The organism is Microbacterium sp. KR10-403, assembly GCF_040196215.1.
Lineage (GTDB): Bacteria > Actinomycetota > Actinomycetes > Actinomycetales > Microbacteriaceae > Microbacterium.
In genome coordinates, this window is sequence record NZ_JBEGDC010000003.1 from 166,863 (window position 1) to 394,133 (window position 227,271).

General features: G+C 70.4%; 210 protein-coding genes, 6 tRNA genes and 1 pseudogene (2 of these 217 running past the window's edge). 92 read left to right on the plus strand and 125 right to left on the minus strand.

Annotation, left to right across the window (positions count from 1 at the left end):
* The 3 genes in view from ABMQ42_RS07550 to ABMQ42_RS07560 are tightly spaced (at most 9 nt apart) and all read right to left on the minus strand, a layout consistent with a single transcriptional unit that may run on beyond the window.
* Positions 1–149 carry the 5' portion of a thioredoxin domain-containing protein gene (locus tag ABMQ42_RS07550; protein ID WP_349722287.1) on the minus strand. 1,678 nt of this gene lie to the left of the window's left edge, so 149 of the gene's 1,827 nt are visible here — the first part of the coding sequence; its start codon is at positions 147–149; its stop codon lies beyond the left edge, outside the window.
* Between the two features lies 1 nt (position 150).
* The gene (locus ABMQ42_RS07555; RefSeq protein ID WP_349722288.1) at positions 151–987 is read right to left on the minus strand and encodes an aldo/keto reductase; all 837 of its coding nucleotides are present in this window, start codon (positions 985–987) and stop codon (positions 151–153) included.
* A 9-nt stretch (positions 988–996) separates the two neighbouring features.
* Entirely contained in the window at positions 997–1,449 is a 453-nt protein-coding gene (locus tag ABMQ42_RS07560) for a carboxymuconolactone decarboxylase family protein (protein WP_349722289.1), read from the minus strand.
* 103 nt (positions 1,450–1,552) lie between these two features.
* Between ABMQ42_RS07560 and hrpA the strand changes: the two genes are divergently transcribed.
* The 6 genes from hrpA (at position 1,553) to ABMQ42_RS07590 (ending at position 10,872) form a co-directional block, all read left to right on the plus strand.
* Positions 1,553–5,449, plus strand: a complete 3,897-nt coding sequence (gene hrpA, locus ABMQ42_RS07565) for an ATP-dependent RNA helicase HrpA (RefSeq protein ID WP_349722290.1) — start codon at positions 1,553–1,555, stop codon at positions 5,447–5,449.
* Between the two features lie 127 nt (positions 5,450–5,576).
* Complete coding sequence (locus ABMQ42_RS07570; RefSeq protein WP_349722291.1) at positions 5,577–5,846, plus strand: DUF3311 domain-containing protein; 270 nt, start codon at positions 5,577–5,579, stop codon at positions 5,844–5,846.
* Positions 5,846–7,543, plus strand: a complete 1,698-nt coding sequence (gene mctP / locus ABMQ42_RS07575; protein WP_349722293.1) for a monocarboxylate uptake permease MctP — start codon at positions 5,846–5,848, stop codon at positions 7,541–7,543. Before ABMQ42_RS07570 ends, mctP begins: the two co-directional genes overlap by 1 nt.
* A gap of 13 nt (positions 7,544–7,556) precedes the next feature.
* On the plus strand, positions 7,557–8,498 hold the full coding sequence (locus ABMQ42_RS07580) for a quinone oxidoreductase family protein (protein ID WP_349722294.1): 942 nt from the start codon (positions 7,557–7,559) through the stop codon (positions 8,496–8,498).
* 57 nt (positions 8,499–8,555) lie between these two features.
* Positions 8,556–9,878 carry an O-acetylhomoserine aminocarboxypropyltransferase/cysteine synthase family protein gene (locus ABMQ42_RS07585; RefSeq protein ID WP_349722296.1) on the plus strand — a complete coding sequence of 441 codons (1,323 nt, stop codon included), beginning with the start codon at positions 8,556–8,558 and terminating at the stop codon, positions 9,876–9,878.
* A gap of 13 nt (positions 9,879–9,891) precedes the next feature.
* Positions 9,892–10,872 (plus strand): Gfo/Idh/MocA family protein, encoded by a 981-nt coding sequence (locus ABMQ42_RS07590; RefSeq protein WP_349722297.1) that lies wholly within the window; start codon positions 9,892–9,894, stop codon positions 10,870–10,872.
* A gap of 12 nt (positions 10,873–10,884) precedes the next feature.
* Here the strand turns inward: ABMQ42_RS07590 and ABMQ42_RS07595 are convergent, their stop codons facing one another.
* Positions 10,885–11,274: a PLD nuclease N-terminal domain-containing protein gene (locus ABMQ42_RS07595; protein ID WP_349722298.1), complete on the minus strand. Its 390-nt coding sequence runs from the start codon at positions 11,272–11,274 to the stop codon at positions 10,885–10,887.
* Positions 11,275–11,309: 35 nt separating this feature from the next.
* On the opposite strand from ABMQ42_RS07595, the gene ABMQ42_RS07600 reads away from it, so the two are divergent.
* Genes ABMQ42_RS07600 through ABMQ42_RS07615 form a run of 4 tightly spaced genes read left to right on the plus strand, consistent with a single transcriptional unit; the run spans position 11,310 to position 16,199 of the window.
* Positions 11,310–12,188 carry an NYN domain-containing protein gene (locus ABMQ42_RS07600; protein WP_349722300.1) on the plus strand — a complete coding sequence of 293 codons (879 nt, stop codon included), beginning with the start codon at positions 11,310–11,312 and terminating at the stop codon, positions 12,186–12,188.
* A 56-nt stretch (positions 12,189–12,244) separates the two neighbouring features.
* On the plus strand, positions 12,245–13,261 hold the full coding sequence (gene glsA / locus ABMQ42_RS07605) for a glutaminase A (protein ID WP_349722301.1): 1,017 nt from the start codon (positions 12,245–12,247) through the stop codon (positions 13,259–13,261).
* Positions 13,258–14,925, plus strand: a complete 1,668-nt coding sequence (locus tag ABMQ42_RS07610; protein WP_349722302.1) for an MFS transporter — start codon at positions 13,258–13,260, stop codon at positions 14,923–14,925. The genes glsA and ABMQ42_RS07610 overlap by 4 nt, the downstream gene beginning before the upstream one ends.
* Positions 14,922–16,199 carry a DUF4921 family protein gene (locus ABMQ42_RS07615; RefSeq protein WP_349722304.1) on the plus strand — a complete coding sequence of 426 codons (1,278 nt, stop codon included), beginning with the start codon at positions 14,922–14,924 and terminating at the stop codon, positions 16,197–16,199. The genes ABMQ42_RS07610 and ABMQ42_RS07615 overlap by 4 nt, the downstream gene beginning before the upstream one ends.
* Before the next feature lie 53 nt (positions 16,200–16,252).
* On the opposite strand, the gene ABMQ42_RS07620 is transcribed toward ABMQ42_RS07615, so the two are convergent.
* A complete protein-coding gene (locus tag ABMQ42_RS07620) occupies positions 16,253–17,770 on the minus strand; it encodes an ATP-dependent DNA ligase (RefSeq protein WP_349722305.1) in 1,518 nt (505 codons plus the stop codon).
* Between the two features lie 68 nt (positions 17,771–17,838).
* On the opposite strand from ABMQ42_RS07620, the gene ABMQ42_RS07625 reads away from it, so the two are divergent.
* Complete coding sequence (locus tag ABMQ42_RS07625; protein WP_349722306.1) at positions 17,839–19,248, plus strand: MFS transporter; 1,410 nt, start codon at positions 17,839–17,841, stop codon at positions 19,246–19,248.
* Positions 19,249–19,260: 12 nt separating this feature from the next.
* On the opposite strand, the gene ABMQ42_RS07630 is transcribed toward ABMQ42_RS07625, so the two are convergent.
* Positions 19,261–20,115 carry an LLM class flavin-dependent oxidoreductase gene (locus tag ABMQ42_RS07630; protein WP_349722308.1) on the minus strand — a complete coding sequence of 285 codons (855 nt, stop codon included), beginning with the start codon at positions 20,113–20,115 and terminating at the stop codon, positions 19,261–19,263.
* 21 nt (positions 20,116–20,136) lie between these two features.
* Complete coding sequence (locus tag ABMQ42_RS07635) at positions 20,137–20,901, minus strand: LLM class flavin-dependent oxidoreductase (protein WP_349722309.1); 765 nt, start codon at positions 20,899–20,901, stop codon at positions 20,137–20,139.
* Positions 20,902–21,041: 140 nt separating this feature from the next.
* On the opposite strand from ABMQ42_RS07635, the gene ABMQ42_RS07640 reads away from it, so the two are divergent.
* Positions 21,042–22,853 (plus strand): SLC13 family permease, encoded by a 1,812-nt coding sequence (locus ABMQ42_RS07640; RefSeq protein WP_349722310.1) that lies wholly within the window; start codon positions 21,042–21,044, stop codon positions 22,851–22,853.
* Positions 22,854–22,905: 52 nt separating this feature from the next.
* Here ABMQ42_RS07640 and ABMQ42_RS07645 read toward each other — a convergent pair whose 3' ends face one another.
* Positions 22,906–25,461: an ATP-dependent Clp protease ATP-binding subunit gene (locus tag ABMQ42_RS07645; protein ID WP_349722312.1), complete on the minus strand. Its 2,556-nt coding sequence runs from the start codon at positions 25,459–25,461 to the stop codon at positions 22,906–22,908.
* Between the two features lie 156 nt (positions 25,462–25,617).
* Here ABMQ42_RS07645 and ABMQ42_RS07650 point away from each other — a divergent pair, with 156 nt between their 5' ends.
* A complete protein-coding gene (locus ABMQ42_RS07650) occupies positions 25,618–26,004 on the plus strand; it encodes a VOC family protein (protein WP_349722313.1) in 387 nt (128 codons plus the stop codon).
* Here ABMQ42_RS07650 and ABMQ42_RS07655 read toward each other — a convergent pair.
* Positions 25,993–26,826, minus strand: coding sequence for a hypothetical protein (locus ABMQ42_RS07655; RefSeq protein WP_349722314.1), 834 nt, complete (start codon positions 26,824–26,826; stop codon positions 25,993–25,995). The genes ABMQ42_RS07650 and ABMQ42_RS07655 overlap by 12 nt on opposite strands.
* Before the next feature lie 53 nt (positions 26,827–26,879).
* Here ABMQ42_RS07655 and ABMQ42_RS07660 point away from each other — a divergent pair, with 53 nt between their 5' ends.
* Entirely contained in the window at positions 26,880–27,962 is a 1,083-nt protein-coding gene (locus ABMQ42_RS07660) for a tellurite resistance/C4-dicarboxylate transporter family protein (protein ID WP_349722315.1), read from the plus strand.
* Here the strand turns inward: ABMQ42_RS07660 and ABMQ42_RS07665 are convergent.
* From ABMQ42_RS07665 to ABMQ42_RS07695, 7 genes are all read right to left on the minus strand, one after another.
* Entirely contained in the window at positions 27,955–28,380 is a 426-nt protein-coding gene (locus ABMQ42_RS07665) for a MarR family winged helix-turn-helix transcriptional regulator (RefSeq protein ID WP_349722316.1), read from the minus strand. The two genes, ABMQ42_RS07660 and ABMQ42_RS07665, sit on opposite strands and share 8 nt — an antisense overlap.
* Before the next feature lie 67 nt (positions 28,381–28,447).
* Complete coding sequence (locus ABMQ42_RS07670) at positions 28,448–29,179, minus strand: DsbA family protein (protein WP_349722317.1); 732 nt, start codon at positions 29,177–29,179, stop codon at positions 28,448–28,450.
* A 237-nt stretch (positions 29,180–29,416) separates the two neighbouring features.
* Positions 29,417–30,394, minus strand: a complete 978-nt coding sequence (gene nrdF, locus ABMQ42_RS07675) for a class 1b ribonucleoside-diphosphate reductase subunit beta (RefSeq protein ID WP_349722318.1) — start codon at positions 30,392–30,394, stop codon at positions 29,417–29,419.
* Positions 30,395–30,502: 108 nt separating this feature from the next.
* A complete protein-coding gene (gene nrdE, locus ABMQ42_RS07680; RefSeq protein ID WP_349722319.1) occupies positions 30,503–32,662 on the minus strand; it encodes a class 1b ribonucleoside-diphosphate reductase subunit alpha in 2,160 nt (719 codons plus the stop codon).
* A complete protein-coding gene (gene nrdI / locus ABMQ42_RS07685; RefSeq protein ID WP_349722321.1) occupies positions 32,644–33,087 on the minus strand; it encodes a class Ib ribonucleoside-diphosphate reductase assembly flavoprotein NrdI in 444 nt (147 codons plus the stop codon). Before nrdI ends, nrdE begins: the two co-directional genes overlap by 19 nt.
* A 2-nt stretch (positions 33,088–33,089) precedes the next feature.
* A complete protein-coding gene (gene nrdH, locus ABMQ42_RS07690; RefSeq protein ID WP_349722710.1) occupies positions 33,090–33,323 on the minus strand; it encodes a glutaredoxin-like protein NrdH in 234 nt (77 codons plus the stop codon).
* A 264-nt stretch (positions 33,324–33,587) separates the two neighbouring features.
* A complete protein-coding gene (locus ABMQ42_RS07695; RefSeq protein WP_349722322.1) occupies positions 33,588–34,277 on the minus strand; it encodes a hypothetical protein in 690 nt (229 codons plus the stop codon).
* Between the two features lie 161 nt (positions 34,278–34,438).
* Here ABMQ42_RS07695 and ABMQ42_RS07700 point away from each other — a divergent pair, with 161 nt between their 5' ends.
* Genes ABMQ42_RS07700 through ABMQ42_RS07710 form a run of 3 tightly spaced genes read left to right on the plus strand, consistent with a single transcriptional unit; the run spans position 34,439 to position 37,480 of the window.
* Positions 34,439–35,596 carry a sensor histidine kinase gene (locus ABMQ42_RS07700; protein ID WP_349722323.1) on the plus strand — a complete coding sequence of 386 codons (1,158 nt, stop codon included), beginning with the start codon at positions 34,439–34,441 and terminating at the stop codon, positions 35,594–35,596.
* Positions 35,593–36,249 (plus strand): response regulator, encoded by a 657-nt coding sequence (locus ABMQ42_RS07705; protein ID WP_349722324.1) that lies wholly within the window; start codon positions 35,593–35,595, stop codon positions 36,247–36,249. Before ABMQ42_RS07700 ends, ABMQ42_RS07705 begins: the two co-directional genes overlap by 4 nt.
* A gap of 22 nt (positions 36,250–36,271) precedes the next feature.
* Positions 36,272–37,480, plus strand: a complete 1,209-nt coding sequence (locus ABMQ42_RS07710; RefSeq protein WP_349722325.1) for an MFS transporter — start codon at positions 36,272–36,274, stop codon at positions 37,478–37,480.
* A gap of 6 nt (positions 37,481–37,486) precedes the next feature.
* Here ABMQ42_RS07710 and ABMQ42_RS07715 read toward each other — a convergent pair whose 3' ends face one another.
* Both ABMQ42_RS07715 and ABMQ42_RS07720 read right to left on the minus strand, forming a co-directional pair.
* Positions 37,487–37,894: a pilus assembly protein CpaE gene (locus ABMQ42_RS07715; RefSeq protein ID WP_349722327.1), complete on the minus strand. Its 408-nt coding sequence runs from the start codon at positions 37,892–37,894 to the stop codon at positions 37,487–37,489.
* On the minus strand, positions 37,894–38,166 hold the full coding sequence (locus tag ABMQ42_RS07720) for a metal-sensitive transcriptional regulator (protein ID WP_349722329.1): 273 nt from the start codon (positions 38,164–38,166) through the stop codon (positions 37,894–37,896). The genes ABMQ42_RS07715 and ABMQ42_RS07720 overlap by 1 nt, the downstream gene beginning before the upstream one ends.
* A gap of 50 nt (positions 38,167–38,216) precedes the next feature.
* Here ABMQ42_RS07720 and ABMQ42_RS07725 point away from each other — a divergent pair, with 50 nt between their 5' ends.
* Genes ABMQ42_RS07725 through ABMQ42_RS07735 form a run of 3 tightly spaced genes read left to right on the plus strand, consistent with a single transcriptional unit; the run spans position 38,217 to position 40,472 of the window.
* Complete coding sequence (locus tag ABMQ42_RS07725; RefSeq protein ID WP_349722331.1) at positions 38,217–39,491, plus strand: DUF445 domain-containing protein; 1,275 nt, start codon at positions 38,217–38,219, stop codon at positions 39,489–39,491.
* 19 nt (positions 39,492–39,510) lie between these two features.
* Positions 39,511–39,855, plus strand: coding sequence for a gamma-glutamylcyclotransferase family protein (locus ABMQ42_RS07730; protein ID WP_349722333.1), 345 nt, complete (start codon positions 39,511–39,513; stop codon positions 39,853–39,855).
* On the plus strand, positions 39,852–40,472 hold the full coding sequence (locus ABMQ42_RS07735; RefSeq protein WP_349722334.1) for a hypothetical protein: 621 nt from the start codon (positions 39,852–39,854) through the stop codon (positions 40,470–40,472). Before ABMQ42_RS07730 ends, ABMQ42_RS07735 begins: the two co-directional genes overlap by 4 nt.
* 3 nt (positions 40,473–40,475) lie before the next feature.
* Here the strand turns inward: ABMQ42_RS07735 and hutI are convergent, their stop codons facing one another.
* The 5 genes from hutI to hutH are packed head-to-tail and all read right to left on the minus strand — an operon-like array spanning position 40,476 to position 47,401.
* The gene (gene hutI, locus ABMQ42_RS07740; RefSeq protein ID WP_349722336.1) at positions 40,476–41,639 is read right to left on the minus strand and encodes an imidazolonepropionase; all 1,164 of its coding nucleotides are present in this window, start codon (positions 41,637–41,639) and stop codon (positions 40,476–40,478) included.
* Between the two features lie 16 nt (positions 41,640–41,655).
* Positions 41,656–42,945 carry a formimidoylglutamate deiminase gene (locus ABMQ42_RS07745; RefSeq protein WP_349722338.1) on the minus strand — a complete coding sequence of 430 codons (1,290 nt, stop codon included), beginning with the start codon at positions 42,943–42,945 and terminating at the stop codon, positions 41,656–41,658.
* Positions 42,942–44,159 (minus strand): allantoate amidohydrolase, encoded by a 1,218-nt coding sequence (locus ABMQ42_RS07750; RefSeq protein WP_349722339.1) that lies wholly within the window; start codon positions 44,157–44,159, stop codon positions 42,942–42,944. Before ABMQ42_RS07750 ends, ABMQ42_RS07745 begins: the two co-directional genes overlap by 4 nt.
* A gap of 3 nt (positions 44,160–44,162) precedes the next feature.
* Positions 44,163–45,821 (minus strand): urocanate hydratase, encoded by a 1,659-nt coding sequence (gene hutU, locus ABMQ42_RS07755; RefSeq protein WP_349722341.1) that lies wholly within the window; start codon positions 45,819–45,821, stop codon positions 44,163–44,165.
* Complete coding sequence (hutH, locus tag ABMQ42_RS07760) at positions 45,818–47,401, minus strand: histidine ammonia-lyase (RefSeq protein WP_349722342.1); 1,584 nt, start codon at positions 47,399–47,401, stop codon at positions 45,818–45,820. Before hutH ends, hutU begins: the two co-directional genes overlap by 4 nt.
* 22 nt (positions 47,402–47,423) lie before the next feature.
* Here hutH and ABMQ42_RS07765 point away from each other — a divergent pair, with 22 nt between their 5' ends.
* Positions 47,424–48,218, plus strand: a complete 795-nt coding sequence (locus ABMQ42_RS07765; protein WP_502884644.1) for an IclR family transcriptional regulator — start codon at positions 47,424–47,426, stop codon at positions 48,216–48,218.
* Positions 48,219–48,334: 116 nt separating this feature from the next.
* Here ABMQ42_RS07765 and ABMQ42_RS07770 read toward each other — a convergent pair whose 3' ends face one another.
* Positions 48,335–48,811 (minus strand): YbaK/EbsC family protein, encoded by a 477-nt coding sequence (locus tag ABMQ42_RS07770; protein WP_349722345.1) that lies wholly within the window; start codon positions 48,809–48,811, stop codon positions 48,335–48,337.
* Between the two features lie 154 nt (positions 48,812–48,965).
* Positions 48,966–49,856 carry a putative endonuclease domain-containing protein gene (locus tag ABMQ42_RS07775; protein WP_349722346.1) on the minus strand — a complete coding sequence of 297 codons (891 nt, stop codon included), beginning with the start codon at positions 49,854–49,856 and terminating at the stop codon, positions 48,966–48,968.
* Positions 49,857–50,204: 348 nt separating this feature from the next.
* Here ABMQ42_RS07775 and ABMQ42_RS07780 point away from each other — a divergent pair, with 348 nt between their 5' ends.
* The 4 genes from ABMQ42_RS07780 to ABMQ42_RS07795 all read left to right on the plus strand — a co-directional run bounded on the left by ABMQ42_RS07780 (position 50,205) and on the right by ABMQ42_RS07795 (position 55,214).
* Positions 50,205–51,272, plus strand: a complete 1,068-nt coding sequence (locus ABMQ42_RS07780) for a Glu/Leu/Phe/Val dehydrogenase family protein (RefSeq protein ID WP_349722347.1) — start codon at positions 50,205–50,207, stop codon at positions 51,270–51,272.
* Between the two features lie 46 nt (positions 51,273–51,318).
* Positions 51,319–52,920, plus strand: a complete 1,602-nt coding sequence (locus ABMQ42_RS07785; RefSeq protein ID WP_349722348.1) for an FMN-binding glutamate synthase family protein — start codon at positions 51,319–51,321, stop codon at positions 52,918–52,920.
* Positions 52,921–53,038: 118 nt separating this feature from the next.
* Positions 53,039–54,631, plus strand: coding sequence for an AMP-binding protein (locus ABMQ42_RS07790; protein WP_349722349.1), 1,593 nt, complete (start codon positions 53,039–53,041; stop codon positions 54,629–54,631).
* A gap of 106 nt (positions 54,632–54,737) precedes the next feature.
* The gene (locus ABMQ42_RS07795) at positions 54,738–55,214 is read left to right on the plus strand and encodes an FHA domain-containing protein (RefSeq protein WP_349722350.1); all 477 of its coding nucleotides are present in this window, start codon (positions 54,738–54,740) and stop codon (positions 55,212–55,214) included.
* Positions 55,215–55,220: 6 nt separating this feature from the next.
* On the opposite strand, the gene ABMQ42_RS07800 is transcribed toward ABMQ42_RS07795, so the two are convergent.
* Complete coding sequence (locus tag ABMQ42_RS07800; protein ID WP_349722352.1) at positions 55,221–55,865, minus strand: LysE family translocator; 645 nt, start codon at positions 55,863–55,865, stop codon at positions 55,221–55,223.
* 98 nt (positions 55,866–55,963) lie between these two features.
* On the opposite strand from ABMQ42_RS07800, the gene ABMQ42_RS07805 reads away from it, so the two are divergent.
* Positions 55,964–56,422 carry an Lrp/AsnC family transcriptional regulator gene (locus ABMQ42_RS07805; RefSeq protein ID WP_349722353.1) on the plus strand — a complete coding sequence of 153 codons (459 nt, stop codon included), beginning with the start codon at positions 55,964–55,966 and terminating at the stop codon, positions 56,420–56,422.
* A 37-nt stretch (positions 56,423–56,459) separates the two neighbouring features.
* Here the strand turns inward: ABMQ42_RS07805 and ABMQ42_RS07810 are convergent, their stop codons facing one another.
* The gene (locus tag ABMQ42_RS07810; RefSeq protein ID WP_349722354.1) at positions 56,460–57,821 is read right to left on the minus strand and encodes an HNH endonuclease; all 1,362 of its coding nucleotides are present in this window, start codon (positions 57,819–57,821) and stop codon (positions 56,460–56,462) included.
* 174 nt (positions 57,822–57,995) lie between these two features.
* Between ABMQ42_RS07810 and ABMQ42_RS07815 the strand changes: the two genes are divergently transcribed.
* The gene (locus tag ABMQ42_RS07815) at positions 57,996–58,817 is read left to right on the plus strand and encodes a hydrolase (RefSeq protein ID WP_349722355.1); all 822 of its coding nucleotides are present in this window, start codon (positions 57,996–57,998) and stop codon (positions 58,815–58,817) included.
* Between the two features lie 92 nt (positions 58,818–58,909).
* On the opposite strand, the gene ABMQ42_RS07820 is transcribed toward ABMQ42_RS07815, so the two are convergent.
* The 3 genes from ABMQ42_RS07820 to ABMQ42_RS07830 form a co-directional block, all read right to left on the minus strand.
* The gene (locus ABMQ42_RS07820) at positions 58,910–61,396 is read right to left on the minus strand and encodes an excinuclease ABC subunit UvrA (RefSeq protein WP_349722356.1); all 2,487 of its coding nucleotides are present in this window, start codon (positions 61,394–61,396) and stop codon (positions 58,910–58,912) included.
* 77 nt (positions 61,397–61,473) lie between these two features.
* Entirely contained in the window at positions 61,474–61,833 is a 360-nt protein-coding gene (locus ABMQ42_RS07825) for a YdeI/OmpD-associated family protein (RefSeq protein ID WP_349722357.1), read from the minus strand.
* A 51-nt stretch (positions 61,834–61,884) separates the two neighbouring features.
* Positions 61,885–62,778, minus strand: coding sequence for an aldo/keto reductase (locus tag ABMQ42_RS07830; RefSeq protein WP_349722359.1), 894 nt, complete (start codon positions 62,776–62,778; stop codon positions 61,885–61,887).
* A gap of 214 nt (positions 62,779–62,992) precedes the next feature.
* Here ABMQ42_RS07830 and ABMQ42_RS07835 point away from each other — a divergent pair, with 214 nt between their 5' ends.
* Positions 62,993–63,355 (plus strand): DUF2255 family protein, encoded by a 363-nt coding sequence (locus ABMQ42_RS07835; RefSeq protein WP_349722361.1) that lies wholly within the window; start codon positions 62,993–62,995, stop codon positions 63,353–63,355.
* 55 nt (positions 63,356–63,410) lie between these two features.
* Here the strand turns inward: ABMQ42_RS07835 and ABMQ42_RS07840 are convergent.
* Both ABMQ42_RS07840 and ABMQ42_RS07845 read right to left on the minus strand, forming a co-directional pair.
* Positions 63,411–63,483, minus strand: a tRNA-Ala gene (locus tag ABMQ42_RS07840).
* Between the two features lie 58 nt (positions 63,484–63,541).
* Positions 63,542–64,390: a hypothetical protein gene (locus ABMQ42_RS07845; protein WP_349722363.1), complete on the minus strand. Its 849-nt coding sequence runs from the start codon at positions 64,388–64,390 to the stop codon at positions 63,542–63,544.
* Positions 64,391–64,479: 89 nt separating this feature from the next.
* Between ABMQ42_RS07845 and ABMQ42_RS07850 the strand changes: the two genes are divergently transcribed.
* On the plus strand, positions 64,480–64,908 hold the full coding sequence (locus ABMQ42_RS07850; protein ID WP_349722364.1) for a VOC family protein: 429 nt from the start codon (positions 64,480–64,482) through the stop codon (positions 64,906–64,908).
* A 94-nt stretch (positions 64,909–65,002) separates the two neighbouring features.
* Here the strand turns inward: ABMQ42_RS07850 and ispG are convergent, their stop codons facing one another.
* Entirely contained in the window at positions 65,003–66,133 is a 1,131-nt protein-coding gene (gene ispG / locus ABMQ42_RS07855; protein ID WP_349722711.1) for a flavodoxin-dependent (E)-4-hydroxy-3-methylbut-2-enyl-diphosphate synthase, read from the minus strand.
* 225 nt (positions 66,134–66,358) lie between these two features.
* Between ispG and ABMQ42_RS07860 the strand changes: the two genes are divergently transcribed.
* On the plus strand, positions 66,359–68,260 hold the full coding sequence (locus ABMQ42_RS07860; RefSeq protein ID WP_349722365.1) for an anthranilate synthase family protein: 1,902 nt from the start codon (positions 66,359–66,361) through the stop codon (positions 68,258–68,260).
* A gap of 27 nt (positions 68,261–68,287) precedes the next feature.
* Here ABMQ42_RS07860 and ABMQ42_RS07865 read toward each other — a convergent pair whose 3' ends face one another.
* Complete coding sequence (locus ABMQ42_RS07865) at positions 68,288–69,565, minus strand: M50 family metallopeptidase (protein WP_349722367.1); 1,278 nt, start codon at positions 69,563–69,565, stop codon at positions 68,288–68,290.
* 57 nt (positions 69,566–69,622) lie between these two features.
* Here ABMQ42_RS07865 and ABMQ42_RS07870 point away from each other — a divergent pair, with 57 nt between their 5' ends.
* The 3 genes from ABMQ42_RS07870 (at position 69,623) to ABMQ42_RS07880 (ending at position 72,713) form a co-directional block, all read left to right on the plus strand.
* Entirely contained in the window at positions 69,623–70,204 is a 582-nt protein-coding gene (locus tag ABMQ42_RS07870) for a hypothetical protein (protein ID WP_349722368.1), read from the plus strand.
* A 101-nt stretch (positions 70,205–70,305) separates the two neighbouring features.
* Positions 70,306–70,968 carry a YcnI family copper-binding membrane protein gene (locus ABMQ42_RS07875; RefSeq protein WP_349722369.1) on the plus strand — a complete coding sequence of 221 codons (663 nt, stop codon included), beginning with the start codon at positions 70,306–70,308 and terminating at the stop codon, positions 70,966–70,968.
* Positions 70,969–71,060: 92 nt separating this feature from the next.
* Positions 71,061–72,713 carry a Mur ligase family protein gene (locus tag ABMQ42_RS07880; protein ID WP_349722371.1) on the plus strand — a complete coding sequence of 551 codons (1,653 nt, stop codon included), beginning with the start codon at positions 71,061–71,063 and terminating at the stop codon, positions 72,711–72,713.
* 244 nt (positions 72,714–72,957) lie between these two features.
* Here ABMQ42_RS07880 and dxr read toward each other — a convergent pair whose 3' ends face one another.
* Positions 72,958–74,043, minus strand: coding sequence for a 1-deoxy-D-xylulose-5-phosphate reductoisomerase (dxr, locus tag ABMQ42_RS07885; RefSeq protein WP_349722372.1), 1,086 nt, complete (start codon positions 74,041–74,043; stop codon positions 72,958–72,960).
* A 71-nt stretch (positions 74,044–74,114) separates the two neighbouring features.
* Between dxr and ABMQ42_RS07890 the strand changes: the two genes are divergently transcribed.
* A complete protein-coding gene (locus ABMQ42_RS07890; protein WP_349722374.1) occupies positions 74,115–75,740 on the plus strand; it encodes a glycosyltransferase family 2 protein in 1,626 nt (541 codons plus the stop codon).
* On the opposite strand, the gene ABMQ42_RS07895 is transcribed toward ABMQ42_RS07890, so the two are convergent.
* Positions 75,737–76,690, minus strand: a complete 954-nt coding sequence (locus ABMQ42_RS07895) for an FKBP-type peptidyl-prolyl cis-trans isomerase (protein WP_349722376.1) — start codon at positions 76,688–76,690, stop codon at positions 75,737–75,739. The two genes, ABMQ42_RS07890 and ABMQ42_RS07895, sit on opposite strands and share 4 nt — an antisense overlap.
* A gap of 122 nt (positions 76,691–76,812) precedes the next feature.
* On the opposite strand from ABMQ42_RS07895, the gene ABMQ42_RS07900 reads away from it, so the two are divergent.
* Positions 76,813–77,586, plus strand: coding sequence for a lysophospholipid acyltransferase family protein (locus ABMQ42_RS07900; RefSeq protein ID WP_502884646.1), 774 nt, complete (start codon positions 76,813–76,815; stop codon positions 77,584–77,586).
* Here the strand turns inward: ABMQ42_RS07900 and ABMQ42_RS07905 are convergent.
* Positions 77,555–78,046: an OsmC family protein gene (locus ABMQ42_RS07905; RefSeq protein ID WP_349722377.1), complete on the minus strand. Its 492-nt coding sequence runs from the start codon at positions 78,044–78,046 to the stop codon at positions 77,555–77,557. The two genes, ABMQ42_RS07900 and ABMQ42_RS07905, sit on opposite strands and share 32 nt — an antisense overlap.
* 40 nt (positions 78,047–78,086) lie before the next feature.
* On the opposite strand from ABMQ42_RS07905, the gene ABMQ42_RS07910 reads away from it, so the two are divergent.
* Both ABMQ42_RS07910 and ald read left to right on the plus strand, forming a co-directional pair.
* On the plus strand, positions 78,087–79,076 hold the full coding sequence (locus ABMQ42_RS07910) for an asparaginase (RefSeq protein ID WP_349722378.1): 990 nt from the start codon (positions 78,087–78,089) through the stop codon (positions 79,074–79,076).
* Positions 79,077–79,125: 49 nt separating this feature from the next.
* The gene (gene ald, locus ABMQ42_RS07915; RefSeq protein WP_349722379.1) at positions 79,126–80,241 is read left to right on the plus strand and encodes an alanine dehydrogenase; all 1,116 of its coding nucleotides are present in this window, start codon (positions 79,126–79,128) and stop codon (positions 80,239–80,241) included.
* Positions 80,242–80,250: 9 nt separating this feature from the next.
* Here the strand turns inward: ald and ABMQ42_RS07920 are convergent, their stop codons facing one another.
* From ABMQ42_RS07920 to paaA, 11 genes are all read right to left on the minus strand, one after another.
* The gene (locus ABMQ42_RS07920; protein WP_349722381.1) at positions 80,251–82,947 is read right to left on the minus strand and encodes an FtsK/SpoIIIE domain-containing protein; all 2,697 of its coding nucleotides are present in this window, start codon (positions 82,945–82,947) and stop codon (positions 80,251–80,253) included.
* Positions 82,948–83,015: 68 nt separating this feature from the next.
* Positions 83,016–83,813 carry a PP2C family protein-serine/threonine phosphatase gene (locus ABMQ42_RS07925; RefSeq protein ID WP_349722382.1) on the minus strand — a complete coding sequence of 266 codons (798 nt, stop codon included), beginning with the start codon at positions 83,811–83,813 and terminating at the stop codon, positions 83,016–83,018.
* Between the two features lie 53 nt (positions 83,814–83,866).
* Positions 83,867–85,864: an ABC transporter ATP-binding protein gene (locus ABMQ42_RS07930; RefSeq protein ID WP_349722384.1), complete on the minus strand. Its 1,998-nt coding sequence runs from the start codon at positions 85,862–85,864 to the stop codon at positions 83,867–83,869.
* Positions 85,864–87,588, minus strand: coding sequence for an ABC transporter ATP-binding protein (locus ABMQ42_RS07935; protein WP_349722385.1), 1,725 nt, complete (start codon positions 87,586–87,588; stop codon positions 85,864–85,866). The genes ABMQ42_RS07930 and ABMQ42_RS07935 overlap by 1 nt, the downstream gene beginning before the upstream one ends.
* A 3-nt stretch (positions 87,589–87,591) precedes the next feature.
* A complete protein-coding gene (locus tag ABMQ42_RS07940; RefSeq protein WP_349722386.1) occupies positions 87,592–88,173 on the minus strand; it encodes a TetR/AcrR family transcriptional regulator in 582 nt (193 codons plus the stop codon).
* A gap of 95 nt (positions 88,174–88,268) precedes the next feature.
* Entirely contained in the window at positions 88,269–89,039 is a 771-nt protein-coding gene (locus ABMQ42_RS07945; RefSeq protein ID WP_349722387.1) for an enoyl-CoA hydratase/isomerase family protein, read from the minus strand.
* 10 nt (positions 89,040–89,049) lie between these two features.
* Entirely contained in the window at positions 89,050–90,210 is a 1,161-nt protein-coding gene (gene paaE / locus ABMQ42_RS07950) for a 1,2-phenylacetyl-CoA epoxidase subunit PaaE (RefSeq protein ID WP_349722388.1), read from the minus strand.
* Positions 90,210–90,755 (minus strand): 1,2-phenylacetyl-CoA epoxidase subunit PaaD, encoded by a 546-nt coding sequence (paaD, locus tag ABMQ42_RS07955; RefSeq protein WP_349722389.1) that lies wholly within the window; start codon positions 90,753–90,755, stop codon positions 90,210–90,212. The genes paaE and paaD overlap by 1 nt, the downstream gene beginning before the upstream one ends.
* Positions 90,756–90,766: 11 nt before the next feature.
* Positions 90,767–91,603 (minus strand): 1,2-phenylacetyl-CoA epoxidase subunit PaaC, encoded by an 837-nt coding sequence (paaC, locus tag ABMQ42_RS07960; RefSeq protein WP_502884648.1) that lies wholly within the window; start codon positions 91,601–91,603, stop codon positions 90,767–90,769.
* On the minus strand, positions 91,600–91,887 hold the full coding sequence (paaB, locus tag ABMQ42_RS07965) for a 1,2-phenylacetyl-CoA epoxidase subunit PaaB (RefSeq protein ID WP_349722390.1): 288 nt from the start codon (positions 91,885–91,887) through the stop codon (positions 91,600–91,602). Before paaB ends, paaC begins: the two co-directional genes overlap by 4 nt.
* Complete coding sequence (paaA, locus tag ABMQ42_RS07970; protein ID WP_349722391.1) at positions 91,884–92,837, minus strand: 1,2-phenylacetyl-CoA epoxidase subunit PaaA; 954 nt, start codon at positions 92,835–92,837, stop codon at positions 91,884–91,886. Before paaA ends, paaB begins: the two co-directional genes overlap by 4 nt.
* A gap of 126 nt (positions 92,838–92,963) precedes the next feature.
* Between paaA and paaI the strand changes: the two genes are divergently transcribed.
* The 4 genes from paaI to ABMQ42_RS07990 all read left to right on the plus strand — a co-directional run bounded on the left by paaI (position 92,964) and on the right by ABMQ42_RS07990 (position 96,700).
* Entirely contained in the window at positions 92,964–93,389 is a 426-nt protein-coding gene (gene paaI / locus ABMQ42_RS07975) for a hydroxyphenylacetyl-CoA thioesterase PaaI (RefSeq protein WP_349722392.1), read from the plus strand.
* Positions 93,382–94,662: a phenylacetate--CoA ligase PaaK gene (paaK, locus tag ABMQ42_RS07980; protein WP_349722393.1), complete on the plus strand. Its 1,281-nt coding sequence runs from the start codon at positions 93,382–93,384 to the stop codon at positions 94,660–94,662. The genes paaI and paaK overlap by 8 nt, the downstream gene beginning before the upstream one ends.
* Positions 94,663–94,699: 37 nt before the next feature.
* Positions 94,700–95,416, plus strand: a complete 717-nt coding sequence (locus ABMQ42_RS07985) for a tyrosine-protein phosphatase (protein WP_349722394.1) — start codon at positions 94,700–94,702, stop codon at positions 95,414–95,416.
* Between the two features lie 144 nt (positions 95,417–95,560).
* Positions 95,561–96,700 carry a DUF222 domain-containing protein gene (locus tag ABMQ42_RS07990; RefSeq protein WP_349722395.1) on the plus strand — a complete coding sequence of 380 codons (1,140 nt, stop codon included), beginning with the start codon at positions 95,561–95,563 and terminating at the stop codon, positions 96,698–96,700.
* A gap of 331 nt (positions 96,701–97,031) precedes the next feature.
* On the opposite strand, the gene paaZ is transcribed toward ABMQ42_RS07990, so the two are convergent.
* Positions 97,032–99,080, minus strand: a complete 2,049-nt coding sequence (gene paaZ / locus ABMQ42_RS07995; RefSeq protein ID WP_349722396.1) for a phenylacetic acid degradation bifunctional protein PaaZ — start codon at positions 99,078–99,080, stop codon at positions 97,032–97,034.
* A gap of 55 nt (positions 99,081–99,135) precedes the next feature.
* On the opposite strand from paaZ, the gene ABMQ42_RS08000 reads away from it, so the two are divergent.
* The gene (locus tag ABMQ42_RS08000; protein WP_349722397.1) at positions 99,136–99,759 is read left to right on the plus strand and encodes a TetR/AcrR family transcriptional regulator; all 624 of its coding nucleotides are present in this window, start codon (positions 99,136–99,138) and stop codon (positions 99,757–99,759) included.
* Between the two features lie 12 nt (positions 99,760–99,771).
* Here the strand turns inward: ABMQ42_RS08000 and ABMQ42_RS08005 are convergent, their stop codons facing one another.
* Complete coding sequence (locus ABMQ42_RS08005; RefSeq protein ID WP_502884649.1) at positions 99,772–100,785, minus strand: aldo/keto reductase; 1,014 nt, start codon at positions 100,783–100,785, stop codon at positions 99,772–99,774.
* A 53-nt stretch (positions 100,786–100,838) separates the two neighbouring features.
* Here ABMQ42_RS08005 and ABMQ42_RS08010 point away from each other — a divergent pair, with 53 nt between their 5' ends.
* Complete coding sequence (locus tag ABMQ42_RS08010; protein WP_349722399.1) at positions 100,839–101,231, plus strand: DUF4870 domain-containing protein; 393 nt, start codon at positions 100,839–100,841, stop codon at positions 101,229–101,231.
* A 3-nt stretch (positions 101,232–101,234) separates the two neighbouring features.
* Here the strand turns inward: ABMQ42_RS08010 and ABMQ42_RS08015 are convergent, their stop codons facing one another.
* On the minus strand, positions 101,235–102,191 hold the full coding sequence (locus ABMQ42_RS08015) for a helix-turn-helix domain-containing protein (RefSeq protein WP_349722400.1): 957 nt from the start codon (positions 102,189–102,191) through the stop codon (positions 101,235–101,237).
* A 114-nt stretch (positions 102,192–102,305) separates the two neighbouring features.
* Here ABMQ42_RS08015 and ABMQ42_RS08020 point away from each other — a divergent pair, with 114 nt between their 5' ends.
* Complete coding sequence (locus ABMQ42_RS08020) at positions 102,306–106,154, plus strand: S8 family serine peptidase (protein ID WP_349722401.1); 3,849 nt, start codon at positions 102,306–102,308, stop codon at positions 106,152–106,154.
* Between the two features lie 72 nt (positions 106,155–106,226).
* Here ABMQ42_RS08020 and ABMQ42_RS08025 read toward each other — a convergent pair whose 3' ends face one another.
* The 13 genes from ABMQ42_RS08025 to prmC all read right to left on the minus strand — a co-directional run bounded on the left by ABMQ42_RS08025 (position 106,227) and on the right by prmC (position 117,291).
* Positions 106,227–106,976: a YaaA family protein gene (locus ABMQ42_RS08025; protein WP_349722402.1), complete on the minus strand. Its 750-nt coding sequence runs from the start codon at positions 106,974–106,976 to the stop codon at positions 106,227–106,229.
* Positions 106,977–106,981: 5 nt separating this feature from the next.
* Positions 106,982–107,242: a F0F1 ATP synthase subunit epsilon gene (locus ABMQ42_RS08030; RefSeq protein ID WP_349722403.1), complete on the minus strand. Its 261-nt coding sequence runs from the start codon at positions 107,240–107,242 to the stop codon at positions 106,982–106,984.
* Between the two features lie 2 nt (positions 107,243–107,244).
* Entirely contained in the window at positions 107,245–108,693 is a 1,449-nt protein-coding gene (atpD, locus tag ABMQ42_RS08035; RefSeq protein WP_349722404.1) for a F0F1 ATP synthase subunit beta, read from the minus strand.
* 23 nt (positions 108,694–108,716) lie between these two features.
* On the minus strand, positions 108,717–109,616 hold the full coding sequence (locus tag ABMQ42_RS08040) for a F0F1 ATP synthase subunit gamma (RefSeq protein WP_349722405.1): 900 nt from the start codon (positions 109,614–109,616) through the stop codon (positions 108,717–108,719).
* A gap of 18 nt (positions 109,617–109,634) precedes the next feature.
* Complete coding sequence (atpA, locus tag ABMQ42_RS08045; protein WP_349722406.1) at positions 109,635–111,275, minus strand: F0F1 ATP synthase subunit alpha; 1,641 nt, start codon at positions 111,273–111,275, stop codon at positions 109,635–109,637.
* A gap of 66 nt (positions 111,276–111,341) precedes the next feature.
* Positions 111,342–112,130, minus strand: coding sequence for a F0F1 ATP synthase subunit delta (locus ABMQ42_RS08050; RefSeq protein WP_349722407.1), 789 nt, complete (start codon positions 112,128–112,130; stop codon positions 111,342–111,344).
* A complete protein-coding gene (locus ABMQ42_RS08055; protein WP_349722409.1) occupies positions 112,130–112,687 on the minus strand; it encodes a F0F1 ATP synthase subunit B in 558 nt (185 codons plus the stop codon). The genes ABMQ42_RS08050 and ABMQ42_RS08055 overlap by 1 nt, the downstream gene beginning before the upstream one ends.
* A gap of 26 nt (positions 112,688–112,713) precedes the next feature.
* Entirely contained in the window at positions 112,714–112,950 is a 237-nt protein-coding gene (gene atpE / locus ABMQ42_RS08060) for an ATP synthase F0 subunit C (protein WP_349722411.1), read from the minus strand.
* Between the two features lie 43 nt (positions 112,951–112,993).
* Positions 112,994–113,818: a F0F1 ATP synthase subunit A gene (gene atpB, locus ABMQ42_RS08065; RefSeq protein WP_349722412.1), complete on the minus strand. Its 825-nt coding sequence runs from the start codon at positions 113,816–113,818 to the stop codon at positions 112,994–112,996.
* A 130-nt stretch (positions 113,819–113,948) separates the two neighbouring features.
* Positions 113,949–114,473: a Cg1360 family ATP-synthase-associated protein gene (locus ABMQ42_RS08070; protein WP_349722413.1), complete on the minus strand. Its 525-nt coding sequence runs from the start codon at positions 114,471–114,473 to the stop codon at positions 113,949–113,951.
* Positions 114,470–115,657, minus strand: coding sequence for a glycosyltransferase family 4 protein (locus ABMQ42_RS08075; protein WP_349722414.1), 1,188 nt, complete (start codon positions 115,655–115,657; stop codon positions 114,470–114,472). Before ABMQ42_RS08075 ends, ABMQ42_RS08070 begins: the two co-directional genes overlap by 4 nt.
* Positions 115,654–116,373: an L-threonylcarbamoyladenylate synthase gene (locus ABMQ42_RS08080; RefSeq protein ID WP_349722415.1), complete on the minus strand. Its 720-nt coding sequence runs from the start codon at positions 116,371–116,373 to the stop codon at positions 115,654–115,656. Before ABMQ42_RS08080 ends, ABMQ42_RS08075 begins: the two co-directional genes overlap by 4 nt.
* A gap of 42 nt (positions 116,374–116,415) precedes the next feature.
* Complete coding sequence (gene prmC, locus ABMQ42_RS08085; protein ID WP_349722416.1) at positions 116,416–117,291, minus strand: peptide chain release factor N(5)-glutamine methyltransferase; 876 nt, start codon at positions 117,289–117,291, stop codon at positions 116,416–116,418.
* 322 nt (positions 117,292–117,613) lie between these two features.
* Here prmC and ABMQ42_RS08090 point away from each other — a divergent pair.
* Positions 117,614–117,686 (plus strand) — tRNA-Arg (locus ABMQ42_RS08090).
* Positions 117,687–117,700: 14 nt separating this feature from the next.
* On the opposite strand, the gene ABMQ42_RS08095 is transcribed toward ABMQ42_RS08090, so the two are convergent.
* Positions 117,701–118,780, minus strand: coding sequence for a DUF998 domain-containing protein (locus ABMQ42_RS08095; protein ID WP_349722418.1), 1,080 nt, complete (start codon positions 118,778–118,780; stop codon positions 117,701–117,703).
* A 17-nt stretch (positions 118,781–118,797) separates the two neighbouring features.
* Positions 118,798–119,409 carry a TetR/AcrR family transcriptional regulator gene (locus ABMQ42_RS08100; RefSeq protein ID WP_349722419.1) on the minus strand — a complete coding sequence of 204 codons (612 nt, stop codon included), beginning with the start codon at positions 119,407–119,409 and terminating at the stop codon, positions 118,798–118,800.
* Between the two features lie 107 nt (positions 119,410–119,516).
* Between ABMQ42_RS08100 and ABMQ42_RS08105 the strand changes: the two genes are divergently transcribed.
* Complete coding sequence (locus ABMQ42_RS08105) at positions 119,517–121,220, plus strand: FAD-binding protein (RefSeq protein ID WP_349722420.1); 1,704 nt, start codon at positions 119,517–119,519, stop codon at positions 121,218–121,220.
* 68 nt (positions 121,221–121,288) lie between these two features.
* Here ABMQ42_RS08105 and ABMQ42_RS08110 read toward each other — a convergent pair whose 3' ends face one another.
* Entirely contained in the window at positions 121,289–122,116 is an 828-nt protein-coding gene (locus tag ABMQ42_RS08110) for a CPBP family intramembrane glutamic endopeptidase (protein WP_349722422.1), read from the minus strand.
* Between the two features lie 141 nt (positions 122,117–122,257).
* Here ABMQ42_RS08110 and ABMQ42_RS08115 point away from each other — a divergent pair, with 141 nt between their 5' ends.
* Together ABMQ42_RS08115 and ABMQ42_RS08120 are read left to right on the plus strand one after the other, a co-directional pair.
* Positions 122,258–123,436 (plus strand): sensor histidine kinase, encoded by a 1,179-nt coding sequence (locus tag ABMQ42_RS08115; protein WP_349722424.1) that lies wholly within the window; start codon positions 122,258–122,260, stop codon positions 123,434–123,436.
* Complete coding sequence (locus ABMQ42_RS08120) at positions 123,433–124,131, plus strand: response regulator (protein WP_349722425.1); 699 nt, start codon at positions 123,433–123,435, stop codon at positions 124,129–124,131. The genes ABMQ42_RS08115 and ABMQ42_RS08120 overlap by 4 nt, the downstream gene beginning before the upstream one ends.
* Positions 124,132–124,145: 14 nt before the next feature.
* Here ABMQ42_RS08120 and poxB read toward each other — a convergent pair whose 3' ends face one another.
* Complete coding sequence (poxB, locus tag ABMQ42_RS08125; protein WP_349722426.1) at positions 124,146–125,879, minus strand: ubiquinone-dependent pyruvate dehydrogenase; 1,734 nt, start codon at positions 125,877–125,879, stop codon at positions 124,146–124,148.
* A 175-nt stretch (positions 125,880–126,054) separates the two neighbouring features.
* Between poxB and ABMQ42_RS08130 the strand changes: the two genes are divergently transcribed.
* On the plus strand, positions 126,055–126,339 hold the full coding sequence (locus ABMQ42_RS08130; RefSeq protein WP_349722427.1) for a Fe-S cluster assembly protein HesB: 285 nt from the start codon (positions 126,055–126,057) through the stop codon (positions 126,337–126,339).
* 43 nt (positions 126,340–126,382) lie between these two features.
* On the opposite strand, the gene ABMQ42_RS08135 is transcribed toward ABMQ42_RS08130, so the two are convergent.
* The 11 genes from ABMQ42_RS08135 to ABMQ42_RS08185 form a co-directional block, all read right to left on the minus strand.
* Positions 126,383–127,408, minus strand: coding sequence for an aldo/keto reductase (locus ABMQ42_RS08135; protein ID WP_349722428.1), 1,026 nt, complete (start codon positions 127,406–127,408; stop codon positions 126,383–126,385).
* Positions 127,409–127,476: 68 nt separating this feature from the next.
* Entirely contained in the window at positions 127,477–130,881 is a 3,405-nt protein-coding gene (locus ABMQ42_RS08140; RefSeq protein ID WP_349722429.1) for an error-prone DNA polymerase, read from the minus strand.
* Between the two features lie 30 nt (positions 130,882–130,911).
* Positions 130,912–132,456 carry a Y-family DNA polymerase gene (locus tag ABMQ42_RS08145; protein ID WP_349722430.1) on the minus strand — a complete coding sequence of 515 codons (1,545 nt, stop codon included), beginning with the start codon at positions 132,454–132,456 and terminating at the stop codon, positions 130,912–130,914.
* The gene (gene imuA' / locus ABMQ42_RS08150; protein ID WP_349722431.1) at positions 132,456–133,145 is read right to left on the minus strand and encodes a DnaE2-dependent mutagenesis accessory factor ImuA'; all 690 of its coding nucleotides are present in this window, start codon (positions 133,143–133,145) and stop codon (positions 132,456–132,458) included. The genes ABMQ42_RS08145 and imuA' overlap by 1 nt, the downstream gene beginning before the upstream one ends.
* Before the next feature lie 103 nt (positions 133,146–133,248).
* The gene (locus ABMQ42_RS08155; protein WP_349722433.1) at positions 133,249–135,291 is read right to left on the minus strand and encodes an oxidoreductase; all 2,043 of its coding nucleotides are present in this window, start codon (positions 135,289–135,291) and stop codon (positions 133,249–133,251) included.
* Between the two features lie 7 nt (positions 135,292–135,298).
* A complete protein-coding gene (locus tag ABMQ42_RS08160) occupies positions 135,299–136,141 on the minus strand; it encodes an SDR family oxidoreductase (RefSeq protein WP_349722434.1) in 843 nt (280 codons plus the stop codon).
* Positions 136,138–137,334 carry an acyl-CoA dehydrogenase family protein gene (locus tag ABMQ42_RS08165; RefSeq protein ID WP_349722435.1) on the minus strand — a complete coding sequence of 399 codons (1,197 nt, stop codon included), beginning with the start codon at positions 137,332–137,334 and terminating at the stop codon, positions 136,138–136,140. Before ABMQ42_RS08165 ends, ABMQ42_RS08160 begins: the two co-directional genes overlap by 4 nt.
* On the minus strand, positions 137,279–140,353 hold the full coding sequence (gene aroA, locus ABMQ42_RS08170; protein ID WP_349722436.1) for a 3-phosphoshikimate 1-carboxyvinyltransferase: 3,075 nt from the start codon (positions 140,351–140,353) through the stop codon (positions 137,279–137,281). The genes ABMQ42_RS08165 and aroA overlap by 56 nt, the downstream gene beginning before the upstream one ends.
* Before the next feature lie 106 nt (positions 140,354–140,459).
* Positions 140,460–140,957 carry an HNH endonuclease gene (locus ABMQ42_RS08175; RefSeq protein ID WP_349722437.1) on the minus strand — a complete coding sequence of 166 codons (498 nt, stop codon included), beginning with the start codon at positions 140,955–140,957 and terminating at the stop codon, positions 140,460–140,462.
* A 313-nt stretch (positions 140,958–141,270) separates the two neighbouring features.
* Positions 141,271–142,152 carry a M23 family metallopeptidase gene (locus ABMQ42_RS08180; protein WP_349722438.1) on the minus strand — a complete coding sequence of 294 codons (882 nt, stop codon included), beginning with the start codon at positions 142,150–142,152 and terminating at the stop codon, positions 141,271–141,273.
* Positions 142,153–142,373: 221 nt separating this feature from the next.
* Entirely contained in the window at positions 142,374–143,075 is a 702-nt protein-coding gene (locus ABMQ42_RS08185; RefSeq protein WP_349722439.1) for an iron-dependent transcriptional repressor DtxR, read from the minus strand.
* A 109-nt stretch (positions 143,076–143,184) separates the two neighbouring features.
* On the opposite strand from ABMQ42_RS08185, the gene serC reads away from it, so the two are divergent.
* Positions 143,185–144,303: a phosphoserine transaminase gene (serC, locus tag ABMQ42_RS08190; protein ID WP_349722440.1), complete on the plus strand. Its 1,119-nt coding sequence runs from the start codon at positions 143,185–143,187 to the stop codon at positions 144,301–144,303.
* 201 nt (positions 144,304–144,504) lie between these two features.
* Here the strand turns inward: serC and ABMQ42_RS08195 are convergent, their stop codons facing one another.
* Together ABMQ42_RS08195 and ABMQ42_RS08200 are read right to left on the minus strand one after the other, a co-directional pair.
* A complete protein-coding gene (locus ABMQ42_RS08195; protein ID WP_349722441.1) occupies positions 144,505–145,320 on the minus strand; it encodes a DUF3027 domain-containing protein in 816 nt (271 codons plus the stop codon).
* On the minus strand, positions 145,304–145,684 hold the full coding sequence (locus ABMQ42_RS08200) for a cold-shock protein (protein ID WP_349722442.1): 381 nt from the start codon (positions 145,682–145,684) through the stop codon (positions 145,304–145,306). The genes ABMQ42_RS08195 and ABMQ42_RS08200 overlap by 17 nt, the downstream gene beginning before the upstream one ends.
* 121 nt (positions 145,685–145,805) lie before the next feature.
* Here ABMQ42_RS08200 and ABMQ42_RS08205 point away from each other — a divergent pair, with 121 nt between their 5' ends.
* The 3 genes from ABMQ42_RS08205 to ABMQ42_RS08215 are packed head-to-tail and all read left to right on the plus strand — an operon-like array spanning position 145,806 to position 149,495.
* Positions 145,806–146,072 carry a multidrug ABC transporter ATPase gene (locus ABMQ42_RS08205; protein ID WP_349722443.1) on the plus strand — a complete coding sequence of 89 codons (267 nt, stop codon included), beginning with the start codon at positions 145,806–145,808 and terminating at the stop codon, positions 146,070–146,072.
* 6 nt (positions 146,073–146,078) lie between these two features.
* The gene (locus ABMQ42_RS08210; protein WP_349722444.1) at positions 146,079–147,815 is read left to right on the plus strand and encodes a helicase-associated domain-containing protein; all 1,737 of its coding nucleotides are present in this window, start codon (positions 146,079–146,081) and stop codon (positions 147,813–147,815) included.
* A 36-nt stretch (positions 147,816–147,851) separates the two neighbouring features.
* A complete protein-coding gene (locus ABMQ42_RS08215; protein WP_349722445.1) occupies positions 147,852–149,495 on the plus strand; it encodes a DNA repair helicase XPB in 1,644 nt (547 codons plus the stop codon).
* Here the strand turns inward: ABMQ42_RS08215 and ABMQ42_RS08220 are convergent.
* The 3 genes from ABMQ42_RS08220 to ABMQ42_RS08230 are packed head-to-tail and all read right to left on the minus strand — an operon-like array spanning position 149,456 to position 152,252.
* Entirely contained in the window at positions 149,456–150,136 is a 681-nt protein-coding gene (locus ABMQ42_RS08220; RefSeq protein ID WP_349722446.1) for a pyrimidine reductase family protein, read from the minus strand. The two genes, ABMQ42_RS08215 and ABMQ42_RS08220, sit on opposite strands and share 40 nt — an antisense overlap.
* Positions 150,136–151,032, minus strand: coding sequence for a dihydropteroate synthase (gene folP / locus ABMQ42_RS08225; protein ID WP_502884651.1), 897 nt, complete (start codon positions 151,030–151,032; stop codon positions 150,136–150,138). The genes ABMQ42_RS08220 and folP overlap by 1 nt, the downstream gene beginning before the upstream one ends.
* A complete protein-coding gene (locus ABMQ42_RS08230) occupies positions 151,029–152,252 on the minus strand; it encodes an NAD(P)/FAD-dependent oxidoreductase (protein WP_349722448.1) in 1,224 nt (407 codons plus the stop codon). The genes folP and ABMQ42_RS08230 overlap by 4 nt, the downstream gene beginning before the upstream one ends.
* An 87-nt stretch (positions 152,253–152,339) precedes the next feature.
* On the opposite strand from ABMQ42_RS08230, the gene ABMQ42_RS08235 reads away from it, so the two are divergent.
* The 6 genes from ABMQ42_RS08235 (at position 152,340) to ABMQ42_RS08260 (ending at position 156,607) form a co-directional block, all read left to right on the plus strand.
* Positions 152,340–153,047, plus strand: a complete 708-nt coding sequence (locus ABMQ42_RS08235; protein WP_349722449.1) for a helix-turn-helix transcriptional regulator — start codon at positions 152,340–152,342, stop codon at positions 153,045–153,047.
* Positions 153,048–153,054: 7 nt separating this feature from the next.
* Positions 153,055–153,747, plus strand: coding sequence for a response regulator transcription factor (locus ABMQ42_RS08240; RefSeq protein WP_275279206.1), 693 nt, complete (start codon positions 153,055–153,057; stop codon positions 153,745–153,747).
* Between the two features lie 97 nt (positions 153,748–153,844).
* A complete protein-coding gene (locus ABMQ42_RS08245; RefSeq protein ID WP_349722450.1) occupies positions 153,845–155,485 on the plus strand; it encodes a sensor histidine kinase in 1,641 nt (546 codons plus the stop codon).
* A 118-nt stretch (positions 155,486–155,603) separates the two neighbouring features.
* Positions 155,604–155,891, plus strand: a complete 288-nt coding sequence (locus tag ABMQ42_RS08250; RefSeq protein WP_349722452.1) for a WXG100 family type VII secretion target — start codon at positions 155,604–155,606, stop codon at positions 155,889–155,891.
* A 60-nt stretch (positions 155,892–155,951) separates the two neighbouring features.
* Complete coding sequence (locus ABMQ42_RS08255; protein WP_349722453.1) at positions 155,952–156,221, plus strand: type II toxin-antitoxin system Phd/YefM family antitoxin; 270 nt, start codon at positions 155,952–155,954, stop codon at positions 156,219–156,221.
* Positions 156,215–156,607 carry a type II toxin-antitoxin system VapC family toxin gene (locus ABMQ42_RS08260; RefSeq protein ID WP_349722454.1) on the plus strand — a complete coding sequence of 131 codons (393 nt, stop codon included), beginning with the start codon at positions 156,215–156,217 and terminating at the stop codon, positions 156,605–156,607. Before ABMQ42_RS08255 ends, ABMQ42_RS08260 begins: the two co-directional genes overlap by 7 nt.
* Before the next feature lie 76 nt (positions 156,608–156,683).
* Here ABMQ42_RS08260 and groL read toward each other — a convergent pair whose 3' ends face one another.
* The 4 genes from groL to ABMQ42_RS08280 all read right to left on the minus strand — a co-directional run bounded on the left by groL (position 156,684) and on the right by ABMQ42_RS08280 (position 160,345).
* On the minus strand, positions 156,684–158,306 hold the full coding sequence (gene groL, locus ABMQ42_RS08265) for a chaperonin GroEL (protein WP_349722455.1): 1,623 nt from the start codon (positions 158,304–158,306) through the stop codon (positions 156,684–156,686).
* 123 nt (positions 158,307–158,429) lie between these two features.
* Positions 158,430–158,999 (minus strand): LytR C-terminal domain-containing protein, encoded by a 570-nt coding sequence (locus tag ABMQ42_RS08270; RefSeq protein WP_349722457.1) that lies wholly within the window; start codon positions 158,997–158,999, stop codon positions 158,430–158,432.
* A gap of 35 nt (positions 159,000–159,034) precedes the next feature.
* Positions 159,035–159,298, minus strand: coding sequence for a DUF3263 domain-containing protein (locus tag ABMQ42_RS08275; protein WP_349722458.1), 264 nt, complete (start codon positions 159,296–159,298; stop codon positions 159,035–159,037).
* A gap of 9 nt (positions 159,299–159,307) precedes the next feature.
* Entirely contained in the window at positions 159,308–160,345 is a 1,038-nt protein-coding gene (locus tag ABMQ42_RS08280; RefSeq protein ID WP_349722459.1) for a DUF2332 family protein, read from the minus strand.
* An 89-nt stretch (positions 160,346–160,434) separates the two neighbouring features.
* On the opposite strand from ABMQ42_RS08280, the gene msrB reads away from it, so the two are divergent.
* Entirely contained in the window at positions 160,435–160,842 is a 408-nt protein-coding gene (gene msrB, locus ABMQ42_RS08285) for a peptide-methionine (R)-S-oxide reductase MsrB (RefSeq protein WP_349722460.1), read from the plus strand.
* Positions 160,839–161,381, plus strand: a complete 543-nt coding sequence (locus ABMQ42_RS08290; RefSeq protein WP_349722461.1) for a nitroreductase family protein — start codon at positions 160,839–160,841, stop codon at positions 161,379–161,381. Before msrB ends, ABMQ42_RS08290 begins: the two co-directional genes overlap by 4 nt.
* A 182-nt stretch (positions 161,382–161,563) precedes the next feature.
* On the opposite strand, the gene ABMQ42_RS08295 is transcribed toward ABMQ42_RS08290, so the two are convergent.
* From ABMQ42_RS08295 to ABMQ42_RS08305, 3 genes are all read right to left on the minus strand, one after another.
* Positions 161,564–161,980 carry an SHOCT domain-containing protein gene (locus ABMQ42_RS08295; RefSeq protein ID WP_349722462.1) on the minus strand — a complete coding sequence of 139 codons (417 nt, stop codon included), beginning with the start codon at positions 161,978–161,980 and terminating at the stop codon, positions 161,564–161,566.
* Positions 161,981–162,166: 186 nt separating this feature from the next.
* A tRNA-Thr gene (locus ABMQ42_RS08300) sits at positions 162,167–162,239 on the minus strand.
* 27 nt (positions 162,240–162,266) lie between these two features.
* Positions 162,267–163,241, minus strand: a complete 975-nt coding sequence (locus tag ABMQ42_RS08305) for a DsbA family protein (protein ID WP_349722463.1) — start codon at positions 163,239–163,241, stop codon at positions 162,267–162,269.
* Between the two features lie 280 nt (positions 163,242–163,521).
* Here ABMQ42_RS08305 and ABMQ42_RS08310 point away from each other — a divergent pair, with 280 nt between their 5' ends.
* Positions 163,522–164,625 carry an ABC transporter ATP-binding protein gene (locus ABMQ42_RS08310; protein ID WP_349722464.1) on the plus strand — a complete coding sequence of 368 codons (1,104 nt, stop codon included), beginning with the start codon at positions 163,522–163,524 and terminating at the stop codon, positions 164,623–164,625.
* Between the two features lie 85 nt (positions 164,626–164,710).
* Positions 164,711–166,021 (plus strand): DUF4032 domain-containing protein, encoded by a 1,311-nt coding sequence (locus ABMQ42_RS08315; protein ID WP_349722465.1) that lies wholly within the window; start codon positions 164,711–164,713, stop codon positions 166,019–166,021.
* 3 nt (positions 166,022–166,024) lie between these two features.
* On the opposite strand, the gene ABMQ42_RS08320 is transcribed toward ABMQ42_RS08315, so the two are convergent.
* The 3 genes from ABMQ42_RS08320 to cysS form a co-directional block, all read right to left on the minus strand.
* Positions 166,025–166,666 (minus strand): NAD(P)-dependent oxidoreductase, encoded by a 642-nt coding sequence (locus ABMQ42_RS08320; RefSeq protein ID WP_349722467.1) that lies wholly within the window; start codon positions 166,664–166,666, stop codon positions 166,025–166,027.
* 135 nt (positions 166,667–166,801) lie between these two features.
* The gene (gene rlmB, locus ABMQ42_RS08325; protein WP_349722468.1) at positions 166,802–167,806 is read right to left on the minus strand and encodes a 23S rRNA (guanosine(2251)-2'-O)-methyltransferase RlmB; all 1,005 of its coding nucleotides are present in this window, start codon (positions 167,804–167,806) and stop codon (positions 166,802–166,804) included.
* The gene (gene cysS / locus ABMQ42_RS08330) at positions 167,799–169,283 is read right to left on the minus strand and encodes a cysteine--tRNA ligase (protein WP_349722469.1); all 1,485 of its coding nucleotides are present in this window, start codon (positions 169,281–169,283) and stop codon (positions 167,799–167,801) included. The genes rlmB and cysS overlap by 8 nt, the downstream gene beginning before the upstream one ends.
* A 195-nt stretch (positions 169,284–169,478) precedes the next feature.
* On the opposite strand from cysS, the gene ABMQ42_RS08335 reads away from it, so the two are divergent.
* Positions 169,479–169,940 (plus strand): GNAT family N-acetyltransferase, encoded by a 462-nt coding sequence (locus ABMQ42_RS08335; protein WP_349722470.1) that lies wholly within the window; start codon positions 169,479–169,481, stop codon positions 169,938–169,940.
* 57 nt (positions 169,941–169,997) lie between these two features.
* On the opposite strand, the pseudogene ispF reads toward ABMQ42_RS08335, so the two are convergent.
* Together ispF and ABMQ42_RS08345 are read right to left on the minus strand one after the other, a co-directional pair.
* A pseudogene (gene ispF / locus ABMQ42_RS08340) lies at positions 169,998–170,471 on the minus strand (2-C-methyl-D-erythritol 2,4-cyclodiphosphate synthase); the annotation flags it as partial.
* A 2-nt stretch (positions 170,472–170,473) separates the two neighbouring features.
* Entirely contained in the window at positions 170,474–170,956 is a 483-nt protein-coding gene (locus tag ABMQ42_RS08345) for a CarD family transcriptional regulator (RefSeq protein ID WP_275279188.1), read from the minus strand.
* A gap of 145 nt (positions 170,957–171,101) precedes the next feature.
* Between ABMQ42_RS08345 and ABMQ42_RS08350 the strand changes: the two genes are divergently transcribed.
* Positions 171,102–171,614, plus strand: coding sequence for a DNA modification methylase (locus tag ABMQ42_RS08350; RefSeq protein WP_349722471.1), 513 nt, complete (start codon positions 171,102–171,104; stop codon positions 171,612–171,614).
* A gap of 6 nt (positions 171,615–171,620) precedes the next feature.
* Here the strand turns inward: ABMQ42_RS08350 and ABMQ42_RS08355 are convergent, their stop codons facing one another.
* Together ABMQ42_RS08355 and ABMQ42_RS08360 are read right to left on the minus strand one after the other, a co-directional pair.
* A complete protein-coding gene (locus ABMQ42_RS08355; protein WP_349722472.1) occupies positions 171,621–172,307 on the minus strand; it encodes a response regulator in 687 nt (228 codons plus the stop codon).
* Positions 172,304–173,500: a sensor histidine kinase gene (locus tag ABMQ42_RS08360; RefSeq protein WP_349722473.1), complete on the minus strand. Its 1,197-nt coding sequence runs from the start codon at positions 173,498–173,500 to the stop codon at positions 172,304–172,306. Before ABMQ42_RS08360 ends, ABMQ42_RS08355 begins: the two co-directional genes overlap by 4 nt.
* A gap of 142 nt (positions 173,501–173,642) precedes the next feature.
* Between ABMQ42_RS08360 and phoU the strand changes: the two genes are divergently transcribed.
* Positions 173,643–174,293 (plus strand): phosphate signaling complex protein PhoU, encoded by a 651-nt coding sequence (gene phoU, locus ABMQ42_RS08365; RefSeq protein WP_349722475.1) that lies wholly within the window; start codon positions 173,643–173,645, stop codon positions 174,291–174,293.
* Positions 174,294–174,359: 66 nt separating this feature from the next.
* Here phoU and ABMQ42_RS08370 read toward each other — a convergent pair whose 3' ends face one another.
* Positions 174,360–175,106, minus strand: coding sequence for a phosphoglyceromutase (locus ABMQ42_RS08370; protein WP_349722476.1), 747 nt, complete (start codon positions 175,104–175,106; stop codon positions 174,360–174,362).
* A 40-nt stretch (positions 175,107–175,146) separates the two neighbouring features.
* On the opposite strand from ABMQ42_RS08370, the gene ABMQ42_RS08375 reads away from it, so the two are divergent.
* Positions 175,147–175,968, plus strand: a complete 822-nt coding sequence (locus ABMQ42_RS08375) for a class I SAM-dependent methyltransferase (RefSeq protein WP_349722478.1) — start codon at positions 175,147–175,149, stop codon at positions 175,966–175,968.
* Positions 175,969–175,977: 9 nt separating this feature from the next.
* On the opposite strand, the gene ygfZ is transcribed toward ABMQ42_RS08375, so the two are convergent.
* The 3 genes from ygfZ to ABMQ42_RS08390 all read right to left on the minus strand — a co-directional run bounded on the left by ygfZ (position 175,978) and on the right by ABMQ42_RS08390 (position 178,090).
* Entirely contained in the window at positions 175,978–177,054 is a 1,077-nt protein-coding gene (gene ygfZ / locus ABMQ42_RS08380; RefSeq protein ID WP_349722479.1) for a CAF17-like 4Fe-4S cluster assembly/insertion protein YgfZ, read from the minus strand.
* The gene (locus ABMQ42_RS08385) at positions 177,054–177,650 is read right to left on the minus strand and encodes a heme-binding beta-barrel domain-containing protein (protein ID WP_349722481.1); all 597 of its coding nucleotides are present in this window, start codon (positions 177,648–177,650) and stop codon (positions 177,054–177,056) included. The genes ygfZ and ABMQ42_RS08385 overlap by 1 nt, the downstream gene beginning before the upstream one ends.
* A gap of 152 nt (positions 177,651–177,802) precedes the next feature.
* Positions 177,803–178,090 (minus strand): hypothetical protein, encoded by a 288-nt coding sequence (locus ABMQ42_RS08390; protein ID WP_349722482.1) that lies wholly within the window; start codon positions 178,088–178,090, stop codon positions 177,803–177,805.
* 79 nt (positions 178,091–178,169) lie between these two features.
* On the opposite strand from ABMQ42_RS08390, the gene ABMQ42_RS08395 reads away from it, so the two are divergent.
* From ABMQ42_RS08395 to pstB, 7 genes are all read left to right on the plus strand, one after another.
* A complete protein-coding gene (locus ABMQ42_RS08395) occupies positions 178,170–178,862 on the plus strand; it encodes a response regulator transcription factor (RefSeq protein WP_349722484.1) in 693 nt (230 codons plus the stop codon).
* Between the two features lie 34 nt (positions 178,863–178,896).
* Positions 178,897–181,062 (plus strand): RNA degradosome polyphosphate kinase, encoded by a 2,166-nt coding sequence (locus ABMQ42_RS08400; RefSeq protein ID WP_349722486.1) that lies wholly within the window; start codon positions 178,897–178,899, stop codon positions 181,060–181,062.
* Positions 181,059–182,012 (plus strand): NUDIX hydrolase, encoded by a 954-nt coding sequence (locus ABMQ42_RS08405; protein ID WP_349722487.1) that lies wholly within the window; start codon positions 181,059–181,061, stop codon positions 182,010–182,012. The genes ABMQ42_RS08400 and ABMQ42_RS08405 overlap by 4 nt, the downstream gene beginning before the upstream one ends.
* Before the next feature lie 122 nt (positions 182,013–182,134).
* Complete coding sequence (gene pstS / locus ABMQ42_RS08410) at positions 182,135–183,238, plus strand: phosphate ABC transporter substrate-binding protein PstS (RefSeq protein WP_349722489.1); 1,104 nt, start codon at positions 182,135–182,137, stop codon at positions 183,236–183,238.
* Positions 183,239–183,265: 27 nt separating this feature from the next.
* Entirely contained in the window at positions 183,266–184,192 is a 927-nt protein-coding gene (gene pstC / locus ABMQ42_RS08415) for a phosphate ABC transporter permease subunit PstC (RefSeq protein ID WP_349722491.1), read from the plus strand.
* The gene (gene pstA / locus ABMQ42_RS08420) at positions 184,189–185,310 is read left to right on the plus strand and encodes a phosphate ABC transporter permease PstA (protein ID WP_502884652.1); all 1,122 of its coding nucleotides are present in this window, start codon (positions 184,189–184,191) and stop codon (positions 185,308–185,310) included. The genes pstC and pstA overlap by 4 nt, the downstream gene beginning before the upstream one ends.
* Before the next feature lie 14 nt (positions 185,311–185,324).
* Positions 185,325–186,104 carry a phosphate ABC transporter ATP-binding protein PstB gene (gene pstB / locus ABMQ42_RS08425; protein WP_349722492.1) on the plus strand — a complete coding sequence of 260 codons (780 nt, stop codon included), beginning with the start codon at positions 185,325–185,327 and terminating at the stop codon, positions 186,102–186,104.
* Here the strand turns inward: pstB and ABMQ42_RS08430 are convergent, their stop codons facing one another.
* The 4 genes from ABMQ42_RS08430 to ABMQ42_RS08445 form a co-directional block, all read right to left on the minus strand.
* Positions 186,105–186,989: an aminotransferase class IV gene (locus ABMQ42_RS08430; protein WP_349722494.1), complete on the minus strand. Its 885-nt coding sequence runs from the start codon at positions 186,987–186,989 to the stop codon at positions 186,105–186,107. It lies immediately after the preceding gene.
* Positions 186,990–187,390: 401 nt separating this feature from the next.
* Complete coding sequence (locus ABMQ42_RS08435; protein ID WP_349722496.1) at positions 187,391–188,029, minus strand: DNA-directed RNA polymerase subunit beta; 639 nt, start codon at positions 188,027–188,029, stop codon at positions 187,391–187,393.
* A gap of 17 nt (positions 188,030–188,046) precedes the next feature.
* Positions 188,047–188,457: a VOC family protein gene (locus ABMQ42_RS08440; protein WP_349722498.1), complete on the minus strand. Its 411-nt coding sequence runs from the start codon at positions 188,455–188,457 to the stop codon at positions 188,047–188,049.
* A 52-nt stretch (positions 188,458–188,509) separates the two neighbouring features.
* Positions 188,510–188,857: a helix-turn-helix transcriptional regulator gene (locus ABMQ42_RS08445; RefSeq protein ID WP_349722716.1), complete on the minus strand. Its 348-nt coding sequence runs from the start codon at positions 188,855–188,857 to the stop codon at positions 188,510–188,512.
* 95 nt (positions 188,858–188,952) lie between these two features.
* On the opposite strand from ABMQ42_RS08445, the gene ABMQ42_RS08450 reads away from it, so the two are divergent.
* A complete protein-coding gene (locus tag ABMQ42_RS08450) occupies positions 188,953–190,164 on the plus strand; it encodes an NAD(P)H-binding protein (RefSeq protein WP_349722500.1) in 1,212 nt (403 codons plus the stop codon).
* A 3-nt stretch (positions 190,165–190,167) separates the two neighbouring features.
* Here ABMQ42_RS08450 and ABMQ42_RS08455 read toward each other — a convergent pair whose 3' ends face one another.
* Entirely contained in the window at positions 190,168–190,398 is a 231-nt protein-coding gene (locus ABMQ42_RS08455; protein WP_349722502.1) for a hypothetical protein, read from the minus strand.
* A 245-nt stretch (positions 190,399–190,643) separates the two neighbouring features.
* On the opposite strand from ABMQ42_RS08455, the gene ABMQ42_RS08460 reads away from it, so the two are divergent.
* Positions 190,644–190,718: transfer RNA gene (locus ABMQ42_RS08460), tRNA-Lys, on the plus strand.
* A gap of 44 nt (positions 190,719–190,762) precedes the next feature.
* On the opposite strand, the gene msrA is transcribed toward ABMQ42_RS08460, so the two are convergent.
* On the minus strand, positions 190,763–191,317 hold the full coding sequence (gene msrA / locus ABMQ42_RS08465) for a peptide-methionine (S)-S-oxide reductase MsrA (RefSeq protein ID WP_349722504.1): 555 nt from the start codon (positions 191,315–191,317) through the stop codon (positions 190,763–190,765).
* A 139-nt stretch (positions 191,318–191,456) separates the two neighbouring features.
* Here msrA and ABMQ42_RS08470 point away from each other — a divergent pair, with 139 nt between their 5' ends.
* Complete coding sequence (locus tag ABMQ42_RS08470; protein WP_349722506.1) at positions 191,457–191,798, plus strand: hypothetical protein; 342 nt, start codon at positions 191,457–191,459, stop codon at positions 191,796–191,798.
* Between the two features lie 124 nt (positions 191,799–191,922).
* On the opposite strand, the gene ABMQ42_RS08475 is transcribed toward ABMQ42_RS08470, so the two are convergent.
* Together ABMQ42_RS08475 and ABMQ42_RS08480 are read right to left on the minus strand one after the other, a co-directional pair.
* Positions 191,923–192,501 (minus strand): isochorismatase family protein, encoded by a 579-nt coding sequence (locus tag ABMQ42_RS08475; protein ID WP_349722508.1) that lies wholly within the window; start codon positions 192,499–192,501, stop codon positions 191,923–191,925.
* 16 nt (positions 192,502–192,517) lie between these two features.
* Entirely contained in the window at positions 192,518–194,749 is a 2,232-nt protein-coding gene (locus tag ABMQ42_RS08480) for an MMPL family transporter (protein WP_349722717.1), read from the minus strand.
* Between the two features lie 56 nt (positions 194,750–194,805).
* Here ABMQ42_RS08480 and ABMQ42_RS08485 point away from each other — a divergent pair, with 56 nt between their 5' ends.
* The 3 genes from ABMQ42_RS08485 (at position 194,806) to ABMQ42_RS08495 (ending at position 197,741) form a co-directional block, all read left to right on the plus strand.
* A complete protein-coding gene (locus ABMQ42_RS08485) occupies positions 194,806–195,768 on the plus strand; it encodes an EamA family transporter (protein ID WP_349722509.1) in 963 nt (320 codons plus the stop codon).
* 491 nt (positions 195,769–196,259) lie between these two features.
* The gene (locus ABMQ42_RS08490) at positions 196,260–196,463 is read left to right on the plus strand and encodes a cold-shock protein (RefSeq protein WP_275280023.1); all 204 of its coding nucleotides are present in this window, start codon (positions 196,260–196,262) and stop codon (positions 196,461–196,463) included.
* A gap of 171 nt (positions 196,464–196,634) precedes the next feature.
* On the plus strand, positions 196,635–197,741 hold the full coding sequence (locus ABMQ42_RS08495) for a fatty acid desaturase family protein (RefSeq protein ID WP_349722718.1): 1,107 nt from the start codon (positions 196,635–196,637) through the stop codon (positions 197,739–197,741).
* A 51-nt stretch (positions 197,742–197,792) separates the two neighbouring features.
* Here ABMQ42_RS08495 and ABMQ42_RS08500 read toward each other — a convergent pair.
* The 10 genes from ABMQ42_RS08500 to ABMQ42_RS08545 form a co-directional block, all read right to left on the minus strand.
* Positions 197,793–197,865, minus strand: a tRNA-Thr gene (locus ABMQ42_RS08500).
* A 62-nt stretch (positions 197,866–197,927) separates the two neighbouring features.
* The gene (locus tag ABMQ42_RS08505) at positions 197,928–199,478 is read right to left on the minus strand and encodes an alpha/beta hydrolase (protein WP_349722511.1); all 1,551 of its coding nucleotides are present in this window, start codon (positions 199,476–199,478) and stop codon (positions 197,928–197,930) included.
* Entirely contained in the window at positions 199,475–200,650 is a 1,176-nt protein-coding gene (locus ABMQ42_RS08510; RefSeq protein WP_349722513.1) for a DNA polymerase III subunit delta', read from the minus strand. The genes ABMQ42_RS08505 and ABMQ42_RS08510 overlap by 4 nt, the downstream gene beginning before the upstream one ends.
* Positions 200,651–200,686: 36 nt before the next feature.
* Positions 200,687–201,307 (minus strand): dTMP kinase, encoded by a 621-nt coding sequence (tmk, locus tag ABMQ42_RS08515; protein ID WP_349722514.1) that lies wholly within the window; start codon positions 201,305–201,307, stop codon positions 200,687–200,689.
* Positions 201,304–204,012 (minus strand): type I DNA topoisomerase, encoded by a 2,709-nt coding sequence (gene topA / locus ABMQ42_RS08520; RefSeq protein ID WP_349722516.1) that lies wholly within the window; start codon positions 204,010–204,012, stop codon positions 201,304–201,306. The genes tmk and topA overlap by 4 nt, the downstream gene beginning before the upstream one ends.
* 97 nt (positions 204,013–204,109) lie before the next feature.
* Positions 204,110–204,439 carry an Rv3654c family TadE-like protein gene (locus tag ABMQ42_RS08525; protein WP_349722518.1) on the minus strand — a complete coding sequence of 110 codons (330 nt, stop codon included), beginning with the start codon at positions 204,437–204,439 and terminating at the stop codon, positions 204,110–204,112.
* A gap of 55 nt (positions 204,440–204,494) precedes the next feature.
* Complete coding sequence (locus tag ABMQ42_RS08530; protein WP_349722520.1) at positions 204,495–204,833, minus strand: TadE family type IV pilus minor pilin; 339 nt, start codon at positions 204,831–204,833, stop codon at positions 204,495–204,497.
* Positions 204,830–205,033, minus strand: coding sequence for a DUF4244 domain-containing protein (locus ABMQ42_RS08535; protein ID WP_349722521.1), 204 nt, complete (start codon positions 205,031–205,033; stop codon positions 204,830–204,832). The genes ABMQ42_RS08530 and ABMQ42_RS08535 overlap by 4 nt, the downstream gene beginning before the upstream one ends.
* A 40-nt stretch (positions 205,034–205,073) precedes the next feature.
* On the minus strand, positions 205,074–205,952 hold the full coding sequence (locus ABMQ42_RS08540; protein ID WP_349722523.1) for a type II secretion system F family protein: 879 nt from the start codon (positions 205,950–205,952) through the stop codon (positions 205,074–205,076).
* Positions 205,943–207,019 (minus strand): TadA family conjugal transfer-associated ATPase, encoded by a 1,077-nt coding sequence (locus ABMQ42_RS08545; RefSeq protein ID WP_349722524.1) that lies wholly within the window; start codon positions 207,017–207,019, stop codon positions 205,943–205,945. Before ABMQ42_RS08545 ends, ABMQ42_RS08540 begins: the two co-directional genes overlap by 10 nt.
* A gap of 460 nt (positions 207,020–207,479) precedes the next feature.
* Between ABMQ42_RS08545 and acs the strand changes: the two genes are divergently transcribed.
* Positions 207,480–209,447, plus strand: coding sequence for an acetate--CoA ligase (gene acs, locus ABMQ42_RS08550; RefSeq protein WP_349722526.1), 1,968 nt, complete (start codon positions 207,480–207,482; stop codon positions 209,445–209,447).
* Positions 209,448–209,517: 70 nt separating this feature from the next.
* Here the strand turns inward: acs and ABMQ42_RS08555 are convergent, their stop codons facing one another.
* A complete protein-coding gene (locus tag ABMQ42_RS08555) occupies positions 209,518–209,976 on the minus strand; it encodes a RidA family protein (protein WP_349722528.1) in 459 nt (152 codons plus the stop codon).
* A 2-nt stretch (positions 209,977–209,978) separates the two neighbouring features.
* Entirely contained in the window at positions 209,979–210,197 is a 219-nt protein-coding gene (sp36, locus tag ABMQ42_RS08560) for a Sp36 family protein (RefSeq protein WP_349722529.1), read from the minus strand.
* A 91-nt stretch (positions 210,198–210,288) separates the two neighbouring features.
* Here sp36 and ABMQ42_RS08565 point away from each other — a divergent pair, with 91 nt between their 5' ends.
* From ABMQ42_RS08565 to ABMQ42_RS08615, 11 genes are all read left to right on the plus strand, one after another.
* Positions 210,289–212,943 (plus strand): transglycosylase domain-containing protein, encoded by a 2,655-nt coding sequence (locus tag ABMQ42_RS08565; protein ID WP_349722530.1) that lies wholly within the window; start codon positions 210,289–210,291, stop codon positions 212,941–212,943.
* Complete coding sequence (locus ABMQ42_RS08570; RefSeq protein WP_349722532.1) at positions 212,943–213,872, plus strand: metallophosphoesterase; 930 nt, start codon at positions 212,943–212,945, stop codon at positions 213,870–213,872. The genes ABMQ42_RS08565 and ABMQ42_RS08570 overlap by 1 nt, the downstream gene beginning before the upstream one ends.
* Before the next feature lie 73 nt (positions 213,873–213,945).
* Positions 213,946–216,300, plus strand: coding sequence for a transglycosylase domain-containing protein (locus tag ABMQ42_RS08575; RefSeq protein WP_349722533.1), 2,355 nt, complete (start codon positions 213,946–213,948; stop codon positions 216,298–216,300).
* 59 nt (positions 216,301–216,359) lie between these two features.
* Positions 216,360–216,433: transfer RNA gene (locus ABMQ42_RS08580), tRNA-Pro, on the plus strand.
* Positions 216,434–216,489: 56 nt separating this feature from the next.
* Positions 216,490–217,254 carry an HAD-IIB family hydrolase gene (locus tag ABMQ42_RS08585; RefSeq protein WP_349722534.1) on the plus strand — a complete coding sequence of 255 codons (765 nt, stop codon included), beginning with the start codon at positions 216,490–216,492 and terminating at the stop codon, positions 217,252–217,254.
* Positions 217,255–217,323: 69 nt separating this feature from the next.
* Positions 217,324–218,340 carry a LacI family DNA-binding transcriptional regulator gene (locus ABMQ42_RS08590; RefSeq protein ID WP_349722535.1) on the plus strand — a complete coding sequence of 339 codons (1,017 nt, stop codon included), beginning with the start codon at positions 217,324–217,326 and terminating at the stop codon, positions 218,338–218,340.
* 121 nt (positions 218,341–218,461) lie between these two features.
* Positions 218,462–219,799, plus strand: a complete 1,338-nt coding sequence (locus ABMQ42_RS08595; protein WP_349722536.1) for an ABC transporter substrate-binding protein — start codon at positions 218,462–218,464, stop codon at positions 219,797–219,799.
* A gap of 60 nt (positions 219,800–219,859) precedes the next feature.
* A complete protein-coding gene (locus tag ABMQ42_RS08600; RefSeq protein ID WP_349722538.1) occupies positions 219,860–220,771 on the plus strand; it encodes a carbohydrate ABC transporter permease in 912 nt (303 codons plus the stop codon).
* On the plus strand, positions 220,768–221,640 hold the full coding sequence (locus ABMQ42_RS08605; RefSeq protein ID WP_349722540.1) for a carbohydrate ABC transporter permease: 873 nt from the start codon (positions 220,768–220,770) through the stop codon (positions 221,638–221,640). Before ABMQ42_RS08600 ends, ABMQ42_RS08605 begins: the two co-directional genes overlap by 4 nt.
* A 10-nt stretch (positions 221,641–221,650) precedes the next feature.
* On the plus strand, positions 221,651–222,754 hold the full coding sequence (locus ABMQ42_RS08610; protein WP_349722542.1) for a glycoside hydrolase family 130 protein: 1,104 nt from the start codon (positions 221,651–221,653) through the stop codon (positions 222,752–222,754).
* Between the two features lie 147 nt (positions 222,755–222,901).
* Entirely contained in the window at positions 222,902–224,428 is a 1,527-nt protein-coding gene (locus tag ABMQ42_RS08615) for an HNH endonuclease signature motif containing protein (protein WP_349722543.1), read from the plus strand.
* A 434-nt stretch (positions 224,429–224,862) separates the two neighbouring features.
* Here ABMQ42_RS08615 and ABMQ42_RS08620 read toward each other — a convergent pair whose 3' ends face one another.
* From ABMQ42_RS08620 to ABMQ42_RS08630, 3 genes are all read right to left on the minus strand, one after another.
* Positions 224,863–226,161 carry an alpha-hydroxy acid oxidase gene (locus ABMQ42_RS08620; protein ID WP_349722544.1) on the minus strand — a complete coding sequence of 433 codons (1,299 nt, stop codon included), beginning with the start codon at positions 226,159–226,161 and terminating at the stop codon, positions 224,863–224,865.
* A complete protein-coding gene (locus tag ABMQ42_RS08625; protein WP_349722545.1) occupies positions 226,161–226,925 on the minus strand; it encodes a FadR/GntR family transcriptional regulator in 765 nt (254 codons plus the stop codon). Before ABMQ42_RS08625 ends, ABMQ42_RS08620 begins: the two co-directional genes overlap by 1 nt.
* A gap of 72 nt (positions 226,926–226,997) precedes the next feature.
* Positions 226,998–227,271, minus strand: the 3' portion of a protein-coding gene (locus tag ABMQ42_RS08630; RefSeq protein ID WP_349722546.1) for a thymidine kinase. Its footprint extends 362 nt past the window's final position; 274 of the gene's 636 nt are visible here — the last part of the coding sequence; its start codon lies beyond the right edge, outside the window; it ends in the stop codon at positions 226,998–227,000.

The following is a 227,271-nucleotide window of genomic DNA, read 5'->3' on the forward strand; positions in this document are numbered from 1 at the left end:
CAGGTCGAGTATCCGATGGAGATGAAGACGGGCACGTCCCGCCGTACGGCCTCGGCGAAGGCCTCCGGACCCCACGGGTACCAGGCGACCGGGTTGTCGGCGTGCGCCCGCAGATACGGGCTGGCCGAGGCGGCGAGGCGGGACGTCACGTCAGTTGACCTCGTCGGGATGTGCGGACACGCGGCCCGAACCGTCGCCCGGGTCGAGCGCATCGATGGCTGCGACCTCGGCGTCGGTGAGCGCGAAGTCGAACACATCGATGTTCTGGGCGAGACGCGCGCGGTGCACCGACTTCGGGAAGAGGATGAACCCGTGCTGCAGGTGCCAGCGGATGACGACCTGCGCAGGCGTCTTGCCGTGCGCCTGCGCGGCGGCGGCCACGGGCCGGGTGCCGAACAGGTCGTACTTGCCCTGGCCGAGCGGGCCCCACGACTCGATGCGCACATCGTGATCGGCCGCCCACGCGGTCACGTCACGCTGCTGATGGGCCGGATGCAGCTCGATCTGGTCCACCGCGGGCACGACGCCCGTCGCCGTCACGATCTTCTCGAGGTGCGGCACGAGGAAGTTCGAGACCCCGATGCTGGTGGCGAGGCCCGCGTCACGCAGCGTGATGAGCTGCTCCCACGCGTGCAGGTAGTTGTCTTTGGCGGGCGTGGGCCAGTGCACGAGGTACAGGTCGACCCGGTCGAGGCCGAGCTTGGCGAGGCTCTCGCCGATCGCGGCGCGCGGCTCGTCGCCGTCGTGCCGGTCGTTCCACAGCTTGGTGGTGATGAACAGCTCGTCGCGCGGAATGGCGCTCGCGGCGATCGCCTGCCCGACGCCCTCTTCGTTGCCGTAGATGGCAGCGGTGTCGATGTGGCGGTAGCCGAGCTCGAGGGCCTCGGCCACCGCGCGCTGCGTGTCTGCCGGCGGCACCTTGAAGGTGCCGTAGCCGAGCTGGGGAATGGCGTTGCCGTCGTTGAGGGTGATCTGGGGAACGGTCATCTCTCCAGCCTAGGAGTCGCGTTGCGGCAGGTCGGTGCGCGCCGTCACATTCATGCGGTTCCACACGTTGATCGCGCATGCGGCCATCAGCACGGTCAGCGTCTGATTCTCGTCGAGGTGGGCGCGCAGTGCCGCCCACGTCTCGTCGCGCACGCCGTGCTCGCTGACGAGGGTGACCTCTTCGGCGAAGGCCAGCACGGCGCGCTCGGTCTCATCGAACAGGTCGCCGGCCTCGTTCCATCCGGCGATGACGTCGAGCTTGCGCTGGTCGATACCGGCGGTGCGCGCCTCGGTCAGGTGCATGTCGAGGCACCAGGCGCAGCGGTTGAGCTGCGACGCCCGGATCTTCACGAGCAGCAGGAGAGTCTCATCGACGGTGCCGCCATTGACGTATTTCTCCAGGGCCAGCACCGCCCGGTAGGCCTCTGGGTCGACACTCTGGATCGACATGCGCTGCGACATGGTTCCTCATCTCCGTCCGTCACGGGCCGCGGCCGCGGCCTGTCTCCGTTCTACTCCCGCCCGAAGACACCGGGGCGCGCCCGACGCGATACGATCGAAGGCTGTGTCTGCGCCCGAACCTGTCATCGCCTACCCGCCCGAGCTGCCCGTCAGCGCGGCGCGGGACGAGATCGCGCGCGCGATCGCCGATCACCAGGTCGTGATCGTGGCCGGTGCGACCGGCTCGGGCAAGACCACGCAGCTGCCCAAGATCTGTCTCGAGCTCGGCCGCACGCGCATCGCGCACACCCAGCCGCGCCGTATCGCCGCCCGCAGCATCGCCGAGCGCGTCGCCGAAGAGCTGCAGGTGCCGCTGGGCACGACCGTCGGCTACAAAGTGCGCTTCACCGACAAGGTGTCGGAAGACACGCGCATCGCCCTGATGACCGACGGGATCCTCCTCAACGAGATCCATCGCGACCGCCTGCTGCGCAAATACGACACGATCGTCGTCGACGAGGCCCACGAACGATCCCTGAACGTCGACTTCCTCATCGGGTATCTGCGCCGCATCCTGCCGCGCCGCCCCGAGCTGAAGGTCATCATCACCTCGGCGACGATCGATCCCGAGAGCTTCGCGAAGCACTTCGCCGAGCCCGACGGTACGCCCGCGCCGATCATCGAGGTGTCGGGCCGCACCTACCCCGTTGAGATCCGCTACCGGCCCGGCACCGAGACCGACGACGACATCGAGCCGCTCACCGCGGCCCTGCGCGAACTCGACCGCGAGCCGGCCGGCGACGTGCTCGTGTTCCTGCCCGGCGAAGCCGAGATCCGCGACGCGATGGATGCCGTCCGCGGCATGTACGCGAAGGACGCCGCCCCCACCGAGGTCCTCCCCCTGTACGGGCGCCTGTCGGCCGCCGAGCAGCACCGGGTCTTCGAGCGCTCGACCGTCGCGGGCGTGCGCCGCCGCGTCATCCTCTCCACCAACGTCGCCGAGACGAGCCTGACCGTCCCCGGGATCCGTTACGTGGTGGATGCCGGGACCGCCCGCATCTCGCGGTACAGCAACCGCAGCAAGATCCAGCGACTGCCGATCGAGCCCATCTCGCAGGCATCGGCGATGCAGCGCTCGGGCCGCGCCGGCCGCACGGCCCCCGGCATCGCGGTCCGGCTGTACGCCGAAGACGACTTCCAGACCCGCCCCGAGTTCACGCAGCCCGAGGTGCTGCGCACGAGCCTCGCGGCGGTCGTCCTGCAGATGCTCTCGCTCGGGTTCGGCGACATCGCCGACTTCCCGTTCCTCACGCCTCCCGACTCGCGCGGCGTGAAGGCGGCGTTCGATCTGCTCGTCGAGCTCGGCGCGGTGCGCGAGCGCAAACTCACCGACATCGGCCGCGAGCTCGCGCGTCTGCCCATCGACCCGCGCTTCGCGCGGATGCTGCTCGAGGCGCGCCGCACCGGCGTGCTCACCGAGGTGCGTGCGATCGTCGCGGGCCTGTCGATCCCCGATGTGCGCGAGCGTCCCGAAGAGCGCCGCGAAGAGGCCGACCGGCTGCACGCGCGGTTCACGGACCCCACGAGCGACTTCCTCAGCATCCTGAACCTGTGGAGCCACCTGCAGCAGCTGCAGCACGAGCTCGGCTCCAGCGCGTTCCGGCGCACGTGCCGCGCCGAGCATCTGAACTACGTGCGCGTGCGCGAGTGGTTCGACGTGCACCGCCAGCTCGGCTCGCTGCTGAAGGGCGGCGCGGGCACCGCCGAACCTGACCCCGACGCCGTGCACAAGGCGATCCTCTCGGGGCTGCTCTCGCAGATCGGCGTGCTCGACACCCGGTCGCTCGCATCGCCCTCCGACCGCAAGGCGAAGGGCGAGAAGCGTCGCAAGCCGCGAGCCGAGTACCTCGGGGCGCGCGGCACGCGGTTCCAGATCTTCCCCGGGTCGGGCTTGCGCGGCAAGAGCCCGCAGGCGGTCATGGCCGCCGAGCTCGTCGAGACCAGCCGGCTGTTCGCCCGCACGGTCGCCGTGATCGATCCGGAGTGGGCCGAGCCGCTCGCCGGAGACCTGGCCCGCCGCCAGTTGTCGGATCCGCACTGGTCGAAGGATGCCGGCGCCGCCGTCGCCGCGCAGAAGGTCACGCTGTTCGGCGTCGAGATCATTCCGCGCCGCCGCGTGCAGCTGGCGCGATTCGACCGCCCGCTGGCCCGCGAGCTGTTCGTGCGGCACGCGCTCGTCGACGGCGAGTGGGATCCGTCCGCCCTCGACAAGCGCCTCACCGCGTTCGAGCGGCGCAACCTCGAGCTGCGCCGCCGTCTCGAGAAGGTCGAGGAGCGCGAGCGCCGCCGCGACATCCTCGTCGGCGACGAGGCCGTGTTCGCGTTCTACGACGCGCGCGTACCGCGCGACGTGTTCGATGTGCGCTCGTTCGAGACCTGGTGGCGCGAAGCATCGGGTCGCACCCCCCACCTGCTCGACCTGACCGAGGCCGACCTCGTCGACGACGCGTCACGCGCCGACGCCCGCGACTTCCCCACCCGATGGACGCAGGGCGACCAGGTGCTCTCGCTCGCGTACCGCTTCGAGCCGGGCGCCGCCGACGACGGCGTCACGGTCGTCGTGCCGCTCGCGCTGCTCGCGCAGCTGCGCCCGGACGGGTTCGACTGGCAGGTGCCCGGCATGCGCGACGAGCTCATCACCGCGCTCATCCGCTCACTGCCCAAGACCATCCGCCGGCACGTCGTGCCCGCCGCCGACTGGGCCGCGCGCTTCGCCGAGGAGCTGGACGGACAGGGACCGGAGTCGAGCGACGGGATGCCGCGCAGCACGCTACGCGAGGCGCTGGCCGACCGCATCCGCCGTGTCGCGAGCCAGCCGGTGGGCGCCGCCGACTTCGATATGGAGCGCGTGCCCGGCCATCTGCTGGTGTCGTTCCGCGCCGTCGACGCCCGCGGGCGCACGATCGGGTCGGACCGCGACCTGGCCGAGCTGCAGGCGCGGCTGGCCGAGAAGTCGCGCAACGCCGTTTCCAGGTCCCTGAGCGAACGCAGCGAGGCCAAGGGCCGAGGCCCGGGATCCCCGACACCCACCGGCCCTTCGTCGCACGGGCCGCGCCCGGTCATGCAGGGACCCGGCACGCCCTTCCCCGAGCGCGCCGGCATGACCACGTGGGACATCGACGCGATCCCCGAGGTCGTCGACACGAAGGTCGCCGGCGGCGTCGTGCGCGGCTACCCCGCGCTCGTCGACGACCGCACATCGGTCTCGGCGCGCATCGAGGCCACCCCCGAGCAGGCGGCGGCCTCGCTGCGCGCGGGCGTGCGGCGCCTGGTGCTGTTGTCGACGCCGAGCCCGGCCGACTACGTGCTCGACCACCTCACCTCGGCCGAGAAGCTCGCGCTGGCGGCATCCCCCTACCCGTCCGCCCGCGCCGCCGTCGAGGACTGCCGCGTCGCCGTGGCCGACGCTGTCATCGACCGCACCCACCCGAGCGGCGTCGTGCGCACCCGGGCCGAGTTCGACGCCGTGCGCGAGGCGTTCGCGGCGGCGGTCATGGACGAGCTGTTCGCGGCGGTCTCGCTGCTCTCCCGCATCCTCACATCGGCGCGCGAGGTGGAGCGCACGATCAAGCGCACGAACGCGTTCACCCTGCTTTCGGCGCTGGGCGACGTCAAGGCGCAGCTGGCCGGCCTCGTCTTCCCGGGGTTCGTGTCGCGCACCGGGCTCGCCCAGCTCGCGCACCTGCCGCGCTACCTGCAGGGCGCCCTGCTGCGCCTGCAGGCGCTGCCCGACAATCCCGGACGCGACCGGCAACGGCAGACCGAGCTCGAACGCGCTCTGGCCCTGTACGACGACGCGGGCGGCCTCATCCCGACCCCTCCCGACGCCCCGGAGGCACTCGTGACCGCCCGCTGGATGCTTGAGGAGTATCGCGTCAGCCTGTTCGCGCAGACGCTGGGCACCGCGCAGCCGGTGTCGTTGCCGCGCATCGTGAAGGCACTGGCCGCGAAGAGTTCGTGAGACTTTCGACACGATCACAGCTCTGTTCGCGCGCCCGCTTGACGTGAAGGCACCGCCCGGAGAAAAGTGTTCTCTCGGGTTACTCCCAGGTAACCCGACGAACAACTGAATCCGGAAGGGACTGACGATGACGTCACATGACACCCCTACGCGAGGACCGGCCCGACCAGGGCCGTACATCCTCGCCGGCATCCTCATCGCGATCGCGATCGTGATGCCCCTGCTCGTGCCGATGTACGCGAGCTGGGACCCCACACTGTGGGGCATTCCGTTCTTCTACTGGTATCAGATGCTGTGGGTGTTCATCGCCTCCGGCCTGCTGGGCCTCGCCTACCTGCTGATGCGCAAGGAAGACCGCCGTCGCCGCGCCGAGGTCCGTGAAGGGAAGGCCGTCTGATGCACGTTCTCACTGCAGACGCCACCGGACAGCGGTCCATCGACTGGATCCCGCTGGTCATCGTCGTCATCCTCTTCGTCGTCGTCGCCGTGATCGGCTTCATGGCGTCGCGCTGGCGCACCAAGCCGAGCGAGCGGGGTCTCAACTCCCTCGACGAGTGGGGCCTGGGCGGCCGCGGCTTCGGCACCTGGGTCACCTGGTTCCTGCTGGGCGGCGATCTCTACACGGCGTACACGTTCGTCGCGGTTCCCGCGGCCATGTGGGCATCCGGCGCCGTCAGCGGCTTCTTCGCCGTGCCGTACACGATCGTGCTGTACCCGATCGTGTTCCTGCTCATGTCCCGCCTGTGGTCGGTCTCGCACCGGCACGGCTACGTCACGCCGGCCGACTTCATCGGCGGCCGCTACAAGAGCCGCCCGCTGGCGCTCGCCATCGCGCTGACCGGCATCGTCGCGACGATGCCGTACATCGCATTGCAGCTGGTCGGCATCAAGTCGGTGCTCACGGTCCTGGGCCTCGGGTCGAACACGAACGCGTTCATGGCCGACCTGCCGCTGATCATCGCGTTCGTCGTGCTGGCCGCCTACACCTACACGGCCGGCCTGCGTGCGCCCGCGCTGATCGCGGTGGTCAAGGACATCCTGATCTACGCCGCCATCATCGTGGCGATCATCTACCTGCCGGGCAAGGTGGGCGGATGGGAGAGCATCTTCTCGGCAGCGGACGACAAGCTCAGCGCCGTCAACGACGCGACCGGCAAGCCGTTCGGCGCCGTGATCCCCGGTGCCGGCTCGTTCAACGCGTACTGGACGCTCGCGCTCGGCTCGGCCATGGCGCTGTTCATGTACCCGCACTCGATCACCGGCGTGCTGGCGACCAAGTCGCGCAACACCATCCGCCGCAACGCCATGATCCTGCCGTTGTACTCGCTCATGCTCGGCGGCCTGGCACTGCTCGGCTACGTCGCGATCAAGGCGGGCACGAACCCCGTGGACTTCAACGGAGCGGTCAACGCGCAGCTGGTGATCCCGCAGCTGTTCACCGACCTGTTCCCGAAGTGGTTCGCCGGCGTCGCCCTCGCCGCGATCGCCATCGGCGCCCTGGTGCCGGCCGCGATCATGTCGATCGCGGCATCCAATCTGTTCACCCGCAACATCTACAAGGACTACTTCAAGAAGGACGCGACGCCGCAGCAGGAGGCCAAGGTCTCCAAGCTCGTCTCGCTGGTCGTCAAGCTCGGAGCCCTCGTGTTCGTGCTCGGGATGGACACCTCGGCGGCCATCAACCTGCAGCTGCTGGGCGGCATCTGGATCCTGCAGACGTTCCCGGCGATCGTGGCGGGTCTGTACACGCGCTGGTTCAACAAGTGGGCGCTGTTCGCCGGGTGGGCAGCCGGCATCCTGTACGGCACCGTCTCGGCGTACAACGTCGTGAACCCGGCCACCGGCAAGCACTTCGGCGGTTCGATCGCGGCGTTCCCGTTCACGAGCATCACGGTGTACATCGGCGTGTCGGCGTTCGTCGTCAACGCCCTCGTCGCGGTCGTCGTGACGCTGATCCTGCGCGCGTTCAAGGTGACCGACACCGGCGACACGACCAAGCCCAGCGACTACGGCGCCGACGAGAACGACCCCAAGGTCGTCGAGATCGAGGCCGCAGCCGCGAAGGAGCAGGGCGCCAACCCGCTCGCTCCGTGACAAGCTGGAGCACATGGCACAGGCGATCGAGTACGTCGAGTTCGGCGACCCCGAGGTACTGACGCTGCAAGACGTGACCTCCTCGGCCCCCGCGGCCGGGGAGGTCACGGTGCGTCTGGCCGCGGTCGGGGTCAATCCCCTCGAGGCGAAGATCCGCTCGGGCAGGCGCCCCAGCGGTCCCATCACCTCTCCGCGCGGGCTCGGCGCTGACGCGGCGGGCACCATCAGCGCGATCGGGCCCGACGTCGAGGGCTTCCGCGTCGGCGACCCCGTCATCGTGTTCGGAGCGGCAGGCACCTACGCGACCGAGATCACGCTGCCGTTCGCGCATGTGCAGCCGCGTCCCGTGCACGTGTCCGCGGCGGAGGGCGCGGCCCTCGGCATCCCGGCCGGAACGGCCTACCAGACCCTGCGCTCGCTCGACGTGCGCCCCGGCGACACCCTCCTCGTGCACGGCGGCTCGGGAGCGGTCGGTCAGGCCGTCGTGCAGTTCGCGAGCCTGTGGGGCGTTCCCGTCGTCGCCACCGCATCGCCCCGCCGGCATGAGCGCGTGCGGACGCTCGGCGGCATCCCCGTCGCCTACGGCGACGGCCTCGAGCAGCGGGTGCGGGATGCCGCACCCCAGGGCATCACGACGGTCATCGACATCGCGGGCACCGACGAGGCGATCGACGTCTCGCTCCGTCTGGTCGCCGATCGCCGCCGCATCGTCACGCTGGTGCGGGGGAAGGATGCCGCAGACCTGGGTATCCGCGCGTTCCTGGGCGGCTCGCCCGAGCCGCTGACGGCGCGTGCGCAGCAGCTGCGCGCCGAGGCGATGCCGGTGACGCTCAATCTCATGGCCGCGGGGCGCTTCAGCGTCGAGCTCGGGCCCTCGTTCCCGCTCGCCGAAGCAGCCGAGGCGCACCGCGCGCTCGAGGCCGGCGTCGACGGGAAGATCACGCTCGTCCCGTAGCGCAACAGTTCGACACACGACACGGGGTGCCGCGCCCCGCGCGGCGAGAATGGACGCATGTCCGAGAGCGCCGACTGTCCCCCGTCGTCCTTCGCCACCGCACAGGTGCAGTCGGGGTATTCGCCGACCACGACGGTGACGGCGGCGGTGCCGCCGATCTACCAGTCGAACGCGTTCGCCCTGCGCTCGCTCACCCATGCCCGCGATCTGTTCGCGCACCGCGCCGAGGGCGACGTGTACGCGCGGACGGGCAACCCCACCGCCGCGATCTTCGAGCAGCGCGTCGCCGCGCTCGAAGACGGCGTCGCGGCCGCGGGCGTCGCCTCCGGCCAGGCGGCCGTGGCCCTCGCGATCCTCGCCCTCACCGGCCGGGGCGGCCATGTCGTCGCCGCGAACCAGCTGTACGGCGGCACCGTCGACCTGCTCGTCGAGACGCTGCCCGACTGGGGCATCGAGACCACCTTCGTCGATCAGGACGACATCGACGCCTGGCGCGCGGCCGTGCGCCCCGAGACGCGCCTCTTCTTCGCCGAGACGGTCGCCAACCCCATCGCGCAGGTGCTCGACGTGCGCGCGGTGGCCGACGCGGCGCACGACGCCGGGGTGCCGCTCGTGGTCGACAACACCGTCGCGACGCCGTATCTGCAGCGCCCCAAGGAGTTCGGGGCGGACATCAGCGTGCACTCCGCCACGAAGTTCCTCGGCGGGCACGGCACCGTGATCGGCGGCGCGATCGTCGACCTCGGCACCTTCGATTTCACCGCCGCGCCCGAGAAGTGGCCCGCGCTCACCGAGCCCGCCCGCCGCATCCCCAGCGGCGAGAGCTACGTCGAGCACTTCCGCGACACCTCGCCCTTCATCGGGTTCATCAAAGCCAAGCACATGCACGACCTCGGGCCGACGCTGTCGGCGTCGACGGCCTTCGCGCTGCTGCAGGGCATCGAGACCCTCGACCTGCGCATGCAGCGCCACGCGGCCTCCGCGCAGCGGGTCGCCGAGCATCTCGCCGCGCACCCCGCAGTCGCGCGCGTGCACCACCCCGGCCTGGCCGGCAACCCGTGGCACGAGGCGGCGCAGACGTATCTGACCCGCGGCGTGCCGTCGGTGTTCTCCATCGACCTGCATTCCACGGGCGACGACGAGGCCGACTTCGCCCATGCCGAGACCTTCATCGGCGGCCTGCGCGTCCTGCGCCTCCTCGCGAACATCGGCGACGCCCGCAGCATCGTCACCCACCCGGCATCCATGACCCACAGCCATCTCTCGCCGCAGCAGCTCGCCGACGGCGGCATCTCGTGGTCGACCGTGCGCCTGTCGATCGGGCTCGAAGACGCCGACGACCTCATCGCCGACCTCGACCGCGGCCTCGCGCTGCTCTGACTAGTCTGGTGCGATGACCGGACTTCGCTGGGGCATCCTCGCCACGGGCGGCATCGCCCACGCCTTCACCTCCGACCTGCGCACCGCGGGGCTCGACATCCGCGCGGTCGGCTCGCGTCGCCCTGAGGCCGCCGCCGCCTTCGCCGCCGAGTTCGACATCCCGCGCGCGCACGGATCGTACGAGGAGCTCGCCGCCGACCCCGACGTGGACATCGTCTACGTCGCGACCCCGCACCCGATGCACGCCGAAGACGCCCTGCTGTGCTTGCGCGGAGGCAAGCATGTACTGGTCGAGAAGTCGTTCACCCTCACCGCACGCCAGGCGCAGGAGGTGCGGGATGCCGCGGCCGCGGCCGGTCTGCTGGCGATGGAGGCCATGTGGACCCGGTACCTGCCCCACATGCGCCGCATCCGCGAGATCCTCGCCGCAGGCACGCTCGGGCAGGTGCGCTCGTTGTTCGCCGACCACACGCAGAAGCTGCCGAGCGACCCGGCCCACCGTCTCAACGACCTCGCCCTCGGTGGCGGCGCTCTGCTCGACCTGGGCGTCTACCCGGTCTCCTTCGCCTGGGATGTGCTCGGTACGCCCGAGACCGTCACCGCCCGCGGACGGCTCGGCGAGACCGGCGCCGACACCGAGGTCGCCACGATCTTCACGCACTCCGGCGGTGCGGTCTCGACGACGTTCTCGTCGTCGCGCACGGCCGGCCCCAACACCGCGCACGTGCTCGGCACCCACGCCCGCATCGACATCGACGGCGTCTGGTACTCCCCCACGACCTTCCGCGTCACCGCTCCCGACGGGAGCGTGCTCGAGGAGTACCGCAGCGAGATCGAGGGCCGCGGCATGCAGTACCAGGCGCTCGAAGCGGAGCGGATCATCGCCGAAGGGCGCCGCGACAGCGACATCCTGCCCCTCGACGAGAGCGTCGCGATCATGGCGACCCTCGACGAGGTGCGCCGCCAGATCGGCGTGGTCTACTCCGCCGACTGACGGGCGCCGGCGCTACTCCACCGACCGGCCGCCGTCACCCTGCTGCCGGCGACGCAGCTCGGCGCGCAGCCGCTCCTCCTCGATCTCGCGCTCGAGGTCGGCGAGCTGCTGCTCGGTGCTGCGCGTGTCGCGGGGCGGCAGGGGCGGCGCGGGCGGGGTGGCGGGCGCCGACGGGCGCTGCGACCGCTGCGGCCGCGGCATGCGCACGACCGGCTCCGACCCGGCGTCGTGCTCGCGACCCAGCACGAACCAGAGGATCACGCCCACGAGCGGCACGAGGATCACGAGGATCAGCCACAGCGCCTTGGGCATCAGACGGATCTGCGCGTCGTCACGCGTGATGATGTCGACGACGGCGAAGACCATCGCCGCCAGCACCAGGAGCGAGAACACGTAGGGCATGACACGAGCATAGGGTCACCTGTCACACTGGACGCATGCCTCACGCACAGGATGCCCGCGTCGCCGTCTACCTCGACTTCGACAACATCGTGATGTCGTGGTACGACCGGGTCCACGGGCGCAACTCGTACTCGAAGGACCGTCAGCGCATCGTCGCCGACGCCACCGAGCCGGAGATCGCCGCACGCCTCGCCGAGGCCCGCATCGACGTCGGCGCGATCATCGACTACGCCGCCTCGTTCGGCACCCTCGTGCTCACCCGCGCGTATGCGGACTGGTCGAACCCCGTGAACGCCGAGTACCGGCAGCAGCTCGTCGCACGCGCCGTGGACCTCGTGCAGCTGTTCCCCGCGGCCGCGTATGCGAAGAACGGCGCCGACATCCGGCTCGCGGTCGACGCGGTCGAGGACATGTTCCGCCTCCCCGACCTCACGCACGTCGTGATCGTCGGCGGCGACAGCGACTACGTTCCACTCGCGCAGCGCTGCAAGCGGCTGGGCCGCTTCGTCGTCGGCATCGGCGTGGCGGGATCCACCGCCAAATCGCTCGCGGCCGCCTGCGACCAGTTCGACGACTACGACGAGCTGCCGGGCATCACCAAGCCGCAGCCGGCCGCGAAGGCGACGAAGGATGCCGCGCCCGCCCGCACCCGCAAGAAGAAGCAGGAGCCCGCACCCGACCCGTCGGGCGAGCTCCTCGAGCGGGCGCTGAAGCTCGAGCATGTGCGCACCGACGAGGAGTGGATGCACCTCTCGGCCGTCAAGAACCTGCTCAAGCGCATGGACCCCTCGTTCAGCGAGAAGGTGCTGGGCCACAAGTCGTTCTCCGACTTCGTGAATGCGCATCCCGACGTCGCCGAGCTCGACGAGTCGACGAACATCGTCACCGTACGGCTGCAGCCGTCGCGCTCCTGACCGATATATCGCCGCGTCGCATGTGGCACGGAAACCGCGCACGATAGCGTGGGCCCGTGCGTGACGATGAATTGGACCTGGTCGGCGTGGATCAGCGCGCCCACACGGGCGCGCTCCCCCAGGACAGGCAGATCGATCTCGCCCTCGACGAGGCGTACCGGCGCGCGCTGAGTCACCGCGAGGGCGCGGTGGCCGACTACATTCCGATCCTGGGCGCGGCCGACCGCGAGGCCTTCGGGCTGTGCATCGCCGACGTCCGCGGCGGGCTGCACGAGGTCGGCGACACCCGCACCCGCTTCTCGATCCAGTCGATCTCCAAGGCGTTCGTCTACGCCCTCGTGTGCGAGGGCATCGGGCACCACGAGGTGCGCGAGCTCGTGGGCGTCGACAACACCGGCCTGCCGTTCAACTCGGTGATGGCCATCGAGCTCGCCGACGGCCACCCGCGCAACCCCATGGTCAACGCCGGCGCCATCGCGACCACCGCGCTGATGCCGGGCGCGACCGCCGAACGCACCTGGGAGCTCATCGTCGAGGGACTCTCGCGGTTCGCCGGCCGGCAGCTCGAGATCGACGACGAGGTCTACCGCTCCGAGAGCGAGACGAACGACCGCAACCGCGCCATCGCGCGACTGCTGCACAGCTACGGGCGGATGCGCTCCGACCCGGACGAGACCGTCGACGTCTACACCCGGCAGTGTTCGCTGCTCGTGGACGCCCGCGATCTCGCGGTCATGGGCGCGACCCTCGCCGACGGCGGGGTCAATCCGCTCACCGGCGACCAGGTCGTCTCGCCCGAAGTCAGCCGCGACACGCTCGCCGTGCTGGCCGCCGCCGGTCTCTATGAGCGCAGCGGCGAATGGCTCTACGAGATCGGGCTGCCCGGCAAGTCGGGCGTCGCCGGCGGCCTCGTCACCGTCGCCCCGGGCAAGGGCGGTCTCGGCGCGTGGGCGCCGCCGCTCGACGCCGCCGGCAACAGCGTCCGCGGCCAGGTCGCCACCGCGCACCTCTCACGCACCCTCGGACTCAACATCTTCGCCTCGACCCCCGCCGACCGACAGGACCCCCGATGACCGACACGTCCTCCCCCGCCCGCGCCTCCTGGGCGCCCATGGTCGCGCTCTTCCTCGCGCAGATCCTCATGTCGTACAACGTCTCCGCGCTGCCGGTGACCCTCGGTGGCATGGTCGAGACGTTCGGCGTGCCGCCCACCGACGTGTCCACGGCGATCGTCACCTACGGTCTCGTGGTCGCGGCCCTCGTCATGGTCGGCGCGAAGATCGGCCAGCGCGTCGGCTGGGTGCTCATCTTCCGCGTCGTGGTGGCGCTGTTCGCGGCATCCGGTGTGATCATGGTCTTCGCCCAGGGTGTGGGCTGGGTCATCCTCGCGCAGGCGCTGGCCGGGGCATCCGCCGCCATCATCGTCCCGTCGCTGGTCGCCCTCATCGCCGAGAACTACCACGGCGCGCAGCAGGCCACCGCGATCGGCTCCCTCGGCTCGGCGCGGGCTCTCGCCGGTGTCACCGCGTTCCTGCTGGGCGGAACCCTGGCGACCCTCGTCGGCTGGCAGCCGGTGTTCATCGTCGTCATCGTCATCGCGGTGGTCGTGTTCATCCTCAGCTTCCGCTTCGCGCCGGTCGGCGGCAACGCCGCCATCAAGATCGACCTCGTCGCCGCCGTCATCATCGGCCTCGGCATCGTGGCGCTGACCCTCGGCGTGAACAACCTCAACGCCTGGGGCCTGCTGCAGGCAGGACCCGGCGCCCCGTTCGACATCCTCGGTATGTCACCGGCCCCCGTGCTCATCGTCGTCGGCGTCGTGCTCGTGCAGCTGTTCTTCCTCTGGACGCGCCGCCGCACCCGCCAGGGCAAGGTGCCGCTGGTGAGCCTGTCGGTGTTCGGGTCGTCGCGCGAGCGCGCCGCCGTCTACGCCATGTTCATCGTGGTGGCCCTCGAGGCGGCGCTCAACTTCACCGTGCCGCTGTACATCCAGATCGTGCAGGGCCGCACCCCCTTCGACACGTCGCTGGCCATGCTGCCGTTCAACCTCACCGTGTTCGTCACCGCGATGGTCGTGGTGCGGTTCTACAAGCGGTTCACGCCGCGCACGATCGGCATGTTCAGCTTCTCGCTGACCACGATCGCGCTGGTCTGGCTCTCGTTCGTCGTCACCAACAACTGGGAGACGCTGCCGACCATCCTCGGCCTGTTCGTGTTCGGCGTGGGCCAGGGCGCACTGGTGACCCTGGTGTTCAACGTGCTCGTCACCGCGTCGCCCAAGGAACTCGCCGGTGACGTCGGCTCGGTGCGCGGCACGACGCAGAACCTCGCATCGGCCGTCGGCACGGCCGTCGCCGGCGCGCTGCTGGTGGGACTGCTCGCGGGCAACATCACGGCGGCCCTGGCCGCACACCCCGAGCTGCCCGACGAGGCCGTCGCCCAGGTGCCGCTCGACAGCGTCAACTTCGTCAGCAACGACCGTCTGCGCGACGTGCTGACGAACACGGATCTGACCGAGACCCAGGTGGATGCCGCGGTGCAGGTCAACGAGGACTCCCGTCTGTCCGCGCTCCGCCTGGGCCTGCTGATCCTCGCGGGCGTCAGCGCGATCGCCATCGTGCCGGCCAGTCGGCTGCCGAAGTACCGGCCCGGCGAGGTGCCCGAGTCGGTGGCGGCCGGCGACATCCCCGATGACCTCACCGACGTCGACAAGGCCCTGGCCGAAGAGGAGTCATGAGTCTGCCGCCCCTACGCCGCCTCGCCGACGGCACCGTCAAGCAGGCCGGCCCGCTCACCGGCACCCGGGTGTGGACGGTGCCGGGGCGGGCGAACCGGCCGCTGGCCGCGACGCGCCCCGCACCACGCGACCTCGCACCGGGCGAGGCGACCCGCCTGTGCGCGTTCTGTCAGGACCGCTATCTGGAGACCACGCCCGAGAAGGCGCGTCTCGTGGGCCCGTCGTTCGAGCGCGTCGACCGTGTGCCGGCATCCGCACTGAACGACTCGGTGGCCGAGTTCCGGCGCTTCGGCAACCTCTTCGAGATCGTGTCGGCCGAGTACTGGCGCGTCAACCACGGCTTCGAGCCCGCCGCCGACGTGGTCGCCTGGGCCGACGACTACCTCGCCGATCCGGTCGGGCACGACCACATCTCCACGCTCGCGGCGATCCGCGCGGCATCCACCGGCGTCGCCGTCGACCTGCGCACGGCCGCCCTCGACCTCGTCGGCGGGTCGCACGATGTCGTCGTCGCGCGACGGCACGTGCACGACGGCGCCGCACGCGACGACGAGCTCGTCTCCAGCGGAGAGCTGACACCCGACGAGCACGCCGCCTACCTGGCGTTCACGATCGACGCGATGAGTGAGATCGCCGCCGCGCAGCCCTATGCGGCCTACGTGTCGGTGTTCCAGAACTGGCTGCGCCCGGCGGGCGCCTCGTTCGAGCATCTGCACAAGCAGCTCGTCGCCATCGACGAATACGGCCCGCAGACCGAGCGCGAGCTGGCCATGCTCGAGATCGACCGCCGCCTGTACCAGTACGCGGTCGCCGACCTTTCGGTGCGCGAGGGACTCGTCGTGGCCGCGACGGACGGCGCCGTCGCCGTCGCCGGGGTGGGGCACCGCTACCCTGCGTTCGAGGTGTACTCGACCGCGCAGGCGCACCATCCCGCCGATCACACACCGGCACAGCAGCGCGCCGTCTCCGACCTGGTACACGCCCTGCATGCCGCCACCGGCGTGCTGGTGCCGACCAACGAGGAGTGGCACTACCGTCCGGCACCGGCCGCGGCGCCCATGCCGTGGCGGATCGTGCTGAAGTGGCGCATCTCGAACCCGGCCGGCTTCGAGGGCGACACCAAGGTGTACGTCAACACCATCGATCCGTGGACGCTGCGCCGGCGCGCCGTCGACGAGCTGACCCGGCTGCGCGGCGAGGGGCGGATCGCCGACGGCATCCGCATCGGCGACGAGTGCGCGCCGGGCGACGCGCGCCTGCACTATGCAGACTGAGCGTGCAGAGCGCGACGCCGATTGAGCGCGCAGAGCGCGACGCCGACTGAGGATCAGGAGCGCAGCAGGGCCCGCAGCGTCTGGATCGTGTCGGCCTCGTCGGCTCGCTTGTCGAGACGATAGCCCTTCACCCGGGCGAAGCGCAGCGCGATGCCGCCCGGATACCGCGGCGACCGCTGCACCCCGTCGATCGCGATCTCGACGACCGTGACCGGTGCGACGAAGACGGTCGATGCCGTGCGCCGCGTCTCGATCTCGGGGAACCGCTCGGTCTGCCACCGCAGCAGCTCGTCGGTGAGCCCCTTGAACGTCTTGCCGACCATCACGAATCCACCCGGCTCGCCAAACTCCCCGTCGGGGTCGCGCGCGCCCAGGTGCAGGTTGGAGAGCAGACCGCGTCGGCGGCCCGATCCCCATTCGCACGCCAGGACGACGAGGTCGTGGGTCAGCACCGGTTTCACCTTGATCCACGCCTTACCGCGGTGCCCCGCCGCATACGGCGCGTCGATCGCCTTCACCACGACGCCCTCATGCCCCGCGGCCAGCGCCTGCGACGACAGGTGCTGCGCCGCATCCTCATCGTCCGTCACGATCCCCGGCATGCGCAGATCACCGACCACGCGGTCGAGCTCGGCCAGCCGGACCCGCAGCGGCTCGTCGATGAGGTTGCGGCCGTCCACATGCAGGATGTCGAAGAACCACGGCCGCAGTGCCACCTCGTGCGCCCGGTCGGCGCCGAAGCGCGCCATCGTGTCCTGGAACGGCCGCGGCGCGCCGCTCTCGTCGAGCGAGAGCGTCTCGCCGTCGAGGATCACGTCGTGCACGGGCAGCCCGCGCACGGCCACGACGATCTCGGGCACCCGGTGCGTGACGTCGGCGAGGCTGCGGGTGAACACGCGGACGTCGTCGCCGTGCCGATGCACCTGGATGCGGGCGCCGTCGAGCTTGTACTCCACCGACGCCTCGCCGGCGGTGGCGATCGCCTCGGCCACCGACCCGGCCGTCGCCGCGAGCATCGGCATGACCGGGCGGCCCACCTGCAACCCGACCGCGGCGAGGTCGCCGCCGCCCAGCGCGAGGGCGGCGGTCTCGCCGAGGTCGCCCGACAGCATCGCCGCACGTCGCACGACAGGCGGGTCCGCATCGGCTGCCCGCGCTATCGCGTCGAGCAGCACGCCCTGCAGGGCGCCGGTGCGCAGCTCGCCGAGCATCGCGCGCACCAGGAAGTCCCACTCCGGCACGGTCGCGTGCGCCGCGAGATCACGCAGCAGCTCTTCACGCCGCTGCGCGGAGCCGGTACCCGATGCCGCAGCCAGCGCATCGAAAGCGGCATCGACGTCGGCGATGGTCAGCGTCGCGGCATCCGCGTGCGACACCTCCAGCGCCATGAGCCCGCGCCACCCGACGCCGAGCCGGCCCTGCCGCGGGCGGGCCAGCAGCAGCCCGACTGCGGGACGCACCTCCTCGGCGCCGAGCGTGCGCAGCACGGCGGCGAGCGCATCGGTCTTCTGCACGCGCGAGCGGGTCGCCGCGACAATGGCGGCGACCTCGACCAACTCGGCCAGCAGCATGCTCGGATTCTCGCACCCGGCACCGACATCGGGAATGCGGGGCGTCGTGCGCGTGGTTGGCTGTTCACATGGCGAACCAGGTCGGACTGCGATCGGAGCGCGGGCCGATCCTCCTGTCGCTCATGCTCTCGTCGTTCCTCATCGCGATCGACTCGACGATCCTGGCGACCGCGGTGCCGACGATCGTCGCCGATCTCGGCGGGTTCGCGCAGTTCCCGTGGCTGTTCTCCGTCTACCTGCTCGCGCAGGCGGCCTCGGTGCCCGTGTACGCGAAGCTCTGCGACACCTTCGGCCGCAAGCCGATCATGGTGCTGGGCATCCTGCTCTTCCTCGCCGGGTCGATCGCCGCGGCGCTGGCGTGGAGCATGCCGGCGCTCATCGTGTTCCGCGCCGTGCAGGGGCTGGGCGCCGGCGCCATCACTCCGGTGAGCATGACGATCGCCGGTGACATCTACACCGTGCGCGAGCGGGCGACGGCGCAGGCGTATCTGGCGAGCGTCTGGGCGATCTCCTCGGTCGCCGGTCCTACGCTGGGCGGCATCTTCGCGCAGTTCCTGTCGTGGCGCTGGATCTTCTGGGTGAACGTGCCGCTGAGCCTGCTGGCGCTGTTCATGCTGTGGCGCAGCTATCACGAGAGCTTCGAACGACATCGGCAGCGCATCGACGTGACCGGGGCGGCGCTGCTGACGGCATCCCTCGTCCTCCTCGTGCTGGGCGTGCTCGAGGGCGGCCAGGGCTGGGCGTGGAACAGCTGGCAGAGCATCGGCTGCTTCGCCGTGGGCGCGGGGCTGCTGGTCGTGTTCGCGCTCGTCGAGCGGAGGGCGGCCGATCCGGTGCTGGCGCCGTGGGTGTTCTCCAGCCGCGTCGTGGTGACGACCTCACTCGCGGCCCTGGGCGTGGGCGCCGTCCTCATCGGCCTGACCTCGTTCGTGCCGACGTTCCTCGAGTCGACGGCCGGTGCCTCTCCCCTGCTCGCCGGCCTCGCCGTCGCCGCCCTGAGCCTGGGATGGCCGATCAGCGGCTCGCTCGCGGGCCGGTTCTACCTGCGCATCGGCTTCCGCGCCACAGCGATCATCGGCAGCATGCTCGCCGTCGTGGGCGCCGTGCTGCTCATCGCCTTCGCCGCCTCGCCCTCGCTCGTGCTCACGGCGGTCGCCTGCTTCGTCGTGGGGCTCGGCCTGGGGCTTGTCGCCAATCCGTCCCTCATCGCCGCCCAATCCTCGGTGGATCTCCGACGGCGCGGCGTCGTGTCGGGCACGAGCATGCTCGCCCGTTCGGTGGGCAGTTCGGTGGGCGTCGCCGTTTACGGCGCGATCGCGAACGCGGTCATCGCGACGAGCGGGGGGCCGCAGCATCCCGCAGCCGTCCAGGCCGGCTCGACGGCCGTCTTCATCGGCGTCGCCGTCTCGGCGGTGCTGCTCGTCGCGTGCACGGTGCTCATTCCGCACGTGCCGATCAGCGACGAGGACCGCGCGTAGCCGCCGCCACGCTCACGAGGCCACGAGCCTCCCCACCTGGGCCGCGGCGGCGTAGTACTCGGGCAGCGCAGCATCATTCGGGGGCATGAGCACGACGTGGTCGACGCCCGCGACTGCGAACCTGCGTACGCCGTCTGCCACCTCGTCGACGGTGCCGGCCAGCACGCGGTCGATGCCGTCGGCGGGACCGTCCTCACCGAAGAAGGCGACAGCGCGGGATGCCGCATCCGCCCCGAACGCGGCCACGACGTAGGCCACGATCTGCGGATCGCGACCCGCAGCGCGGATGGTCCGGACAGCGTTCGAGACCTCGTCGACGGTGTGCCTCATGTCGAGCACCACCCCGTCGGCGACCTCACCGGCCAGGGCGAGCGTCTTGGGTCCCTCGGCCGCCGCATACACGCGCGGCGGCGTGGCCGGCGGCCAGTCGAGGCGCACTTTGTCGAGAGTGACGTAACGGCCGTCGACCGTGACCTCGTCGCCTGCGAGCAGTGCCCGCAGCGCGAGCACGTATTCGCGCATGAGTGTGAGCGGCGATGCCGCCCGCGCCCCGACCTGCCCCATCCACGGGAGCACGCCGTGCCCGACGCCCGGCACCAGGCGTCCCGGGAACATGCGCTCGATCGTCGCGATCTCCATCGCGGTGGCGGCGACGTTGCGCAGCGGCATGGGCGCGATGCCGATGCCAATGCGCAGCCGCTCGGTCCAGGCGAGGGCGACGGATGCCACGGCGAACGCCGAGCTGCGGAAGCAGTCCTCCCACACCCACAGGGTGTCGAGCCCCGCATCCTCGGCCGCTCGCGCAGCGGCGTGGAATGACTCGGGAGGATGGGGATACGGGCTGAAGATGGCGCCGACGCTCGTCATGCCTCCATCCTTGCGTGCGACTCAGCCCGCGGCCAGCTCACCGGCCCGCTCGACGAAGCGCACGTACTCGGCCGCGTCGTCCGATGCCGTCATGGCGCGCAGCACGACCTCGTCGACGGATGCGCGGTACGCGGCGAGGCCTTCGGCCCCCGGGGTGAGCACGGTGTCGTCGGCCGAGACGCCCAGCCGCGCGAAGTTCGCCGCGTACTTCGGAAAGCGGGCGTACCGCTCCGCCTCGGCGCGCAGCCGCGGCATCCCGCCCTCATCCAGAGCCGTGCGCACATACAGCGCCACCGTCGCGCCGGGCGCCACCGCGTGCGCTTCCACGGCCTGGTCGGCGGCGATGTCTGCGGGCAGCCAGTTCAGCAGCATCCCGTCACCCACCTCCACCGCGAGCGTCCGCATCTTCGGGCCGAGCGCCCCCACGACGATGCCGGCCGAGGTGCGCTCGCGCAGCGCGTCGACGGCGTTGCGCACGGCGGCCAGGACCGGACCCGAGGCCTGACCCGAGCCGATCCCCAGGATCAGGCGGTCTTCGGGCAGACCCGCGGCATCGATGAGGATCTCATCGGGCGTGCGCCGGTCGAGCGGCACGACGCCGGTGCCCAGCACGAGGGTCTCGGTCGCCCGTGCGGCCTCGTGCAGCGCCGCCAGCGCGTCGCCGCCGGGTGTGTCGTTGACCCACAGGGCGTAGAGACCGGCCTGCTCGGCCGCCGCGGCGATCTGCGCGATCGTCGCGGGCCCGAGCACGCCCGCCACGCCGATCGAGACAGGTGCGGTGCTCATGCACCCGAGTGTGCCATGACCGGCGGTTTCTGTGCTGTTACGCCCCGGCGCGCGGTCGCCCGCGGCGCGCGCGGGCTCTCGCGCGGCGCGGGCCCCGCTCGATACGCTCGGAGAACCGCGCCGACGACACAGGAGGTCCGATGAGCGCCGACCTCGTGATCGTCCTGGTGCTGCTGGTCGCCGCGATCGCGATGTTCGCGTTCGGGCGGCCGCGCATGGACGTCGTCGCGGTCGTCATGATCGTCGCGCTGCCGCTGACGGGCATCCTCAGCGTGCCGGAGACGCTCGAGGGCTTCGCCGACCCGAACGTCGTGCTCATCGCGGCGCTGTTCGTCGTCGGCGAGGGCCTCTCGCGCACCGGTGTCACGTATCGCCTCGGCGATCTGCTCTCGCGCGCGGCCGGCACCAGCACGACCCGGCTGATCGTGCTGCTCATGCTCGCCGTCGCCCTGTTGGGCGCGATCATGAGCTCGACCGGCGTGGTGGCGATCTTCATCCCGGTGGCGATGAGCATCGCGACGCGCACCGGCATTCCGCCCCGCCAGCTGATGATGCCGCTGAGCTTCGCGGGCCTTGTCAGCGGCATGCTGACCCTGATCGCGACGACCCCGAACCTGGTGATCGATGCCGAACTGCGCCGCGCCGGGCACGGCGGCTTCGACTTCTTCTCGATCACGCCGTTCGGCCTCGTCATCCTGGCCCTCGGCATCGTGTACATGCTGTTCGCCCGTCGTCTTCTGGGAGGGGATGCCGCGGGCCCGGGCCGCGCGGCACGCACGTTCGCCGGCCTCATCACCGACTACGGCGTCGACGCGCGCACGCACCGGTACCGCGTCACGGCGGGCTCGCCCCTGATCGGCACGCGCCTGGCGGAGGCCGACCTGGTCGACGAGCATCGACCGGGCGTGCTGATGATCGAGCGCTCGCGCATGTTCCGCGGCACGCAGCGCTTCACCGCCAACGAGGCCGTGGTCGCCAAGGGCGATGTGCTGTTCGCCGACACCGCGTTCTCCTCCGGCGATCGCGGCCGGCTGCGGCTGGAACGCCTGAAGATGACCGACGGCTTCTTCGACGCGTACTCACGCCAGGTGGGCCTTGCCGAGGTGCTGATCGCGCCCGACTCGGCGGCCATCGGCAAGAGCGCGCGGTCGCTGCGTCTGACGGCGAGGTACGGCGTGCACGTCGCGGGGCTGCGCCGCCGCGGCCGTACCGTCGAGAGCGGCATCGCCGATGCCCGTATCGCGGCCGGCGACACCCTGCTGGTGACCGGCTCATGGCAGGCGATCCACCGGCTCGGCAGTGCGCGGCGCGACTACATCCTGCTCGATCTGCCGGCCGAGGCCGCCGAGGTCGCCCCGGCGGCGAACCAGGCGCCGTTCGCCATCGCGATCGTGCTGCTCATGGTCGTGCTCATGGTCACCGGCATCGTGCCCAACGTCATCGCGGCGCTCATCGCCTGCCTGCTGATGGGCGTCTTCCGCTGCGTCGACATGGCCGGTGCGTACCGCAGCATCCACTGGCCGACCCTGCTGCTCATCGTCGGCATGCTGCCGTTCGCCCTGGCGCTCGAGCGCACCGGCGGCGTGGACCTGGTCGTCGACGGCCTGCTGGCCGTACTCGGCGGCGCGGGACCGGCGATACTGCTGGGCGGCGTCTTCGTGCTCACCGCGGTGATCGGCCTCTTCGTCTCGAACACCGCGACGGCCGTGCTCATGGCGCCCATCGCGATCTCGATCGCCGAACACCTGGGCGTCTCGCCGTATCCCTTTGCGATGATGGTGGCCCTGGCGGCGTCCTCGGCCTTCATGACGCCGGTGTCGTCGCCGGTGAACACGCTCGTCGTCGAGCCGGGCCGCTACCGGTTCGGCGACTTCGTGAAGATCGGCGCCCCGTTCACCGTGATCGTGCTCATCGTCAGCGTGCTGCTGGTGCCGCTGCTGCTTCCGTTGTAGAGACGGCGAGGCGGGATGCCGCGACCTGCGCCGCGGCATCCCACCTCATCGTTCACGCCACCTGGTGCACGGGCGCCGCCGTCACCGACAGCACATCGTCCGCGGCATCCACCCGCACCGCTCCCCCATCGGCGAGCTCACCCGACACGAACAGGTCGGCGATGCGGTCGTCGACCTCGCGCTGGATGAGCCGGCGCAGCGGCCGCGCACCGTACTCGGGCTCGTACCCGTGGTCGGCCAGCCACTGCACGGCGGCGTCGGTGGCCTCGAAGCCCACCTCGCGCCAGCCGAGCCGCGCGGTCGTCGCTCCCAGCAACAGGCGCACGATGTCGCGCAGCTGCTCACGGTCGAGCTTGCGGAACAGCACGATCTCGTCGATGCGGTTGAGGAACTCGGGCCGCATGGCCTCGCGCAGCTTCGCGAAGACGCGGTCGCGCAGGTCCTTCTCCGACCCGAAGCCGGTGGCGCCTCCGCCGTCGGCGAGGAAGCCGATGCCGCCCCCGCGCGACGCGAGGAACTCGCTGCCCAGGTTCGAGGTCATGACGATCACCGTGTTGCGGAAGTCGACCGTGCGCCCCTGCCCGTCGGTCAGGCGCCCGTCGTCGAGCACCTGCAGCAGCAGGTTGAACACGTCGGGGTGCGCCTTCTCGATCTCGTCGAACAGCACCACCGCGTACGGGTTGCGTCGCACGCGCTCGGTGAGCTGCCCGGCCTCGTCGTAGCCGACGTATCCCGGAGGGGCACCGACCAGGCGCGCCGCAGTGTGCCGCTCGCCGAACTCGCTCATGTCGAAGCGGATCACCGCGCTGTCGTCGTCGAAGAGCGACTGCGCGAGGGCCTTCGCGAGTTCGGTCTTGCCCACGCCGGTGGGGCCGAGGAACAGGAACGAGCCGATCGGCCGGTGCGCGTCGCCCATGCCGGTGCGATTGCGCCGCACGGCCTTGGCGACCGCCGCGACCGCGTCGTCCTGACCGATCACGCGCGCGTGCAGCTCGTGCTCGAGCACGGCCAGCCGGTCGCGCTCGCTCTCGGTCAGACGGGAGACCGGGATGCCGGTGGCCCGGCTGATCACATCGGCGATCTCGGGTTCGCCCACCACCGCGTCGGCCTTGCGGGCCCCCGCGCTGTGCGAGACCTCGTCGAGTCTGCCCTCGACCTCGGCGATCTCGTCGCGCAACTGCGAGGCGTCCTCATAGCGCTCGGCCGAGACGGCGGCGTTCTTGTCTGCTTCCAGATCGGCGAGCTTCTGCATCAGCGTCGAGACATCGGCCTGCACGCCCAGACGCAGCCGCAACCGGGCGCCCGCCTGGTCGATGAGGTCGATGGCCTTGTCGGGCAGCACGCGCTCGGTGAGGTAGCGGTCGGAAAGCTCCACCGCCGCGCGCAGCGCGTCGTCGGTGTAGGTGACACCGTGGTGCAGCTCGTAGGCGTCCTTCAGGCCGTGCAGGATGCGGATGGCGTCCTCCACGCTGGGCTCGCCGACCTTCACGGGCTGGAAGCGGCGCTCCAGCGCGGCATCCTTCTCGATCCGGCGGTATTCGTCCAGCGTCGTCGCACCCACCAGGTGCAGCTCGCCGCGGGCGAGACGGGGCTTGAGGATGTTGCCGGCGTCCATGCCGCCGTCACCACCTGCGCCCGCGCCCACGACCGTGTGCAGCTCGTCGACGAACGCGATGATCTCGCCCTTGTGGGCCGAGATCTCGTCCATCGTCTTGGTGAGCCGCTCTTCGAAGTCGCCGCGGTAACGGGTGCCGGCGAGCATGCCGGGCAGGTCGAGCGAGATGACGCGCTTGCCGTGCAGCTGCTCAGGCACCGCCCCTGCGACGATCGCGCGGGCCAGGCCCTCGACGATCGCGGTCTTGCCGACGCCGGCCTCGCCGATCAGCACGGGGTTGTTCTTCGTGCGCCGCGAGAGGATCTCGATCGTCTGCTCGATCTCGTCGGCACGGCCGATGACCGGGTCGAGCGAGCCCGCCTCGGCGAGCGCCGTGAGGTCGGTGCCGTACTTCTCGAGCATGGGCGTGTCGGAGCCGCCCTCGGGCTGCTCCGCCGGCCCGCCGGCGGTCACCGTCTCGCTGGCGCCCTGCGTGAGCGCCTCGGCGGTCACGCCCGCCTGCGCCAGCACCTGGCCGGCCGGGGTGTCCTGCGCGAGCACGAGCGCGAAGAACATGTGCTCAGGCTCGATGTAGGTCGATCCCGACGAGCGCGCGACCTGGAACGCGTGGAACAGGGTGCGCTGCAGCGCCGGGGTGATCTCGGCGCCGTCCGCGTGCGCGGCCTTACGGCTCGGCGCCGGCAGCCGCCGCTCGGCATCGTGCGCGATGGCCTCGGCATCGGCACCGATGCGCCGCACCGCCTCCTGCGCGGGGGCGACCTCCATCAGCGCGTGCAGCACGTGCAGGGTGTCGACCTCGCGCTGGCCGCGCTCGAGCGCGTACTGCGCCGCGCTCTGCAGCACCTCCTGCGTGCGGGCGGTCATGAAACGGCTGATGTCGACCGACCGCTGCTGACGCGCGCGCTCACCGGCCAGATAGCGCGCGAGGAAGTCGTCGAACGCGCTCGCGCCGTCGGGGGCGCCCGAGACCGGGGGTGTCACGTCATCGACCATGCGATTACTCCTTGAGAACTTGAGTCCGTGTGCATCAAGTCTACGAACTTGAGCACGGTTGTATCAATTTGAACGCCAGGCGTGCCCCGGTATTCCCCGACGTTCGATGTCGGAACCCCCGCGTAGCCTTTTCCCAGGTGAACAAGGGAGAACACCATGGAATGGCGCATTGAGCTGATCTTCGTCCCCGTGACCGATGTCGACCGCGCGCGGGACTTCTACGAGCGGGTGGGCTTTCACCTCGACCACGACCAGTCGCCGTTCGAGGGCCTCAGATTCGTGCAGATGACGCCCCCGGGCTCAGCATGCTCGATCGCCTTCGGCACGAACCTCGGCATCGACCTCGAACCCGGCCGGCAGAACACGATCCAGGTCGTCATCCCCGATGCGGAGGAGGCACTCGCCCACCTGCGCGCGATCGGCGCCGACGCCGAGGGGGTCGATGAGCAGGCCTGGGGCCGGTTCGTCACCTTCCGCGACCCCGACGGCAACCGCTGGACGCTGCAGCAGATGCCGGTGCGCCCGTCGGCGTCAGACCAGTGACGGGTCGATCTCGTTCCACTTCTGCACGGTCTGGGCGACCCAGAACACCGCGAAGAACCCGATGACGCCGATCTCGCCGACGAGGGTGAAGGGGCGGCCCGACAGATCGACCCCTGCAAGGCGGAGAATGCCGGTGAGCGCCAGATAGAGCAGCGACGCCGCCATGCCCACGGCGACGACCACGTACACCCGGCGCCACGGACGGCGGGATGCCACGGCCGACACCACCGCGATGGCCGCCATGATCCCGAAGAAGGCCCCCGTGACGACCAGGTGGCCGAGGTGCAGGAGCGCCTCGGGCCACACCAGCAGCCAGACGAGCATCGCCACCGACACGACCAGGGCCGCGACGACGCCGATGGTCACGCCCGGTGACAGCGTCTGCTGCACCCGCGCGAGGATCAGCGCGCACACGGCTCCGACGATCGCGATGACGACGAACGTGATGATGCCCGTGGTGACGCCGGGCAGGTAGTGCTCGGGCACGCAGGGCACCGCCCCGGGGCATCCCTCCCCCGGCACATCGCCCGCGGCGATCGGCGTCGGGATCACGGCGATCAGCGGGGCGAACAGGGCCGCGACATCCAGCAGGATCTGCTCGACACTGTGCCCCGACAGCGCCACCAGCGCGAGGGCGACGGAGATGAGCGCGCCGGTGAAGGCCGTGCGGCCCGAGGTGTAGAACAGGCCGCTGAGTGACATCACCGGGCCCTCCGTGGCCCACACGACCACGAGTGCGACGGCGATGCTCAGGACCGCACCGAGGATCGCGAGGCGGACGTAGCGGTAGGTGCGCTGGGTCGTGGTGCTGGAGAGCCGCATATTCACGATCCTGCACCACACGGCCGTCACCGCCGGACGCTAGCCTGAGGGTCGTGACCACGTCGCCCGCACTGCCGTCAACGCTGTCGCGCCGCGCTGACGCAGGAATAGCCGCGCTCACCCCGGGTTATTTCGCCCTCGTCATGGCCACCGGCATCGTCTCGATCGGCATGCGGACCAATGAGTGGTTCACGGTCTCCATCGCGCTGCTGATCATCGCGGCGATCTCATACGTGGTGCTGGTGGTGCTCAACATCATCCGCGTGATCCGCCACCCGGCGCAGATGGCCGACGACTTCGCCGACCCCGGCCGGGCGTTCGGCTTCTTCACGTTCGTGGCAGCGACCGACGTTCTGGGCAGCCGGCTCAGCCAGGAGACCGGCTTCCACGGCATCGCGGTGAGTCTGCTGCTGGTCGCCTCGATCGCCTGGATCATCTTCGGGTACACCGTGCCGTGGACGGCGGTGCTCGGCGAGCGCAAGAAGGTGCCGATCACGACGGCGAACGGCACCTGGTTCATCTGGGCGGTGGCCAGCCAGTCGATCGCGGTCCTGGCGGCGACCCTCGAGATCGAGTTCGAGGCGTGGCGGCCGGGCTTGGCACTGCTCGCCGTCTTCTCCTGGTCGGTGGGCATCTTCCTGTACTGCGCGGTCGGCGTGTTCGTGGCGGTGCGCATGCTGACGGTGCCGTTCCGCCCCGAAGACCTCACTCCCCCGTACTGGGTCGCCATGGGTGCGACCGCGATCACCGTCGTCGGCGGAGCCCGCATCGTCATGATGGCCGATGCGCCGATGGTGGATGCCACGCGCGGCCTCATCGCCGGTGCGTCGGTGTTCTTCTGGGCGTTCGGCACCTGGCTGATCCCGCCGCTGATCATGGCCGGGTGGTGGCGCCACGTGCGGCACCGCATCCCGTTCCGCTACGAGGCGACGCTGTGGAGCATCATCTTCCCGCTCGGGATGTACGGGGTGGGCGCGCAGTTCCTCGGCACGGTCGACAGCCTGCCCATCGTGCACGCGATCGGATACGTCGAGAGCTGGGTCGCCCTGGCCGCGTGGGCCGGCACGTTCGGGTGGATGCTGGTCAGCATCTGGCGCACGGTGCTGCGCCCGCGGCGAGAACTCGCCGTCAGCTGAGGTGCTCGCCGAAGGGCTCTTCGTGCAGGCCCTTCAGCGCCGCGGTGAGCTGTGCACCGCCGGCGGCGAAGGCGGCGTCGAGGCGCCCCAGCCGCGCGTCGGCTTCGGCGAGCGCCGCCATGCCCTTCTCGGTGACGCGGAGGGTGGATGCCGCTCCGGCGTGGGCCGTGGCATCCTCCACCAGCCCGTCGTCCACGAGCGCGCGGACGGCCGTGTGCGCCGTCTGCACGGTGATCTGCGAGCGGCGCGCGAGTTCGGAGAACGAGATGCCCGGTGTCGCGCGGACGTGCGCGAGCAGCCCGTACTTGCGGGTCGTCAGCCCCAGGCCCTTCAGCTGCTTGTTGAGCTGGCCGTCCCAGATGCTCCCCAGCGTCAGCAGGGAGAGCACCGGGCTGAATCGGCGGGGCTGCGAGGGCATGGGTCCATCGTAGCCACCGCGCACCGCGGCGCCGGGGCGGCGGGCCGGGTGTATTGATCTCGCCGCATCAGCTCGCGAGTGCCGCGTCGACGGCGGCCTGCAGACGGTCTGCGTTGCCGTCCTGGATGTCGAACACGGTGCCGTCGACGACCAGCACAGGAACCCCTTGCACGATCTGCGTCGTGCCGTCGATGGTCGTGCCGAGCCAGTGGTCGTTGGACGCGCGCACCCAGTCGCCGAACTGCTGCGACGCGACGGCATCACTGATGTCGGCGGTCACGCCGGCCTGCTTCGCCAGGGCGACGATGTCGTCGTCGGTGGGAGCGCCCGCATCGCCCGGCTGGTTCTCCTGAAGGAGCGCATAGAACGCCGGGATGACCTCGCCCTCCCCCGCATCGGCGACCGCCGCGATGGCGCCCGCGGCGCGCGTCGACCAGTCGGTCGCGTCGCCGTGCTTCTCGCTCACGAAGTTGAGCGGGTGGATCGTGAACGTGATGTCGCCGTTCGCGACCCACGACGAGATGAGCTCACCGGTCTCGGCCTCGAGCATCGCGCAGTAGGGGCACGACAGGTCGGTCCACAGGGCGACCTCGACGGGTCCGTCGCCGACCGTGATGGCGTGTTCGTCGAGGGATGCCGACACGGCGGCGCCGTCGGCAGGTGCGGGGGCCGATTCCGCGGGCGACGACGCGGGCGTCTCTGCGGCCGGCGTCTCGGTCGCGGCGGCACAGCCGCCCAGCGCGAGAGCCCCGGCCATGATCGGCGTGAGCAGGAGGACGGTGGTGCGGCGTCGGGGCATGATCTTCCTTAGTGGTCTGACCACTTAATCTACCTGCGGCGCCTGCGAGGCTTCCTCGAAACGGCCGTGACAAAGCGGAGTGCCTCAGACCGAACATCGCCGCGCGCAAGCACCCGCCCCGATCGCGAGCCCAAATGGCGGTGCGAGAGACGAAGAAACGATGGAAGAGCCCCGGACCCGCAGCATCCTGCAGATCCGGGGCTCTCTCCGGTTCAGACGTTCGTCACATGAGGGGCGTCAGAAGTCCCAGTCGTCGTCCTCGGTGGCTTCGGCCTTGCCCATGACGTACGACGAGCCCGACCCGCTGAAGAAGTCGTGGTTCTCGTCGGCGTTCGGCGACAGCGCCGACAGGATGGCCGGGTTCACGTCGGTGACGGTCGCCGGGAACATCGCCTCGTAGCCGAGGTTCATGAGCGCCTTGTTGGCGTTGTAGTGCAGGAACTTCTTGACGTCTTCGGTCAGCCCGACGCCGTCGTAGAGGTCCTGCGTGTACTGCACCTCGTTGTCGTAGAGCTCGAACAGCAGCGAGAAGGTGTAGTCCTTGAGCTCCTGGCGGCGCTCCTCGGTCTCCTTCTCGAGCCCCTTCTGGAACTTGTAGCCGATGTAGTAGCCGTGCACGGCCTCATCGCGGATGATCAGCCGGATGATGTCGGCCGTGTTCGTCAGCTTTGCCTTCGACGAGAAGTACATCGGCAGGTAGAAGCCCGAGTAGAACAGGAACGACTCGAGCAGCGTCGAGGCCACCTTGCGCTTGAGCGGGTCATCGCCACGGTAGTACTCCATGATGATGTGCGCCTTGCGCTGCAGGTTCGGGTTCTCGGTCGACCACCGGAACGCGTCATCGATCTCCTTCGTCGACGCGAGGGTCGAGAAGATCGAGGAGTAGCTCTTGGCGTGCACCGACTCCATGAACGCGATGTTCGTGTAGACCGCCTCTTCGTGCGGCGTCACCGCATCGGGGATCAACGACACGGCGCCGACCGTGCCCTGGATCGTGTCGAGCAGCGTGAGCCCGGTGAACACCCGCATGGTCAGCAGCTGCTCGTCAGGCGTCAGCGTGTTCCACGACTGCACGTCGTTCGAGAGCGGCACCTTCTCGGGCAACCAGAAGTTGCCGGTCAGACGGTGCCAGACCTCGAGGTCTTTCTCGTCCTCGATGCGGTTCCAGTTGATCGCCTGGACGGATTCCAGGAGCTTGAGCGGTTCGGGGGTCATTTCTCTTTCTCTTTCACGGATGCCGGGGGCCCGGGTGTCGTTTCGACTCGCTTCGCTCGCTCAACGACCGTGGTGCCGCACGTCGAGTGGCGCCAATTCATAGGAACCTCATAGCATACAGCTGACGCAGCCATCCACCTCGGTGCCCTCGAGGGCCATCTGCCGCACGCGGATGTAGTAGAGCGTCTTGATGCCCTTGCGCCACGCGTAGATCTGCGCCTTGTTCACATCGCGGGTGGTCGCCGTGTCCTTGAAGAACAGCGTCAGGCTCAGACCCTGGTCGACGTGCTGGGTGGCCGCCGCGTAGGTGTCGATGATCTTCTCGGGACCGATCTCGTACGCGTCGCGGTAGTACTCCAGGTTCTCGTTCGTCATGAACGGCGCCGGGTAGTAGACGCGGCCGAGCTTGCCCTCCTTGCGGATCTCGATCTTCGACACGATCGGGTGGATCGAGCTCGTCGAGTTGTTGATGTACGAGATCGAGCCCGTCGGCGGCACGGCCTGCAGGTTCTGGTTGTAGATGCCGTGCGCCATGACCGAGGCCTTGAGCTCTGCCCAGTCCTCACGGGTCGGCACCTGGTGGCCGGCGAACATCGCCGCGACCTTCTCAGTGGCGGGCAGCCAGTCGTTCTCCACGTACTTGTCGAAGAACGCACCCGAGGCGTAGGTCGAGTCCTCGAACCCGTCGAAGGTCTCACCGCGCTCGATGGCGATCTTGTTCGACGCGCGCAGCGCGTGGTACAGGACCGTCGCGAAGTAGACGTTCGTGAAGTCGAGGCCCTCGTCCGAGCCGTAGTGCACGTGCTCGCGTGCGAGGTAGCCGTGCAGGTTCATCTGCCCGAGGCCGATCGCGTGCGAGCGGTCGTTGCCGTCTTCGATCGAACGGACCGACGCGATGTGGCTCTGGTTGCTGACCGCGGTCAGGCCCCGGATCGCGGTCTCGACGCTCTTGGCGAGGTCGCCGCCGTCCATCGCCAGCGCGATGTTCATCGAGCCGAGGTTGCACGAGATGTCCTTGCCGATCTCGTTGTACGACAGGTCGTCGTTGTACGTGGTCGGCGTGTTGACCTGCAGGATCTCGCTGCACAGGTTCGACATGTTGATCCGGCCCTTGATGGGGTTGGCCCGGTTCACCGTGTCTTCGAACATGATGTACGGGTAGCCCGACTCGAACTGGATCTCGGCGAGGGTCTGGAAGAACTCACGCGCGTTGATCTTCGTCTTCTTGATGCGCGGGTCGTCGACCATCTCGCGGTACTTCTCGGTGACCGAGATGTCGCCGAACGGCACGCCGTACACGCGCTCGACGTCGTACGGGCTGAACAGGTACATGTCTTCGCCGGTCTTGGCCAGCTCGAACGTGATGTCGGGCACCACGACGCCCAGTGACAGCGTCTTGATGCGGATCTTCTCGTCGGCGTTCTCACGCTTGGTGTCGAGGAACCGCATGATGTCGGGGTGGTGCGCGTTCAGGTACACGGCGCCGGCGCCCTGACGCGCACCCAACTGGTTCGCGTAGCTGAAGCTGTCTTCGAGCAGCTTCATGACCGGGATGATGCCGGAGGACTGGTTCTCGATCTGCTTGATCGGCGCCCCCGACTCGCGGATGTTGCTCAGCAGCAGTGCCACGCCGCCGCCGCGCTTGGAGAGCTGCAGCGCCGAGTTGATGCCGCGCGCGATCGACTCCATGTTGTCTTCGATGCGCAGCAGGAAGCAGCTGACCAGCTCGCCGCGCTGCGCCTTGCCGGTGTTCAGGAACGTCGGCGTCGCCGGCTGGAAGCGCCCCGAGATGACCTCGTCGACGAGATCGCGCGCGGTCTGCTGGTCGCCGTCGGCCAGTCCGAGCGCGGTCATGACGACGCGGTCTTCGAAGCGCTCGAGGTAGCGCTTGCCGTCGAACGTCTTCAGCGTGTAGCTCGTGTAGTACTTGAACGCGCCCAAGAACGTCTCGAAGCGGAACTTCGCCGCGTAGGCACGGTCGTTGAGCTCCTGGATGAACTCGAACGGATACTTGTCGAGCACGCTCTTCTCGTAGTACTGCTTCTCGACGAGGTAGTCGAGCCGCTCCTTGAGGGAGTGGAAGAACACCGTGTTCTGGTTCACGTGCTGCAGGAAGTACTCCCGCGCCGCACGCTTGTCGGCGTCGAACTGGATCTTGCCGTCGGCGTCGTACAGGTTGAGCATCGCGTTGAGGGCGTGGTAATCCATGCCGTCGAAACGCGCCTCGGTCTTGAAGGATGCCGTCTCGGTCACTGCAGCTTCCACCATCGTTCCAATCCATCGCTCACGCGGGCGACGTCCTCGGGCGTGCCGAACAATTCGAGCCGATACAGGTGCGGCACGTTGCACTTGCGGCTGATGACTTCTCCGGCCAGGCAGAATGCCTGGCCGAAGTTGGTGTTGCCCGCGGAGATGACCCCGCGGATCCACCGGCGGTTGTCCTCATCGTTGAGGAACTTGATGACTTGTTTGGGCACGGAGCCCTTCTCGACGCCGCGGCCCTGGCCGCCGCCGTACGTCGGCGTCACGAGCACGAACGGCTCGTCGACGTGCAGCGGCGGCTCGGCGGCGTGCGGCCCCATGTGCAAGGGGATGCGGCGGGCCGGCAGACCCAGCTTCTCGACGAATCGCGCCGTGTTGCCCGACACGCTGGAGAAGTAGACCAGCAGCGGCGCGGCCACTGCGGTGTGCATGATCAGGCCAGGCGGGCGGCGAGCTCGTCGATCTTGTCGGGACGGAAGCCCGACCAGTGCCCCTCGTCGGTGATGACGACAGGCGCCTGCAGGTACCCGAGGGCCTTCACCTGCTCGAGGGCCGTCGGGTCCTCGCTGAGGTCGTGCACTTCGTATTCGATGCCCTTCGCATCCAGTGCCCGGTAGGTGGCGTTGCACTGCACGCAGGACGGCTTCGTGTAGACGGTGATCGCCATTTCGACCGTGTCTCCCCTCGTCATTCGATCTGTCTTCGCCGGTGGTCCCCCCGCCGGTCACCCAATACTACATATGGGTACCGACACTGGGAAGCACCACAAGGGATAGTAGTTACATCCGTGTAGTTTTCCACCGCCCTCCCCATGTACAACACAGCTTGTCCACCGTTTCATCCACAGGTCGGCGGCTTCTCACGCCCTCGGAAAAGGCCAGGAATCCGCGGCTTTCTCCAAGAGCGTGAGAAGTCGTCCACAGGCGCGAGGCTACGCGCGGGTTCCGACATCCGATTTCCTGTGGACAATCGTCATCGGCGTGTCGCGGCGTGTCGCACTCCCCCGTGCGACCAGCACCACCAGCGGCACCCACAGAGCGACGAGCGAGAGCAGCTGCACGATGCCCGCGATCGGCCCGCCGAACAGATTCGCACCCGCGGTGACGACCGCTGCCAGCGGCACCCACACCGGCACGGCGCGCCCGATCCGCAGCCCGACGGTCAGGATGATCGGCCCCAGCGAGTAGCCGACCAGGAACACGAGCAGCAGGACGTTGCCGACCGGCTCCGCCTCCCCCGCCCGCAGCATCGCCGTCACCCCGTCATCGGGCAGGCCGGCTGCGGCCACGGCGCCGTAGAGCGAGAAGAAGGCGGCCAGATGCCCGATGCCGGCGGCGAGCCCGAGCCCGGTGACCAGGGCGCCGATGCGCGTGACGAGCCGACCGCGCGACCCGCCCGATGCGCCGAGCGCCGGGAGACCTGCGATCCAGACGAGCGGCCCGAACACCGCCAGCAGGCCGATCGCGAGCCATGCCGTCGGGAACTGCTCAGCGGCGTCGACCGCCGTCGGCTGCGTGCCCGTGGGCTGCAGCATCCACTGCCAGACGGTCGTGACGACGAGACTCAGTGGTCCTGCCACGAGGGCCGTCGCGGCGACGGCCCGATCGAAGTGCGTGGTCATGGGATTCTCCTCTCGGCGCGGTGTGCGCCCCCGGCGGCATCGTGTCGCGCCGGGCCCGGCCACCGCGTCGCCGCACGGGGCGATTCCCGTCGTCCGAGCGGCTGATCGCTGTCGCCCGCACGGGGGACGCGCAAGGGCCTCGGGATCAATAGAGTGACGTCATGCGCCGGGCCTTCGCGCGATGGCGGCGTCGCACGCTGTGGGGTCTGCCCGCACCCGACGTCTCGCTGGCGCTCGCCCTGCTGGCGGTCGCGGTGGCGAGCGTGGTCACCGGCAACCCCGACGAAGGGCCGCTCGCGCTCACCCTGCCGGTGGCCGTCGCCATGACGGCGGCCCTCGCCTGGCGGCGCCGCAGCCCGCTGGTCCCGGTGGCGGTCGTGATCGTGGCCGGACTCGTGCAGACGCTGCTGTCGACCTCTCCCGGCTCGCTGTGGTCGTTGGTGGTGGATGCCGTGGCCCTGTACTCCGCGGCGGCGTACCTGTCAGAGGGGCTCGCGGCCCTGACCAGCGCGGTGTTCGTCGCGGCGTTGCTGGCGCAGGAACGGATCGACAACGGCGTGGACTACGTGTTCATCCTGCTGCTGTTCGGCGGGGTCTGGCTGCTCGGCCGCGCCAGCGCGCAGTGGCGCGGCCGCCTCACCGCCGCCGAGCGACGCCAGCGCGAGGCGGCGCGGCTCGCGGTCGCCGAGGAGCGCGTGCGCATCGCCCGCGACCTGCACGACGTCGTCGCGCACAGCCTGAGCGTGATCGCGGTGCAGTCCGACGCGGCCGAGGCGGCGCTGGGCGTCGCGCCCGAGCGGGCGCTCGCCCCCGTGCAAGCGGTGCGCACCACCGCCCGCGAGGCCCTCGCCGACATCCGCCGCATGCTCGACGTGCTGCGCACCGACGACGACGAGCTGCCCGGGGTCGACTCCCCCGGCGTCTCGGCGATCTCGGGCCTCGTCGACGCCGCACGCGGCGCGGGCACGCCCGTGACGGTCGACGTGCGGCTGACGACCGCTCCGGTGCCGCCCGGCGTCGACCTGGCCGCCTACCGCATCGTGCAGGAGAGCCTGACCAACGCCCGCCGGCACGCCCCCGGGGCCGCGGTGACCGTCGCGATCACCCAGCACGCGCGGGCGCTGGACGTGCGGGTGACGTCGGCCGCGGCATCCACTCCTCCCATCACCACCCACGACGGGGACGGTTACGGGATCAGCGGCATGCGGGAGAGGGCGCTCTCGCTCGGCGGCTCCCTCGACGCGGGCCCCGCGCCCGACGGCGGGTTCGTCGTGCGTGCGATGCTGCCGCTGTCGGCCGAGCGCCGGGAGACGTCATGATCCGCGTCCTCATCGCCGACGACCAGGAGCTCGTGCGCACCGGCTTCCGCCTCATCCTCGATCTGGAGGACGACATGGAGGTCGTCGGCGAAGCCGCCGACGGCGCCGACTGCGTGCGCGTCGCAGCGCGGGAAGACCCCGACGTGATCCTGATGGACGTGCGGATGCCGCGCCTCGACGGCATCGCCGCGACCCGCGAGCTGACCGCGACCGGCAGCCGCGCCCGCGTGCTCGTGCTCACGACCTTCGACCTCGACGAATACGTCTACGAGGCGCTGCGGGCGGGCGCCGCCGGGTTCCTGCTGAAGGACGCGCCGCGCGAGCAGCTGGTCGCGGCGATCCGGCAGGCGGCTGCCGGCGACGCCCTCCTCGCCCCGGCGATCACCCGTCGTCTCGTCGAGCGCTTCGTGGGCACCGGGCCCGTGGATGAGACCCTGCGTGCGCGCGTCGAGGCGCTGAGCGCCCGCGAACGCGAGGTGCTCGCCCTGGTCGCCCGCGGCATGTCGAACGCCGAGATCGCCCGCGAGCTGTTCATCGGCGATGCCACGGTCAAGACGCACATCGCCCGGATGCTCGCGAAGCTCGGTGCGCGCGACCGGGTGCAGGCGGTGGTCATCGCCTACGAGAGCCGGTTCGTGTCACCGCGCGGGTGACGCGGACGGGTACCGTTGTTCCGTGGCGGGATATCGCGATCTGCTGCGCACACCGGGGGTCGGGCGCATCATCGCCGCGCAGCTGACGGCGCGGTTCCCTTCGGGCATGACCAGCCTGGCGATCCTGCTGCACATCGAGCACCTCACCGGCTCGTACGGTGCGGCGGGCCTCGTGCTGGCCGCGGCCTCGATCGGGCAGGCGATCGCCGGCCCGATCACGAGTCGCTGGATGGGCGCCTGGGGCATGCGCCAGGTGCTGACCCTGACGACGCTCGTGTGCGCGGCATCCATCACCGGAATCGCCGTGCTCGAGGTGCCGCTGCCGGTGTTCATGGTGCTCGGGATGGTCGCGGGCCTGTCGACCCCGCCGGTGCAGCCGGCGGTGCGCACGATCTACCCGAAGATGGTCAACTCCCGGCAGCTGAACCCGCTGTTCTCGCTGGACGCGTCGTTGCAGGAGATCATCTGGATCCTCGCTCCAGTGGTCGTCACGTTCGTCTCGACGCAGATCTCGACGGTGGTCGGCCTGATGCTGATCGTCGTGATCCTGCTCGGCGGCTGCGCATGGTTCATCGCCTCGCCCGAGCTGGGCCGCGTGCGCATCCCCCGCAGCAAGCGGCGCTTCGGCAAGGTGCTCACCCGCCCGGCGGTGCTGCTGTGCACGCTGGTCGGCTTCCTCCTGATCGGCGCGTGTGCGGCGGTCGAGGCGGGCGTCGTGGCGACCTTCGGCGAGGGCGGCATCGAGGCCGGTGTCGTGCTGGCGGTCTTCTCCCTGGGCAGCCTCGCCGGCGGCCTCGCCTCGGGCGGCATCCCGATCGGACGCTGGGCGATGGCCCGACGCATGGGCATCGTCACCCTGGGCCTCGTGGTCACCACGATCTCGCTGAACGTGTGGTGGGTCGGCGGGTCACTGCTGATCGCCGGCATCGGCGTGGCGCCGGTGTTCGCCGCGGTCTCGGCGATGACGACCGCGAGCGTGAAGTTCAGCGACACCGCCGAGGCGTTCGGCTGGGTCAACATGGGCCAGCTGATCGGTGCCGCCGCCGGGTCTGCGGTGGCGGGGTTCCTCATCGACGGGATGGGCCCGGTCGGCGCCTACTGGACGGCCGCGATCTTCGCCGCGGTGGGTGTGCTGGTCGCGGTCGTGTTCCGCCGGGGATTCCCCGATCTGCGTGGGCGCGATCCGAGCCCGCTGCCCGACACGACGACGATCCCGATCCAGATCATCTGAGACCGCTCAGTCGGTCACCCGATGCAGCAGCTCCAGGAGCGCGAGAGCGTACGCGTCGGACGGCTCGGGGTGGGCGAACACCATCCGCCGGCCGACGATCTCGACCTCCACCTCGTAGGTGTCGGGCAGGCGCCGCAGTGCGCGGAACGTGCCGCGCAGCAGTTCGCGCAGCTGCTCTTCGGACGGCAGCCACAGGGCGTCCTCCTGGGCGACGGAGTCGAGCGCCCACTCGGTCGTGCCGTTGAAGGCGAGGATGCCGCCGGTCGAGAAGTTGCGGGCCTCGATCGTCATGTCGCTGACGGTGAAGACATCGGCCTCGAACTCGGGCTCGTCGAGCTGGAACCGGTCGCCCGACTGCGGGTGCCACACCAGCCCCGCTGTGCGCAGTGCACGCGCCCGCTCGGTCGAGATCATCAGCGGTTGCCGACGTCGTACGCCTTCAGCAGCTCGGCGACGGCCTGCTCGCGCTGGTCGCCGCCGTGCTCGAACATGTGCGTCACATGCGTGCGCAGATGGTTCTCGAGCAGCAGCTTGTCGAGCGACTCGAGTGCCTTCTGGATCGCGCGGGACTGCGCGATCATGTCCATGCAGTAGTCCTCGTTCTCGATCATCTTGGCAAGTCCGCGCACCTGGCCCTCGATGATCGCCGTACGATGCAGCGCCCGCTTCTTGATGTCTTCGATCACGCCGCAAGGCTACCCGGGCACAGCCTGGAACAACATGGCAGGATGACGCCATGGCGCGCACCCCGACCGCACTGCTGAGCCCCGCCGACCAGGAGCGGCGCAGAGGACTGCGCCGGATGAAGGCGATAGCACTGGGAGCACTCATCTTCCTCGCCGTCGTGTTCGCCGTCTCGTTCGCGCTGGAAGAGCAGCTGCCCGCCCTCTCGTACGTGCGCGCCGCGGCCGAGGGCGGCATGGTCGGCGCCCTCGCCGACTGGTTCGCGGTGACGGCGCTGTTCCGGCATCCGCTCGGCCTGCCCATCCCGCACACGGCGATCATCCCCACGCGCAAGGATGAGATCGGCCGCACGCTCGGCGAGTTCGTCGAGACGAACTTCCTCTCCGCCGAGGTCGTACGCGCCAAGCTCGCCTCGACGTCCATCGCACGCCGTCTGGGAGCCTGGCTGGCCGAGCCCGCCCACGCCGAGCGGGTGACGGAAGAGGCCGCGAACATGGCGTCGGCGGTGTTGCGCGCCCTCAGCGACGCCGACGTGCAGGACGTCATCGAAGACCTGGCCCGCGAGCACCTGGTCTCGCCCGAGTGGGGGCCGCCCGCCGGAGCGTGGCTGCAGAGGGTGACGGATGCCGGGGCCCACCGCCCCGCGGTCGACCTGGCCGTCGACTCGCTCTCGACGTGGCTGCAGGCGAATCGCGCGGCCTTCGAGGGCCTGGTGTCGCGCCGGCTGCCCGGCTGGGTGCCGCGCATCGCCCACCGGTTCGTGGACGACACCGTCTACCACGAGGCGATGAAGTTCGTGCAGGCCGTGCAGGCCGACCCGCAGCATCCCGCCCGCATCGCCGTCGACGGGTACCTCGGCCGCCTCGCCGACCGCCTGCAGCACGACCCGGCCATGATCGGCCGCGTCGAAGACGCCAAATCGGCCGTGTTCGACAGCCCGCGCGTGCGCGAGCTCGCCGCCCGCGCCTGGGGCACCGCGAAGTCCGGACTGCTGACGGCGCTGGCCGATCCCACGAGTGGACTGCGCGTGCGCGCTTCCGCGGCCCTGGGCGAGGTCGGCGAACGGCTGCAGACCGAACCGGCGCTGCAGCAGCGCGTGGACGGCTGGGTCTCGGACGCCGCCGCGTTCCTCGTGGATCGGTACCGACACGACATCGCGTCGATCATCACGGACACGATCGAGCGGTGGGATGCCGCCGAGACCACCGAGAAGATCGAGCTCATGGTGGGGCGCGACCTGCAGTACATCCGGCTGAACGGCACCGTGATCGGCGCGATCGCGGGCGCGGCCATTTTCACAGTCGCGCACCTCATCGCGTCGCTGTGAGCGGCGCTACGCTGGCGTCGTGTCCACCAGAGATCAGCTTCTGTTCACGTACGGCACGCTGCGGGACGAGGATGTGCAGCTCGACACCTTCGGCCGCCTTGTCGACGGCGACGACGACGAACTCGTCGGCTACGTGCTCGGTGATGCCCCGATCGACGACCCGCGGGTCATCGAGCTCTCGCGGTCGGCGCTGCACACCATCGCGATCGCGACGGGGAACGACGCCGACCGGGTGCCCGGCACCGCGCTGTGGATCAGCGAGGACGAACTGGCCTCGGCCGACGACTACGAGGTCGCGATCTATCGTCGCGTGCAGGCGCGGCTGGCCAGCGGCCGCACCGCGTGGACGTACGTGAGCGCATGAGCACCGCACCCGCCGATTCCGTCGCCGTGCTCGGCGCGGGCCGCGCGCCCGCCGAGTGGATGCCGTTCGCCACCGCCCAGACGAGCCTGGGCGGGAGCGACGTCACCGTCGTGCAGGCCGTGCACGACAGCTGGGAGCTGCGCATCGTCCGGGTCGATGTCGAGGGCATCTCCCCCGGCGTGCGCTTCACCGCGCCCGCACTGCCGGCCGCCGATCCCGAGGCGCTGTGGGTGACCGAACTGCACCAGGGTGTGGACCTATGCGCAGGACGCGGCACCGACGCCGAAGAACATTCCGAGGTGCGCATGATGGTGCCCTGGGACGGCGAGGTGACCCTCGTCGACGCCCCCGCGCAGCAGATGATGCCGCAGGTGACCGTGCACGACATCCCGGGCGGCTACCCGGTGATCATCGCGGTGCGGCGCGGCCCCGATCCGCCGCCGGTGCCGCAGGTGGACGAGGGCCAGATCGGCGAGGACGGGAAGCCGATCCGCCTCCGCCGCACCGGTTCGCTGATCCCCGAGATCGAGATCGCACCCGACGGCGACGGCGGGCATGACGTCTCCGTGCGCTGGCCCGACAAGGTGCGCGAGGTCGTGGCGGTGCCCGGGCGCTGAATCTCAGAGCCGCGCACCGTCCTTGTACACCGCGTGCACGAGGGGCACGCCGGGGCGGTAGGCCAGATGCGTGCGGCTGGGCGCATCGAGCACGACGAGGTCGGCACGTGCACCGGGCGCGAGGTGCCCGATGTCGTCACGGCGCAGGGCCACCGCTCCTCCGGCCGTGGCCGCCCAGACCGCCTCCGGCACCGTCATCCCCATCTCGCGGACGGCAAGGGCGATCATGAGCGGCATCGAGCTCGTGAAGCTCGTCCCTGGATTGCAGTCGCTGGCGAGGGCCAGCGTGACGCCCGCGTCGATGAGTCGCCGCGCATCGGGATAGGGATGGCGCGTCGAGAACTCGACGCCCGGCAGCAGGGTCGCGACCGTGCTCGAACCGGCGAGCGCCGCGACGTCGTCGTCGCTCAGGTAGGTGCAGTGATCGACGGATGCCGCACCCAGCGACACCGCGAGCCGCACGCCGTCGCCCGGGCCGAGCTGGTTGCCGTGCACACGCGGGACGAGGCCCCGGGTCATGCCCGCCTCGAGCACCTGCCGTGACTCGGCGGCGGTGAAGGCACCCGTCTCGCAGAACACGTCGACCCACTTCGCGTGCGGCGCGCAGGCCGCGAGCATGGGGCCGGCGACCAGCTCGACGTACTCATCGCGCGCGTCGGCATACTCCGCGGCCACGACGTGTGCGCCGAGGAACGTCACCTCGGGCGTGACCTCGGCCGCCAGCCGCGCCAACCGCGCCTCGTCGTGCACGGTCAGGCCGTACCCGGTCTTGATCTCGAACGTGGTCGTGCCCTGCGCGTGCAGCTCCGCGACGAACCCAGCCAGGCGGCGGCGCAGCTCGTCGTCGCTCGCGGCACGCGTCGCGGCGACCGTCGTGCGTATGCCGCCGGCAGCATACGGCTGCCCCGCCATGCGCGCGGCGAACTCATCGGCGCGGTCGCCGCCGAACACGAGGTGCGTGTGGCTGTCGACGAAGCCCGGGAGGACGGCGCGGCCCGCGGCATCCACCATCTGTTCGACGACGGGAGCGGATGCCGCGGGCCCGGCCCACGCGATACGGGAGCCCTCGATCAGCACGGCGGCATCACGCAGCGTGCCGCACGGGTCGTCGGAGGCTGCGACGTTCGTCGTCAACTCGCCGATGTTCGTGATGAGCGTCGCGGTCATGCCTGCGCCTCTCGGTTCATGCGGGCCTTCGGGTCACGGTACCGCCGACGATGGTCGCTGTGACATCCGCCGCGCGGGCCACGAGCGGCAGCTGCAGCGGGTCGGCGCCGCGGGTGCGGGCGGTCCGGGCATCCACTGCCACCGCATCGAACGGGTCGCCGACGCGCAGCCCCGGCGCAGCGTGCCCGTGCGATGTCTCTCCGCCCAGCCCGAGCGCACGCGCCCCGCCGGCAGAACCCGCGTGCCACAGCTGCTCGGGCGTGAAGATCCCGCGCCGCTGTGCGCGCAGCCGCTGATCGAGCTCGAGGCGCGCGACCTCTTCGAAGGGGTCGATGACGGCGTGCTGATCCGATCCGATCGCGAGCGTCACCCCCGCGTCGCGCAGCTCGGGTGCGGGCCCGATGCCGTCGCCGAGGTCGGCCTCGGTCGTCGGGCACATGACGACCGAGGCACCGGCATCGCCAAGCAGCGCGATGTCGTCGGCGGTCAGGTGTGTCGCATGCACGGCGGCGAGCGTCGGGCGCAGCAGGCCGTGCTCGGCCAGCAGTCGTGTGGGGGTGAGTCCGTAGGCGGCGACGCACGCGTCGTTCTCGGCGGTCTGCTCCGAGACGTGCACGTGCAGCGGCACATCGGCGGGCAGCCCGCGGCCGATCACCTCGAGGTCATCGGGCGTCACCGCACGCACCGAGTGCACCGCGGCGCCGACCGTCACCAGGTCGCTGTATCCGGCGAGCGCCTCGCGCAGCGCCTGCCAGCGCTCCAGCCACGCGTGCGCGTCGGTGTCACCGAAGCGCCGCTGCCGGTCGGAGAGCGACGCGCCCACTCCCCCGCGCAGATAACAGGTGTCCAGCAGCACGAGCCGGATGCCGGCGGCCACGGCCGCCTCGGCGAGCGCCCGCTCCATCGCGTGGTCGGGGTACGGCGTGCCGTCGGGCCGGTGGTGCACGTAGTGGAACTCGCCGACGGCGGTGTATCCGGCATCCCGCATCTCGGTGAACACCCGCGCGGCGAGCGCACGGTACGTCTCGGGAGTGAGTGCCGCGGCCTCGCGGTACATCCGCTCGCGCCAGACCCAGAAGTCGCCGCCCTCGTCGTGCGTGCGCCCGCGCAGCAGCCGGTGGAACGCATGCGAGTGCGCGTTGACGAAGCCCGGCACGACGACATCGAGTGCGAGGTCGTCCGGCCGCGGCGGCACCCCCGACACGATCTCGGCGATGACACCGTCACGCGCCGTGATCCGCACGTCGGCCGCGAATGCGCCGTCGACGAGCGCCGCGTGGGCGTGCACAGCGACCACGGCGGTCATGCCGCCCCCGCCAGCTCGCGCAGCGTCGCGGCGAGCGCCCGCGCTCCGGCCTCGCAGTCCGCATCACGCGCCCCCTCGCCCGGCGCGTGCGAGACGCCGGTCGGATTGCGCACGAACAGCATCGCCGTCGGAACGACGGACGACAGGATGCCGGCATCGTGCCCCGCCCCGGTGGGGATCGAAGGCACCGCGCCGAACTCCGGCCGCAGCGCCGCCGCTACCCGGGCCGTCAGGGCGGCGTCGAAGTCGACGCGCGAGGTGAACGACTCCTCGTGCACGACGAGGGTGCATCCCTCCGCCTCGACACCCGCGCGCGCCCCGGCGAGCACCGCGTCGAACAGCGCGCGCACGTCCTCGTCGTGGTCGGCGCGCAGATCGAGCCAGGCGACCACGCGCGAGGCGATGACGTTGGTGCCGCCGGGGACGACCTGCACCTTGCCGATCGTGCCGCGTGCCGGCGGGCGGGCGCGCGCGGCCTCCTGCACGGCGAGCACCGCGCGGGCCGCGGCCACGACGGGGTCGGCGCGCTGGTCCATGGTCGTGGTGCCGGCGTGGTTGCCCTCACCGGTGATCTCCAGGCGCCAGCGGCCGTGCGGGATGATCGCCGACGCGGTCGAGACCGGAATGCCGCGGTCCTCGAGATCGCGCCCCTGTTCGACGTGCAGCTCGATGAACGCCGCCAGCCGCGCGACGCGGTCGGGGTCGGGGCCGACGGCGGCGACATCACGCCCGGACGCGCGCCACGCGTCTTCGAGGGTGAGGCCCGCGGCATCCGCCCTCACCAGCGCCGCCGCGGGCTCGACAGCTCCGGTCAGCAGCCGCGTCCCCAGGCACGGCAGGCCGAACCGCGAGCCCTCCTCCTCGGCGAACGCGCACACCGCGACCGGGCGTGGGGGCGTGAAGCCCTCGGCCTGCAGCTGCGCCACCGCCTCGAACGCGGCCGCGATCCCCAGCGGCCCGTCGTACGCGCCGCCGCCGGGCACCGAGTCCAGGTGGCTGCCGGTCGCCACTGCGCCGTCACCGGGCGCTCCCCACCACGCCCAGAGGTTCGCGTCACCGTCCTCCTCGACCGCCAGCCCCAGGGCCGACGCGCTACGACGGAACCAGTCACGTAGCGACGCATCGGTCGCATCGAGCAGGTGCCGCGAGTAGCCGCCGCGCTCGGCATCCCGCCCGATGTCGGCGATCTCGGCGAGGCGGTCGGTGACGGTCACCGGTCAGCCCTCCGGCAGCATCGGGACCTTCAGTCCCCGCTCGCGGGCGATCTCGCGCGCGTGCTCGTAGCCCGCGTCGACGTGCCGCATCACGCCCGAGCCCGGGTCGTTGGTCAGCACCCGCTCGAGCTTCTCGGCCGCGAGCGCCGAGCCGTCGGCGACCGTGACCTGCCCGGCATGGATCGACCGGCCGATCCCGACGCCGCCGCCGTGGTGGATCGACACCCACGACGCCCCCGACGAGGTGTTCAGCAGGGCGTTCAGCAGCGGCCAGTCGGCGATGGCGTCCGAGCCGTCTTTCATGGCCTCGGTCTCGCGGTACGGCGAGGCGACCGAGCCCGAGTCGAGGTGATCGCGCCCGATCACGATCGGCGCCGACAGTTCGCCGGAGGCCACCATCTCGTTGAACTTCAGCCCTGCCAGGTGCCGCTCCTTGTACCCGAGCCAGCAGATGCGGGCAGGCAGCCCCTCGAAGTGCACGGTCGAGCCGGCCTTCTCGAGCCACCGGTGCAGCGGCTTGTCGTCGGGGAACAGCTCGGCGATCGCCCGGTCGGTCTTGTAGATGTCCTCCGGATCGCCGGAGAGCGCCGCCCAGCGGAACGGGCCGCGCCCCTCTTCGAACTGCGGGCGGATGTACGCCGGCACGAATCCCGGGAACGCGAACGCACGCTCGCATCCGCCCAGTTCCGCCTCGGCGCGGATCGAGTTGCCGTAGTCGAACACGGCGGCACCGGCATCCAGGAATCCGACCATCGCACCCACGTGCGCGGCCATCGACTCGCGCGCGCGACGCGTGAACTCCTCGGGGTCGCGGGCTGCGGCATCCTTCCACTCGTCGAACGCGACGCCGGTCGGCAGATACGCCAGCGGATCGTGCGCGCTCGTCTGGTCGGTGACGATGTCGATCGGGATGCCGCGGGCAAGAAGCTCGGGGAAGACCTCGGCCGCGTTGCCGACGACACCGACGGAGAGTGCCTCGCCGGCGTCTTTGGCGGCGAGGACGCGTGCGACGGCCGCATCGAGGTCGGTCGTGTACTCGTCGAGGTAGCCGTGCGCGACACGGCGGGCCAGGCGCGACTCGTCGACGTCGACGATGAGCACCGTTCCCTCGTTCATCGTGACCGCCAGCGGCTGCGCGCCGCCCATGCCGCCGCAGCCCGCGGTCAGCGTCAGGGTGCCGGCGAGCGAGTCGCGGCCGAGCGAGCGTGCGACGGCGGCGAACGTCTCGTACGTGCCCTGCAGAATGCCCTGCGTGCCGATGTAGATCCACGAGCCCGCGGTCATCTGGCCGTACATCGTCAGCCCCAGCGCCTCGAGCCGGCGGAACTCGGGCCACGTCGCCCAGTCGCCGACGAGGTTCGCGTTCGCGATCAGCACGCGCGGCGCCCACTCGTGCGTGCGGAACACGCCGACCGGCTTGCCCGACTGCACGAGCAGCGTCTCGTCGGGCTCGAGCTCGTCGAGCGTGCGTACGATGGCATCGAACGCCTCCCAGCTGCGCGCGGCGCGGCCGCTGCCGCCGTAGACGACGAGGTCGTCGGGGTGCTCGGCCACTTCGGGGTCGAGGTTGTTCATGAGCATGCGCTTGGCGGCCTCGGCGCCCCAGCTCTTCGCGGTGCGCTCGGCGCCGCGCGGCGCCTTCACCGGACGTGCTCCGTTCATCGGTGTCCTCCTTCGGACGCGGAATCGGTGGTGGATGCCGCGGCCTGCGCCACGGCGTGGAATGCGGCGGCGCGCACGGCGCCGGAGGCGACCAGGTCGGTCGCCGTCTCGATGTCGGGGCTGACGAACCGATCGTGACCGGGGCCCGCGATGCCCTCCTGTCGGAGCAGGTCTCGCACGGCTCCCGTGCCCGGACCCGCCTGCAGCGGCGCGCGCAGGTCGAGCGCACGGCTGCCGGTGATGACCTCGACCGCGAGCACCCGCGCGAGGCCGTCGATCGCGCGGCGCAGCTTGCGGGCGGCCGACCAGCCCATGGACACGTGGTCCTCCTGCATGGCCGACGACGGGATCGAGTCGACCGACGCCGGCACCGCGAGCCGCTTGAGCTCGGAGACGATGCCCGCCGCCGCGTACTGCGCGATCATGAGGCCCGAGTCGACGCCGGCCTCGTCGGCGAGGAACGGCGGCAGCTCGCGGTTGCGCGCCACATCGAGCGCGCGGTCGGTGCGGCGCTCGGAGATGCTCGCGACATCGGCGACCGCGATGGCGAGGAAGTCGAGCACGTACGCCACCGGCGCGCCGTGGAAGTTGCCGTTCGACTCGATGCGCCCGTCGAGCGTGATGACCGGGTTGTCGACCACGGCCTGCAGCTCGCGGCCGGCGATCAGCCGCGCGTGGTCGGCGGTGTCGCGCGCGGCGCCGTGCACCTGCGGCGAGCAGCGGAGCGAATAGGCGTCCTGCACGCGGCCGTCCTCGGGCCCGCGGTGGCTCTGCACGATCGGCGACGGCTCGAGCAGCGCGCGCAGGTTCTCGGCGGACCGCGCCTGCCCGACCTGCGGACGCAGCGCCATCAGGTCTTCGGCGAAGACGGCGGCGGTGCCCATCTGGCTCTCGATCGAGAGGGCGGCGGCGATGTCGGCCGTGTCGAGGAGCACGTCGAGGTCCGCGAGCGCGAGCAGCAGCATCCCGAGCATGCCGTCGGTGCCGTTGATGAGGGCGAGGCCCTCCTTCTCTTCGAGCACGAGAGCGGGGATGGATGCCGCGGCCAGGGCGGCGGCGGCATCCACCTTCTCTCCCGCCACGCGCACATCGCCCTCGCCCATCGCGGCCAGCGCGATGTGCGCGAGCGGCGCGAGGTCGCCCGAGCAGCCGAGCGAGCCGTACTCGCGCACGATCGGGACGATGCCGGCGTTCAGCAGCGCGGCGTAGGTCGTGACGACCTCGGGACGCACGCCGGTGCGGCCGCTGGCCAGGGTCTGCAGACGCAGCACCTGCAGCGCACGGACGACCTCGTCCTCGACCTCGGCGCCGGTGCCAGCGGCGTGCGAGCGGATGAGGCTCGCCTGCAGCTGCCGCCGCCGGTCGGGCGCGATGAAGGTGGTGGTCAGAGCACCGAAACCGGTCGAGACGCCGTAGTGCGGGGCGGGGTCGTCGGCCAGGCGCTCGATGAGCGCACGGCTCTCGGCGACGCGCGCGAAGGCGGCCGGGGCGATCTCGACGCGGGCGCCGTCGCGGGCGACCGCGACGACCTCTGCGGGGGTGAGGGGGGCTGCGCCCACGGTGACGATGGTCGTGCTCATGTCTTGATTCCACACCGAGCGGATGCCGCGCGGGAGAGGTCTGTGGCATCCTGTGTCTGTGATCCCAGACAAGGTGCCCGCGGCGGATCAGACGCTGCGGATCCTGTCGTTCCTCGCACGACAGCGCGGGCCGGTCGCCGCCCGCACGATCGCGACGCAGCTGGAGCTGCCGCGATCGACCGTCTACTTCCTGCTCGCCACCCTCGAGCATCACGGGTTCGTCGTGCACCTGGAGCGCGAGCGGCGCTGGGGCCTGGGCACCGCGGCGTTCGAGCTGGCCGGTGGCTACGCCCGGCAGGAGCCGCTGGCCCGACTGGGTCGCCCGCTCGTCGCGGCGCTGGCCGACCGCGTGGGCGAGAGTGCACACCTGGCCGTGATGACCGGGCGCGACGTGCTGTACATCGTCGAGGAGCGCGCGCCGCGGCGCCCTGCCCTGGTCACCGACGTCGGGGTGCGGCTGCCCGCGCACCTGACCGCGACCGGGCGCGCCATGCTGGCGGCGCTTCCCCGCGAGCAGGTGCGGGCGCTGTATCCGGATGCCGCGGCCTTCGCCGATCGCACCGGTCGAGGACCCGCCCGCCCGGTCGAGCTGCGCGAGCTGCTGCGCCACGTGCGCGCGGACGGCTATGCGTCGGAGGATGGCGAGGTCACGCTCGGCCTGCGGTCGGTGGGCGCCGTGGTGACCGACCATGCGGGGTGGCCCGCCGCGGCGATCGCGGCGACCTGGCCCGAGGAGGCCGGCCGGGACCCGGCATCCCTCGCCGTCGAGGTGCGCGCCGCGGCGGCCGAGCTGGCCCGCCGCATCTCGGGGCGGTGAAGCGCCGCCCGACACGCTGAGACTGCAACAGCCGAGTGAGACAGCGGGTGCTCTCCGCTCCCTCACCTCGCAGTTGCAGTCTCACCGCGGGAGAGGAGGGCGGAGCGGACGCGGTGTCAGTCCACGCGCTCGACGGTGCCGCGGGTCAGGTGCACGAGCTCGGCGAACGTCAGCGGGAACACCGCGTGCGGCGTGCCGGCCGCAGCCCAGATCCGGTCGTACGACGCCAGATCACGGTCGACGACGGTGGTCACCGGCGCCGGGTGGCCGGTGGGTGCGACGCCGCCGATGGCCTGGCCCGTGGCATCCCGCACCTGCTCGGGCGTGGCCCGCTGGATCTTCTGCCGTCCCAGCCGCTGTGCCAGTGCCTTCGTGTCGACGCGGTGCGCGCCGCTGGTCATGACCAGGAGCGGCTCGTCGTCCGACCAGAAGACGAGGCTGTTGGCGATCGCGCCGACCTCGACGCCGAGGGCCGCGGCCGCGAGCGGTGCCGTGGCGGCCGAGTCGGGCAGGACGACGATCTCACCGGGAATGCCGGCGGCACGCAGCGCGGACTCGACGAGCCGCGCGCGGGTGGGGAGCTGGTCGGGCATGGTGTCAGCTTAGGGCGGTCCGCGGCGTGTTCATCTCGCAGGAAGAATTCGCCCGAGACCCCCGACACGCCGGCCGACACGCCCGGGATCGCACTTCTATCCTGCGAGACGAACATGAGGGGTGTGGATGCCGCGGCCCCGGCGGTCGCGCGGCTCAGGCCGCCCGCATCCGCCGCAGGCCCGTCACGGCGCGGATCACGGCGTCGGCATGCCAGAAGATGTCTTCGGCGATCGGCCGGTAGGTGACGAACCCGCGGGCAGCGGCGGCCTGATCGCGTCGCCGATCCTCTTTCTGCTTCTCCCATCCCGCATGGTGCGCCTCACTGTCGCATTCGACGATCAGCCACCCGTCGACGAGAAAGTCGACGCGCCCGACGCCCCTGATCTCCACCTGGCTCTGCACCCGGCATCCCAGTCGTCGCAGGATGAGGCGCATCAGGCTCTCCGCACCCGATTCGGCGGCGGCATCCAGGTGCTTCCGAAGCACCCGCAGCCTGCGCGGGAGGGCCGCGAACACCTCATCGAGCTGTTCGTCGGAGACGAGTCCGAGGTGCATCGCCGAGTCGAGCGTCGCGATCGCGGCGCGTACCGACTGACACCGGACGGCCTGCGTCAGGCACTCCACGATGTCGGAGTTCGCCCACCCGTCCAGGCCGGCGGCGATCCAGTGCACGCGGACACCGTGATCGACGGTCCGCAGCCGGGCACTCGTGTACGGCACGGCGACATGCACATCGTCGTGTTCGAGCACGAAGACACCCCACCGAGCCAGTTCGGAGACGCACGAGAGCCGTCCGCCGATCCGGCACGCCGACACGACCTCGTCCGGGGCACCAGGCTCGAGATAGGATCCCTCGCGGGGCCGGATCAGATCGCCCGACGCTACTCCCGCCGTCAGCCCGCGGGGCTTCCATCCTGCACGCAGCAGCTCACGCCGCGACCTCACCGGCCAGTGCTGCGGCACGGACTTCTTCTCCTTGCGACGGCGCCGCACGAAGGCGTCCGGCACCGCGGGGCGCTCGGTGCGGCCCTTGTGCTGCGGCATCCTTCGATCGTGTCCGCCGTCGTGCGGTCACGGAGCAGTCCCTCCCGGATCTGTGGACAACTCGCACCCTGTGGAGGAACCGATGCGCCGCCCGGCGTGTTCATCTCGCAGGAAGAATTCGCCCGAGACCCCCGACACGCCGAGCGACACGCCCGGGACCGCACTTCCATCCTGCGAGACGAACGGGAGGGGTGTGGATGCCGCGGGCCGGCACCCCGACGGCGGATGCCGCACCCCCGACATCGCGCGAGGTGCCCCGGGCACTTCCACCGTGCACAATGGAGGGGGATGCCGCGAAGCCGCGGCACCGCAGAGCACAGCCCACAAGGCCAGCCGAAAGAGGACGCGATGACGCACACCCTGCCCCTGCCCGATTTCTCCCACGAGCGCGTGGAGGTGATCACGGGTCCGCGCAGCGGCCTCATGATCACGGTCGCCCTGCACTCGTCCGCCCTCGGCTCCGCACTCGGCGGCGCGCGGCTGTGGGCGTACCCGCACTGGAGCGACGCGCTCGGCGATGCGCTGCGGCTCTCTGCGGCGATGACCCTGAAGAACGCCGCGGCCGGCCTCGATGCGGGCGGCGGCAAGTCGGTGCTGCGCCTGCAGCCCGGCGAGACGCTCGACGCCGATCGGCGCCGGGCCGCGTTCCTCGACCTCGGCGACGCCGTCGAGACGCTCGGCGGTCTGTACCGCACCGCCGAAGACGTCGGTTCGACGGCGGAGGACATGCTCACCGTCAGCGAGCGCACCGCGCACGTCGTCGGGCTGCCCGACACCGCCGGCGGCGAGGGCGAACCGGCCGGCCCCACGAGCCTGGGCGTCTACGAGTCGCTGCGCGCGACGATCGAGCGCGTCACCGGCTCACCCGATGTCGCGCAGCGGCGCGTCACGATCTCGGGGCTCGGCCAGGTGGGCAGCCGCCTCGCCCAGCGTCTGTCGGCCGAGGGCGCACTGCTCACGGTCACCGACGTCAACCCCGCGAAGAAAGACCTCGCCGCGCGCCTGGGCGCGACCTGGGTCACGCCCGGCACCGAGCACCACGTGCCCGGCGACGTGTTCGTCCCCGCGGGCATCGGCGGGGTGCTCGACGACGAAACCATCGACGCCCTCGCGGTGAGGGCCGTGTGCGGCCCGGCGAACAACCCGCTGGCCGATCGCAGCGGCGCCGCGCGGCTGGCCGGCCGCGGCATCCTCTACGCACCCGACTTCGTCGTCAACGCGGGCGGCGTGATCTATCTCGATCTCGAGGCGAAGCACCACGGCACCCGCGACGAGATCATGCAGCGCGTGAGCGGCATCGGCGACACGCTGCGCCGCATCTTCGACGAGGCCGAGGCCGCGGGCACCACCCCGCTGGACGCGGCCGAGCAGCTCGCCGCGCAGCGCCTGGACGGCGCGCGCGCCGCGCGGGTCTAGAGTCGGCCCCGGCGGCCCGTCACTCGGGCCGCCGGGAGGTGCGACGATGCTCAAGTTCCTGATCCTCGGAGTCCTCGGACTCCTCATCGTGGTGAGTCTGCTCGCTGCCGCGCTGGGCACGGCCGGGTGGTGGGTGCTCGTGGCGGTTGCGGTGCTGCTGCTGGTTCTGGCGATCCATGACCTCGTGCAGCGCAGGCACTCGATCCTGCGCAACTACCCGGTCATCGGGCATCTGCGGTTTCTGCTGGAAGACATCCGCCCCGAGATGCAGCAGTACTTCATCGAGCGCAACTACGACGGACGTCCGTTCGACCGCGATACCCGCAGCGCGATCTACGAGCGCGCCAAGGGGCAGAAGGAAGAGCAGCCGTTCGGCACCGAACGCGACGTCTACCGCCCCGGTTACGAGTACCTCGTGCACTCGACCGCGCCGGTCGACCCCCTCCCCGACGAGCCGCGAGTGCACATCGGCGGTCGCGAATGCACGCATCCCTATGACATGTCACTGCTGAACGTGTCGGCGATGAGCTTCGGCGCACTGTCGGCCAACGCGATCCTGGCACTCAACGGCGGCGCCGCGAAGGGCGGCTTCGCACACGACACCGGCGAGGGCGGCATCAGCGAATACCACACACGCTGCGGTGGCGATCTCGTCTGGGAGCTGGGCAGCGGCTACTTCGGTGCCCGCACCGACGACGGCGGCTTCGACGAGAAGCAGTTCGCCGAGAAGGCGGCGATGGATGCCGTCAAGCTGGTGTCCCTCAAGCTCAGCCAGGGCGCGAAACCGGGCATCGGCGGCGTGCTGCCGGCGGCGAAGGTCTCGCCCGAGATCGCCCGCGCCCGATCGGTGCCGGTCGGCGTGAAGTGCGTGTCGCCGGCCGCGCACAGGGTGTTCTCCACCCCGCGCGAGCTCGTGCTGTTCCTCGCGCACCTGCGCGAGCTCGCCGGCGGCAAGCCGGTCGGCTTCAAGCTGTGCGTGGGATCGCGCGCCGACGTTCTGGCGATCTGCAAGGCGATCCTCGCCGAGGGCACCGCCCCCGACTTCATCATCGTCGACGGCGGCGAGGGCGGCACGGGCGCCGCGCCTCTGGAATACGAGGACCACATCGGCACCTCGCTGACCGAGGGCCTGCACATCGTGCACAATGCGCTGGTCGGCACCGGCCTGCGCGGGCAGATCCGAATCGGCGCGAGCGGCAAGGTCTCCACCGGCATCGACATCGTCAAGCGGCTGTGCCAAGGGGCCGACTACACGAACTCGGCGCGCGCCATGATGATGGCCGTCGGCTGCATCCAGGCGCAGCTGTGCCACACCAACACGCGCCCGGTGGGCGTGGCCACCCAGGACCCGAAGCGGATGCGCGCCCTCGACGTGCCCGACAAGACCGAGCGCGTGTACCGCTACCACCGCGCGACGATCGCCCAGGCGCTCCAAGTGATGGCGTCGATGGGCGTGCACTCCCCCGCCGAGCTGAACGCCGCCATGCTGCGCCGGCAGGTCGACGTCTCGACGGTCCACAGCTATGCCGAGCTGCAGCCGGGACTGCGGCCCGGGCAGCTGCTCGACGAGCCGCCCGCGGACTGGGCGTCGGACTGGCGGGATGCCGATCCCGACCGGTTCGGCGTGCCCCGCGCCACGGCAGCGTGAGGGGACTCGGTTCCGCAATTCGTGAAACCGAGTCCACGTGGCATGATGGACCCACCCGACGACGACGTCGGGTGCCGGAACCAGCACCGGCGCGCACGAAGATCAAGGGAGAAGCCTCGTGTTCCACAGTCCGTTCCCCGACGTCGAGATTCCCGACCTCAGCGTCTACGACTACCTGTTCGGCGATCTGACCGCCGAGGACTCCGCCCGCGTCGCCCTCGTCGATCCGGCATCCGGCGCCGAGACGACGTATGGCGCCCTCAAGGCGCAGATCGACGCGTTCGCCGGGGCGCTGGCCGCGCGCGGCGTCGACACGAACACGGTGGTCGGCCTGCTGTGCCCGAACGCCCCGGTCTTCGCGACCGTCTTCCACGGCATCCTGCGACTGGGCGCCACGGTCACGACGTTCAACTCCCTGTACACCGCGGGTGAGATCCAGAAGCAGATCGAGGATGCCGGAGCCACCTGGCTCGTCACGGTCGGCCCGCTGCTGCCCCACGCCGCCGAGGCGGCCGCGGCTTGCGGCATCCCCGACGACCATCTCATCGTCCTCGACGGCGCCGAGGGACACCCCGACCTCCGCAGCCTGCTCGGCGAGCAGCAGACGCCGCCCGAGGTGAGCTTCGACCCCGCCACACACCTCGCCGTGCTGCCGTACTCGTCGGGCACCACGGGCATCCCCAAGGGCGTCATGCTCAGCCACCGCAACCTCGTCGCCAATGTCGAGCAGTCGCGCATCAACATCGACCTGCGCGAGACCGACCGGGTGCTGGCGGTGCTGCCGTTCTTCCACATCTACGGCATGACCGTCCTCCTGAACCTGGCCCTGCGCCAGCGCGCGAGCCTGGTGACGATGGCGCGGTTCGACCTGCAGGAGTTCCTCGGGAACATCCAGACCTACGGCTGCACGTACCTGTACATTGCGCCGCCCATCGCGGTGGCGCTCGCCAAGCACCCGATCGTCGACCAGTACGACATCTCGACGGTGCACACGGTGTTCTCGGGCGCCGCCCCGCTCGACGGCGAGACCGCAGAGCTCGCCGGCAGCCGCATCCATGCCCGAATGATGCAGGGGTACGGACTGACCGAGACCAGCCCCGTCACGCACGCGATGCCGTACTCGCGTGACGACATCCCGGTCAGCTCGGTGGGCACGCCCCTGCCGAACACGATCTGCAAGATCGTCGACCCCGACACCGGCGACGAGATCACCGAGTTCGGCGAGGACGGCGAGACGGCACCCGGCGAGCTGTGGATCAAGGGCCCGCAGGTCATGATGGGCTACCTCAACAAGCCCGAGGCCACCGCGAACGCGATCGACGCCGACGGCTTCTTCCACACGGGCGACGTCGCCACGGTCAACGAAGGCGGCTGGTTCACCGTCGTGGATCGTGTCAAGGAGCTCATCAAGTACCACGGCTACCAGGTGCCGCCGGCGGAGCTCGAGGCCCTGCTGCTGAGCCACCCGAAGGTGGCGGATGCTGCGGTCATCGGTGTGCTCGACGACGAGAAGCAGGAGATCCCCAAGGCGTTCATCGTGCCGGCCGCCGGTGCCGAGCTCACGGAGGATGAGGTCAAGTCCTTCGTGGCCGAGCGCGTCGCGCCGTACAAGAAGGTGCGGCAGGTCGAGTTCATCGACGCGATCCCGAAGTCGAGCGCGGGAAAGATCCTGCGCAAGGACCTGCGCGCTCGCGAGCACACCACGGCATGAGATCTCGGTGAGGGTCGGTGGGGTCGTCCGTGCGGGCGACCCCACCGTCGTCTGAGCGGCCTATCCTGAGGGATGAGTTCCACTCGTCGATGAGGAGGGCCTTGCGATGACCGAGAAGTACATTCCGACCACCACGCACAGTGCCTGGGGTTCGGGCAATCCGCACCTGATCGTGAGCGGACCGGACGGCCACGGCGAGGTGACGCTCGACAGAGACCTCGTGCGCATCGGCTCGTCGGGCGACGTCGAGTGCCGCATCACCGGGCTCGAGCCGTTGCACGCCGAGATCCACCACGATCCGAACGACGAGTACGTGCTCGTGCTGCATGGGCCGGCGCAGACCAGTGCCCGGCACGAGCCGGTGCCGTCCATCGGCAACAAGCCGGGCGAGATCCTGCGGTCCGGTGCTCGATTCGTGCTCGGCGAGTGGGCGTTCATCTACGAGCGCGACGAGTACGCCGACCACGGTCTGCCGTACGGCGGGCGCGAGGGCGGGGAGGGCTCGCAGGAGCGCCATCAGCCGCCGCGGCCCGACTACACGGGCGAGCACCCGGTCATCCGCACCGCGGACGACGCCTCCTGAACCCGCTCACGCCACCGCCAGTCCCCCGCGTGCGACGATCTCGGCGATCTGCTCGCCGATGAGCGCCAGCCCGATCACGATCATCGCCGCCCCGGCGATGCGTGAGATCATCCGGGCCGTGCGGGGGCGCGATCCGAGCACGCGGTCTGCGACGGCGCCGAGCACGAGATAGAACGTGCCGCAGAGCGCGATGAACACGACGCCGAGCACCACCAGCTGCACGGCGACGGGCCAGGTGGCGTCTGCACGGGCGAACTGCGGCAGGATCGCGACGAACAGCAGCAGCCCCTTGGGGTTCAGCGCGCTCACGCCCATGCCCTTCACGACGTACGAACGCCGCGAGAGGACGGGGCCGCCCGCGAGCGGCACCGCGCTCGGACGATGCAGGATCCCGACACCGAGATACACGAGATACGCGGCGCCCACGACGGTGAGCACCAGGAGGAACCAGGGGGCCGAGGCGACGATCGGCCCGACACCGGCGGCGATGATCGCCGTGAGCACGAGGTAACCGCCCATGAGCCCGGCCACGGCAGGCAGGACGACGTGATGGTGGATGCCGCTGGCCAGGACGAACGCCCAGTCCGGCCCAGGCACCACGATCAACGTCAACGCAAGTCCGGCGAAGGCGAGAAGCAGGCTGATCTGCATGTCGTTCCTTTCCCTCAGAGGGAAAGTTAGGCGAGAATCGCCGGGAAGTGCTGACCAATTCGCCTTCTGGTTTCGCGATGCGAGGGAAGAATATGGCTGTGGACCGTCTCGACAGGAAGATTATTGCGGAGCTGCAGGGAGAAGGCCGCCTCAGCATCACCGAACTCGCTTCCCGGGTGGGGCTGACGGTCTCCCCCGCCCAGCGTCGGGTGCGCGATCTCGAACGCGCCGGGGTCATCCGGGGCTATCGCGCCGTGGTCGACCCCGCGGCGCTCGGACTGCACTTCGAAGCCCTCCTGTTCGTCACCATGAAGCAGGCCGATCGCGAGACCCTCATGGCGTTCGAAGAGGCCGTGGCAGGCATCCCGAACATCCTGCTGGCGCAGCGGCTGTTCGGCGATCCGGACTACCTGCTGCGCATCTCGACCACCGACCTCGACGCGTACGCGCGCCTCGAAGACGATGTGCTCGCCGCCCTCCCCGGTGTACAGCGGCTGAACTCCACCCTGGTCATGAAGAACATCGTCGTCGACCGCCCCTACCCGTCCGAAGGGTGACCGCTGCCCCGAGTGCCGCTGCGGCGGCATCCGCCCCTCACGCCACCAGCACGTAGTCGAACCGCGCGCGCCCGCCCAGGCGCGGCACCCGCATCGGGTCGACCGTCGCCGGAGGGATGAACCACACCTTCGCTTTCACGCCGGTGCCCTCGATGCGGATCTCCCACCCGTTGTCGTGGACGCGATGATGACACGGCTCACACAGCAGCACGCCCTTGTCGATGTCGGTTCTGCCGCGGTCTCGCGCCCACCAATCCAGATGATGGGCCTTGGTCATGCCCGGTGGACGGTGACACATCGCGCAGCCGCCGTCGCGTTCGACCAGCGCGAGCTTCTGCGCCGGGGTGAACAGCCGCTTCCTTCGACCCCAGTCGAGGATCTCGCTCCTGCCGCCGAGGACACACGGGATGACGCCGGCCGAGCTGGCCAGCAGTCGCGCCGAACCCGCCGAAAGCGGCTCGTCGAGTCCGTCGATCTCGGCGACGCCGATGCCGTCGACGAGCGTCTCGAGGTCCATCCGGACGACGACCGTGGTCGTGTCGAGCGGCAGGTCGTTGTGGGTGCACGAGATCGCGTGCTCGGCCAGCTGGATGAGCGCATCCATCTGCCGCTGCGGCGCCGTGCGCCGCGTCGCGTCGTCATCCTCGATGACATCGGCGCGCGCCGCGCGGAAGTCAGCGCTCACGATCGCCTCGAGCGCCGCTTTGACCGGCGCTCCCCTGCTCGCCTCGACCTTGCCGTCGAAGCAGAGGAATCCATCGCGCTCGTACATGCTCAGCGCGTCTTCGCCGCGGCGGTCGCGCTCGGCCGGTTCGAGCCCGTCGGGGTCGAGCCAGGCCTCCGCCCGACGCACGAGCGCGCGCACGTCATCGAGCGGCAGCCCGGGTGCCTGACCGGCGAGGATCTTCTCGGCCGTATCGCGCGCCTCGACACTCGTGCGAAGCGCGACCCGGTCGAGCATCGTCACGATGTGGCCGGCGGCCACGGCGCCCAGCCGGCCCTCGGCGACAGCCTCGGCGACATGCGGATGGAGCGCCGGCATCGCCTCGCCGATCAGCGACAGTCGCGGCGCTATCGCCTTGCCGACGCCGATGAGCCTCTTCGCCTCGCCGTGGCCGATGCCGGTCACGGCGGCGAGGAGAGATGCCGCATTGCGATACCCCTGTTGCTTCGCGAGCGAATCGGCCCCGAGCTCGGACCGCGAGGCCCGATCGACCTCGGCGGCCACCGTCGCCCGTAGTCCGTCGAGGCGTCGCCCGATCACCCCGAGCGCTTCGACCGCGGCCATCAGCTGCGCCGGTGCAAGCTCGTCCACCCCGCCGACGACCCCACGCGGACCCGTCAGACGATCGCGCAGCGCGCCCATCGCCATCTCGAGCCCACGAACAAGGTCTTCCATACCTTCTATAGTACGTGCGTTCGATGATAAATCAAGAGAAAATGCATTTGATCAGCCTATCTGTGGATAACACGTTATCCACAGCCCGCATTGTAGAACAGGTTAATTACGAAGATAGCAACCACTCACACGACCGACGCCCGCCGAGAGCCGCGGCGTGACAGGATCGACCCCATGACCGCCGAACTCGTGCAGTGCCCGACGTGCGGCGTCGAGCGCGACGCCGCCGCTCCTCCCGCCGTGTGCCCGATCTGCGCCGACGAGCGCCAGTACGTCTCGCCCGACGGCCAGCGCTGGATCGCCCCCGATCGCGAGTCCCCCATCACCCTGCGCGAGCTCGAGCCCGGTCTCTGGGGCCTCGAGGTCGCCGGGGGCGTGGGCATCGGTCAGCTCGCGAAGGTCATCGCCACCGCCGACGGCTGCATCATGTACGACGTGCCGGCGGCGATCACTCCCGAAGCCGTGAGCGCCGTGCGCGCACTGGGCCCGATGCGCGCGATCATCCCCTCGCACCCGCACATGTTCGGGCTGCAGTCGCTGTGGTCGGCGGCGCTGGGCGACGCCCCCGTGTGCGTCTCCGAGGCCGACCTCGAGTGGCTGGGGCGCCGCCCGACCGCACTCACGCCGTGGAGCGGCATCCTGAACCCGATCCCGGGCGTGACGGCGTCACAGCCGGGTGGACACTTCCCCGGCAGCAGCGTCGTCCACTGGGAGGGCGGCGACGGCGCGGGCGTGCTGCTGGCCGGTGACACCATCATGGTCAACCCCGACCGCGCCACGGTGTCGTTCCTGCGCTCGTATCCCAACCGCCTGCCGCTGTCGGCCGCGGTCGTCGAGCGCATCGCCGCGCACGTCGCGCGCTACGACTTCGACCGCATCTACAGCAACTTCTCATTGCGGATCGAGCGGGATGCCGCGGCCGCCGTGCAGCGCTCGGCACAGCGCCACGCGAGCTGGGTGCGCGGCGAGTTCGACCATCTCACCGGTCCGGGCTGACGCGGATCATCCTCCCGGACGACGCGCATGCATCGCCCGGCGGATGCGCACGCGCGCACGCGCGTGAGTGAATGGAGACATGCAGAACCCGCTCATGCCAGGTGCGCGCGCAGGTACCGACCGGTGACGCTCTGCGGGTCGGCGGCGACCTCGGTCGGCGAGCCGGTCGCGACGATGCGCCCGCCCTCCTCGCCGCCGCCCGGCCCCATGTCGATGAGGTGGTCGGCGTTCGCGATCACGTCGAGGTCGTGCTCGATGACCACGACCGTCGCGCCGCGATCGAGCAGCCGCTGCAGCACGCCGATGAGCACCCGCACGTCGAGCGGATGCAGACCGACCGTCGGCTCATCGAAGACGAACAGCGTGTGCTCCTGCGGGCGCCCGAGCTCGGAGACGAGCTTGAGCCGCTGCGCCTCGCCGCCCGACAGCGACGGTGTGGCCTCGTTCAGCGTGAGGTAGCCGAGGCCGACGTCGCGCAGCGCCTCGAGCCGGGTGCGCACGGCCTTGAGGTGCCCGGTGTGCTCGACGGCCTCGGACACCGTCATGGCCAGCAGTTCGGGCAGCGCGAGGCCCTCGGCGCCGTCGCCCGCACGACGCCGATACTGCTGCGCGGCCGGGGCGTAGCGCCGCCCTTCGCAGGCCGGGCACTCGATCGTCACGTCGGGCAGGAACTGCACGTCGAGCGTGATCTCGCCGGTCCCCTCGCAGCGCGGACACCGCAGCGAACCGGTGTTGTACGAGAAGTCCGAGGCCGTCAGGCCGTCGCGCACGGCCTCGTCGAGCCGGGCATAGGCGCGCCGCAGGTCGTCGAGCACACCCGAGTACGTGGCGACGGTGGATCTCACGTTGATGCCGATGGGAGTGGCATCCACCACGTCCGTCTTCTCGATGCCTCCTGGGGACAAGGACACCACGTGGGCGGGAAGCTGCCCGGTGTTCTCTGCCTGCAACGCGGGCACGAGGCTCTCGAGCACGAGCGTGCTCTTGCCCGAGCCCGAGACCCCGGTCACGACCGTCAGCCGGCCGACAGGGATCTCGACGTCGAGCGCGTGGACGGTGTGCAGCGGCCGCGTGCGCAACCGGATCGCTCCGCGATCGAACACGCTCTCCGCCGGCTCGCGCACGGCCACGCGCTCGCGGCCGGTGAGGAATCCGCCGATGAGCGACGCCGGATCGGCACCGATCTCGCCGACGGTGCCCGTGGCGATCACGGTTCCGCCCTCGCGCCCGGGGCCGGGCCCGATCTCGATGAGGTGGTCGACGCCGCGCAGCACGAGCGGGTCGTGGTCGACCAGGACCACCGAGTTTCCCTCCGCGCGCAGGTCGTCGAGCACGCCCTGCAGTCCGGTGATGTTCGAGGGGTGCAGGCCGATCGAGGGCTCGTCGAGCACGTACAGCACCCCGGTGGTCTCGTTGCGCACCGAGCGTGCGAGCTGCACCCGCTGCCGCTCACCCGTCGACAGCGTCGCGCTCGCGCGGTCGAGCGTGAGGTAGCCGAGGCCGAGGTCGAGCAGGCGACGCGTCATGCCGAGCAGTGTGCGGATGAGCACGTCGGCCATCGGATGCATCTCGGGTGGGAGCGTGGTCGTGACGGTGGGCGCCCACGCGGCGACCGCGCTGAGGGTCTGGGCCGTGGCATCCGCCAGATTCATGTCGCCGATCCGCGGGGCGCGCGCCGCCGGTGAGAGCCGTGTGCCGCCGCAGGCCGGGCACGTGCGCTCGGTGAGGAAGCGGCTGACGCGGGCGAGGCGCTTCTCGTCGACGGCGCGCTTGAGCTCCTCGGTCACGGTCAGCCGCGCGTTGCGGAACGTGAAGTCGAGGTCGTGCACGCCCTTCTTCGACGTGACCGTGATGTGCTTCTTCTCCTCGGGGCCGCCGAGGATGATCTGCTTCTCGCGGTCGGTCAGCTCGCGCCACGGCACGTCGATGCGCACACCGAACTCGCGCGCGATGAGCGGCTGCACATTGAACCCGAACATCTGCCACGGGATGACCGCGCCGTCTTCGATGCTCATGTCGGGATCACGGATGAGCGCAGCGTCGTTCACATCGCGCACGGTGCCCGTGCCCGAGCATTCCGGACACGCACCGGCCGAGTTGAACGCAAGCGCTTCCGCACCGGGAGCGGAGAAGTGGATGCCGCAGACCGGGCACTCGAGCGGTTCCTCTGCCGCGACGGCCAGGGTGGGTGGATTCCGGTGCCCATTGGGGCAGACGTGCGATGCCAGGCGCGAGAACATGAGGCGCAGCACGTTCAGCAGCTCGGTCGACGTGCCGAACGTCGACCGCACGCCGGGCACGCCCGGCCGCTGGCGCAGCGCGAGGGCTGCCGGCACATGTGTGACGCGCTCGACGGCGGCGCGCGGCGCCTGGCTCATGCGCCGACGCGTGTAGGTGGAAAGCGCCTCGAGGTAGCGGCGCGAGCCCTCGGCGTAGAGCACGCCCATCGCGAGCGACGACTTGCCCGAGCCGGAGACGCCGGCGATGCCCACGAGCTGCTCGAGCGGAACGTCCACGTCGATGTCGCGCAGGTTGTGCACGCGCGCTCCGCGCACCTCGATCGCACGGGGGTCGGTCATGGGTCAACGGTACGGGGTGGGTGCGACAACGCGGCGTGGGGCGTCGAGGTAGGCGCCCCAGGGTCGGACCGACGCGTTCACCGACTGCCCGCGGACGGGCCGAGCGCCGCGCGGCCCGCGTCGGTCATGCGTCCGGCTTCTTCGAGCTCGGCCGCGATCCGTCGGTTCCGTTCGGATGCCGTCCCGCGCACCCGTCGGGGCGAGAAGCGTTGGAGGTAGGACTGTGCGTCGTAGGCGTGGCGGGTGCTCTCACTCCACCCGAAGGCGATGCCTTCGACGAGCAGATCGCGGAATGTCACACTCCGCCGCGACGACGTCGCACGCTGCAGCCTGACCCAGACGCCAGGATGAGCGGCGCCCGCCTCTTCGAGCCACATCCGCAGTCGGGTGGGGTCTTCGAACGCGACGACCTCGAGGCCCTCGTGCACTTCGCTCATGCGGCAAGTATCGCGACGGGCACCGACATCCACCCCCATCCGCGCGGGCGCTCACGCCTCCGGGATGACGAGGCCCGTGCTCATCGGGTCGCGCAGGTCGGGGTCGGGCCCTGACCGCACCCCGGTGTCGAGCGCGTCGATGCGGGCGAGCTCGTCCGCGCTGAGCACGATGTCGAACACGTCGAAGTTCTCGGAGATCCGCGCAGGGTTCACCGACTTGGGGATGGCCGAGCGCCCCTGCTGCACATGCCAGCGCAGCATCACCTGGGCGGGGGTCTTGCCGTGGCGCTCGGCGATCTCGCCGATCACCGGATCGGTGAGGGTGGTGCGGCCATCCTCGCGCCCCCAGCCGGGGTAGAACGTGATGCCGCCGATCGGAGACCACGCCTGCGTCACGATGCCCAGCGCCGCGTTCGCCTCCTGCACGGCATGCTGAGCGAAGTACGGATGCACCTCGACCTGATTGATCGAGGGCACGACCTCGGTGCGCTCGCGCAGCGCGGCGAGATGGGCGGGCATGAAGTTGCTCACGCCGATCGCCCGCACGCGCCCCTCGGCGAGCAGGCTCTCCAAGCCCTTGTATGCGGCGATCGTGGCGTCGAAGTGCATCGGGGCGGGCTGGTGCAGGATCAGCAGGTCGAGCTGCTCGACGCCGAGCTTGCCCGCAGCCTTCTCGAACGCATGCCGCGTCTCGTCATAGCCGTAGTCGGTGGCCCATACCTTCGTCTCGATGAAGACCTCGGAGCGGTCCAGGCCGGACCGACGGATCCCCTCGCCGACCTGGCGCTCATTGCCGTAGGCGGCCGCGGTGTCGATGTGCCGGTAGCCGACCCGCAGCGCCTCGGCGACGGCGGCGGCTGTCTGCTCGGGCGGCGATTGGAAGACACCCAGGCCCAGTGCGGGCATCTCGACGTGGTTGTTCAGCGTGATCGTGGGAACACTCATGTCGTCAGCGTAGGGAAGCCGAAGCGCCCGCCGGGAGGGCCTGACGGTACCCCTCAGCTGCGGGAACCGCGGGGGTCGCGCACGGTTCGCGGGCGGGATGCCGCGACCGCCGGATCCGCGCGATGAGGGGTCTCACCAGAGCCTCCCTCCCACGGGCGGGCCGGTGCACAGTGGAGACATCGGCTTCCCCGAGCCGAAGAGACGAGGCGGACAGATGACGTGGACAGACGAGGAACTCGACGCGATCGGCGCCGCGGGCGAGTTGACGATCGCCACCGAGCGCGCCGACGGAACGACGCGCACACCGGTGCCGATCTGGGTCGTGCGCGTGGGCGATGAGATCTTCGTGCGCTCGTGGAAGGGTTCCGGCGGCGCCTGGTTCCGTCAGGCGACGCGGCTCCCGCGCGCCCGCATCCAGGCGGGCGGCGTGGACAGGGCAGTGCACCTCACGGCGACCGACCCCGCGCTGCGCGCGAGCATCGACCGGGCGTACTACGACAAGTACGGCCGAGGCCCGTACGTCGACGCGATGGTGACGGACAGCGCCGCCGCATCCACCCTCACGCTCGCTCCGTGACCACAGACCGAGAAACGTCGGAAGCCCCCGACAAGCGGGGGCTTCCGACGTTCAGTGGACCTAGGGGGATTCGAACCCCCGACCTCTTCATTGCGAACGAAGCGCGCTACCAACTGCGCCATAGGCCCGTGAACCTCAGAAAGATTATCACGTCCGCGGACGTGCTCCTAACCGAGGGCACCGGCGTCAGGCCGGCGTGACGGTGGTCGTCATCACCAGTGACTGCGGATCCGGAAGGGCCAACGTCACCTGCACCAACGCGAACTCGGAGAGGGATGCCGCATGCGTGCCGCCGCACAGGAATCCCACCGTCGCCTCGGGCAGATCACACTCCCATCGGCGGCGATCGACGATCGTTGTGCCCTCGGTGACGACCCGGCTGACGGCATCCGTCGCCGTCCACTCAGCGAGCTGGGCATTGATCCGATCCTGCCGGTCGGCGAGCTCGGCAGCGAACGTCTCGGAGTCGAAGCCGGCCTTGCGCAGGCTCTTGCCGAGCCGGTACTCGTCGACGCTGCCGTCGGGATGGATGCTGCTCGACTGGTTCGCGCGCGCCTCGAAGTTCGGGTGGCCGAGAGGATCGGTGCCGGGGTCTTTGCGCCACAGATCGGCCAGCGCCGCGTCGAGCGCCAGCGAGGAGAGGTGGCACGCGGTGTGACCGCGGCTGAGGGCGGCGCGGCGTGCGGCATCCACCTCCGCCGTCACGGTCGCGCCCTCGGCGAGCCAGGCGGGCGTGGGCTCTGCGAGCCGGTGGCCGACGAGCCAGGTCCACCCCTCGGTGCCGCGCTTGACCGGGATGTCGCGGCCCGTGAACAGCGTGCCGTCGGTGTCTTCGGCGGCCATGACGGCCTCGACGACCTCGACCTCGTGACCGGCCGCACGCAACACGCCGGCGTCGCCGGGCTGGTCTGGCCACGTGTGGTCGACGGGGTGGAACGGCGTGGTGTCGAGGATCACGACGTCGCCGGCGACGCGGGTGACCGTCGCCTCTCCCGTGGTGGCTCCGGAGGGGAAGGTGACGACGGTGTCGGGCATGAGACTCCTTGTGGGTGTGCGGATGTCAGGCTATCAACCGATGTCGTAGACCCCGTCTACGGTGGGGTGACCTGCTCTGAGGAGGAATCATGGTCACGCTCGGCAACATCGTGTTCTACGCGGAGGATCCGCCCGCGCTGGCGCGCTTCTGGTCGGATGTGTTCGGCTACCCGTACCAGGAGTTCGACGGCGATCTGAAGGCGCAACTGCTGGCGTCGGGTCTCACCGAGGCCGACCTGGGGAACCGCGGCCTGGTCGAAGACCCTGAGGGCGTCGGGCCGCGCATGTTCTTTCACCACGCCGACGGGCCGAAGGCGGGGCGCAACCGCATCCATCTCGATGTCACCGTGCCGCATGAAGGGCCCGGCACGCGGCTGGAGCAGCTCGACGCCGAGAAGGACCGCCTCGTCGCGCTCGGCGCATCGGTGGTGCGGCTGGTCGACCAGCAGTGGGGCCCGTGGCCCGAGCTGTACTACCAGCTGCGCGACCCCGAGGGCAACGAGTTCTGCCTGCAGTGAGGTGCGGACCGGCCCGCCAGACCGGCGAACGCGGCGAGACCGACGAGCGCCACCAGACCGGCCAGCGCCGCCAGACGAGCGAGCACCGCCCCGCTCAGGCCGTGACGACCTGCGCGGCGCCGAGGGCGGCATCCGGCCCCATCTCGGCCGCGATGCGATTCGCCTCGGCGATGAGGGTCTCGACGATCTCCGACTCGGGCACCGTGCGGATCACCTGGCCCTTCACGAAGATCTGCCCCTTGCCGTTGCCGGATGCCACGCCCAGGTCGGCCTCGCGGGCCTCGCCGGGTCCGTTCACAACGCATCCCATGACGGCCACGCGCAACGGCACCGTGAGGTCTTTGAGCCCCTCGGTCACGGACTCGGCGAGCGTGTACACATCGACCTGCGCGCGCCCGCACGACGGGCACGACACGATCTCGAGCGTCCGCTCGCGCAGCCCCAGCGACTGCAGGATCTGCAGGCCGACCTTGACCTCTTCGACCGGCGGTGCCGACAGCGACACCCGGATCGTGTCGCCGATCCCCTCGCCGAGCAGAATGCCGAACGCCGTCGCCGACTTGACCGTGCCCTGCAGCGCCGGCCCTGCCTCGGTCACGCCGAGGTGCAGCGGCCAGTCGCCACGCTCGGCCAGCAGCCGGTATGCCTTGACCATGACCACCGGGTCGTGATGCTTGACGGAGATCTTGAAGTCGTGGAAATCGTGCTCCTCGAACAGCGAGGCCTCCCACACCGCGCTCTCCACGAGCGCCTCGGGAGTGGCCGTGCCGTACTTCTCGAGCAGCCTCTTGTCGAGCGATCCGGCGTTCACGCCGATGCGCAGTGAGACGCCGGCATCCTTCGCCGCCTTCGCGATCTCGCCGACCTTGTCGTCGAACTGCCGGATGTTGCCGGGGTTCACGCGCACCGCGCCGCAGCCGGCATCGATCGCCTGGAACACGTACTTCGGCTGGAAGTGAATGTCGGCGATCACCGGGATCCGGCTCTTGCGCGCAATGATCGGCAGGGCGTCGGCGTCGTCCTGACTGGGCACCGCGACGCGCACGATGTCGCAGCCGGCGGCGGTCAGCTCGGCGATCTGCTGCAGCGTCGCATTGATGTCGGTCGTGGGCGTCGTCGTCATCGACTGCACGGTGACCGGGGCGTCTCCCCCGACGAGCACATCGCCCACATGGATCTGCCTGCTCTTGCGGCGCGGCGAGAGCACGGCCGGCACATGCGGCATCCCGAGGTTCACAGCTGGCATCCGCCCAGCCTACGCCGCGCAGCATCCCCCGTTCCCTGACGTCACACGTGCACGCCCGTGGCGCGCACTGTGGTAGTTTCACCCCATGTTCGCGAACACCTCCTGGTGGCCCACCCGCTGAGGCGGTGTGTTCGCGTACGATCCCACGACCGCCCCGACGGGCGGTCTTTTCGTTGGCCGTCCTCCCCTCATGAAAGGCCGGCGATGACACCGACCGACGTGCCCGCCCTCCTGGCCGCGCTGCGCGAGCAGCCCTTCGCGCTCCTGGCGCGCGACCCCGACACCGTCGAAGTGCTCACCGGCGAGGTCGTCGACGTCGACCTGCTCGCCGACATCCCACTGGTGGATGCCGCGGGCACCGCCCGCGAGGTGCTGGCGCTCGTCCCGTTCCGCCAGGTGCGCGAGCGCGGGTTCGCCTGCCATGACGACGACGCGCCGCTGCGGTGCCTGGTCGTCGACCGGCACCAGGCGCTCCCCCGCGCCGACGTCGTCACGGCCCTGCCGACGGCGGCTGTGCCGCTGGGAGACGCCGGCTTCGACATCCCCGACGACGACTACGCCGAGACGGTGCGCACCGTCATCCGCGATGAGATCGGGCGCGGCGAGGGCGCGAACTTCGTGATCCGCCGCGACTTCACCGCCGAGGTCACCACCGACTCGCACACGGCCGCCCTCACCTGGTTCCGGGCCCTTCTCGAGCACGAGCGCGGCGCCTACTGGACGTTCCTCATCTCCACGCCGGGGCACATCGCCGTCGGCGCGAGCCCCGAAGCGCACGTGAGCGCCCAGGACGGCGTGGTCACCATGAATCCGATCTCGGGCACGTTCCGGCATCCCGCCGGCGGCGCCACCGTCGCGACGCTGCGCGAGTTCCTCAGCTCGACGAAGGAGACCGAAGAGCTCTTCATGGTCGTCGACGAAGAGCTCAAGATGATGAGCGCCGTCTGCTCCGACGGCGGCCGCATCACAGGCCCGCACCTCAAGGAGATGTCGCGCCTCACGCACACCGAGTACGTGCTGCGCGGCCGCAGCCGGCTCGACCCCCGCGACATCCTGCGCGAGACGATGTTCGCGCCCACCGTGACCGGCTCGCCCATGCAGAACGCGTGCACGGTCATCACCCGGCACGAGCAGACCCCGCGCGGCTACTACTCGGGCGTCGCCGCCCTGTTCACCCCGCGCGAGACGCTGACCGTCGACGACGCCACGCACGACCTCGACGCGCCCATCCTCATCCGCACTGCGTACCTGGAGGACGGCCGCCTGCGCGTGCCGGTCGGCGCCACGCTCGTGCGCCACTCCGACCCGTACGGCGAGGTCAGCGAAACCCACGGCAAGGCGGCCGGAGTCCTCGGCGCGATCGGCGCCGTCGAACGCGACCTGAAGGCCGAAGCCGCCGACGACGACCAGCCCGCCGCCCCGCGCCGCCTGCTGGCCGACGACCCCGAGATCGCGGAGCAGCTGGCGTCGCGCAACGCGCGCCTGGCCCCGTTCTGGCTGACTCCGCAGGGCACCGACGCCGACACGCCGTTCGCCGGACGCAGCGCGCTCGTCGTCGACGCCGAGGACCGCTTCACCACGATGCTCGCGCACCAGCTGCGCCACCTCGGGCTCGAGGTGCGGATCGTGGGGTGGGATGCCGCCACCGACGCCGAGGTCGACGTCGCCGATCTGGTGGTCGCCGGTCCCGGCCCGGGCGATCCGCGCGACACGTCCAGCCCGCGCATCGCACGCATGCGCGAGGTCGTCGCCCGACGCCGTGCGGCCGGCGCGCCGCTGCTGGCCGTGTGCCTGAGCCATCAGATCCTCGCGGACACGCTCGGCATCGACCTGCAGCCGCTCGCACAGCCGCATCAGGGGCTGCAGAAGACCATCGACGTGTTCGGCGAGCAGGCCTCGATCGGCTTCTACAACACGTTCACCGCGCACGTCGCACCCGGCACGACGACGGTGGACGGCGTGGAAGTGGCCGCCGACGACACCGGCGACGTGCACGCATTGCGCGGCGCCCACGTCGCTTCGGTGCAGGGACACCTCGAGTCGATCCTGTCGCGCGACGGCATGCGCACGCTCGAGCGGCTGGTCGCCCACGCGATAGCTCGTTGAGCGAGGGCCGAAGGGCCCGAAACGCCGCTACTGCCCGAGCAGCGAGATCGGGTTGACCAGGTCGGCGAGGATGAGGATGCCGCCCATCACCACGAGCGCGATCACGACGATGAACGTGACGGGCACCAGCCGGGTGGCGTCCACCGGCTTGGGCGGCGGGCGCCGGAACAGCTTCGACCACGCCCGCTTCGCGCCGTCCCACAGCGCGACGACGACGTGACCGCCGTCCAGCGGCAGCAACGGCACCAGGTTGAAGACGAACAGCGAGACGTTCAGCGACCCCAGCAGCAGCAGGAAGAACGACACGCGGTCGAGGATCGGCGCACTCGACGACGCCGCCTCGCCGGCCAGCACGCCCACGCCCACGGGCGAGAGCGGGCTGTTGGGGTCGCGCTCTCCGCCGGTGACCATCGAGTGCACGACGCCGTAGAGCTTCTGCGGCAGCTGCACGATGATCTCGGCGACCGCGCCGACGTTCTGGCCGGTCATCTGCACACCCGACCAGATCGGCTGGTGCACATACGCGACCTTCGATGTGATGCCCGCGAAGCCGACCGTCTGCCCGTTCACCTCGCGCGCCGCGGGCGTCAGTGTGAGCGTCTTCTCGACACCGTCGCGGCGCACCACGACGGGGATCGCCGTGTCGGCCGACTTCTGGATGAGCGCCGACGCCTCGGCGAACGTGTCGACGGGGGTGCCGTCGACCGAGACGATCTCGTCGCCCGCTTCGAAGCCCGCCTCGCTCGCCGGTGAGGCGGGGTCGGATGCCGCGCACGAGGTCGCGGTCGTGTCGGCGGGCAGGCACTGGCTGACCTGGGCGACCGTGGTGGTCGCGGTCTGCACGCCGATACCCGACAGCGCGATCGTGAACAGCACGGCCGCGAGCACGAGGTTCATGATCGGCCCACCGAGCATGATGATCACGCGCTTGTAGACCGGCAGCCGGTAGAACACCCGGGCGTCGTCATCGCCCTCGAGCGTCTCGTCGTTGGCGGCGCGGGCATCCTGCACCATCGTCGCGAAGAAACCGCCGCCGGCGCGTCCGCCGCGCGCGGCCTCCTTCGGAGAGGGCGGATACATGCCCGCCATCGAGATGTAGCCGCCGAGCGGAATCGCCTTGAATCCGTATTCGGTCTCGCCCTGGCGCTTCGACCAGATCGTGGGGCCGAACCCGATCATGTACTGGCCGACGCGCACGCCGAACTTCTTCGCGGGCAGCAGGTGGCCCATCTCGTGCAGGGCGATCGAGACGGCAAGACCCACGAGCATCAGGACGATGCCGATGACGAAGGCGAGGACGGTCACGGTCCCACAGGCTACCGGGAGCGGCTTTGAGTCTGCCGTGACGTCTACGCTGGAGGCGTGGATCCACACGCCGACCGCCGAGTGCGCGCGCTGCGCGGCGTCGTCGCGTCGGCGGTGACGGTGCTGCTGGCGGCCCTCGCCCACACCGTGGCGGGCGGCGACGCACCCGCGCCGCTGCTGCTGGGCGTCGCGGCGATCCTCGCCGCTCCCCCGGCGGTGGCCCTCGTCGGCAAACGCCCGTCGGCGCTGCGCACCACCGCGGCGGTGCTCGTCGCACAGCTCGTCTTCCACGGCGTGTTCCTGCTCTTCGGCAGCGGCGCGACGACATCGTTCACCGGCGGCGACCACACCCACATGGCCGGTCACATGGTGATGACCGGCGCGCCCGTCATCGCGCAGGACCCGATGTCGTTCGCGCACCTCGTGACGGCGGTCGTCACGGTCGCCATGCTGCATCGTGGCGAGTGGATGCTGCGCGCAGCGGGCCGCGGCATCCATCGTCTCCTCCCCCTGCGCGTCGTGCGTCCCCCGCACCCACTGACCGTCCGCCGCGTGCGGGCGGTGTTCCGCGCACCGGTCCCGCGGGCTGTACTGCTCGTGGCCGACATCGGGCGTCGTGGGCCGCCGCGGGCGGCCTGACCATCTCCCCGCGGTTCCGCACCTCGTGCGGTCGCCCTTCGGCGACCCGTCGTGCGGCCGCACCCTCGCGCGCACGCGCGCACAGACACGAAAGAGAACCCATGACCCGCACCCATCTGCCCACCCGCATCGCGCTCGGCGTCGCGGCCGGGGCCGTCCTCGCCGTCGGCGTACCGCTGGCGGCCTCGGCCCACGTCGAGGTCGATCCCACCGACGCGCCAGCCGGGGCCACGACGCCGCTGACCTTCGGCTTCCACCACGGCTGCGACGATTCGCCCACAACCTCGCTGACCATCACGATCCCCGACGGCGTGGGCAACGCGACCCCCGTCTACCAGGGCGGCTGGACGATCGACCGCACGCTCGGCGACGACGGCACGCCCACCTCGATCACGTTCACGGCCGACGCGCCGATCGAGTCGGGGGTCGCCGCGTCTGTGGGAGTGGACGTGCTGTTCGACACCTCCGCGAAGGGCGAGACCATCGCGTTCCCCGTCGAGCAGAAGTGCGTGGTCGGGTCGACCTCGTGGAGTCAGATCCCGAAGCAGGGGCAGACCCGCGACGACCTCGACAACCCCGCGCCGGCGGTGACGATCGGTGCCGCACTGGCCACCGACGACGGCGACGGCACGACCGCCGCGACGACCGACGAGGCGAAGGCCGATCCCGTGGCGCGCTGGCTGGCCGGCGGCGGGCTCGTCGCGGGCGTCGCCGCGCTGGTCCTGGCCGGGCTGGGGCTGCGGCGGCGGTCCGTCAAGAACTGACCGTCGCGCTCGCCCCGTCGCGGTGTGCGCCGCGGCGGGGCGAGCGGGCCGGACCGTCGGGGCCTTCTCAGTAATGAGAAGATAGAGCGGCCATGATCGACGCCTCTGCTGCAGCATCCAATCTGCCTCCCGTGCTCCGTCCCGAGCACCCTCCCGTCCGCTCGCTCGCCGAACTCGCTGACCGCGTCGGAGGCGAGGTCCGCGGGGATGCCGCCGGCGTCACCCTCACCGGTGTCACCCTCGCCACCGCCGATCTGCGCGCGGGCGAGGCGTTCGTCGCCATCCGCGGCGTGAATCGGCACGGCGCCGAGTTCGCCGCCGCCGCTGCCGCGAAGGGCGCCGTCGCCGTGATCACCGACGCCGAGGGCGCCGACGCCGCTGCCGATGCAGGACTGCCGATCGTCGTCGTCGACGATCCGCGCTCACGGCTGGGCGAGCTGTCGGCGTGGGTCTACGGCACCGGCGCCGACGACGAGCTGCCGCTGCTGCTCGGGACGACCGGCACCAACGGCAAGACGAGCGTGTCGCACATCCTCGAGGGCATCCTCGACCAGCTCGGCGTCGTGACCGGCCTGTCGTCGACCGCCGAACGGCACATCGCGGGCGAGGTCATCGTGTCGCGGCTCACGACCCCCGAGGCGTCCGAGTTCCATGCCCTGCTGGCGCTCATGCGCGAGCGCGGTGTCGAGGCCGTCGCCGTCGAGGTGAGCGCCCAGGCGCTGAGCCGGCACCGCGTCGACGGGCTGATGTTCGACGTCGCGGCGTTCACGAACCTCAGCCACGACCACCTCGACGACTACGCCGACATGCACGAATACTTCGAGGCGAAGTTGCCGCTGTTCCGGCCCGACCGGTCGCGGCGTGCGGTGATCTGCCTCGATTCGGCGGCGGGGGCGGATGTCGCGGCCCGCTGCGAGGTGCCCTACGAGACGATCATCACCCCGGCGATCGCCGTCGACCCCGACGCGGACGCCGACTGGCGCGTCGACATCGTCGAAGAGCGCCAGACCGGCACGCGCTTCACGCTCACCGCGCGCGACGGCCGGTCGCTGACCACCATCGTGCCGACGATCGGGCGGCACATGGCCGCCAACGCCGGGCTTGCGATCGTCATGGCACTGCAGGCGGGCAACACCTGGGAGCGTCTGGTCGCCGCCCTGGACGGCGAGCGGATCGAGGCGTACCTGCCCGGGCGCACGCAGCTGGTGTCGGGCCCCGAGGGGCCGGCGATCTACGTCGACTTCGGGCACTCCCCCGACGCGTTCGAGAAGACCTTGGCCGCCGTACGCCGCGTCACGCCCGGCAAGGTCGTGATGCTGTTCGGCGCCGACGGCGACCGTGACGCCTCCAAGCGCTACGACATGGCGCGCACCGCGGTGGAGGGCAGCGACATCCTCGTGGTGACCGACCACCACCCGCGCTTCGAGGACCCCGATGCGATCCGCGCGACGCTCGTCGCCGGGGCGCGGAAGGCGCGGCCCGATGCCGAGATCCACGAGTTCACGCCGCCCGAGCGCGCCATCCGCGAGACGGTGAAGCTCGTCGGTGACGGCGACGCGGTGCTCTGGGCGGGGCCCGGGCACCAGGACTACCGCGACATCCGCGGACGCCGCGCGCCCTACTCGGCCCGCGAGCTCTCGCGCCGCGCGCTGCGCGACGCCGGCTGGAGCGTGCCCGACCCGGTGTGGCCGGTGCCGTACCCCGAGGACTCGACCCCGGCGTCCGACCCCGAGCGTCCCGCCTGAGGCGCGCGCACGCCGGCGGCTGAGCCCTTTCGTTCAGCAGTCAGTTCCGACGGGTCTCCCGTCGTCGCGCTTGCAGAAGCTGACTGCTGAGCAGGTGGACCCCCAGTTCAGCAGTCAGTTGTGACCGGTCGGGCGCCCGAACGGCCGCAGAACGCGACTGCTGAACATGGGATGCCGCGGGCCTCGGCATCCGCCTCACCCGCTGTCGAGCAAGCACTTCCTGACGACGTACTGACCCGTCGGCTCAGCGCTCCGCGACGATCGCGCGGTCGGCGGCATCCCGCGCCCACCGCTCCGCCTCGGCCAGCGTCTCGCGATCGACCGCGTCGGGCGCCTCGTGCGCATCGACGACACGGGCGATCGTGTCGACGATGCCCGTGAACGGCAGACGCCCGTCGTGGAAGGCGTCGACGGCCTGCTCGTTGGCGGCGTTGAACACCGCAGGGTAGGTGCCACCGGCACGCCCCACGCGCTTGGCGAGGGCTACGGCGGGAAAGGCCTCGCCGTCGAGCGGTTCGAAAGACCAGGTGGATGCCGCGGTCCAGTCCAACGGCCGGCCGACACCGCCCACGCGATGAGGCCAGTCGAGCCCGAGCGAGATCGGCAGCCGCATGTCGGGCGGTGAGGCCTGCGCGATCGTCGACCCGTCGACGAACTCCACCATGGAGTGGACGATCGACTGTGGATGCACGACCACGTCGATGCGCTCATAGGGCACGTCGAACAGCAGGTGCGCCTCGATGACCTCGAGTCCCTTGTTCACCAGGGTCGCGGAGTTCGTCGTGACGACCCGGCCCATGTCCCAGGTGGGGTGCGCCAGCGCCTGCGCGGGCGTGACATCGGCGAGCTCGTCGCGGGTGCGTCCGCGGAACGGACCGCCCGAGGCCGTCAGCACGAGGCGCCGCACCTCGGCGTGCGTGCCGGCGCTCAGCGCCTGCGCGATCGCGGAGTGCTCGGAATCGACCGGAACGATCTGGCCAGGCGCCGCCAGGTCGGTGACGAGCCGGCCGCCGACGATGAGCGATTCCTTGTTGGCCAGGGCCAGGGTCCGGCCCGCCTCGAGCGCCGCGAGCGTCGGACCGAGGCCGACCGATCCGGTGATGCCGTTGAGCACGACGTCGGCGTCCACGTCGCGCACCAGCTGCTCGGCCTCGGCCGCTCCCAGCGCGGTGTGGGCGACGCCGAACTGCGCGGCCTGGGCGGCCACGGCATCCCGATTCGTCCCGGCGGCGAGCCCCACCACCTCGAACCTCTCCGGGTTCGCCCGGATCACGTCGAGGGCCTGCGTGCCGATGGAGCCGGTGGAGCCGAGGATCACGACGCGACGCATTCCCCCACCTTACGGCCGCGACGGGCGGGCATCACCGCACCCGATACACTCACCGAAGCGAAAGGGGTCCGATGCCAGCACCCGCGGTCAGCGTCGTCGTACCGGTGTACAACCCGGGCCCGTTCATCCGGCCGCTGCTGGACTGCCTCGACGCACAGGTGCCCGTCGACGACGGCTTCGAGGCCGTCCTCGTGGACGACGGCTGCACCGACGGCACCGCGACGATGCTGGATCGGTGGTGCGCCGCGCGCGAGTGGGCGCAGGTCATCCACCAGCCGAACTCCGGCTGGCCGAGCAGGCCGCGCAATGTCGGGATCGGCGTCGCACGCGGCGAGTTCGTGTTCCTCGTCGACCAGGACGACCGGCTCGCCGACGATGCGCTCGCGCTCATGGTGCGATTCGCCCGGGAGAACGACAGCGACGTGATCCTCGGCCGCATGGTCAGCGTCGGGCGCAAGGTGCCCGCCCGCGTGTTCGCGCACACCGTGGCCGACGCCCGGCCGCCGAAGGTGCCGCTGCAGGACAGCATGACCCCGCACGCCATGTTCCGGCGGTCGTTCCTGGACGAGCAGGGCCTGCGGTTCGACGAGCGGGCCCGTCGCCTCGAGGATCACCTCTTCCTCACCGCGGCGTACACCCGCGCACGGCACGTGTCGATCTACGCCGACGACCCGATCTACCTGCACGTCGCGCGCTCGGACGGCGGCGGAGCCGGGTACGTGTCGTACGACCCCCACGAGTACTACCGCGATCTGAGCCGCGCGATCCGCATGATGCTCGACGCCGTTCCGCCCGGCGCGGAGCGCGACGCGTATCTGGGCCGCTGGGTGCGTCGCGAGCTCACCGGACGGCTGTCGTCGGATGCCGTGCGGTGGCTGCCTCGGGAACGGCGGGACGCCTTCTTCCACGAGATCGCCGACACCCTGCGCACCGTGCTGCCGCAGGGCACCGTGCGCCGGCTGCCGGCCACCTGGCGCTGGCCCACCGCGCTCGCGCTGGAGGCGAGCCCCGACGAGTTCCTGCGCGCGGAGGACCGCCTCGCGACCTCGCAGCGCGCGCAGGTCGCAGACCTCGCTCCCGAGGTGCTGTGGGCGCAGGATGTCGCGCCCGACACGCTCGCGCGTGCACGGGCGCATCTGCCCGCCGACGAGAAGCCGCCGGTCACCCGCGCGCCGGTCGGCCGCACGGGGGCGCTGCGCCGGCGTGCGGAGCTGGTCGGGCTGCGCGTGCTCGCGCGCACCGGGCTGCATCGCCGGCTCGTGGCCTGGGGGCGGACGCCCGTCGTGCTCGCCCGGCAGGCATGCGCTGTCGTCGCCCCGGTCGCGGCGGTCGCGGCATCCCTCACCGCCCTCGCCGGAGCGGGCGGCGCCTCGGTCGTGCTCGTCGCGGTGGCAGGTGCCGCCACGGCCCTCCTCGCCGCGCGCTCGACCGCCGGGTGGCCGACGGCCTGCCGGCTCGCACTCGGCCTCATGCCGGCGGCGGTGCTCGCCGTCGGCTCAGGGCCCGGCATCGCCGCGGTCGCCGTCACCGCCGCGCTGGTCGGCGGCGCATGGATCGACGATCACCGCGGGCGCCGGTCCGATGTGCGCGTGCACGCCGGTGCCGCCTGGTGGCGACGGCCGGGGCGCATCGCGGTCACGACGGCCGCCCTCGCGATCGTCGAGATCGCGCTGACGGCCGCGCTGGCCCGGGCTTAGGAAGCCTTCTGCGCGCCGATGATGTCGATCACGAAGACGAGGGTCTGACCGGTCAGGTCGTCGTCGTTGATCTCGCCCTCGCCGTAGGCCGACGACGGCGGCAGGACCGCGACGATCTGCGAACCGACGGTCTCGCCCTCGATCGCCTTGCTGAAGCCGTCGACGACGCCGGTGCCGACCTGCTGCACCGTGAACGGCGTGCTGCCCCAGCTCTTGTCGAAGGTCTTCTTCGAGTTCCAGGAGACGCCGTAGTACTGCACGAGCACCGCGTCGCCCTCGGCGACCTTGACGCCGTCGCCCTTCTTCAGGGTCTCCTTCTCGAACTTCGTGGGCATGTCGCCGCTGGGCAGGGTCACCGAAGGCGTGCCGTCGGTGGCGAGCTTCACGGTCGGGAAGCCGTCCTTCGGGGTCTGCTCCTCGCCCCATGCGGCCTGCGGCACGACCTTGAGCACATCGAGCACGTCGACGGTCGAGGGGTAGTCCTCATCGCCGGGCATGGCGGCGACGACGCGGCTGCCGACGGTCGCACAGCCGAGCACCTGGCCCAGTGTGCTCGATGCCGACACCTGCTGCGGCAGCAGGCTGCCCTCGCTCTGGCCGATGGCGCCGTTCTTCTCGCCCGTCTCGGCGTTGTACTCGGTCAGTGCGAACTGGATGAAGTCGCCGGCCTTGATCTTGTCGCCGTCGCCCTTGGTGACCACGGTGCTCTGCAGGGCGGTCACGTCGAGCGGCTTGTCGAAGCTGACCTTCGCCACGTCGCCCACCTTGCCGCTGACCTTGACCGCCTCGGACGCCTTGCCCGACGCGACCTGCGCCGTGCACAGGTCGGGAGCGGCCGTGGTCGTCGGCGAGCCCGACGCGTCGGGCTCGGACTGCGCCGAGCAGCCGACGAGCGTGAACACGGCCAGAACGGCAGCGGCGGACAGGGCGATGATGGGGCGGGTGCGCACAGAGAACCTCGAGATGTCGGGGACGGACTCTCCATCTTCGCGCACTTTCTCAAGACCAAGCTGAGAATCGGGATGCCCCGGGCATGCCGATCGGGGAATGAGAACGGCTGTACCCTCGATAGGTGACAGAACCGGAGACGTCCGAATCCGACGCACCCACGCCCGCGTCGCCGAACAGCATCGGATTCGCCTACGCACTCGGTCGCTTTCTGCTGACGCCGCTGGCCCGCGTGCTCTACCGCCCGCACATCATCGGCCGCGAGAACGTGCCGCGCACCGGGGCCATGATCTTCGCGAGCAATCACCTGTCGTTCATCGATTCGATCGCGATCCCGGTGGCCGCACCCCGCAACGTCCGCTTCCTCGCGAAGGCGACGTATTTCGAGGGCAAGGGCCTGGGCAACAGGCTCAGCGCGACCTTCTTCACCGCGATGGGGGCGAGCCCGGTGCGGCGCGGGGCAGGGCAGGCGGCGCTGGAGGCGCTCGACCAGCAGAAGCAGCTCCTCGAGCAGGGCGAGGCGATCGCACTGTACCCCGAGGGCACCCGCTCTCTCGACGGCCGCCTCTACAAGGGGCGCACCGGCGTGGCGTTCCTGGCGCTGCAGACCGGCGCCCCGGTCATTCCGGTGGGGCTGACCGGCACCGACAAGATCATGCCGGTGGGGGCGCGGATGCCGCGGCTGAAGCCGCGCGTGACGATCCGCTTCGGCGAGCCGCTCGACGTTACCGCGCACGGGCCGGCGACCTCCGGCCGCGCGCGACGGCTGGCGACCGACGAGATCATCGAGGCGATCCACCGGCTCAGCGGGCAGGAGCTCGCCCACGCCTACAACGAGGTGCCCGCGCAGACGCCGATCGAACGGATCAGGCAGGCTCTCCCGCACGAGCGACGCTGATCTCGGCGGGTTCGACGCGCACCGGGAAGTTCACCGAGTTCGCGATGAAGCACCACTCGTGCGCCTGGTGGTGCGCGGTCAGGGCGGCATCGATCATGGATGCCGCGGCCACCGTCACCCGCGGGCGCAGCACCACCTCGGTGAAAGCTCCCCCGCCCTTGCCGTCCTCGGTCATCAGTGCGGTGGCGTCGTCGGTGTAGCCGGTGATGACGACCCCCACGCCCACGCACGCGTGCAGGTACGAGAGCAGGTGGCATTCGCTGAGCGCCGCCAGCAGCATGTCTTCGGGGTTCCACCGCGACGGGTCGCCGCGGAAGGGCTTGTCGGCCGATGCCGGCAGGTCGGGCTTGCCCTCGCTGCGGAGCGTGACGAGCCGGTCGTAGTCGCGGTACCCGCTGGTTCCGGTGCCCCGGTCGCCGGTCCATTCCGCCTGCACACGGTAGTGATGTTCGCCGAGCATGGCACCAGTGTGGCATGGGTGCGGCGCTAGGCTGGAGGGCGTGTCGCAGACGTTCCCCGCAGCAGCAGCCGTGGAGCTCGCCGTCGTCGAGCGCAGCGGTTTCATCGAGTCCCGGCACGTCGGCGCGGCCATCGTGCTCGGCCCCGACGGAGAGGTGCGCAGCGAGTACGGCGACACGTCCGCGGCCATCCTGCCGCGCTCGAGCCTGAAGCCGCTGCAGGCACTGGCCTGCGTGGCCGCGGGCGCCGAGCTGACCGGCCCGCACCTGGCCGCGGCCACCGCGAGCCACACGGGCACCGACCGGCACGTCGGCCTGGTGCGCGACGTGCTTGAGATGGCGGGGCTGGGCGAAGACGACCTGGGCTGTCCGCCGGCCTGGCCGCAGGACGGCGCGACCCGCGACGAGATGCTGCGCGACCACGGTCAGCCGGCCCGCATCCGCATGAACTGCTCGGGCAAGCATGCCGCCATGCTGCTCGCGTGCCGGCGCACCGGCTGGCCGACCGAGGGCTATCTCGACCCCGAGCACCCGCTGCAGGTGCAGATCCGTGAGCTCGTGGAGCGGATGACGGGCGCGCGCGTCGCGGCGACCGCGGTCGACGGGTGCGGCGCTCCGGTGCACGCGATCACCCTCGCCGGGCTCGCGCGGGCGATCCACCGCATCGCGACCTCATCGTCGACCTCGCCGTTCGCGCTGCACCGCAATGCCGGCGCCCTCGTGCGCGCCGCGCGGGAGAACCCGTGGGTGATCGCCGGTCCCGGGCAGCCCGACACCATCGCGATCGACCGCCTCGGGGTGTTCTCGAAGGGCGGCGCCGAGGGCGTGCACGTGATGAGTGCACCCGACGGCACGACCGTGGCGCTGAAGATGCTCGACGGGTCCGGCCGCGCGACGGCCGCCGTCGCCCTGCGCCTTCTCGAACTGGCGGGGGCCCTCGCCCCCTCAGACGTGTCCGACACCCTGTCACAGCTACCGCTGGCCGTCACGGGCGGCGGACGGGACGTCGGCACGATCCGACCGGCGTTCTAGCGAACCGGCGAGACGCCTGTGCTCCAAAGGTGGAGCGGAGAGGAACGACATGCGCATCAGCGTGCCCACCGAAGTGAAGAACAACGAGTTCCGGGTGGCATTGACGCCGGCCGGAGTGCACGATCTGGTGGCCGCCGGCCACGAGGTCTTCGTGCAGCGCGGTGCGGGTGAGGGCTCGTCCATGCCGGATGAGGAATACGCCGACGCCGGGGCGACGCTGCTCGACGACGCGGCCGAGGTCTGGGCCCGTGCGGAGCTGCTGCTGAAGGTCAAGGAGCCCATCGCGAGCGAGTACGGGTACTTCCGCGATGACCTGGTCCTCTTCACGTACCTGCACCTCGCCGCCGACCGCCCCCTGACCGAGCGCCTGATCGCCGACAAGGTCACCGCCATCGCGTACGAGACCGTGCAGCTGCCCGGCCGCGGCCTGCCGCTGCTCGCGCCGATGAGCGAAGTCGCCGGGCGTCTGGCGCCCATGGTGGGCGCGCACACGCTGATGCGCTCATCCGGCGGACGCGGGCTGCTGATGTCGGGCGTCCCCGGCACGCGTCCCGCCCGGGTGACCGTGATCGGCGGCGGTGTCGCCGGTGCGAACTCCGCGGTGATCGCGGCCGGGATGGGTGCGGACGTCACGGTGTTCGACACCAACGTCGCCCGCCTGCGGCAGCTCGACGATCACTTCCAGGGACGGATCAAGACCGCGGCATCCAATCCTCTCGACCTTGATCGTGCCGTCGTCGACAGCGATCTCGTGATCGGGTCGGTGCTCATCCCGGGATCGAAGGCGCCCAAGCTCGTCACGAACGACATGGTGTCGCGCATGCGGCCGGGATCGGTGCTCGTCGACATCGCCGTCGACCAGGGCGGCTGCTTCGCCGACACCCACCCGACCACGCATGACGACCCGACGTTCACCGTGCACGACACGGTGTTCTACTGCGTCGCCAACATGCCCGGCGCGGTGCCGAACACCTCGACTTCGGCGCTGACGAACGCGACGCTGCCGTACGTCCGGCAGGTGGCCTCGCGCGGCTGGCGCGACGCGATGCGCGCCGACGGGGCGCTGGCCGCGGGTCTGAACACGGTCGACGGCCGGGTGACCAACGCCGGCGTCGCGACCGCGCACGACCTCGACCTCGCTCCGCTCGCCGAGGTGCTCGGATAGGCATCGGCGTCACCCGACGACGACGCGGGCCGCGACACCCGCGTCGTCGATGCGCCACGCCCGTGCACGCCCCGGCAGCACGTACGGCAGCAGCGCGCGGTCGCCGGTGAGCACCCGGTAGTCGGCGGCCGATGCCGCGTCGACCACGAGCTCGCCGTCGGCGCGGATCGTCTGCAGCACCCGCCACGAGCGCTGCCACTGCTCACCGTCGCCGACCACGACGCACGTGCCGCCCGCGACCGGAGCCGTCGGGTCGGCAGCGGCTTCTTCGACCGACAGCGCGCGTGCACCGGCAGCGGTGGCAGCCGCGATCAACCGGCGCTGCGCGACGCCGGCCGCGGCGATGACCGCGGTCGTTCCTGCGCGCGGGGTCCACACCGTGGGGGTGGCGGATACCGCACGCACCTCCGCGCGATCGCGCGACGGCAGGGCGAACTGCACGAGGCGGCCGCCCATGATCCCCCGCCCCGGCGGCAGCCCGTCGCGCCAGTCACGGGCATCGCCGCCCGCTGCGGCGAAGTCGGCACGGGACGCCACCGCCAGGATCGCCCGCTGCGGCAGCAGGTCGAGCAGGCGCCCGACCGCACCGCCGGTGCGCTGCGCCGTGACGACGACCGGCACCCGGGTGGTGTGGATGATGCGCTCGATCCGCTCGGCGAACTCGTGCGCGTACTCGGGCGGGAACCGGGACAGCAGCGCGTCGAGGTCGTCGACGAGCACGGCGCCGCTCGGCGGCGCGGTCTCCAGCGCGCACACGGCGTCCCATGCCGCCTCCGGATCCGCGCCGACACGCACGCACCTGTGACTCTGCGCCGCCACCGCATCGAGCACCGTGGTCCGCCCCGAGCCCGCGCGCCCGACCACACCCAGTCCCCGTCCGTCGAGCACCACCGGCACCTGGCGCTGCGCCTCGGGCTCGTCGGCCAGCCCCAGCACGACCCCGTCGCCGGCCAGCTCGGCCAGCGGCATCAGCTCGGGCAGCGCCGGCAGCCACGGGCGGCGCGGCACCGGTCCCCGTGCGCCCGACACGGCCTCGGCCACCAGCGCCGGAGAGGCCAGCGCGATGCGCACACGGCGTGCCGCGGCATCCTGCCCCCGCTTCACGAGTGCGGTGCCGCGTTCCTCGCGCGCACCGGACAGCGCGGCCGCCTCCGGCCCGCCCAGCAGCGCACGGCTGTCGGCGGGATCGGTCACCCGCAGGCTGATCCGCAGCGGGCAGTTGGCCAGCAGCGCCTCGCGGAACGTGCCGGCCGCACGCTGCGTGCCCAGGATCAGGTGCATGCCCAGCGCCCGCCCGCGCGCGGCGATGTCGGTGAACAGGTCGATCAGATCGGGGTGCGCCGCGCTCAGCGCCGCGAACTCGTCGACGATGATGACCAGTCGCGGCAGATCGGTGCCGGTGATGTCGTGCGCGCCGGCGGCGACGATCGCCGCCTCGCGCCGGCGCAGTTCGGCGCGCAGGCTCTCCAGCGCCCGGGCCGCGCCGCCGGCATCGAGATCGGTGATCACGCCCGTGACATGCGGCAGCCCGGTGAGGGCGTCGAACGCCGTGCCGCCCTTGAAGTCGGCGAGGAGGAACGTCACCCGGTCGGTGGGGTACCGCAGGCACAGCGCCGTGATCCACGTGGTGAGCAGCGCGCTCTTGCCCGACCCGGTGACGCCGGCGACGACGGCGTGCGGACCGTCGGCCACCAGATCGAGTCGGTACGGGATGCCGCGGGCCGCCCCCACCACCACGTCCAGTCCGTCGCCGGCCGCGGGGCTCCGATCGGCGATCTCGGCGAGCGCGACGGTCCCTCCGTGGGCGCCGAAGGCCTCGCGTGCGCGCTCGCGCAGCGCTTCGGCCAGCGCGGCCGCCTGGCCCGCGGAGATCGCCTCGGTGCGCACGGAGGTGTCAACGCCGTCGTGCGTCAGACGGGCCCGATCGAGCCCCGTCAAGGTGAGCACCGCCCCACAGCGCGGTGGGGCGGCCGCCCCGGGCTCGACGAGGACGAGAGCCGCGTCGCCCGGCTCTTCGGCGGCGAGCGCGACCGTCAGCGACGCGCCCGCTTCGGCATGCGGAAGACGCCGCATCCACTCCTCCGTGCCGTCGGCGACCACGCGCACGCGGTCGGGCGGCAGCATCAGGCACAGCTGCAGCACGAGAGCCCGGCGCACCGCCCGCGCGAGCGGTGCCGGGCCCACGACGGCGATGCCGTCGCGCAGCGGAACGCATACCGGTGCGTCGTCGATGACGGCCGCCGTCGCGCGTACGGCGCCGGAGGCGGCATCGTCTCCCCCGCCCTCCACGCGCACCGTGCTCGGCCGCGGGCCGCGGCCCACCACGAGCTGCTCGCCGCGCCCGGCCATCGGGCGCCACACCTGGTCGAGCGCGCCGAGCACATCGGGCATGCGCTGCCACAGACGGGCGCGCTCCACCGCATGCCGCTCGGCCACGGCGGCGCCCACGCGTCGGCGGGCGCGCTCGGCGTCGCGCGCCGCCAGGCGGCGGTGCCGCCGCGCCGCGCGCACGCCGTCGGCCAGCGTCGCCGCGGCGATCAGCGGGCCGAGGGCCGCGAACCACAGCATCATCACGGTGCCGGTCGCCAGCCACAGCCCGACCCCGGCCAGCACGGGCACGACCGAGGCGATCAGCGGCAGCGGGCTGCGGCGCGCGGGCGGCACCGGATCGGGCAGGCGGAGAACGTCGTCGACGACATCGGTCATGCCGTCCAGTCAAGACCGCGGCGCGACCCCGCAGACGGCCGGCCGGCCGATCTGTGGAGAAGTCGCGCTCAGTCGGCGTCTGGGGAGGAACCGGCGGCGCCGTGCACCACGACGTTCACGACGATGACTGTGATGTTGTCGCGTCCGCCGTTCTCGAGCGCGGCATCCATCATCTCCGACACGGCCTCGCCGGGGTCGGCATGCTCGGCGAGGAAGTGCTGGATGCCGTAGTCGGTGAGCTCTTTGGTGAGACCGTCGGAGCACACCACGAACCGGTCGCCGTCGACGAGGTCGAGGCGCACATAGTCGGGCTTGACACTGTCGCTGGGGCCCACGGCGCGTGTGATCACGTTGCCGTAGGGATGGTTCTCGGCCTCTTCGGGGCTCAGCCGGCCCGCGGCGATGAGCTCTTGCACGACCGAGTGGTCGGTCGTGATCTGCACGATCTGCTCGTCGCGCACGAGGTACACGCGCGAGTCGCCGATGTTCAGCGTCACCCAGTGCGGGTCGGTCGCCGCGGCGTCGAAGTAGAAGCCGGTGACCGTCGTGCCGGTGCCGTCGTCGGTGGCCTCGGGGTGTGCGGCGATGTCCTTCACCGCTCGGCCGAGCGCCTTCTCGAGCGCGCGGGGGGTGACGGCGCCCGATTCGGCGATGGGCCGCAGCCGGTCGATCGTGCTCGTCGAGGCGATCTCGCCGCCGATGTGCCCGCCCATGCCGTCCGCGACGACGAACAGCGGGAACTCGGCGAGAACCGCGTCCTGATTGACCTCGCGGCGTTTGCCGACATCGGTCGCCGCGGCCCAGGAGACCTCGAGCGTCCCATCGGCCAGCGCGACCGTGTGTTCTCGTGTGCGCACGTCGGGCACGCCGGATCCTTCCTGGCTGGCAAGGCGCCGCCGGTCGACGACGTTCTCACATACTAATTGACGGCTTCGACACCCGTGTCCAACACGGGCGCCTCGAACTGCGCGTTGTACAGCCGCCAGTATGCCCCGCGGGCCGCCAGCAGCTCGTCGTGCGCGCCCTGCTCGACGATGTGGCCCTCCTCCATCACCAGGATGAGGTCGGCGTCACGGATCGTCGAGAGACGGTGCGCGATCACGAACGAGGTGCGGTCGACGCGCAGGTTCGACATCGCCCGCTGGATGAGCAGCTCGGTGCGGGTGTCGACCGAACTGGTCGCCTCGTCGAGGATGAGGATGCGCGGGTCGGCCAGGAACGCGCGGGCGATCGTGACCAGCTGCCGCTCCCCCACCGACAGGTTCGTGGCCTCGTCGTCGAGCAACGTGTCATACCCGTCGGGCAGCGCGTGCACGAAGCGGTCGACGTAGGCGGCGGTCGCCGCATCCACGATCTCCTCCTCGGTGGCATCCGGGCGACCGTAGGCGATGTTCTCGCGGATCGTGCCCGCGAACAGCCACGTGTCCTGCAGCACCATACCGGTGCGTGCGCGCAGATCGGCGCGCGTCATCGTGCGGGTGTCGACGCCGTCGAGCGTGATGTGCCCGCTGTCGACGTCGTAGAACCGCATGATGAGGTTCACGAGCGTCGTCTTGCCGGCGCCGGTCGGCCCCACGATCGCCACCGTGCTGCCGGGGGTGGCCGACAGCGACAGGTCGGAGATGAGCGGCTTGTCGGGCAGGTACCGGAAGGCCACGTCGTCGAACGCCAGGTGGCTCGCGTCGGCGGGCACGGTCGCGGCGGGCTCGGCGTCGGGCGTCTCCTCGGGCTCGTCGAGCAGCTCGAACACGCGCTCGGCGCTGGCCACACCCGACTGCAGCAGGTTCGCCATGGAGCCCAGCTGGCTCAGCGGCTGGGTGAACTGCCGCGAGTACTGGATGAACGCCTGCACGTCGCCGACCGAGATGAGGCCGCTGGCGATGCGGATGCCGCCGACCACCGCGATCGCGACGTAGACCAGGTTTCCGACGAACATCATCGCCGGCATGATGATGCCCGACACGAACTGCGCGCCGAAGCTGGCCCGGTAGACCGCGTCGTTCTCGGTGCGGAAGCCCTCCTCGACCTCGCGCTGGTGACCGTAGACCTTCACGATGGCGTGGCCGGAGAAGGTCTCCTCCACACGCGCGTTGAGGACGCCAGTGGCCGCCCACTGCGCGATGAACAGCTTCTGCGAGCGCCGGGCGACGAGCACCGTCACCAGGATCGTGATCGGGATCGCCACCAGGGCGATGATCGCGAGCACCCACGAGATCGAGAACATCATCACGAGGACGCCCACCACGGTCAGCAGCGAGATGACGACCTGCGACATGCTCTGCTGCAGCGTCTGGCCGATGTTGTCGACGTCGTTCGTCACGCGGCTGAGCAGCTCGCCGCGCTGCATGCGGTCGTAGTACGACAGCGGCAGGCGGTGCAGCTTCTCCTCGATCATCATGCGGATGCGGTGCATGGCCCGCTGCACGACGATGTTGAGGATGCGGCCCTGCAGCCACATGAACAGCGCCGAGATGACGTACACCGTCAGCACCGCGCCGATGAGCCAGCCGAGCTGACCGAAGTCGATGCCGGCGCCGGGCGTGAAGTCGACGGTGCGCAGCATGTCGGCGGTCTGGCCCTGGCCGTTCGCCTGCAGCTGCTCGATGATCTGCGCCTTCGTGACGCCGGCGGGCAGGTCCTTGAACTGCATCGAGATGAAGCCGGCGACCACGACGTTCGTGGCCTGGCCGAGCAGCTTCGGGCCGACGACGTTGAGGGCGACGCTGACGGCACCCAGGAGGACGACGAACACCAGTGCGAGGGCATCGGGGCGCAGCATCCCGAGCAGCCGCTTCGCGCTGGGACCGAAGTTCTGCGCCTTCTGCGCGGGCGCGCCCATGCCGCCGCCGGGGCCGCGTCCGCCGCCGGGGCCGCGCCGCGGGACGGCCGGGGTCTGCGTGGTCTTGGTGTCGCTCATCACGCCTCCTGCGCCGTCAGCTGAGATTCGACGATCTCACGGTAGGTCTCACACGTCTCGACGAGGTCGTCATGCCTGCCGAGGCCGACGATGCGGCCGTGGTCGAGCACGATGATCTGATCAGCGTGCTGGATGCTGCTCACGCGCTGCGCGACGACGATGCGGGTCGCCTCGGGCAGACGCTCGTCGAGCGCGTGCCGCAGGGCGGCGTCGGTGGACAGGTCGAGGGCCGAGAACGAGTCGTCGAAGACGTACACGGCCGGTTTGTGGACGATCGCGCGGGCGATCGACAGGCGCTGGCGCTGCCCGCCCGACACGTTCGTGCCGCCCTGGGCGATGGGGGCGTCCAGTCCCATCTCCTCGACGAAGCCCTTCGCCTGGGCGATCTCGAGCGCATCCCACAGCTCGTCGTCGGTCGCGGTCTCGTCGCCGTAGCGGAGATTGGATGCCACGGTCCCGGAGAACAGGAACGCCCGCTGCTGCACCAGCCCGATGCGCTTCCAGAGCACGTCGGGGTCGTAGTCGCGCACGTCCACGCCGTCCAGGCGCACCTGCCCGCCGGTCACGTCGAACAGGCGCGGCAGCAGCCCGACCAGCGTCGTCTTGCCCGAACCGGTCGAGCCGATGATCGCGGTCGTGGTGCCCGGCTCGACGGTGAAGCTCACATCGGTGACCAGGGCGTCTTCGGCGCCCGGGTAGGTGAAGTCGACGTGGTCGAACTCGACGCGCCCGACCGGTGTCGGCGGCTCGGCGAGCTGGGGACGCGCCGCCACCGACGGCTCGGTCTGCAGCACGTCGCCGATGCGGCCGGCGCAGACCGCGGCGCGCGGGATCATCACGAACATGAAGGTCGCCATCATCACGCCCATGAGGATCTGCATCATGTAGGTGAGGAACGCGAACAGCGTGCCGATCTGCGCGTTGCCGTCCTGCACCTGGAACGCGCCGAACCAGATGACCGCGGCGCTGGATACGTTCAGCACGATGGTCACGGCCGGGAACATGACCGCCATCAGGTTGCCCGCGCGCACGGCCGACTCCATGACGTCCTCGCTCGCCTTCGTGAAGCGGGCGCGCTCCTGCGGCTCGCGCACGAAAGCGCGCACCACGCGGATGCCCGTGAGCTGCTCGCGCATGATCTGGTTCACGCGGTCGATGCGCTTCTGCATGGCGCGGAAGGCCGGAACCATGCGCACGACGATGAGCGACACGATGATCAGCAGCACGGGCACCGACACCGCCATCAGCCACGACAGCCCGACATCCTGCCGGATCGCGAAGATGACGCCGCCGATGGCCAGGATCGGCGCCGAGACCATCATCGTCGCCGACATCTGCACGAGCATCTGCACCTGCTGCACGTCGTTGGTGTTGCGGGTGATCAGCGACGGGGCGCCGAATTCGCCGACCTCGCGCTGCGAGAACTGCACGACGCGGTGGAACAGGTCGTGACGGATGTCGCGGCCCATGCCCATCGCGAGGCGCGAGCCGAAGTACACGGCCACGATCGTGCAGATGATCTGCCCGAGGCTGATCACGAGCATGAGGCCGCCGGTGCGCCAGATGAAGTCGACGTCGCCCTTGAGCACGCCGTCGTCGATGATGTCGGCCTGCAGCGTCGGAAGCCACAGCGACGCGAGCGACTGCGCGATCTGGAAGACGAGCACGCCGATGATCAGCGGCCATCCGCGGCGCAGGTAATGGGCGAGGAGTCTGCCCAGCATGATCTAGTCCTCTCCGCGGGGTCGGCCCGCGATGCCGTACAGGATGAAGTGGACGAGCTCGTCGTCGGAGAGCCCGGCGTCCTTGTCGAAGTGGGCGGCGTTGGCGGCCATGCCCGCCAGCCGCATGACCGGTGCCATCCGGCCGGGCGGGATCGTGAGCTCGTCGGCGTCCGGCGCGAAGATCTTGGCGATGGCGGTGCGGTAGACGTCGTCACGGTCGCCGGAGAAGAACGACGGGATCTCGCTGCGGTCGACGAGCGACAGCATCCGCATCATGTTCTGCATCCAGACCCGCGTGCCGTGCACGAGGGCTGCCACCTTCTCCTCCAGCGGCAGCGCCGGATCGATGATGCCCCGCGCCATGCGCTCGTGCCCTTGGGTGAAGAACGTCTCCACGACGGCGCGCTTGAGCGACTCCTTGTCGCCGAAGGCGCGGAAGATCGTGCCCTCGGCGATGCCGAGTTCTTCGGCCAGCTGGCGGGTGGTCAGCCCCGCGCCGTGCTCGAGGAACAGCGGCACCGACTGCTCGGCGATCATGGCCCGCCGGTCTTCGGGCGCCATCGGTTCGGCACGTGTGGATGTCACGGGTTCGAGTGTAGTGAGTGAGCGCTCACTCAGCTTAATCGATCGTGTGCGCTCTGAGCGAACTCGGCAGCCGCTTGAGTCGCGCGGTGAGTGAGTCAACAGCCGCGGAAGACCGGCGGTCGCTTCTGCTGGAACGCCGCGAACCCTTCGCGGTAGTCGGCCGTGTGCGACAGCGCGGTCTGCGCGGCCGACTCGGCGGCGAGCGTCTCCCACAGCGTCAGGCGTTCGTCGCGCACGCGCGCGACGAGCCGCTTGCTGGCTACAAACGCGGCGGTGGGGCCCTGCGCTGCCGTGCGGGCGGCGGTGGATGCCGCATCCTGCACCTCATCCGCCGGGAGCCCGCGGGAGAACAGCCCGGCGTTCACGGCCTCCTCCCCCGACATCAGCCGGCCGGTGTAGACGAGGTCGAGCGTGCGGTGGGCGCCGAGCCGCGCGGTGAACAGCGCGTGGCCGCCCGAGTCGAGCAGAGCACCGAGGGCGGCGAACGGCGAGCCGATCTTCGCGGTGTCAGCGACGTACACGACGTCGGTGGCGATCAGCAGCCCGAGGCCGACGCCGAGGCACGCCCCCTGTGCGGCGGCGAACGTCGGGGCGGGGAAGGCCGCCATGCGTCGCATGAGGGGCGCGAGCAGCCCGTCGAGGTACCCGGGCACATCGTCGGTCGCGGGATCGACGCCCGAGATGTCGCGCCCCGCACAGAACGCCGGCCCCTCGCCGCGCAGCAGCACGGCGCGCACCCCTGCCTGCTCGGCGTCGGCGTACGCGACCGACAGCTCGCGCAGTCCGTCCTCGTCGAGCGCGTTGCGCTTGCCGGGTGCGTTCAGCACGATCTCGGCGATGTCGTCGGCGTAGTTCAGGTCGATCACGGATTGCTCCTCACACGTCGTAGTCGACGACGACCGTGTCGGTGGTCGGGTGGGACTGGCAGGTCAGGATGTACCCGCGCTCGAGCTCTTCGGGTTCGAGCGCGTAGTTCTCGGTCATGCGCACGTCGCCCTCCAACAGCCGCGCACGGCAGGTGCCGCACACTCCCCCGGCGCACGCGAACGGCACGTCGGGTCGCACGCGCAGCGCGGCGTTGAGGATCGTCTCGTGTGCACTGTCGGGGCTCTCGACGCTCGCGCTCTGCCCCTCGAGCGTGAACCGCACGGTGCGTACGTGCTCGTCGGCGCGCGCGGGCTCGACCGGCCGTGGCCCGGTCGGGGTGGCCTCGCCGGGCTCGCCCGTGGTGAACAGCTCATGGCGGATGTGCGCACGGTCGACACCTGAGTCGGTGAGCACATCGCGGCACAGCTGCACGAGCGCGAACGGCCCGCAGAGGAACCACTCGTCGACGGTGTCGGGGCGGATGAGCACGTCGAGCATCGTGCGCAGCTTCGGCTCGTCGATGCGGCCCGACAGCAGCGGTGCCGCGCGCTGTTCGCGGGAGAGCACGTGATGCAGGGCGAGGCGCGAGGGGTACTTGTCTTTCAGATCGGCGAGGTCATCGAGGAACATCACGTCGCTGCGCGACCGGTTCGTGTAGACGAGCGTGAAGCGCGAGGTCGCCGAGCGCGACAGCACGGCGGTGGCCAGCGCCATGAGCGGGGTGATGCCGCTGCCGGCGGCGATGCCGACGAGGTGCCGGCCGTCGAGGTCGTCGAGCCGGGTCGTGAAGTTGCCCTGCGGGCTCATCACGTCGAGCGTGTCGCCGGGATGCAGCTCGGTCTGCGCCCAGGTCGAGAAGCGTCCGCCGATGTCGCGCTTGATCGCGACGCTGATCGTGCCGCCTTCGGGCGGCCGGCACAGCGAGTACGAGCGGCGCAGCTCCTGCCCGTCCAGCCGTGCGCGCAGGGCGACATGCTGTCCGGCGAGGTACGCGTAGTCGTCGCGCAGCGCGTCGGGCACGGCGAACGTCACCTCGATCGCATCGTCGGTGAGCGGGCGGATGCCGGCGACCTCGAGCGTGTGGAACCGCGCGGCGCGTCGGCGCGGGCCGCCGACGGCGGAGGTGAGGAACGCGTCGGCGACGCGCTCGGCGGCCGTGGCATCCGTCATCAATGGTCCTTGAAGAAGTCGAACGGCTCGCCGCACGCACGGCACGCATACAGCGCCTTGCACGCGGTCGAGCCGTAGTGCGAGATCTCGCGCGTGTTCAGCGAGCGGCAGTGCGGGCAGCGCACGTGCAGTCCGCCCTGGATCGGCCCGAGCGGGCGCGTGCCCGTCGGCGGGGCGATGCCGAATTCCTCGAGCCGTTGACGTCCCTCGGCGCTGATCCAGTCGGTGGTCCAGGCCGGCGACAGCACGGTGCGCACGCGCACATCGGCGAAGCCGGCCGCCCGCACGGCGCGTGCGACGTCGCGCTCGATGACCTGCATCATCGGGCAGCCCGAGTACGTCGGCGTCACCGTGACGGTCACGACGCCGTCGTCGAGGCGCACGTCGCGCAGCACGCCGAGGTCGGCGATCGACAGCACCGGCAGTTCGGGATCGCAGACGGTGGATGCCGCCGCCCGAGCCCGTTCGAGGTCCGTGCCGTCGGCGGGCACGACGACCGGCGCAGGACCGAGCACGGCCTCGAGTGCTTCGGTGCGGGTGGGCATCACGCTGCGCATCACCATGTCGCCCCCGGATGTGCGCGGGCCAGCACCTGCATCTCGGCGAGCAGATAGCCGAGCGTCGGGAAGTGCGCGCCCCGCCGGCCGCCACCCGACGCGGTGAACCGGGTGGGCACCTCGAGCTCGGCGTCGGCCAGCACGGGGGCGACGAGCTCATCGAACGGCGCGCGCAGCGTCGAGGGCCGCACCGCGGCATCCCCCACCCTGTCGATCAGCGGCTCGTCGCGGAACAGCTCGTCGACGTACGGCCAGATGTCGTCGATCGCGGTGATCATGCGGCGGCGCGATTCATCGGTGCCACCGGCCAGCCGCAGCGTCCACTGCACGGCGTGGTCGCGGTGATAGGCGACCTCTTTGACAGCCTTGCCGGCGACCGCGGCCAGCACCGGGTCGCTCGACTGCTGCAGTCGCTCGTAGAGAACGAACAGATACGTGGATGCCGCGAGCTGGCGCGCGATCGTGTGCGCGAAGTCGCCGTTGGGCTGCTCGAACAGCCACGCACAGCGGAAGTCGGGCTCATCGCGGAAGTAGGCGAGGTCGTCTTCGGTGCGCCCGTCGGCGGTGCCGGCGTAGCGCAGCAGGCTGCGGGCATGGCCGAGCAGATCGAGCGCGATGTTGGCGAGTGCGACGTCCTCTTCGAGCTCGGGCGCGTGGGCGATCCACGCACCGAGCTGCTGGGCGAGGATCAGCGCGTCGTCGCCGAGCCACAGCGCGTACTCGGCGATGTCGGGCGCCGCGGTGCGACCCTCGTCACCGGCGAGCTCGGCGGCCAGTTCGACCTCGTCGACGGAGATGTGCACGGCGCGCACGGCGTGCGAGCGGGTGTCGGTCACAGGTGCGGCACCCCCTCGCTGGCGGTGTAGTAGGTGGCGTGGCGGAAGTTCTTGCCGGCCGGGCTCTCGAAGAACGCCCCCTTGGCGTCGGGATCGCTCGCGGTGATCGCGTCGGACGGCACGACCCAGATCGACACGCCCTCGCCGCGCCGCGTGTAGAGGTCGCGCGCGTTGCGCACGGCCATGGCGGCGTCGGGCGCGTGCAGCGAGCCCACGTGCACGTGGCTGAGGCCGCGGCCGGCGCGCACGAACACCTCCCAGAGGGGCCAGGTCTCTTCGGTCATGCGGCCTGCTCCTTCTGCTGCTGCTTGCGCGCGTACTCGGCGGCGGCCTCACGCACCCAGGCGCCCTCCTCGTGGGCGTCGCGGCGGGTCTGGATGCGCACGGCGTTCATCGGACCGCGGCCCTTCAGCACCTCCATGAACTCGTCCCAGTCGATCGGGCTCATGTCGTACTGCTGCGTCTCGTCGTTCGAGGTCAGGTTCGGATCGGGCAGCGTGACCCCGAGCACCTCGGCCTGCGGCACGAGCATGCCGACGAAGCGCTGGCGCAGCTCGTCGTTCGAGAAGCGCTTGATCTTCCAGGCCATCGAGCGCGCGGAGTTCGGCGACTCGTCGTCGGGCGGGCCGAACATCATGAGGCTCGGCCAGTACCAGCGGTCGACGGCGTCCTGCGCCATCTTCTTCTGCGCGTCGGTGCCCCGCATGAGCGTGAGCAGGATCTCGAAGCCCTGCCGCTGGTGGAACGACTCCTCCTTGCAGATGCGCACCATCGCGCGCGCGTACGGGCCGTACGAGCAGCGGCACAGCGGCACCTGATTGACGATGGCGGCGCCGTCGACGAGCCAGCCGATCGCGCCCATGTCGGCCCAGGTCGGGGTCGGATAGTTGAAGATCGAGGAGTACTTGGCGCGCCCTTCGATGAGCTGCTCGGTCATCTCGTCGCGGGTGATGCCGAGGGTCTGCGTGGCCGAGTACAGGTAGAGGCCGTGGCCCGCCTCATCCTGCACCTTCGCCATCAGGATCGCCTTGCGCTGCAGGCTCGGGGCGCGCGTGATCCAGTTGCCCTCGGGCTGCATGCCGATGATCTCGGAGTGCGCGTGCTGCGACATCTGCCGGATCAGCGTCCTGCGATAGTCGTCAGGCATCCCGTCACGCGGTTCGATGCGCGCGTCGGCGTCGATCAGGGCATCGAATGCACGCTGTTCGTCATCGGTGCTGATCACCGTCGTCATCGTCGACTCCTCGCGTAATTACCTACCGCTCGTTCAGTAATTATGACATACTCGTGCCGACGCAAGCGTGCATGCACCGCCGATGCCGGGTGTGCGCGCCGCCGACGCAAGGGTGCGGGAGGGGCGATGACGGATGCCGTGATTCGGCCGATGATCAGGAAGGATCGGGCCGCAGCATCCCTCGGTCTGCACGTCGTGTCCGACGAACCCGGGCGGGCGGTCGTGTCGATGCGGGTGCGCGGCGACATGCTCAACGGGTTCGCGATCACGCACGGCGGGTTCGTGTTCGCCCTGGCCGACACGGCGTTCGCGATGGCGTGCAACGAGGACGAGCGCGTGACCGTGGCGGCCGGCGCCGACATCACCTTCCTGAAGTCGACGGTCGAGGGGCAGACCCTGACGGCGACGGCGGTGCGGCGGGCGGTGAGCGGGCGCAACGGGCTGTACGACGTGACGGTCACCGACGAGACGGGCGATGTGGTCGCGGAGTTCCGCGGGCGGTCGCTGACGACGAACCGGGTGTTCGATGCGGAAGGGGATGCCGATGGGTGAGCTCGATCCGGAAGAGCGGATGTCGCGGGCCGAACTGGAGGCGCTGCAGCTGGAGCGTCTGCAGTGGACGGTGCGTCACGCATACGAGAACGTGCCGCTGTACCGGACGAAGTTCGATGAGGTCGGGGTCTCGCCCGACGACATCCGATCGCTCGGCGATGTGCGGCGGCTGCCGTTCACGACGAAGGCCGATCTGCGCGCGACGTATCCGTTCGGGATGTTCGCGGTGCCGATGTCGCAGGTGCGGCGCATCCATGCGTCGTCGGGGACGACCGGTCGCCCCACGGTGGTCGGCTATACGCAGGGCGATCTGGATCGGTGGGCGCAGCTGGTGGCGCGGTCGTTGCGGGCGTCGGGCGTGCAGCCCGGCATGAAGGTGCACAACGCATACGGCTACGGGCTGTTCACGGGCGGGCTCGGGCTGCACGACGGGGCGGCGCTGCTGGGGGCGGCGGTGATCCCGGTGTCGGGCGGGCAGACGGCGCGGCAGGTGCAGCTCATCCAGGATTTCGAGCCGGAGGTCATCACGTGCACGCCGAGCTATCTGCTGACGATCGCGGATGCGATGGAGCAGGCCGGTATCGATCCGCGGTCGACGTCGCTGCGGATCGGGGTACTGGGCGCCGAGCCGTGGACGAACGAGCTGCGCGGCGAGATCGAGCGGCGGTTGGGCATCGATGCGGTGGACATCTACGGTCTGAGCGAGGTGATGGGGCCCGGAGTCGCGAACGAGTGCGTGGAGACGAAGGACGGGCCGCACGTGTGGGAGGACCATTTCCTGCCCGAGGTGATCGATGGGGAGTCGGGCGAGCCTGTGGCCGATGGCGAGGCGGGCGAGCTGGTGTTCACGTCGCTGACGAAGGAGGCCTTTCCGGTCATCCGGTATCGGACGCGCGATCTGACGCGACTGCTGCCGGGGACCGCGCGGCCGTCGATGCGGCGGATCCAGAAGATCACGGGTCGCGATGACGACATGATCATCCTCCGCGGAGTGAACCTGTTCCCCACACAGATCGAGGAGCTCGTGCTGGGCATCGAGGCGCTCACGCCGCACTTCGTGCTGGAGCTGTCGAAGCATCGGGCGCTGGATGCGATGACCGTGCGGATCGAGCGCGATCCGGCGCTGTCTGTCGAGGTGTGCGAGGCTGCGACGGAGGTGCTGCGGCGTCGGGTGAAGGCGCATCTGGGCACCAGCGTCGAGGTGCGGTTGGAGGAGCCGGGCGCGCTGCCGCGCAGCGAGGGCAAGTACAAGCGGGTGTACGACCTGCGCTAGCGATTCGGCCCCGCTGCGCGGGCCGTAGGATGTCCCGATGCAGCGCGATCTCACCTGGCACGGCGGCCGCAACGTCCGCGATCTGGGCGGGCTGCCCACCACCGAAGGCGCGACGACGATCCCGAACCGCGTCGCCCGCAGCGCCCGCCGCGAGCTGCTCACCGAGCAGGGGTGGCGGGATGCCGCGGCCTGGGGCCTGCGCTCGATCGTCGATCTGCGCATCGAGGCCGAGACCGGCTCACGCGAGGGAGATCCCGCCGCACGAGCACCGGAGCACGTCACCATCACGCTCGCGCCGACCGAAGACCAGCAGAACTCCGAGTTCGTCGAGACCTGCTTCCCGATCCTCGACTCACCCGAATACTGGGCGCACAACGTGCGCATTCTGCCCGACCTGGTGCGCACGACGCTCGAGGCGATCGCGCACGCCGAGCCCGGCATCCTCTTCCACTGCAGCGCCGGTCGCGACCGCACCGGCCTGATCTCAACGCTCCTGCTCGCCAACGCGGGCGTCACGGTCGATGCGATCGTCACCGACTACGCGCTCGGCGTGCGGGCCATGGCCGGCGCCGGCGCGAACGGCGCCGCGACCCACGATCGGCAGGCGACGTGGACGGATGCCGAGACCGACGCCTTCCTCGCCGAGGTCACGCCGCACGTCGTCGCGTTCGCCGACGACATCGATGGTGTCTTGGACCGCCTCGAGATCGGCCTGGCGACGCGGGCGGCGCTGCGCGAGCTGCTCACCGAGTGAGGCTGTAATACGAACCAAAATACTAAGGTATCTTTTCTGAAGGCTGCTGGGCGTCATGGGTTAGACACGGTTTTCTCGCCCCTCAGAGCGACGCATGCGCACCTTTCTTCGATCAATGTCGGTGGTGAGTGCGACAATGGAGACATGGAAGAAGAGTCGGCGAACCTCCCCGAGCAGACGCCCGATCCCCGGCGCCTCGCCTGGCTCGCCGACGCGTCGAACATCGATCTTCCCGCGGTCGACGCTCTCGTCGAGGGGCTTGCACAGGTGCAGAAGCGGGTCGCGGCACTTCAGGCGCTCGAGGCATCGATGCTCTCGGCCGCGGTCGATGTGGTCGCCGAGACGATGGCCGCGCGCGGAATCGACGATGACCAGCAGCTGCCGTGGCGTGAGCTGTCAGCCGAGATCGCCGCTGCGTTGCACGTGTCCGATCGCGCCATGCAGACGCGGATGGGCGATGCCGCCGCCCTCGTGCAAGACTTCCCCGCCGTGCACGCGGCACTGCGCGACGGGCGCATTGATCGCGTCCGTGCACGCACCATCGTCGATGTCGGCGGCTCTCTCCCGGCCGGTTCGGCGCGCGCGGCCTTCGAGACGGAGTCGCTGAGCCGGGCTGAGAGGCTCACGGCCGGGCGGCTCGGCGCGGCATGCCGGTCGATCGCCGACCGGCTCGACCCCGACTCGATTGACGAGCGCCACGCACGCGCGAAGCGCCGCCGCCGCGTCGGCATCACCGACCTCGACGACGGCATGGCGCGGCTGTTCGCCGATCTTCCGGCCGCTCTCGCTCGCGCGATCTTCGACCGGATCACACAGATGGCCAAGACCGTGCAGCACGGTGTGGGCGAAAGTGTGGATGCCGCGTCCGGCGCATCGGCCGACGCAGCTGCCGCCAGCGCCGAAGCAGCCGACGACACAGACTCCCCCAGCGTCGAGGGCGGCAACCACGGCACAGCGCCGGGCGATGGACGCTCGCTCGACCAGGTCCGGGCCGACGTGCTCAGCGACATGCTGCTCACCTCCGTGCCCACGGGGCACGGATCCGCCGACGTCTTCGAGAAGATCGCCGCGCACGTGCAGGTGATCGTTCCCGCGCGCCGACACGGTCGCCTCGGCGACATTGGCGGGGTCCGGACCCATCGACACCGCCACCGCACGCGCACTTGCCAGCGCCGTTCGCAATTGGGATCGAATGTTCACCGACCCCTATTCCGGAGGTGTTCTCTGTGTGGATCGGCACGATCCGAACAAGCATCTCAAGCGCCTTCTGGGCGCTCGCGATGAGCATTGCCGCTTTCCCGGGTGCCGCCAGCCGGTCTGGCGCTGCGAGATCGACCATACGGACCGATATCGCGACGGCGGACCGACCTGCCGATGCAACCTCGAGCACCTTTGCAAGGGGCATCACGTCCTCAAGCACCACACTCGTTGGAAGGTACGCCAGCTCGCCGGCGGCGTGCTCGAGTGGACGAGTCCGACGGGGCGCGTGTACATCGACATCCCCGAGCCGATGGTGCGCTTCACCGACACGACACCCGATCCACCCGATCCGCCGCCGTTCTGATCCGGTGCGCCGCGGGGCGCCCCGAGTCAGGCGACGCGCGAGCGTCTCGACTCACTCCTTCGCGACGAGCGTCAGCACGTCGTACGCGGCGACCAGGGCGTCGTCCTGATTGCGGATCACCCCGTCCCACCGCACCTCGCCGTACTCGTCGGTCTCGCGCGGCGTGATCTGCTTGGCGGTCAGCTCCACGCGGATGCGATCGCCCGGAGACACGGGCGTGACGAAGCGCAGATCCTCCAGCCCGTAGTTGGCCAGCACCGGTCCCGGCGCAGGGTCCACGAACAGTCCGGCCGCGAACGACACCAGCAGGTATCCGTGCGCCACGCGCCCCGGGAAGAACGGGTTGGCTGCGGCGGCCTCGTCATCCATGTGCGCATAGAACGTGTCGCCGGTGAAATGCGCGAACGTCTCGATGTCGTCGAGGGTCACCTCGCGCTCCCCCGACGCGAACCGGTCGCCCACGCGCAGCCGCGCCAGCGGCTTGCGGAAGGGATGCTCGCCATCCGAGGAGACGCGGGCGCCGGCGTGCCACACCCCGGTGATCGCCGTGAGCATGTCCGGCGAGCCCTGCACCGCGGTGCGCTGCATGAAGTGCTTCACGGCGCGGATGCCGCCGAGCTCCTCTCCCCCACCCGCGCGCCCCGGCCCGCCGTGCACGAGATGCGGCACCGGCGAGCCGTGCCCGGTCGAGGTGCGCGCGTCGGCCGCATCCAGCAGCAGCACGCGCCCGCTGTACGGCGCGATGCGTTCCCACAGCTCGCGCGCAACGGCCTCGTCGTCGGTGGCGACGCTGGTCACCAGCATCCCGCCCCCGCGATTGACCAGGTCCGCGGCCTCTTCGAGCGAGGAGTAGCCGATGACGGTCGACACCGGCCCGAACGCCTCGACCTCGTGCGCGACGGCGGGCGCGTCGGCGCCGAACCCGATGAGCATCGGGGCCGCGAAGGCCCCGTCGGGCGCGGGTCCGGTCGTGCCGTCGGCGCGCACGACATCGGGGGCCGAGAACGATCCGAGCAGCACCTGGCCCCCGGCGCGCACCAGTTGATGCGCGTGCGACATCACCTCGTGATGCTGCGCGAGAGACACCAGCGGGCCCATCGTGACGCCCTCGGCGTGCGGATCGCCCAGCACGACCTTCGCGGCGAGCATCTCTCTCAGCGCCGACACGACGGAGTCGATGGATGCCGCGGGCACGATCGCCCGCCGGATCGCGGTGCACTTCTGCCCGGCCTTGGCCGTGAGCTCGATGAACAGCTGGCGGACGTACGCGTCGAACACGGGCGTGCCCGGCAGGGCGTCGGGCCCGAGCACCGACGCATTGATCGAGTCGGTCTCGGCCGAGAAGCGCACCCCCGCGGGCGCCTGCGCGCGCAGCGCATCGGCGGTCGACGCCGAACCGGTGAACGCCACGACGTCACCCAACCGCAGCAGCTCGAACACGCCCGGCAGCGCGCCCGACACGAGCTGCAGGGATCCGGCCGGCAGCAGCCCGGAATCGACGAGGATGCGCACCCACGCCTCGGTGAGGTGGGCGGTGGGCGTGGCCGGCTTGATGATCGTCGGCAGGCCGGCGAGGAATGCCGGTGCGAGCTTCTCGAGCGGCCCCCACGTCGGGAAGTTGAACGCGTTGATTTGCACCACGACGCCGGGCAGCGCCGTGTACACGTGGCGTCCGAGGAACGAGCCGTCCTTCGAGAGCTGCTCGACCGGTCCATCGAGGATCGCCCGCGCGTTCGGCAGCTCGCGCCGCCCCTTCGAGCTGTACGTGAACAGCACGCCGATGCCGCCGTCGACGTCGATCATCGAGTCGCGCACCGTCGCGCCCGCCGTCTTCGCGAGCTCGTACAGCTCGTCTTTGCGCGCGGTGAGCGCCTGCGCGAACTGCTTGAGCAGCAGCGCCCGCTGGTGGAACGTGAGCGCCCCCAGCGACCGGCGCCCGACCTCGCGCGCGTGGTCCAGCGCCCCTGCGAGATCGATGCCCTCGCTGGAGACCCGCACCACCTCCGCCCCCGTGGAGGCATCGCGCACCACCGTCGCGTCGGCACCGGCGGGCGGCATCCACCAGTCTCCGTTGACGAAGCTGGGCAGAATCGTGTCCATGCCGAATACCTTACCGATCGTTCAGGAAATCGACCACACGTGGGAGACTGGGCCGGTGGCCGAGAAGACGGAGCGCGCGAGCACCCAGCCCGAGCACGCCCGGCGCGGGCGGCCCGGATACGACCGCGACCAGATCCTGCGGGTGGCGGTCGACCTGTTCATCGAGCAGGGCTACGACGCGACCTCGGTCTCGCAGCTGGCCGAGCGACTCGGCCTGACGAAGTCGGCCCTGTACCACCACTTCTCGTCGAAGGAAGAGCTGCTCTCGCTCGCCCTCGAGCAGGCACTGGGGGGCCTCGAGGCGGTGCTGCAGACGCAGGATGCCACGACCGGAACCGCGAGCGAAAGGCTGGGCGCCGTGCTGCACGGTGCCGTGCAGGTGCTCGCCGCACGCCTGCCGGCGGTCACCCTGCTGCTGCGCGTGCGCGGCAACAGCGACACCGAGCGTTCGGCGCTTGCCCGGCGGCGGGCGTTCGACCGCACGGTCACCGCCCTCGTCCGCGCGGCGCAGGACGAGGGCTCGGTGCGCGCCGACATCGACGCCTCGGTGGCCACCCGCCTCGTGTTCGGCATGGTCAACTCGCTCGTCGAGTGGTACCGGCCAACCGGCCCCGAGGGTGCCGATCAGCTCGCCGACGACGTGCTCGCCGTCGCGCTCGACGGCCTGCGCACGCGCTGAGCCGCGCCCGCCTCAGGGCGCGGTCGGCGCCGGCGGGAAGATCGCGTCGATGGCCGCGAGGTCGTCCGCAGAAGGCGTCCACGCCGTCCCGGCGGCGGCGTTCGCGCGCACCTGCTCGGGCCGCGTGGCCCCCGCGATGACACTGGAGACCGCCGGGTGCGACAGCAGCCAGCCGAACGTCGCCTCGAGCATCGTGATGCCGCGCTCGTCGCAGAACGCCTGGTAGGCGTCGAGGGCGTCCCACGGGGCGTTCTCCCACAGCTGCGGCCGCTGCCGCATGATGCGGCTGTCGTCGGGCCCTCCAGCGCGCGTGAACTTGCCGGTGAGCAGTCCGTTCTGCAGCGGGAAGAACGGGAAGAACCCGAGCCCGTACCGCTCGACAGCGCGCAGCACGTTGCGCTCGGAGTCGCGGCGCAGCAGGCTGTACTCGTTCTGCGCCGACACGTACGGCACGGCATGCCGCTCGCGCGCGACGAAGTGCGCCTCCGCGATCTGCCAGCCCGAGAAGTTCGAGTGCCCGAAGTAGCGCACCTTGCCCTCGCGCACGAGGTCGCCGAGCGCATCGAGCGTCTCTTCCATCGGCGTCTCGTTGTCGGGCGTGTGCAGCTGGTAGAGGTCGATCCGGTCGGTCTGCAGACGGCGGAGGGATGCCTCGACCGCCCGCCGCACATACGACCGCGATCCCTTCGATCCCGGGTAGTCGAACTTCGAGCCCGAGTGCCCGAACTTCGTCGCCAGCACGACCTCGTCGCGCCGCCCCTTCAGCGCCTCGCCCATGAGCGTCTCGCTCAGCCCGGGCTCTGCGCCGTACCCGTCCGCGGTGTCGAGGAACGTGACACCGGCGTCGATCGCGGCATCCAGCACCGCCTTCGTGCCTTCGAGCGTCTCGGTCACCGTCCCCGCCCGACCGAAATTGTTGCAGCCGAGGCCGACTGCGGAGACGAGGAGTCCGGATGCGCCCACGCGGCGCTGCTGCACATCAGTCACGTCGCCCACGCTACCGCCGTGGATTGCCCGAGGGCGCATCCGACCGCTACCGTGGGTGGGCGCGTGCCCAGCACCCCCGGAAGGACACCCCGATGACGAATCAGCCGTATGGCCAGCCCTCCCCTCCGCTCTCTCCCGAGTCCGACAAGCAGGCCGCGATGTGGGCGCACATCGGCGGCATCGTCGGCTTCCTGCCGTCGCTGATCATCTGGCTCGTGCTGAAGGACCGCGGCCCGCGCGTGAACCACGAGGGCAAGGAGGCCCTGAACTGGCAGATCACCGCCACGATCGTGTGGGTCGCGATCGGCATCGTGCGCGGCGTCCTCGGCTGGATCCCGTTCCTCGGCCCGGTCATCGGTACCCTGCTGGGCCTTCTCGCGTTCGCCCTCTGGGTCGTCAACGTCATCTGGTCGATCATGGGCGGCGTCGCCGTCAACAACGGGGGCACCTACCGCTACCCCGTCAATCTGCGCCTGATCAAGTAGCGTTCAGACCCAGCCGCGCCGCACGGCCTCGGCGCCCAGCTGAAACCGTGACAGCACCCCGGCGCGCTCCCCGAGCTCGGCGACCCGCCGCTGCACGGTGCGCACCGAGATGCCCAGCTGCGATGCCGCCGCCGAATCGGTCATGCCCAGCACCAGCAGCGAGAGCAGGTCACGGTCGGCCTCGCCGACGCCGGGCTCGTCCGATCCGAGCAGCGGCCGCGCCGATGCCCAGTACTCGCCGAACACGGCGACCACGAGGTCGAGCAGCCCCGAGGGGTGCACGAGCAGGGCGCCGCTGACCCGGTCGGGTCCGTGCGAGTACATCGGCAGCAGCGCGATCGTGTCGTCGACGAGGAACAGCCGCGTCGGCAGCGTCGGCAGCACGCGGATCTCCTCCCCCGCCGCGATCGTCGCGCGCGCATCGCCGATGAACCCGGGGCGCTGCGCGACCTCCGACTCGATGATGACGCGGTAGCGCACGCCGCGCTCCAGGGCACGCCCCTCCTCGACGTTCTCCGACGAGGCCATGATCGCCACCTCGCTGAGCACGAACACGTCCACGCGCTCGAGCGCCGACGCCTGCAGCTGCGCGAGGCGCTGCCGCACGGCATCCGGCCCCACCACGACATCGACCACGTCGGGCGCCGCGCGCTGCTCGGCGCCGTGCCGATAGAGCTCACTGAAGTGCACCAGCGCCTCGTGCGCGGCCGCCAGGCGCCGCTCGCTCTCCAGCAGCAGCGGGCGCAGGGCGAGGGAGGGCGGGGATGCCACGACCCGGTCGGGTGCGGAACCCTGACGGGCCACCAGCCCGGCGCCCTCGAGGTCGTCGACCAGGCGGCGCACCGCGCCCTCGTCGAGAGAGGTCAGCCGGGCGAGTTCGTCGACGGCCGCCGACGGCGCTTCGAGCAGGCTCTGGTAGAGCGCGACGTGATCACCGTCCAGCCCGATCGCGTCGAGCATGCGTCCTCCCGATCCCGCGCCTGGCGGATGACGGCCATGTCGTTTCTCCGCCACCACGATATACCGCGCGGTATGGGAACGTGGGCCTCGCTCCCCAATCAGGAAAGGGTTCTCATGGATCACCCACAAGAACGACCCGCACGACGACGTGCGCGGGCCGCGCTGGCCACCGCCGGCGGGGTCGCGCTGGGCCTGAGCGGCATCGGCGCCGCCGCCCTGCCGGCCCAGGCCGCCGCGCATGCCACGACCGCGTCCCCCGCCACCGCGCAGGACGTGCACACCGTGACCCTCATCACCGGCGACACCGTGACGGTGACCGACCTGTCCGACGGCACGCACACCGTCGACGTCGACACCGTCGACCCCGGCGACGGCTACAAGACGCTGCAGGTCGGCGATGACCTGCACGTCATTCCCGACGACGCCGCGTCGTATCTCGCGAAGGGCGTGCTCGACGACGACCTGTTCAACGTCAGCCTCCTCATCGAGGACGGCTACGACGACGCGAACGTCGACGCCACGCCGATCATCGTCGAGACGACGGGCCGCGCGACCCGCTCGGCTCCCGCGCCGGGCCTGACCGTGCAGCGCACGCTCGCCAGCATCGGCGCACAAGCCGCCACCGCGTCGCACGCGAAGGCCGCGCAGACGTGGGAGGCCCTCACGAGCGTCGCCGCATCGAAGGCGCGCTCGGCATCCGCCCCGTTCGCCGACGGCATCACCGCCATCCACCTCGACGGCAAGGTCAAGGCCTCGCTCGACACCTCGGTGCCGTGGATCGGAGCGCCCGACGCCTGGGACGCCGGCTACACCGGCGAGGGCGTGACTGTGGCGGTGCTCGACACCGGATACGACGCCACCCACCCCGACCTCAAGGGCCAGGTGCTCTCCGGATCGAAGAGCTTCGTGCCCGACGAGGCGGTCGACAGCGACCCTGAGGGACACGGCACACACGTGACCTCGACGATCGTGGGCACGGGCGCGGCCAGCGACGGCAAGTACCGCGGCGTCGCCGACGGCGCCAAGGCCATCGTCGGCAAGGTGCTCGGCAACGACGGCTACGGGCAGGACTCGTGGATCATCGCCGGCATGGAGTGGGCGGCCGAGCAGGCGCCGATCGTGTCGATGAGCCTCGGCTCGACGGCGGCCAGCGACGGCTCCGACCTGATGTCGCAGGCCCTCGACGAGATCTCCGAGTCGACCGGGGCGCTGTTCATCGTCGCCGCCGGCAATGCCACCAACCCCGAGACCATCGGCGCCCCGGGCGCGGCCGCCGACGCGCTGACCGTCGGCTCGGTCGACGACCCCTCGGGCGCGCTGTCGTGGTTCTCGAGCCAGGGACCGCTGACGCTCTCCGGCGCGATGAAGCCCGACATCGCCGGGCCCGGCAACGACATCACCGCCGCGCGCTCCGCCCAGAGCTCCGGTGAGGGCTACTACGTGAGCATGAGCGGCACGTCGATGGCCACACCGCACATCGCCGGTGCCGCCGCGATCCTCAAGCAGGAGCATCCCGACTACACCGCCGACCAGCTGCGCGCACTGCTGACCAGCTCGTCGCGCGACGTCGGGCTGAGCCCCTACCAGGCGGGCGTGGGCGTGGTCGACCTCTCCACCGCGATCGACGCCCATGTCGTGGCATCCCGCTCCGCCGATTTCGGGATGCTGCACTGGGGCGACGATGCCGCCACACTGACGCGCACCATCACGTACACGAACACCGGCAGCGAGGACGCCACCGTCGCCCTGAAGCTGTCGGTGTCGGATACGACGCCCGCCGCCGACGGCGGCGTGACGCCGCTGAGCACGCGCGCGGCGACCGTGGACCCGGCCGATGTCGTGACGCTCAGCGACGACACCCTGACGATCCCCGCCGGCGCGAGCCGGGACGTGACGCTGAGCGCGAATCAGGCCGACGTGCAGCCGGGCCACCAGCTCTCGGGCGCGCTCGTCGCATCGGTCGGCGAGGTGGCCGTCGCGCGCACCGCCGTCGGCATCATCGCCGAGGCCGAGCGCTACGACCTCCACCTGACCGCCACCGACTTCGCCGGTGAGCCCACCGAAGCCACCGCGTGGCTGTGGGATGCCGCGAACCAGGCGTACCAGGTCATCGACGTGCCGGGCGAGACCACCGTGCGCCTGCCCGCGGGCGCGTACAGCGTGATGTCGTACATGACGCTCGAGCGGAGCGCCGACAGTGCCGTCGAGGTGCTCGTGGGCGATCCGTCGGTCGACCTCACGGACCAGGGCGCCTCCGTCGCGCTCGACGCGCGCACCGCGAAGAAGGTGGCGGTCGACATCGGCAAGAAGGGACTGCAGACGACCGTCAACCGCATGGACTTCACGGTCGACGGGTTCACCGGCAGCGCCACGCTGCCGGTGACGCTGGACGGCTTCTACGCCCAGCCGATGACCGCCGACGACGACCAGGACTTCAGCGCCTCCGTGCGCTGGCGCCTGCAGGACCCGACGCTGTCGCTGAAGGCCGGGAAGCAGGACCTCGACCTCATCGTCGCCGCGGGCTCCACTCCCCTCGACGGGCGGCTGCGCGCGACCGCGGTCGATGCCGGCGACGGCTCGGTCGACGCGTTCGCCGCCGCGGATGCGAAGGGCAAGGTCGCCGTGGTCACGCGATCCGACGCGGTCTCATCCAGCGACCGGGCCGCGAACGCCCTGGCCGCCGGCGCGAAGCTGCTCATCGTGGTGAACGACGACGACGGCGAGTTCAGCGAGTGGGCCGGGTCCTCCGACGACACGGCGAACACGACGATGGCCGTCGCCCAGATCAGCGGCGTGCAGGGTCGGGCCCTGCTGGCCGAGATGGCGCGTCACCGCGTGCAGGTCACCGGCACCGGCATCCCGTACTCCTCGGAGATCTGGGACATCTCGCGCTACCAGAACGGTGCCATCGCCGCGAACCAGACGTATCGTCCCGGTCGCCTGGCGCGCGTCGAGACGACGTACGCCGGCGACCAGGACCAGACCGTCGGAGAGTTCCGGTACGACTTCGTGCCGGGAGCCGAGTACGGCTCGGGCTACCTGTGGGCGGTGCCGCGCGGCATGACCCGCACCGAGTGGGTCAGCACGCAGGATGTCGAGTGGCTGCAGGATCCCGAGGTCGTCGACATCGGGTGGCAGGTGCGCGACGTGAAGCGCAGCTACAAGCCCGGCCAGCGCACGTCGACCTCGTTCTTCGACGGTATCGTCCGCCCGTACATCGGCCCCGGCTACTGGGCGCCGTACACGAACGGCGACGGCCTGGTCGTGAACATCCCCTCGTGGGCCGACGGCGTGAACGCCGACCGCACCGGCGGGGCCGACACGTACGCCGCGGAGCGCCATGAGACGCAGAACCTCACGGTGTCTCTGGACGGGAGCGAGATCGGCTCCACCGACACCCAGGCGATCTACGCGTTCGGGGTCCCCGACGGCACACATGCCGTGAAGATCGTCAACGACACCACGCAGGACGGCGCGTTGACCGGCGACGCCTCGACGGCCACGCACACCGAGTGGACCGCGACGGCGACCACCGACGCGGCGAACTACGACCAGCACATCCTGCCGCTGCTGCAGGGGTACTACGCGGTCGACTCCTCCACCGGCAAGCACGGTGCGAAGGGAACGTCGCTGACCGTCGAAGTGGGTCACATCGCGGGCGCCACCGGCTCCGCGAAGATCACGGGCGCGACGGCCCAGGTGCGCGTGGACGGCGGCAAATGGCAGACCGTGAAGCTGACGCTGCGGTCGCGTGACACCTCGGGCCCCGGCGAGGCGGCGGGCATGTTCCCGACCGGCCGGGCCTACGTGGCCTCGTACACGGCCGACCTGTCCACGGCACACGCCGGCTGGGTCGACCTGAAGGTGACGGCGAAGGATGCCGCGGGCAACACCTTCGCCCAGGAGATCACCCACGCCTTCCAGATCTCCGCGTCAGGAGGCCACGGACACCCGAAGCACTGACGCGAAGAACACAGCAGCGGCCGGCCCCGGGGAGCATCGCTCTCCGGGGCCGGCCGTGTCGCCGACGAGGCGTCAGACCACCAGGTCGAGCTCGCCCGGTCTCCCGTCGCGCAGGGTCACGCCGGCGGCATCCGCCCACCGGCGCAGGCCCGCGAGCGACCCGATGCGGGGGCGCTCGGTCGCCAGGCGCCGCACGAGATCACCCTTCGCATGCTTGTTGAAGTGGTTCAGCGCGCGGCTCGTGCCGTCGGGCCCCTCCGTGACCACGCGCAGATACGCCTGAGGCACGTCGGCGGGCACGGGACCGAGGGCCGCGTAGGCCTCCGACCGCAGGTCGAGCACGAACGGCGGGGCTGCCTCAGACAGCGCCGCAGACACCGCGTCGGCCCACACCCGCCGCAGCGGCGGCAGCCCCGGCAGGCTCGTCCCCGCGGCGAGCCGGTACGCGGGGATGGCGTCGAGCGCGCCGACCGGGCCGAACGGCGCCGAGTGGATGAGCACGTGACCGCCGAGCCAGCGGCGGGCCGCGGCATCCATCGTCTCCGCCGCCAGCGCGTCGTACAGCACGCCTGTGTAGCGATCGACCGCCGGCAGCGTCTCGGCGGTGCGCAGCGCCGCGTTGTGAGCGATGTCGCCGCGCTGACGGGCAGAGAGCTTCAGCACCCGTGCGGACTCATCCTCATCGGCCGCGAGTGCGACCAGCGCATCGACGACCTGCGCCCGCTGCGGCGCAAGCTGCGGCAGGGCGAGCGCGTCGACGCGCAATGCAGAGCGCCGCCCTCCGGGACGCTTGGTCTCGGAGGGCGGCAGCAGAATCAGCACGCGGGTCAGGCCACGAGTGCGGCCTGGCCGGCGACGATGGTCACCGTGTCGCTTTCGACGGAGATGAAGCCGTCCTTGGCGTCGGCTTCGGTCTTCACGCCATCCGTGCCGGTGATGCGCACACGGCCTTCGGCGAGGATCGCCAGCACGGGCTCGTGGCCCGCCATGAAACCGATCTCGCCCTCGACGGTCTTGGCGATGACGAGGGATGCCTCGCCGGACCAGACCTCTTCCTCAGCCGAAACGAGGTTGACCTGCAGGGGCATGATCAGCCGTTCTCCTTCTGGATCTGCGCCCACTTGGCCTCGACGTCGGAGATGCCGCCGACGTTGAAGAACGCCTGCTCGGCCACGTGGTCGAACTCGCCCTTCACGATCGCGTCGAAGGACTCGATGGTCTCCTTGATCGGGACCGTGGAGCCCTCGACACCGGTGAACTTCTTGGCCATGTAGGTGTTCTGCGAGAGGAACTGCTGGATGCGGCGCGCGCGGGCGACGACGATCTTGTCCTCTTCGCTCAGCTCATCGACACCGAGGATCGCGATGATCTCCTGCAGCTCCTTGTTCTTCTGCAGGATCTGCTTCACGGCGGTGGCCACGCGGTAGTGGTCCTCACCGATGTAGCGCGGGTCGAGGATGCGGCTGGTCGAGGTCAGCGGGTCGACGGCCGGGTACAGGCCCTTCGACGCGATCTCACGCGAGAGCTCGGTCGTGGCGTCCAGGTGGGCGAACGTCGTGGCCGGGGCCGGGTCGGTGTAGTCGTCGGCGGGCACGTAGATCGCCTGCAGCGAGGTGATCGAGTGGCCACGCGTCGAGGTGATGCGCTCCTGGAGCACACCCATCTCGTCGGCGAGGTTCGGCTGGTAGCCCACGGCCGAGGGCATGCGGCCCAGCAGCGTCGAGACCTCGGAGCCGGCCTGCGTGAAGCGGAAGATGTTGTCGATGAACAGCAGCACGTCCTGCTTCTGCACATCGCGGAAGTACTCCGCCATCGTCAGGGCCGACAGGGCGACGCGCAGACGCGTCCCCGGCGGCTCGTCCATCTGGCCGAACACGAGGGCGGTCTTGTCGAAGACGCCCGCCTCTTCCATCTCGTTGATGAGGTCGTTGCCCTCACGGGTGCGCTCGCCGACGCCGGCGAACACCGACACACCGCCGTGGTCCTGCGCGACGCGCTGGATCATCTCCTGGATGAGGACGGTCTTGCCGACGCCCGCACCGCCGAAGAGGCCGATCTTTCCACCCTGCACGTACGGGGTGAGCAGGTCGATGGCCTTGATGCCCGTCTCGAACATGGTGGTCTTCGACTCGAGCTGGTCGAAGCTCGGCGCCTGGCGGTGGATGCCCCAGCGCTCGGTGATCTCGATCTTCTCGCCCGGCTCGGCGTTCAGCACGTCGCCGGTGACGTTGAACACGTGGCCCTTGGTGACGTCGCCGACGGGGACCGTGATGGGGCCGCCGGTGTCGCGCACCTCCTGGCCGCGGACCATGCCGTCGGTCGGCTTCAGCGAGATGGCGCGGACGAGGTCGTCGCCGAGGTGCTGGGCGACCTCGAGGGTGATCTCGGACGACTCGCCGCCGATGGTGATCGTGGTCTTCAGCGCGTTGTAGATGTCGGGGATCGCATCGTGCGGGAACTCGATGTCGACCACGGGACCGGTGACGCGCGCGACGCGGCCGGTGACCTGCGTCGGCGTCTCCTGTGCGGTGAGGCTCATGGCTTCTTCTCTTTCGATGGGGTCTACTTGGCGGACGCCAGGGCGTCCGCGCCGCCGACGATCTCGGCGATCTGCTGCGTGATCTCCGCCTGACGCGCGTTGTTGCGCAGGCGGGTGTAGTCGGTGATGAGCTTGTCGGCATTGTCGCTGGCCGACTTCATCGCCTTCTGCGTCGCGGCGTGCTTGGCGGCCGACGACTGCAGGAGCGCGTTGAAGACGCGGCTCTGGATGTACACCGGCAGGATCGCGTCCAGCACCGACTGGGAGTCGGGCTCGAACTCGTACAGCGGGTACACCGCGTGGTCCGCCGCCTCGCCCTCGGCCTCGACGACCTCCAGCGGCAGCAGACGGACGGCCGTCGGCTCCTGCGTCATCATGCTGACGAAACGGTTGTAGACGAGGTGGATCTCATCGACGCCGCCGTCTTCGCCGCCGAGCTCGAAGGCATCCAGCAGGGTCGCCGAGATGTCTTCGGCCCACGAGAACCGCGGGCTGTCGGTGTCGCCGACCCACTCGGCCGCGTGCGCCATCTGCCGGAACTGGAAGTACCCGACGGCCTTGCGGCCGACCAGGTAGAACACCGGCTCCTTGCCCTCTTCCTTCAGCAGTTCGGCGAGCTCCAGCCCCTCGCGCAGGATCTGCGAGTTGAAGGCGCCCGCGAGTCCGCGGTCGGAGGTGAAGATGACCACGGCCGAGCGGCGGATCTGCTCGGGCTCGCGGGTCAGCGGATGGTCGACGTTGGAGTGCGTCGCGACGGCCGACACGGCTCGGGTGACGGCCTGCGAGAAGGGTCCGGCCGCGCGGACGCGCGCCATCGCCTTCTGGATGCGCGAAGCCGCGATGAGCTCCATCGCCTTCGTGATCTTCTTGGTCGTCTCAGCAGAAGCGATCTTCTGCTTGTAGACCCGGAGTTGTGCGCCCATGTCTTACGTCCCGGTCGCTCAGCCCCGACGGCCCTTGACGATCTTCTCCTGGTTCACGTCTGCGGCGTCGGCCGCCTCGAACTCCTCGTTGCCGAGGGCGTCGATGGCCTGGCCCTTGCCGCCCTGGAACTCGGGGATGAACGCGTCCGTGGCCTTCTCGAGCTCGGCGAGCGTCTCGTCGTCAAGCACGTTGGTCTCACGCAGGCGGTCGAGGATCGTCGAGTTGCGGCGGAGGTAGTCCAGCAGCTCGCGCTCGAAGCGCAGCACGTCCTCGACGGCGATCGTGTCGAGCTTGCCGTTGGTGCCGGCCCAGATCGAGACGACCTGCTCCTCCACCGGGTACGGCGAGTACTGCGGCTGCTTGAGCAGCTCGGTCAGGCGGGCACCGCGGTCGAGCTGACGGCGGGATGCCGCGTCCAGGTCGCTCGCGAACATCGCGAACGCCTCGAGCGAGCGGTACTGGGCCAGCTCGAGCTTGAGCGTTCCCGAGACCTTCTTGATCGACTTGACCTGGGCGTCACCGCCGACGCGCGACACCGAGATGCCGACGTCGACCGCGGGACGCTGGTTCGCGTTGAACAGGTCGGACTGCAGGAAGATCTGACCGTCGGTGATCGAGATGACGTTGGTCGGGATGTAGGCCGACACGTCGTTCGCCTTCGTCTCGATGATGGGGAGACCGGTCATCGAGCCCGCACCGAGGTCGTCGCTGAGCTTCGCGCAGCGCTCGAGCAGGCGGGAGTGCAGGTAGAAGACGTCACCCGGGTAGGCCTCGCGCCCCGGCGGACGACGCAGCAGCAGCGACACGGCGCGGTACGCCTCGGCCTGCTTCGACAGGTCGTCGAACACGATGAGCACGTGCTTGCCCTGGTACATCCAGTGCTGGCCGATGGCCGAGCCGGTGTACGGGGCGAGGTACTTGAAGCCGGCCGGGTCGGACGCGGGAGCGGCGACGATCGTCGTGTACTCCATGGCGCCGGCGTCTTCGAGCGCGCCCTTGACGGAGGCGATCGTCGAGCCCTTCTGGCCGATGGCGACGTAGATGCAGCGGACCTGCTTGTTCTCGTCGCCCGACTCCCAGTTGGCCTTCTGGTTGATGATCGTGTCGATCGCGATGGCCGTCTTGCCGGTCTGGCGGTCGCCGATGATCAGCTGGCGCTGACCGCGGCCGACGGGGATCATCGCGTCGATGGCCTTGATGCCGGTCTGCAGCGGCTCGTGCACGCTCTTGCGCTGCATGACGCCGGGCGCCTGCAGCTCGAGGGCACGGCGGCCCTCGCTGGCGACCTCGCCGAGGCCGTCGATCGGGTTGCCGAGCGGATCGACGACGCGGCCGAGGTAGCCGTCGCCGACCGGGACCGAGAGCACCTCGCCGGTGCGGGTGACCTGCTGACCGGCCTCGATGCCGGCGAAGTCGCCAAGCACGACGACGCCGATCTCACGCTCGTCGAGGTTCTGCGCCAGGCCCTGGGTGCCGTCCGCGAAGATGACCAGTTCGTTGGCCATGACGCCGGGCAGGCCCTCGACGTGGGCGATGCCGTCTGCCGCGTCGACCACGGTGCCGACCTCGGTCGCTGCCGCCCCGGTGGGCTCGTATGCGGCGACGAAGTCCTTCAGCGCGTCACGGATGACGTCAGGGCTGATGGAGAGTTCTGCCATTGTCTTCCTTTTGTTCGTGGGGCCTCGGCCCCGAAGTCGCCGTCCCTGTGGGACGGGAAGTCTTTCTCAGCCTGCGAGTCGCTGCCGCAGGTCGTTCAGTCGCGTGGCCACGCTCGCGTCGATCACGTCATCCGCGATCTGCACGCGCACGCCGCCCACGACGGTGCGGTCGATCACCGTGTTCACGGAGACCTCGCTGTCGTACTTGGCCTGAAGCAGCTTCGCGAGCCGCTCGGTCTGCGCCGCCGACAGCGGCACGGCACTGGTGACCCGCGCGACCTTGCGGCCGCGGGATGCCGCGACAATGCGCTCGGCGCGCGCCAGCAGCTCGCGCACCCGGCGCTCGCGCGGACGCTGCACGACCGCGGAGGCGATCAGCGTCGTCGCCGCGCCGGCACGGGAGGCCAGCAGCGATTCGACGAGACGCCCCTTCTCGGTCGCATCGCCCAGTCGGCTGCCCAGGGCGAGCTCGAGCTTCGGGTCGCTCGCGACGACGCGGCCGAACTGGAACAGCTCGCCCTCGACATCGGAGGTCGCGTCGGCGCCGGCCGCGGCACGGATGGCGAGCTCTTCGACGGCGTCGATGAGGTCGTCCGCACTCGACCAGCGCTGCGTGGCCACGGCCTGCAGCAGCGACCGGGTCGTGCCCGCCAGCGGCGCGAAGACGTCGGAGACGACCTTCGCGCGTGCCTCGGAGCTGGCGCCCCAATCGGCCAGCGCACCGCTCAGCGCCGACGTGTCGGCCAGTGCGCGCGCGGCGGCGAACAGCTCGCCGGCGACGCCGAGGTCGACGCCGGACGCGGCATCCAGTGCCGCGTTCGAAGCCGTCAGAGCCTGAGTGGTCGCGCTGCCCATTACTGCGCTGCCTTCTGCGCTTCGGAGGCCTCGAGATCGGCGAGGAAGCGGTCGACCACGGCCTGCGCCTTGGCGTCGTCGGAGAGCGTCTCGCCGATGACACCGCCGGCCAGGTCGAGCGCCAGGGAGCCGACCTCGCCGCGCAGCGAGACCAGCGCGCTCTGGCGCTCCGCCTCGATCTGCGCGTGGGCGGCCGCGCTCACGCGGTTCGCCTCGACGACGGCGTTGTCCTTGGCCTCGGCGACAATCTTCTTGGCGTCCTCGCGGGCGTTCTCGCGGATCTCGCCGGCTTCCTTACGGGCCTCGGCGAGCTGCGCGGTGTACTCCTCGAGCGCGGCCTCGGCCTGACGCTGAGCCTCGTCGGCCTTCTCGATGTTGCCCTCGATGGCGGCGGCGCGCTGGTCGAGCATGTCCTGCATGCGCGGGAGCACGAACTTCCAGAAGACGAGCAGGATCGCCACGAAGCACAGCGCGCCCCAGACGAGGTCGTAGACCTCGGGCAGCAGCGGGTTCGGGGTCTCCTCCTCCGCCGCCAGAGTGACAAGAGCCGGTAGCATCCTGTCTCCTTACGTGAAGAGGGGGATCAGAAGCCGAAGATGAAGCCGGTGGCGATGCCGATGAAGGCGAGCGCCTCGGTGAAGGCGATACCGATCCACATGAGGACCTGCAGGCGGCCGGCCAGCTCGGGCTGACGGGCGACGCCCTCGATCGTCTTGCCGACGACGATGCCGATGCCGATGGCCGGGCCGATGGCGGCGAGGCCGTAGCCGACGGTGGCGATCGAGCCGCTCATGGCTGCCAGAACCGTAGTAGCTTCCACGGGTTTTTCCTTTCGTTGGGTGGGACGGCTCGTGCCGCCCCGCTCAGTGCTCGTCCGCGATCGCGAGCTGAATGTAGACCGCGGTGAGGATTGCGAAGATGTACGCCTGGAGGACGGCCACCAGGATTTCGAACAGGGTGAAGGCGAAGCCGAACGCGAGCGTGCCGGCGCCCAGGAGCGCCCACCAGTGCCCGGCGGTGAAGAAGAAGAACCACGTCGCCGAGAAGAACAGCACCAGCATGAGGTGGCCGACGATCATGTTCATCAGAAGACGGAGCGTCAGCGTCACGGGACGGATGATGAACGTCGAGATGAACTCGAGGATCGCGACGAACCAGACCAGCGCTTTCGGAATGCCCGACGGCGCGAACGAGTTCTTGAGGAACTTCTTCGGGCTCTTCTTCAGGCCGGCGTAGATGAACGTGACATACGACACGATCGCGAGCAGCAGGGGCACGGCGATGATCGCGGTGCCCGCCACCTGCAGACCGGGGATGATGCCGGTCAGGTTCATGAACAGGACCATGAAGAAGATCGTGGTGAGGATCGGCAGGAAGCGGTTGCCGTCCTTGCGGCCCAGCAGATCGTGGGCGATGCCGTTGCGCACGAAGTCGAGGCCGTACTCCACGACGCTCTGGAAACGGCCCGGGACCAGCTTCATGCGGCGCGTGCCGAGCACGAACAGGACGATCAGGACGACCGTCGCGATGATCTGGATGAGGTTGATGCGGGTCAGCGCGAACGGCGTGCCTGCGAACAGGATCTCGGGCGGGAAGAAGTCGGTGATCGACGGCGGGTGGAACCCGTCATCGGACGACGCGGCCTTCGCGATCAGTGTCGCAGCTTCAGTAAACAGCGCTGGCTCCAACTTCGGGGCATCGGTCGAGACCGTTGCGACGGGGGTCGATGGGAATGCGAGCCCACCCCAGCTCGGATCAAGCGGCAAGCGGGCGGGTGCGGATCTAGCCTATCAAACTCGGAGGTTTGGCAAGTCCATTTCAGGCGCGTCGTTCTTCCCCATCGCCGTCGGCGGGAGTACTCTCTGCGTCCGACGCCGGTGCGGGGTCGTCCTCGACCGACATCGGAAGCTCCACCGAGACGGTGGGGATGCGCATCCTGGTCAGCACCACGACGTCGATCACGAGCGACGCGAGCACCCCCGCGACGATCGCGACGAAGAACACCGTCGGCTGGATCCACGGCTGGTCGCGCAGCACCAGCAGCACCACGATGAACACGACGAACTTCAGCAGCCAGCCGCCCAGCACGATGCCGAAGAACACCGGCACGTACAGGGCGTCGCCGAACCAGCGGTTCGCGATGAGGATGCTCGCCCCGGTGATGCCGAGGAACAGTGCCGCCAGCACCACGCCCACCAGCGCGCTGAACAGGCCCGGCAGCCCCGCCACGGCGAATCCGATGATCGCTCCCGCGATCGCGAGCACGGCGGTGGCGACGGCCGACCAGATGAGGGTCGTCCGCAGGACCGGGGTGCTGGTGACGGGGCTTTCGCTCTTGGTCATCTCTTCTGCTCCTGAGGGGCGGGTTCCGAGGAGGACCCGGAGGTGGATGCCGCGGCCGGGCGACGGCGGTGGGTGGGCGTGAACGTCACCACGACGCAGGCGACGATGCCGAGAACGCCGAACGCGACGCCGAGCCAGTACTGCCCGGGCCAGTCGTGCGCCACGCCGATGTACATGAGCAGCATCGACAGGCCGATGATCGCGGTCCATGCGTAGAAGATCAGCACCGACGTGCGGCTGGAGTGCCCCATGTCGAGCATGCGGTGGTGCAGGTGCTTGCGGTCGGGCGAGAACGGCGACTTGCCCTGCCAGTACCGCCGCAGCACGGCCGACCCGAAGTCGAGCAGCGGCAGGATCGCGACCGCGATCGGCAGCAGGATCGGCAGGAACGCGCCCAGCAGCTGCGAGCGGCCGAACTCGTCGGGGTCGAGGGTGGCGGGGTCGAACTGTCCGGTCAGCGCGATCGCGCCGGTAGCCAGCAGCAGCCCCAGCACCAGTGCGCCGGAGTCGCCCATGAACATCTTGGCGGGGTGCCAGTTCAGTGGCAGGAAACCCAGGCACATGCCGACGATCACACACGCGATGAACGATGCGAGGTTGAAGTAGCTCGAGGCCCCCGAGTCGCGCACGACGAAATACGAGTACGCGAAGAAGATCGTGGCGGCGATGAGGCAGACGCCCGCGACCAGACCGTCGAGACCGTCGATGAAGTTGACGGCGTTCATCACGATCACGATCGAGAAGACCGTCAGGGTGAAGCTGACCGCCGCCGAGGGCACCGTCATGCCGCCGATCGGAAGCGAGTAGATCTGCAGCTGCCCGAACCACGCGATGATCCCCGCCGCGAGGAACTGCGCGGCGAGCTTGAGCATCCAGTCGAGGTCCCACAGGTCGTCGGCGACGCCCACGAGCACGGTGAGGGCGGCCGCGGCGAGGATCGCGAACACCGCGCGCGGGTTGGCCCAGAAGATCTGGAAGTACGGGGTGAACGCCGAGACGGTGAACGCCCCGATCATGCCGAGGAACATGGCGATGCCGCCCAACCGCGGGGTCGGCGTGCGGTGCACGTCGCGCTCGCGGATGGCCGGATACAGCTTGTACTTGATGCCGAGGCGCCACACCGCCCACGAGAAGATCAGCGTCAGCGTGGCGGTGAACAGGATCGTGAAGATGTACTGCTTCACCCGTCGTCACCGCCGGCGTCGGGAACCGGCTCGGGCTCGTCCTCGCTCACGGGGTCGGGTTCGAGCAGATCGCCGAGCACGGCGCGCAGTCGATCGCGCGAGACGGCACCGTCGCGCAGCACGCGGACCACCGGGGCATCCGCGCCCACCAGGCCCGTGGCATCCACGATCGTCGACGAGATCCCGGTGCTGCTGGGTCCGGCGTCCAAATACACCGTGACGCTGTCGCCGAGCATCAGCCGCGCATCCTCCGCCTCGATGGCCGCCGGCTTGCCGGTGAGATTCGCGCTCGAGACAGCAAGGGGGCCCGTCTCGGTGATCAGCTGCAGGGCGATGGGATGGTCGGGCATGCGCACGGCGACCGTGCCGTGGGTGTCGCCGAGGTCCCAGGTGAGCGACGGCTGCGCGGGCAGCACGACGGTGAGTCCGCCCGGCCAGAACTCCTCGACGAGCCGTGCGACGGGCTCGGGCACCTCGGAGACGAGGGCGCGCATCATGTCGAGGCCGGCCACGAGCACGGGTGGCGGCTGCTGCCGTCCGCGGCCCTTCGCCGTGAGCAGGCGCGCGACGGCCTCGGGGCTGAACGCGTCGGCGCCGACGCCGTAGACGGTGTCGGTGGGCAGGACGATGAGCTCGCCGCGGACGACGGCCTGCCGCGCCTCGCGCATGCCGGTGAGAAGCTGGCCCTGGTCGGCGCAGTCGTAGAGGGGGGTCATGACCCGTCCAGTGTAGCGACGCGCACCTGTGCGCCGCCGTGATCAGGCGCGGATCGCCGTGGTGGTGCGGTCGCGGCCGGTGAGGTCGGGATGAGTGGAAGCCGAAAGCCACCCGTCTGCGGTCAGCAGCTGCCGGATCGGCTCGCCCTGCCATTCGCCGTGCTCGATCACGAGCGTGCCGCCCGGGCGCAGCAGCCGCCGACCGGTGCGGCCGAGCACGCGGACGACGTCGAGGCCGTCCGCTCCCCCGTATAGCGCCTGCGGCGGGTCGAACAGCCGCACCTCCGGGTCGCGCGGGATCGCGTCGTCGGGCACGTACGGAGGGTTGGATGCCACGACGTCGAGCGTTCCGTCGAGCTCGGGCAGCGCGTTGGCCAGGTCGCCGTGCACCAGGTGCGTGGTCGGCGTGCCATAGCGGGCGACGTTACGGGCCGCCCAGGCGTGCGCCTCTTCCGAGCGCTCGACGGCCCAGACTTCGGCGCCGGGCACCTCGGTGGCCATGGCGAGCGCTATCGCACCGCTGCCGGTGCCGAGGTCGACCGCGCGGGGGCTCTGGGTCGTGGCGGCGGCCGCGGCGAGCGCGTCGATCGCGAGCTGGGCGACGCCCTCGGTCTCGGGGCGCGGTACGAACACGCCGGGCCCCACCTCGAGCTCGAGGTGGCGGAACGGCGCGAGCCCGGTGAGGTGCTGCAGCGGCTCGCGCTGCGCGCGCCGCGCGATGAGTGCCCGGAAGCGGTCGCGTTGCTCGGCGGTGAGCGCGTCGTCGCGGAGCGCGGCCGCCTGCGCTCCCCCGCGGCTCGTGCCCAGCACATGCGCGAGCAGCAGCTCGGCGTCGACGGCGGGGTCGGGCACGCCGGCCTCGGCGAGCGCGCGCGTCGCGGCGCGCAGGAGCTGGCTGATGCGGGCGGGAGTGTCCATGGGCGGGGTCCAGCCTATCGGCGGGCGCCTCCAGTCGCGGCTGGATGCCACCGCGGCTGGAAACCGCGGGCCGCGGCCTCCACCCTCCTCCTCTCCCCCTGCCCCGCCTCCCCTCACAGGCTTCGGAAGATCTCACCAACCTCGGACCGATCCGGCCCATCGCTCCGAACTTCGTGCGATCTTCCGAAGCCTGTGGGCCGGCGGCTCGCAGAATGGGCCCCGACGAGGGCGCGGCGGGCCGGCGGCTCGCGGCGCGGGCCATGGGGAGGACTCCCCGCGGAGCGACGGGGTGCGCGGCGCGACCCAGTAGGCTGGAGCGCGCGCCCTCGTAGCTCAGTGGATAGAGCGGCGGACTCCTAAGCCGCGCGTCGGAGGTTCGATTCCTCTCGGGGGCACCCTCGTGCGGGCGTCAGGCCTGCGGCGCGTCCGGTTCGGCTCCGCCCGCGGAATAGGCGCGCGTCATCCTCACCAGCACCATCAGCCAGGCGAACAGGAGCCCCGCCGACATGAACTCCATGCCGGTGAGGTTGAAGTAGCCGATCGGGATCCACAGCACGATGGCCACGGCGATCCCGACCACGACCAGGCCGGTGAACACGATGAAGTCGCGGGGCACTCCCGGCACGCGGCGCAGCATCACCCCGACGAACACGGCGAAGACGACCACCATGCCCGAGGCGGCTCCCACGTGCACGGTGAAGTTGACGGCGTCGGGAACCAGCCCGACGACGGCCATCAGCAGACCGATCACGGCGAACAGCCAGCTGAGCAGGCGCACCACGCGTTCAGGTTCGCGCCCTCGCCGGCGCATCCCTTGCTCGATGTCATGCCCGAGGTAGTTCGCGAGCGCCGTGATGACGAGCCCCGCGATGATCAGCGCGAAGTTGAAACGGTTCGCCGTGGCGCCGATGGTGTTGCCCAGCTGTGAGAAGTGGAACTGCCACCACGTCTCGTCGGCGGAGACGAGCATCGACGCCATCGTGCCCGAGAACAGGACCAGAACGGCCAGCCCTGCCAAGCCCTCGGTGGTCACCCGCGCGCCGGCGAGCGACGCGATGTATGCAAGGGCCGCTGCGGCGGCGCCCGCCAGCAGCCCGCCACCGTATGCGTCGACGACCATGCCGCGGAAGCCGAGCTGGAACATGTGCGCGATGGCCGTGACCAGCAGGTATCCGAGCATCGCCATGCCCAGCGACATGGCGACGATGTCGATGACACGCTTGATCACCGGCAGCACGAGACGCCATGCCGCGTGCCCGCGGCGCATCTCGACGATGAAGGACGCCGCGAACGCCACGGCACCGAAACCGGCCGCACACCACGCGGCGAAGGCGCCGATCGAACCGGGCCCGGCCAGCGGCACGTGGCGGCCGGAGAAGACGATGGCTGTCGCGACCCCCGTCACGACGAACACGGCGATCGCGCTGAAGGTCGCGCGCGACTCGAGTTGTTCGGGCCTGCTGGCCGCGCCGGCGCGGCGCTCAGCCACACGCCCTTCTTCTGCGCTCACGGTGCCTCGCTCTTTCGTTCCGGCCGTGACGGCTCGTCGGTCGGGGGCAGGATGCCGCGCAGCAGCCGCTGCGCATCGCCCGGGACCGCGGGCGTCCGGCGCAGCACCCGGAGGATGATCACCCCGGTGATCGCGTCGACGAGGTCTGCGACATCCACCTCCGTGTCGAGCTGCCCTGCGGACTTCGCGTGCTCCAGCCGGGTGGCCAAGGCCGCCATCGCACCGTTGGCGTCGTCGAAGCGCCGGCCGACGGCCTCGTCTTCGGCCGCCGCCGCCATGAGATAGCGGATCGTCGCGGTCGCCACCGGGTCGCCCGCCAGGGCGAGCATCTTCTCCAGCCAGATCGCGAGGTCCTCGCGCAGGTCTCCGCCGTCGTCGGGCAGCGGAGCCTCGAGCTGCAGCATCCCCTCCATCAGGGCATCCGCGATCAGGTCGCTCTTCGACGACCACCAGCGGTAGATCGTCGGCTTGCCCACGTGCGCGGCGGCTGCGATGCCCTCGATCGTCAGGCGGTTCCAGCCGTGCATCACGAGTTGGTCGGCGGTCGCACGCAGGATCGCGACGCGGGCGCTCTCGCTGCGGACGGCCCCCGGCCCCCGATCGGTCATGGGATGACTGTAGCGTCGCCTATTCCGTTACGGAACGTTCCGTGATAGAAAACCAGCACGCCGGGTTCCTGATCCGGCGCGCAGCCCACAGCGACGAAGGAGTCGACATGGCAGACGGCATCCACGACACAGCAGAACTCGAGTACGACGTGATCGTGGTCGGCAGCGGAGCGGCGGCCTTCGCAGGCGCGCTCGGAGCGATCGACGAAGGGATGACGGTGCTCATGGTCGAGAGCACCGAGAAGTTCGGCGGCAACACGGCGATGAGCGGCGGCGGCCTGTGGCTGCCGAACAACCCGCTCATGCAGCGCGAAGGCGCGGCCGACTCGCGCGAAGAAGCACTCACCTACCTCGAAGAGACCATCGGCGAGCCCGGGCGGTCATCGAACCGGGCCCGCAAGGAGGCGTTCGTCGACGGCATCGCCGACTATGTGCTCACGACCGAGAAGTACGGCTTCCGCTGGGTGCGGGCGGCCGCCTACCCCGACTACTACCCCGAGCTGCCCGGCGGCAAGGTCGGCCGCTCGATCGAGCTCAAGCCGGTCGACGCGAAGGGCATAGGACGGTGGCGAAAGCTCTCCCGCGGCCTGCTCCCCTTCCCGATGATGAACACCGACATGTACCTGCTCGGGCGCCCGTGGTCGACGTGGTCCGGGTTCTGGGCGGGCGTGCGGCTCGTGTTCCGCACACTCGGCGGCCTCGTGCGCGGAAAGATCCTCGTCGGCATGGGCGCCGCGCTCGCGGCATCCCTCGCCCGCGCCGTCGTCGTCGACGGCGCGGTGCCCCTGTGGCTGAACTCCCCCGCTGAGCGCCTCGTCATGGACGGCGACCGCGTCGTCGGCGTCGAGGTACGCCGCGAGGGCACGCCGGTCACCGTGCGTGCCCGGCACGGCGTGCTGCTGGCCGCCGGCGGCTTCGACCAGGACAAGGAGCGCCGCAAGAAACTGCAGGGCGTCGAGGGCAACCCGGCCGGCTCTCCCGGTGCGTGGGGCAAGGGCATCGACATGGCGGTCGAAGCCGGCGCCGCGCTCGAATACATGGAGGACGCGTGGTGGGGCGCCACGGTCAAGCCCGTCGAGGGCGGACTCAGCTCGTTCATGGTCGGTGAGCGCTCGATGCCCTACTCGCTCATCGTCGACAAGGACGGCCGCCGCTTCGCCAACGAGTCGGAGTCGTACGTCGACCTCGGCCACCACATGCTCGAGCACGACGGCGCCGCGGGTCCGTACTGGTTCATCCTCGACGGGCGGTACACGAAGCGCTACTTCCTCACCTTCGGCGTCGACCCGAAGGCGAACAAGAAGATGGTGGCGCAGGGCATCCGGCAGACGGCGGACACCATCGACGAGCTGGCGGAGAAGATCGGGGTGGATGCCGCGAACCTGCGCGCCGAGATCGACAAGTTCAACGGCTTCGCCCGCACCGGACGAGACCAGGACTTCGCCCGCGGCGACTCCGCCTACGACCGGTACTACGGCGACCCGACGATCCACCCGAACAACAACCTGGCGCCCATCGAGAAGGGCCCCTTCACCGCCTATGAAACCGTCATCGGCGACCTCGGCACCAAGGGCGGCGTGGTCACCGACGAGCACGCCCGGGCCCTGCGCGAAGACGGCTCGGTGATCGAGGGCCTGTACTCGGCCGGCAACAACTCCGCCGCCGTCATGGGGCACACCTACCCGGGCCCCGGGTCGACCATCGGCCCCGCATCGGTGTTCGGGCTCATCGCCGCGCGGCACATGGCGGGAAGGCGGGCGTCTTCGACCGCGGCGGCGTCGGACGACGACGTCGCGGTCGACGCCGGCTGACATGCGCGAGCCGGTCAGGGGCGGATGCGCGCTCCTGACCGGCTCGACGTGTACGCGACGACCGACGGTCAGCGCCGACGCGACGGCCGCGGCACGATCCGCCCGCGCCGGTGTGCTGCCACCAGCATCCCCACCGAAATCACGACGCTGACCAGTACTGGCACGAGCGAGGCCTCGAGGCCGAAGGCACCGCCGGTCAGCAGTGCGGGGCCGTCGACCGTCGTGATCGCAAGACCCGGGTCGACGTGCCCCGACACGGGGATGCCGATGGCCTGCTCGATGCCGTTCCAGCTCGCGTGCAGCCCGATGACCAGCCACAGGCTGCGCCGCCAGAGGAACGCGGCGCCCATCAGGCCGCCCGCCTCGACGGCGATCGCGATCGAGCTCCACACCGTCGCACCCGGGTTCGCGCCGTGCACCACACCGAACAGCACCGCGGTGGCGGCCAGGGCGATCCTGCTGCCGCCGAGCTTCTCGATCGCCTGCTGGAACAGGCCGCGGAACAGCAGCTCCTCGGTGACCGCGCCACCGATCGCCACCGCGATCAGCTCGGGCAGTGCGGAGAGTCCCGCCGCGCCGTCGAACGTGAACCGGTAGCCGCCCAGCAGCGCGATCAGGCCCACCGAGATCACGAGGAAGCCGGCGCCGATCCCGCCCCCGATGAGCAGGTCGCGCCCCGCGTGGCGGGCGGCGAGCTCGGGGACGGCGCGCCCGGCGACGAAGCGCATCACCACCCAGTAGGCGACGAGCGCGAGCACCGTGCACAGCAGCGCGGGAACGGTGCCCGCCCCGACGAACAGCGACGCGGCACCGACGGCCACGAGCCCGATCACGAGCCAGACGAGAGGAAAGCGCAGAAGCCGGACGAGGGGCTTCTCGGAGGTCAGGGTTGTCATGTCACCGACGCTACGGATGGCCCCGGTGCGCGCGAATCCCGCGCGAGCGGACGATGTCCATCCCCCGCACGGGGGATGCAGCATCCCGTCACACGGCGTCACCGAACCCCGCCCGCATCGCCCCTGGCCTAGCCTGTGCGGGTGCGCCTGATTCAGTGGTGCCGATCCCGGCCGGGATGGGTGTGGGATGCCGCGGCCGCCGCCGCGCTCGCCGTGCTGGCCCTGCTGCCGGCGCTGCGCGCCTATGGCGTCGCGCTCGGCGAGCTGCCGACTGTGCCGTCCGACGCTCTGCACATCGTGCTGGTCTTCGCCCAGACGCTGCCGCTGGCAGCGCGACGGCGCGCTCCGGCCGCGGTGCTCGCGGTGATCGGTCTCGCCTTCGCGCTCGATCAGGCGCTCGCGTATCCGCCGTCGCCGGCGGGGCTCGGTGTGCTCGTCGCGTTGTACTCCGCCGGAGCGCACCAGCGGCGCGGGCGCGTGATCACCGTCTCGGCGGCCGCGGCTGCCTACGTCGCCCTCGCCGTCGTGCTGACGCAGCTGGGCTCGCGCGAGCGCCCGTGGGAGTTCGCGACGTTCGCGCTCGTGCTCGCCGCAGCCTGGGCTGCTGGCGACATCGTCCGGTTGCGGGCGGCATCCGCCCTCGCCGCCGCCGAACAACAGGCGCGGGATGCCGTCGTGCACGAGCGCGCACGGCTCGCGCGCGAACTGCACGACGTCGTCAGCCACCACGTGACAGGCATGGTCGTGCAGGCGGACGCCGCCGCGTTCGTCGCGTCCGACGACGGCCCCCTGCGGGAGCAGTGGGAGTTGATCGCCGCCGGGGGCCGGCGTGCGCTCACCGATCTGCGCGGTCTGCTCGAGGTGCTCGGAACAGATGCGGTGGCCTCTCCCGCGATCGGCTTACTGCACGACCTCGTCGACGACGCACGCCGGCGCGGGCAGCACGTGACACTGCGCGAAGAGGGAACACCGAATGGCTCGGACGAGCTGCGCCTCGCCGTGCACCGCCTCGTGCAAGAGGCGCTGACCAACGCGCTCAAGCACTCCCCCGGCGGCGCCACCGACATCGCGGTGCGCTGGGGCGAGGTAGAGGTGCACGCGCGGATCGTCACCCGCCCGGCGACTCTGCCCGTGCCGCGCCGCGTCGTGCCGGGCTCGGGCCGGGGCCTTGCCGGGCTGCGCGAGCGTGTGCACCGCCTCGGCGGCACCCTGCACACCGGGCCGGAGCCCGACGGACGTTTCGTCATGCAGGCGTCGATCCCCGTCGCCGACGCCCCTGCCCACGATACACCGCCCGCCGCCGCAAGGAGGCCGGCATGACGGCATCCCCTCCCGACACCACCCCCATTCGCGTCGTCATCGCCGACGATCAGGCTCTGATCCGCGCCGGCTATGCGACGATCCTGGGCGCGCAGCCCGACATCGAGGTCGTCGGCGAGGCCGAAGACGGCCGCGCGGCCGTCGATCTCGCGCAGCGGCTGCGCCCCGACGTCGTCGTGATGGACGTGCGGATGCCGCGGCTCGACGGCATCGCCGCGACCCGGCTGATCGCCGGCCCTGGCGTCGAGCACCCGGCCCGCGTGCTCGTGGTCACGACGTTCCAGCTCGATGAGTACGTGTACGAGGCGCTGCGCGCGGGCGCCAGCGGCTTCCTGTTGAAAGACGCCGGGCCGGCCCAGCTCATCGACGCGGTGCGCACGGTCGCCGCGGGCGACGCACTGCTCTCGCCCGCCGTGACCGGGGCCCTGCTCGGCCGCTTCGCCGACCGTGTGCGGCCCTCCGCGCCGCGTCCCGACGATGACCCGCGGCTCGCGCGGTTGACGCCGCGCGAGCTCGACGTGTTCGCCGCGATGGCGCGCGGCGACTCGAACGCCGAGATCGCCGAGGCGCTGGTCATCAGCCGCGAGACCGTGAAGACGTACGTGTCACGCATCCTGCTCAAGCTCGAACTGCGCGACCGGGTGCACGCCGTGGTCTACGCATATCGCAGCGGGCTGGCCGTTCCGGAGCGCTGAGACCGTGGCCGCCGTCAGCGGAAGATCCGCCGCACGAGGTTGACGTCGGCCAGGTCCAGCAGCTCGTCGCCGCGACCGCTCATCACGGTACGCAGCGCCCAGAGCGTGAAGCCCTTGGCCTGCGCGGCGGTGATCGCCGGCGGAATCGACAGCTCCTCACGCGCCACGACCACGTCGACCAGCGCGGCGCCGGGCACCGCGAACGCGCGCTGCAGGGCATCCTCCAACTCCGCCGGATCTTCCACGCGGATGCCGGTGATCCCCACCGAGGTGGCGACATCAGCGAAGTTCGGGTTGTGCAGGTCGGTTCCGAAGTTCAGGATGCCGGCGGCCTTCATCTCCAGTTCGACGAAGTTCAGCGACGAGTTGTTGAATACGACGATCTTCACGGGCAGGTCGTTCTGCGTGATCGAGATGAGATCGCCCATGAGCATGGCCAGTCCCCCGTCACCGGCGAGGGCGACGACCTGGCGCCCCGGGTCGGCACCCGCGGCGCCCAGCGCCTGCGGCATGGCGTTGGCCATCGAGCCGTGCACGAACGAGCCGAGCAGCATCCTCTCCTTCGTCATCCGCAGGTAGCGCGCGGCCCACACCACCGGCGTGCCGACATCGGCGGTGAACACGGCGTCCTCCGCAGCCAGCTCGTCGACCAGACGCGCGACGTATTGCGGATGGATCGGCTTCTTTCCGTCGGAGCTGGCCAGCCCGTCGAGCTCACGCCGCGTCTTCTGATAGTGCGCGACGCTGTCTTTCAGGTGCTTGCCTGCGCGGCCGTCGGAGATCAGCGGCAGCAGCGCCGCGGCCGTGCTGCGCACGTCGCCGACGAGACCCACGTCGACCGGGGTCCGCCTGCCGATCTGTGCGCCGCGCACGTCGACCTGGATGATCTTCGCCTTCTCGGGGAAGAACTGCCGGTAGGGGAAGTCGGTGCCCAGCATCAGCAGGGCGTCGCACTTGTCCATCGCGCGATAGCCCGACGCGAAGCCGAGCAGGCCCGTCATGCCGACGTCGTAGGGGTTGTCGTACTCGATGTGCGGCTTGCCGCGCAGTGCGTGCACGATGGGCGCCTGCAGCCTCTCCGCGAGCGCGAGCACCTCGGCGTGGGCGCCCTCGACGCCGGCGCCCGCGAGGATCGTGACCTTCTTCGCGCCGTTGAGGATCTCGGCGGCGGCGCGCAGCTCATCTTCGGCCGGCACCACGTGCGCGACCGACGCGCGGATCGGGGCCGACGGCCGCCGGTCGGGCGCGTTCTGGAAGAACACGTCGCCGGGCACCACGACCACGGCGACGCCGCGTTCGTTCACGGCCGCGCGCATCGCGTTCTCGAGCACCCAGGGGACCTGCGAGGCGTCGCTGACCAGCTCGCAGTAGACGCTGCACTCGCGGAACAGGGTCTCGGGGTGCGTCTCCTGGAAGTATCCGCTGCCGATCTCGGCGAGCGGGATGTGCGACGCGATCGCCAGGACCGGCACGCGCGAGCGCTGCGCATCGTAGAGGCCGTTGATGAAGTGCAGGTTGCCGGGCCCGCAGCTGCCGGCGACCACGGCCATCTCGCCGGTGAGCTCGGCTTCGGCACCGGCTGCGAATGCCGCGGACTCCTCGTGCCGCATGTGCATCCAGCGGATGCCGCCGTCGCGCCGCAGCGCCTCGGTGAAGGCGTTCAGCGAGTCACCGGGAAGCCCCCAGATGCGCTGCACGCCGGCGTTCTTCAGGGTCTGTACGAAAAGCTCGGCCACATTCGTCGACATGCCGCCAGAGTAGGCGGTGGATGCCGCGACCGCGAGGGGGTCTGCCGCCGTGTCGATACGGGATGAAGGGCATGTGAATCCTCTCAGAAACAGCGCGGAGGGTTGCATCTGGCCGCCGATGAGGGAATCGTGGCCGACTCAGCGTCCCTACCCCACCCCGACGGAAGGAGCACGCATGCTCACCCTGACCGAGAACGCCCAGACCGCGGTGAAGTCGATCGTCTCGAACGGCCCCGAGGCCGAGACGGCGGGACTCCGCATCCATGGCGGAGACGATGCCACCGCGGGTTTCGCGCTGTCTGTCGTGGCGGCACCGGAAGAGGCCGACACCGTCGTCGATGATGAAGGCGCCCGCGTCTTCCTCGATGAAGGAGCGGCCGCCGCCCTCGACGACCAGGTGCTCGACGCCCAGGTCGACGACACCGGCGGCGTGCGCTTCGGGTTGACCGCCCAGGTCTGACCGGGTGGGTGCGGCCAGTACTCCCGGGCCGCACCCTCTTCACTCAGCGTTCCTGCACGACGTAGGTGGCCGGGTCGTCGTCGGGCCGGGTGCCCCACGACGCGTCGGCCGCGACCGTGTCGCGGTCGAACCAGAACGCGTCGGCGACGGCGCGGATCTCTTCGGCGGCGTGCTCCTGCAGCAGCGTGAACGCGGCCAGCGCGTCACGCAGCTGCGCGGGGGTGCGCGCACCGACGAGCACGTTCGCGGTGATCGGGTTCAGCAGCGGCACGGCGACCGCCAGAGCTGCGACGGTGGTGTGCAGGGAGGCCGCGGCTTCGCGGATCTGCGCGACGCCGGCCGTGATGCGCGCCTGGGTGCCGCCGATGTCGCCGCCGATCATGCGGGCGGTGCCGTCGGTGCGCGGGCCGAAGATCAGCCCGCCCTCGAACACGTCGGACGCCTGCACGCGCACGCCGATCGCCTCGTGCAGTTCGCGGTACGGCGCGCCCTCAGCGATCGAGCGGCGGGTCAGTCCGTACTTCAGCTGCGCATAGTCGGGACCGGCGATGCCCGCGGCCCCGGCCTGCCCGGTGATCTCGGCGACCTCGGCGGCCGACCAGTTGTTCACCGCCCATGCGCGGGTCCTGCCGCTCAGCAGCAGCGGCGCCAGCTGCACAAGGAAGGCGGAGTAGTCGTCGCGCGGCGCCATGAGGTCGCCGAGGACGAGCACATCGGCGTAGTCGGTGTGCTGGCGCTCGAGCATCGCGTCCAGCTGCCGCGCGAACGTCGGCGCGTCGATGCCGGGCTGCGGCAGCCATGCCTTCACCGCGAGCCGGATATCCTCACGACGCGGCTTCAGCTGTGCCATCGCCCGGGCGAACACCATCTCGGTGGCGTCGGGGTCGGGGTCGTCGAGGTGCGGGCCGTAGATGCCCACGTCGAAGGTCGTGACCCCGGCATCCATCGCCGCCCGCAGCGTCTGCACGACGGTGTCGTACGCGGCGCGGTCCCAGGTGTTCCACGATCCGAGGGCGAGTTCGGAGACCGTGATGCCGGTCGGGCCTGTCGTGCGGGTGGGGATGGTCATGCGGGTTCCTCTCTGAACAACGCGCGTCATCGTTCGATATTTCTCCAATCGTAGACAATAACTCCGGGTCAGCGGAAGTCCCGCGAGTGGTGTGTCACCCCCACCCGCAGGTCTTCGAACGCGTCGGCCAGCAGGTTGACCACGCCCTCCTCCGAGCGCTCGACGATGCCGCGCACGATCAGGGCCGGCGCATCGCGCACGGTGCGCCGGTAGCGCGTCCACACGCCGGTCGTGCAGATCACGTTGACGATGCCGTGCTCGTCCTCGAGGTTGAGGAAGGTGACGCCGGATGCCGTCGCCGGCCGCTGCCGGTGGGTCACCAGCCCCGCCACCTCGACGCGTCGGCCGACCTCGTGCGTGCGCAGCTCGCGCGAGGTGAGGACCCCGCGGGCGTCCAGCGGCGCGCGGAAGTGCGTGAGCGGATGGTCGTCGGTCGACACCCCGGTCGCCCACAGGTCGGCCGCCAGCCGCTCGTAGCTCGACGGGTCGCCGAACAGCGGCGGCTGCACCGACACCATCGAGTCGGGCAGGTACTCGGCCCGGTCCTGTGCGGCGGAACCCGCCAGCCAGATCGCCTCGCGCCGGGTCAGCCCCAGGCATTCGAACGCGCCTGCGGTGGCCAGGGCCTCGAGCTGCGCGGTGTTCACGCCCACCCGGCGCACGAGGTCGCGCAGATCGCGGTAGCGACCGTGCGCGTCGCGCTCGGCGACGATCTTCGCGGCAAGGTCGTCGCCGATCCCCTTCACCGCAGCCAGCCCCAGCCGCACGGCGAACGCCCCGTCGCGCCGGTGCGCGGCCGACTCGTCGGGCGCGTCGATGTCGAAGTCGCCCGTCGGGCTCTGATGGCGGTCAAGGCACGAATCCATGCCGGTGACCGTCCTGTCGTCGGCCCGCTCGACCACCGGATCGGCCCCCGACAGGTGCAGGTCGGGGCGGCGCACCTCGACGCCGTGCCGGCGCGCGTCGGCCACGAGGGTCGCCGGCGAGTAGAACCCCATCGGCTGGGCACGCAGCAGCCCCGCGAGGAACGCGGCCGGGTAGTGCAGCTTCAGCCACGACGACGCGTACACGAGCAGCCCGAACGAGAGGGAGTGCGACTCGGCGAAACCGAAGTTCGCGAACGCCTGGATCTTCGCGTAGATGGCGTCTGCGGCATCCCCCACCAGCCCGTTGGCCGCCATGCCCTCGTACAGCTTCGTCTTCAGCGACTCGATGCGCTCGACGCCCCGCTTGGAGCCCATCGCGCGCCGCAGCAGGTCGGCGTCTTCGCCGGAGAGCCCGCCGACGGCCATGCCCATCTGCATAAGCTGTTCCTGGAACACCGGCACCCCCAGCGTGCGCGCCAGCACAGGCTCGAGCTTCGGGTGCGCGTAGGTGACCGGCTCGCGTCCGAGCTTGCGGCGCACATACGGGTGCACGGCGCCGCCCTGGATCGGCCCCGGCCGGATCAGCGCGATCTCGATGACGAGGTCGTAGAACCTCCGGGGCTGCAGGCGCGGCAGCAGCCCCATCTGCGCGCGCGACTCGACCTGGAACACCCCGATCGAGTCGGCCCGGCACAGCATGTCGTAGACGGCCTTCTCCTCCTTGGGGATCGTGGCCAGCTCCCACTCCTCCCCCGTGGAGGTGCGGATGAGGTCGAAGGTGTGCTGCAGGGCCGCCAGCATCCCCAGCCCCAGCAGGTCGAACTTGACCAGGCCCATCCAGGCGGCATCGTCCTTGTCCCATTGGATGACGGTGCGCCCCTCCATGCGCGCGTGCTCGATGGGCACGACCTCGCCGACGGGCCGCTCGGTGAGCACCATGCCGCCGGAGTGGATGCCCAGGTGCCGCGGGGCCTTCAGCAGCTCTTCCGCATATTCGACGACCTGATCGGGGATGTCGTGGCCGGTGTCGGTGGAAAGGCTCGCCCCCCACCTCTCGACCTGTTTCGACCAGGCGTCCTGCTGACCCGGCGAATAGCCGAGCGCGCGCGCCATGTCGCGGATCGCGTTCTTGGGCCGGTACTGGATGACGTTGCACACCTGCGCGGCCCGCTCGCGGCCATACTGCGCATAGACCCATTGGATGATCTCCTCGCGGCGGTCGGAATCGAAGTCGACGTCGATGTCGGGCTCTTCTTCACGCAGGCTCGACAGGAACCGCTCGAACGGCAGCTCGTACGCGATGGCGTCGACCGCGGTGATGTCGAGCAGATAGCAGACGGCACTGTTGGCGGCAGAGCCACGACCCTGGCAGAGGATGCCGCGGCCCCGCGCCTCTTGCACGATGCCGTGCACGATGAGGAAATAGCCCGGGAAGTCCTTCTGCTCGATGACGTCGAGCTCGTGGGCGATGCGCTCGCGGTCTTCGGGCCGCAGCTCGGGGTACTTGCGCGGCACGGCGCCCCACACCAGCTGCCGCAGGTGCGACATGGGCGTGTGCCCATCGGGCACCGGCAGCTTCGGCAGGGCGGGCTTGGCCATGCGCAGCGGAAAGGCCAGCTCGTCGGCGAGCGCCACGGTGCGCGCGACCGCGCCCGGGTAGCGCGCGAACCGGCGGGCCATCTCGGCGCCGCTGCGCAGGTGGGCGCTCGCGTGCGAGGGCAGCCAGCCGTCGAGCTCGTCCATGCTGCGGTTCGCACGCACGGCCGCCACCGCCGCCGCCAGCAGCCGGCGCTGCGGCTGGGCGTAGTGCACGTTGTTCGTGACGATCGTCGGCAGTCCGCGCTCGGCGGCCAGGCCCGCGAGCAGGTCGTTGATCGTGGAGTCGAGCGGCTCGCCGTGGTCGATGAGCTCGACGTACACGTTGTCGTGGCCGAACAGGGCCGTCAGCCGATCGAGCTCGGCGGCCGCGGCATCCACGCCCCCCGTCAGCGCCGTGTCGGCCAGCGCGCGCCGCACGGCACCCTTGCGGCAGCCGGTGAGGATCGCCCAGTGCCCCTCTGCCTGCGCGGCGAGCTCGTCGAGGTCGTAGACCGGGCGCCCCTTCTCGGCCCCCTGCAACTGGGCGTGCGTGAGAGCGGCGGCCAGGCGGTGGTAGCCCTCCAGCCCGCGCGCGAGCACGAGCAAGTGTGCGCCCGCGGGATCGGCCTCGCCCTTCTGCGGCTTCGGAAGCTCGAGCGACAGCTCGGCGCCGTACACGGTCTTCAGTTGCCGCTCGGCGGCGGCCTCGGCGAAGCGCACGACGCCGTAGAACCCGTCATGGTCGGTGATCGCCAGGGCATGCAGGCCGAGCCGCTCGGCCTCTTCGACGAGTTCTTCGGGCGACGACGCCCCGTCGAGGAAGGAGAACGACGAGTGCGCGTGCAGCTCGGCGTAGGGCACGGCATCGGCCGGGCGGGCGATGGGCGGCGGCACGTACGGGCCGCGCTTGTGCGACCAGGCAGGGCTGTCGCCGCCGTCGGCGTCGGCCGGTACGGGGCGCGGGCGGCGGCGGTCGCTGAGGACGCGCTCGATCTCGGACCACGGCACGGAAGGGTTGTCGAAGCCCATCAGCGCGGCCTTCTTCTGTGCGCGGTGGCGCTAGTCATACCGCGCCTCCGCCGCCCAGCGGCCGCCCTCGCACACGAGCAGCCAGGCGTTCTGCTCGGCATCCACGACCTGGAACCGGTGCGCACGCCGGGCACGGGCGGCATCCCATCCCCGTTCGTCGACCGTCCACGGGCCGGCCCACGACACGATCTCGCGCCACCGGCCGGCCTCGGTCAGCCGCGCGGGCGGGGCGCTGAGCTCTCCGCGGTCGTCGACCTCGACGACCAGCCCCGTCTGCGAGACGACGTCGACCGGCTGCGGCTGCGGGAACACCGTCGCGGGTGCGGGCGGCGGGAGGCTCCCCGGCCAGGGACGGGCACGCTCGGTCGCCACGGCGCGGTCGCCACGATCGCCCCACGGCACGAGCACCTGCCGTTCGGTCAGCCACCGGCCGCCGCCGACCGCCGGGGTCAGAACCCCGCGGTGCCCGAGCATCGCCTGCACGCGCGAGAGCGCATGGTGCACGCGTTCGTCGGGGCCGGAGCCGAAGATCGCCGGTCTGTGGGCGGATGCGGCATCCACCGCCTCTGGATGCAGCCGCACGAGCGTCACCCCGCTGCGCAGCACCCGGTTCTGCGCATCTTCGGCCAGCTGCCAGCGCACCCGGTCGATGACCGACGCCGCATCGAACGAGCGCGGATGCAGCCACACCCGATCGCTGCGCTCACCGCGATCTCCGGTCAGCTCGACGCGCAGCTCGGTGCACACGAGGTCGGTCGCACCCAGACCCGCGATGAACTCGTCGGCGGCGATGCGCATGCCGAACGCGACCTGCTCGGCAGCCTCGACGGCCGGCTCGAACGCGACCTCGCGGTCGAGCTCGGGCGGCGGCGTGCGCGGCTGCACCGGCCGCGAATCGGCCCCGCCCGCCAGCTCGTGCAGCCGCTGCCCGGCCGGCCCGAACCGGTCGCGCACGAGGCCGGCGTCGAGTGCGGCGAACGCCCCCAGCGTGTGCACGCCGAGGCGGCTGAGCAGGTGGGCCAGCCCGTCGTCTTGCAGGGTCGTCACCGGCAGCGGCGCGAGGAAGGCCGCCGCCCCGCCCGCCGGCACTATGCGCACGGGCTTGTCGGCGGTCGTCGTGCGCGCGGCCTGCTCGGCGGTGAACGGCCCGTCGGCGACGGCCGCGCGCACGCCGGGCAGCTCCTCACCCTCGGCGAGCACGTCGAGGATCTCGCAGGCGGCCTCATTCTCGCCCCCATAGAAGCGTGCGGGCCCCTGTGCGCGCAGCGCGCACAGCCCCGGGCGGATGATCTGCACCCCGGGCACCAGCTGCTCGATGCGCGAGACCACCGGCGAGAACTCCCGGGCGTCGCGATCGTCGTCGGCCGGTACGATCTCCAGCCGCGGGCAGCGCCCCTGCGCGTCGCGCCGCCGCTGCCCGCGCCGCACGCCCTCGACGCGAGCACCCGCCGAGCAGGCGACCACGGTGTTCGCGTGCACGATCGCCAGGGGTGCGGCATCCGCCCCCTCTGCCCCGCGCTGCCGGTGCAGCGCCGTCACCGGCCAGTCGGGGAACCACAGCACCAGGCTGCGCATCAGCCCACCGCCCGCATCGGCACCGGCGCCGCGGTCGGTACCGCCGACAAGCCGCCGGTCTCATCGGGCAGCACGAGCCGGGCGCGGCGCGGCACCGCCTGGCGCCTGCTCGTGACGCTGACCGTCAGCACGCGCCGCTGCAGGAAGCCGTGTCCGTCGCCCACACCCGTCCACTCCGAGGCGTCGACGGCGATGGATGCCTCGGCCTGAGGCCACACGCCCTGGACAAGCAGCACCCCGCCGCGATCGCGCAGCCGCGCCGACAGCCGCGCCACGTCGCCCGGGGTCACCCGCCCGCCCGGACGCACCGCGACCACCGGCAGCACATCGGCGACGGTCGCCGTGACCGCGAGCCAGCGCGCCCCCGGATCGGGGATCAGCACGACCCGCGACAGATCGACCCCGAGCTGCTCGGCCGCCTCGGCACCGAGCTCGGGCATCCCCACCACACCGCACCAGGAGCCCTCCTGCGACGGCCGGGCCAGCAGCGCCAGCAGCAGCGAGGCCGACGGCGCCACCGTGTACGCGGCGCCCGCCCGCAGGCCGCCGCCCGGCAGGAGCGAGGCGAGGCTCGGCAGTGTGGGCAGGACCGCGGCGCCGAGCCGGCGCCCCTGCACCCGCTCGAGTTGCGCGCGCAGAAGCGAGATCTCCTGCGCTGTCGCAGCACCTGCCGACATGATCGCCCCCACTTCCTCATTCTAGAACGCATGTTCTAGGCGGTCAATGCAGGAACGACGATAGACGCCCCCTCCGACATCCGAAACACGTCGATCCGTGGGCTATGTTCGACAGTCAGCGCGCGGTGCGGGCCGCGGCATCCCCCGCCCGCAGGCCCTCCTCGAACGCGGCGACCGCGTTCAGCCCGGCCGTGTTCCGCGCGCCGCCGACGACCGAGTGCGGGATGCCGCGGGCCGCGAGCTCCGCGGCGAGCCCCGCGCGCGGCGTCTGTCCCGCCGCCACGATGACGGTGTCGGCCCCGACGAGCTCTTCGGCGCCGTCCACCGTGATGCGCACGCCGCCGGGTTCGACCGCCCGATACTCGACCCCCGTGAGCGTGCGCACCCCGCGCCGCCGGATCGCCTGCACCGCCGCCCAGCGCGTCGTCACGCCCATGCCCGCGCCGATCGGCCCGTGCCGGCGCATGATGGTGATCTGCCGGCGCGGCGGCGGCAGTGTTCCCGCGCGCAGACCGTGCTCGACCAAGAAGTCCGAAGCGCCGTCTTCGACGAGCAGGTGCGCAAGGTCCACGGCGATCCCGCCGGCGCCGATGACCGCAACCCGCTCCCCCACCCGCGACACATCGGCGAAGGCCTGCGCATAGTCGAGCGCCCGCTCGACGCCCGGCAGCTCGACCCGGCGCGGCACGACGCCGGTCGCGACGATCACGTGGTCGAACCCCGCGACCTCCTCCAGCCCCGCCGCATGCCCGAGCCGCACCTCGACGCCCGTCTCGTCGAGCAGGTGCGCGAACGACCGTGCGACCAGGGCGAAGTCTCCCTTGCCGGGTACGGCGCCCGCCAGCAGGAACTGCCCGCCGATCTCGGGCGCCTCGTCGAACAGCGTCACCCGCGCACCGGCGAAGGCGGCGGCGCGTGCCGCTTCCATGCCGGCGGGCCCCGCACCGACGACCGCGACCCGCCGTGAGGAGGGGCGGGATGCCGCCACCAGCGGAAACCCGATCTCCCGCCCCGCCCGCGGGTTGACCATGCACGAGACCGGCTCGACACCGAGCGACCGGTCGATGCAGGCCTCGTTGCAGCCGATGCACAGCGTCACCGAGGCCTCGCGGCCGGCGAACGACGCCGCCACGATGTGCGGGTCAGCCAGGAACGGCCGCGCCATCGACACGATGTCGGCCTCGCCCGCCGCGAGCACCCGCTCGGCCTGCTCCAGGGTGTTGATGCGGTTCGACGCGATGACAGGCACCGCGCCCGCGAGCCCACCGGCCGCAGAGGCCGACGCCAGCGCCGCCCGGATCCGCCCCGCCACCGGCGTGAACGCCCCGTGCGGCACCATCGACTGCACGGTGGGCACCCGCGCCTCGTGCCAGCCGACGCCCACGTCGATCGCATCGGCACCGGCCTGCACGAACGCGACCGCCAGCGCATCGACCTCGTCGGGCGTCGACGAGCCCTCGACGAGATCGGCACCCGACATCCGCACGATCACCGGCGCGGCGCCGACCGCATCGCGCACCGCGCGGGTCACCGCGACCGGAAAGGCGCGCCGCCGCGCGGCATCCCCTCCCCACGTGTCGTCGCGCCGGTTGGTGACCGGCGAGGCGAACTGATTGAGCAGATACCCCTCCGACGACATGATCTCGACGCCGTCGAATCCAAGCTCGACCGCGATACGCCCGGCACGGGCGAAGTCATCGATGGTCGCGGCGATCCCCGCGTCGTCGAGCGCCTCGGGCGTCGCGTCCGAGAACCGGCTGTACACGGCCGACGGCGCCACCGGTGTGAGCCCGAACGCCGCGGGCGACGCATAGCGCCCCGCATGGAACAGCTGCAGCGCGATGCGTCCGCCGGCGTCGTGCACGGCATCCACCACCGTCCGCCACGGCGTGGCGTGCGCCGGCTCGGCGATGATCCCGTAGCCGACCCCGCCCGCGCCCACGCGGCTGACCGCGGCGCCGCCCGTGATGATGAGGGCGGCCCCGCCTCGCGCGCGCTCCGCGTAGAACGCGGCGAGCGCGGCCGGGTCACCCGTCTCGCGGTTCAGGTGCATCGACCCCATCACGATGCGATGCGGCAGCGTCAGCGCGCCGACCCGCACCGGCGTGCGCACGGACGGATAGCGTGCCGCGGTGGACGGAAGAGGGATGGATGCCACGGCCCGGTCAGTCCCGCACGGGACGCGGCGGCAGCCCCAACGGGTCGCTCGTGTCGTGCCAGTACGGAGGCGCTGCCACCGTCATCCCGCCGTCCACGATGATGGTGTGCCCGGTGATGTACCCGGCGCGGTCGGAGAGGAGGAAGTCGATGGCGTTCGCCATGTCTTCGACGGTGCCGGGGCGCCCCAGCGGGATCGCGTCGATCACCTTCTGCATGGGCGCCATACCCGGCATCGAGTAGAAGTAGTCGAGCGAGTCGGAGTCGATCAGCCCCCCGTTCACGCCGTTCACGGTGATGCCGTATCCGGCGAACTCGACGGCCATGAACCGGACGAACGACTCCACCGCCGCCTTGTACGAACCGAGCGCCGCGTAGGTCGCGAACGCCCGCATGCTGCCGTAGCTGGAGACCGCGACGATCCGCCCGCCGCGGTCCATGAGCTTGACGGCCTCCTGCGCGCCGAGCACGAACGGGCGCAGGTTCATCGCGTACGAGCGGTCGAGATGGTGCGTCTTCAGGTCGGCGACCCGCTTGAACGCCGCCGCGGCCGCGTTGTTGACGAAGAAGTCGAGTCGCCCGTACTTCTCGGCGGTCGCATCGAACAGGCGCACGATGTCTTCGGGGCTCTCCATGTCGGCCTGCACGGCGATCCCGTCGCCGCCGCGGCGCTGCGCCTCGGCCACGACCTGTTCGGCGAGGTCGGCATTCGTGCGGTAGTTGACGACGACCGATGCGCCCTTGCCCGCCAGATCGAGCGCGAGCGTGCGGCCGATGCCGCGCGACGACCCCGTGATCAGCGCGACGCGCCCCTCGTACTCCCTCGCGTCGTCGGTCTCGGGCGTGCTCATGCGTCCTCCTCCTGCGCCGCGCGCGTGAACACGTCACGGGCGACCACCGTCTTCTGGATCTCGTTGGTGCCCTCTTCGAACCGCTGGGCCCGCGCGTCCCGATAGACGCGCTCGATCGGCGAGCTCTTCCAGTACCCGATGCCGCCGTGCACCTGCAGCGCCTTGTCGGTCACGCGCGTGAGCATGTCGACCGCGGTCATCTTGGCCATCGACGACAGGGCGGCCGCGTCATCCGCCCCCTCCTCCCACCGCCGTGCGGCATGCAGCGTGAGCTGTTTGGCCGCCTGGATGTCGGCCTCGTTCTCGGCGATCATGAACGCCACCGCCTGCCGCGACGCGATGGGCTTGCCGAACGTCACGCGACCGGTCGCGTAGTCGACGGCCAGCTCCTGCGCCCGCTCGGCGAGCCCCACGCAGCTCATCGCCACCGAGATGCGGCTCGGGGTGAGGAAGCCGCCCAGGGCGATGGCGAGCCCGTCGCCCTCTTCGCCCAGCCGCTGCGCCACCGGCACCGGCGTGTCGGCGAAGGTCAGGCTCGCGTGGTCGGTGCCGTGCACGCCCATGGTCTGCGAGGTGTCTTCGACGTCGGCTCCGGGCGCGTGCCGGTCGACGAGCAGGGCGACGGTGCCGTCCTTGCCGCTCGTGCCCTCGAGCCGTGCGAACAGCAGCCAGTGGTCGCAGTTCACGCCGAACGTGATGAGGTGCTTGCGGCCGTTCAGCAGGTAGGTGTCGCCCTCGCGCCGCACCGTGCTGGTGATGTCGGCGCCGGTGCCGTTGCCGGGCTCGGTGAGGGTGAACGCGACGAGCAGGTCGCCGGCGATCATCGGCCGCACGAACCGGTCGCGCTGCGCGTCGGTCACGTGCGGATTGATCGCACGCCAGGTGCCGTTGAGCACGTGCACCAGCATGCGGATCGACGCGTGCGAGCGCGAGAAGACCTCCATGAGCCCCATCCATTGGCTGAACGACAGCCCGCGCCCGCCGAGCTCAGCCGGCGCCGCCATGCTCAGGTACCCGCGCTGTCTCAGCTCGTCGTACAGCTCGCGCGGGAGGGTCCCGGTCTCTTCGATCCGCTCCGCCCAGCTCTCCCCCGGGCCCCGCACCCACCGGGTGACCTCGTCCAGGAGGGCGTCGTACTCAGGCTGTTCTATTCGGCTTCCACGTCCGTCGGCTGTGACCGGGATGCTGGTCATCGAGGGCGCCCTCCTTGTCGGTGTCTGTCAGGGTCGAGAATCGCTGGGGTTTGAGCGTCGCGGCCTGCTCGCGCAGCACGAACTTCTGCACCTTGCCGACGGCGTTGCGCGGCAGCGCGTCGATGATCTCCAGGCGCTCGGGCCAGTAGCTCTTGGAGACCCGGTTGTCGTCGAGGTACTGCTGCAGGCGGGTGAAGGTCAGGCGCTTGCCCGGCACGAGCACGACGAACGCGCAGGCCCGCTCGCCCAGCCGCTCGTCGGGCATCGCCACGATCGCGACGTCGTCGACGGCCTCGTGTCGATACAGCAGCTGCTCGATCTCGGAGACCGGAACCTTCTCGCCGCCGCGGTTGATGACGTCGCGCACGCGCCCGGTGATGCGCAGGTAGCCGTCGTCGTCGATGCGGGCGAGGTCGCCGGTGCGGTACCAGCCGTCGGCGGCGAACGCCTCGGCACTCAGGTCGGGTCGGTCGAGGTAGCCGCGGAACACCGTCGGCCCCGACAGCTCGAAGTTGCCCTCCACCCCCGGCGCGACGGCGTGGCCGTCGTCGTCGACGATGCGCAGCCGCACATCGCGCAGCGCGCGCCCGTCGGTGCCCCAGGCCTTGCCGGGGGGATCCCCGGGCGTCGACAGCGCGGCGAGCCCGGTCTCGGTCGTGCCGAACGCGCCGCACACCGCCGTGCCCAGCACGCGCGTCGCGCGCTCGGCGAGCGCCCGCGGCACCGCGGCGCCGGTGGCCACGAAGATCCGCAGCGTGCGCGGAGCGGGCGCGCCCGCCTCGACCTCGCGCACGAGGTCGGTGAGAAAAGGCGTGGCCGCCTGCACGAAGGTGCCCTCCCACTCGTCGAGCACCTCGAGCGCGCGGCGGCCGTTCCAGGCCCGCTGCACGATCGCCGGCACCCCGAGCGCCCACGCCAGCCACATGCCGTAGAGAAAGCCGGTCTGGTGCGCGAGCGGCGAGGGGATGAAGACGCTGTCGGTCGAGTTCAGCGGCAGTTGCTCGATCTCCATCCAGGCCGCCCGGCTCAGGCTCGCGTGCGTGTGCAGCACACCCTTGGGCTCGCCCGAGGTGCCCGAGGTGAACAGCAGCTGCGCGTCGTCGTCGGGGCGCGGCACCCGCGCGTCGAGCACCGCCCGGTCGGGCTTGACCCAGGCCGTGGCGCGGTGCCAGGCATACCAGCGCACGTCGGGGTTCTCGCACGGCGGCAGCACATGCGCCACCCCGGGGGTCAGATGCATCACCAGCACGTCGGTGACGGACAGATCGGATGCCGCGGGCCCGGCGAGGATGTCGGCCAGCTCATGGTCGTGCTGCCGTCCGCGGAAGTTGTCGGCGACCACGACGAGCTTCGCCCGCGACCGCTTCAGCGCGAACGCGACCTCGCGCTCGCGGAAGATCGGCATGATCGGACAGATCACGGCCCCGATGCGCGCCGCGGCCGCGGCCACCACCACGAAGCCCGCGCAGTTGGGCAGCTGCACCGCGATCCGGTCGCCGGCCTCGACACCGAGCTCGAGGAAGAGGGCTGCGGCCTTGTCGACGGCGTGGTCGAGCTCGGACCACGTCATCCGCGCGGTGCGGTCGGGGGCGGCATCCACCAGCGCCAGCGCGTGCGGCCGCTCGTGCGCCCACCGGCGGATCCACTCGGCACCGGTGACGCGTGCCGCCTCGTCGGCGGTGCCGGCCGGCGGACGCCGGCGGGCCGTCGGGCGGGCGGGTCCCTTCTCGACCTGCATGTCGACATGCAGCTCGGTCATCGCGTCCAGGAACTGCGGGTAGGAGATACGGTAGGCGTTCGGGAACGTCAGGGTCGAGCGCCCCGCAGCCGACGACGCCGCCACCGCCAGCGACATGAGTACCCGGTGGTCGTTGAACGACGACAGGTGCGCGCCGTGCAGCCGGGGCACGCCGCGCACGCGCAGGTCGGTCCCGTCGAAGTCGACGTCGCCGCCCATGGCGTTCAGCTGCAGCATCGAGGTGACCCGGTCCGACTCCTTCAGCCGCACGTGCTCGACATCGTGGAAGACGCTCTCGCCGTCGGCGACGGCCGCCATGGCCGACAGGACCGGAAGCATGTCGGGCACCAGCCGGCAGTCGACGTCGACCGGCTGCAGCCGCAGGCCGTCATGCTGCACGCGGACGCCGCCGGCTTCGGCATCCACCGTCATCGGCAGCCCCATCTCGTGGGCGATCCTCAGGAAGTCCGCCTCGGGGTGGTCGACCGCCGCAGGGTCGGTGCTGCCGAGCCCGGTCAGCAGCACATCGGCGGGGCGCAGCGCCGCCACCGCCAGCCCGAACGCCGCCGAGCCGATGTCGGGCGGCAGCGTCAGGTCGGTCGGGTGCGGCGTCTGGCCCGGCTCGATGTCGAACCGGCGCCCGTCCGCCGCGACCGTCACGGTGAGCCCGAACGCGGCCATCATGCGCACCGTGAGGTCGACGTAGCTGCGTTCGTTGAACGGCCCGTCGACGATCACGGCCGTGTGCGCACGGGCGAAGGGCGCGACCAGCAGCAGTGCAGAGATCCACTGCGACAGCGTGCCGGCGATGTGCACCACGCCGCCGGCGGGGCGCCCGTGGCGGATACGCAGCGGCGGGCAGTCGGTGGGCGATGCGGCATCCACACCCATGTCGCTCAGGGCACGCAGCAACGGTCCGATCGGGCGGCGCTGGAAGTATTTCTGCCCGGTGAGCACGATGTCTTCATCGGCCAGCGCCGACAGGCCCGCCATGAAGTACAGCGTCGATCCCGAGCTGCCGACGTTCACGCGCTCGCGCCGCGGGTGATACCGCCCGCCGTGGACGACGAAGGTGTCGCCGTCGACCTCGACGTCCACGCCCAGCGTCCGCAGCACGCCGACCGTGTACTGCACGTGGCGCGCGTCGCTCAGCCCGCTGATCCGGCTCGTGCCGGGCGCCAGCGACGCCAGGATCAGGGCCCGGTGCGCGTGGTATTTGGAATTCGGGACCCGCACCGTCCCGTGCACGCGCGCGGTGCTTCCCACCACTGCCAGATGCATTCCAGCCTCCCTCCGGCCGTGAGCGACCCGAGGGGGCAGCTCACGTCATCGATCTGCCACGAGCGACCCTACTCTCGAGATCGGAGGGCCGCAGGGGGGTGCGACGTCACGCGGCCAGAGCCAGATACGGCTCCCAGCGAGGGTCGGTCCGGTCGGCGCCGCGGATCGCCCACGAGGGCCCGTGCGGCGGCCGGGGCGTGAAGCGCAGCCGCCACGACATCTCCTGCGGCGTGCGGTCGCCCTTCACGTTGTTGCAGCGCTGACAGCAGGCGACGAGGTTCTCCCAGCTGTCGGCCCCACCGCGCGACCGCGGGTGCACGTGGTCGATCGTGGCCGCATGCCCGCCGCAGTAGGCGCAGTGGAACGCGTCGCGGCGCAGCACGCCGCGACGGGTCACCGGCACCCTGCCCGGGCTGGGCAGGTGGACGTAGCGGGTCAGGATGATCACCGCGGGTCTGTCGAACGATCCGCCGGCGGCGAGCACGGGGCTCTCCTCGACGCGCTCGATGATCGTGGCCTTGTCGTTCATCACCAGGACCAGGGCCCTGCGGAACGACACGACGGCCAGCGGTTCGTATCCTGCATTCAGCACCAGTGTGCGCATCCGTCATCCTCACGATCGGTCCGAAACGGCTTTCCGGACGGTCGGTTGCGAAGACGCGTCGTTCCCCGTGCAGGGATGAAAAAAGCGCCGTCTACAGACGGCGCCCGTGCGCCGCACCCAGGGTGCGGCATCCGCTCTCATGATGCCGGAGAACGAAGAGCCCGAGCGCATCCATGGTGCGGATGCGGGGTGTGCTCATGTCCATCGGCGTCCCTTTCACGTGGATCTCGGCGTCCGCAAACAGGGTAGTCCCGACAGAACGCCGCCGGATCCGTTTCGGATCCGGCGGCGTGTCGAAGAGGGGATGGATGCCTCAGCCGGCGTTCGCCTTGAGCCAGGCGAGCGGGTCGACCTTGGTGCCGTTGATGGCGACCTCGAAGTGCAGGTGGTTCGCGGTGGAGCGGCCCGTGCTGCCGACGAGCCCGATCAGCTGCCCGGCCTTGACCTTCTGGCCGGCGACGACCTGACGGCTGCCGTAGCGCATGTGCCCGTAGAGCGTGTTGACCTTCTTGCCGCCGATCACCGAGTTGATCGTGATCGCGACGCCGTAGCCGTAGTAGCCCTCGCTCGAGACGGCGACCGTGCCGTCCGCAGCGGCGAAGATCGGCGTGCCGCCGGCGGTGAGGAGGTCGACGCCCTGGTGCTCGCCACCGCGGGCCATGAAGCCGTCGCCGATGTGGTCGATCTTGGCCAGCGGCCAGCGGACCTCGCCGGTCCCGGGGCCCGTGATGTTCAGGTCGATGCTCTGCGAGGTGTAGGAGGCTGCCTGCGCGGCCGCCTTCGCACGTGCCGCGGCGGCCTCGGCCGCCTTCTTCTTCTCGATCTCGGCCTCGGTGGTCGCCGAATAGCTGCTGCGGTCGAGCTTCTGGGTCTCGCCGTCGTGCTCCGACGCCACGACGAGCGACTGCGCGTCGGCGTTGGCCAGCTGCTGCAGCGTGCGCGTCTCGGGTGTGGCCTGCGCGGCCGCGAACGCGGGGATCGCGACCGAGCCCACCAGGGCGGCGATCACCCCGACGACGGCGACGCGACGGCCGGGCGAACGGCGGTTCTTCACCGCGGCGCGACGGGTCGCGCGGTTGTCGGTCGTCTGGGCGACGGTGGGGGCGGCGACGCGCAGGCTGCGCCGTGAGCGCGTGACCGCCGTGGTCTTCTCGTGCTGATTCTCGTCCGCTGACGAGTCGTGCTGCTGGGCCAAGTACTGTCCTCCGTGACCTCCGCCCCCGGTCAGGACCGGGTACGGGCTCGTCTGGGCGGGCACGTCTGTCGGGACTTCCGTGCGATGTGACCGCCGAGACGACGAGCCGGCGAGGCTGATCTCTGCGGACATCCGCCGACCGGCTTCTTGCCGACGGACCGTTAGAGGCTACCGGAATATAACGAATAAGTCACGTAGAACGCCCGACAAGGCGCTCACGATCACGCCGCGTCGTCGACGAGGAAGATGTGCGACGCAACCTCGACGGGCAGTTCGAGCCCCTCGTCGTTGCCGTCCATCTGCACGAGCACGTAGCCCTCGCTGTACTGGTACTCCCCCGTCGCACCGGGCACGACACCGGCCTCGCGCAGCTGATCGAGCAGCTCGGGATCGACCTGCGCGGGCTCGGCGAGACGGCGCACCGTGCCGCGCAGCGGACCGCCGTCGGCGTCGAGCCTGCGCACGAGACCCACCACGCCCTGCTCGAACTCGATCGACGGCACGCCCCCGATCTGGTCGAGGCCCGGGATCGGGTTGCCGTACGGCGACTCGGTCGGGTGCCCGAGCAAGTCGACGAGGCGTCGCTCCACCTGCTCGCTCATCACGTGCTCCCAGCGGCAGGCCTCCTCGTGCACGTACGCCCAGTCCAGGCCGATCACGTCGGACAGCAGCCGCTCGGCGAGACGGTGCTTGCGCATCACGTCGACGGCCTTGGAGCGGCCCGCGTCGGTCAACTCGAGGTGGCGGTCGTCGGCGACGACCACGAGGCCGTCGCGCTCCATGCGGCCCACGGTCTGCGAGACGGTGGGGCCGGAGTGCCCGAGGCGCTCGGAGATCCGCGCGCGCAGCGGCACGATGTTCTCCTCCTCGAGCTCGAGGATCGTGCGCAGATACATCTCCGTGGTGTCGATGAGGTCTACCATCGTCTCCCCTCCGCGTGGACGTCGATACACCAGCCTACCGGCGTGCAGGGGCGTCGTCGCGCGGCGTCACACGGCGGGGCGCGGCATCCCCCCGCCGTAGAATCGGACCATGGCCCACGTCACCCTTCCCGCTGAACTCCTGCCCGCCGACGGCCGCTTCGGATGCGGCCCTTCGAAGGTGCGGCCCGAGCAGGTGCAGGCACTCGCCGGCCCCGGCGCGGCGATCCTGGGCACGTCGCACCGGCAGGCGCCGGTGAAGAACCTCGTGGGCGGCGTGCGCGAGGGGCTCGCCGAGCTGTTCCGCCTGCCCGACGGGTACGAGATCATCCTCGCCAACGGCGGATCGACCGCGTTCTGGGACGCCGCCGCCTTCGGTCTCATCGAGCGCCGCGCGCAGAACCTGCAGTTCGGCGAGTTCGGCGGCAAGTTCGCCAAGGCCGCCGCCGCCCCGTGGCTCGAGGCGCCCGACGTCCGCAAGGCCGAGCCCGGCACCCGCGCGCGGTTCGAGGCGGTCGAGGGCGTCGACGTGTACGGCGGCCCGCACAACGAGACCTCCACCGGTGTCGCGGCGCCCATCGAGCGCGTGCACGGCGACGACGGCGCGCTCACCGTCATCGATGCGACGAGCGCCGCCGGCGGCATCGACTTCGACGTCGCCGAGACCGACGTCTACTACTTCGCGCCGCAGAAGAACTTCGCCTCGGACGGCGGCCTGTGGTTCGCCGCCGTGTCGCCGGCGGCGATCGAGCGCATCGAGCGCATCGCGGCATCCGACCGGTACATCCCGGCATTCCTCGACCTGAAGACGGCCGTCGACCAGTCGCGACTGAACCAGACGCTGAACACCCCGGCGCTCTCGACGCTGCTGCTGATGGACGAGCAGGTGCGCTGGATCAACGGCAACGGCGGGCTCGCGTGGGCCGGCGCCCGCACCAAGGAGTCGTCCGACATCCTGTACGCGTGGGCCGAGGCCACCGCCTACACGACGCCCTTCGCCGCGGAGGTCGCCGACCGCTCGCCGGTCGTCGTCACGATCGACTTCGACGAGAGCGTGGATGCCGCGGCCGTGGCGAAGTCGCTGCGCGCCAACGGCGTGGTCGACACTGAGCCGTACCGCAAGCTCGGCCGCAACCAGCTGCGCATCGCGACGTTCGTGGCCATCGAGCCCGACGACGTGCGCAGGCTCACGCAGTGCATCGAGTACACCGTGGAGCACCTGGCGCAGTAGCGCCGGGCCCTGCGGCCGCGCTCCCCCGCGGAGTTCCCACTCCCCGCAGCGAACCGCGTCCTCCTGCGGCAAATTCACATGAGTTTGTCCTGTGCACATGAAACCGCCGACGGTGTGATGTGCTTTGGACAGACTCATGTGAGTCCGACGCGGATCCCGGTCATGCGAAGCCGGCGGGGATCCCGCGGCGTGGGTGAGAGGTCAGTCCTCGTCAGACTCCGACTCGTCGTCGTCGGCGGACTCATCGTCGTCAGCGGACTCGTCGTCCTCGTCGGACTCGTCGTCGTCGGCGGACTCGTCGAGCTCGTCGATGTCGACGCCGTCGACGTCGCCCGCGTGCAGGATCGGCGAACCGTCCTCGTCGAAGTCGGCCGCGTCGAGGTCGTCGACGTCATCGAGGTCGTCCTCGTCGTCGAGATCGTCGTCCAGGTCGTCGTCCACGTCGTCGTCCTCGTCGAGGTCGTCGTCTGCGTCGTCGTCATCGTCGTGGTCGGATGCCGCCTCCGCCGCCTCCGCGGCGGCAGCGACCTGCTGCGCCTGGTACTCGGCGAGTCGCACCGCCCAGGGCACCCACTCGGGCGCCAGCAGCGCGTCGTCGCCCGGCAGCAGCTCGACCTCGAGCACGGTCGGCTCGGAGCCCTCGACCACGGCGACACTCACGGTCCAGAACCAGCCCGGATAGCCGGGCATCAGGTTCGCGAAGCGCAGCGACACCACGCCGTCGGGCTCGACGCTGTAGCCGGCGGGATCGCCGACGGTCGCCGGGCCGGTCACCTCGTACAGCGCCGCCTGCGCGATGTCGTGGGCGGCCAGCAGCCGCTCGTCGGGCACCACCGGCCCCGCAGCGGGCTCGGACTCAACCGGCGCGACCTCCGCCGCGTCGACAGGGGCCTCCGCTGCGTCGCGATCAGCTTCCACAGCGTCGCCACCTGCCTCTGCCGCCTCGCCGGGCGCCACGCCCTCGGCGGGCGCGTCGTCCGGCGTCGGGATCTCGGGGTTCTCAGGCGTCGAAGTCATCGGCCACCTTGCGCAGCAGCGCGGCGATCTTGCGCGACTGTCCACCGGACGGGTAACGGCCGCGGCGCAGATCGCCGCCGATGCCGTCGAGCAGCTTGACGAGGTCCTCCACGATGACCGCCATGTCGTCGGCGGGCTTGCGCGACCGCTTCGCCAGGCTCACCGGCGCCTCGAGCACGCGCACCGACAGCGCCTGCGGACCGCGGCGCCCGTCGGCGATGCCGAACTCGACGCGGCTGCCCGTCTTCACTTCGGCCCCCGCAGGCAGGGCGGTGGCGTGCAGGAAGACATCCTGACCGTCGTCGGAGGAGATGAAGCCGAAGCCCTTCTCCTCGTCGTAGAACCTGACCTTGCCGGTGGGCATGAGTACCTCGCACGAACACGTGTGCGCCGGCGGGCGGCGCACGAACTCAGTGGAATGAAAAGGACCCGCAGGTCCCGCCTCCAAGACTACGGCACGGCGGGCGGCGAGTAGGCTGAAAAGGATGAGCGCGCCCACACCGACCGGCGACGTCCCGGTCCGCCGGCTCGACCGGATCCTGTCCTTCACCGCCCTCGGCCTGCTCGTGCTGTCCGTGGGCTGCTTCGTCGCGATCATGATCGGCTCGGCGATGCACGCCGAGTTCGACCGGGGCGCCTGGCCCACCGTCGGCATCGCCGTGTACATCGGCCCGATCGTCGCGTTCCTGCTGATCATCGCGGTCGTCATCATGAGCATGGTGCGAAGGGCGCGGGCGAACAAGGCGCGCTGAGAGCACGTGGCAGACACCTCCGACGAACGCGCGCTGGCGATGCAGCTGGCCGGGCTCGGGCCCGACCGGCTCGCCCGACTGCTGCACGCCCGGGGAGTGCCTGCGTCGATCACCTGGCGCGACTGCTTCGACGCGGCGGAGGGCCTGCTGGATGCCGCCTCGATCGATCGTGCGCTGACCGGCCTCGATCGCGCCTCACTGCAGGGGCTGGATGCGGCGGCCACCGCACCCGTTGCCGAAAAGGCGCGCGCGCCGCTGGACCCCCTTGCGCTGCTGCGCGCCGACGGCCGCGCGTACGGCGCGGTGACCGCGCGACTGCGCGACGCACTCGCGCAGCATCCCGACGCACTGTCCGCCCAGCCGGCACCCGACCAGCCGTCGCCCACCGACGAGCGTGCTGCCGCGACCGTCGCCGAGCGCGCCGCCGCCGCGGCCCGCACGCTCACCGACATCGTCGCCCTGAACCGCGACCAGCCCGTCGCCGTGACCGGCGTCGGCGCCGTGACCGCCGTCGACCGACGGCGCCTCATCGACGCGCACATCGTGCCGACCGCGTCCGAGCTCGACGATCTGCTGACCCTCGCCGCCGATGCGGGGCTGATGATGCTCTCCGGGCGCGAGTGGCTCGTCACCGAGACCGGCGACGCCTGGCTGCCCGGCGACCTCGTCACACGGTGGGCGCGGGTCGCCACGGCCTGGCGCGACGCCCTCCCCTCCGCCCTGCGCACGGCCGGCGGCGGCTATCCGCCCCCCGCAGCCTGGGCCGCTCAGGTGCCCCTCGACGCGGAGTGGCCCGACCGCGTCGAGCAGCTGCTGCGCCGGGCGGAGCGCTGGGGACTCTACGACCGCGGCGGTGCCGAGCCCGCGTGGACGACGCCGCTGCGCGCCGGCGACGCCCCCGACACCGCGGCGCTGACCGCCCTCGTCCCCGGCGAGATCGACAAGATCTACCTGCAGGCCGATCTGAGCGCCATCGCGCCCGGTCCCCTGCGCTCGGGACTCGACCTGCGCCTGCGCACCATGGCCGTGCGCGAATCGGTGGCGCAGGCATCCACCTACCGCTTCTCGGCCGACTCGCTCGCCGCCGCCATTGCGGGCGGCGAAGACGCGGCATCCGTCCGCTCGTTCCTCTCCGAGCTGTCGCTGACCGGTATCCCCCAACCGCTCGAGTACCTCATCGATCAGGCCGAGGCCCGTCACGGCCTGATCCGGGTGGGGGTGGATGCCGCGGGCCGCACCCGCATCACGGGCGCCGAACCGCGGCTGGTGCAGACCCTGGCCGTCGACCAGGCGCTGCGCTCGATCGGGCTCGTGCCCGACGGCTCCGACGCGCTCACCTCGCGCGTGTCGCGCGACGCCGTGTTCTGGACGCTGGCCGACGCCCGCTACCCCGTGATCGCGGTCGACGAGAACGGCGAGCCGCAGCCGCTGCGCCGGCGGAGGGCGCCGGTCGCGGCATCCCTCCGTCCCGATCCCGCAGCGGCGCTGCTGCCCGTCGCCGAGGACCTCATCGCGCACTCCGGCGGCGACGCCGACCGCGCGTGGCTGCAGCGCGAGCTCGACCATGCGGTGCGCGCCCGCAGCGAGATCGTCGTCACCGTGCGGCTGCCCGACGGATCCGAGCGCGCGTTCACGATGGAGGCCAGCGGCCTGGGCGGCGGCCGCCTGCGGGGCCGCGACCGGGGCGCCGACGTCGAGCGCACGCTGCCGGTGTCGAGCATCGTCGCCGTCCGACCTCGCTGAGCCGGCACAGAGGCGGCGGCGGTAGACTAGTCCGTTATGTCCGACGGCCCCCTCATCGTCCAAAGCGACCGCACAGTGCTGCTCGAGGTGGCGCATCCCGACGCCGAGACCGCCCGCCACGAGCTCGCGATCTTCGCCGAGCTCGAGCGCGCCCCCGAGCACATCCACACCTACCGGATCACCCGGCTCGGGCTGTGGAACGCCCGCGCGGCCGGGCACGAGGCCGATGACATGCTCGCGACCCTCGACCGGTGGTCGAAGTTCCCGGTGCCGCCGTCGGTGTCGATCGACATCCGCGAGACCGTCGGGCGATACGGGCGCCTGGTCATCGAGCGCGACGACGAGGGCACGCTGGTGCTGCGGTCGACGGATGCCGCGGTCCTGGCCGAGGTCACGAAGAACAAGCGCATCCAGCCGCTGCTGATCGGGCATCCCTCCCCCGAGACCTTCGTCATCGACGCGTGGGCGCGCGGCCAGATCAAGCAGGAGCTGCTGAAGATCGGCTGGCCGGCCGAAGACCTCGCCGGATACACGCCGGGCACGCCGCACCCCATCGACCTGGACGAGAGCACCTGGAGCCTGCGCCCCTACCAGCACACCGCGGTGGAGAAGTTCACCGAGGGCGGCTCGGGCGTGGTCGTGCTGCCCTGCGGCGCCGGCAAGACCCTCGTCGGCGCAGGGGCCATGGCCGAGACGAAGACCACGACGCTCATCCTCGTGACGAACACCGTCAGCGCCCGCCAGTGGCGCGACGAGCTGCTCAGGCGCACCAGCCTGACCGAGGAGGAGATCGGCGAGTACTCCGGCCAGGTGAAGGAGATCAAGCCGGTCACGATCGCGACCTACCAGATCCTCACCGCGAAGCGGAAGGGCCAGTACGCGCACCTCGCACTGCTCGACGCGCTCGACTGGGGGCTCATCGTCTACGACGAGGTGCATCTGCTGCCCGCGCCGGTGTTCAAGCTCACGGCCGACCTGCAGGCGCGCCGTCGGCTGGGCCTGACCGCGACCCTCGTGCGCGAGGACGGCCGCGAGGGCGACGTGTTCAGCCTCATCGGCCCCAAGCGGTTCGACGCACCGTGGAAGGAGATCGAGTCGCAGGGCTTCATCTCCCCCGCCGTCTGCTACGAGGTGCGCGTGGATCTGCCCGAGGACGACCGGCTCGAGTACGCGGCGTCCGCCGACGAAGACCGCTATCGGCTCGCCGCGACGGCACCCGCGAAGATCGGCGTCGTGCGCGACCTGGTCGCCAAGCACAGGGGCGAGCGGATCCTCGTCATCGGCCAGTATCTCGACCAGATCGACACGCTCGCCGAGGCGCTGGACGCCCCGAAGATCACCGGCCAGACGCCGGTCGACGAGCGCGAGCAGCTGTACCAGGCGTTCCGCGAGGGCACGATCGAACTGCTCGTGGTCTCGAAGGTCGCGAACTTCTCGATCGATCTGCCCGAGGCATCCGTCGCCATCCAGGTGTCGGGCTCGTTCGGTTCGCGTCAGGAGGAGGCCCAGCGCCTCGGACGCCTGCTGCGCCCCAAGGAGTCGGGCCACACCGCGAGTTTCTACACGCTCATCGCGCGCGACACCGTCGACCAGGATTTCGCCCAGAACCGCCAGCGGTTCCTGGCCGAGCAGGGCTACAGCTACACGATCCTCGACGCCGACGCACTCGAGGCCGCGTAGCGCAGGAACACGTACCCCTCGTCGTCGTGCAGCACGCCGCGCAGGCCGAAGCGCCGGTCCGCCTCGGCGGCCCCCTGCGCGATGCGTCCCGCGCTCCCGCCCACGATGCGGGGCGAGAGCGTCAGGCACAGCTCGTCGACGGCGCCGGCGTCCAGCAGCGAGCCGAACAGGTGCGGCCCACCCTCGCACAGGACCTGCGGCATGCCGCGGTCAGCGAGCTCGCGCACCATGAGGGACAGATCGACGGATGCCGCGCCGCAGACGATCACGTCGGCCACGGCATCCAACTCCTCCCGACGCGATGCGGGCGCCGCCTCCGCCGTGATCACGATCGGGCGCACCGCCGCCTCGGCGAGCGCCGGATCGTCGGGCGCGAGCTCGAGCCGGGCGCTGACGATAGCGAGCCGCGGCGTGACCCCGGCGTAGCCCTCGGCACGGACGGTGCCCGCGCCCACCAGCACCACGTCGCTCTGCGCGCGCAGCACCTGCATGAGACGCCGGTCGGTGTCGCCGCCGAGAGTGCCGCTGCGCCCGCCCAGCGTCACCGAGCCGTCGGCGCTGGCGACGAAGTTCATCCGCACGTGCGGCATCGTACGGTCGGCCACGGCGTACGCGGCGCGCAGCTCGTCGTCGGAGATCATCAGTCGTTCCCCTCGGGCCGCGTGTTGTGCAGCAGGTAGGCGGGCTCGCGCCAGCCGAGGATCGCCTCGACCATCCGCAGCGCATCGACGGTCTCGGCGACGTTGTGCACGCGCACGATGCGCGCGCCCTGCGTCGCGCAGAACACCGCCGCCGCGAGCGATCCCGACAGCCGCCCGTCGCGGGGCCGGTCGAGCGTCTCTCCGACGAAGTCCTTGTTCGACAGGGCCACCAGGATCGGCAGCCCGAACGAGGCCAGCTCCCCCAGGCGACGCGTCAGCTCGAGCGAGTGGCGCGTGTTCTTGTTCAGGTCGTGCCCGGGGTCGATGACGATGCGCTCGGGCGGCACGCCGTGCGTCACCGCACGGTCGACGCGCTCGCGCAGGAACGCCGCGACCTCGCCGACCACGTCGTCATAGCGCGGCTGCGGCAGCTGGGTGCGGGGGGCTGCCAAGCTGTGCGCGATGACCAGGGTCGCGTCCGAGTCGGCGACCACCTCGGCCATGGCGGGGTCGTGCACCCCCGTGGTGTCGTTGATGACGGCGGCCCCCGCCGCGATCGCCGCCTTCGCCACCGCGGGCTGGAAGGTGTCGACGCTCACCGGTCCGGCCGACGCCAGCGCCCGCACGACCGGCACGACCCGGTCGATCTCCTCCTCGACGGGCAGCGCGGGTCCCGGCGCGAACTTCACCCCGCCGACGTCGACGAGGTCGGCACCGGCGGCGAATGCCGCCGCGCCCGACTCGACGGCGGCGTCCAGACCGTACGTCGCCCCCTGGTCGTAGAACGAGTCGGGCGTGCGATTGACGATCGCCATCGCCGCCAGACGACGCGAGAAGTCGATCTCGCGGTCGCCGATCCGCCGGACCGGGGTCTGCAGCCGTGGGTCGACGATCACGCGCCGGCCAGGCCGTCGAGGTCGACGGAGGGGTCGGCGAGCGCCCGCGGGTCGACGCCCGCGCCCGAGCGCACCAGCTTCTGGATCGCCTCGTTCACATCCCAGATGTTGACGTTCATGCCGCCCACCACGCGCGCGCCCTGCACCCAGAAAGCGATGAACTCTCGCGTGTTCAGGTCGCCGCGGATCACGAGCTCGGCGCCGTTCATGAGCGGCGGGAACCCGCTCAGCTCCATCCCGAGGTCGAACTGGTCGGTGTAGAAGTACGGGATCATGTCGTGCTCGGCATCCTGCCCCAGCATGACCTTCGCCGCGACCGGGCCGCCGTTCAGCGCGTTCGCCCAGTGCTCGCTGCGCAGCCGCTGGCCGAGCACCGGGTGCATCGCGTTCGCGACGTCGCCGGCGGCGAGCACATCCGCCGCGCTGGTGCGCAACGACGGATCGGTGAGGATGCCGTGGTCGACATCGATGCCGGCGTCCTCGGCGAGCTTCGTATTGGGGATCGCGCCCACGCCGATGAGCACGAGGTCGGCGGGCACCGTCTCGCCGTCGACGACCACGCCCGTCGCCCGATCGGCGCCCTCGATGCGCTCGACGTTCACCGAGGTGCGCAAGTCGACGCCGTTCTCCTCGTGCAGCCGGCGGAACACGTTCCCCATCTCGTCGCCCAGCGCCACGGCGAGCGGCACGGGATCGCGCTCGAGGATGACGACCTCGTTGCCGAGCTGGCGGGCGGTCGCGGCGACCTCCATGCCGATCCAGCCCGAGCCGATCAATACGAGCTTCCTGCCGCCGCCCGACAGCTGCGCCTTCAGCGCCTCGGAGTCGTCGAGCCGGCGCAGCATGTGGACCCCGGGAAGGTCGTGCCCGGGGATGGGCAGCACGCGCGGCGACGACCCGGTCGCCAGCAGCAGCTTGTCATAGCCGAGGGTGGTGCCGTCGGCGAGGTCGACCGTGTGCGCGTCGGGATGGACCGCCGTGGCGGCGAGCCCGGTGCGCACGTCGATGTGCTGCTCGCGATACCAGTCGTCGGAGTGCAGGATGACGGCATCCAGCCCCTCCTCGCCCTTCAGGAAGCCCTTGGAGAGCGGCGGGCGCTGGTACGGGCTGTGCGCTTCGTCGGCGATGACGGTGATGTCGCCCTCGTATCCCTCACTGCGCAGCGTCTCGGCGGCGCCGCCTGCGGCGAGTCCTCCTCCGATGATGACCATGCCTGCCATGACGGCTCCTCTCCTTGTGCCCTGTTCCGACGGTATGACCGGGAAATTCTTTTGTCAAGATCGATATTTTTAGAGTATCCTGAGGGGATGAGCGTTCTCGCGGCCAACCGCGCAGCAGCCCTTGCGGCGCTGGCCGATCCGGTGCGACGCGCCGTCTACGACATCGTGGCACGCGCGCAGGATGCGGTGGGGCGGGATGCCGCGGCCGCCGCCGCCGGCGTGCCCCGGTCGACGGCGGCCTTCCACCTGGACCGCCTCGTCGAGGTCGGGCTGCTCACCGTCGAGTACCGGCGCCTCTCCGGGCGCAGCGGACCCGGCGCCGGCCGCCCGGCGAAGCTGTACCGCACCGTGAGCGGCGAGCTGCTCGGCTCGGTCCCCGAGCGCCACTACGAGCTGGCCGCCGACATCCTGGCCGCCGGAGCCGAGCGCGCCGACCGCGACGACGTCAGCGTGGCGGCGGCCGCGGCATCCGAAGCGCACTCCCGCGGCCGCGAGATCGCCGCCGCCGCCGGCACTCTCGACGCCGCGCTCGACGCCTGCGGATACACCCCGGCGACCGACGAGCACGGCACCGTCGTCATGCAGAACTGTCCCTTCCACGCCCTCACGGCGCGGCACTCCGAGCTCGTGTGCGCGGTCAACCTGGCCCTCGTCGAAGGGCTGCTCACCGGCGTCGGCGACCCGCGGTCGGCGTGTCCGGTGCCCCGCGACGGCGCGTGCTGCGTGGAGATCCGGGCGGCGGGCACGCGCGCTCTGGGCGAACCTCCCACACAGACAGAGACTCCGTCGCCATAATGGGCACATGACCGCACCGCGCATCCTTGTCGTCGATGACGAACCGAACATCCGCGATCTGCTGATCACGAGTCTGAGATTCGCAGGTTTCCAGGTGCGCGCCGTGGCCAACGGCGCGCAGACCATCTCGGCGGTCCTCGAAGAGGAGCCCGACCTCATCATCCTCGACGTGATGCTGCCCGACATGAACGGATTCAGCGTCACCAAGCGGCTGCGCGGCGCGGGGTACACGGCCCCGATCCTGTTCCTCACCGCGAAGGACGAGACCGAAGACAAGATCGAGGGCCTGAACGCCGGCGGCGACGACTACGTCACCAAGCCCTTCAGCCTCGACGAGATCGTGGCGCGCATCCAGGCCATCCTGCGGCGCACGATGCAGACCGACGAGGAGTCGGTGATCCGCGCGGGCGAGCTGACGATGGACCAGGACACGCACGACGTCTTCGTCGGCGACGCGCAGATCGACCTGAGCCCGACCGAGTTCAAGCTGCTCCGCTACCTCATGCTCAACCCGAACCGGGTGCTCAGCAAGGCGCAGATCCTCGACCACGTGTGGGAGTATGACTTCAACGGCGACGCGGGCATCGTCGAGAGCTACATTTCCTACCTGCGGCGCAAGATCGACCCGCACTCGAGCGAGCCGCTCATCCAGACCAAGCGCGGCTTCGGATACATGCTCAAGGCCGGCAAATCGTCGTGACCGGCGCTGACGCGGGAGGTGCGCACTGACCAGCGGCAAGCCCGACGCGATCACCCGCGGCTGGCGCAGCCTCAGCCTGCGCGCCAAGGTCACGGGCGTGACCGTGGCGGTGCTCGCGATCGGGCTGTTCGTCGCCGGCATGGGCACGCTCGTCTTCCTGCGCAACGCGCTGGACGGCAACCTCGACGCGCAGGTGCAGCAGCTGGCGGGAGCCGACCTCGCCAAGAGCGTCTTCGACATCACCGCGACCAGTGACGGCGTGACGTTCACCCCGAACGCATCGGCACCCGTCGACTACTCGGGATACTTCATCGCCGTCTACGGCGCCGACGGCGAGCTCGTGGCCTCCACCGGCCCGCATGTCGAGAACACCCCGGTGCTGCCCGACCAGCTGCAGCTGCTGCAGACCGCGGTGCAGGGGCTGACCCCCTTCACGATCCAGGGGACGACCGGCGCGCCGTTCCGCGCTGCGGCCGCGTCGTTCCTCGTCGATGACGGCGCACAGCTGTTCACCCAGCTGGTCGCGCTGCCCACCTCATCGGTGAACCGCATCATCGGCACGTACGTGGGCATCTACAGCGTGTTCGCCCTCATCACCATCGTCGCGGGGGCGCTGGTGACCCGCTGGCTCGTCACGCTCGCCTTCCGCAGTCTCGGACAGGTCGAGGCCACGGCGATGGCGATCGCGGCGGGCGACTTCACCCAGCGCATGACGAACATCGAGCCCGAGAACACCGAGGTGGGGCGCTTGAAGATCGCCATCAACGCCATGCTCGGTCAGCAGGACGCCGCCATGAGACGCAGCGACGGGGCCGTGCGGCAGATGCGCCGCTTCATCGGCGACGCCAGCCACGAGCTTCGCACTCCCCTGGTGACGGTCCGCGGCTATGCCGAGCTGTACCGCATGGGCGCGATCCGCAGCGACGAGGACGTCGCCCAGGCCATGGAGCGCATCGAGAAGGAGGCGACGCGCATGGGTGCGCTCGTCGAAGACCTGCTGGCGCTCACCCGGCTCGACGAGCGGCGCGAAGAGGTCCCCAGCACTCCGGTCGATCTGCGTCCGATCGCCCGCGACGCCGCGCTCGACCTCGGCGCGACCGCGCCGCAGCGCCCGGTGACCGTCACCGACACGACCGTGGATGCCGCAGCGGCGGCATCCACCTCCGACGAACCCGCACCCGAGCCGCCCACGACCACCGCACGGCACCGGTTGCGGCCGACGGCGGCGCTCTCGCTGCTGCGGCGCCGACCGCGCCCCGCCGACTCGGAGCCCCCGCCCGAAGACGAACTGCCGCCCACGGTGCCGATCCGCATCGCGCCCGACGAGCCGGCGATGTCCGTCCCGGTCGTCCTGGGCGAGGAGAACCGCATCCGCCAGGTCGTGTCGAACCTGCTCACCAACGCCCGCCGGTACACCGCCGAGGGCTCGCCCATCGACCTCGTCGTGGGGGTGGATGCCGCGGCCGGCACCGGCTGGATCGCCGTGGCCGATCACGGCGAGGGCATTCCGCCGCAGATCCGCGACCAGATCTTCCAGCGGTTCTGGCGCGCCGACACGTCACGCACGCGCGAGACCGGCGGGTCGGGACTGGGCCTGTCGATCGTCGCGTCCATCGTCGAAGCGCTGAACGGGTCGGTCTCCGTCGAGGAGACGCGCGGCGGCGGAGCCACGTTCCGCGTGTCCTTCCCGCTTGCTCCGGCACCTGCGCCCGCGACCGAACCCGTCGAGTCGGAGTGACGGCTCCTCCCCAGGCCGGGGTCCGTCGCGACTTGTCCACAGATCGCCGGTGAGCCCGCCGGCGGCCGGCGTGCGGAACCTAGCGTGGAGGCATCCATTCGATGAAGGGAAGCACTCCATGGCCGTCTATTCCGTCGACAGCGACGCCGTCTTCGCCGCCACCGCCGCCGTGCGCGGCACGATCGACCGCCTGCAGGGCGAGACGCAGGCGATGCTCGCCCAGCTGACCCAGCTGCAGGCCAGCTGGACCGGCGCCGCCTCGGCCGCGTTCGGCGGGGTCGTGGACCAATGGCGCGCCACGCAGCTGCAGGTCGAAGACGCCCTGTCGGCCATCAATCACGCGCTGACCGCCGCGGGGCACCAGTACGCCGACGCCGAGCAGTACACGACGAGCCTGTTCCGGTGAGGCACCGTGATTGCTACGATTGCTACGCTTCCTCCGCCGGGAGGAGAAGGGCGGGCGATCATGGTGCGGACGATCCCCCATCGTGAGCTGCGCAACAACAGCAGCGCGATCCTCGAAGAGGTGCGTCGCGGCGAGACGATCCACATCACCAACCACGGCGTGGTCGTGGCGACGCTGATCCCGCCGACGGCGCAGCCGCCGCGGCTGCCGCGGCGGGCGGCGCGCACGCACATCCCCTGGGACGAGTTCGAGATACCGCCCTGGCCAGACGGCCAGGAATCCACGATCACCCAGGATTACTGGGATGACATGCGAGCGGACCGATGGTGATCTACCTCGACTCATCTGCGATCGTGAAGCTCGTCACCGGCGAAGCCGAAGCCACAGCCCTGCGCACCTACCTGGCCGATGAGACAGAGCGGTCAGGTCCCGCCTGCAGTTCGTCACTGGCGCACACCGAGGTCCGACGGGCGGCAACGCACAATGCGGCGCCTCTCTCGGCTGCCGCGCATGTCCTGGACCAGCTCGAGATCATCGACCTCGATCGCACCGTTCTGACCGAGGCCGGAATCCTCCCCGGCCGCGTCCTTCGCTCCCTCGACGCGATCCACGTCGCGGTCGCGCTGCGCGAGGACGTCGACGCGTTCGTCACCTACGATGCCCGCCAGGCCGAGGCCGCGGCATCCTGCGGTCTTCGCGTCGTCACCCCGCACTGACCCTCCCCGCGGTCGTCGGCCACAACGACGAAGCGCCCCTCCATGCGGAGGGGCGCTTCGTGCGTGGGTTCCTGGATCAGAAGTCCATGCCACCCGTCGGGTCGCCCGCGGGGACGGCCGGAGCCTTCTCCGGCTTGTCGGCGACGACGGCCTCGGTGGTCAGGAACAGGCCTGCGATCGACGCGGCGTTCTGCAGCGCCGAACGGGTGACCTTGGTCGGGTCGATGATGCCCTGCGCGAACAGGTCACCGTACTCGCCGGTGGCCGCGTTCAGGCCGTGGCCGGCCTCGAGACCCGAGACCTTGTGCGCGACGACACCCGGCTCGAGACCCGCGTTCTGCGCGATCTGCTTCAGCGGAGCCTCGATGGCGACCTTGACGATGTTCGCGCCGGTCGCCTCGTCACCGACGAGCTCGAGCGTGTCGAACGCCTTGGCACCGGCCTGGATGAGGGCCACGCCACCACCGGCGACGACACCCTCCTCGACCGCGGCCTTCGCGTTGCGGACGGCGTCCTCGATGCGGTGCTTGCGCTCCTTGAGCTCGACCTCGGTGGCCGCGCCCGCCTTGATGACGGCCACGCCGCCGGCGAGCTTGGCGAGGCGCTCCTGCAGCTTCTCGCGGTCGTAGTCGCTGTCGGTGTTCTCGATCTCGCGGCGGATCTGGGTCACGCGGCCCTCGATCTGCTCCTGGTCGCCGGCACCCTCGACGATGGTCGTCTCGTCCTTGGTGACGATGACCTTGCGGGCACGGCCGAGCAGGTCGAGCGTGACGTTCTCCAGCTTCAGGCCCACCTCTTCGGTGATGACCTGGCCGCCGGTGAGGATCGCGATGTCCTGCAGCATGGCCTTGCGGCGGTCGCCGAAGCCGGGGGCCTTGACGGCGACCGACTTGAAGATGCCGCGGATCTTGTTCAGCACCAGGGTCGCCAGCGCCTCGCCCTCGACGTCCTCGGCGATGATGACGAGCTCCTTGCCGTCCTGGATCACCTTGTCGACGACGGGCAGCAGGTCCTTGATGTTGCCGATCTTCTGGTTCGCGATGAGGATGTACGGGTCCTCGAACACCGCCTCCTGGCGGTCGGGGTCCGTGACGAAGTAGGGGTTGATGAAGCCCTTGTCGAAGCGCATGCCCTCGGTGAGCTCGAGCTCGGTGCCGAACGTCTGCGACTCCTCGACGGTGACGACGCCTTCCTTGCCGACCTTGTCGATGGCCTCGGCGATGAGCTCGCCGATGGTCGGGTCAGCGGCCGAGATCGACGCGGTCGCAGCGATCTGCTCCTTCGACTCGACCTCCTTGGCGGCGCCGTGCAGCTCCTCGATGACGGCCGCGACCGCCTTCTCGATGCCCTTCTTCAGGCTGATGGGGTCGGCGCCGGCCGCGACGTTGCGCAGGCCCTCGCGCACGAGCGCCTGGGCGAGAACGGTGGCGGTGGTGGTGCCATCACCGGCGACGTCGTCGGTCTTCTTCGCGACCTCCTTGACGAGCTCCGCGCCGATCTTCTCGTACGGGTCGTCGAGCTCGATCTCCTTGGCGATCGACACGCCGTCGTTCGTGATGGTGGGGGCGCCCCACTTCTTCTCGAGCACGACGTTGCGACCGCGGGGGCCCAGGGTCACCTTGACGGCGTCGGCCAGCGTGTTCAGGCCACGCTCGAGGCCACGGCGGGCCTCCTCGTCGAAAGCGATGATCTTTGCCATGTGTGTGTCGTCCCTCCCGGACGTTGGCTGACGGTCTATTAGCACTCACTCAACACGAGTGCTAATCCATTCTGGCACTCGCCCCTATCGAGTGCAAGCCGATCGGATCGGTCCGCGAGACCCTCAGGAGGAGGGCGAGGGAGACGACGACGCGACCAGGTCGGTGCCCAGCACGACGGTGAGCTGCTTGCCCTTCGCGTCGGAGGCCGTCTGGTACTGATCGTCGAGCACGACGGCGGTCGCGCCCACGATCTGCGCCAGGCCCGCGGCCGCCGCCTGATCGGCCGCGTCGGAGTAGTAGACGGTCGTGGTCGGATAGGTCGATCCCGCCTCGCCGGGTGAGACGGCGTCGGAGGACCAGCCGGCCTTCACGACGGCATCCTTCGCCCGGGTCGCCTGCCCGTCCTCACCCGTCGCATTCAGGATCAGCACGTCGAACGACGTGTCGATGATCGGCGTGACGCCCGGCGTGGGGGCCGCCGTCGTGGGGCCGGCCTCGGGTGCTGCGAACCGACCGGTGACTGCGAGGGTGCCGACGATGCCCACGATGATGAAGACCGCTGCGGCCGCCGCCGACCACAGGACGATCAGTCCCGGCCGCAACCGCGGGTTCTCTGCGCGGTGCACGCCGACCCGGTCCGCATCGGCGGACACGTCATCGAAACGGTCGCGCGGATAGATGGGCTTCGGCACTCCCCGATGGTACCCGTCGCGCTCCTTCTCGCCCGTCAGCGTGCGCCCAGCTTCACGTCGCCGGAGACGCGCGCAAGGCGCGCCCGCGCGCGCTCGTCGCGCACGCGCTGCAGCCGCTTGACGAGCATCGGGTCGTGCGCGAGTGCGTCCTCGGTGTCGATGAGTCGACCGAGCAGCTGATAGTAGCGGGCCGGGGTCAGGCCGAGCTGCGCGCGGATCGCCTCTTCCTTCTCGCCGCCGTGTCGGTGCCACCCTGCTTCGAAGTCGAGTAGGGCGCGGTCGCGGTCATCCAGAGGCACGACTCCACGCTATCCGCGATCGACGGGGGCGGCGGGATGCCACTCCCACCCCTCGGCGATCGGAGCGACGATCCCGCCCAGAGGATCGACGGCGGCCATCGCCCCGCCGTCGAGCGCGAGCACGAACGTCCCGTTCGGCCACCTGCGCCGATCAGGTGCCGGGTACCACGCCCCGTCCGTCGCCGCGTGCAGGCCCGCGGCATCCATCGTCACCCAGTGGCCCGCGCGGCGGGCGACCTCGATGATGCGCTCGCGGCCCGCGCGCGGCACGTGGGCGAGTACGCCCGGGGTCGTGACGACCAGCGTCGCGTCCTCCGGCGCACGCGCCATGAGGTCGGCGAGCGCGTCGGCGGCGTCGCCGGCCACCAGAAGCGGCGGGTCGGCCGCGACGACGTCGAGTGCGGCCTCGACGCGCTCGGCGCGCCCCGTCTCGCCGGGCCACACCAGTCCGGTGAGCCACGCACGGTCGACCGGGTCGGCCGCATCGCGCGGCTGCAGGTCGATCCCGGCCCGCCAGACGACCTCGGGCATCCGCAGCGGGTGCCACGGGCCGCGCCACTCCGCCTCGAGCACCACGGTGCTCGCGCGGTCGCCCGGGTCGAGCGCGACGATGCCGGCCGGCGTGCGGTACCGGTATGAGTAGCGGTCGGGATAGAGGCACAGCCCGGCGCTGGCGCCGACCTCGACGAGCGCGATCGGCCCGTCGATCCGTGAGAGCGCCGGCAGCAGCGCGGCGCACCGCAGCGGCTCGTTCGTCTGCACGCCACGCACCGACGCCTCGGCCACGACGGCGTCGGCGTTGTCGGTCAGCCACGCGGCCCACTGCGGTGCCGCGACGAGCCCGACCCCCAGCATCCGGGTCACGGCGAACACGAGCGCGGGCTGGCGCTGCAGCGGAGCGAGCCGTGCGATGACCGCGGCCACCGCGGCGTCGTCGGCGACGCGGGTCGCCCAGTCGGCGTACAGTGCGGAGCGATGCGGGGCCTCGTCCCGCGCGAAGCGCGCGTAGCGTTCGCGGACGGCGGCGATGTCGGTGTCGAGCGGCACGATTCCATTGTGGATGCTTCGCTCCATGGCGGATATTCAGGAACAGGATGCCGCGAAGTCGGGTTGAATGGGGGTGCAGGAGGTTTCCCATGACGTACACCGTGAACAAGACCGATGAGCAGTGGCGCGAAGAGCTCGATGACACGCAGTACGCGGTGCTGCGCGAGGCCGCGACCGAGCGCCCGTGGACCGGCGAGCTGCTCGACGAACACCGCGCGGGTCTCTACACGTGCGCCGCGTGCGGCGCCGAGCTCTTCCAGAGCGGCACGAAGTTCGACTCGCACTGCGGGTGGCCGAGCTTCTACGAGTCGGTGCGCCCCGAGGCCGTGCAGCTGCTCGAGGACCGCACGCTGGGAATGGAACGCACCGAGGTGCGATGCGCGGCCTGCGGGTCGCACCTGGGTCACGTGTTCCCCGACGGGTTCGGCACGCCGACCGGCGACCGCTACTGCATGAACTCGATCTCGCTGTCGTTCACGCCGGAAGAGAGCGCGTGAGCGCGATCGAGGCGGTGCAGTCGCGCCGCTCCTGGTCGAAGGTCACCGACGTCGCACCCTCGCACGACGAGCTCGCCGAGCTCGTGACGGCGGCAGGACGTGTGGCCGACCACTCGTCGCTCCGGCCGTGGCGACTGGTCGAGCTGCGCGACGCCGACCGCGAGGTGCTCGGGCGCGCGATCGCGAAGGCGAACGGCGACAAGGGCATCTCTTCCAAGCCGTTGCGCGCGCCGTTGCTCATCGCGGTCGTGGTCAGCTACCGGCCGAGCGAGAAGGTGCCCCGCTGGGAGCAGGCGGCCACCGCCGCGGGCGTGGCGCACACGCTGAGCCTGCTCCTCGACGAGGCGGGATGGGGCGTCATCTGGCGCACGGGCCACTACACCCGCGACGAGGGCGTGGCCCAGGCGCACGGCCTGCGCGAGAACGAGAAGCTGCTCGGGTGGCTGTACGTCGGCGGCAAGCCCACCGGCAAGAACAAGGACCACCACAAGAAGCTCGACCCCGAGCGCTTCCTCTCCCGCATGCCGCAGGCGCGCTGAGCGGGCGCCACCGCTGACCGCGCCGAGACAAGGGATTCCTGTCGAACCCCAGGGCGACGCCCTCGGTCTGGGCGGGATCCCTCGGTCTCGACGCCACGCGGGCTGTCGCCGCGAGGAAGGATGCCACTGACACAGCGATGCGCCCCGCCCGAAACCGGACGGGGCGCATCGTGGTGCAAGGGTCAGGAAAGCGCCTTGGCCTTCAGCGACTCGTACTCGGCCGGCGTGATCGTGCCGGCGTCGAGGAGCGACTTCGCCTTCGCGATCTCGTCGGCCGGGCTCGTGCCGGCGACCTCGCGAATGTAGTCGTCGGCCGCTTCCTGCGACTTCTTCACCTGGGCGGCGTTGCGCTCGGCCATGCCGGGCCCGCGGGCGATGAGGTAGACGAGCAGCGTGAGGAACGGCACGAAGATCAGGAAGATGATCCACAGCGCCTTCCACCAGCCGTTGAGCTTGCGGTCACGGAAGAGGTCGCCGATCACCGAGAACAGCGCCATCAGGTAGGCGAAGAAGATGAAGACGGTGAAGAACCACCAGATGAGGTCCCCGAAGGAGCCCCAGAAGCCGTGGTACTCCACCGTGTCGTCGAAGAAGCGCATTTCTGCCTTTCGCTGTGTCTACGCGCGGCGACGCGCCGTGCGGATACACACTATCGGCCAGACGGGGTTCTGAGCAGTGCACACGGGCGGGGATTGCCGCCGGCACGCCGTTCTGCTCGTGCGGGGGCGGGCGGGTCCGGCAGGATCCCCGACGCTGTGCGCGGTGGTGACGAGGACGTCACGATGTGCCGGCTACAGGACTTGAACCTGCAACCCCCGTATTACAAGTACGGTGCGCTACCAATTGCGCCAAGCCGGCGGAGCGTCCAGTCTAGCCGGACCCGACTCACTTGCCCGTCGAGGTGGGGCTGGGCGTGACCGTCGGCGTCGGCTCGGCCGAGTGGTAGTAGGCGTCGGAGGAGATCGTCAGCACGAACTGGGCGAACTCCTTCGGGTCGTCGAGCGCGCCGGCGTACGGCTGGCCGTTCACGAGGATCATGGGCGTTCCCGTCAGGGCGACCCCCTGAGTATCGGGGATGCCCACCAGCGCGCGCTCGGTGGCGTCCTTCACCCAGGTGACGTAGTTCTCGCCCTCGATGCACTCGCGGACGGTCTTCGGGTCGTCGGCGCCCGACGCGATGGCCAGGTCGGCGAGCTCGGCGTCGGTGAAGCCGTCGTCCCCCTGCTCGGGCTGCTTCGACAGCAGCGCGTTGTTGAAGGCGAAGAACGAGTCGGGCGAGTGCGTGGCCACGCAGGCCGACGCGCTGGCCGCGCGCTGCGAGTACTTGGTGCCGTTCGACTTGGCCGACAGCATCGCCACCGGGTAATAGCTCAGGGTCGCGGCATCCTGATTCACCCATCGGGTCAGCTGCTGGACGTTCGCCACCTGGAACTGCTTGGCGCCGGGAGCGTAGTAGTCGACGTACACGCGGATGTCGACGGCACCCGTGCCGGTCTCTGCGGGATCGGGCGTCTCCGCGGACGAGCCGGCGCTCTTCGCCGCGTCGCTCGGGGTGGCCGACGGCGTCGCATCCACGCTCTGCGCTCCCGCGTCGACGGCGACGCCGTTCACGCTCGTCACGGCGAAACCGTCGTCGACGACATTGGCGGGCGACATGTCGGGGCGGGAGGTCTGCGAGGTGACGGCCATCGTGACTCCCGTGGCGACGACCGCCACGACGGCGACGGCGCCGACCGTGAGGGCGGTCGTGCGGATCGCGCGAGCGCGCTTCTGCCGCGCATGCACCAGCTGCGCCTTCTCGCGCACGGCGCTGCGACGGTCGTTCGGCTCGGGAGCGTTCGATGACTCGTCGTTCGACATGTGACCTCTTGACAGACTGCTTCCCGCAGGACCGGGACGCCGCGCGGGTGCCGCGGCCGGAATCGATGCTAACCAGACAGCCTGTGAAATCCCCAGAGAACAGGGGGTGCGGAACCTGGTCAGCACCTGCCCGACGGCTGAGAGGACCGCGTGGGCGGAGGCTCCCCGAACGTCTGGCATACTGAGGGAGCGCACGATGATGAGCGCACGGGCCCCCGGGTCCGTCATCCATTCACTACGGATCGTCCGGCACGTACCTGCCGGTGAAGGAGAAGAAGACATGGCGTCCGTCACGTTCGACAACGCAACCCGTCTGTACCCCGGAGGCACTCGCCCCGCGGTCGACAAGATCAACCTCGAGGTCGCCGACGGCGAATTCCTCGTCCTGGTCGGCCCCTCCGGTTGCGGTAAGTCCACCACCCTGCGCATGCTCGCCGGCCTCGAAGAGGTCAACGAGGGCCGCATCCTCATCGGCGACCGCGACGTCACCGACGTGCCGCCGAAGGACCGCGACATCGCGATGGTGTTCCAGAACTACGCGCTCTACCCGCACATGACGGTCGCCGAGAACATGGGCTTCGCCCTGAAGATCGCGGGCGTCAAGAAGGAGGAGCGCGCCGCTCGCGTTCTCGAGGCCGCGAAGCTGCTCGACCTCGAGGAGTACCTCACCCGCAAGCCGAAGGCCCTGTCGGGTGGTCAGCGTCAGCGCGTCGCCATGGGCCGCGCGATCGTGCGCCAGCCGCAGGTGTTCCTCATGGACGAGCCGCTGTCGAACCTCGACGCGAAGCTGCGCGTGCAGACCCGTACCCAGATCGCGTCGCTCCAGCGCCGCCTGGGCGTCACCACCGTCTACGTCACGCACGACCAGACCGAGGCGCTGACCATGGGCGACCGCATCGCGGTGCTCAAGGACGGCGTCCTCCAGCAGGTGGGTTCGCCCCGCGACCTGTACGAGCAGCCGAACAATGTGTTCGTCGCCGGCTTCATCGGCTCGCCCGCCATGAACCTGTTCCCGGTCGACGTCACCGAGGGCGGCATCCACTTCGGCAGCCAGGTCGTCCCGGTCGAGGCCTCCACCCTCGCCAAGGTCAACGGCAAGCAGGTCACGGTCGGCGTGCGCCCCGAGGACATCCAGGTCAGCGCCGCGGGCGGCCAGGGTCTGTCGGTCACCGTCGACCTCGTCGAAGAGCTCGGCGCCGACGGCTACCTGTACGGTCACTCCGACATCGACGGCAAGCGCACCGACGTGGTCGCCCGCGTCGACGGCCGCAACCACCCGAACGCCGGCGAGACCGTCGTGCTCACCCCGGTCACGGGCCGCGTGCACGTGTTCGACACCGAGAGCGGCGAGCGCCTCACCGAGAAGGCGATCGCTTCGGCGTAGTCCTCATCACCATGCGACGGCGCGGGCTCGGATCTCCGAGTTCGCGCCGTCGCCGTTTCGGACCAGTTCCAGAGGGAGGGATGCCGTGACCGAGGCGCTGAGCATCACCGCGAGCGCGATCGACCCGGGGCTGCTGGCACTGCCGTGGTCGACGACTCTGGCCGACTGGACGAGCGACGACATCGTCTACCTGCCCAAGGGCATCTCGCGCCACCTCGTGCGGTTCGCGAACCTCTCCGGACGTGTGGTCGCCATCAAGGAGACCACACCCGAGATGGCCCGCCGCGAATACGACATGCTCGGCAGCCTCGCCCGCCTGGACGTGCCCTGCGTCGAGCGGGTCGCCGTGATCGACGGACGCGCGGATGCCGCGGGCCGCACGCTGCCCTCGGCGCTGGTGACCGCGCACCTGCGCTTCTCGCTCCCCTACCGTGCGCTGTTCACGCAGGTGCTGCGCCCCGACACCGCGAACCGGCTCGTGGACGCCCTGGCGGTGCTCCTCGTGCGGCTGCACAACGTCGGGTTCTTCTGGGGCGACGTCTCGCTGTCGAACACGCTGTTCCGCCGCGACGCGGGCGCCTTCGCCGCCTACTTGGTGGACGCCGAGACCGGTGAGCTGCACGAGTCGGGGCTGACCCGCGGACAGCGCGAGCACGACCTCGACGTCGCGCACACGAACATCGCCGGCGAGATCCTCGATCTGGCGGCCGGCGGGCGACTGGAGCGGGGAATGGACGCCGTCGAGATCGCCGACGGCATCATCTCTTCGTACCGCTCGCTGTGGGACGCCCTGACCGGTGCCGAGACCTTCGCCGCCGGCGAGTCATGGCGCATCACCGAACGCGTCCAGCGGCTGAACGCGCTGGGCTTCGACATCGGCGAGATGTCCATCCGTGCGACCCCGGACGGCACGAAGGTCTCGATCCAGCCCAAGGTCGTGGATGCGGGGCACCACCAGCGGCGCCTCATCCGCCTGACCGGGCTCGACGTCGAGGAGAACCAGGCCCGCCGGCTGCTGAACGACCTCGACGAGTACCGTGCACGCACCGGTGCGCGCGCCGATGACGAGGAGATGGTCGCCCACGAGTGGCTCACGCGCGTGTTCGAACCCGTCGTCCGCGCGATCCCGTTCGAGCTGCGCGCGAAGCTCGAGCCCGCCGAGGTGTTCCACCAGGTGCTCGAGCACCGCTGGTACATGTCGCAGGCACGCGGCGTCTCGGTGCCCCTCGCCGAGACGGTGGCCGGCTACATCGACGATGTGCTGCGCCACCGCCGCGACGAGGCGACGGTCATGGGGCCGGCCACCGAGACGCTCACGATGCCGATCGCGCTGGACGCGGCATCCTCCGACGATGACGACGACGAGCCGACCGGAGACTGGCGCGACCTGGTGTGAGGGTCAATACCCGACCGTGAAGCGCTCGCGGTGGTGGTTGCCCTGCTCGATCTCGTCGACCACGGCCAGGGCGAAGTCCTCGCCCGAGATGGTCGAGCTGCCGTCGGCCGCCTCGACGACGACGTCGCCGCCATCGCGGTAGTGACCGGTGCGCTCGCCCGGAGCCCACGAGCCGAACAGCTTCGGCGGGTGCACGAAGAACCAGTCGAGGTCGTCGCCGGCGTTCTGGACGAGCTTGAGCGAGTCGACGCCGACGCCGGCCTCGTGCTTGAGCTCGTCGGGCACGCCCAGGTCCCACAGGCTGGGGCCCCCGGGCGCCGACAGGCTGCCCATCGCTCCGCCGACGATGCCGAGGCGGGTCTTGGTGCCGCGCAGCTTCGCGATGAGCGCCCGCAAGGCGTCGAGCACCTTGTCGGCCATGTCACCACGCGGCGAGAGCGCCGAGACCACGGCATCCGCGCCCTCGAACACGTCGCCCAGGCCGTCGACGTCGACCGCGTCGTGCTGCACGTAGGTGACCCCGTCGACCGGGTTCTCGGGCGCGGTCCGCGAGATCGCGACCACGTCGTGCCCGCGCGAGGCGGCCTCTGCGACGATGTGACCGCCGGCGTAGCCGGTGCCTCCGATGACGACGATGCGTGCCATGAGCTGCTTCCTTTCGTGGGCCGCGCGGCCCTCACACCATGCAACCGCAGGGACGGGCGTGCGCATTCCAGACAGCGCGCACACGGTCACACCCCGTGCGCGCTCGGTCAAGCGCGGTGCTCGGTCGGCCGCGGCTCAGTCGGCGTTCGCGTCGCCGGCGGCGCGCATCGTGGCGACCTGGTAGAGCGCGACGGATGTCGCGATGCCGGCGTTCAGCGATTCGGTGGCAGCCTCGATCGGGATCGACACGATCTGGTCGCAGGTCTCGGTCACCAGGCGCGAGAGGCCCTTGCCCTCCGACCCGCAGACGATGACGACCGGACGGTCGGCGAGCTCGAGGTGCGGCAGCGAGACGTCGCCGCCGCCGTCGAGGCCGAGCACGAACACGCCCTGCTTCTTGAACTCCTTGAGCGTGGTCGTGAGGTTCGGCGCCATCGCGACGGGGATGCGCGCGGCGGCGCCCGCGCTGGTCTTCCAGGCCGCCGAGGTCACGCCCGCCGCGCGACGCTGCGGGACGATGACGCCCTGGCCGCCGAACGCAGCGGTCGAGCGGATGATCGCCCCCAGGTTGCGGGGGTCGGTGACGCCGTCGAGGGCGACGAGCAGCGGCACCTGATCCGCATCGAAGATCTCCTCAAGGAGGTCCTGCGGATGCGCGTAGCTGTACGGCGGCACCTTGAGGGCGACGCCCTGGTGCACGCCGTCGATGCCCGACATGCGGTCGAGCTCGGGGCGTGTGACCTCCAGAACCGGGATCTCGCGGTGCGTGGCGATGGCGAGCATCTCCTTGACGCGGTCGTCCATCTCGACCCGCTGCGCGATGTACAGCGCAGTGGCCGGGATCTTCGCCCGCAGCGCCTCGAGCACGCTGTTGCGGCCGGTGACCGTCTCGGTATCGTCGTTCTTCTTCGCGCGCGCGGCGCGGTTCATGTCGACGGGCTTGCCCTTGGGCTTGCCGCCGGCGGCGACGTAGCGCTCCTGCGCCGCCTTGCGCTTGCCGGCGACGTGCCAGCTGCGGTCTTCCGCCTTCGGGGTCGGGCCCTTGCCCTCGAGCGCCTTGCGCCCGTGCCCGCCGGTGCCCTTGGTGGGGCCCTTCTTCTTGCTGTTGCCGGTGTTCCCGGCGCGCTTCGGCTTAGCCATTCTGCACACTCCAATGCGTCCCGGTGGGACCGTCTTCGAGAGCGATCCCCGCCGCGCCGAGTGCATCGCGCACGCGGTCGGCCGTCGCCCAATCCTTCTCCTGCCGCGCCTGCGCGCGCTGGTCGATCATCGCCTGCACGAGGGCGTCGAGGGCGGATGCCTCTGGCCCGGCTCCCCCTCGAGACCACTGCGGGTCGAGCGGGTCGATGCCCAGGACGCGCACCATCGCGTCGACCTCGTGCAGAGCCCGCTCCGCGCTCGCGGTGTCGTCTTCGTCGAACGCCGCGTTGCCGCGGCGCACCGTCGCGTGGATGACGGCGAGCGCCTGCGGGACGTTGAGGTCGTCGTCCATGGCGGTGGCGAAGGCCTCGGGAAGCGTGCCGCGCGCGGCCTGCGCCTCGTCCAGCGCGGCCGCCTCGCTCGAGAGCAGGGTGCCGAGCGCCGCGGCCGTCTCGTCGTGCCGCATCCGCAACTCATCGTTACGCTCGATGAGGCGATCCGCGCGCTCAAGGAACGTGCGGATGCGCTCGAGCGCGGCCTCGGCCTCGTCGAGAGCCTTGTCGGAGACGTCGAGGCTCGACCGGTAGTGCGCCGCTGCCAGCGCGTAGCGCACCGTGAGCGGGTCGCGGTCGGCCAGCAGGTCATGGGCGAGCACGAAGTTGCCGAGCGACTTCGACATCTTCTGCCCGTCGACGGTGACCAGGCCGTTGTGCACCCAGTACCGCGCGAAGCCGTCGCCCGCCGCCGTCGACTGCGCGAGCTCGTTCTCGTGATGCGGGAAGCGCAGGTCGAGCCCGCCGCCGTGGATGTCGAACTGCGCGCCGAGGTAGCGCCGCGACATGGCCGAGCACTCGATGTGCCAGCCGGGGCGGCCGGCGCCCCATGGCGAGTCCCAGACGGCCGTGGCCGGCTCGCCGGGCTTGGCGCCCTTCCAGAGCGCGAAGTCGTGCGGGTCGCGCTTGCCGCGCGGGTCGGCATCATCGGCCGACTCCATGGCGTCGAGTGCCTGGTGCGTGAGCGCACCGTACTCGGGCCACGAGCGCACGTCGAAGTACACGTCGCCGGCGGCGGCGTACGCGTGCCCGCGCTCGATGAGTTCGCCGATGAGCTCGATCATCTGCGGAATGTGTCCGGTCGCGCGCGGCTCGTACGTCGGCGGCCGGATGCCGATGGCGGCATACGCGGCGGTGAACTCGCGCTCCATGCGGTACGCGAGCGCCCACCACGGCTCGATGTCGGTCGCGTTGGCGAGCACCTTGTCGTCGATGTCGGTCACATTGCGCACCGAGGTGACGCGACCGAAGCGGTGCTCGAGCCAGCGGGCGAGGATGTCGAAGCTCAGCGCCCCGCGCAGATGCCCGACGTGCGGCCCCGACTGCACCGTCGGCCCGCACACATAGATCGTGACGTTCTCGGGGTCGCCGGGCACGAAGTCGCGCAGCGTCTGCGCCTTGGTGTCATAGAGCCGGAGAGTCACCCACCCAGCCTACCGGCGCCGCCCCTCGCGCCGAGGTCGCACCGTTTCTCGCGAGGTCGCACCGTTTCTCGCGAGGTCGCACGGGATCTCGCGAGGTCGCACGGGATCTCGCGAGTTCGCACGCAGGCCTGGACCCGGGAAACCTCCCGGACACATCGTCGGCGTACCCTCGGCACCGGCAGACAAGGAGTCCCCATGGCTGTGACGATCCGCGCCGATGACTTGACGGCATCCCCCACTCGCGCACTCGTGGCCGCACATCTCTCCGACATGCACGCGCAGACCCCTCCCGAAAGCGTGCATGCACTCGACATCGACGCACTCCGCGTACCGTCGGTCAGGTTCTGGTCGGCGTGGGCCGGCGACCGCATCGCGGGTATCGCTGCCCTCACACTGCTCGCAGCGGGCGACGGAGAGATCAAGTCCATGCGCGTCGCCGAAGAGTTCCGCGGGACCGGGGTCGGCCGCGCGCTGCTGCGTCACATCGTGATGAACGCGGAGATCGACGGGATGCCGCGGCTCTGGCTCGAGACGGGATCAGCGGAGTCGTTCCTCCCGGCCCGGAACCTGTATGCGAGTGAGGGCTTCGTCGAGTGCGGACCGTTCGGCGACTACCAGGTCGACCCGTTGTCCGTATTCATGACGCGGGCGTTCTGAGGCGCGACCTCGCGAGAAACCGCGCGACCTCGCGAGAAACCGTGCGACCTCGCGGGGTCAGCGCGGGAGGAGCAACGCCACGGCGTGTGCGGCGACGCCCTCGCCGCGCCCCGTGAAGCCCAGGCCGTCGGTGGTCGTCGCCGACACCGACACGGGCGCTCCGCCGAGCGCACCCGACAGCACCGCCTCGGCCTCGGCGCGGCGCAGCGTCAGCCTCGGCCTGTTCGCCTGCACCTGCACGGCGACGTTCCCGACGGCGAAGCCCGCCTCGGTCACGAGTGCGAGCGTGCGGGCGAGGAAGACACCCGCGTGAGCACCGGCGGCCTCCGGCCGATCGACGCCGAAGTGCGTCCCGATGTCACCGAGACCCGCTGCCGACAGCAGCGCATCCACGATGGCGTGAGCCACGGCATCCCCGTCCGAGTGTCCGTCGAGGGCCGGTTCGCCCGGCCATTCCAGACCGGCCAGCCACAGCACCCCGTCACCGCCGAAGCGGTGCACATCGGTGCCGATGCCGACCCGCGGAATCGCGCTCAGGACGCGAGCACCTCGTCGAGCAGGCCGCTGGCCTTCTCCTCGTCGGTCTTCTCGGCAAGAGCCAGCTCGGAGACGAGGATCTGACGCGCCTTCGCGAGCATCCGCTTCTCACCCGCGGACAGCCCGCGGTCCTGATCGCGGCGCCACAGGTCGCGAACGACCTCGCTCACCTTGATGACGTCACCGGAGGCGAGCTTCTCGAGGTTCGCCTTGTACCGGCGCGACCAGTTGGTGGGCTCCTCCGTGAACGGCGCGCGCAGAACCTCGAAGACCTTCTCGAGCCCCTCCTTGCCGATGACGTCACGGACGCCGACCAGGTCGACGTTCTCAGCCGGGACCTCGATGGTCAGATCGCCTTGGGTGACGCGGAGCTTCAGATAGACCTTCTCTTCGCCCTTGATGACTCGGGTCTTCACTTCCGCGATCGTCGCCGCCCCGTGGTGCGGATAAACGACCGTCTCGCCAACCTCAAAAAGCATGCAGTTATATCCTTTCGGCAACTACCAGGATACCACAGCGAGTATGCACTAAGGTTCGCACTGCGTCGCTGCAGGCGCGGTGTCCTGCGGCTTCCCGCCGACCCCGTAGAATGCAAGAGCTTACCGTCTTGCCCTGGGAGGAACCGTGAAATCGCGCCTGCTCGCGTCCATCGCCGTCTGTGCCGCCGTCGTCATGGGCGCCACTGGTTGCTCCATGATCTCCGCGCAGGACACGACCATCCCCTACTCCCCCAGTGACGGCATCAACGTCGCCGACACCGAGGGCGCGCCGTTGCAGATCCGCAACGCACTGATCGTCGCGACCGACGACGGCACGACCGGCAACCTGATCGCCGCGATCATCAACACCACGGCCGACGACCAGACGCTGAACATCCAGGTCGAGGCCCCCGCCGGCAAGATCAGCGAGACCGTGCGCGTCGCCGCGCACAGCGTCTCCAGCCTCGGCGAGAACGTCGACCCGCTGCGCCTGGACAACCTCGGCGTCAAGCCCGGCCTCACCGTCAAGGTCTACTTCCAGTCCGGCACGGTCGCCGGCGCCCAGGCGAACGTCCCCGTGCTCGACGGCGGCGAGGCGTACCTGTCCGGCTTCGTCCCGACGCCCGAGCCCACGGCCACCGAGACCCCCGCGTCCTGACGCGCCTCACTCCTCTTCGAAGCGGTAGCCGAGCCCGCGCACGGTGACGAGCATCACCGGGTTGCGCGGGTCGGCCTCGATGCGCGAACGGATGCGCTTGACGTGCACGTCGAGCGTCTTCGTGTCCCCGAAGTAGTCGCTCCCCCACACCCGGTCGATGAGCTGGCCGCGCGTGAGCACGCGCCCCGCATTGCGCATCAGCACCTCGAGCAGCTCGAATTCCTTCAGCGGCATATTGATCGGCTCGCCGCTGACGGTGACGAGGTGCTTGTCCGCGTCCAGGCGCACGCGCCCCGCCTCGAGCACCCCGTCGTCGAGGTCCACGTCGGGCGCCGCGGTGCGCCGCAGCACCGCCCGCATGCGGGCGAGCAGCTCGCGCGTCGAATAGGGCTTCGTGATGTAGTCATCGGCGCCCAGCTCGAGCCCCACGACGATGTCCACCTCGGTGTCCTTCGCCGTGACCATGATGATCGGCACCGAACTGGTCGTCCGGATCTGCCGGCACACCTCGGTCCCCGGCATCCCGGGCAGCATGAGGTCCAGCAGCACGATGTCGGCACCGCGCGCGTGGAAGGCGTCGACGGCCGCGTGGCCGTCCTCGGCGATCTCGACCTCGAAGCCCTCCCTGCGCAGCAGGTAGGCGAGCGGGTCGGCGAGGTCGGGCTCGTCCTCGACGATCAATACACGGGTCATGCGGCGCTGTCCTTCCGTCGCTTGCGCTTCTTCTTGTCTGAGGAGCGGGCGGGATGCCGCAGAGCGGCCTCGTCCGCGGCATCCCGCACCGCCTGCGGCAGCCGGATGGTGAACGTCGATCCCTGCCCTGGCCTCGACCACAGCCGCACCTCACCGCCGTGCCGCTGCACGGCGTGCTTGACGATGGCCAGGCCCAGTCCGGTTCCGCCCGTGCGGCGCGAGCGCGCCCGGTCGGCGCGGTAGAAGCGCTCGAAGATGCGCTCCTGGTCGTCCTCGGCGATCCCGATGCCCTGATCGGTGACCGAGATCTCGACGACCCCGTCGACGGTCTTCACGCCCACGCCCACATGCGTCGCCGGCGTCGAATACGCGATCGCGTTGGCGATGAGATTGCCGACGGCCTCGGCCAGCAGCCGCGGGTCGCCGTAGAGCCGGGCGCCGCGCTCTCCGCCGCGCACGATGTCGACCCGCGCGGCGTCGGCCTGTGCCGCGTGCGCCTCGATCGCACCGGTGACCAGCTCGTCGACCTTCACCTCGCGCATCGCGAGGGGCTCATCGGCCTCCAGCTGCGACAGCGTCATGATGCGGGTCGTGAGCGCGCCCAGCCGCTCGGCCTCGGCGCGCAGGCGGCGCGCGAAGCCGCGCACCTCTGCGGGGTCGTCGGCCGCCGACTCGATCGCCTCGCTCAGCAGGCTCATCGCGCCCGCGGGCGTCTTCAGCTCGTGGCTCGTGTTGGCGACGAAGTCGCGGCGCATCTTCGCCACGCGCTCCTGCTCAGTGACGTCGTGCAGCACGAGCAGCACGAGCCGCGGCGTGATCGCGCGAGCGTGCACGGCGACCGAACGCACCTCACCGGCGACCCCGAGCGGCACCACGACGGGCTCCGTGGCGGTCCCTGCCCGTGCGGCGCGGGCCAGCAGTGCGAGCTGCGCCTCGGGCAGCGTCCGGCCCTCTTCGAGCCCTGTGTCGGCGGCGGGGGCGGATGCCACGACCACCGTCCCCGACGGATCCACCACGACGGCCGCGTCATCCATTCCCGCCAGCACCGTCGCGATGCCCTCCGGGACGCTCGCCGATCCGCGTCGCACCGCACGGTCACGCGCCGCATAGGCCGCCGCGACGACGAGCGCGACGGACACGCCGAGCACCACCCCGATGAGCAGCGCGAACAGGGCGAGCTGCGCGGAATCCATAGGAACAGCGTATGGGGCCGCGTCATCCCCCGTTCACCATCCGTGCACCATGCCGGAAGAGTTCGCCGCCACGACACCGTCCGTTAACCTTCGATGGCGAGGATCGCATCGACCCACGTTCCGATCACAGACGGGAATCCGTATGCGCGAGGTGTTCCACCAGTCCCTCGAAGAGCTCCAGAACGGGCTCGTCGAGATCGCCGAGCTCGTCGCCACCGCGATGGAGAAGGCCACGACCGCGTTCGGCACGAGCGACGTGACGCTCGCCGAAGAGGTCATCGACGCCGACAGCATCATCGACGATCGGGCGCTCGCCCTCGACGAGCTGGCCATCGAGATCCTCGCCCGGCAGCAGCCGGTGGCCCGCGACCTGCGCATCGTCGTGATGAGCCTGCGGGTGTCCGCCTCGCTCGAGCGCATGGGCGACATCGCCGAGCACATCGCCCAGCTGACGCGGATGCGCTTTCCTGAGCGCGCGATCCCCAAGGGGCTGAAGGGCACCTTCACGAAGATGGGCGAGCTCGACGTCGACGTCGCACGTACCCTCGCCGACCTGCTGCGCACCGAGAACCTGGACCTCGCCGAGCGCATCCGCAACGCCGACGACGACATCGACGAGCTGCACATCGCCGTGTTCGAGAAGGTGCTCAGCGACAGCTGGCAGGGCGAGGCCGCCGCCACCGTCGACGCCACGCTGGCCAGCCGTTACCACGAGCGGTTCGCAGACCACGCCGTCTCGGTCGCGAAGAAGGTCGTCTACCTCGCCACCGGCGACTGGGCCGGAGACGACTGAGCGGTCTCGCGTACGCGAAAGGGGCCGCCGGGAGTGCTCCCGGCGGCCCCTCGCACTTCTCGCGCGCTACTTGCCCTGGTTCGCGACGGCCGCGGCACCGGCGGCGGCGGCCTCGGGGTCGAGGTACTCGCCCGGTCCGAGCGGCTGCAGGTCTTCACCGAGGTGATAGACGAGCGGGATGCCGGTCGGAATGTTCAGCGCCGCGATGTCGTCGTCGCTGATCCCGTCGAGGTGCTTGACGAGCGCGCGCAGCGAATTGCCGTGCGCGGCCACGAGCACCGTCTTGCCGGCCTGCAGGTCGGGCACGATCTCGCCGTGCCAGTACGGCAGCAGGCGGTCGATGACGAGCTTGAGCGACTCGGTGCGCGGGATCTCACCGTCGATGTCCGCGTAGCGCGGGTCGTGCGCCTGGCTGTACTCGGCGTCGTCGGCCAGCTCGGGCGGCGGCACGTCGAAAGAACGGCGCCAGAGCATGAACTGCTCCTCGCCGAACTCGGCGAGGGTCTGCGCCTTGTCCTTGCCCTGCAGAGCGCCGTAGTGGCGCTCGTTCAGGCGCCACGTGCGCTTCACCGGGATCCAGAGGCGGTCGGCGGCGTCGAGCGCGATGTTCGCGGTCTGGATCGCCCGCGAGAGCACCGAGGTGTGCACGATGTCGGGGTGCAGGCCCTTCTCGGCCAGCAGCTCGCCGCCGCGCTGGGCCTCGGCCTTGCCCTGGTCGGTGAGACGGACGTCCACCCATCCGGTGAACTGGTTCGATTTGTTCCACTCGCTCTGCCCGTGGCGGAGCAGGATCAGCGTGTACGGCGCGGTCATGGAGCCAGCTTACAGACGGCCCGATGAGATCATGGAGGTGATGACATCCTCCCCCGTCGGCCGTCCGACGCGCGGCACGACGGGGACCAATCGGTTGCGCCGTGTCGATCGCTGGATTGCCCGCCACCCCACCCTGCGTCGCGCCGCCGACCCGCTCGTCGTCGACCTCGGATACGGGGCCAGCGGTGTGACGGCGCTCGAACTCGAGGCGCGGCTGCGTCCGGTGCGGCGCGACGTCCACGTGCACGGTCTTGAGCTCGATCCCGACCGCGTCGCGCGGGCCCGCGCGCAGCTCGCCGAGGTGCGGGCGAAGCGCACGCCGTTCGCCCCCGACGCACGCGTGTCGTTCGCCCGCGGCGGGTTCGAGGTCCCGACCCCGCAGGCGCGTCGCCCGGCCGTGATCCGCGCGTTCAACGTGCTGCGCCAGTACGACGAGAGCGACGTGCAGGATGCCTGGGGTCGCATGGCCGCACGGCTCGCGCCCGCGGGTCTCGTGGTCGAGGGCACCTGCGACGAGATCGGCCGCGTCTCCAGCTGGATCGCCGTCGACGATCACGGCACGCCGCGGTCGCTGACGATCTCGCTGCGCCTGACCACCCTCGAGCACCCCTCGATCGCGGCGGCGCGGCTGCCGAAGGCGCTCATCCACCGCAATGTGCCGGGCGAACGCATCCACGACTTCCTCGCCGCGCTCGACCGCGAGTGGGATCGCGGGGCGGGCCTCGCGCCGTTCGGCCCGGTGCAGCGCTGGCGCGCCGCGATGCAGGCGCTCGTCGACGCCGGCTGGCCCCTGCAGAATCGCTCGCGTTGGCGCCTGGGCGAGGTCACCGTGCCGTGGGAGGCCGTGGCGCCGCGCGAGTGACGCCGCCCGTCAGCGCCGGCGGCCGAGCCTCGGGATGCGCGGCACCGAGGCCGTGGCACCGGCCTCGGGCGGCACGATGACCTCCTGCGCGGCCGCGACCGGGCCGTCGGCGGTGTCGACGACGAGCTCGGCGTCGACCGGGGTGTTGCGGCGCACCAGCGCCAGGGCGATCGGGCCCTGCTCGTAGTGCTGCGCGGCCGCGACGACCGCACCGACCTCGTTCTCGCCCGCACGTACGACATCACCCGGAGCGGCCGCCTCGCCGTCGAGCTGCAGCGCGACGAGCCGCCGCGGCGGATGCCCGAGGTTGTGCACCTTCGCAACGGTCTCCTGCCCGCGGTAGCACCCCTTGTTCAGGTGCACGGCGCTGCGCAGCCAATCGGCCTCATGCGGCAGCATCCGCTCGTCGGCGTCGGTGATGCGCGGGCGCCACGCGGCGATCCGCAGGGCGTCGGCCGCCAGGGAGCCGGCGAGTCTCAGAGAGCCGGATGCCACAGCCGCCGTCATCCGCGCGACGCCGTCGGCGTCGACCAGCGCTTCGGCCCAGTCGCGCTCGGTGCCCGGGTGCGGGTCGACGGCGGAATACGCCCAGCCGCCCTCGGCGACGCCGGGCCACGGGTCGTGCCACACCAGCGCCGCGCCGAGCGCCGCCACCGCGAGCGGCGTGCCGCCGATGACGGCGAACTCCTCGCGCGCGTCCCGCGGCTCGACCCGCAGGCGGAAGCGCATCTTCTTGAGGAAATCGAGCAGCCCGACGGCATCGACACGGTCGACGATCAGCCACGACGTCGCGCCGTCGTCGACGAAGGATGCCGCGTGCTCGACGTGCCCGGCCGGATCCAGGATCAGCAGCTCGGCGCTCTCGCCCGGCAGCAGCGCCGTGACCTTCTGCGTCGAGAACGACTCGAGCCAGCTGAGGCGGTCCTCCCCCGGCACGGCCAGCACGACCCGGTCGCCGAGCGGGGCCACGGCCGCCCCCGACGCCAGCGCGCGCTGCTCGCTGAGCGGGTTGCCGGCGTGCAGGAGCACGCCGTCGTCGACGATCGCCCCGTCAGCCGCGCGCAGGAGGGCGGCGAGCGCGTCCATCACTGCACCTTCGCCAGGCGCGCCGACGCGTGCGAGGCCATCGGGGCGCCGAGCGCGGCGATGTCCCACGCCCACAGCAGGTGCCCCTCGACGAGGCCGTACATGCGGGATGCCGCGGTGTACGGCTTCGCGGTGGCCGGGCGCACCACCGCATCGGTGGCGAGGTCGATGCGCGGCCCGTGCACCTGGCCGAGCAGCAGCTCGCTGGTGCCGTCGGCGCGCACGAGCGCGACCTCGAGGGGGAAGGCGTCGTCGTCGCGCAGCCTCTCGACGTCGTCGGCCGTCAGCGGTGCCGCGGCCGCGCGCGCCGGCAGCAGCGCCGGTCCCGGATCGGCCGCGGTCTGGGTGCGCGCGAGGCGCCAGTAGCCGGTCTCGGCCAGCAGCGGCGCACGATCGTCGCCGTCGCCGGTCCAGGCGTCGGCGGAGTAGTTCAGATAGGGTCCGTCGCCGGTGCTGAAGCTGACCCGGTGCGTGAACTCCGTGGAGTAGTGGTGGCCGTCGGCCTCGTAATCGATGACGCCGGTGCCCTCCCAGACCCCGCGCAGCCATGCGAGGGGGACGAGTTCGGCGGGCAGGTCGGTCGGGATCTCGATCACGACGCGCTCACGTTCAGCGCTGGCCGCGGTACAGGTTCTTGATCACCACGACCGAGCAGAAGACGATCGCGAGCGAGGCGAGGCCCAGCAGTCCGACGAAGAAGAGTTCCAGCGCCATCGTGTCCATGGGTCTACTCTATCCCGCTCCGCCGTCAGCCCAGTGCGGCCAGGCCGAACCCGACGCTGAACAGCCCCAGGACGATGAATGATCCGAGCAGGCTCAGCGCGACCCGCGAGATGAATCCCTCGGCCCGCCCCGACCACAGCTGCACGGCGAACGAGAGCACGAGGCATCCCGCCAGTCCGATCGTCAACCATGCCGCACGCTGACCGACGGGGGTCAGCAGCGCGATCAGCACGCCGATCACGACGGCCCCGACCCAGGCGACGATCACTCCGCCGATCCGCCCTCGAGCGGCGTGTTCGGATTCGCTCGACATGCGCCCATTGTCGCACGGTCCTAAAATGTCCCCACACAACGACCGGCCGCCGTCGCCCGGCATGGTCCCAGGAGGTCGCGTGGTACAGATTCTGCTTCTCAGCTCGGCACGGGATGCCGCGCTGCCCACGCTCGAGCTGCTGAGCCACCACGTGCAGACCATTCCGGCCGAGCCCGCGCAGCTGGTGCGCGCGCCGCAGGCCGATGTCATCCTGCTCGATGCCCGCACCGACCTGGTCGCGGCGAAGTCGCTGTGCCGGGTGCTGAACACGACGGGGCTCGAGGCCCCGCTGATCCTCGTGGTCACCGAGGGCGGCATGGCCGCCGTCGCCGCGGACTGGGGCGTCTCCGACGTCATCCTGTGCACCGCGGGGCCTGCGGAGACCGAGGCCCGGCTGCGTCTGGCGGTGGGCCGCTCCGAGTCGGAATCGGCCGAACCCGCCCGCGTGCAGACGTCGGGCCTGACCATCGACGAGGCCTCGTACTCGGCGAAGCTGCACGGCAAGCCGCTGGACCTCACCTACAAGGAGTTCCAGCTGCTGTACTTCCTCGCGATGCACCCCTCGCGCGTGTTCACGCGCGAGCAGCTGCTGAGCGAGGTGTGGGGCTACGACTACTTCGGCGGCACCCGCACCGTCGACGTGCACGTGCGACGGCTGCGCGCCAAGCTCGGCGAGTTCGAACAGCTCATCGGCACGGTCCGCAACGTCGGCTACCGCTTCAATGTGACGGAAGATGACGACACCGAGGCGAAGGCCCCGGTAGCCCGTTAACCCGCGCGTCACGTCATCCTGCAATGATGAGGGGATGATCGAACACGGGGCTCTGGACACGGGGCTGGACGACGGCGAGGACGATGACTTCGACCTGGAAGAGGTCTACGATTCCGAGCTGCCCGAGGGACGCTACCTCGACCGCGAGCTGAGCTGGCTCGCGTTCAACCAGCGCGTGCTCGAGCTCGCCGAGGACCCGTCGATGCCCGTGCTCGAGCGCACGAACTTCCTCGCCATCTTCGCCAGCAACCTCGATGAGTTCTTCATGGTGCGCGTCGCGGGTCTGCGCCGCCGGATCGTCACCGGGCTCGCCGTGCCCACCAACGTCGGCCGCGCGCCCCAGGAGGTGCTCGCCGACATCTCCGACGAGGCGCACCGCCTGCAGCTGCGCCACGCCGCCGCGTGGACCGACCTCGTCAAGCCCGCGCTGGCCGACGCGGGCATCGACTTCCTCGGCTGGAGCGATCTCACCGAGGCCGAGCGCGCGCGGCTGTACCGGTACTTCCAGGAGAACGTGTTCCCCGTCCTCACGCCGCTCGCGGTCGACCCCGCGCATCCCTTCCCCTACATCTCGGGGCTCTCGCTGAACCTCGCGATCCGCATCCGCAATGCCCGCACCGGGCGTCAGGACTTCGCCCGGCTCAAGGTGCCGCCCATGCTGCCGCGGTTCGTGCGCGTCGAGGACGACACCGACCGCATCCGCTTCCTGCCGCTGGAAGATCTCATCGCGAACAACCTCGCCGATCTCTTCCCCGGCATGGAGGTGCTCGACCACCATGCGTTCCGCCTGACGCGCAACGAGGACGTCGAGATCGAGGAGGACGAGACCGAGAACCTCATCCAGGCGCTCGAAGCCGAGCTGCTGCGCCGCCGCTTCGGTCCGCCGATCCGGCTCGAGGTCACCGACGACATGGACGACCTGACCCTCGATCTGCTCATCGACGAGCTCGCCATCACCGAGAACCAGGTGCACCGGCTTCCCGGTCCGCTCGATCTCGGCGGCCTGTTCAGCCTCGGCAAGCTCGACCGCCCCGAGCTGCGCTACCCGCCGCACGTCCCGGTGACGGCCGCCGCCTTCCAGCCCGCCGAGCAGAACGGCCGTGCGGACCTGTTCGCGGCGATCCGCAAGGGCGACGTGCTCGTGCACCACCCGTACGAGCCGTTCGCGACGAGCGTGCAGGCATTCCTCGAGCAGGCCGCGAAAGACCCGCACGTGCTGGCCATCAAGCAGACGCTCTACCGCACCTCGGGCGACAGCCCCATCGTGCAGGCGCTGATCGACGCCGCCGAGGCCGGCAAGCAGGTGCTCGCGCTCGTCGAGGTGAAGGCGCGCTTCGACGAAGCCGCGAACATCACCTGGGCGCGCAAGCTCGAGAAGGCCGGGGTCCACGTCGTGTACGGCCTGGTGGGGCTGAAGACCCACGCGAAGCTGGCCCTCGTGATCCGCGAGGAGGAGGGGCAGCTGCGCAGCTACGCGCACATCGGCACCGGCAACTACAATCCGAAGACCAGCCGCATCTACGAGGACTTCGGCCTGTTCACGATCGACGAACAGGTCGGGCGCGAGCTCATCCGCCTGTTCAACGAACTGAGCGGCTACGCGATCGAGAAGAAGTTCAAGCGGCTGCTGGTCGCCCCGCGCTACCTGCGCAAGGGCCTGCTGCGGCTCATCGAGAAGGAACGCCACAACGCGCTCGACGGCAAGCCCGCGCGCATCCGCATCAAGGTGAACTCGATGGTCGACGAGCAGATCATCGACGCGCTGTACCGCGCCAGCCAGGCCGGCGTCCCGGTGGAGATCTGGGTGCGCGGCATCTGCAGCCTCAAGCCGGGCGTGCCCGGCATGAGCGAGACGATCACCGTGCGCAGCATCGTGGGCCGCTACCTGGAGCACTCCCGGGTCTTCTCGTTCGCGAACGACGGCGACCCGCAGGTGTACATCGGCAGCGCCGACATGATGCACCGCAACCTCGATCGACGCATCGAGGCGCTCGTGCGGGTGGTCGCACCGGCGCAGATCAAGTCGCTGGAAGACCTGTTCACCCTCGCGATGAGCGACGGCACGAGCTCGTGGCATCTTCAGCCCGATGGTGATTGGATCAGACACAGTGTCGGCGAGAACGGGAAGAGGCTCGTGGATCTGCAGGACAAGACGATGACCAATGTGCAGCGGCGCCGCCGCGCACGGGCGGTGCGATGAGCGAGACGGCCGTCTACGCCGCCGGAGGCGTCGTGTGGCGCGTCGTCGAGGGCAAGCTGCGCATCCTCGTCATCCACCGCACCGCGTATGCCGACGTGACACTGCCCAAGGGCAAGGTCGACGCCGGCGAGATGCTCGCAGCGACCGCCGTGCGCGAGATCCTCGAAGAGACCGGTATCGCCGTCTGTCTCGGCGCGCCCATCGGCGTCTCGCGCTACGCACTGCCCAGCGGCCGCACCAAGATCGTGCACTACTGGTCGACCTTCGCCTCCGACGAGGCGATCCGCGCGTCGCGGTTCGTCCCGAACAAGGAGATCGCCGCGATCGAGTGGATCTCCCCCAAGAAGGCGCTCACCCGCCTCAGCTACCCGGTCGACGTCGAGATCCTCGAGAACTTCCTGGCCCTCATCGACGACGGCGTGCGCCGCACCTTTCCGATCGTCGTGCAGCGGCACGCCAAGGCCGCACCGCGCGAGGAGTGGAGCGGCGAAGACGCGCTGCGCCCGCTCACCGGCCGCGGCGCGAAGCAGGCCACCGCGATCGTCGCGCCCCTGCGGGCGTTCGGCGTGCGCAAGGTGTACTCCTCGGACGCGGTCCGCTGCGTGAGCACCGTCACGCCGTTCGCCGCGGCCACCGGTCATCGCGTGCACCGCACCCCCGAGATCAGCCAGGACGCGTGGGAGGACGGCACCTCCGACGTGCGCGCCGCCGTCGGCGCCCGTGTGCGGGCGGGCAAGCCCGCCGTGCTCTGCAGTCACGGCCCGGTGCTGCCCGACATCCTGCGCGAACTGGCCCTGGCCACCGGCACCCTCCGTGGCTCGTATCTCGACGACGCCGCGGCGCTGCCGGTCGGCGCCTTCTCGGTCGTGCACCTGTCGGCGACGAACCCCGGTTCGGGGATCGTCGCGATCGAGACCCACGAGCCGAAGATCACCGACGCGAAGAACTGAGTCGCTCCCCGTTCACCTTCCGTTCACCCGTACAGCGCAGTCTGGTCACCGACGCCGCCTACGGTCGAGCCGAGCCCCGCAGAGCGGGGCCGACATCCCGAACAACGTGAAGGGTTCACACAGTGAAGCTCACCCGCATCGCCCCGCTCGGCGCCCTGGTCGCGGCATCCGCCCTCGTCCTGGCAGGCTGCGCCTCGAATGAGGCATCCGCCGACGGCAACACCCCCTCCGGCGACTCGTCGGCCACGGCTCTGTCCGGCACGATCAACGGCATCGGCTCGTCGGCGCAGGGCACCGCCCAGCAGACCTGGATCGCCGGCATCCAGACGGCCAATCCCGACCTGAACATCAACTACGACCCGCAGGGCTCGGGCGCCGGCCGCAAGAGCTTCATCTCGGGTGCGGCCGACTTCGCCGGCTCCGACGCGGCGCTGAGCGACGAGGAGCTCTCGAGCACCTTCGCGATGTGCGCCGACGGGACCAGCGCCATCGACCTGCCGGTCTACATCTCGCCGATCGCCATCGCGTACAACCTCGAGGGCGTGGACGACCTGAAGCTGGATGCCGCGACCATCGCCGGCATCTTCTCGGGCAAGATCACGAAGTGGAACGACAGCCAGATCGCCGCGCTGAACGACGGCGTGACGCTGCCGGACGCCGCGATCACCGTCGTGCACCGCTCGGACGACTCGGGCACGACCCAGAACTTCACCGAGTACCTCGCGGCCAACGCGGCCGACGCCTGGGGCCAGGAGCCGTCGCAGACGTTCCCGTTCCAGGTCGGCGACGCGGCCAAGGGCACCTCGGGCGTCGCCGAGGCCACCAAGAGCGCCAAGAACTCGATCACCTACATCGACGAGTCGGGCGCTGCGGGCCTGTCGATCGCGCAGCTGAAGGTCGGCGACTCGTTCGTGAAGATCTCGGCCGACGGCGCCGCCGCGGTGGTGGCCGATTCGCCGCTGGTCACCGGCCGTGGCGACAACGACCTGGCGATCGACATCAACCGCACCGACACGCAGGCGAACGCCTGGCCGCTCGTGCTGGTGTCGTACCTCATCGCGTGCCAGCAGTACAAGGACGCCGCCACCGGCTCGCTGGTCAGCTCGTACATCCAGTACGCCGCGAGCGACGCCGCACAGCAGGCGGCGGCCGCCCAGGCCGGTTCCGCCCCGCTGTCGGCCGAGCTGTCGGCCAAGGTCATCGCCGCGGCGCAGACCATCAAGTAACGGCGCCGTCCCTCACCGAGGAATCGAATGACGAAGAAAGCCACCGTCCGCGTCGGCGACCGGGTGTTCTCCACGACCACCGTGGTCGCCGGCGCGGTGATCCTCGCGACGCTCGCCGCGGTCGCGATCTTCCTGGTCATCCAGAGCATCCCCGCTCTGGTGGCCGGGGAGGGCGAGCTGCCGAACGACTCGGCGAACTTCTGGCAGTACGTCGGCCCCCTGGTGTTCGGCACCGTCTGGGCCGCGTTCCTCGCGCTGCTGTTCGCCACGCCGCTGTCGATCGGCATCGCGCTGTTCATCTCGCACTACGCGCCGCGGCGCGTGTCGCAGACGCTCGGCTACATCATCGATCTCCTGGCCGCGGTGCCCTCGGTCGTCTTCGGCCTGTGGGGCATCGTGGTCCTGGCGCCCCTCGTGCAGCCGCTGTATCAGTGGCTGGGCGACAACCTCGGTTGGATTCCGCTGTTCGCCGGTCCGATCTCGGGCACCGGGCGCACCATCCTCACCGCGGCGATGGTGCTGGCGGTCATGGTCATCCCGATCATGACCGCCATCTGCCGCGAGGTCTTCCTGCAGGCACCGCGCCTGCACGAGGAGGCCGCGCTGGCCCTGGGCGCCACCAAGTGGGAGATGATCCGGATGTCGGTGCTGCCGTTCGCGCGCAGCGGCATCGTCTCGGCGGTCATGCTGGGGCTGGGCCGCGCGCTCGGCGAGACCTTCGCCGTCGCGATGGTGCTCTCCCCCGCCTTCATCGTGAAGTTCGCGCTGCTGCAGGCGCAGAACCCCAACACCATCGCCGCGAACATCGCCCTGCAGTTCCCCGAGGCGACCGGGCTCTCGGTCAACGCCCTGGTGGCGTCCGGCCTCGTGCTGTTCGTGGTGACCCTGCTTGTGAACGTCCTGGCCCGGTGGATCATCAGCCGCCGTGCCGCCTTCTCAGGAGCCGACGCATGACGACCACCGCGCCCGAAGCCGAGGCCGCCGCGGTCGGCGGGGCCCCCGGCATCCACTCCCCTCACGTGCCGCTGACCGGCGGCACGCTCCCCCGCGGCACGACGTGGATGGTGCTGGCCGGCGGCTGGCTGTTCGCGGGCGCCTTCTTCGGTCTGCTGTGGGCCGCGGGCATCACCACGACCTTCAGCCTCGTGGGCACCGTCTTCTTCGGCACGGTGCTGTTCGACCTCGTGCTGTACGTCATCTCGCGCATCGTCGAAGGGGCGCGGCGCGCGAAGGACCGCCTGGTCACCTCGCTCGTGTCGACGGCGTTCGTGATCGCGCTGCTGCCGCTGGTCTCGCTCATCTGGACGGTCGTCCTGGGCGGGATGGCGCGGCTCGACGTCGCGTTCTTCACGCAGTCGATGCGCAACGTCGTCGGCGAGGGCGGCGGCGCGCTGCACGCCATCATCGGCACGCTGCTGATCACGCTGGCCGCCGCCGTCATCTCGGTGCCGATCGGCCTGCTCACCTCGATCTATCTCGTCGAGTACGGCCGCGGGCCGTTCGCTCGCGCCATCACCTTCCTCGTCGACGTGATGACCGGCATCCCGTCGATCGTCGCAGGCCTGTTCGTCTTCGCCCTGTTCGCGCTGATCGCCGGGCCCGCCGTGCGCAACGGCTTCATGGGCGCGGTGGCGCTCTCGGTGCTGATGATCCCGGTCGTGGTCCGCTCGAGCGAGGAGATCCTGCGGCTCGTCCCCAACGAGCTGCGCGAGGCCTCGTACGCGCTGGGCGTGCCGAAGTGGCTGACGATCCTCAAGATCGTGCTGCCGACCTCGCTCGCGGGTATCGTCACCGGTGTGATGCTGGCCATCGCCCGCGTGATCGGCGAGACCGCCCCGCTGCTGCTCGTGACCGGCTTCACGTTCAGCATGAACTACAACCTCTTCGACGACCGCATGATGACCCTGCCGGTGTTCGTGTACACGCAGTACACGCAGGCGGCGGGCGTCAGTGCTCAGGCGTCGATCGACCGGGCCTGGACAGCGGCCCTCACCCTCATCGTCATCATGCTGGTGCTGAACCTCGCCGGCCGACTCATCGCCAAGATCTTCGCGCCCAAGCGCGGTCTGTGATCCCAAGGAGACCCGTGTCAAAGAGCATCGACGTCACCGACCTGAACGTCTGGTACAGCGACTTCCTCGCCGTCGAAGGCGTGAACATGCACATCGAGCCGCGCAGCGTGACGGCCTTCATCGGCCCGTCGGGATGCGGCAAGTCCACGTTCCTGCGCACGCTCAACCGCATGCACGAGGTGATCCCCGGGGCACGCGTGGGCGGGCAGGTGCTGCTCGACGGCGACGACCTGTACGGAACGGGCGTCGACCCGGTCGCCGTGCGGCGCCAGATCGGCATGGTCTTCCAGCGGCCGAACCCGTTCCCCACCATGTCGATCCGCGACAACGTGCTGGCCGGGGTCAAGCTCAACAACAAGCGGATCGCCAAGAGCGACGCCGACGACCTCGTCGAGCGCTCGCTGCGCGGCGCGAACCTGTGGAACGAGGTCAAGGATCGCCTGGCCAAGCCCGGCGCAGGGCTCTCGGGCGGACAGCAGCAGCGCCTGTGCATCGCGCGCGCCATCGCCGTGTCGCCGCAGGTACTGCTCATGGACGAGCCCTGCTCGGCCCTCGACCCGATCTCGACCTACGCGATCGAAGAGCTCATCGCGAAGCTGAAGACCGAGTACACGATCGTCATCGTCACGCACAACATGCAGCAGGCATCGCGCGTGTCCGACAAGACCGCATTCTTCAACATCGCCGGCACCGGCAAGCCCGGAAAGCTCATCGAGTACGGCGAGACCGCGACGATGTTCACGACGCCGCGCGAGCAGGCGACCGAGGACTACGTCTCGGGCCGGTTCGGCTGATCAGTCGCGTGGGCTGAGCAGATACCGATTGAGGGATGCCGTCAGCACGCGATCGACCGGAATGTCGACGCCGTCGACGGCCGTGACGGGAGCCGCCAGACGGACGCTGGAGACGAGCCACGCGGCATCCACCGTTCTCAGCGCCTCAGCCGGCACGGTCTCGTAGGCGGTCTCGTGGCCTTGCGCGGACAGGTGCTCGAACACGCTGATCTGCGTCGTGCCGTGCAGGATGCCGCTGCCGACGGCCGGCGTCACGAAACGCCCGCCGATCCGGAGGATGAGCGACGCGGTCGGCGCCTCGAGCAGGATGTCGTCGCTCGAGACGAACACCGCGTCGTCGGCGCCCCGGCGGTGCGCCTCGCGGATCGCGGCCATGTTCACCGCGTACGAGAGCGTCTTCGCACCCAGCAGCAGCCACGGCGCGCGATCGGCGGCGCCGCTGTCGATCCCGCGGTCGAGGAGGACGACGCGGATGCCGCGCTCGCGCACAGCGGTGTTGTCGGCGGCCTGCGCGGCCGTCGTCCACGCGGTCGGTGCCGGCCCGTGCTCGACGCCGCGGCTGAGGATGAGTTTGATGACCGCCTCCCCCGGTCCGCACGCGGCGGCCGCGCGCTCGACGGCCTGCCGCCACTGCGCCGGGTTCGGCGCGGGCAGGTCGCAGAGGGCGGCCGAGTGCGCGAGGCGCTGAAGGTGCGCCGTGACCTCCTGCGGATGCCCGTCGACGACGCCGATCGACTCGAAGATGCCGTCGCCGCGCTGCGTGCTCAGCTCGCTGACGCTCAGCGCCGGCGCCGACGGGTCGAGCGTCGTGAAGGTGCCCGCGAAGTCATCGCGCGGGTCATCCGGCGCTGCGGGGTCGATCAGCAGGGCGAAGTGTGCGGCCATGGTTCGAGCGTAGAGCCCGCGTGTGGAATAGCCCGCCCATGACGTCGGTTACACTTGATCGGCCGGGCCGCAGTAACCCCGGGCTCCATCTTCTGCCGCTTCGAGCGGCCTTGCGCCGAGAGGCGTTCTGCGGCCCGGCACTTCTGTGCCGGGATGCGGAACGTCTCTCCCGCGAAGCGGCATCAGCACGGCGGCGTTCTGCGGCCCGGCACTTCTGTGCTCCGCCGCCTGCCCCGCGCGCCGCCGCGCGGCGCCGCACAGACTTCGGAGAGTCGCACCAAGCTCGGAGGCTTCGCGCGAAATGCTCCGAACTCGGTGAGATTCTCCGAAGCCTGTGAGCCTCGTGCGCGCACCGACCGCGCCTCGAGCGTGAAGACGGGACGGAAGTGGATGCCGCGGGCTCAGCTCAGCGCGTCGACCCGCCACAGCGCGGCGCTCGCGCTGAGATCCGCGGCGATGGTCGCCAGGCGCGACGCCCGCGTGGTCAGGGTCGTGGCCCGCTCGGGCTCGGTGAGCTCGTAGTCGTCGGCGACGTGTGTGGCTCCCGATGCCTGCACACGGCAGAACGCCGCGGCGCGGTCGAGGGCGACGGCGAAGTCGCCGTCGAACACCCCGCGCAGGATGCGGTCGACGGTCGCGACGAGCTCATCGGGGCCGGACGGCACCGGCGCGCCGGCGATCACCGGGTCGGCGGAGGCGATCTCGACCCGCCCGCGCTCGTACAGGAGCGCCGCGGTGTCGGGGTCGCGGTGGATCATCAGCTGCAGCAGATACAGGTTCCACAGCGCCCCCGGCAGGGTGCGCGCGGGCGCGCGCGACCACAGCTCGGCGATGTCGTCGATGCCGTGCGTGCGGGTGAAGTCGACGAGCCGGTCGACCGTCTCGGTGTCGGGATCCGCACGCACGCGCGACAGCAGCGCCGCAGCGGTCGAGTGCGCGACGCGGGTCGCCTCGGCGGGGTCGTGCGCCCCGAACAGGCGATCGAACTCTTCGCCGGCGCGACGCACCGGCTTGTGGAACTCCCTGCCCGATTCCTGCACCCGTCAAGGGTACGTCGTCACGCGGTGCCGTTGATCCGCACGAGGTTGCCGGCCGGGTCGCGGAACGCGCAGTCGCGCGGTCCCCACGGCTGGTCCATGGGCTCCTGCAGCACCTCGGCCCCGGTCGCGCGCACGCGTTCGAACGTGGCGTCGAGGTCGCTCGTCGCGAACACGATGGGTCCGGGGCCCGACCCCTTGGCGACGAGCCGCGCGAGCTGTTCGGCGTCGTCGGGTGAGCGGCCCGCGCCGGGCGCCGAGAGCACGAGCGCGACACCGGGCTGGTCGGGCGTGCCCATGCTGAGCCACCGCCATCCGTTGCCCGACACGTCGTTGAGCACGGTGAGGCCCACCGCATCGCGGTAGAAGGCCAGCGCCGCGTCGACGTCGTCGACGGTGAGCGGGAAGAATCCGAACCTGATGTCAGTCATGGCCGAAACGGTACGCGACGGCTGTCCGCATCGCTTCTCGAATCCTGCTCGATCACGCGTAGCGGGTCGGGCGGGTCAGAATCCGCGCGAAGCATTCCGGCATCGCCTCCGCCGCGTCGTGCGACCGGTTGCGATACGCGCTGGGCGTCTCGCCGACGATCTCGGTGAACGTCGAGCTGAACGAGCCCAGTGACGTCGCGCCGACGGCGGTGCAGGCATCCGTCACCGTCGATCCTGCGCGCAGCAACGCCATCGCCCGTTCGATGCGCCGTGTCATCAGGTAGGAATAGGGCGTCTCACCGTAGGCGGTCTTGAACTCGCGCGAGAAATGGGCGGGCGACATGAACGCCCGCGCGGCCATCGTGGGCACATCCAATGGGCGCGCGTACTCGCGATCCATGAGGTCACGGGCGCGGCGCAGGTGCGCGAGGGTCTCGGGACTCTGAGGGCCGGATGCCACGGTCCGAGGCTAGCGGACGGCAGTACGCTCGGAGCATGCGGATCGCCATCGCCGGAGGCACCGGGACGGTCGGGCGCCTGGTCGCCGACCTCGTCCTGAGCCACGGACACGAGCCCATCGTCATCTCCCGCTCCACCGGCGTGGACCTCGTCTCGGGCGAGGGTGTGGATGCCGTGCTCGGCCAGGTCGACGCGGTGATCGATGTCACCAGCACGCCGTCGATGTCGGCCGCGGCATCCATCCGCTTCTTCGAGACGGTGACGAAGAACCTGCTCGCCGCCGAGGAGCGCGCGGGTGTGCGGCACCACGTCGTGCTGTCGATCGTGGGGATCGACGCGACCGAGAAGGGCTACGGCTACTACCAGGGCAAGCGGGCGCAGGAACGCGCCGTCAGGGCGGGACCGATCCCGTATTCGCTCGTGCGGGCCACGCAGTTCCACGAGTTCGCGCGGCAGATGTTCGAGCGCATGAAGACCGGGCCCTTCGTGCTCGTGCCGACCATGCGCTCGCAGCCGATCGAGGCCGCCGAGGTCGCCGCCCGGCTCGTCGAGCTGGCCGAGGGCACGCCGGCGGGGCGCGTCGCCGACATCGCCGGACCCCGCGTCGAGCGGATGGCCGAGATGGCCCGGCGCTACGGACGGGCCGCCCGCCTGCCCGGGCGCGTCGTCGAGGTCTCGCTGCCGGGTTCGTCGGGCCGGCAGATGCGCGACGGCAGTCTGCTGGCCGGCACGAACGCGCAGGTGCGCGGCAAGGACTTCACCGCCTGGCTGCGCGAGCACACCGGCTCGGACGGGCAGGCGAAGAACCCGGGCGGGACGGGAATCGGCGGCATCCCGATCGTGCGCGCTCCGCTGCCCACACCGCCCGAGCCCTCGCTGTCGAACGCCCGCGAGCTGATCGCCGGCCTGCAGACCGCCGGAATGCCGATCGCCCTGACGATCGAGGGCGACGAGCGCCGGCTTCCGGTGCACATCGACGAGGTCGCGTTCCGTGCCCTGCAGGAGGGCGCCGCCCTCGTGCTGACCCGCACGAGAGGGGTGGATGCCACGGCCGCCGTCCGCTACCTGCCGCACGCCGTCGAGGTCGAGGTGGCGCACGGGCCCGGGCGGCTGACCCCGCAGGCGGAGCACTCGATGACCCTGAGCCGTACCCGCGCCGACATCCGCCGCCTCGGCGGTGCGATCACCTCGGGCGCGAGCGAGGACGGCGCGTTCCACGTGACGGCGACCATTCCTGTGGCGGAGTGACGGTCACGACGCGGTGACGTCGCGCATCGCCCGTGAGCGCCAGTTCTCGCCCGCCCGTTCGAGCGTGACGATGGCGTGACAGTTGCGGCAACGCACCTCGCACTTGGCGATCTCCTCGGAGATGATGCGGATGCTGTAGCCGTCTCTCACCATGCGCATCACGTCGTAGCGCTTAGCCGACCCCGGGCGATGGTCGAAGTCCAGGACGCGCAGGTCGCACACGCCGCAGTCCACGCACGGATGCTCCCGAAGGTAGGCCGTGAGGAACGCCTTCGCCTCGTCACGCCGTCGCGCTGTCCTCTCGGCGATGACACGGAGCTGCTTCTCGCGATTCTCCGCATAGTAGCGGCGCGATGACGCCCGATTGCACTCACGACAGACCTCTTGCAGTCCGTCGGGACGCGACCGCTTCCGATTGAATTCCGTCGATGGTTTAGACTGCCGACAGGTGCCGCACGTCTTGTACGGCACCTCTGTTCGCCCCCGTAGCTCAGAGGCAGAGCAACCGGCTTTTAACCGGTGGGTCGAGATATCGTAATTCTCCGGGGGCACCATAGAGCCTTTCTACCCGGAGCATCCGACACCCCGACCGCCCCGTTCAGACCGCGGTCGCGCCGCGCCGCGGCAGCACCCAGCCCGCCCGCGGGAAGTGGCAGGTGTACCCGTTCGGATAGGCGATCAGGTAGTCCTGGTGCTCGGGCTCGGCCTCCCAGAACGGGCCCGCGGGCTCGATCGTCGTGACGGCATTGCCCGGCCACAGCCCCGACGCGTCGACGTCGGCGATCGTGTCGCGCGCGACCTGCTCCTGCTCGGGCGTGAGCGGGAAGATCGCCGACCGGTAGCTCGTGCCGATGTCGTTGCCCTGCCGGTTGAGCGTCGACGGGTCGTGGATCTGGAAGAAGAACGCCAGGATGTCGCGATAGTCCGTCTTGGTCGGGTCGAAGACGATCTCGACGGCCTCGGCATGACCGGGGTGGTTCCGGTAGGTGGCGTGGTCGTTCTCGCCGCCGGTGTAGCCCACGCGCGTGCCGAGCACGCCCGGCTGGCGGCGGATGAGGTCTTCCATCCCCCAGAAGCACCCGCCCGCGAGCACGGCCGTCTCCGTGCCCGGCTCGCGCCTGATCTCTCCCGTGTCGTTGCTGCCGCTGGTCATGATGGCTGTTCCTCCGTTCCGGATGCCACGGGCTGCGGCATCCACAGGACACAACGTCGCACGTGCCCGTTTTGGTCCCGTTCCATTCTCCCGGCTCTCAAGCGCCTCGGCATCACCCGTCGCCGGTATCGTGCTGAGGGTGTTCACCCTCACCGACGACGCCTGCATCGTCGTCAAAGCCATCGCCGACACGACGCCCGGAGGGCGTGAGACCGGCGGCATCAGGATCTACGACGGCTCAGAGCGCGGCACCGACTTCGCCCTGGAACCGGCCGCCGGACCCGAAGACGGCGACGTCATCCTCGAGCAGTCGGGCGCGCACATCTATCTGGCGCCCGATGTGGCCGATGACCTCTCCGAGTTCGTCCTGGCTGCCAGCGTCGATCCCGATGGCGTCGTCGACTTCTCCTTCGGCACGGCGGAGAAGTCCGCACCACAGGGCATGACCGGGGTCCGCTCCACGGGCGGCCACGCGCACTGAGTTCAGCGGCCCCGCGTTCAATACTCAGCGGATCGGTGCGACAACGCGCCATAACAGGGCGTGAACGGCGTCGAAGCCTCCAGATGTGCGGAGTTCTGAACGCACGGCCGCCGAAGCCGCGACGTCAACTGGTGACCAGCTCGGCCCCGGCGTGCGCCAGTTCGGCGAGCGCGGCCTCGCTCGATTTGGCCGCGACGCCCGCGACGAGGCCGGTGAGCACGCGCACGTGCCGTCCGTGCGCGATGGCGTCGAGCGCCGACGCGCGCACGCAGTAGTCGGTGGCGATGCCGGTGACGTCGACGTCGACGATGCCGTGCGCGTCGAGCAGCTGCTCGACCGTCTCACCGTCGTCGGTGACGCCCTCGAACAGCGAGTACGCCGGCTTGCCCTGCCCCTTCTTGACGTGGTGGGTGATGGATGCCGTCACCAGGCCGGGATCGTAGTCGGCACCCTGAGTGCCGGCCACGCAGTGGACCGGCCAGGTGTCTACGAAGTCGGGGTCACCCGACAGCGCGAAATGCCCGCCGTTGTCGTTGTCGCCGTCGTGCCAGTCGCGCGACGCGATGATGATGTCGTAGTCGCCGGCATGCTCGGCGAGAAGCCGCGAGACGCCCTCGGCGACCGCGTCACCGCCTGCGACGCCGAGGGCGCCGCCCTCGGTGAAGTCGTTCTGCACATCGACGATGAACAGTGCTGTGCCCATGCCTGAAGCGTACCGATCAGTCGCGGCCCGCGGCATCCACGTCCCGACGCCACAGCTTCGACGGCCACCAGATCGCACGCCCGATGTCGTATGAGATCGCGGGCACGAGCAGCGAGCGCACGACGAAGGTATCGAGCAGCACGCCGAACGCGACGATGAACGCGATCTGCGCGAGGAACAGGATCGGGATGACGCCCAGTGCGGCGAACGTCGCGGCCAGCACGAGCCCGGCCGACGTGATCACACCGCCGGTGGCCACAAGCCCGCGCAGGATGCCCGGCCTGGTCCCGTGGCGCTTCGACTCCTCGCGCACGCGCGTCATCAGGAAGATGTTGTAGTCCACCCCGAGCGCCACGAGGAACACGAACCCGTACAGCGGCACCGCGGGGTCGGCCCCCGGGAAGCCCAGCACATGGTTGAACACGAGTGCCGACACGCCCATGGCCGCGGCGAACGACACGATCACCGAGAGCACCAGCAGCACCGGCGCGAGGACGGCCCGCAGCAGCAGCATGAGGATCACGAAGATCACCAGGAGCACGATCGGGATGATCAGAGTCCGATCACGGATCGACGTGTCGTTCGTGTCGATGTCGGTCGCGGTCACCCCGCCCACCTGCACGGCGCCCTCTCCCAGCTCGGCCGACAGCGCGGTGCGCAGCTCGCGCACGGTCTGCTCGGCCGCGTCCGAGTCGGCAGGATCCGCGAGGGTGCCGGTCAACAGCACCTGCCCGTCCGACACGGTCGGCTCGGGGGCGGCGGTGCCGGGCGGGCCCTGGGCCGCGATCGTCACCGTTCCGTCGTCGACGGTGACGGTCGCCTGGCCGGAGGCCGAGTCGGCGGAGGTCACGGCGACTGATTCGAGGCCGGCCGAGGCATCCATCACCGTCGCAGCCTTGTCGAGGTCGGCCTTCTCGACGAGCACGTACACGGGGCTGCCGCTGCCGGCGTCGAAGTGATCGCCGAGCACGGCCTGACCGTCGCGGGCCTCGGATGCGCTCGTGACGAGATCGCTCGTGGGCACGCCGTCAGCCTTCAGCTGCAGGATGCCGGTGCCGGCCGCCAGCAGCACCACCAGGGCCACGATCCACACCGGACGGGAGTGCCGCGCCACCAGCCGCGCCTGGCGCGGCCAGAAGCCCTTCACCGGCGCCGTGAGGTCGTCGGGGATCGTCGCCAGCGGGTGCTTCGGGATGAACGGCCAGAACGCCGCCCGGCCGACGAGTGCCAGCAGTGCGGGCAGGAAGGTCAGCGCCGACAGGATCGCGAACGCGATGCCGATCGAGGCGATCGGGCCGAGCGCCCGGTTCGTGGCGAGGTCGCTGAGCAGCAGGCACAGCAGGCCCGCGATGACCGTGCCACCGGAGGCCAGGACCGGCTCGAACGCGCCGCGCCAGGCCTTCACCGTGGCATCCCACCGCTTCGCCCCCTCCGAGACGGCCTCGCGATATCGCGCGACGTACAGCAGCGCGTAGTCGGTCGCGGCGCCGATCACGAGGATGAACAGGATGCCCTGCACCTGCCCGTTGAGGACGACCGCGCCTGCCTTCGCGAGCCACCAGACCGTCAGCAGCGCCACGCACAGCGCGAAGCAGGCGGTCGCCAGTACCAGGATCGGCAACAGCGGCGATCGGTACACGATCACGAGGATGACGAACACCGCCAGCAGGGCGACGCCGAGCAGCAGCCCGTCGATGCCGAGGAAGCCGTGCACGAGGTCGGCGGTGAAGCCGGCCGGCCCTGTGATCCACGCGGTGGTGCCGTCGGGCAGCCCGTCATCCAGCGCGGTGCGCAGGGCGTCGACGGCGTCGGAGACGTCATCCGTCCCCATCGGCACGAACAGCTGCGCGGCCTTGCCGTCGTCGGAGGTGATCGGGGGCGACACACTGCCGTTCACCCCCGACACCTCGCCGAGCGGGTCGACGAGGTCGCGCAGCGCGGAGAGCTGGCCGTCGGTGAGCTTCGCGCCGTCGTCGGCGGTCACGACGACCACGGCCGGGATGCTGTCGCTCCCCGTGAAGTCCGCCAGCCGGTTCTGCACGACGGTCGATTCGGCCGAGTCGGGCAGGTACGCGGAATGGTCGTTCGTGGAGACCTCACTCACCTTGCCGAAGTACGGGCCGCCGATCGCTCCCCCGACCAGCCACACGAGCACCAGCAGCACCGGGATGCCGATACGCAGCCATCGGGTCGGCGACGCGCTCCGCTCACGCAGCTGGCGGCGAGTGAGCGGGCCCGGGCGTGACATCATGCCTTCCAGACTAGGGAGGATTTCGGCAGACGGTGACACTCTAGGCTGACGTCATGCCCGCCGCAGCCATCGCCCTCGTCGGCGCTCTCGTCTACGGCTCGGCCGACTTCCTCGGCGGCCTCGCCGCGAAGAGGCTGCGCTCGATCGTGGCCACGGCGGTGGCGGCCGCGTCGGGTCTGGTGCTCCTCGTGGCGCTCTACCCGCTGCTCGGCGGCGTCTGGAACGGGCGGGATGCCGCGTGGGGCGTGCTCTCGGGGGTGTTCGGCGCGATCGCCATCGCCCTCTTGTACGCGTGCCTCGCCATCGGCCCGATGAGCATCCTGTCGCCGCTGACCGCCGTCGTCTCGGCGATCGCCCCGATGCTGTGGGGGCTGCTCGTCGACGGCGAACAGCTGAGCGGGCTGGGCTACGCGGGCCTGGGCGTCGCACTGGTTGCGGTGGTGCTTGTCGGATTCATCCCGGGCCAGAAGGCCGTGCGCCCGTCGGCGCGCGGGCTGCTCATGGCCGTCGGCGCGGGACTGGCCATCGGCGCGTTCATGATCGCGATCGACCAGACCTCATCGGCGAGCGGCATCGTGCCGCTCGTGCTCAATCGGGCCACGAGCGCGACGATCACGACGCTGATCGTGCTCGTGCTCCTCCTCGCGGGCAGGAGGCGGGGTCAGCGCATGCACCAGGTGCTCGCCGCTCAGGGCATCGAGCTCGGCGCGACGCCGACCGGGCACGCCGACCTCGAGCATGCGGCCGGCCGAGCCGTCGCCGCCCCTCCCGTGCCGGTCCCCGCGGGCGCCTGGTGGTCCGCCGTCGCGTGCGGCGTGGTCGACGCGTCGGCCAACGCGTTCATGCTCGTCGCCCTGCGGCTCGGCGATCTGTCGGTGGTCTCCGCCCTGACCGCGATGTACCCCGCCGGAACGATCATCCTCGCGGCGCTCGTGCTGCGCGAGCGCGTCGCCGCCGTGCAATGGCTGGGCCTCATCCTCGCGCTCGCCGCCGGCATACTGCTGGCACTCGCCTGAGGGCGGTCGGCGGTCCGGACGGCAGCCCGTGTTATGGTGGAGGAGCCCTACGGGGCATACCGCACGTCGTGATCCTGCTGCCTCACCGTCGAGCAGTCCATGGACCGATGTCCGCACCGGCGCACAACGCCGCTTCCATTCTCCGCGCGTGGCACGCCCGCGCCCCACAGTCAAGGTTCTCCATGTCTTCCCCCGTTCCCGTTCCCGTCGCCGCCGTGCAATGGCGCCAGGCCGACGACGACGTCCACGTCGCGCACCTCGCCGGTGCGTACGCCGGCTTCGTCGAGGTCACCGTGCACGGATACGCCGCGCACAGCGGCCTCGGCGTCAACCTCGGCATGCACGCGACCCGCGCCGAAGCGGTCGCGGCGGTCGAGGCATCCACTCTTTCGGCGCCGGAGTCCCGCCGCCGTCCCCGCCGTCCGCTCCGCATTCGTCGGCGCGGCACACACGGCCGCTCCGGCGGCCCGCACAACAGAAGGAAAGACACGATGGCCACTGGCACCGTGAAATGGTTCAACGCCGAAAAGGGCTACGGGTTCATTGCACCCGATGACGGCTCCGCCGACCTGTTCGCGCACTACAGCGCGATCACCGGCAACGGCTTCAAGGAACTGCGCGAGGCGCAGAAGGTGGAGTTCGACGCCGAGCAGGGCCCCAAGGGCATGCAGGCAGCCAACATCCGCCCGCTCTGATCTCTCAGAAAACGCGGCCGGGGTCCGTCTGGACCCCGGCCGTTCTGCGTCTGTGCAGGGGCTGTATATTCCGGGGGCCGCACACGCCACCACGTAGGGTGGGCACCAGCGATCGGCAACCGCCTTTGGCTCCACGGCCGAAGCGGTCATGATCGAAGCACAGGTGCTCTCATCTCCTCCACCACCCTCGAGCCGCGGCTCGGGCCCGTTCGTCAGACCTATGCGCGCACCGAGGACTTCCCGCCCCTCACTCGCGCCTTCACGGATGTGTCGCAGGTCGCCCGCGAGAGCGGGCTGCTCGCCCGCACACCGTGGTTCTACGCCTTCGTCGGTCTGCTGATAGCCCTCGGCTTCGGCGGAGCCGTGACGGGCTTCGTGCTCCTGGGTGCCAGCTGGTTCCAGCTGCTGATCGCCGGCGGACTCGGCATCCTCTTCACGCAGGTCGCCTTCCTGTCGCACGAGGCCGCACACCGCCAGATCCTTTCCTCGGGACCCGCGAACGACCGCCTCGCGCGGCTGCTGGGCAACGGCGTCGTCGGCATGAGCTATTCATGGTGGAGCAGCAAGCACACCCGCCACCACGCCAACCCGAACCGGGTCGGTCGCGACCCCGACATCGAAATCGACACGATCTCGTTCCTGGATGAGGATGCCGCGACCGCGCGCGGTCTGCGCCGCGCGATCACCCGCAGGCAGGGCTGGCTCTTCTTCCCGCTGCTGGCCTTCGAGGGCATCAACCTGCATCGGCTCGCCCTGGTCCACCTCCTGGGACGCAAGCCCGTCAAGGGACGCTGGGCCGAGCTGGGGCTCATCGCCGCGCGCTTCGCGGTCTTCGTCGTGCCGGTGTTCCTGCTGCTGCCGCTGGGCATGGCGTTCGCCTTCCTCGGCGTGCAGCTCGCTGTCTTCGGCATCTACATGGGCGCTTCGTTCGCGCCGAACCACAAGGGCATGCCGGTCATCGACCGCACGGCGAAGCTCGACTTCTTCAGCAAGCAGGTGCGCACCTCGCGCAACATCACCGGCGGCTGGTGGGCGACCTGGCTGATGGGCGGCCTCAACTACCAGGTCGAGCACCACCTGTTCCCGAACATGCCGCGACCGCACCTCGCCCGCGCCCGCGAGATCGTTCGCGAGCAGTGCGCGACGCTCGACGTGCCCTACGTGGAGACGAGTCTGTGGCGCTCGTACGCGATCGTGATCGCCTACCTCAACCGGGTGGGGCTGGCTGCACGCGATCCGTTCGACTGCCCGATGGCGTCGTCGTACCGGCGCGTCTGACCCGGCCTCCACACGACGAAGGCCCCCTCTTGCGAGGGGGCCTTCTGCGTGAGCCGCCTGTCGGAATCGAACCGACGACCTGTTCATTACGAGTGAACCGCTCTGCCGACTGAGCTAAGGCGGCGTGCGCTGTGCACGATGATCGATCTTACATGGTCGCGGGGCGACCCGTGAAATCGTCCGGGCTCAGTCGCAGCGCACGTCGCCGTCGGGCACCGTGCCGTCCACGAAGTAGTCGTTCACGGCGTCGTCGACGCAGCTGTTCCCCTTGTTGAAGCCGGTGTGTCCCTCGCCGACGCGGGTGATCAGGATGCCGGAATCCAGCTGCTTGGCCAGCGCCTGCGCCCACGTGTACGGCGTCGCCGGATCGTTCGTCGTGCCGATCACGAGGATCGGGCCGGCACCGGCCGCGTGGATCTCCTCGCGCACGCCCGTCGCCTTTGCCGGCCAACTCTCGCAGCCGTCGATGTCGACGTTCCAGTACGGAGCGATCGTGGGAGCCTTCGCCTTCAGCGTCGCCTGCGCAGCCGCGATCTGCGCGTCGGTGGCGTCATCCGGGTAGTCCATGCAGTTGTAGGCGGTGAAGGCCTCCTGCGAGTTGTCCTGGTACTTGCCGTCGACGCGGTTGTAGTAGAAGTCGGCGAGCTGGAAGGCGATGCCCGGGTTGCCCTGGGCGATGCCCGCGAGCGACTGGGTGAGGTACTGCCAGCTGTCCTGCGAATACAGCGCCGCCACGATCGAGGTGACCATGGCATCGGCGCCGAGCATGCGCCCATCGGTGTTGCGCAGCGGCGCCTTGTCGACCTTGGCCAGCATCGCACCCAGGCTGGACATCGCGTCGTCGACGGTGCCGGAGAACGGGCATCCCCGGGTCTTCAGACACGAGGCCATGTAGGCGCGCAGCGCGGACTCGAACCCGACGCCCTGGGTGGTGCTCACGTCGAGCCCCGAGGTCGAGGGATCGAGTGCACCGTCGAGCACGAAGCGACCGACCTTTTCGGGGTAGAGCTTGGCGTACGTGGCTCCGAGGAAGGTGCCGTACGAGTAGCCGAGATAGTCGAGCTTCTTCTCACCGAGCACGGCACGCATGAGGTCCATGTCGCGCGCCGCGAACTCGGTGGTGATGTAGGGAAGGATGCCGCCGCTGTTCTCCTCGCACGCCTGCGCGAAGCCCTTCGCGGACGCGAGCACCTCTTCGCGCCACTGGGCGGTGTTGCGCGGCGCACTCGGGATGTCGAACAGGTAGGCGTCCATCTGCGCGTCGTCGTAGCACTTCACCGCGGTCGATCCGCCCACACCGCGCGGGTCGAAGCCGATGACGTCGTAGTGCTCGGACAGGGTGGAGCCCACCGCGTAGTCGAGCGAGTCGCGGATCAGCTCGACCCCGCTCGCGCCCGGGCCACCCGGGTTGACCAGCAGAGAGCCCTCGGAGGTGCCGGTGGCGCTGTGCTTGATGATCGACAGCGAGACCTTGCCCTTGCCGGGGTCGTTCCAGTCGAGCGGTGCGTCGATGTGGGCGCACTGGTCGGAGCTCGCGCACGGCGACCAGTCGATCGTCTGCGTGTAGAAGGGCAGCAGCTCGGACGCCACGCCCTCGGCGTCGGGCGTCGCGCTTGTCGACGGCTGCGACGAGGTCGCTCCCCCGTCGGGCAGGAAGGTGAACAGGCAGCCGGTCAGGGTGACGGATGCCACCGCTGCGCCGGCGAGCACGGCCAGCAGACGGGTCTTGGTCTTCACGGGGTCCTTCCGCTTGCGACGGTGATGAGCATGCTCTCCAGTGCGAGCGCCGGAGCGACGTTCTGCTCGATGTTCTTGCGCGTGGTCGAGATCGCGTCGAGCACCACGAGGGTGCGGGCGGGCTCCCACGCCTCGGCGACGGTGCGCAGCTCGGCCTCGAGTTCGCTGTTGATGAGGTCGCCGTCCCTGCCGAACTGCAGCATCAGCACATCGCGGTACATCGACTGCAGGTCGGTGAGCACGCGGTCGACGCCGTCGCGACGGCTACGGGTCGCCCGGCGCTTCTGCTCGTCTTCGAGAGCCTTCAGCTGCGAGCGCACGGCGGGCGGCACCGCGGCGCCGGGTGCGACGCCGAAGGTCGTCAGCAGCTGGGTGCGCTCTGCCTCGTCGCGCTCGGTCGTCAGCGCCTTGGCGTCGTCGGAGGCGCCGGCGTCGATCTGCGCGGCGGCCTCGACGGCCGTCGACACGCCGCGGACCTTCAGCACCGCACGCAGCATCGCGTCGCGCCGTTCGCGGGATGCCGCGTCGGTCGCCAGTCGCTGCGCCATGCCGATGTGGCGCTGCGCGTGTCGCGCGGACTGCTCGGCGATCTGCGTGTCGACGCCGGTGCGTTCGGCCACGAGCGCCGCCACGTCGGCGATCTCGGGGTCGCGCAGACGCAGCACCCGCACGCGCGACCGGATGGTCGGCAGCAGGTCGGCGTCGCTGGGCGCGCACAGCACCCAGATCGTGCGCTCGGGCGGCTCTTCGAGCGCCTTCAGCAGCACGTTCGAGGTGCGCTCGCTCATGCGATCGGCGTCTTCCATCACGATCACGCGGTAGCGGCCCAGGGACGGCGCGAAGTACGAGCGCTCGACGAGTGCGCGCGCGTCTTTGATGGAGATGATCACGCCCTCGGTGCGCAGAGCCGTGTAGTCAGGATGGGTGCCGGCGAGCACCTGGCGCATGACGCGCTCGTCGCCCGGTTCGGCGATCAGCGCCGCGGCGAACGCGCGCGCGATCGTCGAGCGCCCCGAACCGGGCGGGCCGGTGATGAGCCACGCGTGCGTGAGCTCGGCGGGGTCGGATGCCGCGGCCTGCAGCGACCGCACGGCCGCCTCCTGCCCCCACACCTCGCCCCAGGGGACGGCGCCGTCGTGGACGCGGGTCACGGTGTCGGTGGCGGCGTCCATGCGGACCAGCCTAACCGGGGCGCGCGACACCGCGCGTCAGGCGAGGCGCTCGGCGACGCGGGTGCGCACGAGCTCGGCGATCCGCTCGACGGGCTGCGCGGCATCCACCACCAGGAATCGATCGGGCTCGGCGTCTGCCAACTCCAGGAACGCAGTGCGCACGCGGGCGTGGAAGTCCGCCTTCTCGGCTTCGAGCCTGTCGAACGGCTTGTCGTCGGCGTCGAGTCGGCGCCGCGCCGAGGCCTCGTCGAGGTCGAGCAGCACCGTCACGTCGGGCAGCAGTCCCTCGACCGCCCACAGCGACAGCCGGCGCACGTCGTCGGGGTCGAGCACGCGCCCGGCACCCTGATAGGCGACCGACGAGTCGAGGTACCGGTCCTGGATGACCGCCGCCCCGCGCCCGAGTGCCGGCCGGACGACGGTGGCGATATGGTGCGCGCGGTCCGCGGCATAGAGCAGCGCCTCGGCGCGCGGGTCGACGTGCCCGCGATGGTGCAGCACGATGTCGCGGATGCGCTCGCCCACCTCGGTGCCGCCCGGCTCGCGCGTGCGCACGACCTCACGACCGCGCTCGCGCAGCCACTGCTCGAGGAGCGCCGCCTGCGTGGTCTTGCCGACGCCGTCGCCGCCCTCGAACGTGACGAACAGTCCGGTCACTTCTTCTTCGCCGCGGGCTTGCGGGTCGTCGTCTTCTTGGCGGCCGGCTTGCGCTTGGGCGCCGGGCCCTTCGCCCGCTTGTCGGCGAGCAGCTGCACGGCCCGAGCGAAGTCGACGGCCATCGCGTCCTCGCCGCGCGGCACCGTCGCGTTCGTCTCGCCATCGGTGACGTACGGTCCGAAGCGCCCGTCGCGCAGCTTGATCGGCTTGCCGCTGACCGGGTCGGCCTCGAACTCCTTGAGCGCACTCGACGCGCGCCGTGCGCCGTACTTGGGCTGCTTGTAGCGTTCGAGCGCCTCATCGAGCGTGATGTCGAACAGCTGCTGCTCGGAATCGAGCGTGCGCGAGTCCGTGCCCTTCTTCAGGTAGGGACCGTACCGGCCGTTCTGCGCGGTGATCTCCTCGCCCGATTCGGGGTCGGCGCCCACGACGCGCGGCAACGACAGCAGCTTCAGCGCGCTCTCGAGGTCGATCGTGTCCACCGACATCGTCTTGAACAGCGACGCGGTGCGGGGCTTGGGTGCCGCGGCCTTCTTCGCGCCCTTCTTGGCGGGCGTGGCGGCCGCCTCGGCGATCTCGCCGGTCGCGGCATCCACCTCCTCGTCCGTCGGCGGGTCGTTCTCCTGCACGTACGGGCCGTAGCGGCCGTCCTTGACGACGATGATCTTGCCGTTGTCGGGGTTCTCGCCGAGCACCCGATCGCCGGCGACCGGAGCATCGATGAGCTCCTGCGCCTTGGCGGCGGTCAGCTCGTCGGGGGCGAGCTCTTCGGGGATGTTCACCCGGCGCGGGTCGGCGTCGGGATGCTCGGGGTCGGTGACCTCGAGGTACGGACCGTAGCGGCCGATGCGCAGCACGGCGTTGTCGGTGACGCGCGTGGAGTTCAGCTCACGCGCATCGATGTCACCGAGGTTGTCGACGATGGTGCGCAGACCCGTATGGTCGTCGGAGCCGAAGTAGAAGTCCTTGAGCCAGTCGACGCGCTTGCGCTCGCCGCGCGCGATGGCGTCGAGATCGTCTTCGAGCGCCGCGGTGAAGTCGTAGTCGATCAGCTCGGTGAAGTGCTGCTCGAGCAGTCGCACGACGCTGAACGCGACCCAGCTGGGCACGAGGGCCTGCCCGCGCTTGGTGACGTAGCCGCGCGCGATGATCGTGTCGATGATGCTCGCGAAGGTCGACGGGCGTCCGATGCCCTTCTCCTCCAGCGCCTTCACCAGCGACGCTTCGGTGTAGCGCGGCTTGGGGTTCGTGGCGTGCCCCTTGGGCTCGACCTCGCGGACGGCGAGCACGTCACCGACGGCCATCTGCGGCAGCGCCTGGTCGTCGTGCTTGTCGGAGTCGGAGCGCTTCTCGTCGCGGCCCTCTTCGTACGCCTCGAGGAACCCCTTGAAGGTGTAGACGGTGCCGGATGCCGTGAACTCGGCGGTCTTCTCGGCCAGCGGGATCTCGAGCGTCACGGTGGTGGTCTCGTACGTCGCATCGGACATCTGGCTGGCGACCGTGCGCTTCCAGATCAGGTCGTACAGGCGCAGCTCGTCGCGATCCAGGGAACCCGACACCGACGACGGCGTGCGGAAGTGCTCGCCGGACGGACGGATGGCCTCGTGGGCCTCCTGCGCGTTCTTGCTCTTGCTCTTGTAGACGCGCGGGTTCAGCGGCACCGCCTTGGGTCCGTACAGCTCCACAGCCTGCTCGCGCGCGGCCTGCACGGCCTGCGTCGACAGGGCCGTGGAGTCGGTGCGCATATAGGTGATGTACCCCTTCTCGTACAGGCGCTGGGCGACGCTCATCGCGTGCTTGGCGCTCATCGAGAGCTTGCGGCCGGCCTCCTGCTGCATGGTCGAGGTGGTGAACGGCGCGTAGGGACGTCGGGTGCCCGGCTTCGATTCGACCTTGGTGACGGATGCCTCACCCGCCGCCGAGACCTCCTCGGCGAGCGCGCGGGCGGCGGCCTCATCGAGCACGACGACGGCCTTCTTGAGCGCGCCGGCGTCGGTGAAGTCGGAGCCGCGGGCGATCGGCGCCCCGCCCAGGCGCACGAGCTGGATGCCGAATGCATCCGTCTCCTTCGCGGCGGTGGCCGTGACATCCCAGTACGAGGCGGACACGAACGCGATGCGCTCGCGCTCGCGGTCGACGACCATGCGGGTCGCTGCGGACTGCACGCGTCCGGCCGACAGGCCCTGCTGCACCTTCAGCCAGAGGACCGGCGAGACGTCCCACCCGTAGAGACGGTCGAGGATGCGGCGGGTCTCCTGCGCGTCGACGAGGTTGAGGTCGAGCTCGCGCGTCTTGTCGACCGCGGCGCGGATCGCGTCCTTGGTGATCTCGTGGAAGACCATGCGCTTGACCGGCACCTTGGGCTTGAGCGCCTCGAGGAGGTGCCAGGCGATGGCCTCGCCCTCGCGGTCCTCATCGGTGGCGAGCAGGAGCTCGTCGCTCGTCTTGAGTGCGCGCTTGAGCTCGGCGACCGTCTTCTTGCCACGCTCGGACTCGACGTAGTACGGCGAGAAGTCGTTCTCGATGTCGATCGAGTAGCGTCCCACCGAGGTCTTCTTCAGCTCGGCCGGGATCGCTTTGCGGTCGGCGAGGTCACGGATGTGACCGACGGAGCTGAGCACCTCGTAGCCGTCGCCCAGGTAGCCCTGGATCGACTTCATCTTCGTCGGGGACTCGACGATGACGAGCTTCTTGCCGTGTGCCAAAGGGGTGGTCCTTTCTTCGAAGCACACCATACACACAGATTCCTGAGTGCGGCGCCGCATCGGTCTCAGGCGAAGACCGCTATACGCGCGTGCGTGATCACCCGGACATCGGCTCGGGCGGACCCGCCCGCGCCGTCGCGGTCGCCACGAGCACGCCGAACGGCACCGTCACGGTCACCGTCGCCACAAGCCCGTCGACCGCGCACGAGGTCACGGCCGCTCCCCCGGCCTCGGCGACGCGCGACGCCAGTTCGCACGGCACGCCGAGGACCGCTCCCGAGGCGCCGTCGGCCGCGGCGAGCGCCGCCGCGTCGGCCGCATCGGCCGCGCGTTGCGACTGCACGGCTGCGCCGCCGACGGCCGCCAGGCCCACGGTGAGCGCCGCCGCGCAGCCGATGGCGCCGACGGCGAGGACGGTGCCCGGCATCAGCCGGCACCCCTCGGTGCGGTGCGACAGCGCCCTCTCGGGCCCCGATGCCCGCTCACAGCCCGCCCGCCAATGCACACGAGTCGGCGTGCAGAGTGAGCGCCACGAGCGGAACACCCGCCGACGCCGAGGCCCGCACGCAGACGAGGTCGTCGCGGTGACTCACGGTGGCATGGGCCCCCGCCACGGCGTCACCCACAGCCGCCGAGGCCCGCGACACCGGCTCGCCGCGCGCCACGAGACGCGCGGCGTCGGCCGCGGCATCCTGCAGCCGCACCTGCCGACCGCACGCGCCCAGCAGCGAGGCGCCCAGCGCGAGCACGAGGACGACCGCCGGGAGGACGACCGCGAACTCGGCGGTCACCGAGCCGCGGTCGTCCTGCCGTGCGCTCATGACACCGTCAGCGCGCGGTGGACCAGATCGGTCAGGATGCCGCGGACCTCGTCGGAGCGCATGATGACGACCAGGAGTCCTGCGAATGCGACGGCCGCCATCGTCGCGATGGCGTATTCGGCGGTCGCCGCGCCGGCGTCATCGGGCACGTCGAGGAACAGGCGCTCGGCGCGTCGGCGGGTGAGGGTGGGAATGCTCATGGCGTTCTCCTTATACATAGGGATGGGTGGGCACGTTCGTTCACAGCGACAGCGGAGTGGTCGACAGCACGCTCAGGAGCATGGGCGCCACGCCGAGCAGCAGGAAGGCCGGCAGCGTGCACACGCCCAGGGGCACGAGCAGCGACGACGACAGGCGCGCCGCGCGCAGGCGCCCCTCGGTGCGCGCGCGGTGCCGGGCCAGCCCTGCCGCCGCCCGAAGGAGTTCGGCCGCCGGCACGCCGGCGCTGTGGGAGAGGGTCAGGATGCCGCGGGTCTCGGCATCGGGCTCGCCGGCACCGGTCGCCGCCACCAGGCGTGAGGCGCGCTCGAGCGACGCGCCGCCCGAGAGCGCGATCGCCATGAGGTCGGCGCCGAGACCCGCCACCGCCTCGTCGGGGTCGGCGCGGCGCACGAGGCGTCGGTTCCAGCGGTGCGCGGCCAGGATGAGACCGACCCCGCCCGCCGCGCACGCGATGCCGATCGGGTCGGTGACCAGGGTCTGCAGGGTGTCGAATCCCAGCGCCGCGCCCAGCGCGACCGCGACAAGCGGGAGCCAGGCCATGAGCCGCGCCGTCCCGGCGGGCTCGGCCAGAGCGATCCGCACTTCGTCGCGCGTGCGGGCCGCGTCCTGCAGCGCCGCGGCGATTCCCCGCAGACTCTCGGCCAGCGGCGCACCCACCGTCTCGGCGATTCGCCACGCGGCGGCGACATCGCCCCACCCCGGCAGCGTCTCGATCGCCGAGGGCACGTCGTCGCCGGCGGCCAGTCTCGTGGCGACCGCGGCGGCCGCGGCATCCCCCGCCTCCGCGAGGTATCGCCAGGCATCGGCGGGCGCGACTCCCGCCTGCAGCAGCACGGCCAGCCGCAGCACCGTGCCGGCATCGGCCCGGCCCGGTGTCGGACGTCGCCTCAGGCCCATGGCAGCTCCTCGATCGCCAGGCGCCCGTCGCGCACGACGGGCCGGCCGGCACCGGCGACCCGGCGCACGCCGTCGCGGCCGCGGTGCAGGTGGATGACACAGCCGATCGCACTCGCGACCTGGCGCGCGAGGGCCGTGTCGCCGAGGCCGGCGAGGGCGCCGAGCGCCTCCAACCGCGCCGGCACATCGGCCAGGCTGTTCGCATGGAGTGTGCCTGCGCCGCCGTCGTGGCCGGTGTTCAGAGCGCTGAGCAGCTCGCGCACCTCCTCGCCGCGGCACTCGCCCACCACCAGCCGGTCGGGTCGCATGCGCAGGGCCTCGCGCACCAGGCGGGCCAGCCCGACGCCGCCGGCGCCCTCGAGATTGGGCTGCCGTGCCTCGAGCGAGACGTGATGCGGGTGATCGGGCGCCAGCTCAGCGACGTCCTCGATCGTCACGATGCGCTCCGTCGACGGCACCCGTGAGAGCAGCGCCGACAGCATCGTCGTCTTGCCGGTGCCCGCGGCCCCCGTGATGAGGAGATTCTCGCGGGCGACGATGAGCCCCTCGAGACGCGCACGCCCCGCGGCATCGACGGCACCCGCGCGTTCGAGGCCGGAGAGATCGAGCCGGACGCGGCGCGGCACCCTGATCGAGACGAGCGTGCCGCCGCGGGCGATCGGCGGCAGCACGGCATGCACGCGCAGCCCGCCGTCGAGCCGCACATCGACCGCGGGATGCGCATCGTCGATGTGCCGACCGCCCAGGCCGATCAGGGCGACGGCCAGTTCGCGCACCTCGGTCTCACCGGCGCGCCAGCGCACCGCCTGCTCGGCACCGCACCCGCGGTCGACGAACAGCCCGGCCGCCCCGTTCACGAACAGATCGGTGACATCCGCGTCATCGAGGAACTCCGCGAACGGAGCGAGAGCGGGCGGCCAGCCCTGCGACGGGGTCGTCGTGTCGGTCGAGAGACCACCGGAGCCGGGAGTTTTCTCCGCCGCGGCCTCCGCCGCCCCGACCACCACCGGGCGCTCGGGCGCACGATCGGCCCCGGGACGGGGACGGGCGACGAACGGCTCGGGCATGCATCGAATCTAGGAAGCGCCGACGCCGTCGGGAGGCCGTCCCGCGACATCCGTGGACAACTCGCCGGCCACCCCCACCTGGGGAGGAACCGGCGGCCCGTCTCGAGCGCGCATCGGCATCGGCGCGCAGAAGGCGCCGGAAAAGGAGGGCGGCATCCCATGGGGGGAATGGGATGCCGCCACGCGCAACACCACAATCGGGGGGTGGTCGGGTGCTGCAATGCCAGAATCGAATGTTCGGCCGAGGATGAGCATACGCACTTTCTGCGTGCCTGCCAAACAAATCCTGCCGATCCATGACGATATATCAGGTTCCGATTTCCTCATTTCACGCACTGGACAACGACACCGACCACCCACTAACGGAGGTAGTCGCACCCAGACCGGCGGAGTAGATTGACCGCGGCCCCGGACGACACCCGATGTCGCCGGAAGACTGTCCCTCGCAAAGGAGCGCATTATGAGCAGTACCATCGACCATCTCCTCGACGAACAGCGGCAGTTCGCGCCGTCACCCGAGTTCGCAGCCCACGCCAACGGGACGGCCGAGCTCTACGAGCGTGCGGCCGCCGACCGCGAGGGCTTCTGGGGCGATCAGGCGCGCGAGCTGCTGCACTGGCACAAGCCGTTCACCGAGGTGCTCGACTGGTCGAACGCGCCGTTCGCGAAGTGGTTCGGCGACGGCGAGCTCTCGGTGGCCTACAACTGCCTCGACCGCCACGTCGAAGCCGGCAACGGCGACCGCGTCGCGCTGCTGTTCGAGGGCGAGCCCGGCGACGAGCGTCGCATCACCTACGCCGAGCTGACCCGCGAGGTCAAGAAGGCCGCGAACGCCCTCGAGGGGCTGGGCATCGGCCACGGCGACCGCGTCGCCATCTACATGCCGCTGATCCCCGAAGCGGTCATCGCCATGCTCGCGTGCGCGCGGATCGGCGCGATCCACTCCGTCGTGTTCGGCGGGTTCTCGGCCGACAGCCTGCGTTCGCGGGTGGATGACGCGGCCGCCCGCGTCGTGATCACGGCCGACGGCGGCTACCGCAAGGGCAAGGTCTCGGCGCTGAAGCCCGCCGTCGACCAGGCCCTGGCCGACCGCGGCAGCGGACCGCAGGAGACCGTCGAGCACGTGATCGTGGTCAAGCGCGGCGGCAACGACGTCGAGTGGAACGACGACCGCGACCTGTGGTGGCACGATGTGGTCGACGCCGCCTCCGACGAGCACGACGCGCCGGCCTTCCCCGCAGAGAACCCCCTGTACATCCTGTACACGTCGGGCACGACCGGGAAGCCCAAGGGCGTCATCCACACCTCCGGCGGCTACCTCACGCAGGCGGCGTTCACGAACAAGTACACGCTCGACATCCACCCCGAGTCCGACGTGTTCTGGTGCACGGCCGACATCGGCTGGGTCACCGGACACACCTACGTCGTCTACGGCCCGCTTGCGCTGGGCGCGACCCAGGTCATCTACGAGGGCACCCCCGAGTTCCCCCAGCCGGGTCGCTGGTGGGACATCATCGAGAAGTTCGGTGTGTCGATCCTCTACACGGCGCCCACGGCGATCCGCTCGTTCATGAAGCAGGGGCGGCAGATCCCGCAGGAGCGCGACCTGTCGAGCCTGCGCCTGCTCGGATCGGTCGGCGAGCCCATCAACCCCGAGGCGTGGGTCTGGTATCGCGACATCATCGGCCACGGCGAGACCCCGATCGTCGACACGTGGTGGCAGACCGAGACCGGCGCGACCATGGTGGCGGCGCTTCCCGGCGTCACTGCGACCAAGCCGGGCTCGGCCCAGGTCCCGCTGCCGGGCATCCTCGTCGATGTGGTCGACGAGAGCGGCGAGCCGGTCGAGAACGGCAACGGCGGTCTGCTCGTGGTCACCGCGCCGTGGCCGTCGATGCTGCGCGGCGTCTGGGGAGACCCCGAGCGCTTCAAGGAGACATACTGGGCCAAGTTCGCCGACAAGGGCTATTACTTCGCCGGCGACGGCGCCCGCAAGGACGAGGACGGCGACATCTGGCTGCTCGGCCGCGTCGATGACGTCATGAACGTCTCGGGCCACCGACTGTCGACCACCGAGATCGAGTCGTCGCTGGTGGCGCACGAGGCCACCGCCGAGGCCGCGGTCGTCGGCGCCAAGGACGAGACGACCGGCGAGGCCGTGGTGGCGTTCGTGATCCTCAAGGAGAGCTACCTCTCCCAGCACACGCCGGAGGGCCTCGCGACGCAGCTGCGCTCGTGGGTCAGCGAGCAGATCGGGCCGATCGCCCGCCCGCGCGACATCTACATCGTCAGCGAGCTGCCCAAGACCCGTTCGGGCAAGATCATGCGGCGCCTGCTGCGCGACGTGGCCGACGGCAAGGAGGTCGGCGACACCACGACGCTGGCCGACACCGCGGTCATGAGCGTGATCTCGGCACAGGTGAAGTAGCCGCACGGCATACGCGAAGGGCCGGTGCCGGGAGATCCCCGGGCACCGGCCCTTCGCGATGGTCCGCGGACTACGCGAACGAGAAGACGACCTCGACCTCGACGGGCGAGTCCAGGGGCAGCACGGGCGCGGCGACGGCCGAACGCGCGTGGCGGCCGGCCTCGCCGAATACCTCGCCCAGCAGCTCGCTCGCGCCGTTGATGACGCCGGGCTGGCCGGTGAAGTCGGGGGTGGATGCCACGAACCCGACGACCTTCACGACGCCGGTGAGGCGATCGACCCCGCCGACGGCGGCCGCCGCGGCGGCGATGGCGTTCAGCGCCGACTGCCGTGCGTACGCCGTGGCGTCGTCGGGCGACACCTCGCCGCCGACCTTGCCGGTGGCGGGCAGCCTGCCGCCGCTCATCGGCAGCTGGCCGGACGTGTAGACGAGGTCGCCGTGCACGATCGCCGGGATGTAGGCCGCCACGGGCGGGACGACGGCGGGCAGCTCGATGCCCAGGTCTGCGAGCGTCTGCGACACGGTCATGGTCAGTTCCCCTCGAACCGGCGCGCGGCGTCGGCCGCGGCATCCAATCCCGCATTCGTCGACGAGCCGTCGGCGACCGGGCGCTTCAAATAGGCGACGAGACCGCCCTCGGGGCCGGGGACGACCTGGACGAGCTCCCATCCCTGCTTGCCCCAGTTGTTGAGGATGGCGGCGGTGTTGTGGATCACCAGCGGTGTGGTGAGGTACTCCCAGGCGGTCATCGCGACGCGGGCTCCTTCGGCAGGGTTTCACAGGATTCACGACGGAGACTCCTGGAGGCATCGCCCAGATATCTCCTTTACGATCAACCCTATGCCCCACTCGAAACGCAAGGCATCCGGCGTGCTCGGCGGCGTCCTCGGCCTCATCGGCCTGAGCGCTGTCGCCGGTGTCCTGATCACTGCGACGGTCACCCCCGCCGTCGCCGTCACCAGTGCCGCCGCCACCGGTGCGATCGACATGTTCAACAACCTGCCGAGCGTGCTGCAGATCGACAAGATGATCCTGCCGTCGAAGATCTACTACACCGACGACAAGGGCAAGAACACCCTGATGGCGACCTATTACGACCAGAACAGGACGCCGGTGACCTTCGATCAGGTCGACAGCGTCATGTACGACGCGCTGCTGTCGAGTGAGGACCCCCGGTACTACGAGCACGGCGGCATCGATCTCATCGGCACGACCCGCGCGCTGCTCTCGAACATCAAGGGCGGATCGCAGACCCAGGGCGGGTCGTCGATCAGCCAGCAGTACGTCAAGAACGTGCAGCTGAACAAGTGCTACTGGTCGGCCACCACCGACGAGGAACTCAACGCGTGCTGGCTGAAGGCCAGCGACAGCAGCGGGGCCTCCGGCTATGAGCGCAAGCTGCAGGAGATGCGGTATGCCATCTCGCTCGAGCAGAAGTACTCGAAGAACGACATCCTGATCGGCTACCTGAACCTCGCGAACTTCGGCGGCACCACCTACGGCATCGAGGCCGCCGCGTGGCATTACTTCGGTGTGCACGCGAAGGACCTGAACCTCTCGCAGGCGTCTGCCCTGGCCGGCATGGTGCAGAACCCCAACACCTACCGCATCGACATGGAGAAGGGGTCGGTCACCGACGCCGACGGCAACGGCGTCAACTCCAAGAAGGACGGCTACAAGCTGACCAAGCAGCGGCAGACGTATGTGCTCGACCGCATGCTCGCCGACGGCAAGATCACCCAGAAGCAGCATGACGACGCCGTCAAGGCGCCGATCAAGCCCAAGATCACCGACGTGCAGAACGGGTGCTCCGCCGGCTCGGCCGCGTACTTCTGCCAGTACGTGACGGCCGTGCTCGAGCAGGACGAGAACATCGGGCCCGAGCTGCTGCAGAAGGGTGGGCTGAAGATCTACACCACCCTCGACCCGGAGGTGCAGAAGGCCGCGCAGAAGGCCCAGAACGACATCGTGCCCGCGTCGGTGAAGGGCTACGACACCACGAACGACGCGACCTTCGGCTCGACCTCGGTGAGTGTGGAGGCGAGCACCGGACGGGTGCTGGCCATGGCCCAGAACACGAAGTTCACCACGAGCAACACCGCGAAGAACGGCAAGACGCAGATCGTCTATGCGGGCAGCAAGAAGTACGGCGGATCGAGCGGCTTCAACGCCGGTTCGACGTTCAAGCTGTTCACCCTGCTCGACTGGCTCGACAAGGGGCATTCGCTCAACGCGGTGCTCGACGGCACGAAGCACACCCGAGGTCCGTGGACCGACCGGTGCGTCTCGGGCGGCACCTGGAACGTGCAGGCCGACATCCACAACTATCAGCAGAGCCGCGGCTACTACGGCACGCCGGCGAAGTTCACGCGGGACTCGTTGAACACCGGCTTCCTCGAGATGGCCCGCCAGCTCGACCTCTGCGACATCGGTGAGGTCGCGGAGAGCCTGGGGGTCACCCGCGGTGACGGCACCCCCATCCCGCTGACCACCGACGGCACGTCCTCGAACTCCGCCGACAACCCGGCGCCGTACGAGGTCATCGGCTCCGACAACGTCTCGCCGCTCGCGATGGCGGCCGCCTACGCAGCCGTCGCCAACAAGGGCAAGTACTGCGAGCCCAAGGTGATCGACAAGATCACCGACTCCGACGGCGAGGCCGTCGCCATCCCCGAGACCACGTGCACGCAGGTCATCGACCCCAAGGTCGCCGCCACCGCCGCGTACGCGCTGAAGGGCCCGCTCGCGGCGGGCGGATCCGGCTCGGCCGGAAACCCGAACGACGGCACCGAGCTCATCGGCAAGACCGGTACGCACGAGGACTACCAGACGTGGCTCATCACCTCGAGCACGAAGGTGACCACCGCGAACTGGGTCGGCAGCGTGAAGGGTCAGGTTCCGCTCTACAACCTCTACGCGAACGGCTGGCAGACGCTGAACACGCTGCGCTTCAACCTCGGAAGCCAGATCCAGGGCGCCATCGACAAGATCTACAAGGGCGGCTCGTTCCCCGAGCCCGACTCGAACCTGACGCGTCAGGTGATGGTGAACCTGCCCTCCGTGGTCGGCAAGTCGATCGACGACGCCACGAAGACGCTGGAGGATGCCGGATTCCAGGTGAAGGTCGGCAAGGAGGTCGACTCGAGCGTGGAGAAGGGCAAGGTCGCCGCCCAGAGCCCCGAAGCGGGCAAGACCGCCGGCGGCACCCTCGTGACGCTGAGCCCGAGCAACGGCGAAGGACTCGAGGTACCCGACGTGAGCGGCCAAGCGCCCGAGCAGGCCGTCGCCTCCCTCCGCGCGATGGGCTTCAGCAGCGTGACCTCGGCGTGCACGCAGCAGGACGGCGCGGCGGGCACCGTGACGGGAACCTCGCCGGCCGCGGGCACCTCCGCCAAACGCGACACCGCCATCACCGTCAACTACGCGGCGGACAGCTGCGACGGCCGCCCCGGCGACAGCAGCGGTCCCGGCGACGGCAACGGCCGCGGCAACTGATGGCGAGTCCCTCGTCGGCGCGCACCGCCCTCACCGTGCTCGGCACGGTGGGGGCGGTCGGCGTCGGCGCCGCCGTCTGGGGCATCGGCATCGAACGGCACCTGTACGCCGTGCGCCGGCATGAGCTGCGCATCCTCCCCCACGGCGCCCGGCCGATCCGCGTTCTGCACCTCTCCGACGCCCACATGGCGCCCTGGCAGCATCGCAAGCAGCGCTGGATCGCCTCGCTCGCGGCTCTGCAGCCCGACGTCATCGTCAACACCGGCGACAACATCGGCCACGCCGACGGGCTCGACGGCGTCCGCACGGCGTTCGCACCGTTCCGCGGCATCCCCGGTGTCTTCGTGCACGGGTCGAACGACCTCGTCGCCCCGGCACCCCGCAACCCGCTCAAGTACTTCCTCGGGCCGTCCGAGCACGTCCCGCACGCGACGAACCTCGATCCCGAGGCCCTCGATGCTTTCCTGCGCGACGAGCTCGGCTGGTCGGACCTGAACAACACCGCGACCACGCTGACGGTGGGCCGGACGCGCATCGACGCCTTCGGCGTCAGCGACGCGCATCGCGACTGGGATCGACTGGATGCCCTGCCCGACGCGATCGGCGCGCTCGGCGCGGGTGCCGATCTGACGTGGGGCGTCACGCACGCGCCGTACCGCCGCGTGCTCGACAGGTTCACGGATCTGGGCGCCGACGTGCTGTTCGGCGGCCACACGCACGGCGGGCAGGTGCGCATCCCGTTCTCGTCAAAGGCGCTCGTCGCCAACTGCGACATCCCGCTCGATCAGGCGCGCGGCCTCTCCCGCTGGACGCACGGCGGACGCAGCGTTCCCCTGAACGTGAGCGCCGGCATCGGCCACTCGATCTACGCTCCGGTGCGCTTCGGCTGCCGACCCGAGGCGTCGCTGATCACGCTGCTGCCCCGGTGACACTCCGCGCGGCATCCACCTGACGTACAGCAAGCCGTCATAGCGTCACAGGGTGCGCAGCGAATGGCCGGAGATGAAACGGACCGTCGGCGGAGTCATCGGCGGGCTGCTCGGCCTCGTCGCGCTCGGGGCCATCACCGGGGTGCTCGTGAGCATGACCATCACGCCCGCGCTCGCGCTCGCCGGGGTGGGCGCCAGCAGCGCGATCACGACCTTCGACAACCTGCCCAGCAAGCTGAAGATCACGAAGCTGCAGCTGCCCACCACGATCTACGCGAAGGATCCGAAGACCGGCAAGGAGAAGGAGCTCACCCGGTACTACGACCAGAACCGCATCCCCGTGACGTGGAAGGAGATCGCGCCGGTCATGTACGACGCGATCCTCTCCAGCGAAGACCCGCGCTTCTACAGCGAGGGCGGCATCGACCTCACCGGCACGGCACGCGCGATCCTCTCCAACGTCCAGGGCGACAGCGACATCCAGGGCGGGTCCACGATCAGCCAGCAGTACGTGAAGAACGTGCTCGTGCAGGACTGCTACAACCACGTCGACGACGAGCAGGATCTGAGCAAGACGCAGAAGCAGAAGAAGATCGAGGAGTGCTACGCGCAGGCCACGAACGACCAGGGCTCCGAGGGGTACGCGCGCAAGCTGCAGGAGATGCGCTACGCGATCGCGCTCACACAGCGGTACTCGAAGAACGACATCCTCATCGGCTACCTGAACATCGCGAACTTCGGCGGCGTCACCTACGGCATCGAGGCGGCCGCGGAGTACTACTTCGGCGTGCACGCGAAGGACCTGAACCTGTCGCAGGCGGCCACGCTGGCCGGCATGGTGCAGAACCCGAACACGTACCGCATCGACATGGCGAAGGGCTCGGTCACGAACGCCGACGGCAAGGCCGTGAACTCCAAGAAGGACGGCTACACGCTGACCAAGCAGCGGCAGCTGTACGTGCTGGGGCGCATGCATCTCGAGGGCAAGATCACCGACGCCGAGTACCAGGCCGCCGTCAAGGCGCCCATCACTCCGCACATCACCGTCCCCAAGACAGGCTGCGGCATCACCGACGCCCCTTACTTCTGCGAGTACGTCACCTCGGTCATCCGCAACGACCCGGCGTTCGGGAAGACCCCCGACGATCGCGAGCAGGCTCTGCGCCAGGGCGGCCTGAACGTCTACACGACCCTCGACTGGAACCTGCAGAAGGTCGCCCAGAAGACCGTGTCGAAGTACGCCCCCAAGAAGGTGAGCGGATTCACGTACGGATCGACGATCGTCAACGTGCAGCCGTCGACGGGAGCGATCATGTCCATCGCGCAGAACACCGACTACAACAGCGTGAAGGCCTCCTCCGGTGAGACGTCGATCGTGTATGCCGGCGACCACAACCAGGGCAACACCTACGGCTTCGCCCCGGGATCGTCGTTCAAGCTGTTCACGCTGCTGGCGTGGCTGCAGTCGGGACGGTCGCTCAACGAGGTCGTCAACGGGACGGTGCGTGTCATCCCGAGTCTGAAGAACTCGTGCCAGGGCAACTGGACGAACTACGAGCACACCATCGTCGGCAACTACCGGAACGAGGCGGGCATCTACGGCACGCCACTCAAGTTCACCGAGGAGTCGCTGAACTCGGGGTACTTCGGCATGGCGGCCGAGATCGACCTGTGTAAGGCGGCGAAGAACGCCGAAGCACTGGGCGTCACGTATGCGAACGGCGACGTCATCCCGATGACGACGCAGACCTCGGTCATCGGGAACACGAAGTACGGCGTCTCGCCGATCGCGATGGCCGGCGCCTACGCGGCCATTGCGAACCACGGCAAGTTCTGCACGCCCTACGTCGTCTCGAAGGTCACCGACATGACGGGCAAAGAACTGAGTGCGCCCGACCACGACTGCACGCAGGTCATCGACCCGAAGATCGCGGCGACCGCCGAGTACGCGCTGCAGACGGTCATGCATCCCGGCGGCACCGCCTCCGTGGCGAACCCCAACGACGGCACCGCCCTGTTCGGCAAGACGGGGACCAACGAGGGCAACCAGACCTGGCTGATCACCTCCAGCACGGCGATGACCTCGCTGGTGTGGTCGGGCGTCGTCGACTCGGGCTCGAAGAAGCTCGAGGACATCGATCTGTACCACTACTGGAAGAACGGCCTCACACTCGCCGACATCCGCTATTCGATGTCGAGGAGCATCCAGAGCGCCGCCGACGAGTACTACCCGGGCAAGTCGCTCGACAAGCCCGAGAAGAAGCTGCTCGTCTACTCCAACCCGTACTATGTGGCGCCGCCGAAGAAGAAGGACGACGACAAGGGCTCCGACAAGAGCGACAGCTCCGACAAGGGGTCGGACAAGGGCTCGACCGGTGACAAGGGCTCGGGCGGCTCGGGCGGCGGCAAGGGGCACGGTCACGGCTGAGGCGCGGCCCCTCGATTTCGGCTGAGGGCCCTGTTCGGGGTAGACTCGAACGGTTGCCACGGGGTGTGGCGCAGCTTGGTAGCGCGCTTCGTTCGGGACGAAGAGGCCGCAGGTTCAAATCCTGTCACCCCGACGCATTGTGGAATGGGCTCGCCTTCGGGCGGGCCCATTGCCGTAGAAAGGACGTCAATGCCCGCACCGCGCCTGGTCGCGTTCGACCTCGACGACACTCTCGCGCCGTCCAAGAGCGCGATCGATCCGCGCATGGGCGAGCTGCTGGTCGCCCTCGCCGAGCGGGTCGAGGTCGCGGTGATCTCCGGCGGGCAGCTGGCGCAGTTCACCGCCCAGGTCGTGGACAGACTGCCGGATGCCGCAGCAGCCGTGCGCGCGCGCATCCACCTCCTCCCCACCTGCGGCACCCAGTACTACCGCCTCACCGAGAACGGCGTGCGCACGGTGTACGCGCACTCCCTCACCGACGACGAGAAGGCGCGCGCGCTGACGGCGATCGAGCAGGAGGCCCGCCGGCTGGGCTACTGGGAGAGCGAGACCTGGGGGCCCATCCTGGAGGACCGCGGGTCGCAGATCACCTTCTCCGCTCTGGGCCAGAAGGCGCCGCTGGAGGCCAAGACCGCCTGGGACCCCACCGGGGCCAAGAAGAACGCGCTGCGGGCGGCCGTGGCCGCTCTGCTGTCCGATCTCGAGGTGCGCAGCGGCGGGTCGACCAGCGTCGACATCACCCACCGCGGCATCGACAAGGCGTACGGCATGCGCCAGCTCGCCGAGCAGACCGGCATCGCCCTCGACGACATGCTGTTCGTCGGCGACCGACTGGATCCCGACGGCAACGACTACCCCGTGCTGGCCGCCGGGGTGCCCTGCCACGCGGTCACCGGATGGGAAGACACCGCCGCCTACCTCGAAGAGCTCATCCCGACCCTGCCCGAACGCTGACGACCCCGTTCATCCGTCGTTGCGCCTGCAGATGGTTAGATTCTTATCGGCGGATCGAGGAGGCGTCACATGGCCGCACGCGTGACCATCACCGAGGTCGCCGCGCGCGCCGGTGTCTCCATCAGCTCGGTCTCGGCCGCGCTCAACGGCCGCCCCGGAGTGTCGGACCGCACCCGCGAGAAGATCGTCGCCCTCGCCGAGGAGCTCGGCTTCGTGCCGTCGGTGCGCGGTCGCAGTCTGGCGGGCAAGCGCACGTACGCCGTCGGGCTGGTCGTGCACCGCGACCCCGATGTGCTCGAGCTCGACCCGTTCTTCGGCGCGTTCATCGGCGGGATCGAGTCGTACATCGACCGGTACGGCTTCGCGCTCGTGCTGCAGACGAGTTCGAGCACGGACCAGGTGCTCGACCGTTACCGCCGACTGGCGGCGGGCCGCCGTGTCGACGGGGTCTTCCTCAACGAGCTCGAGGTCGACGACGCGCGCATCGACGTGGTCCGCGAGCTCGGCCTGCCGGCCGTCGGCATCAACGCCGACGCCGGCTTCCCCCTGCCGAGCGTCCGCCAGGACCACGCCGCGGGAATCCGCGACACCGTCGAGCACCTCGTCGCGCTGGGACACCGCGACATCGCATTCGTGGGCGGGCCACCGCACTATGTGCACTCGCGCCAGCGCGAGCGCGCGTGGCGCGAGAGCATCACCGCCTGCGGGCTCTCACCGCATCGCGTCGCCCCCGGAGCCTTCACCTACGAGAGCGGTCTCGCCGCGGCGGCGCAGCTGCTCGCGGGCGACGAGCGACCCACTGCGGTCGTATGCGCTAACGACCTGTCGGCCATGGGCTTCATCGCCCAGGCCGAGCACCTGGGCCTGTCGGTGCCGCGCGATCTGTCGGTGACCGGCTTCGACGGCATTCAGCTCGGCGCCTATCTGCGCCCCTCGCTGACCACCGTGCAGACCTCGCCCAAGGCATTGGGTGCCGAAGCGGCACGTATGCTCCTCGCTCTGCTGGACGATGTCGACGTCGCAGACACCGAGATCCCCGCGGCCTCGTTCGTCGCCCGCGACTCCACCGGCCCCGCTCCGCGCTGAGACGGTTGCGCCGCGCTGGGGCGTGTGCGACACTGTTCACGCCCGCAACCGAAACGTTTTGGTTCATGCGGTTCTACGGCGGATGCGCCATTTCTGTCATCAACGAGGAAGCAGCGATCACATGGCACGGACACAGAGGCGGCCCTTCCGCCTGACACGAGCACTGACGGCCGTGGCGGCCGTCACAGCGGCGGCGATCAGCCTCGCCGGATGCTCCGGCAGCACATCGGGTGGCGCCGACGCATCGGGCGACCCGTCGGGAGACCTTCAGATCCTGGTCTCCAGCGCGAGCGCGTCGGACGCGGCCTTCACCGCGATCTCCGACGCGTTCCAGAAGAAGTATCCCGATGTGAAGGTGACGCTCTCGACGGTGTCGAACGACAACTACCCGGCGACCAAGTCGTCGCGGCTGACGGCCGGCAACGTCGACATCATCGTCGTGAAGAACTTCGTCGAGGTCCCCGACTTCGCGTCCGACTCGACCTCCGACGACGTGCTCCTGGCCGAGTCCGGCGGCCTCGTCGACCTCACCGACGAACCGTTCATGAAGAACTACACGCCGAGCGTTCTGGACACCCAGGCCATCGGCGGCAAGCAGTACGCCGTCCCCACGGGACTCAGCTATTCGACCGGGGTGTACTACAACAAGGCGATTTTCGAGAAGTACGGGCTCGAGGTGCCGACGACCTGGTCCGAGTTGCAGAAGGTGATGAGCACGCTGAAGGACAAGGGCGTCAGTCCGTTCGGGATCGGCGGCAAGGACAGCTGGCCGGCCGGTCTGGCGATGCTCGGCGCCGTCGGCAGCACCTACCCGACCGCCGACGACAAGAACGCGCTCGTCGCAGGGCTCTGGAAGAACACCGTGTCGCTCACCGACGAGAAGCCGCTGAGCATCCTGCAGAAGACCGAGACGATCTTCCAGAACGCGCAGCCGAACTTCGCCGGCACCGGGTACGACGACATCCCGGCCGGATTCGCGAAGGGCGACTACGCGATGACCATCGACGGCACCTGGAACGAGCCGACGATCGATTCGGCCGTGAACGGCGCGTTCGACTTCGGCTACTTCCCGCTGCCGGTCAGCGACGATGCCGCCGACAACGCGATGCTCAACGGCAAGATCGAGCTGCAACTGGCGGTCTCCTCCGGCGCGAAGAACAAGACCGCCGCGATCGCATGGCTCGACTTCTTCTCCGATCCGGCGAACTACAAGACGTTCCTGGAGAAGTCCGGGTTCTCATCCGCACAGCCCGACATCGCCGCGACCCCGTTCCTGGAGTCGATCGCGAAGTACACGAGCACCTTCCAGCCCGCGTGGGACACGCTCTGGATCGCGAACAACAAGGCGGGGCAGGACGCGGTCTTCCCGTTCAACTACCCCGCGCTCGCACCACTCGGCCCCGATGACGCCTCGCAGGCCGCCGCGGCCGCACAGAAGGCCTGGTCCGCCGCCTTCTGATCCATCCCACGGGCGGCGGCTCCGGCATCCCGGAGTCGTCGCCCCTGACCCGGAGACCACGTGTCCACTTCGTTCCCCTTCCCGCGCCGCGGACCGGTACGGCTCAGCTTCACCGTCGGGTTGCTGGTCCTCACCGTGTTCGGTCTCGTGCCCGCCGTCGCCGTCCTGGTGGTGTCGTTCACGAACCTGCGCGGTCTCCCCTACCTGCCGGTCGACTGGGTCGGCATCGAGAACTACCTCACCTTCTTCTCCCCCGCCAAGTGGGCCGACAGCGCGAATGCGGTCGGCAACACCCTGGTGTTCGCCGTCGTCAGCACCGTCGTGCAGATCGTGCTCGCGCTCGGGACCGCCATCCTGCTCAACCGCCCGCTGCGCGGACGGAACTTCGTCCGCGCCGTCGCGTTCATGCCGACCGTGCTCGGCGTGACGGTGACCGGGCTGATCTGGTCGCTGATGTTCAACGTGGGCGGCGGGCCGGCGGCGTCGGTGCTGGGGTGGTTCGGCGGCGAGTCCGCGTTCTTCGGCGATCCGCACCTCGCGCTCGCGCTCGTCATCGTGGTGCAGATCTGGATGGTCGTGGGCATCTCCGTGATCATCTTCCTGTCCGGACTGCAGGCGATCCCGACCGAGCTGTACGAGGCCGCCAGCATCGACGGTGCCGGTGGCTGGAAGGCCTTCCGATTCGTGACCGTGCCGATGCTGGCTCCGTCGATCACCGCCAATGTCCTTCTGGGCATCGTCAACGCACTGCAGAGCTACCAGCTCATCTACGTGCTCACCGGCCCCAGCAACAAGGCGACCCAGGTGCTCTCGCTTCTCGTCTACGTGCAGGGCTTCGGCGGGCAGTCGGGCACGACGCTCTCGCAGTCACAGGGGTACGCCGCCGCGGTCTCGATGGTCCAGTTCGCACTGGTCGCGGTCATCAGCCTGCTCTCGCTGTGGTTCCTTCGCCGACGAGAGGCCAGACTGTGACCCTTACTCAGACCCGAACCTCATCCGGCTCGCCGCAGACGCGCGACACCCGGGTGCAGCATCGGCGACGCCCGGCGATCGGCGGGTACGTCTGTGCGGTGATCCTGCTCATCGTCTTCCTCTTCCCGCTGCTGTACCTGCTGAACACGGCCCTCAAGAGCAACGCGGAGTTCATCGCCGATCCGGTGGGGATCGTCCGCGACCCCCAATGGGGGAACTTCTTCGATGCATGGCGGCAGGGCGACTTCGGCGCCTACATCCTCAACAGCGTCCTGTACACGGGTGCGGGCGCCACGATCGGCACGTTCATCTCGCTCGTGCTCGCCTTCCCCGTCTCACGCGGCTACATCCGCGGCGGCAAGCTCTGGTCGGTGCTGTTCGTCCTCGTCCTGTTCCTGCCGAACGCGTTGATCACGCAGTTCCAGCTGCTGCTGCGTCTCGGTCTCTACGACAACCGCCTCGGCTACATCCTGATGGTGGGCGTCGGGGTCGGCGTCGGTCCGCTGCTGTTCAGCGGCTTCGTCTCGTCGATCCCCCGCGAGCTCGACGAGGCCGCCGCCATCGACGGCGTCGGCTACTGGCGCTACCTGTTCGCGTTCGTCCTGCCCCTGGCCAAGCCGGCGCTCGCGACGATCTTCATCCTGCAGGCGGTGTGGATCTGGAACGAGATCATCCTCGCGACCGTACTGCTCGCCGACCCGGCGAAGTTCCCCGTCACCGTCGGCCTGTACGCGTTCAAGGGCACGTACTCCAATCAGTGGCCGCTGCTGGCGGCCGCCACATTCATCGTGGCCGCGCCGCTCATCGTCGGCTACGTGTTCATCCAGCGGTACCTCGTCAGCGGCGTCCTCGGCGCTGTCAAGGGCTGACCCACCTTCCATGAGAGATCCCCACATCGTGACATCCACTCCCCTCATCCCGTACACGCTCGAGCGGCTGGGCGTGCTCATGTCGCCGGATGCCGACAACGCCCTGGAACGAGAGGGCGTCCTCAACCCCGCGACGGCGTGGGGTGCCGACGGCTCGCTCTACCTGTATCCGCGCCTCGTGGCCGCGGGCAACGTGTCGCGCGTCGGTCGCGCCCGGGTGCTTGTCGATGGCGGCGTGCCCCGCGACGTCGAGCGGCTCGGGACCGTGCTGGAGGCCGACCGCGGATGGGAGCACGGTGCGGCGCACGGCGGGGTCGAAGATCCGCGCATCACGTGGATCCCGTCTCTGGATCGGCATGTGATGACCTATGTCGCCTTCGGGCCGCTCGGGCCTCGCCCGGCCGTGGCCGTATCACGGGACAGCGAGCGGTGGGAGCGCCTCGGTCCCGTGCAGTTCGCTTACGATGACACGCTCGACACCGACCTGAACCTCTTCCCCAACAAGGACGTGGTCTTCTTCCCCGAGCCGGTGCCCGGCCCAGACGGGACCCCCAGCTACGCGCTGCTGCACCGTCCGATGTGGGACTTCAGCTTCGTCCGTCCCGACGAGGCGCCTCCGCTGCCGGCCGGGATCACAGACGACCGTGCGAGCGTGTGGATCTCGTACGTCCCCGTCGAGGATGTCGAACGCGATCTCTCCGCCCTGGCGCGGCCTGCGGGGCACCGGATGGTGGCCGGTCCCCGGTTCGAGTGGGAGGCGCTGAAGATCGGCGCGGGGCCGGCACCGATCCGGGTGCCGGAGGGGTGGCTGGTGCTGCACCACGGCGTCACCGGTGAGGTCGTCGGCGGGGCCTTCGTGCCCCAGCAGAACGTGCGCTATGTCGTCGGTGCTCTTCTGCTGGACGCCGCGGACCCGTCACGCGTGCTCGCCCGCACCGAGACCCCGCTCATGGAGCCGGAGACCGGCGACGAGACGGCGGGAACCGTGGCGAACGTCGTGTTCCCCACCGCCGTCGAGCGGATCGGTGAGCGCACCTTCGTCTTCTACGGCATGGCCGATTCGAAGATCGGCGTGGCCGAGCTGCACCGCGGTTCGCCGCAGAGCGCGGGGTGAGGATGCTGCGCCGCTCCGAGCGGTGAAGCGCGTCGGTTCCTCCACAGGCGGGCATGATTCCGGCCGTTTCGGAGTTGTCCACAGATTAGTGTGCTGACCGGGGATTCGTCGGGTCTCAATGTCGGTGGTGGGCGGCATGATGGAAGCATGAACACTGCACCCACCCAGCTGCTGGAGACCCTGGCCGGTCTCGACACCGCGCTGGGTGCGACCGCGCACGACACACTGTCTGCGGACTTGGTGCGGGGCCTGTCCGATACCGAACTGCTCGACCTGACCCGCCTCACCGAAGCGCTCGGGCGCCGGGTCGACGCGCTGCGAATCAGCACCGCCGCCGAGGTCGATCACCGCTCCCGCACCGAACTCGGTGAGGAACGCCTGTCCGCCCGCTCCGGGTGCTCGAGCGCCGCGGACCTGATCTGCCGGGTCACCGGTGTCGCCTCCGCCACCGCCCGGGCACGCATCCGGCAAGGACGGGCCGTCGCGGTGCGCACGACGCTGACCGGCGAGCCGGTGCCGGCACTGTTTCCCACCGTCAGGGAGGCACTCATCGACGGGGGCATCGGCGTGGACTCTGTCACCGCGATCACCGCCGTGCTGAACCCGATCGCCGACCGGGTCGATCCTGCCCAGTGGTCGGCGGCAGAGTACGAGCTGACTGCGGCGGCCACCGGCAACGGGCCCGACGGGGCACCGGCGTGCACCGCGGACCAGACCCGCATCCAAGCGAAGGTCTGGGAACTCGTGCTCGACCCCGACGGAGTCCTCACCGATGACGAACGCGCCGCCCGCAAACGCGGGATCTTCCTCGGCCGCGAACACGAGAACATCGTCCCCATCCACGGCGGACTCCTCCCCGAAGTCGCCGCACAGTTCATCAAACTCGTCGACGCGCACCTGAACCCCCGCGTCCAAGACCGCACCACACCCGAGACGGGCACAGGCGTCAGCTTCCACCAGACCGACGAGACCGACGGGTCCGACGGGTCCGATGGGTCCGATGCCCCAAACGTCCCGGAGATCCCCGCCGACACCCGCACCCGGGCACAGAAACTGCACGACGTATTCGCGACCATCCTCGGCGTCGCCGCCCGCTCCGCCCAGACCCCGACCCTGGGCGGACTACCACCCACCGTGCTGATCACCATCCCCGCCGACGAACTCCACCACGAGCACGGTGTCGGCTTCATCGAGGGCACCGACTGCACCGTCCCCGCCTTCGTCGCACGCCAAGCAGCCTGCTGCGGCGGCATCCAACGCATGATCATCGACACCGACGGACGCATCATTCAGCTCGGCTCCCCGAACCGCACCTTCACCGGCCAGCAACGCCGCGCCATCATCGCCCGCGACGGCACCTGCATCATCCCCGGCTGCCACATGCCCGCCACCTGGTGCGAGATCCACCACGTCACCCCCCACGCCGAAGGCGGACCCACCCACGTCGACAACGGCGTCCCCCTGTGCTGGTGGCACCACCGCACCATCGAAACCAGCGGATGGCAGATCCGCATGGTCAACGGACTCCCCCAAATCCGCGCACCCCACAACCTCGACCCCACCGGAACCTGGCGCGCCGCCCAAAGATCACTCCACCACGCCCGCAACACGCTTCGCCGACGTGTCGGCAGCCGAACAAGAGCCCCCGCGACCGAGACCGTCAGACGCACGTGAACCGGCGGGCGACGGCAACCTGCCAGATGTTCCGACTCGCTCCGCTCACTCAGGGACCGGTGGCGGCCACCCCAGCACCCACCGACGCGCCGGTGCACCCGGCCGACCCTGCGCACCCGTCCCAACCATGCGCTCACTGCCGACCCTGCGCACCCTGCCAACCATGCGCTCACTGCCGACCCTGCGCACCCTGCCAACCATGCGCTCACTGCCGACCCTGCGCACCCTGCCAACCCTGCGCACCCGGCCAACGCGGCGCATCCACGCGCCGACGGCCCCGGAGACGGCAACGGGCCACCGTGCGATGGTCAGTGAGTTCCGGAGAGGAATCTCAACATCAAGACACAAAGCACGATGACCCACCGGCAACTCTGCCCTTACCCGGCCGCCGACGCCCAGACGCCTGTCAGCGTCACCGCAGCCAGGACGCCCGCTCAGCGGGTCGCAGCAGCCTTCGCGCGCGGCGCTCGGGCAGCCGCAGGCGCGACAGCAGCCGCCGGCGACCCCACCGGCGTCAGCCGCGTGAGCTGCGTGACATGCTTCGGCTCGAGCTCGGCCAGCGACGAGACCCCGAGCAACTTCATCGTGCGCTCGATCTCGCTGCGAAGGATGGCGATCATGCGGTCGACGCCCTGTCGTCCGCCGGCCATCAGCCCGTACAGGTACGCGCGCCCGACGAGCGTGAACTTGGCGCCGAGGGCGATCGACGCCACGATGTCTGCGCCGTTCATGATTCCGGTGTCGACCATGACCGTGGCATCCTTCCCCACCTCACGCACGACCTCCGGAAGCAGCCGGAACGGGATCGGCGCGCGGTCGAGCTGACGCCCACCGTGGTTGGACAACACGATGCCGTCGACGCCCTTGTCGATGAGCTTCTTCGAGTCCTCGACGTTCTGGACGCCCTTGATCACGATCTTGCCGGGCCACAGCTCGCGGATGACCTCGAGGTCGTCGTAGCTGATGGTCGGGTCCATCGCGGCATCCAGCAACTCGCCGACGGTGCCACCGGTCGAACTCAGCGACGCGAACTCGAGCTTCGGCGTCGTCAGGAAGTCGATCCACCACCACGGCCGCGGGATCGCGTTGATGATCGTGCCGAGCGTCAGCTGCGGCGGAATCGAGAACCCGTTGCGCTTGTCGCGCAGACGGGCACCGGCGACCGGGGTGTCGACGGTGAAGAACAGGGTGTCGAAGCCGGCCGCCGCCGCGCGCTTGGTCAGTCCGTACGAGATCTCGCGCTCGCGCATCACATACAGCTGGAACCAGTTGCGCCCGTTCGGGTTGGCCTTCTTGACGTCCTCGATCGACGACGTGCCCAGCGTGGAGAGACTGAACGGGATGCCGGCAGCAGCGGCCGCGCCCGCGCCGGCGATCTCACCCTCGGTCTGCATGAGGCGCGTGAACCCGGTCGGAGCGATACCGAACGGCAGCGCCGACGGCCCACCGAGGATCTCGCACGACATGTCGACCGACGGCGCCGGCTTCAGGATGCCCGGGTGGAACTCGACGTCCTCGAACGCCTGCCGCGCACGAGCGATCGACAGCTCCCCCTCGGCGGCACCGTCGGTGTAGTCGAACGCCGCTGCAGGGGTCCGGCGCTTCGCGATCGTGCGCAGGTCGTAGATCGTCAGCGCGGCATCCAGGCGCCGCTTGCGCGCATTGAGCTCCGGCGTCTTGAACTGCATGAGCTCGAAGATGTCGTGCAGGTTGGGCATCTGCCTGGTGACCATCAGCGGTCCTTTCCTTCTTGGGTGAGTCCGGCGTGCGCGTAGTAGCCGGTGATGTGGTCGATGATCAGGCGCCGTGCCATGACCGGATCGCCGTGTTCGAGAACCGCGACGATGTCACGGTGCTGGGCGCGCAGACGGAGCATGGTGTCGTCCCAGTCGGAGACGTGCTCCGATCCTTCGAGCACGTACCCCTCGATCGAGTCGCGCAGCCCCGCCATGGTCGCCGCCACCACGGCGTTGCCCGCGGCCTCCGCCAGCGCCAGATGGAACTGGGCGTCCAATGCCAGGAACTCCGCGGGGCTCAGGCCCGCGGCATCCATCGCCTCCAGAAGCCGAAGCGGCTCGGCGAGCGTCTCGGAGGCGACGTCGACCTGCTCGTGCGCACGGCGGGCCTCACCGATGCGGGCGCCGAGCTCCCACGCCGTCGCCGACTCGAGGATCACACGAGTGCGCATGATGTCGGCGATCGGAAAGCCCTGGGCGGCGACCTGCAGGCGGATCAGCGCCGACATGCCACCCACCGGGGTCGCGATGACGATGGCGCCCGCACTGGGGCCTGATCCGGTCGCCGTGCGGATGAGCCCGAGCACGTCGAGCACGCGCAGCGCCTCGCGCACGCTCGAACGGCCCACGCCGAGGGTTGCGGCCAGCTCCCGCTCGGGCGGGAGATGATCGCCGGGTTTGAGGGTTCCCTCGAGCAGATCGGTCTCGATCTTCTCCAGGACGACGCGCCATGCGCGCGCGGGAACGGCTTTGTCGGCCACGCGATGCTCCTTCTGTGGTCTGACCACCATACTCCCCTGTGGTCAGACCGCCAAACGCGCGGTGCCTCCGCCCTAGCCCAGACGACCGCCCGACTCGCGCAGATAGCACTCCGCACACATCGACTCGTAGGTGACCCGATCGGCCGACAGCTCGTCGATGGCGACCTGATCGCCGTCGAAGACGAACCGCCCGCCCACCAGACGCGCGTTGAAGAGCGCCTTTCGCCCGCAGCGGCAGATGGTCTTGAGCTCCTCCAGCGTGTGCGCGAGCTCGAGGAGCCGTCGCGACCCGGGAAAAGCCTGGGTCTGGAAATCGGTGCGGATGCCGTAGGCGAGCACCGGGACG

Bases quoted from the DNA above. Each gene is read 5' to 3' on its own strand.
- ABMQ42_RS07555 (WP_349722288.1), bottom strand. From the start codon at position 987: ATGACCGTTCCCCAGATCACCCTCAACGACGGCAACGCCATTCCCCAG.
- ABMQ42_RS07560 (WP_349722289.1), bottom strand. From the start codon at position 1,449: ATGTCGCAGCGCATGTCGATCCAGAGTGTCGACCCAGAGGCCTACCGG.
- ABMQ42_RS07570 (WP_349722291.1), top strand. From the start codon at position 5,577: ATGACGTCACATGACACCCCTACGCGAGGACCGGCCCGACCAGGGCCG.
- mctP (WP_349722293.1), top strand. From the start codon at position 5,846: ATGCACGTTCTCACTGCAGACGCCACCGGACAGCGGTCCATCGACTGG.
- ABMQ42_RS07580 (WP_349722294.1), top strand. From the start codon at position 7,557: ATGGCACAGGCGATCGAGTACGTCGAGTTCGGCGACCCCGAGGTACTG.
- ABMQ42_RS07585 (WP_349722296.1), top strand. From the start codon at position 8,556: ATGTCCGAGAGCGCCGACTGTCCCCCGTCGTCCTTCGCCACCGCACAG.
- ABMQ42_RS07590 (WP_349722297.1), top strand. From the start codon at position 9,892: ATGACCGGACTTCGCTGGGGCATCCTCGCCACGGGCGGCATCGCCCAC.
- ABMQ42_RS07595 (WP_349722298.1), bottom strand. From the start codon at position 11,274: ATGCCCTACGTGTTCTCGCTCCTGGTGCTGGCGGCGATGGTCTTCGCC.
- ABMQ42_RS07600 (WP_349722300.1), top strand. From the start codon at position 11,310: ATGCCTCACGCACAGGATGCCCGCGTCGCCGTCTACCTCGACTTCGAC.
- ABMQ42_RS07610 (WP_349722302.1), top strand. From the start codon at position 13,258: ATGACCGACACGTCCTCCCCCGCCCGCGCCTCCTGGGCGCCCATGGTC.
- ABMQ42_RS07615 (WP_349722304.1), top strand. From the start codon at position 14,922: ATGAGTCTGCCGCCCCTACGCCGCCTCGCCGACGGCACCGTCAAGCAG.
- ABMQ42_RS07620 (WP_349722305.1), bottom strand. From the start codon at position 17,770: ATGCTGCTGGCCGAGTTGGTCGAGGTCGCCGCCATTGTCGCGGCGACC.
- ABMQ42_RS07625 (WP_349722306.1), top strand. From the start codon at position 17,839: ATGGCGAACCAGGTCGGACTGCGATCGGAGCGCGGGCCGATCCTCCTG.
- ABMQ42_RS07630 (WP_349722308.1), bottom strand. From the start codon at position 20,115: ATGACGAGCGTCGGCGCCATCTTCAGCCCGTATCCCCATCCTCCCGAG.
- ABMQ42_RS07635 (WP_349722309.1), bottom strand. From the start codon at position 20,901: ATGAGCACCGCACCTGTCTCGATCGGCGTGGCGGGCGTGCTCGGGCCC.
- ABMQ42_RS07640 (WP_349722310.1), top strand. From the start codon at position 21,042: ATGAGCGCCGACCTCGTGATCGTCCTGGTGCTGCTGGTCGCCGCGATC.
- ABMQ42_RS07645 (WP_349722312.1), bottom strand. From the start codon at position 25,461: ATGGTCGATGACGTGACACCCCCGGTCTCGGGCGCCCCCGACGGCGCG.
- ABMQ42_RS07650 (WP_349722313.1), top strand. From the start codon at position 25,618: ATGGAATGGCGCATTGAGCTGATCTTCGTCCCCGTGACCGATGTCGAC.
- ABMQ42_RS07655 (WP_349722314.1), bottom strand. From the start codon at position 26,826: ATGCGGCTCTCCAGCACCACGACCCAGCGCACCTACCGCTACGTCCGC.
- ABMQ42_RS07665 (WP_349722316.1), bottom strand. From the start codon at position 28,380: ATGCCCTCGCAGCCCCGCCGATTCAGCCCGGTGCTCTCCCTGCTGACG.
- ABMQ42_RS07670 (WP_349722317.1), bottom strand. From the start codon at position 29,179: ATGCCCCGACGCCGCACCACCGTCCTCCTGCTCACGCCGATCATGGCC.
- nrdF (WP_349722318.1), bottom strand. From the start codon at position 30,394: ATGACCCCCGAACCGCTCAAGCTCCTGGAATCCGTCCAGGCGATCAAC.
- nrdE (WP_349722319.1), bottom strand. From the start codon at position 32,662: ATGGTGGAAGCTGCAGTGACCGAGACGGCATCCTTCAAGACCGAGGCG.
- nrdI (WP_349722321.1), bottom strand. From the start codon at position 33,087: ATGCACACCGCAGTGGCCGCGCCGCTGCTGGTCTACTTCTCCAGCGTG.
- nrdH (WP_349722710.1), bottom strand. From the start codon at position 33,323: ATGGCGATCACCGTCTACACGAAGCCGTCCTGCGTGCAGTGCAACGCC.
- ABMQ42_RS07695 (WP_349722322.1), bottom strand. From the start codon at position 34,277: ATGACCACGCACTTCGATCGGGCCGTCGCCGCGACGGCCCTCGTGGCA.
- ABMQ42_RS07700 (WP_349722323.1), top strand. From the start codon at position 34,439: ATGCGCCGGGCCTTCGCGCGATGGCGGCGTCGCACGCTGTGGGGTCTG.
- ABMQ42_RS07705 (WP_349722324.1), top strand. From the start codon at position 35,593: ATGATCCGCGTCCTCATCGCCGACGACCAGGAGCTCGTGCGCACCGGC.
- ABMQ42_RS07715 (WP_349722327.1), bottom strand. From the start codon at position 37,894: ATGATCTCGACCGAGCGGGCGCGTGCACTGCGCACAGCGGGGCTGGTG.
- ABMQ42_RS07725 (WP_349722331.1), top strand. From the start codon at position 38,217: ATGGCGCGCACCCCGACCGCACTGCTGAGCCCCGCCGACCAGGAGCGG.
- ABMQ42_RS07735 (WP_349722334.1), top strand. From the start codon at position 39,852: ATGAGCACCGCACCCGCCGATTCCGTCGCCGTGCTCGGCGCGGGCCGC.
- hutI (WP_349722336.1), bottom strand. From the start codon at position 41,639: ATGACCGCGACGCTCATCACGAACATCGGCGAGTTGACGACGAACGTC.
- ABMQ42_RS07745 (WP_349722338.1), bottom strand. From the start codon at position 42,945: ATGACCGCCGTGGTCGCTGTGCACGCCCACGCGGCGCTCGTCGACGGC.
- hutU (WP_349722341.1), bottom strand. From the start codon at position 45,821: ATGAACGGAGCACGTCCGGTGAAGGCGCCGCGCGGCGCCGAGCGCACC.
- hutH (WP_349722342.1), bottom strand. From the start codon at position 47,401: ATGAGCACGACCATCGTCACCGTGGGCGCAGCCCCCCTCACCCCCGCA.
- ABMQ42_RS07765 (WP_502884644.1), top strand. From the start codon at position 47,424: ATGCCGCGCGGGAGAGGTCTGTGGCATCCTGTGTCTGTGATCCCAGAC.
- ABMQ42_RS07770 (WP_349722345.1), bottom strand. From the start codon at position 48,811: ATGCCCGACCAGCTCCCCACCCGCGCGCGGCTCGTCGAGTCCGCGCTG.
- ABMQ42_RS07775 (WP_349722346.1), bottom strand. From the start codon at position 49,856: ATGCCGCAGCACAAGGGCCGCACCGAGCGCCCCGCGGTGCCGGACGCC.
- ABMQ42_RS07780 (WP_349722347.1), top strand. From the start codon at position 50,205: ATGACGCACACCCTGCCCCTGCCCGATTTCTCCCACGAGCGCGTGGAG.
- ABMQ42_RS07785 (WP_349722348.1), top strand. From the start codon at position 51,319: ATGCTCAAGTTCCTGATCCTCGGAGTCCTCGGACTCCTCATCGTGGTG.
- ABMQ42_RS07795 (WP_349722350.1), top strand. From the start codon at position 54,738: ATGACCGAGAAGTACATTCCGACCACCACGCACAGTGCCTGGGGTTCG.
- ABMQ42_RS07800 (WP_349722352.1), bottom strand. From the start codon at position 55,865: ATGCAGATCAGCCTGCTTCTCGCCTTCGCCGGACTTGCGTTGACGTTG.
- ABMQ42_RS07810 (WP_349722354.1), bottom strand. From the start codon at position 57,821: ATGGAAGACCTTGTTCGTGGGCTCGAGATGGCGATGGGCGCGCTGCGC.
- ABMQ42_RS07815 (WP_349722355.1), top strand. From the start codon at position 57,996: ATGACCGCCGAACTCGTGCAGTGCCCGACGTGCGGCGTCGAGCGCGAC.
- ABMQ42_RS07820 (WP_349722356.1), bottom strand. From the start codon at position 61,396: ATGACCGACCCCCGTGCGATCGAGGTGCGCGGAGCGCGCGTGCACAAC.
- ABMQ42_RS07825 (WP_349722357.1), bottom strand. From the start codon at position 61,833: ATGAGCGAAGTGCACGAGGGCCTCGAGGTCGTCGCGTTCGAAGACCCC.
- ABMQ42_RS07830 (WP_349722359.1), bottom strand. From the start codon at position 62,778: ATGAGTGTTCCCACGATCACGCTGAACAACCACGTCGAGATGCCCGCA.
- ABMQ42_RS07835 (WP_349722361.1), top strand. From the start codon at position 62,993: ATGACGTGGACAGACGAGGAACTCGACGCGATCGGCGCCGCGGGCGAG.
- ABMQ42_RS07845 (WP_349722363.1), bottom strand. From the start codon at position 64,390: ATGCCCGACACCGTCGTCACCTTCCCCTCCGGAGCCACCACGGGAGAG.
- ABMQ42_RS07850 (WP_349722364.1), top strand. From the start codon at position 64,480: ATGGTCACGCTCGGCAACATCGTGTTCTACGCGGAGGATCCGCCCGCG.
- ispG (WP_349722711.1), bottom strand. From the start codon at position 66,133: ATGCCGCATGTGCCGGCCGTGCTCTCGCCGCGCCGCAAGAGCAGGCAG.
- ABMQ42_RS07860 (WP_349722365.1), top strand. From the start codon at position 66,359: ATGACACCGACCGACGTGCCCGCCCTCCTGGCCGCGCTGCGCGAGCAG.
- ABMQ42_RS07875 (WP_349722369.1), top strand. From the start codon at position 70,306: ATGACCCGCACCCATCTGCCCACCCGCATCGCGCTCGGCGTCGCGGCC.
- ABMQ42_RS07880 (WP_349722371.1), top strand. From the start codon at position 71,061: ATGATCGACGCCTCTGCTGCAGCATCCAATCTGCCTCCCGTGCTCCGT.
- dxr (WP_349722372.1), bottom strand. From the start codon at position 74,043: ATGCGTCGCGTCGTGATCCTCGGCTCCACCGGCTCCATCGGCACGCAG.
- ABMQ42_RS07890 (WP_349722374.1), top strand. From the start codon at position 74,115: ATGCCAGCACCCGCGGTCAGCGTCGTCGTACCGGTGTACAACCCGGGC.
- ABMQ42_RS07905 (WP_349722377.1), bottom strand. From the start codon at position 78,046: ATGCTCGGCGAACATCACTACCGTGTGCAGGCGGAATGGACCGGCGAC.
- ald (WP_349722379.1), top strand. From the start codon at position 79,126: ATGCGCATCAGCGTGCCCACCGAAGTGAAGAACAACGAGTTCCGGGTG.
- ABMQ42_RS07920 (WP_349722381.1), bottom strand. From the start codon at position 82,947: ATGACCGATGTCGTCGACGACGTTCTCCGCCTGCCCGATCCGGTGCCG.
- ABMQ42_RS07930 (WP_349722384.1), bottom strand. From the start codon at position 85,864: ATGAGCGACACCAAGACCACGCAGACCCCGGCCGTCCCGCGGCGCGGC.
- ABMQ42_RS07935 (WP_349722385.1), bottom strand. From the start codon at position 87,588: ATGCTGGGCAGACTCCTCGCCCATTACCTGCGCCGCGGATGGCCGCTG.
- paaE (WP_349722388.1), bottom strand. From the start codon at position 90,210: ATGACGGATGCCACGGCCGCCGAGCGCGTCGCCGACGCGTTCCTCACC.
- paaD (WP_349722389.1), bottom strand. From the start codon at position 90,755: ATGCCCACCCGCACCGAAGCACTCGAGGCCGTGCTCGGTCCTGCGCCG.
- paaB (WP_349722390.1), bottom strand. From the start codon at position 91,887: ATGACCGAAGAGACCTGGCCCCTCTGGGAGGTGTTCGTGCGCGCCGGC.
- paaA (WP_349722391.1), bottom strand. From the start codon at position 92,837: ATGACGACGGTGATCAGCACCGATGACGAACAGCGTGCATTCGATGCC.
- paaI (WP_349722392.1), top strand. From the start codon at position 92,964: ATGACGGATGCCGTGATTCGGCCGATGATCAGGAAGGATCGGGCCGCA.
- paaK (WP_349722393.1), top strand. From the start codon at position 93,382: ATGGGTGAGCTCGATCCGGAAGAGCGGATGTCGCGGGCCGAACTGGAG.
- ABMQ42_RS07985 (WP_349722394.1), top strand. From the start codon at position 94,700: ATGCAGCGCGATCTCACCTGGCACGGCGGCCGCAACGTCCGCGATCTG.
- ABMQ42_RS07990 (WP_349722395.1), top strand. From the start codon at position 95,561: ATGGAAGAAGAGTCGGCGAACCTCCCCGAGCAGACGCCCGATCCCCGG.
- paaZ (WP_349722396.1), bottom strand. From the start codon at position 99,080: ATGGACACGATTCTGCCCAGCTTCGTCAACGGAGACTGGTGGATGCCG.
- ABMQ42_RS08005 (WP_502884649.1), bottom strand. From the start codon at position 100,785: ATGCGCCCTCGGGCAATCCACGGCGGTAGCGTGGGCGACGTGACTGAT.
- ABMQ42_RS08010 (WP_349722399.1), top strand. From the start codon at position 100,839: ATGACGAATCAGCCGTATGGCCAGCCCTCCCCTCCGCTCTCTCCCGAG.
- ABMQ42_RS08015 (WP_349722400.1), bottom strand. From the start codon at position 102,191: ATGCTCGACGCGATCGGGCTGGACGGTGATCACGTCGCGCTCTACCAG.
- ABMQ42_RS08020 (WP_349722401.1), top strand. From the start codon at position 102,306: ATGGATCACCCACAAGAACGACCCGCACGACGACGTGCGCGGGCCGCG.
- ABMQ42_RS08030 (WP_349722403.1), bottom strand. From the start codon at position 107,242: ATGCCCCTGCAGGTCAACCTCGTTTCGGCTGAGGAAGAGGTCTGGTCC.
- atpD (WP_349722404.1), bottom strand. From the start codon at position 108,693: ATGAGCCTCACCGCACAGGAGACGCCGACGCAGGTCACCGGCCGCGTC.
- ABMQ42_RS08040 (WP_349722405.1), bottom strand. From the start codon at position 109,616: ATGGGCGCACAACTCCGGGTCTACAAGCAGAAGATCGCTTCTGCTGAG.
- atpA (WP_349722406.1), bottom strand. From the start codon at position 111,275: ATGGCAGAACTCTCCATCAGCCCTGACGTCATCCGTGACGCGCTGAAG.
- ABMQ42_RS08050 (WP_349722407.1), bottom strand. From the start codon at position 112,130: ATGGGCAGCGCGACCACTCAGGCTCTGACGGCTTCGAACGCGGCACTG.
- ABMQ42_RS08055 (WP_349722409.1), bottom strand. From the start codon at position 112,687: ATGCTACCGGCTCTTGTCACTCTGGCGGCGGAGGAGGAGACCCCGAAC.
- ABMQ42_RS08070 (WP_349722413.1), bottom strand. From the start codon at position 114,473: ATGACCAAGAGCGAAAGCCCCGTCACCAGCACCCCGGTCCTGCGGACG.
- ABMQ42_RS08080 (WP_349722415.1), bottom strand. From the start codon at position 116,373: ATGACCCCCCTCTACGACTGCGCCGACCAGGGCCAGCTTCTCACCGGC.
- prmC (WP_349722416.1), bottom strand. From the start codon at position 117,291: ATGGACACTCCCGCCCGCATCAGCCAGCTCCTGCGCGCCGCGACGCGC.
- ABMQ42_RS08100 (WP_349722419.1), bottom strand. From the start codon at position 119,409: ATGACCGATCGGGGGCCGGGGGCCGTCCGCAGCGAGAGCGCCCGCGTC.
- ABMQ42_RS08105 (WP_349722420.1), top strand. From the start codon at position 119,517: ATGGCAGACGGCATCCACGACACAGCAGAACTCGAGTACGACGTGATC.
- ABMQ42_RS08110 (WP_349722422.1), bottom strand. From the start codon at position 122,116: ATGACAACCCTGACCTCCGAGAAGCCCCTCGTCCGGCTTCTGCGCTTT.
- ABMQ42_RS08120 (WP_349722425.1), top strand. From the start codon at position 123,433: ATGACGGCATCCCCTCCCGACACCACCCCCATTCGCGTCGTCATCGCC.
- poxB (WP_349722426.1), bottom strand. From the start codon at position 125,879: ATGTCGACGAATGTGGCCGAGCTTTTCGTACAGACCCTGAAGAACGCC.
- ABMQ42_RS08130 (WP_349722427.1), top strand. From the start codon at position 126,055: ATGCTCACCCTGACCGAGAACGCCCAGACCGCGGTGAAGTCGATCGTC.
- ABMQ42_RS08135 (WP_349722428.1), bottom strand. From the start codon at position 127,408: ATGACCATCCCCACCCGCACGACAGGCCCGACCGGCATCACGGTCTCC.
- ABMQ42_RS08140 (WP_349722429.1), bottom strand. From the start codon at position 130,881: ATGGGCTTCGACAACCCTTCCGTGCCGTGGTCCGAGATCGAGCGCGTC.
- ABMQ42_RS08145 (WP_349722430.1), bottom strand. From the start codon at position 132,456: ATGCGCAGCCTGGTGCTGTGGTTCCCCGACTGGCCGGTGACGGCGCTG.
- ABMQ42_RS08160 (WP_349722434.1), bottom strand. From the start codon at position 136,141: ATGAGCACGCCCGAGACCGACGACGCGAGGGAGTACGAGGGGCGCGTC.
- ABMQ42_RS08165 (WP_349722435.1), bottom strand. From the start codon at position 137,334: ATGACCAGCATCCCGGTCACAGCCGACGGACGTGGAAGCCGAATAGAA.
- aroA (WP_349722436.1), bottom strand. From the start codon at position 140,353: ATGCATCTGGCAGTGGTGGGAAGCACCGCGCGCGTGCACGGGACGGTG.
- ABMQ42_RS08175 (WP_349722437.1), bottom strand. From the start codon at position 140,957: ATGCGCACACTGGTGCTGAATGCAGGATACGAACCGCTGGCCGTCGTG.
- ABMQ42_RS08185 (WP_349722439.1), bottom strand. From the start codon at position 143,075: ATGGTAGACCTCATCGACACCACGGAGATGTATCTGCGCACGATCCTC.
- serC (WP_349722440.1), top strand. From the start codon at position 143,185: ATGGCCCACGTCACCCTTCCCGCTGAACTCCTGCCCGCCGACGGCCGC.
- ABMQ42_RS08195 (WP_349722441.1), bottom strand. From the start codon at position 145,320: ATGACTTCGACGCCTGAGAACCCCGAGATCCCGACGCCGGACGACGCG.
- ABMQ42_RS08200 (WP_349722442.1), bottom strand. From the start codon at position 145,684: ATGCCCACCGGCAAGGTCAGGTTCTACGACGAGGAGAAGGGCTTCGGC.
- ABMQ42_RS08205 (WP_349722443.1), top strand. From the start codon at position 145,806: ATGAGCGCGCCCACACCGACCGGCGACGTCCCGGTCCGCCGGCTCGAC.
- ABMQ42_RS08215 (WP_349722445.1), top strand. From the start codon at position 147,852: ATGTCCGACGGCCCCCTCATCGTCCAAAGCGACCGCACAGTGCTGCTC.
- ABMQ42_RS08220 (WP_349722446.1), bottom strand. From the start codon at position 150,136: ATGATCTCCGACGACGAGCTGCGCGCCGCGTACGCCGTGGCCGACCGT.
- ABMQ42_RS08230 (WP_349722448.1), bottom strand. From the start codon at position 152,252: ATGGCAGGCATGGTCATCATCGGAGGAGGACTCGCCGCAGGCGGCGCC.
- ABMQ42_RS08235 (WP_349722449.1), top strand. From the start codon at position 152,340: ATGAGCGTTCTCGCGGCCAACCGCGCAGCAGCCCTTGCGGCGCTGGCC.
- ABMQ42_RS08240 (WP_275279206.1), top strand. From the start codon at position 153,055: ATGACCGCACCGCGCATCCTTGTCGTCGATGACGAACCGAACATCCGC.
- ABMQ42_RS08250 (WP_349722452.1), top strand. From the start codon at position 155,604: ATGGCCGTCTATTCCGTCGACAGCGACGCCGTCTTCGCCGCCACCGCC.
- ABMQ42_RS08255 (WP_349722453.1), top strand. From the start codon at position 155,952: ATGGTGCGGACGATCCCCCATCGTGAGCTGCGCAACAACAGCAGCGCG.
- ABMQ42_RS08260 (WP_349722454.1), top strand. From the start codon at position 156,215: ATGGTGATCTACCTCGACTCATCTGCGATCGTGAAGCTCGTCACCGGC.
- groL (WP_349722455.1), bottom strand. From the start codon at position 158,306: ATGGCAAAGATCATCGCTTTCGACGAGGAGGCCCGCCGTGGCCTCGAG.
- msrB (WP_349722460.1), top strand. From the start codon at position 160,435: ATGACGTACACCGTGAACAAGACCGATGAGCAGTGGCGCGAAGAGCTC.
- ABMQ42_RS08295 (WP_349722462.1), bottom strand. From the start codon at position 161,980: ATGCGCTTCTTCGACGACACGGTGGAGTACCACGGCTTCTGGGGCTCC.
- ABMQ42_RS08305 (WP_349722463.1), bottom strand. From the start codon at position 163,241: ATGTCGAACGACGAGTCATCGAACGCTCCCGAGCCGAACGACCGTCGC.
- ABMQ42_RS08310 (WP_349722464.1), top strand. From the start codon at position 163,522: ATGGCGTCCGTCACGTTCGACAACGCAACCCGTCTGTACCCCGGAGGC.
- ABMQ42_RS08320 (WP_349722467.1), bottom strand. From the start codon at position 166,666: ATGGCACGCATCGTCGTCATCGGAGGCACCGGCTACGCCGGCGGTCAC.
- rlmB (WP_349722468.1), bottom strand. From the start codon at position 167,806: ATGGCTAAGCCGAAGCGCGCCGGGAACACCGGCAACAGCAAGAAGAAG.
- ABMQ42_RS08335 (WP_349722470.1), top strand. From the start codon at position 169,479: ATGGCTGTGACGATCCGCGCCGATGACTTGACGGCATCCCCCACTCGC.
- ABMQ42_RS08345 (WP_275279188.1), bottom strand. From the start codon at position 170,956: ATGCTTTTTGAGGTTGGCGAGACGGTCGTTTATCCGCACCACGGGGCG.
- ABMQ42_RS08355 (WP_349722472.1), bottom strand. From the start codon at position 172,307: ATGACCCGTGTATTGATCGTCGAGGACGAGCCCGACCTCGCCGACCCG.
- ABMQ42_RS08360 (WP_349722473.1), bottom strand. From the start codon at position 173,500: ATGGATTCCGCGCAGCTCGCCCTGTTCGCGCTGCTCATCGGGGTGGTG.
- phoU (WP_349722475.1), top strand. From the start codon at position 173,643: ATGCGCGAGGTGTTCCACCAGTCCCTCGAAGAGCTCCAGAACGGGCTC.
- ABMQ42_RS08370 (WP_349722476.1), bottom strand. From the start codon at position 175,106: ATGACCGCGCCGTACACGCTGATCCTGCTCCGCCACGGGCAGAGCGAG.
- ABMQ42_RS08375 (WP_349722478.1), top strand. From the start codon at position 175,147: ATGACATCCTCCCCCGTCGGCCGTCCGACGCGCGGCACGACGGGGACC.
- ygfZ (WP_349722479.1), bottom strand. From the start codon at position 177,054: ATGGACGCGCTCGCCGCCCTCCTGCGCGCGGCTGACGGGGCGATCGTC.
- ABMQ42_RS08390 (WP_349722482.1), bottom strand. From the start codon at position 178,090: ATGTCGAGCGAATCCGAACACGCCGCTCGAGGGCGGATCGGCGGAGTG.
- ABMQ42_RS08400 (WP_349722486.1), top strand. From the start codon at position 178,897: ATGATCGAACACGGGGCTCTGGACACGGGGCTGGACGACGGCGAGGAC.
- ABMQ42_RS08405 (WP_349722487.1), top strand. From the start codon at position 181,059: ATGAGCGAGACGGCCGTCTACGCCGCCGGAGGCGTCGTGTGGCGCGTC.
- pstC (WP_349722491.1), top strand. From the start codon at position 183,266: ATGACGAAGAAAGCCACCGTCCGCGTCGGCGACCGGGTGTTCTCCACG.
- pstA (WP_502884652.1), top strand. From the start codon at position 184,189: ATGACGACCACCGCGCCCGAAGCCGAGGCCGCCGCGGTCGGCGGGGCC.
- ABMQ42_RS08430 (WP_349722494.1), bottom strand. From the start codon at position 186,989: ATGGCCGCACACTTCGCCCTGCTGATCGACCCCGCAGCGCCGGATGAC.
- ABMQ42_RS08440 (WP_349722498.1), bottom strand. From the start codon at position 188,457: ATGACTGACATCAGGTTCGGATTCTTCCCGCTCACCGTCGACGACGTC.
- ABMQ42_RS08445 (WP_349722716.1), bottom strand. From the start codon at position 188,857: ATGGATCGCGAGTACGCGCGCCCATTGGATGTGCCCACGATGGCCGCG.
- ABMQ42_RS08450 (WP_349722500.1), top strand. From the start codon at position 188,953: ATGCGGATCGCCATCGCCGGAGGCACCGGGACGGTCGGGCGCCTGGTC.
- msrA (WP_349722504.1), bottom strand. From the start codon at position 191,317: ATGACCAGCGGCAGCAACGACACGGGAGAGATCAGGCGCGAGCCGGGC.
- ABMQ42_RS08475 (WP_349722508.1), bottom strand. From the start codon at position 192,501: ATGGGCACAGCACTGTTCATCGTCGATGTGCAGAACGACTTCACCGAG.
- ABMQ42_RS08480 (WP_349722717.1), bottom strand. From the start codon at position 194,749: ATGTCACGCCCGGGCCCGCTCACTCGCCGCCAGCTGCGTGAGCGGAGC.
- ABMQ42_RS08485 (WP_349722509.1), top strand. From the start codon at position 194,806: ATGCCCGCCGCAGCCATCGCCCTCGTCGGCGCTCTCGTCTACGGCTCG.
- ABMQ42_RS08490 (WP_275280023.1), top strand. From the start codon at position 196,260: ATGGCCACTGGCACCGTGAAATGGTTCAACGCCGAAAAGGGCTACGGG.
- ABMQ42_RS08510 (WP_349722513.1), bottom strand. From the start codon at position 200,650: ATGGACGCCGCCACCGACACCGTGACCCGCGTCCACGACGGCGCCGTC.
- ABMQ42_RS08525 (WP_349722518.1), bottom strand. From the start codon at position 204,439: ATGCCGGGCACCGTCCTCGCCGTCGGCGCCATCGGCTGCGCGGCGGCG.
- ABMQ42_RS08530 (WP_349722520.1), bottom strand. From the start codon at position 204,833: ATGAGCGCACGGCAGGACGACCGCGGCTCGGTGACCGCCGAGTTCGCG.
- ABMQ42_RS08535 (WP_349722521.1), bottom strand. From the start codon at position 205,033: ATGAGCATTCCCACCCTCACCCGCCGACGCGCCGAGCGCCTGTTCCTC.
- ABMQ42_RS08540 (WP_349722523.1), bottom strand. From the start codon at position 205,952: ATGGGCCTGAGGCGACGTCCGACACCGGGCCGGGCCGATGCCGGCACG.
- ABMQ42_RS08545 (WP_349722524.1), bottom strand. From the start codon at position 207,019: ATGCCCGAGCCGTTCGTCGCCCGTCCCCGTCCCGGGGCCGATCGTGCG.
- acs (WP_349722526.1), top strand. From the start codon at position 207,480: ATGAGCAGTACCATCGACCATCTCCTCGACGAACAGCGGCAGTTCGCG.
- ABMQ42_RS08555 (WP_349722528.1), bottom strand. From the start codon at position 209,976: ATGACCGTGTCGCAGACGCTCGCAGACCTGGGCATCGAGCTGCCCGCC.
- sp36 (WP_349722529.1), bottom strand. From the start codon at position 210,197: ATGACCGCCTGGGAGTACCTCACCACACCGCTGGTGATCCACAACACC.
- ABMQ42_RS08565 (WP_349722530.1), top strand. From the start codon at position 210,289: ATGCCCCACTCGAAACGCAAGGCATCCGGCGTGCTCGGCGGCGTCCTC.
- ABMQ42_RS08570 (WP_349722532.1), top strand. From the start codon at position 212,943: ATGGCGAGTCCCTCGTCGGCGCGCACCGCCCTCACCGTGCTCGGCACG.
- ABMQ42_RS08575 (WP_349722533.1), top strand. From the start codon at position 213,946: ATGAAACGGACCGTCGGCGGAGTCATCGGCGGGCTGCTCGGCCTCGTC.
- ABMQ42_RS08585 (WP_349722534.1), top strand. From the start codon at position 216,490: ATGCCCGCACCGCGCCTGGTCGCGTTCGACCTCGACGACACTCTCGCG.
- ABMQ42_RS08590 (WP_349722535.1), top strand. From the start codon at position 217,324: ATGGCCGCACGCGTGACCATCACCGAGGTCGCCGCGCGCGCCGGTGTC.
- ABMQ42_RS08595 (WP_349722536.1), top strand. From the start codon at position 218,462: ATGGCACGGACACAGAGGCGGCCCTTCCGCCTGACACGAGCACTGACG.
- ABMQ42_RS08610 (WP_349722542.1), top strand. From the start codon at position 221,651: ATGAGAGATCCCCACATCGTGACATCCACTCCCCTCATCCCGTACACG.
- ABMQ42_RS08615 (WP_349722543.1), top strand. From the start codon at position 222,902: ATGAACACTGCACCCACCCAGCTGCTGGAGACCCTGGCCGGTCTCGAC.
- ABMQ42_RS08620 (WP_349722544.1), bottom strand. From the start codon at position 226,161: ATGGTCACCAGGCAGATGCCCAACCTGCACGACATCTTCGAGCTCATG.